The sequence below is a fragment of the Streptomyces griseochromogenes genome, from assembly GCF_001542625.1.
In the GTDB taxonomy this organism is placed as follows: Bacteria; Actinomycetota; Actinomycetes; order Streptomycetales; family Streptomycetaceae; genus Streptomyces; species Streptomyces griseochromogenes.
On sequence record NZ_CP016279.1, the window covers coordinates 3,883,140 to 4,112,751 of the forward strand.

193 protein-coding genes and 18 pseudogenes (2 of these 211 only partly in view) are annotated in these 229,612 nt (G+C 70.5%); 110 read left to right on the forward strand and 101 right to left on the reverse strand.

What is annotated here, in order from left to right; genetic code table 11:
* From AVL59_RS16425 to AVL59_RS16470, 10 genes are all read left to right on the forward strand, one after another.
* Positions 1–702: the 3' end of an AMP-binding protein gene (locus AVL59_RS16425; protein ID WP_067304721.1), read on the forward strand. Its footprint begins 831 nt before the window's first position; only the last 702 of its 1,533 coding nucleotides appear in the window; its start codon lies beyond the left edge, outside the window; the stop codon is at positions 700–702.
* Complete coding sequence (locus AVL59_RS16430) at positions 702–1,736, forward strand: amidohydrolase family protein (RefSeq protein WP_067304723.1); 1,035 nt, start codon at positions 702–704, stop codon at positions 1,734–1,736. Before AVL59_RS16425 ends, AVL59_RS16430 begins: the two co-directional genes overlap by 1 nt.
* On the forward strand, positions 1,733–1,981 hold the full coding sequence (locus AVL59_RS52155; RefSeq protein ID WP_067304725.1) for a phosphopantetheine-binding protein: 249 nt from the start codon (positions 1,733–1,735) through the stop codon (positions 1,979–1,981). The genes AVL59_RS16430 and AVL59_RS52155 overlap by 4 nt, the downstream gene beginning before the upstream one ends.
* The gene (locus tag AVL59_RS16440) at positions 1,978–2,913 is read left to right on the forward strand and encodes an amidohydrolase family protein (RefSeq protein ID WP_067304728.1); all 936 of its coding nucleotides are present in this window, start codon (positions 1,978–1,980) and stop codon (positions 2,911–2,913) included. Before AVL59_RS52155 ends, AVL59_RS16440 begins: the two co-directional genes overlap by 4 nt.
* A gap of 178 nt (positions 2,914–3,091) precedes the next feature.
* The gene (locus AVL59_RS16445) at positions 3,092–9,448 is read left to right on the forward strand and encodes a non-ribosomal peptide synthetase (protein WP_067304731.1); all 6,357 of its coding nucleotides are present in this window, start codon (positions 3,092–3,094) and stop codon (positions 9,446–9,448) included.
* Between the two features lie 61 nt (positions 9,449–9,509).
* Positions 9,510–10,454, forward strand: coding sequence for a thiamine pyrophosphate-dependent dehydrogenase E1 component subunit alpha (locus AVL59_RS16450; protein WP_067317357.1), 945 nt, complete (start codon positions 9,510–9,512; stop codon positions 10,452–10,454).
* The gene (locus AVL59_RS16455) at positions 10,447–11,472 is read left to right on the forward strand and encodes an alpha-ketoacid dehydrogenase subunit beta (RefSeq protein WP_067304733.1); all 1,026 of its coding nucleotides are present in this window, start codon (positions 10,447–10,449) and stop codon (positions 11,470–11,472) included. The genes AVL59_RS16450 and AVL59_RS16455 overlap by 8 nt, the downstream gene beginning before the upstream one ends.
* Positions 11,469–11,705, forward strand: a complete 237-nt coding sequence (locus AVL59_RS16460) for an MbtH family protein (RefSeq protein WP_067304736.1) — start codon at positions 11,469–11,471, stop codon at positions 11,703–11,705. The genes AVL59_RS16455 and AVL59_RS16460 overlap by 4 nt, the downstream gene beginning before the upstream one ends.
* Before the next feature lie 372 nt (positions 11,706–12,077).
* Complete coding sequence (locus tag AVL59_RS16465; RefSeq protein WP_067317358.1) at positions 12,078–14,153, forward strand: xanthine dehydrogenase family protein molybdopterin-binding subunit; 2,076 nt, start codon at positions 12,078–12,080, stop codon at positions 14,151–14,153.
* 20 nt (positions 14,154–14,173) lie between these two features.
* Positions 14,174–14,632: a (2Fe-2S)-binding protein gene (locus AVL59_RS16470; RefSeq protein WP_067304739.1), complete on the forward strand. Its 459-nt coding sequence runs from the start codon at positions 14,174–14,176 to the stop codon at positions 14,630–14,632.
* Between the two features lie 32 nt (positions 14,633–14,664).
* Here AVL59_RS16470 and AVL59_RS16475 read toward each other — a convergent pair whose 3' ends face one another.
* Positions 14,665–15,876, reverse strand: coding sequence for an MFS transporter (locus AVL59_RS16475; RefSeq protein ID WP_067304741.1), 1,212 nt, complete (start codon positions 15,874–15,876; stop codon positions 14,665–14,667).
* 56 nt (positions 15,877–15,932) lie between these two features.
* Between AVL59_RS16475 and AVL59_RS16480 the strand changes: the two genes are divergently transcribed.
* Together AVL59_RS16480 and AVL59_RS16485 are read left to right on the forward strand one after the other, a co-directional pair.
* Complete coding sequence (locus AVL59_RS16480; RefSeq protein ID WP_067304743.1) at positions 15,933–16,910, forward strand: ArsR/SmtB family transcription factor; 978 nt, start codon at positions 15,933–15,935, stop codon at positions 16,908–16,910.
* 66 nt (positions 16,911–16,976) lie between these two features.
* A complete protein-coding gene (locus AVL59_RS16485) occupies positions 16,977–17,858 on the forward strand; it encodes an LLM class F420-dependent oxidoreductase (RefSeq protein ID WP_067304746.1) in 882 nt (293 codons plus the stop codon).
* Between the two features lie 60 nt (positions 17,859–17,918).
* On the opposite strand, the gene AVL59_RS16490 is transcribed toward AVL59_RS16485, so the two are convergent.
* Positions 17,919–18,482: an NADPH-dependent FMN reductase gene (locus tag AVL59_RS16490; RefSeq protein ID WP_067304748.1), complete on the reverse strand. Its 564-nt coding sequence runs from the start codon at positions 18,480–18,482 to the stop codon at positions 17,919–17,921.
* Between the two features lie 99 nt (positions 18,483–18,581).
* Between AVL59_RS16490 and AVL59_RS16495 the strand changes: the two genes are divergently transcribed.
* Positions 18,582–19,286 (forward strand): TetR/AcrR family transcriptional regulator, encoded by a 705-nt coding sequence (locus AVL59_RS16495; RefSeq protein ID WP_208870389.1) that lies wholly within the window; start codon positions 18,582–18,584, stop codon positions 19,284–19,286.
* Here the strand turns inward: AVL59_RS16495 and AVL59_RS16500 are convergent.
* Positions 19,267–20,421, reverse strand: coding sequence for an FAD-dependent oxidoreductase (locus AVL59_RS16500; RefSeq protein WP_067304752.1), 1,155 nt, complete (start codon positions 20,419–20,421; stop codon positions 19,267–19,269). The two genes, AVL59_RS16495 and AVL59_RS16500, sit on opposite strands and share 20 nt — an antisense overlap.
* Before the next feature lie 22 nt (positions 20,422–20,443).
* Positions 20,444–21,106: a TetR/AcrR family transcriptional regulator gene (locus tag AVL59_RS16505; RefSeq protein WP_067304755.1), complete on the reverse strand. Its 663-nt coding sequence runs from the start codon at positions 21,104–21,106 to the stop codon at positions 20,444–20,446.
* 131 nt (positions 21,107–21,237) lie between these two features.
* Between AVL59_RS16505 and AVL59_RS16510 the strand changes: the two genes are divergently transcribed.
* Positions 21,238–22,284, forward strand: coding sequence for a LacI family DNA-binding transcriptional regulator (locus AVL59_RS16510; protein WP_099053288.1), 1,047 nt, complete (start codon positions 21,238–21,240; stop codon positions 22,282–22,284).
* Between the two features lie 148 nt (positions 22,285–22,432).
* A complete protein-coding gene (locus AVL59_RS16515; RefSeq protein ID WP_067304759.1) occupies positions 22,433–23,875 on the forward strand; it encodes an aldehyde dehydrogenase family protein in 1,443 nt (480 codons plus the stop codon).
* A 16-nt stretch (positions 23,876–23,891) separates the two neighbouring features.
* On the opposite strand, the gene trxA is transcribed toward AVL59_RS16515, so the two are convergent.
* Complete coding sequence (gene trxA, locus AVL59_RS16520; protein WP_067304762.1) at positions 23,892–24,266, reverse strand: thioredoxin; 375 nt, start codon at positions 24,264–24,266, stop codon at positions 23,892–23,894.
* Positions 24,267–24,419: 153 nt separating this feature from the next.
* Here trxA and AVL59_RS16525 point away from each other — a divergent pair, with 153 nt between their 5' ends.
* Positions 24,420–25,850, forward strand: coding sequence for a dihydrolipoyl dehydrogenase family protein (locus AVL59_RS16525; protein ID WP_067304765.1), 1,431 nt, complete (start codon positions 24,420–24,422; stop codon positions 25,848–25,850).
* Positions 25,851–25,859: 9 nt separating this feature from the next.
* Here the strand turns inward: AVL59_RS16525 and AVL59_RS16530 are convergent, their stop codons facing one another.
* Positions 25,860–26,504, reverse strand: coding sequence for a peptide deformylase (locus tag AVL59_RS16530; RefSeq protein ID WP_067304768.1), 645 nt, complete (start codon positions 26,502–26,504; stop codon positions 25,860–25,862).
* A 384-nt stretch (positions 26,505–26,888) separates the two neighbouring features.
* Between AVL59_RS16530 and AVL59_RS16535 the strand changes: the two genes are divergently transcribed.
* Genes AVL59_RS16535 through AVL59_RS16545 form a run of 3 tightly spaced genes read left to right on the forward strand, consistent with a single transcriptional unit; the run spans position 26,889 to position 28,830 of the window.
* Entirely contained in the window at positions 26,889–27,302 is a 414-nt protein-coding gene (locus tag AVL59_RS16535) for a BlaI/MecI/CopY family transcriptional regulator (protein WP_067304770.1), read from the forward strand.
* Positions 27,303–27,308: 6 nt separating this feature from the next.
* Positions 27,309–28,238, forward strand: a complete 930-nt coding sequence (locus tag AVL59_RS16540) for a M48 family metalloprotease (RefSeq protein ID WP_067304772.1) — start codon at positions 27,309–27,311, stop codon at positions 28,236–28,238.
* 16 nt (positions 28,239–28,254) lie between these two features.
* A complete protein-coding gene (locus AVL59_RS16545) occupies positions 28,255–28,830 on the forward strand; it encodes a GNAT family N-acetyltransferase (protein ID WP_067304775.1) in 576 nt (191 codons plus the stop codon).
* Between the two features lie 53 nt (positions 28,831–28,883).
* Here the strand turns inward: AVL59_RS16545 and AVL59_RS16550 are convergent, their stop codons facing one another.
* Both AVL59_RS16550 and AVL59_RS16555 read right to left on the reverse strand, forming a co-directional pair.
* Positions 28,884–29,231, reverse strand: a complete 348-nt coding sequence (locus AVL59_RS16550; RefSeq protein WP_067304778.1) for a tetratricopeptide repeat protein — start codon at positions 29,229–29,231, stop codon at positions 28,884–28,886.
* A gap of 62 nt (positions 29,232–29,293) precedes the next feature.
* A complete protein-coding gene (locus tag AVL59_RS16555; protein ID WP_067304780.1) occupies positions 29,294–29,773 on the reverse strand; it encodes a MarR family winged helix-turn-helix transcriptional regulator in 480 nt (159 codons plus the stop codon).
* A 239-nt stretch (positions 29,774–30,012) separates the two neighbouring features.
* Here AVL59_RS16555 and AVL59_RS16560 point away from each other — a divergent pair, with 239 nt between their 5' ends.
* Together AVL59_RS16560 and AVL59_RS16565 are read left to right on the forward strand one after the other, a co-directional pair.
* On the forward strand, positions 30,013–30,654 hold the full coding sequence (locus AVL59_RS16560; RefSeq protein WP_067304783.1) for an RNA polymerase sigma factor: 642 nt from the start codon (positions 30,013–30,015) through the stop codon (positions 30,652–30,654).
* Positions 30,655–30,677: 23 nt separating this feature from the next.
* Positions 30,678–31,013 (forward strand): hypothetical protein, encoded by a 336-nt coding sequence (locus AVL59_RS16565; protein WP_067317360.1) that lies wholly within the window; start codon positions 30,678–30,680, stop codon positions 31,011–31,013.
* Positions 31,014–31,037: 24 nt separating this feature from the next.
* Here AVL59_RS16565 and AVL59_RS16570 read toward each other — a convergent pair whose 3' ends face one another.
* The 8 genes from AVL59_RS16570 to AVL59_RS16605 form a co-directional block, all read right to left on the reverse strand.
* Positions 31,038–31,991: an SMI1/KNR4 family protein gene (locus tag AVL59_RS16570; protein ID WP_067304786.1), complete on the reverse strand. Its 954-nt coding sequence runs from the start codon at positions 31,989–31,991 to the stop codon at positions 31,038–31,040.
* A 76-nt stretch (positions 31,992–32,067) separates the two neighbouring features.
* The gene (locus AVL59_RS16575) at positions 32,068–32,937 is read right to left on the reverse strand and encodes a carbohydrate ABC transporter permease (RefSeq protein ID WP_067304789.1); all 870 of its coding nucleotides are present in this window, start codon (positions 32,935–32,937) and stop codon (positions 32,068–32,070) included.
* On the reverse strand, positions 32,934–33,896 hold the full coding sequence (locus tag AVL59_RS16580; protein WP_067304790.1) for a carbohydrate ABC transporter permease: 963 nt from the start codon (positions 33,894–33,896) through the stop codon (positions 32,934–32,936). The genes AVL59_RS16575 and AVL59_RS16580 overlap by 4 nt, the downstream gene beginning before the upstream one ends.
* Positions 33,890–35,218, reverse strand: coding sequence for an ABC transporter substrate-binding protein (locus AVL59_RS16585; protein ID WP_067304793.1), 1,329 nt, complete (start codon positions 35,216–35,218; stop codon positions 33,890–33,892). Before AVL59_RS16585 ends, AVL59_RS16580 begins: the two co-directional genes overlap by 7 nt.
* Positions 35,215–36,195: a GNAT family N-acetyltransferase gene (locus AVL59_RS16590; RefSeq protein ID WP_067304795.1), complete on the reverse strand. Its 981-nt coding sequence runs from the start codon at positions 36,193–36,195 to the stop codon at positions 35,215–35,217. The genes AVL59_RS16585 and AVL59_RS16590 overlap by 4 nt, the downstream gene beginning before the upstream one ends.
* A 140-nt stretch (positions 36,196–36,335) precedes the next feature.
* On the reverse strand, positions 36,336–37,532 hold the full coding sequence (locus AVL59_RS16595) for an exo-beta-N-acetylmuramidase NamZ family protein (protein WP_067304798.1): 1,197 nt from the start codon (positions 37,530–37,532) through the stop codon (positions 36,336–36,338).
* Positions 37,533–37,634: 102 nt separating this feature from the next.
* Complete coding sequence (locus tag AVL59_RS16600) at positions 37,635–38,870, reverse strand: aminotransferase class V-fold PLP-dependent enzyme (protein ID WP_079146731.1); 1,236 nt, start codon at positions 38,868–38,870, stop codon at positions 37,635–37,637.
* Between the two features lie 110 nt (positions 38,871–38,980).
* Entirely contained in the window at positions 38,981–39,445 is a 465-nt protein-coding gene (locus AVL59_RS16605; RefSeq protein WP_067304801.1) for an SRPBCC family protein, read from the reverse strand.
* A 46-nt stretch (positions 39,446–39,491) separates the two neighbouring features.
* On the opposite strand from AVL59_RS16605, the gene AVL59_RS16610 reads away from it, so the two are divergent.
* Positions 39,492–40,103 carry a TetR/AcrR family transcriptional regulator gene (locus tag AVL59_RS16610; RefSeq protein WP_237281518.1) on the forward strand — a complete coding sequence of 204 codons (612 nt, stop codon included), beginning with the start codon at positions 39,492–39,494 and terminating at the stop codon, positions 40,101–40,103.
* Between the two features lie 280 nt (positions 40,104–40,383).
* Here AVL59_RS16610 and AVL59_RS16615 read toward each other — a convergent pair whose 3' ends face one another.
* Entirely contained in the window at positions 40,384–41,013 is a 630-nt protein-coding gene (locus tag AVL59_RS16615; RefSeq protein WP_067304803.1) for a TetR family transcriptional regulator, read from the reverse strand.
* Between the two features lie 64 nt (positions 41,014–41,077).
* Between AVL59_RS16615 and AVL59_RS16620 the strand changes: the two genes are divergently transcribed.
* A complete protein-coding gene (locus AVL59_RS16620; RefSeq protein WP_067304806.1) occupies positions 41,078–42,514 on the forward strand; it encodes an FAD-dependent monooxygenase in 1,437 nt (478 codons plus the stop codon).
* A 660-nt stretch (positions 42,515–43,174) separates the two neighbouring features.
* Here the strand turns inward: AVL59_RS16620 and AVL59_RS16625 are convergent.
* The 5 genes from AVL59_RS16625 to AVL59_RS16645 all read right to left on the reverse strand — a co-directional run bounded on the left by AVL59_RS16625 (position 43,175) and on the right by AVL59_RS16645 (position 48,278).
* A complete protein-coding gene (locus AVL59_RS16625) occupies positions 43,175–43,627 on the reverse strand; it encodes a peptidoglycan-binding domain-containing protein (RefSeq protein ID WP_067304809.1) in 453 nt (150 codons plus the stop codon).
* A gap of 490 nt (positions 43,628–44,117) precedes the next feature.
* Positions 44,118–44,723, reverse strand: coding sequence for a hypothetical protein (locus AVL59_RS16630; RefSeq protein ID WP_067304812.1), 606 nt, complete (start codon positions 44,721–44,723; stop codon positions 44,118–44,120).
* A 274-nt stretch (positions 44,724–44,997) separates the two neighbouring features.
* Positions 44,998–46,089: a glutamate--cysteine ligase 2 gene (locus tag AVL59_RS16635; RefSeq protein WP_067304814.1), complete on the reverse strand. Its 1,092-nt coding sequence runs from the start codon at positions 46,087–46,089 to the stop codon at positions 44,998–45,000.
* A 368-nt stretch (positions 46,090–46,457) separates the two neighbouring features.
* Entirely contained in the window at positions 46,458–47,414 is a 957-nt protein-coding gene (locus tag AVL59_RS16640) for an SRPBCC family protein (protein WP_067304817.1), read from the reverse strand.
* 3 nt (positions 47,415–47,417) lie between these two features.
* Positions 47,418–48,278, reverse strand: a complete 861-nt coding sequence (locus tag AVL59_RS16645) for a hypothetical protein (RefSeq protein WP_067304820.1) — start codon at positions 48,276–48,278, stop codon at positions 47,418–47,420.
* Between the two features lie 146 nt (positions 48,279–48,424).
* Here AVL59_RS16645 and AVL59_RS16650 point away from each other — a divergent pair, with 146 nt between their 5' ends.
* From AVL59_RS16650 to AVL59_RS16695, 10 genes and pseudogenes are all read left to right on the forward strand, one after another.
* On the forward strand, positions 48,425–48,790 hold the full coding sequence (locus AVL59_RS16650) for a gas vesicle protein GvpO (RefSeq protein ID WP_067304823.1): 366 nt from the start codon (positions 48,425–48,427) through the stop codon (positions 48,788–48,790).
* A gap of 32 nt (positions 48,791–48,822) precedes the next feature.
* On the forward strand, positions 48,823–49,320 hold the full coding sequence (locus AVL59_RS16655; protein ID WP_067304825.1) for a gas vesicle structural protein GvpA: 498 nt from the start codon (positions 48,823–48,825) through the stop codon (positions 49,318–49,320).
* Positions 49,321–49,322: 2 nt separating this feature from the next.
* Positions 49,323–50,036 (forward strand): GvpL/GvpF family gas vesicle protein, encoded by a 714-nt coding sequence (locus AVL59_RS16660; RefSeq protein ID WP_067304828.1) that lies wholly within the window; start codon positions 49,323–49,325, stop codon positions 50,034–50,036.
* Between the two features lie 52 nt (positions 50,037–50,088).
* On the forward strand, positions 50,089–50,301 hold the full coding sequence (locus AVL59_RS16665; protein WP_308281853.1) for a gas vesicle protein GvpG: 213 nt from the start codon (positions 50,089–50,091) through the stop codon (positions 50,299–50,301).
* Between the two features lie 68 nt (positions 50,302–50,369).
* Positions 50,370–50,752: pseudogene (locus tag AVL59_RS16670) on the forward strand (gas vesicle protein).
* Positions 50,745–51,449: pseudogene (locus AVL59_RS48145) on the forward strand (GvpL/GvpF family gas vesicle protein); the annotation flags it as partial. The pseudogenes AVL59_RS16670 and AVL59_RS48145, both read left to right, overlap by 8 nt.
* 121 nt (positions 51,450–51,570) lie before the next feature.
* Positions 51,571–51,804 (forward strand): gas vesicle protein, encoded by a 234-nt coding sequence (locus AVL59_RS16680; RefSeq protein ID WP_067304834.1) that lies wholly within the window; start codon positions 51,571–51,573, stop codon positions 51,802–51,804.
* Entirely contained in the window at positions 51,801–52,226 is a 426-nt protein-coding gene (locus AVL59_RS16685; RefSeq protein WP_067304837.1) for a gas vesicle protein K, read from the forward strand. Before AVL59_RS16680 ends, AVL59_RS16685 begins: the two co-directional genes overlap by 4 nt.
* A 378-nt stretch (positions 52,227–52,604) precedes the next feature.
* Positions 52,605–52,778 (forward strand): CsbD family protein, encoded by a 174-nt coding sequence (locus tag AVL59_RS16690; protein ID WP_067304840.1) that lies wholly within the window; start codon positions 52,605–52,607, stop codon positions 52,776–52,778.
* A 257-nt stretch (positions 52,779–53,035) separates the two neighbouring features.
* The gene (locus AVL59_RS16695; protein ID WP_159399931.1) at positions 53,036–54,010 is read left to right on the forward strand and encodes a hypothetical protein; all 975 of its coding nucleotides are present in this window, start codon (positions 53,036–53,038) and stop codon (positions 54,008–54,010) included.
* 467 nt (positions 54,011–54,477) lie between these two features.
* Here AVL59_RS16695 and AVL59_RS16700 read toward each other — a convergent pair whose 3' ends face one another.
* Positions 54,478–55,323, reverse strand: coding sequence for an SGNH/GDSL hydrolase family protein (locus AVL59_RS16700; protein WP_372450390.1), 846 nt, complete (start codon positions 55,321–55,323; stop codon positions 54,478–54,480).
* Between the two features lie 337 nt (positions 55,324–55,660).
* On the opposite strand from AVL59_RS16700, the gene AVL59_RS16705 reads away from it, so the two are divergent.
* The 3 genes from AVL59_RS16705 (at position 55,661) to AVL59_RS16715 (ending at position 58,359) form a co-directional block, all read left to right on the forward strand.
* Positions 55,661–56,215 carry a TetR/AcrR family transcriptional regulator gene (locus AVL59_RS16705; RefSeq protein WP_067317365.1) on the forward strand — a complete coding sequence of 185 codons (555 nt, stop codon included), beginning with the start codon at positions 55,661–55,663 and terminating at the stop codon, positions 56,213–56,215.
* 324 nt (positions 56,216–56,539) lie between these two features.
* Positions 56,540–56,767, forward strand: coding sequence for a hypothetical protein (locus AVL59_RS16710; RefSeq protein WP_067304850.1), 228 nt, complete (start codon positions 56,540–56,542; stop codon positions 56,765–56,767).
* Between the two features lie 401 nt (positions 56,768–57,168).
* A complete protein-coding gene (locus AVL59_RS16715) occupies positions 57,169–58,359 on the forward strand; it encodes a zinc-dependent alcohol dehydrogenase (protein WP_067317367.1) in 1,191 nt (396 codons plus the stop codon).
* Between the two features lie 113 nt (positions 58,360–58,472).
* Here AVL59_RS16715 and AVL59_RS16720 read toward each other — a convergent pair whose 3' ends face one another.
* From AVL59_RS16720 to AVL59_RS16735, 3 genes are all read right to left on the reverse strand, one after another.
* Positions 58,473–61,271: a SpoIIE family protein phosphatase gene (locus AVL59_RS16720; protein ID WP_067304853.1), complete on the reverse strand. Its 2,799-nt coding sequence runs from the start codon at positions 61,269–61,271 to the stop codon at positions 58,473–58,475.
* 560 nt (positions 61,272–61,831) lie between these two features.
* Complete coding sequence (locus AVL59_RS16730; protein ID WP_208870390.1) at positions 61,832–62,239, reverse strand: barstar family protein; 408 nt, start codon at positions 62,237–62,239, stop codon at positions 61,832–61,834.
* Between the two features lie 456 nt (positions 62,240–62,695).
* Positions 62,696–65,545 carry an AAA family ATPase gene (locus tag AVL59_RS16735; RefSeq protein WP_067304860.1) on the reverse strand — a complete coding sequence of 950 codons (2,850 nt, stop codon included), beginning with the start codon at positions 65,543–65,545 and terminating at the stop codon, positions 62,696–62,698.
* A 458-nt stretch (positions 65,546–66,003) separates the two neighbouring features.
* Between AVL59_RS16735 and AVL59_RS16740 the strand changes: the two genes are divergently transcribed.
* The 4 genes from AVL59_RS16740 (at position 66,004) to AVL59_RS16755 (ending at position 70,943) form a co-directional block, all read left to right on the forward strand.
* Complete coding sequence (locus tag AVL59_RS16740) at positions 66,004–66,666, forward strand: phospholipase A2 (RefSeq protein ID WP_079146734.1); 663 nt, start codon at positions 66,004–66,006, stop codon at positions 66,664–66,666.
* A gap of 333 nt (positions 66,667–66,999) precedes the next feature.
* Positions 67,000–69,663: a SpoIIE family protein phosphatase gene (locus AVL59_RS16745; RefSeq protein ID WP_079146735.1), complete on the forward strand. Its 2,664-nt coding sequence runs from the start codon at positions 67,000–67,002 to the stop codon at positions 69,661–69,663.
* Positions 69,664–69,988: 325 nt separating this feature from the next.
* Positions 69,989–70,543, forward strand: coding sequence for a hypothetical protein (locus AVL59_RS16750; protein WP_067304869.1), 555 nt, complete (start codon positions 69,989–69,991; stop codon positions 70,541–70,543).
* Between the two features lie 103 nt (positions 70,544–70,646).
* Positions 70,647–70,943 (forward strand): hypothetical protein, encoded by a 297-nt coding sequence (locus AVL59_RS16755; RefSeq protein ID WP_067304871.1) that lies wholly within the window; start codon positions 70,647–70,649, stop codon positions 70,941–70,943.
* A 93-nt stretch (positions 70,944–71,036) separates the two neighbouring features.
* Here the strand turns inward: AVL59_RS16755 and AVL59_RS16760 are convergent, their stop codons facing one another.
* Genes AVL59_RS16760 through AVL59_RS16770 form a run of 3 tightly spaced genes read right to left on the reverse strand, consistent with a single transcriptional unit; the run spans position 71,037 to position 75,747 of the window.
* Positions 71,037–72,356, reverse strand: a complete 1,320-nt coding sequence (locus tag AVL59_RS16760; protein WP_067304873.1) for an MFS transporter — start codon at positions 72,354–72,356, stop codon at positions 71,037–71,039.
* An 8-nt stretch (positions 72,357–72,364) separates the two neighbouring features.
* Positions 72,365–74,377 (reverse strand): PEP/pyruvate-binding domain-containing protein, encoded by a 2,013-nt coding sequence (locus tag AVL59_RS16765; RefSeq protein WP_067304876.1) that lies wholly within the window; start codon positions 74,375–74,377, stop codon positions 72,365–72,367.
* A complete protein-coding gene (locus AVL59_RS16770; RefSeq protein WP_067304879.1) occupies positions 74,374–75,747 on the reverse strand; it encodes an ATP-grasp domain-containing protein in 1,374 nt (457 codons plus the stop codon). The genes AVL59_RS16765 and AVL59_RS16770 overlap by 4 nt, the downstream gene beginning before the upstream one ends.
* 362 nt (positions 75,748–76,109) lie before the next feature.
* On the opposite strand from AVL59_RS16770, the gene AVL59_RS16775 reads away from it, so the two are divergent.
* Positions 76,110–77,396 (forward strand): PAS domain-containing protein, encoded by a 1,287-nt coding sequence (locus tag AVL59_RS16775; RefSeq protein WP_067304881.1) that lies wholly within the window; start codon positions 76,110–76,112, stop codon positions 77,394–77,396.
* Positions 77,397–77,757: 361 nt separating this feature from the next.
* Here the strand turns inward: AVL59_RS16775 and AVL59_RS16780 are convergent, their stop codons facing one another.
* Positions 77,758–78,609: an NmrA/HSCARG family protein gene (locus AVL59_RS16780; protein ID WP_067304883.1), complete on the reverse strand. Its 852-nt coding sequence runs from the start codon at positions 78,607–78,609 to the stop codon at positions 77,758–77,760.
* A gap of 143 nt (positions 78,610–78,752) precedes the next feature.
* On the opposite strand from AVL59_RS16780, the gene AVL59_RS51365 reads away from it, so the two are divergent.
* Complete coding sequence (locus tag AVL59_RS51365) at positions 78,753–78,980, forward strand: hypothetical protein (protein ID WP_067304886.1); 228 nt, start codon at positions 78,753–78,755, stop codon at positions 78,978–78,980.
* Here AVL59_RS51365 and AVL59_RS53575 read toward each other — a convergent pair.
* From AVL59_RS53575 to AVL59_RS16795, 4 genes and pseudogenes are all read right to left on the reverse strand, one after another.
* Positions 78,929–79,126 (reverse strand): annotated as a pseudogene (locus tag AVL59_RS53575) (nucleotidyltransferase); the annotation flags it as partial. The gene AVL59_RS51365 and the pseudogene AVL59_RS53575 overlap by 52 nt on opposite strands.
* A gap of 36 nt (positions 79,127–79,162) precedes the next feature.
* Positions 79,163–79,408 (reverse strand): annotated as a pseudogene (locus AVL59_RS55580) (FHA domain-containing protein); the annotation flags it as partial.
* Positions 79,405–81,360 carry a S8 family peptidase gene (locus AVL59_RS16790; RefSeq protein WP_067317368.1) on the reverse strand — a complete coding sequence of 652 codons (1,956 nt, stop codon included), beginning with the start codon at positions 81,358–81,360 and terminating at the stop codon, positions 79,405–79,407. The gene AVL59_RS16790 and the pseudogene AVL59_RS55580, both read right to left, overlap by 4 nt.
* Before the next feature lie 417 nt (positions 81,361–81,777).
* A complete protein-coding gene (locus AVL59_RS16795; RefSeq protein ID WP_335743744.1) occupies positions 81,778–84,855 on the reverse strand; it encodes a helix-turn-helix transcriptional regulator in 3,078 nt (1,025 codons plus the stop codon).
* A 23-nt stretch (positions 84,856–84,878) separates the two neighbouring features.
* Here AVL59_RS16795 and AVL59_RS16800 point away from each other — a divergent pair, with 23 nt between their 5' ends.
* Genes AVL59_RS16800 through AVL59_RS16810 form a run of 3 tightly spaced genes read left to right on the forward strand, consistent with a single transcriptional unit; the run spans position 84,879 to position 88,341 of the window.
* On the forward strand, positions 84,879–85,364 hold the full coding sequence (locus AVL59_RS16800; RefSeq protein WP_067304891.1) for an ATP-binding protein: 486 nt from the start codon (positions 84,879–84,881) through the stop codon (positions 85,362–85,364).
* Positions 85,361–87,097, forward strand: a complete 1,737-nt coding sequence (locus AVL59_RS16805; protein ID WP_067304893.1) for a sigma factor — start codon at positions 85,361–85,363, stop codon at positions 87,095–87,097. Before AVL59_RS16800 ends, AVL59_RS16805 begins: the two co-directional genes overlap by 4 nt.
* Positions 87,097–88,341 (forward strand): hypothetical protein, encoded by a 1,245-nt coding sequence (locus tag AVL59_RS16810; RefSeq protein ID WP_159399932.1) that lies wholly within the window; start codon positions 87,097–87,099, stop codon positions 88,339–88,341. The genes AVL59_RS16805 and AVL59_RS16810 overlap by 1 nt, the downstream gene beginning before the upstream one ends.
* A gap of 197 nt (positions 88,342–88,538) precedes the next feature.
* Here the strand turns inward: AVL59_RS16810 and AVL59_RS16815 are convergent, their stop codons facing one another.
* Entirely contained in the window at positions 88,539–91,385 is a 2,847-nt protein-coding gene (locus tag AVL59_RS16815; protein ID WP_159399933.1) for a helix-turn-helix transcriptional regulator, read from the reverse strand.
* 1,610 nt (positions 91,386–92,995) lie between these two features.
* On the opposite strand from AVL59_RS16815, the gene AVL59_RS16820 reads away from it, so the two are divergent.
* Positions 92,996–94,333, forward strand: coding sequence for an alkaline phosphatase family protein (locus AVL59_RS16820; RefSeq protein ID WP_237281519.1), 1,338 nt, complete (start codon positions 92,996–92,998; stop codon positions 94,331–94,333).
* Between the two features lie 108 nt (positions 94,334–94,441).
* On the opposite strand, the gene AVL59_RS16825 is transcribed toward AVL59_RS16820, so the two are convergent.
* Entirely contained in the window at positions 94,442–95,068 is a 627-nt protein-coding gene (locus AVL59_RS16825) for a thiol:disulfide interchange protein DsbA/DsbL (protein WP_079146738.1), read from the reverse strand.
* Between the two features lie 320 nt (positions 95,069–95,388).
* Here AVL59_RS16825 and AVL59_RS16830 point away from each other — a divergent pair, with 320 nt between their 5' ends.
* From AVL59_RS16830 to AVL59_RS16840, 3 genes are all read left to right on the forward strand, one after another.
* Positions 95,389–96,165 carry a hypothetical protein gene (locus AVL59_RS16830; protein WP_067304904.1) on the forward strand — a complete coding sequence of 259 codons (777 nt, stop codon included), beginning with the start codon at positions 95,389–95,391 and terminating at the stop codon, positions 96,163–96,165.
* A 175-nt stretch (positions 96,166–96,340) separates the two neighbouring features.
* Positions 96,341–96,934, forward strand: a complete 594-nt coding sequence (locus AVL59_RS16835; protein ID WP_067304907.1) for a sigma-70 family RNA polymerase sigma factor — start codon at positions 96,341–96,343, stop codon at positions 96,932–96,934.
* 520 nt (positions 96,935–97,454) lie between these two features.
* Positions 97,455–97,670 carry a heavy-metal-associated domain-containing protein gene (locus AVL59_RS16840; RefSeq protein WP_067304909.1) on the forward strand — a complete coding sequence of 72 codons (216 nt, stop codon included), beginning with the start codon at positions 97,455–97,457 and terminating at the stop codon, positions 97,668–97,670.
* Between the two features lie 197 nt (positions 97,671–97,867).
* Here the strand turns inward: AVL59_RS16840 and AVL59_RS16845 are convergent, their stop codons facing one another.
* Positions 97,868–98,821: a ferritin-like domain-containing protein gene (locus tag AVL59_RS16845; RefSeq protein ID WP_237281520.1), complete on the reverse strand. Its 954-nt coding sequence runs from the start codon at positions 98,819–98,821 to the stop codon at positions 97,868–97,870.
* A gap of 451 nt (positions 98,822–99,272) precedes the next feature.
* Here AVL59_RS16845 and AVL59_RS56395 point away from each other — a divergent pair, with 451 nt between their 5' ends.
* From AVL59_RS56395 to AVL59_RS16885, 8 genes are all read left to right on the forward strand, one after another.
* Complete coding sequence (locus tag AVL59_RS56395; protein WP_372450436.1) at positions 99,273–99,866, forward strand: hypothetical protein; 594 nt, start codon at positions 99,273–99,275, stop codon at positions 99,864–99,866.
* 122 nt (positions 99,867–99,988) lie between these two features.
* Positions 99,989–100,621: an HNH endonuclease family protein gene (locus AVL59_RS16850; RefSeq protein ID WP_067304912.1), complete on the forward strand. Its 633-nt coding sequence runs from the start codon at positions 99,989–99,991 to the stop codon at positions 100,619–100,621.
* 274 nt (positions 100,622–100,895) lie between these two features.
* Positions 100,896–102,638 (forward strand): M4 family metallopeptidase, encoded by a 1,743-nt coding sequence (locus AVL59_RS16855; protein ID WP_079146739.1) that lies wholly within the window; start codon positions 100,896–100,898, stop codon positions 102,636–102,638.
* 1,597 nt (positions 102,639–104,235) lie between these two features.
* Positions 104,236–105,345, forward strand: coding sequence for a PLP-dependent cysteine synthase family protein (locus AVL59_RS16865; RefSeq protein ID WP_067304920.1), 1,110 nt, complete (start codon positions 104,236–104,238; stop codon positions 105,343–105,345).
* The gene (locus tag AVL59_RS16870; RefSeq protein WP_067304922.1) at positions 105,342–106,640 is read left to right on the forward strand and encodes an MFS transporter; all 1,299 of its coding nucleotides are present in this window, start codon (positions 105,342–105,344) and stop codon (positions 106,638–106,640) included. The genes AVL59_RS16865 and AVL59_RS16870 overlap by 4 nt, the downstream gene beginning before the upstream one ends.
* A gap of 434 nt (positions 106,641–107,074) precedes the next feature.
* Positions 107,075–108,043, forward strand: coding sequence for a hypothetical protein (locus AVL59_RS16875; RefSeq protein WP_245384519.1), 969 nt, complete (start codon positions 107,075–107,077; stop codon positions 108,041–108,043).
* Positions 108,044–108,924: 881 nt separating this feature from the next.
* Entirely contained in the window at positions 108,925–110,058 is a 1,134-nt protein-coding gene (locus AVL59_RS16880) for a hypothetical protein (RefSeq protein ID WP_237281521.1), read from the forward strand.
* Positions 110,055–111,224 (forward strand): hypothetical protein, encoded by a 1,170-nt coding sequence (locus tag AVL59_RS16885; RefSeq protein ID WP_067304926.1) that lies wholly within the window; start codon positions 110,055–110,057, stop codon positions 111,222–111,224. The genes AVL59_RS16880 and AVL59_RS16885 overlap by 4 nt, the downstream gene beginning before the upstream one ends.
* A gap of 203 nt (positions 111,225–111,427) precedes the next feature.
* Here AVL59_RS16885 and AVL59_RS16890 read toward each other — a convergent pair whose 3' ends face one another.
* On the reverse strand, positions 111,428–113,161 hold the full coding sequence (locus tag AVL59_RS16890; RefSeq protein ID WP_067304928.1) for an immunity 49 family protein: 1,734 nt from the start codon (positions 113,159–113,161) through the stop codon (positions 111,428–111,430).
* Positions 113,162–113,615: 454 nt separating this feature from the next.
* Here AVL59_RS16890 and AVL59_RS48160 point away from each other — a divergent pair.
* Positions 113,616–113,923 (forward strand): annotated as a pseudogene (locus AVL59_RS48160) (helix-turn-helix domain-containing protein); the annotation flags it as partial.
* 109 nt (positions 113,924–114,032) lie between these two features.
* On the opposite strand, the pseudogene AVL59_RS48165 reads toward AVL59_RS48160, so the two are convergent.
* Positions 114,033–114,206: pseudogene (locus tag AVL59_RS48165) on the reverse strand (pirin family protein); the annotation flags it as partial.
* Between the two features lie 111 nt (positions 114,207–114,317).
* Between AVL59_RS48165 and AVL59_RS16895 the strand changes: the two are divergent.
* A complete protein-coding gene (locus AVL59_RS16895) occupies positions 114,318–115,445 on the forward strand; it encodes a tyrosine-type recombinase/integrase (RefSeq protein WP_067317376.1) in 1,128 nt (375 codons plus the stop codon).
* A 153-nt stretch (positions 115,446–115,598) separates the two neighbouring features.
* Here AVL59_RS16895 and AVL59_RS16900 read toward each other — a convergent pair whose 3' ends face one another.
* Positions 115,599–116,063: a hypothetical protein gene (locus AVL59_RS16900; RefSeq protein WP_067304931.1), complete on the reverse strand. Its 465-nt coding sequence runs from the start codon at positions 116,061–116,063 to the stop codon at positions 115,599–115,601.
* A gap of 182 nt (positions 116,064–116,245) precedes the next feature.
* Positions 116,246–116,467, reverse strand: a pseudogene (locus AVL59_RS16905) (tyrosine-type recombinase/integrase); the annotation flags it as partial.
* A 182-nt stretch (positions 116,468–116,649) separates the two neighbouring features.
* Between AVL59_RS16905 and AVL59_RS54310 the strand changes: the two are divergent.
* From AVL59_RS54310 to AVL59_RS48175, 3 genes are all read left to right on the forward strand, one after another.
* Positions 116,650–117,243, forward strand: coding sequence for a hypothetical protein (locus tag AVL59_RS54310; RefSeq protein WP_237281522.1), 594 nt, complete (start codon positions 116,650–116,652; stop codon positions 117,241–117,243).
* The gene (locus AVL59_RS16915) at positions 117,225–117,428 is read left to right on the forward strand and encodes a hypothetical protein (protein WP_067304938.1); all 204 of its coding nucleotides are present in this window, start codon (positions 117,225–117,227) and stop codon (positions 117,426–117,428) included. The genes AVL59_RS54310 and AVL59_RS16915 overlap by 19 nt, the downstream gene beginning before the upstream one ends.
* A 368-nt stretch (positions 117,429–117,796) precedes the next feature.
* A protein-coding gene (locus AVL59_RS48175; protein ID WP_418361205.1) for an IS5 family transposase occupies positions 117,797–118,614 on the forward strand; the annotation gives its coding sequence in 2 pieces (ribosomal slippage) (positions 117,797–118,126 and positions 118,129–118,614; 816 coding nt in all).
* On the opposite strand, the gene AVL59_RS16930 is transcribed toward AVL59_RS48175, so the two are convergent.
* Positions 118,611–118,943: a hypothetical protein gene (locus AVL59_RS16930; protein ID WP_067304946.1), complete on the reverse strand. Its 333-nt coding sequence runs from the start codon at positions 118,941–118,943 to the stop codon at positions 118,611–118,613. The two genes, AVL59_RS48175 and AVL59_RS16930, sit on opposite strands and share 4 nt — an antisense overlap.
* A gap of 101 nt (positions 118,944–119,044) precedes the next feature.
* Between AVL59_RS16930 and AVL59_RS16935 the strand changes: the two genes are divergently transcribed.
* The 4 genes and pseudogenes from AVL59_RS16935 to AVL59_RS16945 form a co-directional block, all read left to right on the forward strand.
* Complete coding sequence (locus tag AVL59_RS16935; RefSeq protein ID WP_067304949.1) at positions 119,045–119,236, forward strand: DUF6378 domain-containing protein; 192 nt, start codon at positions 119,045–119,047, stop codon at positions 119,234–119,236.
* Between the two features lie 428 nt (positions 119,237–119,664).
* Positions 119,665–121,731 carry an ATP-binding protein gene (locus AVL59_RS48180; RefSeq protein ID WP_159399936.1) on the forward strand — a complete coding sequence of 689 codons (2,067 nt, stop codon included), beginning with the start codon at positions 119,665–119,667 and terminating at the stop codon, positions 121,729–121,731.
* Positions 121,732–121,967: 236 nt separating this feature from the next.
* On the forward strand, positions 121,968–123,296 hold the full coding sequence (locus AVL59_RS16940; RefSeq protein ID WP_159399937.1) for a pentapeptide repeat-containing protein: 1,329 nt from the start codon (positions 121,968–121,970) through the stop codon (positions 123,294–123,296).
* Between the two features lie 428 nt (positions 123,297–123,724).
* A pseudogene (locus tag AVL59_RS16945) lies at positions 123,725–124,135 on the forward strand (transposase family protein); the annotation flags it as partial.
* A 109-nt stretch (positions 124,136–124,244) separates the two neighbouring features.
* Here AVL59_RS16945 and AVL59_RS16950 read toward each other — a convergent pair.
* Genes AVL59_RS16950 through AVL59_RS16960 form a run of 3 tightly spaced genes read right to left on the reverse strand, consistent with a single transcriptional unit; the run spans position 124,245 to position 138,232 of the window.
* The gene (locus tag AVL59_RS16950) at positions 124,245–127,487 is read right to left on the reverse strand and encodes a phospholipase D-like domain-containing protein (protein WP_067304954.1); all 3,243 of its coding nucleotides are present in this window, start codon (positions 127,485–127,487) and stop codon (positions 124,245–124,247) included.
* Positions 127,484–131,146 carry a hypothetical protein gene (locus AVL59_RS16955; protein WP_067304956.1) on the reverse strand — a complete coding sequence of 1,221 codons (3,663 nt, stop codon included), beginning with the start codon at positions 131,144–131,146 and terminating at the stop codon, positions 127,484–127,486. The genes AVL59_RS16950 and AVL59_RS16955 overlap by 4 nt, the downstream gene beginning before the upstream one ends.
* A gap of 3 nt (positions 131,147–131,149) precedes the next feature.
* A complete protein-coding gene (locus AVL59_RS16960; RefSeq protein ID WP_067304958.1) occupies positions 131,150–138,232 on the reverse strand; it encodes an OmpA family protein in 7,083 nt (2,360 codons plus the stop codon).
* A gap of 485 nt (positions 138,233–138,717) precedes the next feature.
* Between AVL59_RS16960 and AVL59_RS48185 the strand changes: the two genes are divergently transcribed.
* A protein-coding gene (locus tag AVL59_RS48185; RefSeq protein WP_237281881.1) for an IS5 family transposase occupies positions 138,718–139,517 on the forward strand; the annotation gives its coding sequence in 2 pieces (ribosomal slippage) (positions 138,718–139,053 and positions 139,056–139,517; 798 coding nt in all).
* 99 nt (positions 139,518–139,616) lie between these two features.
* Here the strand turns inward: AVL59_RS48185 and AVL59_RS52165 are convergent.
* Positions 139,617–139,754, reverse strand: coding sequence for a hypothetical protein (locus tag AVL59_RS52165; protein ID WP_159399938.1), 138 nt, complete (start codon positions 139,752–139,754; stop codon positions 139,617–139,619).
* A 146-nt stretch (positions 139,755–139,900) separates the two neighbouring features.
* Here AVL59_RS52165 and AVL59_RS52170 point away from each other — a divergent pair, with 146 nt between their 5' ends.
* Positions 139,901–140,602, forward strand: a complete 702-nt coding sequence (locus tag AVL59_RS52170; RefSeq protein ID WP_159399939.1) for a hypothetical protein — start codon at positions 139,901–139,903, stop codon at positions 140,600–140,602.
* Here AVL59_RS52170 and AVL59_RS16975 read toward each other — a convergent pair.
* Together AVL59_RS16975 and AVL59_RS48195 are read right to left on the reverse strand one after the other, a co-directional pair.
* Positions 140,574–140,846 carry a hypothetical protein gene (locus AVL59_RS16975; protein ID WP_308281988.1) on the reverse strand — a complete coding sequence of 91 codons (273 nt, stop codon included), beginning with the start codon at positions 140,844–140,846 and terminating at the stop codon, positions 140,574–140,576. The genes AVL59_RS52170 and AVL59_RS16975 overlap by 29 nt on opposite strands.
* A 359-nt stretch (positions 140,847–141,205) precedes the next feature.
* On the reverse strand, positions 141,206–141,454 hold the full coding sequence (locus tag AVL59_RS48195) for a hypothetical protein (protein ID WP_079146743.1): 249 nt from the start codon (positions 141,452–141,454) through the stop codon (positions 141,206–141,208).
* A 265-nt stretch (positions 141,455–141,719) separates the two neighbouring features.
* Here AVL59_RS48195 and AVL59_RS16985 point away from each other — a divergent pair, with 265 nt between their 5' ends.
* Positions 141,720–142,382 carry a peptidylprolyl isomerase gene (locus tag AVL59_RS16985; protein WP_067304965.1) on the forward strand — a complete coding sequence of 221 codons (663 nt, stop codon included), beginning with the start codon at positions 141,720–141,722 and terminating at the stop codon, positions 142,380–142,382.
* A gap of 673 nt (positions 142,383–143,055) precedes the next feature.
* On the opposite strand, the gene AVL59_RS16990 is transcribed toward AVL59_RS16985, so the two are convergent.
* On the reverse strand, positions 143,056–144,828 hold the full coding sequence (locus AVL59_RS16990; RefSeq protein ID WP_067304968.1) for an alpha-amylase family glycosyl hydrolase: 1,773 nt from the start codon (positions 144,826–144,828) through the stop codon (positions 143,056–143,058).
* Between the two features lie 20 nt (positions 144,829–144,848).
* Positions 144,849–145,724, reverse strand: coding sequence for a hypothetical protein (locus tag AVL59_RS54315; RefSeq protein WP_067304969.1), 876 nt, complete (start codon positions 145,722–145,724; stop codon positions 144,849–144,851).
* A 212-nt stretch (positions 145,725–145,936) separates the two neighbouring features.
* Between AVL59_RS54315 and AVL59_RS56400 the strand changes: the two are divergent.
* Positions 145,937–146,050 (forward strand): annotated as a pseudogene (locus AVL59_RS56400) (IS5/IS1182 family transposase); the annotation flags it as partial.
* Between the two features lie 312 nt (positions 146,051–146,362).
* On the opposite strand, the gene AVL59_RS54320 reads toward AVL59_RS56400, so the two are convergent.
* The 3 genes and pseudogenes from AVL59_RS54320 to AVL59_RS48205 form a co-directional block, all read right to left on the reverse strand.
* Positions 146,363–146,650, reverse strand: coding sequence for a hypothetical protein (locus AVL59_RS54320; protein ID WP_237281970.1), 288 nt, complete (start codon positions 146,648–146,650; stop codon positions 146,363–146,365).
* Positions 146,639–147,178, reverse strand: a pseudogene (locus tag AVL59_RS56405) (universal stress protein); the annotation flags it as partial. The gene AVL59_RS54320 and the pseudogene AVL59_RS56405, both read right to left, overlap by 12 nt.
* Positions 147,179–147,711: 533 nt before the next feature.
* Positions 147,712–147,876, reverse strand: a pseudogene (locus AVL59_RS48205) (pirin-like C-terminal cupin domain-containing protein); the annotation flags it as partial.
* 95 nt (positions 147,877–147,971) lie between these two features.
* On the opposite strand from AVL59_RS48205, the gene AVL59_RS17005 reads away from it, so the two are divergent.
* Entirely contained in the window at positions 147,972–149,126 is a 1,155-nt protein-coding gene (locus AVL59_RS17005; protein WP_237281524.1) for a tyrosine-type recombinase/integrase, read from the forward strand.
* 53 nt (positions 149,127–149,179) lie between these two features.
* Here the strand turns inward: AVL59_RS17005 and AVL59_RS52985 are convergent, their stop codons facing one another.
* Positions 149,180–149,365 carry a hypothetical protein gene (locus AVL59_RS52985; protein WP_067304971.1) on the reverse strand — a complete coding sequence of 62 codons (186 nt, stop codon included), beginning with the start codon at positions 149,363–149,365 and terminating at the stop codon, positions 149,180–149,182.
* Between the two features lie 362 nt (positions 149,366–149,727).
* Here AVL59_RS52985 and AVL59_RS48215 point away from each other — a divergent pair.
* A pseudogene (locus AVL59_RS48215) lies at positions 149,728–149,949 on the forward strand (helix-turn-helix domain-containing protein); the annotation flags it as partial.
* Between the two features lie 37 nt (positions 149,950–149,986).
* Here AVL59_RS48215 and AVL59_RS17015 read toward each other — a convergent pair.
* A complete protein-coding gene (locus AVL59_RS17015; protein ID WP_067304972.1) occupies positions 149,987–150,610 on the reverse strand; it encodes a TetR/AcrR family transcriptional regulator in 624 nt (207 codons plus the stop codon).
* Between the two features lie 123 nt (positions 150,611–150,733).
* Between AVL59_RS17015 and AVL59_RS17020 the strand changes: the two genes are divergently transcribed.
* The 4 genes and pseudogenes from AVL59_RS17020 to AVL59_RS17035 form a co-directional block, all read left to right on the forward strand.
* Entirely contained in the window at positions 150,734–151,405 is a 672-nt protein-coding gene (locus AVL59_RS17020; RefSeq protein ID WP_067304974.1) for a DUF998 domain-containing protein, read from the forward strand.
* Positions 151,406–151,471: 66 nt separating this feature from the next.
* Complete coding sequence (locus AVL59_RS17025; protein ID WP_067304975.1) at positions 151,472–151,684, forward strand: DUF4287 domain-containing protein; 213 nt, start codon at positions 151,472–151,474, stop codon at positions 151,682–151,684.
* Positions 151,685–151,802: 118 nt separating this feature from the next.
* Positions 151,803–152,645, forward strand: a complete 843-nt coding sequence (locus AVL59_RS17030; protein WP_067304978.1) for an IS5 family transposase — start codon at positions 151,803–151,805, stop codon at positions 152,643–152,645.
* 174 nt (positions 152,646–152,819) lie between these two features.
* Positions 152,820–153,246: pseudogene (locus AVL59_RS17035) on the forward strand (transposase); the annotation flags it as partial.
* 73 nt (positions 153,247–153,319) lie between these two features.
* Here AVL59_RS17035 and AVL59_RS17040 read toward each other — a convergent pair.
* Positions 153,320–153,763 (reverse strand): GtrA family protein, encoded by a 444-nt coding sequence (locus tag AVL59_RS17040; protein ID WP_067304982.1) that lies wholly within the window; start codon positions 153,761–153,763, stop codon positions 153,320–153,322.
* 455 nt (positions 153,764–154,218) lie between these two features.
* On the opposite strand from AVL59_RS17040, the gene AVL59_RS17045 reads away from it, so the two are divergent.
* From AVL59_RS17045 to AVL59_RS17060, 4 genes are all read left to right on the forward strand, one after another.
* The gene (locus tag AVL59_RS17045) at positions 154,219–155,412 is read left to right on the forward strand and encodes a molybdopterin-dependent oxidoreductase (RefSeq protein ID WP_099053075.1); all 1,194 of its coding nucleotides are present in this window, start codon (positions 154,219–154,221) and stop codon (positions 155,410–155,412) included.
* A gap of 2 nt (positions 155,413–155,414) precedes the next feature.
* Complete coding sequence (locus AVL59_RS17050; protein WP_067305003.1) at positions 155,415–155,918, forward strand: hypothetical protein; 504 nt, start codon at positions 155,415–155,417, stop codon at positions 155,916–155,918.
* Positions 155,915–156,589: a class I SAM-dependent methyltransferase gene (locus tag AVL59_RS17055; RefSeq protein ID WP_067305006.1), complete on the forward strand. Its 675-nt coding sequence runs from the start codon at positions 155,915–155,917 to the stop codon at positions 156,587–156,589. The genes AVL59_RS17050 and AVL59_RS17055 overlap by 4 nt, the downstream gene beginning before the upstream one ends.
* 261 nt (positions 156,590–156,850) lie before the next feature.
* Entirely contained in the window at positions 156,851–158,800 is a 1,950-nt protein-coding gene (locus AVL59_RS17060; protein WP_079147393.1) for a glycoside hydrolase family 15 protein, read from the forward strand.
* Here the strand turns inward: AVL59_RS17060 and AVL59_RS48220 are convergent.
* The 3 genes and pseudogenes from AVL59_RS48220 to AVL59_RS17065 form a co-directional block, all read right to left on the reverse strand.
* Positions 158,689–159,567 (reverse strand): annotated as a pseudogene (locus tag AVL59_RS48220) (IS701 family transposase); the annotation flags it as partial. The gene AVL59_RS17060 and the pseudogene AVL59_RS48220 overlap by 112 nt on opposite strands.
* A gap of 784 nt (positions 159,568–160,351) precedes the next feature.
* Positions 160,352–160,483 (reverse strand): hypothetical protein, encoded by a 132-nt coding sequence (locus tag AVL59_RS55585; protein WP_257785144.1) that lies wholly within the window; start codon positions 160,481–160,483, stop codon positions 160,352–160,354.
* A 510-nt stretch (positions 160,484–160,993) separates the two neighbouring features.
* On the reverse strand, positions 160,994–161,473 hold the full coding sequence (locus AVL59_RS17065; protein WP_067305008.1) for an RICIN domain-containing protein: 480 nt from the start codon (positions 161,471–161,473) through the stop codon (positions 160,994–160,996).
* 203 nt (positions 161,474–161,676) lie between these two features.
* Between AVL59_RS17065 and AVL59_RS17070 the strand changes: the two genes are divergently transcribed.
* Positions 161,677–162,168 (forward strand): DUF4192 family protein, encoded by a 492-nt coding sequence (locus AVL59_RS17070; protein ID WP_067305010.1) that lies wholly within the window; start codon positions 161,677–161,679, stop codon positions 162,166–162,168.
* A gap of 270 nt (positions 162,169–162,438) precedes the next feature.
* Positions 162,439–162,897, forward strand: coding sequence for a hypothetical protein (locus tag AVL59_RS17075; protein WP_067305013.1), 459 nt, complete (start codon positions 162,439–162,441; stop codon positions 162,895–162,897).
* A gap of 411 nt (positions 162,898–163,308) precedes the next feature.
* Here the strand turns inward: AVL59_RS17075 and AVL59_RS52175 are convergent, their stop codons facing one another.
* Entirely contained in the window at positions 163,309–164,031 is a 723-nt protein-coding gene (locus AVL59_RS52175) for a hypothetical protein (protein WP_159399940.1), read from the reverse strand.
* A 71-nt stretch (positions 164,032–164,102) separates the two neighbouring features.
* Between AVL59_RS52175 and AVL59_RS52180 the strand changes: the two genes are divergently transcribed.
* The 3 genes from AVL59_RS52180 to AVL59_RS17100 all read left to right on the forward strand — a co-directional run bounded on the left by AVL59_RS52180 (position 164,103) and on the right by AVL59_RS17100 (position 166,134).
* Positions 164,103–164,330, forward strand: a complete 228-nt coding sequence (locus AVL59_RS52180; RefSeq protein ID WP_159399941.1) for a hypothetical protein — start codon at positions 164,103–164,105, stop codon at positions 164,328–164,330.
* Positions 164,331–164,563: 233 nt separating this feature from the next.
* Positions 164,564–165,381 (forward strand): IS5 family transposase gene (locus AVL59_RS48230; RefSeq protein ID WP_418361205.1). Its coding sequence is split into 2 segments (ribosomal slippage): positions 164,564–164,893 and positions 164,896–165,381, totalling 816 coding nucleotides; the frame shifts between segments, so codons are not numbered across the junction.
* An 81-nt stretch (positions 165,382–165,462) separates the two neighbouring features.
* Complete coding sequence (locus tag AVL59_RS17100) at positions 165,463–166,134, forward strand: IS701 family transposase (RefSeq protein WP_067305021.1); 672 nt, start codon at positions 165,463–165,465, stop codon at positions 166,132–166,134.
* A 111-nt stretch (positions 166,135–166,245) separates the two neighbouring features.
* Here the strand turns inward: AVL59_RS17100 and AVL59_RS17105 are convergent, their stop codons facing one another.
* The 5 genes from AVL59_RS17105 to AVL59_RS17120 all read right to left on the reverse strand — a co-directional run bounded on the left by AVL59_RS17105 (position 166,246) and on the right by AVL59_RS17120 (position 171,332).
* Positions 166,246–167,343, reverse strand: a complete 1,098-nt coding sequence (locus tag AVL59_RS17105; protein WP_237281525.1) for an alpha/beta hydrolase family protein — start codon at positions 167,341–167,343, stop codon at positions 166,246–166,248.
* 303 nt (positions 167,344–167,646) lie between these two features.
* The gene (locus AVL59_RS52185) at positions 167,647–167,811 is read right to left on the reverse strand and encodes a hypothetical protein (protein ID WP_159399942.1); all 165 of its coding nucleotides are present in this window, start codon (positions 167,809–167,811) and stop codon (positions 167,647–167,649) included.
* Positions 167,812–168,302: 491 nt separating this feature from the next.
* Positions 168,303–168,764, reverse strand: coding sequence for a hypothetical protein (locus AVL59_RS17110; RefSeq protein ID WP_067305022.1), 462 nt, complete (start codon positions 168,762–168,764; stop codon positions 168,303–168,305).
* The gene (locus AVL59_RS54330; RefSeq protein ID WP_237281526.1) at positions 168,754–169,779 is read right to left on the reverse strand and encodes a hypothetical protein; all 1,026 of its coding nucleotides are present in this window, start codon (positions 169,777–169,779) and stop codon (positions 168,754–168,756) included. The genes AVL59_RS17110 and AVL59_RS54330 overlap by 11 nt, the downstream gene beginning before the upstream one ends.
* 38 nt (positions 169,780–169,817) lie before the next feature.
* Entirely contained in the window at positions 169,818–171,332 is a 1,515-nt protein-coding gene (locus AVL59_RS17120) for a hypothetical protein (RefSeq protein WP_237281527.1), read from the reverse strand.
* A gap of 12 nt (positions 171,333–171,344) precedes the next feature.
* Between AVL59_RS17120 and AVL59_RS54335 the strand changes: the two genes are divergently transcribed.
* A complete protein-coding gene (locus tag AVL59_RS54335) occupies positions 171,345–171,506 on the forward strand; it encodes a hypothetical protein (protein ID WP_237281528.1) in 162 nt (53 codons plus the stop codon).
* Positions 171,507–171,811: 305 nt separating this feature from the next.
* Here the strand turns inward: AVL59_RS54335 and AVL59_RS17125 are convergent, their stop codons facing one another.
* From AVL59_RS17125 to AVL59_RS17165, 10 genes and pseudogenes are all read right to left on the reverse strand, one after another.
* Positions 171,812–172,567 carry a toll/interleukin-1 receptor domain-containing protein gene (locus AVL59_RS17125; protein WP_067305027.1) on the reverse strand — a complete coding sequence of 252 codons (756 nt, stop codon included), beginning with the start codon at positions 172,565–172,567 and terminating at the stop codon, positions 171,812–171,814.
* Between the two features lie 13 nt (positions 172,568–172,580).
* Entirely contained in the window at positions 172,581–173,876 is a 1,296-nt protein-coding gene (locus tag AVL59_RS17130) for a helix-turn-helix domain-containing protein (RefSeq protein ID WP_208870391.1), read from the reverse strand.
* An 896-nt stretch (positions 173,877–174,772) separates the two neighbouring features.
* Positions 174,773–175,738: a pirin family protein gene (locus AVL59_RS17135; RefSeq protein ID WP_067305030.1), complete on the reverse strand. Its 966-nt coding sequence runs from the start codon at positions 175,736–175,738 to the stop codon at positions 174,773–174,775.
* A 63-nt stretch (positions 175,739–175,801) separates the two neighbouring features.
* Complete coding sequence (locus AVL59_RS17140) at positions 175,802–177,406, reverse strand: serine/threonine-protein kinase (RefSeq protein WP_237281529.1); 1,605 nt, start codon at positions 177,404–177,406, stop codon at positions 175,802–175,804.
* A 217-nt stretch (positions 177,407–177,623) separates the two neighbouring features.
* On the reverse strand, positions 177,624–177,962 hold the full coding sequence (locus AVL59_RS17145) for a hypothetical protein (protein WP_067305035.1): 339 nt from the start codon (positions 177,960–177,962) through the stop codon (positions 177,624–177,626).
* Positions 177,959–178,648, reverse strand: a complete 690-nt coding sequence (locus AVL59_RS17150; RefSeq protein WP_067305037.1) for an RNA polymerase sigma factor — start codon at positions 178,646–178,648, stop codon at positions 177,959–177,961. Before AVL59_RS17150 ends, AVL59_RS17145 begins: the two co-directional genes overlap by 4 nt.
* Positions 178,649–178,707: 59 nt before the next feature.
* On the reverse strand, positions 178,708–179,220 hold the full coding sequence (locus AVL59_RS48240; RefSeq protein ID WP_079146750.1) for a hypothetical protein: 513 nt from the start codon (positions 179,218–179,220) through the stop codon (positions 178,708–178,710).
* A gap of 148 nt (positions 179,221–179,368) precedes the next feature.
* Positions 179,369–179,808, reverse strand: a pseudogene (locus AVL59_RS17155) (DJ-1/PfpI family protein); the annotation flags it as partial.
* 32 nt (positions 179,809–179,840) lie between these two features.
* Positions 179,841–180,395 carry a GNAT family N-acetyltransferase gene (locus AVL59_RS17160; RefSeq protein WP_067305040.1) on the reverse strand — a complete coding sequence of 185 codons (555 nt, stop codon included), beginning with the start codon at positions 180,393–180,395 and terminating at the stop codon, positions 179,841–179,843.
* A 2-nt stretch (positions 180,396–180,397) separates the two neighbouring features.
* Positions 180,398–180,997 carry an HD domain-containing protein gene (locus tag AVL59_RS17165; RefSeq protein ID WP_067305043.1) on the reverse strand — a complete coding sequence of 200 codons (600 nt, stop codon included), beginning with the start codon at positions 180,995–180,997 and terminating at the stop codon, positions 180,398–180,400.
* Positions 180,998–181,049: 52 nt separating this feature from the next.
* Here AVL59_RS17165 and AVL59_RS17170 point away from each other — a divergent pair, with 52 nt between their 5' ends.
* Both AVL59_RS17170 and AVL59_RS17175 read left to right on the forward strand, forming a co-directional pair.
* Complete coding sequence (locus tag AVL59_RS17170) at positions 181,050–181,724, forward strand: transmembrane-type terpene cyclase (RefSeq protein ID WP_237281530.1); 675 nt, start codon at positions 181,050–181,052, stop codon at positions 181,722–181,724.
* Between the two features lie 339 nt (positions 181,725–182,063).
* Complete coding sequence (locus AVL59_RS17175; protein WP_067305045.1) at positions 182,064–182,429, forward strand: cupin domain-containing protein; 366 nt, start codon at positions 182,064–182,066, stop codon at positions 182,427–182,429.
* Between the two features lie 85 nt (positions 182,430–182,514).
* Here the strand turns inward: AVL59_RS17175 and AVL59_RS17180 are convergent, their stop codons facing one another.
* From AVL59_RS17180 to AVL59_RS17195, 4 genes are all read right to left on the reverse strand, one after another.
* Positions 182,515–183,483, reverse strand: coding sequence for an NAD(P)-dependent alcohol dehydrogenase (locus AVL59_RS17180; protein ID WP_067305048.1), 969 nt, complete (start codon positions 183,481–183,483; stop codon positions 182,515–182,517).
* A 114-nt stretch (positions 183,484–183,597) separates the two neighbouring features.
* Positions 183,598–184,572 (reverse strand): pyridoxal-phosphate dependent enzyme, encoded by a 975-nt coding sequence (locus tag AVL59_RS17185; protein ID WP_067305051.1) that lies wholly within the window; start codon positions 184,570–184,572, stop codon positions 183,598–183,600.
* A gap of 132 nt (positions 184,573–184,704) precedes the next feature.
* Positions 184,705–186,054, reverse strand: a complete 1,350-nt coding sequence (locus AVL59_RS17190) for a vWA domain-containing protein (RefSeq protein ID WP_067305054.1) — start codon at positions 186,052–186,054, stop codon at positions 184,705–184,707.
* Positions 186,051–186,908 (reverse strand): AAA family ATPase, encoded by an 858-nt coding sequence (locus AVL59_RS17195; protein WP_067305056.1) that lies wholly within the window; start codon positions 186,906–186,908, stop codon positions 186,051–186,053. Before AVL59_RS17195 ends, AVL59_RS17190 begins: the two co-directional genes overlap by 4 nt.
* Before the next feature lie 140 nt (positions 186,909–187,048).
* Here AVL59_RS17195 and AVL59_RS17200 point away from each other — a divergent pair, with 140 nt between their 5' ends.
* From AVL59_RS17200 to AVL59_RS17215, 4 genes are all read left to right on the forward strand, one after another.
* Entirely contained in the window at positions 187,049–187,621 is a 573-nt protein-coding gene (locus AVL59_RS17200; protein ID WP_067305058.1) for a TetR/AcrR family transcriptional regulator, read from the forward strand.
* Positions 187,622–187,713: 92 nt separating this feature from the next.
* The gene (locus AVL59_RS17205) at positions 187,714–188,394 is read left to right on the forward strand and encodes an ABC transporter permease (protein ID WP_067305061.1); all 681 of its coding nucleotides are present in this window, start codon (positions 187,714–187,716) and stop codon (positions 188,392–188,394) included.
* Positions 188,391–189,062, forward strand: a complete 672-nt coding sequence (locus AVL59_RS17210; protein ID WP_067305063.1) for an ABC transporter permease — start codon at positions 188,391–188,393, stop codon at positions 189,060–189,062. The genes AVL59_RS17205 and AVL59_RS17210 overlap by 4 nt, the downstream gene beginning before the upstream one ends.
* Positions 189,059–190,000 (forward strand): ABC transporter substrate-binding protein, encoded by a 942-nt coding sequence (locus AVL59_RS17215; RefSeq protein WP_067317387.1) that lies wholly within the window; start codon positions 189,059–189,061, stop codon positions 189,998–190,000. The genes AVL59_RS17210 and AVL59_RS17215 overlap by 4 nt, the downstream gene beginning before the upstream one ends.
* 16 nt (positions 190,001–190,016) lie before the next feature.
* Here AVL59_RS17215 and AVL59_RS17220 read toward each other — a convergent pair whose 3' ends face one another.
* From AVL59_RS17220 to AVL59_RS17235, 4 genes are all read right to left on the reverse strand, one after another.
* Positions 190,017–191,171 carry a betaine/proline/choline family ABC transporter ATP-binding protein gene (locus AVL59_RS17220; protein ID WP_067305067.1) on the reverse strand — a complete coding sequence of 385 codons (1,155 nt, stop codon included), beginning with the start codon at positions 191,169–191,171 and terminating at the stop codon, positions 190,017–190,019.
* A 115-nt stretch (positions 191,172–191,286) separates the two neighbouring features.
* Positions 191,287–191,928, reverse strand: coding sequence for a LutC/YkgG family protein (locus tag AVL59_RS17225; RefSeq protein WP_067305069.1), 642 nt, complete (start codon positions 191,926–191,928; stop codon positions 191,287–191,289).
* The gene (locus AVL59_RS17230) at positions 191,925–193,427 is read right to left on the reverse strand and encodes a LutB/LldF family L-lactate oxidation iron-sulfur protein (protein WP_067305072.1); all 1,503 of its coding nucleotides are present in this window, start codon (positions 193,425–193,427) and stop codon (positions 191,925–191,927) included. Before AVL59_RS17230 ends, AVL59_RS17225 begins: the two co-directional genes overlap by 4 nt.
* A complete protein-coding gene (locus AVL59_RS17235; RefSeq protein WP_067305074.1) occupies positions 193,424–194,185 on the reverse strand; it encodes a (Fe-S)-binding protein in 762 nt (253 codons plus the stop codon). Before AVL59_RS17235 ends, AVL59_RS17230 begins: the two co-directional genes overlap by 4 nt.
* Positions 194,186–194,365: 180 nt before the next feature.
* Here AVL59_RS17235 and AVL59_RS56410 point away from each other — a divergent pair.
* The 3 genes and pseudogenes from AVL59_RS56410 to AVL59_RS17250 form a co-directional block, all read left to right on the forward strand.
* A pseudogene (locus AVL59_RS56410) lies at positions 194,366–194,638 on the forward strand (BNR-4 repeat-containing protein); the annotation flags it as partial.
* Between the two features lie 203 nt (positions 194,639–194,841).
* Positions 194,842–195,867: a LacI family DNA-binding transcriptional regulator gene (locus AVL59_RS17245; RefSeq protein WP_067305079.1), complete on the forward strand. Its 1,026-nt coding sequence runs from the start codon at positions 194,842–194,844 to the stop codon at positions 195,865–195,867.
* 98 nt (positions 195,868–195,965) lie between these two features.
* Positions 195,966–197,267: an alpha/beta fold hydrolase gene (locus AVL59_RS17250; RefSeq protein WP_067305081.1), complete on the forward strand. Its 1,302-nt coding sequence runs from the start codon at positions 195,966–195,968 to the stop codon at positions 197,265–197,267.
* 32 nt (positions 197,268–197,299) lie between these two features.
* Here the strand turns inward: AVL59_RS17250 and AVL59_RS17255 are convergent, their stop codons facing one another.
* Positions 197,300–197,752 (reverse strand): LysR substrate-binding domain-containing protein, encoded by a 453-nt coding sequence (locus AVL59_RS17255; RefSeq protein WP_237281531.1) that lies wholly within the window; start codon positions 197,750–197,752, stop codon positions 197,300–197,302.
* Between the two features lie 82 nt (positions 197,753–197,834).
* Between AVL59_RS17255 and AVL59_RS17260 the strand changes: the two genes are divergently transcribed.
* The 3 genes from AVL59_RS17260 (at position 197,835) to AVL59_RS17270 (ending at position 200,476) form a co-directional block, all read left to right on the forward strand.
* Complete coding sequence (locus tag AVL59_RS17260; RefSeq protein WP_067305086.1) at positions 197,835–198,578, forward strand: PIG-L deacetylase family protein; 744 nt, start codon at positions 197,835–197,837, stop codon at positions 198,576–198,578.
* 36 nt (positions 198,579–198,614) lie between these two features.
* Positions 198,615–199,508 (forward strand): RNA polymerase sigma factor SigJ, encoded by an 894-nt coding sequence (sigJ, locus tag AVL59_RS17265; RefSeq protein ID WP_067305089.1) that lies wholly within the window; start codon positions 198,615–198,617, stop codon positions 199,506–199,508.
* 119 nt (positions 199,509–199,627) lie between these two features.
* Complete coding sequence (locus tag AVL59_RS17270; protein ID WP_067305091.1) at positions 199,628–200,476, forward strand: pentapeptide repeat-containing protein; 849 nt, start codon at positions 199,628–199,630, stop codon at positions 200,474–200,476.
* Here the strand turns inward: AVL59_RS17270 and AVL59_RS17275 are convergent.
* Positions 200,438–201,967 carry a cytochrome P450 gene (locus AVL59_RS17275; RefSeq protein WP_067305094.1) on the reverse strand — a complete coding sequence of 510 codons (1,530 nt, stop codon included), beginning with the start codon at positions 201,965–201,967 and terminating at the stop codon, positions 200,438–200,440. The genes AVL59_RS17270 and AVL59_RS17275 overlap by 39 nt on opposite strands.
* A gap of 120 nt (positions 201,968–202,087) precedes the next feature.
* Here AVL59_RS17275 and AVL59_RS17280 point away from each other — a divergent pair, with 120 nt between their 5' ends.
* Together AVL59_RS17280 and AVL59_RS17285 are read left to right on the forward strand one after the other, a co-directional pair.
* Entirely contained in the window at positions 202,088–202,693 is a 606-nt protein-coding gene (locus AVL59_RS17280) for a TetR/AcrR family transcriptional regulator (RefSeq protein ID WP_067305097.1), read from the forward strand.
* A gap of 81 nt (positions 202,694–202,774) precedes the next feature.
* The gene (locus tag AVL59_RS17285) at positions 202,775–203,500 is read left to right on the forward strand and encodes a DUF2470 domain-containing protein (RefSeq protein ID WP_067305100.1); all 726 of its coding nucleotides are present in this window, start codon (positions 202,775–202,777) and stop codon (positions 203,498–203,500) included.
* Here the strand turns inward: AVL59_RS17285 and AVL59_RS17290 are convergent.
* From AVL59_RS17290 to AVL59_RS17305, 4 genes are all read right to left on the reverse strand, one after another.
* Complete coding sequence (locus AVL59_RS17290) at positions 203,468–204,706, reverse strand: lactonase family protein (RefSeq protein WP_079146751.1); 1,239 nt, start codon at positions 204,704–204,706, stop codon at positions 203,468–203,470. The genes AVL59_RS17285 and AVL59_RS17290 overlap by 33 nt on opposite strands.
* A gap of 121 nt (positions 204,707–204,827) precedes the next feature.
* Complete coding sequence (locus AVL59_RS17295) at positions 204,828–205,871, reverse strand: hypothetical protein (protein ID WP_067305103.1); 1,044 nt, start codon at positions 205,869–205,871, stop codon at positions 204,828–204,830.
* Positions 205,872–205,915: 44 nt separating this feature from the next.
* The gene (locus AVL59_RS17300; RefSeq protein ID WP_067305105.1) at positions 205,916–207,106 is read right to left on the reverse strand and encodes an FUSC family protein; all 1,191 of its coding nucleotides are present in this window, start codon (positions 207,104–207,106) and stop codon (positions 205,916–205,918) included.
* Complete coding sequence (locus AVL59_RS17305; RefSeq protein WP_237281532.1) at positions 207,019–207,789, reverse strand: CGNR zinc finger domain-containing protein; 771 nt, start codon at positions 207,787–207,789, stop codon at positions 207,019–207,021. Before AVL59_RS17305 ends, AVL59_RS17300 begins: the two co-directional genes overlap by 88 nt.
* A gap of 121 nt (positions 207,790–207,910) precedes the next feature.
* Between AVL59_RS17305 and AVL59_RS17310 the strand changes: the two genes are divergently transcribed.
* A complete protein-coding gene (locus AVL59_RS17310; protein ID WP_067305108.1) occupies positions 207,911–208,906 on the forward strand; it encodes a quinone oxidoreductase family protein in 996 nt (331 codons plus the stop codon).
* 15 nt (positions 208,907–208,921) lie between these two features.
* Here the strand turns inward: AVL59_RS17310 and AVL59_RS17315 are convergent, their stop codons facing one another.
* The gene (locus AVL59_RS17315; protein WP_067305111.1) at positions 208,922–209,416 is read right to left on the reverse strand and encodes an FBP domain-containing protein; all 495 of its coding nucleotides are present in this window, start codon (positions 209,414–209,416) and stop codon (positions 208,922–208,924) included.
* Between the two features lie 87 nt (positions 209,417–209,503).
* On the opposite strand from AVL59_RS17315, the pseudogene AVL59_RS17320 reads away from it, so the two are divergent.
* Positions 209,504–210,426, forward strand: a pseudogene (locus tag AVL59_RS17320) (DUF3626 domain-containing protein).
* Here the strand turns inward: AVL59_RS17320 and AVL59_RS17325 are convergent.
* The gene (locus AVL59_RS17325) at positions 210,354–211,004 is read right to left on the reverse strand and encodes a PAS domain S-box protein (protein ID WP_067305114.1); all 651 of its coding nucleotides are present in this window, start codon (positions 211,002–211,004) and stop codon (positions 210,354–210,356) included. The pseudogene AVL59_RS17320 and the gene AVL59_RS17325 sit on opposite strands and share 73 nt — an antisense overlap.
* 221 nt (positions 211,005–211,225) lie before the next feature.
* Here AVL59_RS17325 and AVL59_RS17330 point away from each other — a divergent pair.
* Positions 211,226–214,400, forward strand: a pseudogene (locus AVL59_RS17330) (bifunctional cytochrome P450/NADPH--P450 reductase).
* A gap of 45 nt (positions 214,401–214,445) precedes the next feature.
* On the opposite strand, the gene AVL59_RS17335 reads toward AVL59_RS17330, so the two are convergent.
* A complete protein-coding gene (locus tag AVL59_RS17335) occupies positions 214,446–214,838 on the reverse strand; it encodes a nuclear transport factor 2 family protein (protein ID WP_067305117.1) in 393 nt (130 codons plus the stop codon).
* 102 nt (positions 214,839–214,940) lie between these two features.
* Between AVL59_RS17335 and AVL59_RS17340 the strand changes: the two genes are divergently transcribed.
* Positions 214,941–215,384 (forward strand): MarR family winged helix-turn-helix transcriptional regulator, encoded by a 444-nt coding sequence (locus tag AVL59_RS17340; RefSeq protein ID WP_067305119.1) that lies wholly within the window; start codon positions 214,941–214,943, stop codon positions 215,382–215,384.
* A gap of 296 nt (positions 215,385–215,680) precedes the next feature.
* Positions 215,681–216,970 (forward strand): ROK family transcriptional regulator, encoded by a 1,290-nt coding sequence (locus AVL59_RS17345; RefSeq protein ID WP_067305122.1) that lies wholly within the window; start codon positions 215,681–215,683, stop codon positions 216,968–216,970.
* A 259-nt stretch (positions 216,971–217,229) separates the two neighbouring features.
* Here AVL59_RS17345 and AVL59_RS17350 read toward each other — a convergent pair whose 3' ends face one another.
* Entirely contained in the window at positions 217,230–218,255 is a 1,026-nt protein-coding gene (locus AVL59_RS17350) for a PHP domain-containing protein (protein WP_067317391.1), read from the reverse strand.
* Positions 218,256–218,424: 169 nt separating this feature from the next.
* On the opposite strand from AVL59_RS17350, the gene AVL59_RS17355 reads away from it, so the two are divergent.
* Positions 218,425–218,670 carry a hypothetical protein gene (locus AVL59_RS17355; RefSeq protein WP_067305125.1) on the forward strand — a complete coding sequence of 82 codons (246 nt, stop codon included), beginning with the start codon at positions 218,425–218,427 and terminating at the stop codon, positions 218,668–218,670.
* Positions 218,671–218,679: 9 nt separating this feature from the next.
* Here AVL59_RS17355 and AVL59_RS17360 read toward each other — a convergent pair whose 3' ends face one another.
* Positions 218,680–219,912, reverse strand: coding sequence for a ricin-type beta-trefoil lectin domain protein (locus AVL59_RS17360; protein ID WP_067305128.1), 1,233 nt, complete (start codon positions 219,910–219,912; stop codon positions 218,680–218,682).
* Between the two features lie 371 nt (positions 219,913–220,283).
* On the opposite strand from AVL59_RS17360, the gene AVL59_RS17365 reads away from it, so the two are divergent.
* Positions 220,284–221,246, forward strand: coding sequence for a ribose-phosphate diphosphokinase (locus AVL59_RS17365; protein WP_067305131.1), 963 nt, complete (start codon positions 220,284–220,286; stop codon positions 221,244–221,246).
* Here the strand turns inward: AVL59_RS17365 and AVL59_RS17370 are convergent.
* The gene (locus AVL59_RS17370) at positions 221,243–221,656 is read right to left on the reverse strand and encodes an anti-sigma factor antagonist (protein ID WP_099053291.1); all 414 of its coding nucleotides are present in this window, start codon (positions 221,654–221,656) and stop codon (positions 221,243–221,245) included. The genes AVL59_RS17365 and AVL59_RS17370 overlap by 4 nt on opposite strands.
* Before the next feature lie 227 nt (positions 221,657–221,883).
* Positions 221,884–222,834, reverse strand: coding sequence for an NADP-dependent oxidoreductase (locus AVL59_RS17375; RefSeq protein ID WP_067305137.1), 951 nt, complete (start codon positions 222,832–222,834; stop codon positions 221,884–221,886).
* A gap of 71 nt (positions 222,835–222,905) precedes the next feature.
* On the opposite strand from AVL59_RS17375, the gene AVL59_RS17380 reads away from it, so the two are divergent.
* The 3 genes from AVL59_RS17380 (at position 222,906) to AVL59_RS56020 (ending at position 224,773) form a co-directional block, all read left to right on the forward strand.
* Positions 222,906–223,862 carry a GlxA family transcriptional regulator gene (locus AVL59_RS17380; protein WP_067305140.1) on the forward strand — a complete coding sequence of 319 codons (957 nt, stop codon included), beginning with the start codon at positions 222,906–222,908 and terminating at the stop codon, positions 223,860–223,862.
* Between the two features lie 67 nt (positions 223,863–223,929).
* Positions 223,930–224,568 (forward strand): hypothetical protein, encoded by a 639-nt coding sequence (locus AVL59_RS17385; RefSeq protein WP_308281818.1) that lies wholly within the window; start codon positions 223,930–223,932, stop codon positions 224,566–224,568.
* Positions 224,569–224,629: 61 nt separating this feature from the next.
* Positions 224,630–224,773, forward strand: coding sequence for a hypothetical protein (locus tag AVL59_RS56020; protein WP_308281817.1), 144 nt, complete (start codon positions 224,630–224,632; stop codon positions 224,771–224,773).
* A gap of 4 nt (positions 224,774–224,777) precedes the next feature.
* Here AVL59_RS56020 and AVL59_RS17390 read toward each other — a convergent pair whose 3' ends face one another.
* The 5 genes from AVL59_RS17390 to AVL59_RS17410 all read right to left on the reverse strand — a co-directional run.
* Positions 224,778–225,341 carry a TetR/AcrR family transcriptional regulator gene (locus tag AVL59_RS17390; RefSeq protein ID WP_067305143.1) on the reverse strand — a complete coding sequence of 188 codons (564 nt, stop codon included), beginning with the start codon at positions 225,339–225,341 and terminating at the stop codon, positions 224,778–224,780.
* Positions 225,338–225,700 (reverse strand): DUF1304 domain-containing protein, encoded by a 363-nt coding sequence (locus AVL59_RS17395; protein WP_067305145.1) that lies wholly within the window; start codon positions 225,698–225,700, stop codon positions 225,338–225,340. The genes AVL59_RS17390 and AVL59_RS17395 overlap by 4 nt, the downstream gene beginning before the upstream one ends.
* Before the next feature lie 62 nt (positions 225,701–225,762).
* Positions 225,763–227,001, reverse strand: coding sequence for a PucR-like N-terminal domain-containing protein (locus AVL59_RS17400; protein WP_237281533.1), 1,239 nt, complete (start codon positions 226,999–227,001; stop codon positions 225,763–225,765).
* A gap of 92 nt (positions 227,002–227,093) precedes the next feature.
* Positions 227,094–228,725, reverse strand: coding sequence for an amidohydrolase (locus AVL59_RS17405; RefSeq protein WP_067305151.1), 1,632 nt, complete (start codon positions 228,723–228,725; stop codon positions 227,094–227,096).
* A gap of 18 nt (positions 228,726–228,743) precedes the next feature.
* A protein-coding gene (locus AVL59_RS17410; protein WP_067305153.1) for an APC family permease crosses the window boundary here: on the reverse strand, positions 228,744–229,612 show its 3' portion. It continues 634 nt past the right edge of the window; the window shows 869 of its 1,503 coding nt (coding positions 635–1,503); the start codon falls outside the window, past its right edge — the gene reads right to left on this strand; it ends in the stop codon at positions 228,744–228,746.

The following is a 229,612-nucleotide window of genomic DNA, read 5'->3' on the forward strand; positions in this document are numbered from 1 at the left end:
GAGCGGGACGTGCCCCTGCTGGAGGCATACGGCCTGACCGAGACCGGCATGGTCGCCTGGAACACCCCGGACGACCACCGCGTCGGCACCGTGGGCCGCCTCATCGACCCGGACGCGGTGACCTTCCTCGACGACGGCGAAGTGCTCATCAACCGCCCGGCCCCGCTCGGGCGCGGCTACTTCGACACCGACGGGGACCCGACCGCCGCGGAGGTCTTCCAGGCCGACGGCACGATCCTGACCGGTGACTACGCTCGCCTCGACCCCGACGGGTTCCTGACCCTGATCGGGCGCAAGAAGGACGTCATCGCGCTCGGCAGCGGCCGCAAGGTGCACCCGGCCGAGATCGAGGCCGCGTTCACCGGCATCGACGGCGTCTCGGAGATCATCGTGGTGCCGACCCCGCAGTCCAACCGGCTCGGCGCCATCGTCACCCCGGCCGATCCGGCGGACACCGCCCTGCGCGGTCACATCGAGAAGCGCGTCGAGGAGATCAACGCGACCCTCGACGCCCACGAGCGCGTGATGTCGCTGGTCTTCTCCGACACCGCCCTGCGGTCCGATCCGGCGTTCATGACCGCCAACATGAAGCTCAGCCGGGGCCGCGCGGCGGAGCACTTCGCGGCGGCGGTCGAGGAGGAGTCCGCTTCCGGCGGGACCGCCGCGGGCGAGCCGGGCGCGGACGTCCGGACCGAGCGGTGATGGGGAGGGACCCCGGCGGCGCGCCGAGTGCCGGTGACGACACGCTGCCCGCAGTCGTCGACGCCCAGGTGCAGCTCGGCAGTCAACTCGCCATCCCCCGGGCCTTCCTGGAGTACCAGGCGGAGAACGCCCACCACCGCATGACCGCCTACGGCCACCGGGTCGAGCGCGAGCGCATGCTGGACCGGGTGCTCGCCGTCCACCAGGACGACGACGGCGACCGGCTCGTCGCGGAGATGGACGAAGCGGGGGTCGACCAGGCGTTCCTGGTGATCCCGGACTACTCGCACGTGGCGCGGTGCGCCCTGACACCGCCCGAACTCGCCGGGCACATCGACAAGGTGAACCGCCGGCACGCGGGCCGCTTCAAGGTCTTCTGGGGCGTCGACCCGCGCGCCGGGCAGGACGGTGTCGATCTGTTCGAACGGTGCGTGACCGAGTACGGCTTCGCCGGGCTCAAGCTGTACCCGCTGTGCGGCTACTCGCCGAGCGACCGCCGGCTGTATCCGTACTTCGAGATCTGCGAGAGCAACGGCCTGCCCGTGCTGAGCCACACCGGGCCGGGCTGGGGCCCGCTGGACTTCGAGTACGGCACACCGCTGCTGCTCGACGAGGCGGCGCGGGACTTCCCGCGGGTGAACTTCATCCTCGGGCACGGCGGGGTCACCCACGTCGAAGAGGCCACCTACATGTGCGCCCACCGGCCCAACACATACCTGGACATCAGCCAGTTCCACTCGGTCCTGGCCGCCGACGGCTGGCAGGCACATCTCAACCGGCTGTTCCGCCTGGGCATCAGCCACAAGATCCTCTTCGGCACCTGCTGGCCCTCCTACCGGCTCTCGGAGTCACTGACCGGCCTGGTGAGCGCCTTCGCCAAGGGGCAGCCCGCGGTGGCCGGGCTGAGGGAGGCGGACCGGCGCATGATCATGGGCGGCAACAGCCTGCGCCTGGTCGCCGGGACGCCACAGAGCACCGCCGAGAACGTCGGCAAGGACCACATCACCGTCACGGACCGGGGAGGCCGGGCATGAACGCGGACGTCGCAGCGCTGGAGAAGCTGATGGTCGAATGGGTCGAGCGGTGGATCGAGGGGGAGGCGCACGCGGCGATCGACGCGACGACCAACCTCAGCCACACCGGGCTCCTCGACTCCATGGCGATCGTCGGCCTCATCTCCTACCTGGAGGAACAGGCCGACGTCCACTTCGACTTCGCGACCTTCGACCCCCAGCACGGGATCAGCATCCAGGGCCTGATCCAGCACTGCGCGGAATGACCACGGTCTACGACGGCCACTGCCATGTGGCATCGACCGACTTCATCCCGCGGGCCTTCGCGCAGGACGTGGCGAGCAACGTCTGCTGCCGCCTCGGCTCCGTCGGCACGGCCCCGAGCCTCGGCCGTGTCACCGACGGCCTGGCGGCCCAGCAGCAGGACCATCTGGCCGACGGCCTGATCGGCGAGATGGACGCGGCCGGCATCGACCGCGCGGTGCTGCTCGTGCCCGACTTCGGCCTGCGGATGCCCGGCACACTGGATCCCGCTCAGGCGGCGCGCCGGCACCATGAGATCCGGCTGCGCCACCCCGGCCGCTTCTGGGTCTACATCGGCGTCGACCCACGGCGCGGACCCGAGGGTGTGCGTGCGTTCGAGGACATGGTCGACGCCTACGGCCTGGACGGGGTGAAGCTCTATCCGCCCTGCGGCTACTCGCCGTCGGACTCGGGCCTGTACCCGTACTACGAGATCTGCGCGGCCCGCCACCTGCCGGTGTTCGTGCACACCGGCCCCACCGCGCGCAGCCTCGACTACGGACCGGCGCACCCCCTGCGCGTCGACAAGGCCGCGCGGGACTTCCCGCGGGTGAACTTCGTCCTCGGGCACGGCGGACTCACCCATGTCGAGACGTGCGCCTATCTGGCGGCGTACCGGCCCAATGTGTACCTGGACACCGGCGGTTTCGCGAGCGGCCCGAGCCTGCCCTCCTGGCCCGAGCATCTGAACCGGCTGTTCCGGCTGGGCGTCAACCACAAGATCATCTTCGGTACGGACTGGCCGCTCGCCCGGCTCAACGGGCTCAAGACCCTGCTGGCGGAGGTCGTGGACGGTCCGACGGTGTTCGCCGGGGTGCCGCGCGCGGACCGCTCGCTCCTGCTGCACGAGAACCTGCTGCGCGTCCTCGCGCCGCGCAGCCGCCCGGAGAGCTGAGGCCCGGGGCGAGGCCGTACGCGAGGCATCACGAACACGAGGCACCACGTACACCAGGCATCACGAGCCACGCACGAGGCGCTCGCGCGGCACGGCCGCGCGAGCGCACCGCACCGCACACGCGCTGCCAAGAGCGCTCGAAGGTATCGGCGTTGAGAGAACGACCAAGGACGGGGCCATGGCAACCACCGGATCGGACAGCGCTTTCACGGATCACCGGCAGCGGTCGGCCGTCCCACCCGCGGACGCCACCGCCACGCTCACGGAACTGTTCGAAGCCCAGGTGTCCCGGTACGCGCACCGCACGGCCCTGACCATGGGCGACGAACACCTCGACTACGCCACGCTCAACGCCCGGGCCAACCGCCTGGCCCACGCGCTCCTCGCCCGGGGCGCGGGCCCGGAGAAACTCGTCGCCCTCGCCCTGCCCCGGTCCGCCGACGCCGTCGTCGCGATCCTCGCGGTCCTCAAGTCGGGCGCCGGATACCTGCCGCTGGACCTGGACCACCCGCGCGAACGGATCGACCGGACCCTTGCGGACGCCCGCCCGGTGCTGCTGCTCGGCCAGGACCTGACGGACGCCCCGGCCGGCGTACCCGGCCTCGCCCTCTCCGACCCGGCCACCGCCGAGGAGCTCGCCGCCCTGCCGGACACCGACCCCACCGACGCCGACCGCCCGGCCCCTGTCCGGCCCGCGACGACGGCGTACGTGATCTACACCTCGGGCTCCACCGGCCGCCCCAAAGGCGTGGTGGTCTCGCACGCCAACGTCATCCGTCTGTTCACCGAGACGGCGGACGAGTTCGGCTTCGACGAACACGACGTGTGGACCCTCTTCCACTCCTACGCCTTCGACGTCTCCGTCTGGGAGATCTGGGGCGCACTGCTGCACGGCGGTCGCCTCGTGGTCGTCCCGTACGAGACGAGCCGCACGCCCGAGCGCTTCCGGGCGCTGCTCGCGGCGCAGCGGGTGACCGTCCTCAGCCAGACGCCGTCGGCCTTCTACCCGCTGATGGACGCCGACCGGGACGCCGACCACGGCGAACTCGCCCTGCGCATGGTCGTGTTCGCGGGCGAGGCCCTCGACTTCGGCAAGCTCGCGCCCTGGTACGAACGGCACCGCGACGACCTCCCGGTGCTCGTGAACATGTACGGCATCACCGAGACCACCGTGCACACCACGATCGCCCGGCTCCGCGCGGCCGAGGCCGTCCCGCACGCCCCCAGCCGCGTCGGCGTCGGCATCCGTGACCTGTCCCTGTACGTCCTGGACGAGGCGCTGCGCCCGGCCCCGCCCGGAACGGCCGGGGAGCTGTACGTCTCCGGGCCGGGGGTCACCCGCGGCTACCTCGACCGGCCGGGACTGACCGCCCAGCGCTTCGTGGCTGACCCCTTCGGGCCGCCCGGCAGCCGGATGTACCGCAGCGGCGACGTGGTCCGCTGGAGCGAGCGGGGCGAGCTGGAGTTCATCGGACGCGCCGACCAGCAGATCAAGATCCGGGGCTTCAGGATCGAGCCGGGCGAGATCGAGGCCGCGCTCGCCACCCACCCCGCGACGCGCCAGGCCGCGGTCGTCGCCCGGGAGGACACCCCCGGCGACAGACGTCTGGTCGCCTATGTCGTGGCGGAAGGACGCCCGGAGGCCGACGAGGACGCGGACGACGCGGCCGCGCGGCAGGTGCACGACTGGCAGAATGTGTTTGACGCCCAATACGCCGAGGCCGCCGAGCCCGCCGAGCGCACGGCCTTCGGTGAGAACTTCGCCAGCTGGTACGACAGTTACACCGAACGTCAGCCCATCGCGCCGGACCACATGCGCGAGTGGCGCGACACGACCGTCCGGCGCATCCGGGAACTGCGGCCCCGCCGCGTCCTGGAGATCGGCGTCGGAACCGGCCTGCTCCTGTCCCGGCTCGCCGCCGACTGCGAGGAGTACCACGGCACGGACGTCTCCGCGCGCGCCGTCGAAACCCTCGCCGGCGAGATCGCCGCGCGACCGGACCTCGCCGCGCGGGTCCGGCTGCGCCACCAGGCCGCGCACGACACCACCGGCTTGCCCTCGGGCCACTTCGACGTGGTGGTCGTCAACTCGGTCGCCCAGTACTTCCCGAGCGGCGGCTACCTCCTCGACGTCCTCGCCGAGGCCCTCGGCCTCACCGCACCCGGTGGTGCCGTCTTCGTCGGTGACGTACGCGACCTGCGCGCCCTGCGCCCCTTCACCACCGCGGCCCATCTGCGCCGTGCCGCACCCGAAGCGGACCGGGCCACGGTCCGCCACGCCGTCGAGCGCGCCCTGGTGCTCGAGGAGGAGCTGCTGCTCGCCCCCGACTTCTTCCACGCCTTCGCCGCCCGCCACGAAGCCGTCGGCGCCGTCGACATCCAGGTGCGCCGGGGAACCCTGCACAACGAGATGACCCGGTACCGCTACGACGCGGTGCTGTTCAAGACACCCGTGCGGAGCGCGGAGGCCGGCGGGCCGCGGCTGCGCTTCGGCGACGAACTGCCCGGCCCCCACGAGCTGGAGACGTATCTGCGGCGGCACGGCCCCGACCGGCTGAGGGTGCTGTCCGTCCCCAACAGGCGCGTCACCCAGGAGGCCGCCGCGGCAAGGGCGTTCGAGAACGGCACCGGCATCGAGGACGCGCGCCGCACCCTCGCCCAGGAGCCCCGCGGTGTCGATCCCGAGGAGCTCTACCTGCTCGGGGAGCGCCTGGGCTACCACGTCGCCGTCACACCGGCGGCGAAGGCCGTGGACAGGGTGGACGCGGTCTTCGCGCGCCGCGCGGCCACCGCCGCCGGCCCCCTGGCGGCGTACGAGCCGGACGGCACGCCCGGTGACCCGCTGGCCCACGCCAGCAGCCCGGTGGCCGCCCGCCACGGCGCGCGGCTGACCGCCGCCCTGCGCGAACACCTGCGCACGCGGGTGCCCGACTACATGATCCCGTCGGCCGTGGTGCTCCTGGAGCGGCTGCCGCTGACCGTCAACGGCAAGCTCGACCGCGCCGCCCTGCCCGCGCCGGTCGTCGAGGCGCAGTCCACGCGGGCCCCGCGCACCGAGCGCGAGGAGGTGCTGTGCGCCCTGTTCGCCGAGATACTCGGCGTCGAGGGCATCGGTATCGACGACGACTTCTTCGCGCTCGGCGGTCACTCGCTGCTCGCCACCCGGCTCGCCTCCCGGGTCCGCGCCCGGCTCGGCGAGGAACTCGCCGTGCGCACCCTCTTCGAGCACCCCACCGTCGCCGCCCTGGCACGACGGCCGGAGAACCGGGCACCGCACCCGGCCCGCGTGCGGCCGGCGCTGCGCGCCGTCGAGCGCCCCGACCCGCTGCCGCTGTCCTTCGCCCAGCGCCGGCTGTGGTTCCTGCACCGTCTGGAAGGGATGAGCCGGGCCTACAACGTGCCCTGGACGCTGCGGTTCAGCGGCCGGCTGGACGTCACCGCACTGGCCGACGCGGTCGCCGGCCTCGTCGCCCGCCACGAATCCCTGCGCACGCTCTTCCCCGACCGGGACGGCGAGCCGTACCAGCGGATCCTCGCACCCCACGACGCCAGGCCGCAGCTCGGGCAAACGCGCACGACCGAGGCGGCGCTGCCCGGCGCACTCGCCGAGGCGAGCGGTCACCACTTCGACCTGGCCACCCAGATCCCGCTGCGGGCCCACCTGTTCACGCTGTCCGACACCGAGCACGTGCTGCTGCTCCTCGTCCACCACATCGCCTGCGACGGCTGGTCCCTCGCGCCGATGGCCGAGGACCTGATGGCCGCGTACGAGGCCCGCGGCACGGGGACGCCCCCCGGCGTGGACGACCACGGCCGTGACACCGCCGTCCAGTACGCCGACTACGGGCTGTGGCAGCGCCGTCTCCTCGGCGACCCGGACGACCCGGCCAGCCCCCTCGCCCGCCAGCTCTCCCACTGGCGGCGGCAGCTCGCGGATCTGCCCGGCCAGCTGGAGCTGCCCTTCGCCCGCCCGCGCCCCGCCGAACCCACCTACGGCGGCGAGACCCTCTCCGTCGCCTGGGACGCCGACCTGCACCGGCGTCTGTCCGCACTCGCCCAGGAGACCGGGACGAGCCTGTTCATGGTGCTTCAGGCCGGCCTCGCGGCACTCCTGACCCGGCTCGGCGCGGGAGACGACATCCCCATCGGCTCACCCATCGCCGGCCGCACCGACCAGGGCCTCGACCGCTCCGTCGGCTTCTTCGTCAACACCTTGGTCATCCGCAACGACACCTCCGGCAACCCGTCCTTCCGGGACCTGCTGCACCGCGTGCGCGACGTCGCCCTGAGCGCCTACGAGCACCAGGACGTGCCCTTCGAGTACCTGGTGGACGACCTCAACCCGCCTCGCGTCATCGGCCGCCACCCGCTCTTCCAGGTCTCGCTGGTCCTGCAGAACGCGCCCGCACCCCGCCTGGACACGCCCGGACTCGACATCACCACCGGCCTGCTGCACCCGGGATCGGCCCGCTTCGACCTGCTCCTGAACATCGAGGAGCGCTTCTCCGACGACGGCGAACCGCTGGGTCTGACCGGCTTCTTCGAGTACGGCACCGACCTGTTCGACCCCGAGGACGTGGCCACTCTCGCCACCCGTCTCGCCCGGCTCCTGAGCGCGGCCGCGGACGCCCCGCACACACCCGTCGGACGGCTCGGCATCCTCAGCGCCAAGGAGACGCGCCTGCTGTTCGAGGAGTGGAACGACACCGAGCGGCCCATCCCGGCCGTCACCGTGCCGGACCTGTTCGAGCGGCAGGCCGCCCGCACACCCGATGCCACGGCCGTCATCTGCGACGACGTGCGGCTCTCCTACGCGCAGGTCAACACCCGCGCGAACCGCCTCGCCCACCGGCTCATCGCCGCCGGCACGGGACCGGAACAGATCGTGGCTCTCGCCCTGCCCCGCTCGGCCGACATGATCGTGGCGCTCCTCGCCGTCCTCAAGTCGGGCGCCGCCTACCTGCCGGTCGACCCGCGCCACCCGGCGGACCGGATCGCGTTCATGTTCCAGGACGCCGCCCCCGTCTGCGTCGTGACCGCCCCCGACACCCCGTGCGAACTGCCCGCCGCCGTACCGCGCGTGCACCCGGACACCGGCGCCGGCACCCTCGACGGCGCGCCGGACGACCCCCGCGACACCGACCGGACGCTGCCCCTGACCCCGGCGAACGCCGCCTACGTGCTGTACACCTCGGGGTCGACCGGCCGCCCCAAGGGCGTCCTCGTGCCCCACGCCAACGTGGTGGACCTGGTGTTGTGGGGACGCGAGACCCTGGGCGGCGAACGGTTCGCGCACACGCTGGCCGCCACCCCGCTCAGCTTCGACGTGTCCGTCTTCGAGATCTTCGGCCCCCTGCTCACAGGCGGCGCCGTCGACGTCGTACCCGATGTGCTCGCACTCGCCGAACGCCCCGGCGGACAGTGGACCGGAAGCCTCATCTGCGGTGTGCCGTCGGCCCTTTCACACCTGCTGAACCGGCACGACGTGGCCCTCAGGGCGGACATGGTCGCGCTCGCCGGCGAGGCGCTGCCCGCACACACCCTGGCGGAGATCCGCGCCGCCGTGCCCGGGGCCCGCGTCGCCAACGTGTACGGCCCCACGGAGGCGACCGTCTACACCACCGCCTGGTTCCCGGACGGCACCGACACGGCACCGCCCACGGCTCCGCCCATCGGCCGTCCCGTGCGCAACACCCGCGCCTACGTCCTCGACGCCCGTCTGCAGGCCGTACCGCCAGGCGTGCCCGGAGAGCTCTACATCGCGGGAGCGGGCCTGGCCCGCGGCTATCTGGGCAGGCCGGGGCTGACCGCCGAGCGGTTCGTGCCCGACCCGTTCGCCGCCCCGGGCGAGCGGATGTACCGCACCGGCGATCTGGCCCGCTGGCGCGCCGACGGCAACCTGGAGTACCTGGGGCGCACCGACGACCAGATCAAGCTCCGCGGCCTGCGCATCGAGCTGGGAGAGGTGGAGACCGTGCTCGCGGCCCACCCCAAAGTGGCACAGACCGCGGCCGCCGTGCGCGAGGACACCCCGGGCGACGCACGCCTGGTGGCGTACTACGTACCCGCCGACGGCGCCGGACCGGCCCCGGACGGTGCCGAGTTGCGCGACCACCTGACCCGCAGCCTGCCCGGGTACATGATCCCGTCCGCCCTCGTACGGCTGGAGCGGATGCCGCTCAACCCCAGCGGCAAACTCGACCGGCGCGCCCTCCCCGCCCCCGACGACACGCCGGCGCGGCCCTCCGGGCGGCTGCCGCGCACCACGGCGGAGAAGGCCCTGTGCGACCTGTTCGCCGAGGTCCTCGGCGTGCAGGGCGTCGGCGTCGACGACAGCTTCTTCGACCTCGGCGGACACTCCCTGCTCGCCGTCAAGCTCGTGTCCCGCATCCGTGCCGCCCTGGACGCGGACCTTGGCATCCGGGCGGTGTTCGAGGCCCCCACCGTCGCCGCGCTGGCCCCGCGGCTGTCCCCCGAAGGAGACCGGAAGGGAAGGGAGCGCGGCCATGCCGAATCCACTTCGAAGCCCGCTTGAGAACCCTCGCGAAAGCCTTGTCGCCGGCGAGGCCGAACCCGCGGTGCCGCTGTACCGCACCATGAGACTCATCCGCAGTTTCGAGGAGCGCTGCGTCGAGCTCGTGAAGACGGGGGAGATCGTCGGCGGCATCCACCCCTGCACCGGACAGGAGGCCGTGGCCGCGGGCGTGTGCGCGGCGCTGCGCCCCGACGACGTCATCACCAGCACCCACCGCGGCCACGGCCACGTCCTGGCCAAGGGCGCGGACCCGGCGCGGATGATGGCGGAGCTCGCCGGGCGGATCACCGGGCTCAACAGGGGCCGTGGCGGCTCCATGCACGCGGCCGACGTCGGCCTCGGCATCCTCGGCGCGAACGGCATCGTCGGCGCGGGTGCGCCGATCGCGACCGGCGCGGCATGGGCCGCCGTGCGCGCGGGCCGGGACCGGGTCGCCGTCGGCTTCTTCGGCGACGGCGCCGTCAGTCAGGGCGTGGTGCTGGAGTCCTTCAACATGGCCTCGCTGTGGCGTCTTCCCGTCGTCTTCGTCTGCGAGAACAACGGCTACTCCTCGACGGTCACGGTCGAGGACATGGTCGCGGGCTCGATCACCGGCCGCGCGCAGGCCTTCGGCATCCCCGCGGAGTCCGTCGACGGCATGGACGCCGAGGCCGTGTTCACCGCCACCCGCGCGTGCGTCGAGCGGGCCCGCGCGGGCGGGGGACCGGCATTCCTGGAGTGCCGCACCTACCGCTTCGACGCCCACCACACCTGGGAGCACCGCTCCTTCGTGCGCTACCGCACCCAGGAACAGGTGGACGAGGGCCGCCGCCGCGACCCCCTGACGATCCAGGCCGAGCGGATCCCGGACACGGAGCGCGCCCGCGTCGACGACGAGGTGGAGGCCGTCCTGGAGTCGGCCGTGCGGTTCGCCCTCGACAGCCCCAAGCCCGATCCGGCCGACGCTCTCGACCATCTCTACGCGACGGGCCTGCGCCCCCGGGCGGGGGTGACCACCCATGCCTAAGCTCGGCTATCTCACCGCGCTCACCCGCGCCCTGAACGACGAACTCGAACGGGATCCCCAGGTCTGCGTGTTCGGCGAGGACATCCGCGTCGGCGTCGCCAACGTCACCAAGGGGCTCGTACAGCGCTTCGGCCCGGAGCGGATCGTGGACATGCCGCTGTCGGAGCAGGCGTTCACCAGCTTCGCGACCGGCGCCGCGCTGTCCGGGCACCGCCCCGTGATCGAGTTCCAGATCCCCTCGCTGATGTTCCTGGTCTTCGAGCAGATCGCCAACCAGGCGCACAAGTTCTCCCTGATGACCGGCGGCCAGGTCAACGTGCCGGTCACCTATCTGGTGCCCGGTTCCGGCTCGCGCACCGGCTGGGCGGGCCAGCACTCGGACCAGCCCTACAGCCTGTTCGCGCACGTCGGCCTCAAGACAGTGGTGCCGTCCAGCCCCTCCGACGCCTACGGCCTGCTGGTCTCCGCGATCCGCGACGACGACCCGGTGGTGGTGCTCACGCCCGCGGCGTCGTCGATGAGCTTCGAGAGCGTCGACCTCGCCCGGCTCGCTCCGCTGCCGCTCGGCGTCGGTCATGTGGCGCGCGAGGGGACGGACGTCACGGTCGTGGCGGTGGGCCACTTCGTGGGGCAGGCCCTGGAGGTGGCCGAGGAACTGGCGGCCGACATCTCCGTGGAGGTCTTCGATCCGCGCACGGTCTACCCCTTCGACTGGCACGGTCTGGCCGAGTCGGTGAACCGCACCGGCCGCCTCGTCGTCATCGACGACTCCAACCGGTTCTGCGGCCTGGGCGCCGAGATCGTCGCCACGGCCTCGGAGGAGATGCGCCTGGTGGCGCGGCCCCGGCGGATCACCCGGCCGGACGGCACGGTGCTGCCGTTCGCCCTCGACCTCGACCGGGCGGCACAGCCGCACCGCGACCAGCTGGCGACGGCGATCCAGCAGGTCTGCGAGGAGCAGGGCCGGTCCGTGCGATCCACGGGAGAAACGACACGTCGAGAAGGAGTCACCCGATGAGCGGCAATCCGTTCGAGGACCCCGAGGGCACCTATCTGGTCCTCGTCAACGACGAGGGGCAGTACTCGCTGTGGCCCGCGTCCGCCGAGGTACCGGCGGGCTGGCGGACCGACCTCGGGGAGAGCCCCCGGGACACGGCGCTGGACCACATCAACGCCGTCTGGACCGACATGCGTCCGCGCAGCCTCGTCCGGACCATGGAGACGGACACGGCGCGCCCGCCGTCGCCGTGAACGGAGCCCGGCTCCCCACGGACGACACCGGACCGGGCGGTCCGGCGGTGCCGGTCCAGGGCCCGGGCGGCCGTGACATCCATGTCCCCTGCCAGGTCGCCGCCTTCGCGGACGACCTGGCAGGTCCGCCCGTCCCGGGCGGCGGACAAGGCGATCGTGCAGTTCCTCACCGGCGAGGCCCGCCGCATCGCGTCGCGGTGGCGCCGCAGGCAACCGGCGCACGGCCGAGCCCCTCCTACCTGTCGAGCGATCCGTACCGGGACACGCGCCGCCCCACGGGCCGTGCCCTGCCCGCCCCACGCGCCGACAGGAGCCCTCGCCATGGACCGCACCGAGCCCCCGCCCGCCGACGGTCTGTCCCGCCGCCGGTTCATGGTGTACTCGGTGGCCGCGACCACCCTGACGGTCGCCGCCCCGCTCGCCTGCACCCCCTCACCCGCGCAAGGAGCCGAGTCGCCGGCCCGCACCGGTGCCGACGTCCTGGTCACCGGCACCGACGAGGAGATGCTGGTCCTGGAGGTCACGGCGGCCAACCAGGTCGTCGTCCGGCTGCCCCGGGCCGAGGTCGGCCAGGGCATCACCACCGCGGTCGCCATGATGATCGCCGAGGAGCTGGACGCCCGTCTCGCCGACGTGCGCATCCCTCTCGCCGACGCCCGCGGCAAGGGCAACCAGTACACCGGCGGGTCGAGTTCGGTCAGCTCGCTCTACGGCCCGGCCCGGCAGCTCGCCGCCACGGCCCGGGCCCGGCTGGTGACCGCCGCCGCCCGCGAGTGGCACCTGCCCGCCTGGTCCCTGCACACCCGCGACACGATGGTCGTCGCCCCGGACGGGCGTACGGCCACCTTCGGCTCGCTGACCGAGCGCGCGGCCCGGATCCGCCGCACCGCCGTTCCGGCCCGGCCCAAGCCGGCCTCCCGGCACCGGGTGATCGGCCGGCCGACGACCAGGATCGACGCCCGGGACATCGTCACCGGGCGGGCGAAGTACGCCGGGGACCAGGCGGTGGCGGGCGCGAAACCCACGGTGGTGGCCCGCCCGCCGACGCTCCGGGGCAAGCTGCTCTCGGTCGACGACCGGGCCGCCCGCGCCCTGCCCGGCGTCCACGCTGTCGTCCGGCTGCCGGGCGGGGTGGCCGTTGTCGCGGACACGTTCCACCAGGCCTTCCGTGCCCGGGACGCGCTGCGTCCGACCTGGGAGCCGGGACCGCTCGCCGGCCTTTCGGACGCGCAGATCCGCGCCCGGCTGAAGGCGGCCGTACCCCGGCTCGGCACCCCGCCCCGCGGATCCACCCCGGTCTCGGGCGAGTTCGCGTTCGCCTTCGTCAGCCACGCCCCGATGGAGGTGCTGACGGCGGTGGCGGACGTCCGCGCCGACCGCGCGGAGCTGTGGTTCTCCTCCCAGACCCCCATGGACGCGCGGGACGCGGTCGCCGCGGCGGTCGGTCTGCGCCCGTCGGTGGTGCGGGTGCATGTCGTACGGGGCGGGGGCTCGTTCGGGCGCCGCCTGAACTTCGATGCCGCGATCGAGGCGGCCCTGGTCTCCAAGGCGGCCCGCCGTCCGGTGAAGCTGATGTGGAGCCGGGGCGACGACATCCGCCACGGCCGGATGCGCCCCGCGAGCCACCACCGGATCCGGGCCAGCCTGGCGGGGGGCCGGGTGGTCGCCTTCGAACAGGTGACGGCCTCGGTGGCGGAGTCGGGCGACGGCAAAGGCCTGTCCGCGCAGGGCGGGGTGCGGACCCTGTCCGGCCCCCTGCCCAGCGACACCGGCCTGTACGACTTCGGCCGTGTGTCCGGGGATTCGGGCGGCGTAGAACTCGCCGTCCCGCTCGGCGCCTGGCGGTCGGTGGACTCCGGGACGGTACGTACGGCCGAGGAGATCGTCGTGGACGAGATCGCGCGCGGACTCGGGCGGGACCCCGTCGCCTTCCGCCGCGCGAGCCTGCGGAACAAGCGGGTCGAAGCCGTCCTCGACAAGGCCGCGACGGCGGGCCACTGGGGCCGGGCCATGCCCGAGGGCACCGCCCAGGGGGTCGCGGTGCACGAGGAGTACGGCTCCTGCGTGGCCTGCCTCGCCGAGATCGACACGCGGGACCCGAAGAACCCCCGGGTGACCAAGGTGGTGATGGCGGCCGACGTGGGCATCGCCGTCAACCCGCGTGGCCTGGAGGCCCAGTTGATGGGCACCGCGATCGACGGGATCTCCGTCGTCCTCCAGGCGGGCCTGCACATCGACCGGGGCGCCGTCCGCGAGGGCAGCTTCGCCGACTTCCGCTACGCCCGCCAGCGCCAGGCCCCGCTCGTCTTCGAGGCTTACATCCTCCCCTCGGCCAAGGAGCCGGGCGGCGCCGGAGAACTGGGCGTCCCCGCGGCATCCGGCGCGGTCGCGAACGCCTACGCCCGCGCGACCGGCACCGTACCGCGCTCCTTCCCGCTCACCTTCTGACCCACGACCCGAAGGCACCCATGCGCTCGTACTCCTTCACCCTCAACGGCGAACCGGTCACCGTTCAGGCCCCCGCCGACATGCCCCTGCTGTGGGTCCTGCGCGACCTGCTCGGCGTCACCGGCCCCAAGTACGGCTGCGGCGTGGGCGTCTGCCGCGCCTGCACCAGCCACCTCGACGGAGCCGAGATCCAGCCCTGCACGGTCCCGCTCGCCGACTGCGCGAACCGCGCGGTCACCACCATCGAGGGCCTCGCCGACGGCGACACCCTGCACCCCGTCCAACAGGCCTGGCTGGACTGCGACGTGGCCCAGTGCGGCTTCTGCCAGCCGGGCCAGATCATGGCGGCCGCAGCCCTCCTCGAACGCACTCCCCACCCCACGGACGCCGACATCGACACCATCGAGAACATCTGCCGCTGCGGCACCTACACCCGCATCCGGGAGGCGATCAAGAAGGCGGCGGAGAACGGGGGCTGACCCCTGGCCGGTCCGGCCATCTCCGCGGCAGGTCACGCCGGGACACCTGGCCGCATCCCCAGGTGCCGCAGCAGCCCTGCCGAGGCGAGCAGGGCGACCAGGGCGCACACCCCCGTCCAGCCGAAGTGCCCGTAGGCGCGCGTGCCCAGCCAGGTCCCCGCGCCGCCCCCCAGGTAGGCGCACGTCATATAGGCGGTGTTGAGGCGGCTGCGGACGTCCGCGCCGAGGCCGTAGATCCGGACCTGGTTGGCGACCATGCCGGACTGCATGCCCACATCGAGCAGGAGCGTGCCCGCCACCAGCGCCACGAGACCGGACGCGCCGGCCGTCGAGCCGAGGGCCAGCACCCCCGCCGAGACCATGACCACGAGGAAGCAGACCAGGTTCACCCCGTCCGGACCCCGCCGGTCCACCTGGCGTCCCGCGTACCGCGTGACGAGCATGGTCCCCGCGTTGACCAGCGCCAACAGCCCGACCGCGGCCGCGTCCAGGCCGTACACCGGGCCCGTGAGCAGCAGTGCGATGCCCGTCCACGCGGCGGAGAAGCCCGCGAAGACCGTCGCCTGGTAGAGGCACGAGCGGCGCAGGACCGGTTCCGTGCGCAGCAGGCGCAGCGGTTCGGCCAGCAGCCGGGGGTAGCCCTGCCGGGAGGGCGGGGCCGAGCGGGGGAGCGTGCGGGACAGGAGCAGCGCGACCGCGAGGGTGAGCAGGGCCGCCAGGACGTACGGCGCCCGCCAGCCGAGGCGCTCGCCCAGGGCACCGCCCGCCGTGCGGGAGAGCAGCATGCCCGCGATCGCCCCGCTCAGCAGCGTGCCGCCGGCCACGCCCCGGCGTTCCTCGGGGACCAGACCGGCCGCCAGCGGACCGGCGAGCGGGGCGATCACCGTCGCCGCTCCGACCAGGACACTCGCCCCGAGCAGCGCAGGCAGCGCGGGCGCCGCGGCCGCCGCGCACAGGCCGAGGCCGGTCAGCGTGAGCAGGGTGACCAGCAGCGGGCGGGGCGGGAACCGGTCGCCGAGCGGGACGAGCAGGAAGATGCCCGCCGCGTAGCCGAACTGGGTCGCGGTGACCACGCCGGCCGCCGCGCCGGGGGAGACCCCGAGGCCGGCCGCCGCGAGCGGGGCGACCGCCTGCGGGAAGTAGACGTTGCCGACCGCCACCGCGCAGGCCAGGGCCAGCAGGGGAATCAGCCGGGAGGATGCGGGGAGGGGCGCGGTACGCTGCCGGGCGTCGGTCAGGGACATGTGCCGAAGTCCACGGCACGCGCGGGCGGTTGCCAAAGGATGTAGGCCAGGGCTACATGATCAGCTTCGTGCTCGGTGTCGAGGACCTCACGGACACCCGGTTCGCGATCTCCCCGCTGTGCGCGGTCATGGGCAGTCTGCGTGCTCTGCGCGCGCCCGCCCTCTACCCGCTGCACGTGCGGTGGCGCGCGTCCGTCCTGCGCACCCTCGACCCGGCCGACCTGCGGCTGCTGTCCGCCCTGGTGGGCGACACCCTGGCGCTGCCCGACTTCCTGTCGCCGCGGCCCACGGCGTTCGCGCCCGCGATCGAGGACGAGCTGGCCGTCGTACGGGCCACACCCGTGGAGGTCGTACGACGCGATCTGTACGCCGCCCACGCACCGAGGCCCCTCCCGGACGCCCTGCGGCAGGCCGCGGCCCCCGGTGACCCGGATGTCCTCGAACTGGTCGACCGGCTCTGCTCGTTGCTGCGCCGCTACTGGGAGTCCGCCCTGCTGCCGCACTGGCCGCGGATACGGCTCCTGCTGGAGGCCGACATCACGCACCGCGCCCGGCAGCTGGCCACGGGCGGTGCGCGGCTGCTCTTCGCCGAGCTGCATCCGAATCTGCGCTGGCGGGACGGCGTCCTGACGATCGACCGGATGATCGGCCACCACCGGGTCGACGGATCCGGGCGTGGTCTGCGCCTGGTCCCGTCCCTGTTCGCGCACAAGCCGGCACCCCCGATCAGCGCCGAGGAGCCCCCGATGCTGGACTATCCCGGCCGGGGGGCGGCCACGCTGTGGGAGCCGGAGCCCACACCCGATACCTCGGCGCTCGGCTCGCTGCTCGGCGCGCCCAGGACGACGGTCCTGCGCCTGCTGGCCGAGCCGCTCCCCACGGTCGAACTCGCCCGCCGTCTCGGCGTCACACCGAGCGCCGTCTCCCAGCACCTGCGGGTCCTGCACGCCACCGGCCTGGTGACCCGGGTCCGCGACGGACGCCGTGTGCTGTACCGGCGCAGCCCGCTGGGCGAACAGCTGGCGTCGGGCTGACTTCGAGCGCGCTCCAGGATCTAGCGTCGGTGGTGTCGATGACGGTCCGCACGGACGGAGACGGACATGCGCGTGGGCGTGCACATCAACCGGTTCGACGACCCCGGGGACGGGTCCGCGCCGGGCACCGAACTCGCCGCGGCGGGCGAAGCGGCCGAGGCGGCCGGAGTGAGCTGGCTGTCGGTGATGGACCACTACTTCCAGATGGAGTTCAACGGCGGCGCCGAGGCTCCCATGCTGGAGGCCTACACGACCCTCGGCTTCCTCGCCGCCCGCACCTCCACCGTCCGGCTCGGCGCTCTGGTGACCGGGGTGACGTACCGTCGTCCGGGACTGCTCGCCAAGATCGCCACGACACTCGACGTGCTGTCCGGCGGCCGGGCCACACTCGGTGTCGGGGCCGCCTGGTACGACCGCGAGCACCACGGACTCGGCGTGCCCTACCCGCCGCTCGCCGAGCGCTTCGAGCGCCTGGAGGAGACGCTGCGGATCTGCCTGCAGATGTGGGACCCGCGCGACAACGGTCCCTTCGAGGGCCGGCACTACCGACTCGCCGAGACGCTGTGCGTGCCGGCTCCGGTGAGCGAGCCGCACCCCGAGATCATGATCGGCGGCGGGGGAGAGAAGAAGACACTGCGCCTGGTGGCGCGGTATGCCGACGCGTGCAACCTCATCCCCGCCTCTCCCGAGGAGCTGCGGCACAAGCTCGATGTGCTGCGCGGCCACTGCGATGCGGTGGGCCGGGACTACGACACGATCCGCAAGACCTTCGTGTACACGGGCGAGCACGCCACCGCGGGCGACCTCGACGCCTTCCTGCGCGACATCGAGGGCTACGCCGAGCTGGGCATCGACACGGTCGTCCTCGGACCGCGCCTCGGCGCGACCTCCCGGTGGATCGAGCGGTTCGCGGCCCCGGCGGTGGAGCGGCTGGCCGGGCTCGACTGAGCCGCACGGGGACGCACGAGGGGCCGGAGCGGACTCCGGCCCCTGTTCGGCGCGTACGGCTCAGGCGGCCGCGGTCTCGCCCACGTTGCCGTGCAGACGGGCCACGACCTCGGTCAGCTGCGCGGCGACCTCGGCGTCGTCGGCCGGGTGGGTGTCGGCGAAGCGGGTCACGGAGCCGGGGATGGACAGCTTGATGTCCTCGATCACCTTGCCGCCCGCGATGCCCACGGCCTTGCGGGCCTCGTCCTGCGCCCACACGCCGCCGTACTGGCCGAAGGCGGTGCCGACCACGGCGACGGGCTTGCCGCCGAAGGCGCCGGCGCCGTACGGGCGCGACAGCCAGTCGATCGCGTTCTTCAGGACGGCCGGGATGGTGCCGTTGTACTCGGGGGAGAAGAGCAGGAACGCGTCGGCGTCCCCGGCGGCCTCACGCAGGCTGACGGCAGCGGCCGGGACACTGCCCTCGACGTCGATGTCCTCGTTGTAGAAGGGGATCTCGGCCAGGCCCTCGAAGAGCACGACCTCGGCGCCCTCGGGCGCGAGCTTCACGGCGGCCTCGGCGAGCTGGCGGTTGTGCGAACCGGCGCGAAGGCTGCCGACGAGCGCGAGGATGCGAACAGACATGACTACTCCAAGGGGCTGAAACATCGCCGTCACGATCCGGACCAAGGTCCGTTTAAGTTTGTATCAGGCTAACCGGACCGCGGTCCAGTTTTCTTCCCGATGCTTTACGCTGTCTTCATGTCCAGCGCCCCACCGCCCTTCCCGAAGCCTCAGGAGCCCTTCGACGCGCCTCAGTTGCTCCAGGTCGAGCAGCCCCCCGATCCGTGCCTGCGCGCCGACGCCGCTCGTAACCGGGCCCGGCTGCTGGAGGCCGCCGCCCGGCTGATCGCCGAGCACGGGGTGGCCGCGGTGACGATGGAGGCGGTGGCCGCGGCGGCCCAGGTGGGCAAGGGGACGGTGTTCCGCCGCTTCGGCGACCGCACCGGGCTGCTGAGGGCCCTGCTCGACCACTCGGACCGGCAGCTGCAGGCCGACTTCATGGGCGGCCCGCCGCCGCTCGGTCCCGGGGCGCCGCCCGTCGACCGGCTGAGGGCGTTCGGCGTGGCGGTGCTCTACCGTTCGGCCGAGCGGCTGGATCTGCTGATGGCCGCCCAGCCGGAGCCGACCCGCCGCTTCTCCCACCCCGCGGTCCTGGCCCTGCGCACGCATGTTCTGGTGCTGCTGCGGCAGATCCTGCCGGACGCCGACTGCGACCTCCTGGCCCAGACGCTGATGGCGTATCTCGACCCCGCGCTGATCCACCATCTGACCCGGCAGTGCGGGATGCCGATGGAGCGGCTGGAGGCCGGCTGGATCGACCTGGTCGCCCGGGTGACGGCCACGGAGCCGCCCGACCGGGCTCCGCTCAGCCCTCGCCGCCGGTGAACATGTCGACCAGTCCCTGCGGCGCGTCGGCCCGGAACAGCAGCGCGGCGTTGCGCGCGGACTCCTCCGCCGACATCTCGCTGCGCGGGAACAGCTTCTCCTCGTAGGCGGCCAGCGCGGCCTCGGTGTCCCCGGGACGCGCGGCCAGCGCCAGGCCCAGTTCGGCCCCGTCGAGCAGCGCGAGGTTCGCGCCCTCGCCCGCGAACGGCGACATCAGGTGCGCGGCGTCGCCGAGCAGGGTGACCCCGGGGACCCGGTCCCAGCGGTGCCCGACCGGCAGGGCGTGGATCCGCCGCGGCACCAGCGCGCCGTCCGCGTCCGCGATCAGTGCCTTCAGGCTCTCGTCCCAGCCGTCGAACTCCTTCAGCACGGCCGTCCTGGCCGCCTCGGTGTCGGTGAAGTCGATGCCGTCCAGCCAGTCCTTCGGCGCCTGCACGGCGGCGTAGACGTGCAGGCTGCCGTCGCTCTCGCGGTGCGCGAGGAAGCCCCGGCCCGCGCCCAGCGCGAACAGCATCCCGGCGCCGACCACCCGGGCGCTCGCCGGGTGGCGCCGGTCGGCCTCCAGCAGATCCGCCTCGACGAACGACACACCGCTGTAGGCCGGCTCGGCGCGGGAGAGCAGGGGGCGGATGCGCGACCAGGCCCCGTCGGCGCCCACCAGCAGGCCGGTGGTGAACGCGCCGCCGTCCGCGAGCGTCACCTCGTGCCGGCCGTCGCCGAGCGGGCGCGCGCCGGTCACCTTCGCACCCCAGCGGACGGTGTCCTGCGGCAGGGAGCCGAGCAGCAGGTCACGCAGGTCGCCGCGGTCGATCTCGGGACGGCCGCCGGTGCCGTCGTCGCCCTCCTCCAGGCGGACGGCGCCGTCCCGGCCGAGGACCCGCAGGGCCTGGCCCCCGGCGTGGACCCGGGCCAGGAACTCCTCGTGCAGCCCGGCCGCGCGCAGCGCCACCTGGCCGGAGTCGTCGTGGATGTCGAGCATGCCGCCCTGCGTGCGCACGGCCGGCGAGGCGTCCAGGTCGAAGACGGCCGCCTCGATGCCGTGCACATGCAGCACCCGGGCGAGCGTCAGCCCGCCGAGTCCGGCGCCGACGACGGCGACGGGGTGGTGGGGGAGTGCGGTGGAAGGGGTGCTCATGGTGGCCTCCTGAAGAGGGGTGTCAGTCGGGTACGGCGGTCCGTTCGACGCCGTTCAGCAGCGCCTGGAAGGCCCAGGACAGCCGGGCCTCGGGGGTGCCCGACAGCAGGGCGCCGGCGCTCGCGGCGATGTGCGGGTGGGTGTCCTCGGACGCCTCGTGCAGGGCGCGGTGCAGCGCCTGCCAGTCGGCCTGGGACTCCTCCCCGGCGTGTTCGGCGGCGGTCGCGGTGGCGTGCTGGAGCAGCAGGTCGACACCCCAGGCCGCCCGCTCGCGCGGCACGCCGCCCTCGTCGAGCAGGGCGAGCAGCGTCTCGATGAGGTTCAGGTAGTGCGGGCCGCTCGGCCGGGCGGTCAGTGCCGAGCGGGCGAGGCTCGGATGCTCCAGGAGCATCCGGGTGTAGGTGGTGAGCACCTGCTCCAGCCGCTCCCGCCAGGTGCCGCCCGCGGGGGCGGGCCCGACGGTGCCGAGCAGCTCGTCCAGGACGGCCGCGTGCAGTTCGTCGGTGTTGCGGACGTAGACGTACAGCGAGGCCGGGCCCGTCTCGAGCTCCTGGGCCAGCCGCCGCATGGTCACCTTCCGCAGCCCTTCGGCGCGCAGGATCGCCACGGCCGCGGCGACGATGCCCTCCCGGGTGAGTGCGGGCTTGGCGGGGCGTTCGCGGCGGGAACCGGGGGTCGCTGTCATGGCTCGACGATAGCGAACATGTTCGCTACGAACAAGTTCGTAGCGAACATGTTCGTGTCGCTCGCGGACGTTTTGGTTCAGCCGTGAATGACGTTCCCCCGCCCGCCCCCGGCTCCGGCGTCTCTGCCAAGATGCGGTCTGTCATGGTGCAGATACCGAACACGTCCCCGTCCGCTGCGCCCGCTGTGCGTTCCGTGCCCACGAGTGCCGATGTGGCCCGGTTGGCCGGCGTCTCGCGTGCGACCGTCTCCTACGTCCTCAACAACACCAGCGCCGTACGGATCAGTGAGCCGACGCGCCGCCGGGTCCGCGAAGCCGCGCGGGAACTGGGGTACGTGCCCCACGCGGCCGCCCGCAGCCTGCGCGCCGGGCACAGCCGGATGGTCCTGATGCCCGCCCCGGAGTTCCCGGTGGGCCCCCTCTACAGCGGCTTCCTCGACGAACTCCAGTCGGCCCTCGGTCATCTCGACTACACGGTCGTGCAGTACGGCGCGGTCGGCCTCCAGGGCGACGAAGCCGCCCGCGCCTGGGCCGAGTTGCGACCCGTCGCCGTTCTGGTGCCCGGAACGGGTCTCGGCCCGCAGGGTGTCGCGGTCCTCAAGCGCGCCGGGGCCCGGGCCGTGGTGACCCTCGGTCCCGAGCGCGTCGACGGCGCGCACGCCCTGCTGACGGACCACGGCGCCGTCGGCCACTGTGCCGCGGCCCACCTCCGGGCCCGCGGCCGGCGCCGTATCGGCGTGGTCGTCCCCGAGGGGCCGGGTCTGGAGGCGTTCTCCCGGCCCCGGCTCGCGGGCGTGCGCCAGGCCCTGCGCGGCGCCGAGGCCTCCGTGACCGAGCTGCCGCTCGCGTACACGGAGCAGGCCGCCGCCGAACTCGCCGCCCGCTGGCCCGAGTTGGGACTCGATGCGGTGTTCGCCTACAACGACGAGTACGCGATGCTGCTGATGCGCGCCCTGCAGGACGAGGGTGTGAGCATCCCCCGGGACGTGGCTCTCGTCGGCGCCGACGACCTGATGCTCGGCCGGCTGCTGCGGCCCCGGCTCAGCACCGTCCACATCGAGCTGCCCTCCGGCCGCGATCTCGCGGAACTGGTCGACCGTGCGGTGCGGGACCCCGGTGATGAGCCCGAAGTGCGCAAGGTGCTGGGCGCGTCACTCGTCCAGCGCGACTCCAGCTGAAGCGGCGTCCTGCGGCGGTTAGGGTTCCGGAGGGCGCCCCCGCGATGTAGTTTCGCGCTCAACAAAATGAGCGTGACCCGCGTCCCGCGTCCTCGGACAGGGCCCGCGCGCCGAGCCGTACCGCCCGGCGACCGATCGGAGAGCCGACATGCCGCTGCTCGACCCGAACCCGAAGTCCTGGCAGACCCGCACCCCGGCGGGCCCCGAGTACACCGTCACGGAGCCCGCCACCGGCGAGGCGCTCGGCACGCTCACCCTCGCGAGCCCCGAGGACGTCGCCCCGGCGGCGCGCGCCGCCCGAGCCGCCCAGCCGGCGTGGGCCCGCGCACCGCACTTCGCCCGGGCCCAAGTGCTGCGCAGGGCAGGGGACTTGTTCACCGAGCACGCCGGTGAACTGTCCACGTGGCTGGTCCGCGAGTCCGGGTCCGTCCCCGGCAAGGCGGACTTCGAACTGCACGTCGCCGCCCAGGAGTGCTACGAGGCCGCCGCCCTCGCCTCCCGCCCCGCGGGGCAGGTCCTTCCCACCGAGGCGCCCCGGCTGTCGTACACCCGCCGCGTCCCGGTCGGCGTGGTCGGTGTGATCGCGCCGTTCAACGCCCCGCTGATCCTCGCCATCCGCTCGGTCGCACCGGCGCTCGCGTTGGGCAACGCGGTCGTCCTGAAACCCGATCCGCGCACCGCGGTCTGCGGCGGACTGGCGCTCGCCGCCGTCCTCGCCGAGGCTGGCCTGCCTCAGGACGTGCTGCAGGTGCTGCCCGGCGGCGCGGAGGCCGGACGGGCGCTGGTCGAGGACCCGCTCGTCCCCGTCATCTCCTTCACCGGGTCCACCACGGCGGGCCGCGCCGTCGGCGAGGCGGCCGGCCGCCACCTCAAGCGCGCCCACCTCGAACTCGGCGGAAACTCGGCCCTGATCGTGCTGGAGGACGCCGACCTGGACACCGTGATCTCCGCGGCGGCCTGGGGATCCTTCTTCCACCAGGGCCAGATCTGCATGACGACCGGCCGCCACCTGGTCCACGCCTCCCTGTACGAGGAGTACGTCGAACGGCTCGCCGCCAAGGCCGACTCGCTCGTCGTCGGCGACCCGCACCGCGGACAGGTGCATCTGGGCCCGGTCATCGACGCGGGCCGGCGCGACAAGATCCACGCGCTGGTGGAGACGAGCACCGCCCGCGGCGCGAAACTCGCCGCGGGCGGCACCTGCCAGGATCTCTTCTACCGGCCGACCGTCCTCGCCGGAGCCGACGACCGCGCCCCGGCCTACACCGAGGAGGTCTTCGGCCCGGTCGCCCCGGTCCGCCCCTTCGCCACCGCCGAGGAGGCGGCCGCGCTCGCCGCGGACAGCGCCTACGGCCTCTCCCTCGGCATCGTCACCCGGGACACCGCGCGCGGCCTCGACCTCGCCGAGCGGATCCCGACCGGCATCGTCCACATCAACGACCAGACGGTGAACGACGAGGCGGTGGCCCCCTTCGGCGGCGTCGCGGCGTCCGGCACCGGCGCCCGCTTCGGCGGCGAGGCCAATCTGGAGGCCTTCACCGAGCTGCGCTGGACGACCGTGCGCGGCGACGTGGCACCGTACCCCTTCTAGGGGCCGCTGCCGGGAACTACTCGCCCTGAGCCTGCTGGGCGGCGATGCTCTTGCGGACCTCGTCCATGTCCAGCTTCCGGGCCTGTCCGATGACGTCCGTGAGCGCGGCCTCGGGCAGGGCGCCCGGCTGGGCGAAGACCGCCACCTGGTCGCGGACGATCATCAGCGTCGGGATCGACTGGATACCGAAGGCCTGCGCCAGCTCCGGCTGCGCCTCGGTGTCCACCTTGCCGAACACCAGGTCGGGATTGTCCTCGGCGGCCTTCTCGTAGACCGGCGCGAACTGGCGGCACGGTCCGCACCACGACGCCCAGAAGTCGATGAGAACGAACTCGTTCTCGGTGACCGTGCTGTCGAAGTTCTCCTTGGTCAGCTCCACAGTGCTGGTCATGGCGTGAGGTCCTCTTCCTGGTGTGGGGGTGGTGCCGACGGCGGAAACACGGCACCCCGGCTGCCTATTCCGTGCCCGCTCCGTGCGTGCACGGTCGTATCCCGCGCGCGTACCCGTGTGGCCCCCGCGCCAACCACCCACCAGACTGACCCCATGACGGAAACGGAATCCATCGCGTACGACGTCGTGGTGCTCGGGGCCGGACCCGTGGGGGAGAACGTCGCCGACCGCACCCGCGCGGCCGGTCTCAGCACCGCGATCGTGGAGAGCGAGCTGGTCGGCGGCGAATGCTCCTACTGGGCCTGCATGCCGAGCAAGGCGCTGCTCAGGCCTGTCATCGCCCGGGCGGACGCCCGCAGGCTGCCCGGCCTGAGCCAGTCGGTCCAAGGCCCCCTCGACACCCCCGCCGTCCTGGCCCGCCGGGACTACTTCACCGGCAACTGGCATGACGACGGCCAGGTCCGCTGGCTGGACGGCATCGGCGCCGACCTGTACCGCGGCCACGGCCGCCTCGCCGGCCCCCGCACGGTCACGGTGACCGGCCCCGACGGCACCGTGACGACGCTGACCGCCCGACACGCCGTGGCCGTCAGCACCGGCACCCGCGCCCAACTGCCCGACCTGCCCGGCCTCGCCGAGGTCAAGCCCTGGACCAGCCGCGAGGCCACCAGCGGCAAGGCGGCCCCCGGCCGGCTCATCGTCGTGGGCGGCGGTGTCGTCGCCACGGAGATGGCCACCGCCTGGCAGGCCCTCGGTTCACGGGTCACGATGCTGGTCCGGGGCAAGGGCCTGCTGGGCCGCATGGAGCCGTTCGCCGGCGAGCTGGTCGCCGAGGCCCTCACCCAGGTGGGTGTGGACGTCCGCACCGGCACCTCCGTCGAGTCCGTCTCCCGCGTGGACGGCACGGTCACGGTGGTCACCGCGGCCGGCGACCGCCTGGAGGCCGACGAGATCCTCTTCGCCACCGGCCGTGTCCCGCACACCGACGACATCGGCCTCGACACCGTCGGCCTGGAACCCGGCTCCTGGCTGGAGGCCGACGACAGCCTGCGCGTCACCGGCACGGACTGGCTGTACGCGGTCGGCGACGTCAACCACCGTGCTCTCCTCACCCACCAGGGCAAGTACCAGGCCCGCGTCGCGGGCGCCGCCATCGCCGCCCGCGCCGCGGACGGCTCCCTGCAGGACGAGCCCTGGGGCGCCCACGCGGCCACGGCCGACCACTACGCCGTACCGCAGGTCGTCTTCACCGACCCCGAGGCCGCCGCGGTCGGTCTCTCCCTCGCCGAGGCGGAACAGGCAGGCCACCGTGTCCGCGCCGTCGACGTCGAGTTCTCCTCCGTCGCCGGAGCCGGTCTGTACGGCGACGGCTACAAGGGCCGCGCCCGGATGGTGGTCGACCTGGAGGAGGAGATCCTGCGCGGCGTGACCTTCGTCGGCCCCGGCGTCGGCGAACTCATCCACTCGGCGACCATCGCCGTCGCCGGCCGTGTCCCGGTGGGCCGCCTGTGGCACGCGGTCCCGTCGTACCCGACGCTGAGCGAGGTGTGGCTGCGGCTGCTGGAGGCGTACCGGGACAACTGAGCGACCGGCTCAGGGCAGTTCGAAGCCCAGTGCCTCGGCCGCCGCCCGAGGGGTCGGCTGCCCCCAGCGGGCGGCCACCGCCTCATTCGTGGACAGGGAGCGCAACTCGGCGCGGTCGAGGTAGAGCACGCCGTCGAGGTGGTCCGTCTCGTGCTGCACGATCCGGGCCGGCCAGCCGGTGAACACCTCGTCCACGGCGCGGCCCCGTTCGTCCTGGCCGCGCAGCCGCACCTCGGTGTGCCGGGCCACGACCGCCTGCCAGCCCGGCACGCTGAGGCAGCCTTCGAAGAACGCGGCCCGCCCGGCGCCCACGGGCTCGTACGACGGGTTCACCAGGACCCGGAACGGCTGCGGTACCCGCCCCCGGGCCAGCGCCACCTCCTCCGGCACGGGCGCCGGGTCCTCGATGACCGCGATCCGCAGCGCCACGCCGACCTGCGGCGCGGCCAGGCCCACACCCGGGGCCGCGTGCATGGTGGCGCGCAGGGCCTCCACGAAACGGTCCAGCAGCGCCGGAGCGAGCTGACCGTCGTACGGCTCGGTGCCCTGGCGCAGGACCGGGAGGCCGGCCGCGACGATGGGCAAGGGGCCGCCGGCGGCGAGAAGTTCCTCGACCCGCTCGGCGACAGGTGCGCGATCCCTGGGAGATGCCATCGCGTCAGCATGCCATGCCCGCCCGCCACCGCCGGTGGCGCAACTCACCAACACTCGGGGGAACTCCGGCGCTTCGCGCTCCGACCACTGGACCACCCACACCGTCGGCCCGGTCCCCGGAGAAGCCCGCCGATGTCCACCGCTCCCTCACCCGCCACCGACCGCACACCCCGACCACCCGCCCCGGCCCCCTCCCCGGGCCGCTGCGCCCCTCGTCCTGCGCCTGCACTGCTACGCGGGCGTCCTCCTCGGCGAGATCGCGCACCGGCGCGGGCGGCGCACGTACAGGAGTACAGCCGCGGTGAAGTAGCGTGGTCCGACACGCTGCCGCCGGGCGGCGGGTGAACCGGAGGCGAACCGAGCCGAAAAAGAGGGAGACGGGACATGGTGCGGCGGCGCGGCCAGGGCGAACTGGAGGGCCAGGTCCTCGGAGCGCTGCGCGAGGCGGACGGACCGGTCACCGCCGCCTGGGTGCAGGAACGCCTCGGCGGCGACCTCGCCTACACCACCGTCGTCACCATCCTCACCCGGCTGCTCGCCAAGGACGTCGTCGCCCGCGAACGGCAGGGCCGCTCCTTCCTGTGGACGCCCACCGCCGACGTGGCCCGGCTCGCAGCCCTGCGCATGCGCCGCCTGCTGGACGGCGAGCGGGACCGCGAGGCCGTCCTGGCGAGCTTCGTCACCGCCCTGCCGCCCGGCGACGAGCAGGTGCTGCGGGCGCTGCTGGAGGCCGCCGAGCCGGGCTCGGTGAACACCGGGAAGACCGCGCACACGCACGACGGCGGTACGGAAGACTGACCGCCCATGGGGGTCTTCGTCTTCCTGCCGCTCGTGCTGCCGCTGTCCGCCTGGCCGGTCGCCCGGCTCGCCGAGGGGCATCTGCATCCACGCACCGCCACCCGGCTGCTCACCGCGGTCGCCGTGGTCATGGCCGTGTGCAGCACGCTCTGCCTCGCCCTGCTCATGGTGGTGGGCACCGCACAGCTTCCCGGCAACCCGCTCCCGGACGGCTGGTCCGACCCCGCGGTGCGGGCCGCCGTCCCGCACGACGAGGTCGCGGGCCGGGCCGCCATCCCCGCCCTCGGCATGGTCGCCGCCGCCTGCGGCCGCACCCTGTGGCGCCACCGCAGCGTCACCCGCCGGGCCCGCCGCGCACTGGCCGCCCTGCCCGGCCGGGCGGTGGCCGTCCTGCCCGACAGCACGCCGTACGCCTACGCCCTGCCCGGCGGCCGGGGACGGGTCGTCGTCACCACCGCGCTGCTGGCCGGGCTCACCCCCGCCGAGCGGCGCGCCCTGTTCGCCCACGAACGCGCCCACCTCGCCGCCCGCCACCACCGCCACCTGCTCGCCGCCCATCTGGCCGCCCGCGCCAACCCCTTCCTGCGCCCCCTGCGCACGGCCGCCGTCTACACGGCCGAACGCTGGGCGGACGAGGACGCGGCCGGCGCGGTCGGCGACCGGCGCACGGTCGCCCGCGCGATCGGCAAGGCGGCACTGCTGTCCCGCGGCACCCCCGCCCCCACCCTCGCCGCGCTGGCGGCGACCGGCCCCGTCCCGCGCCGGGTGGCCGCCCTGCTGGCCCCCGCTCCCGCGGCCCTCACCTGGCCGTCGGCCTTCACCTCGGTCGGCCTGGCCGCCTGGGGCGCGGCCGCGGGCGCCCTGATGTCGGCCATGTCCTCGGCGAACTCGGCCGTCACCCTGTTCCGGATCCTGCACGCGGCGACCTCGCTGTGACCCCGGGAGGACACCGATGACGTTCGCTCTGCGGCCCCTGTCCCCGGCCACCTGGCCGGACTTCGCCCGGCTGGTCGAGGAGCACGAGGGCGTGTGGGGCGGCTGCTGGTGCATGGCCTTCCACGAGGAGGGCGTCGGCCGGACGAAGACCCCGCGGCAGAACAGGTCCGAGAAGGAGCGGCGCGTGCGCGAGGGCCGGGCCCACGCGGCACTCGTGTACGACGGCGCCGAGTGCGTGGGCTGGTGCCAGTTCGGGCCGGTCGCCGAACTGCCCCGCATCAAGCACCGCCGCGCCTACGAGGCCGGGGACCCGGTGCCGCCCGACTGGCGGATCACCTGCTTCTTCGTGCACCGCGCCCACCGGCGCACCGGGGTGGCCTCCGCCGCGCTCGACGGCGCCCTGAGCGAGATCGCCCGGCTGGGCGGAGGCACCGTCGAGAGCTACCCGCAGGACACGGACGGCGGCCCGGTGTCGGTGTCCTTCCTGCACAACGGCACTCTGGCGATGTTCGAGAGCAGAGGCTTCACCCGCGGCCGCCGCCTCGGCAAGAACCACTGGGTGGTCACCCGCACGGTCCCTCGGCCGGCCTGAGACGCGCGAAAGGCCCGGCTCCTCACGGGAACCGGGCCCCACTCACGGCGTTCTCACTCCTCGGGGAAGTCACCCGCCAGCGCCGAGGCGATCCGCAGGTGCTGCTCCGCCTCCTCGTGCCGTGCCTGCCGCTGGAGCGTGCGGCCCAGCATCAGCCGGGCGTAGTGCTCCACCGGGTCGCGCTCCACGATGATCCGCAACTGGGCCTCAGCGCGGCGCAGTTGGGCCGAGTGGTAGTAGGCGCGGGCCAGCAGCAGCCGCGGGCCGGTCTGCTCCGGAACCTCCTCGATCAGCCCGGCCAGGACCCGTGCCGCCCCCGCGTAGTCCCGGGCGTCGAAGAACAGCTGCGCGCGCTCCCAGCGCTCGGCGGGGGTGCCGTGCTCGTAGTACGTGGTCTCCATTCGCGTCTCCACTCGTGACCTCCTTCGACGGGCACAACGGAACGCGATAGTTCAATATTCCACTACTGCTCGGGCGGGCCGGCCGCGGCCGGGTCGAGGGGTGTGTCGAGCAGTGCCGTCAGGTCGCGGGTCAGCTCCCGGGCCCGGTCGCCGTCCGGACCGCCGAGCGGCTCCAGCAGCTGGGCCAGCAGGCCCTGGACGATGCCGATCGCCCGCCGGGTGGTCTCCCGGCCCGCGTCGGTGAGCGCGAGCTGCACCGCGCGCGGGTCACGCGGGTCCTTGGCGCGCTCCAGGAGTCCGGCGGACTCCAGGCTGCGGGCGAGCTTGGAGACGTACAGCGGTTCCAGTCCGGTGTGGTCGGCCAGGCGCCGCTGGCTGGGCCGCTCGCCCGCGCGCTGCATGCCGTACAGCGATGCCACCAGCGCGTACTGGGCGTGTGTGAGACCGAGTGGGGCCACCGCCCGGTCGACCGCGACCCGCCACTTCATCGACAGCCGCCACACCAGGAAACCGGGGGTGGCCCCTTCGGATGCCTTGCTCATGGCGGATACTGTACATGGCTACTATGGTGGGTGAATCCTTTTCGGGCCTCCCCGCCTCTTGTCCGTGCACCGGCCGTTCGGGCCGGCGGACAACAGGAGGAAACACCATGATCCTTGGCATCGTCGTGGTCGGCGCGCTGCTCGTGTGCGCGTGCAGCGTGCACCTGATGCGGCGCAGGAAGAGCCGAGGCTGACCGGATGCCTGCGCACGTGGCACCTTCCGGGTACGAGTAGGACACATGAACCGACGCTTCCGCTGGCCGGACGAGCGGCTGATCAAGGCCGCCCAGAACGGCGACGTCACTTCGCTCACCACCGTCGTCATGGAATCGCAGCCCCATGTACGCAAGTTCGCCTTGACGCTGTGCGCCTCGCCGCAGGACGCGGAGGACGCTGCGCAGGAGGCGCTGATCATCCTCTACCGGAAGATCGGCACCCTGCGCGCCACCGGAGCCCTCGCCTCATGGATGTTCCGGATCGTCCGCAACGAATGCCTGCGGCAGGCACGGCTGTTCGTCTCGCGCAGCGACGAAGCCGCGGCCGAGCCGGAGGCGGGCGCGCAGCCTTCGGCCGAGGACGCGGTGCTGCGCAGGCTGGAGGCGGAGCGGATCGCGGCCGCGGTCAGCGGCCTTCCCCACGACCAGCGCCAGGTCCTGATCATGCGGGACGTCCAGGGCCTGCCCGGCCATGTCGTCGCCCGGTCGCTCGGGCTGAGCAACTCCGCGATGAAATCGCGGCTCCACAGAGCCCGCGCGGCACTGCGCCATTCACTGGCACAGACCGATCAGGCGCCGGAACAAGCGTCGGGCCAAGCGCCCGGCCCCACACCAGATCAAACATCCGATCGAGCAGTCGGTCGACCAGTCGGAGGAGGACCGTGAGCGTGAACACCGCATGGCCCACGATGAACACGAAGGACCCGGCGCCCGAAACGACCTTCGCCGGCAAGTCCGTCCCGCGCCATGTGGCGCGCGGCGTCATCGGCTTCGGGCTGATCATCGGATCGATCGCCCTGGTTCCGTTCGCCGGCCCGCTCGCCCTGCTGGCGGCCCCCCTGGGCCTGGTCGCCCTCCGTGGCTGCCCCACCTGCTGGATGATCGGCCTGGCCCAGACCATCTCCCGAGGCCGTCTGGAACGCGCGTGTGCGGACGGGGTCTGCACGCTCACCGAGGCGGCCCCGGCGCAGATGGCCACGCACGAGCCGACGCCCGACGTCACCGTCGCGGCCACCTCCCGCTGACCCTGCTGGAAGGGCCCGCCCCCTCTACGGCCGCGGCCGCGTGCCGTGACTCTCGAACCAGTGGCTGTCGAAGTGGCGGGCCAAGGAGAAAGGGTGCTGCCGGTCGGTGAGCATGCGGTAGACGAACTCGGTGGTCGTACCGTCGAAGCGCACCCAGGAATCAGGGATGTCTTCCGTGATGAGGATGGGCCACCGGTCGGGGTCGGCGCAGTCGGTGAGCCAGAAGAATTGGTCGGCCTGCTCGCTGCTCGCCCACTGCAGCAGCCCGCCGGGGGCCGGGTACAGCTCGTACGGCTCCCACAGGCCGCTCCGGCTGACGGTCTCCCACTCGCTCAGCCACTCGGTGTGCCGGACGATGTCGGAGCCCTTGAAGCCGGCGCCGGGTACGTGAATCCGGAGGTATTCGTCGAAGGCGCCTTCCCCGAACAGTTCGACGAGGTGTTTGTAGTCACCGGGAAGAGCGGTGCCGATCCGGGCCTCGGCCTGCGCCCAGTCGACCGTACGCGCGCTGGAGACGCCCCATCCCGTGACGGCGACGATCCCGTCCAGCCAGGAGGATCCCTCCGGTACCTCCGCCGCCGGGTCCTGCCCCTCCGCGACCAGCACCACGAGCCTTATGCCGTCGTCGAAACGGGCGGTGCCGCAGCCGATCCACCGGCCCCCGTGCGCCCACGCACGCATCTCGACGAGCCGTTCGCCGAAGGGAGCCAGGAGCGGCAGCCCCGTTCGCCCGGTCACGGTCGGATCCGCGTATCCGTCCGTCGCGAGGTTGCGCGCCCGCCCGTAGCGTCCGCTCAGCGCCTTCTGGAGGGTGGAGAGGCCGGTCCGGTCCGGGGGCGCGGGCAGACACACATGGCCCGCCGGGTGTCCGGCCTCTTCACACTGCAGATCACCCGTGCCCGGCCAGGCCAGGCGATGGACAGCCGCAAGGAGTTCTCGTTGTTCGTGCGGTCGGTTCCGCTCGCTCTGCTCGTCCATGGCAGGCATTGAAGCGCATGCCTGTGACAATGAGCGCTCGGGCGACGAGGCCCGCCGCGGGCGTCAGCACCTCACTTCACTTGAGGCCGCTGAGCATCACGCCGCGGATGTAGTACTTCTGGAGCAGCAGAAAGAGGATCAGGACCGGCAGGATGCTCAGGACGAGGCCGGCCATGACGATGGGCATCGTGCGGGTCGGGTCGACATAGTCCTGCAGGAGCTGGACGCCGACGGGCAGGGTCATCACGTCCGGGTCGGCGGTCGAGACGAGCAGTGCCCAGATGTACTCGTTCCAGGCGTCGACGAAGGTCAGCAGCCCTAGCGTCACCACGACCGGCTTGGTCTGCGGCACCACGATCCGCCACCACAGGGAGAACTCGCCTGCCCCGTCGATGCGCGCGGCCTCCAGGATCTCGTCCGGGATGGAGACCATGAACTGGCGCATCAGGAAGATCCCGAAGCCGTTGACGAGGAACGGCATGGCGAGCGCCACGATGCTGACGGTCAGACCCGCGCCGCCGCGCCCGAACAGGTCGTTGCCGCCCGCCAGCGGCCAGTGCACCAGGATCAGGAAGTGCGGGATGAAGAAGAGGAACGGGGGGAACATCATCGTCGACAGGACCAGGCGGAAGACGAAGTCCCGGCCCGGGAAACGGAGTTTGGCGAGCGCGTAGCCGGCGAGCGACGACGTGAGCAGCACCGATGCGGTGATCACGCCGGTGGCGATGACGCTGTTGCGGAAGAGCACCGGCAGATCGAGCTGGTGGATCGCGGCCCGGTAGTTGGAGAGGTCGAAGGCCTTGGGCAGGAACCGGTACGGCAGCGTGCCGGCCTCGCCGGGCCCCTTGAAGGACGTCATCACCATGTCGAGGAACGGCACCACCGTGAGCACGGCGCCGGTCACCACCAGCAGATATGACAGCCACGGGAAGCGGCGGCGGTTCATGTGTCCTCCCCCTTGCGCCGGAAGATCCACAACTGCAGCAGGGTGACCACGAGGACCACCACGAACAGCACGAAGGCGGCGGCGCTCGCCGTGCCCCAGTCGCCGTACGAGAACGCCTGCCGGTACATCTCCAGCGCGGCCACATCGGTCGCGTCGCCCGGCCCGCCCTTGGTCATCACGATGATCAGCGCGAACGACTGCAGACCGGTGAGGAACTGGGTGATGCACACGAACAGCAGGGACGGCCGCAGCAGCGGCAGCGTGATCCTGAAGAAGACGGTGACGGGCCCGGCACCGTCGAGCGCGGCGGCCTCGTAGTACGACTCGGGGACGGACTTCAGCCCGGCGGTCAGGATGAGGATCGCCGAGCCGACCGAGGCCCAGGCCTGGACGACCACCACGGCGGGCAGTGCGGTGTCCGGGTCCTGCAGGAACGCCACCGAGCCGATCCCGAGGGCGTTGAGGACACCGTTGACGAGGCCGCCCGGCTCGTACATGTACTTCCACACATTGCCGACGGCGACGACGGTCGTGACGATCGGCAGGAAGTACAGGGTGCGCCACAGTCCCTGGAACCGCAGCTTGTCGATGCAGGTGGCGACGAGCACGGAGCCGGTGAGCGCGAGGGCCACGGTGCCCAGGGCGAACAGCAGGGTGTTGGTGAGGATCGGCGCCAGGAACGTCGATCCGTCCGCGAAGAGGCCGGTGAAGTTGTCCAGGCCGACCGGATGGATGTCACCGAGGTCGAACCCGGCCCAGCGGGACATCGACAGCAGCAGCGCGAAGCCGAGCGGCAGGATCAGGAAGACCGCGAAGAACAGCAGCGTGGGTGCCAGGAAGAGATAGGCGACGACGACCTGGCGGCGCCGGGTCCGGCCGACGCCGTCGACGGCGCGCCCGGCGGATGGCGGCCTGCGCGCCGCCCGCTCGGCGGTCTCCGGCACCAGGGCGTTCACCATGTGCGCGACACCTCCTGATCAACCTGACGACGGGTGGTGCGAAGTGCCTGGTCGACCGACTGCTGCCCGGTCCACAACGCCTCGATGTTCTTGCGCAGCAGCGACTTGGCCTGCTGGGCGCCCGGCACGTTCGGCTCCGGCACCGCGTATGCCAGCGCGTCCAGGAACGGGCGCAGATTCGGATCGCCGCCCTGCCGCAGCAGCGTCCGCATGTCGTCGGCGCGGCCGGTCAGGGAGCCGACCGACACCTGTAGGGAGCTCATCCGGGTCGCCGTCGCGCCCTTCACACGCACCCTCTCGGTGTTGAGCCAGCGCAGGAACTCCCAGGCCTCGCCCGGGTGTTCGCTGGTCGTGTTGACTCCCAGCATGAAGCCGGTGGAGAGCGTGGCGCGCCGGTCGTGCGTCTCGGGGACGGGTACGGGCGCGACACCGACGTCGCGGTAGTCCTTGCCCATCACGGCCTTCAGGCTCCCGGTCCACCAGCCGGCACTGATCACCATGGCCACCTGCCCGGACGGGAACGCCTTGTAGACGTTGACGCCGGGGGCGCTCGCGCCTTCGGCCACGAGGCGGTGCTCCAGCTCGAACACGGCCCGGCCCGCCCGGGAGTCGATGGCGGTGCTCCTGCCGTCCGCGGAGACGAAGCTTCCGCCGGCCGCGTTGAGCAGGGCGAGCGTCTGGCCGACCGTGGTGGAGTCGTCGTAGGTCGAAAGGCCGAACCCCTGGACCAGCGTGTTGCCGTACGGGTCCCGCTCGGCGGTCCGGTGGGCGGCTTCCTCCAGCTCCCGCCAGGTGCGTGGAGGACCGTCGACGCCGGCCTCGCGCAGCAGCCGCTTGTTGTAGTAGAGGGCGTACGTCTGCACCTCGGTGGGGTAGCCGTAGACCTTGCCGGCCACCGACGCGGCGCCGACCGCGGCCTCGCCGTAGCCGCGCCTGATCTCCTCGGCGCACTCGGACGGGGCGGGCCGCAGGACTCCGGCCCGGACGAGCTGGCCGTTCCACAGGCAGTACGGGTGGAGGATGTCGGCGCCCTGGCCCGCCGCCTGCCGGACCATGAACGTGGTCAGCAGGTCGGTGAACTCGACGGCCTTGGTGCGCACCTTGACCCGGTCGTGCGTGGCGTTCCACTCGTCGACCGGGCCCTGCAGGGCCGACTTGAGCTCCCCGCTCGCGTAGTGGGAGAGCAGGGTGAGGACGATCGGATCACCGGGCCGCCCGGAGCCCTGGTGCGGGGCGGCGCATCCGGAGGCGAGCAGCGCCGAGGGGAGCGCGAGCACGAAGTGACGGCGGCTCGGGCCTCCGGTGCGGCGTGCCGCCGTCATCGGGCGGCCTCCCGGCGCATCACACGGAACACCCGGGTCGTGGTGAAACCGGCCTTGCGGTACAGGTGGCCCGCCGCGGACCGCTCGCCGGTCCACAGGAACCACGCCGAGTGCGCACCGCGCGCCCGCATCCGCTCCAGGACCAGGTGGAGCAGGACCTTGCCCAATCCGGTGCCGCGCGTCTCCTCCAGCACACCGAACGGCCCGAACCGCTCGTCCACCGACTCGTACGCACCGTGCATCGCCCAGCCGACCAGGCGGCCCGAAGGGTTCCGGGCGACGACGATCCGGTCCAGCGGTGTGCCCGCGGCCAGACACTCCCGGATCGCGCGCGCCCAGTCCGGGTTGAAGTGGTTCCCGGCGAGCGCGACAAGCTCCACCAGGTCGTCGTCGGACGGGGTGACGAACCGGTGGCCCTGCGCCCTCAGTTCGTCCAGGCGGCACGCGACATCCGCCGGGAAGCGGTAGCCGACCAGGCCACGATCCATCGCCGCCGCCTCGTACAGGGTGCGAAAGCCCAGCGACTCCAGGAGTCCTGCCGCCTCCGGGTACGCCCCGGCGTCCAGGCCGGGGAGGATGTAGTTCGGGGTGTACGAGGAGAAGTCCACCCGGGTACGGCCGTGGCCGTGCAGCCAGTCGAGGGCGTCGGTCAGCAGCCGGCGGCCGAGGCCGTGCCCGCGGGCGGCGGGGTCGACGAAGAAGAACGGGATCCAGCCCTGCCCCGGTTCCAGGTCGGTGCCGGTCACCGGCGTCAGACGGCGCACCGCGTAGGCCGCGCCGACGACACGGCCGCCCTCGACGGCGACCCGCAGTCCCTCCGGATCGAAGTTGGCGTCGAGCAGCACCAGGGAGCGGAAGCGGTCCGGGGTGATCGGGTCGGCCGGCGCACTCCGGCGCCACGCCTCCACCACGTGCCGGCCGTCGCCCGCGCGAAAGCCGCGGATCCCGGTCCGGTATGTCGCCGTGCGGTCGGTCATCGACGGGGTCGTCCTTCCATGCGCAGGTCGCGGGCCGCGTCGGACGTCGCTCGCGAGGCGCGGCCGAACCGGACCGCTGTCACGGCCGTCCGCTCCCGTCCGGGGCGAAGCGGCAGATCGCGGCGGTGGGGCAGGAGGTCTCAGGGGTAGAGCAGCACGCCGTCGCCGGCCCACCGGCCGGGCGGCGCCGGCGGATCGCACAGCGGCAGCGGGTCGTCGCCCGCGTCGACGGCGCGCCGCAACCGGTCGGACCCCCACAGCAGATCGATGAAGTGGCGGTGGCCGGTCCCCTCCGCGCCGCCGTCCGCGGTGCACCAGGCGAAGTCGTCCGGGTACAGCCGCCGCAGCGTGGCGAGCATCGCGACAGCGGTACGTACGGGGGCGAACGCCTCGCGGTCGGTGATGTGGAGCTGGACTCCGCGCAGCGGCCGTCCGGCGTGTTTGTGGAAGGTCGGTACGTACCGCAGATCACGGAAGTGCACTCCGGGCAGGGCGAGTTCGGCGAGCGAGGGGGCGAGCCGCGCGTCGATGTACGGGGCCCCGGCGATCTCGAAGGGCTGCGTGGTGCCGCGGCCCTCCGAGAGGTTCGTGCCCTCGAACAGGCAGGCGCCGGGGTAGACGGTGGCGGTGGCGGGCGTCGGGATGTTCGGCGAGGGTGCGATCCACGGCAGGCCGGTCGCCTCGGCGGCCATGGCCCGTTGCCAGCCGATGGCCTCGATGACCGTCAAGTCGGCGGCTCTGCCCGCCACTTGGGGAACGGCCGAGGCGTTGAGATGCCGGGCCAGTTCGCCGCAGGTGAGGCCGTGCCGGACGGGTATCGGGGCACGCCCGACGAAGCTGGCCCAGGCCGGGTCGAGCAGCGGGCCCTCGCTGACGAGACCGCCGAGGGGATTCGGCCGGTCGGCGACCACGAACCGTACGCCCGTACGGGCCGCCGAGGCCATCAGGTCGAACATGGTCCACACATAGGTGTAGAACCTGGCCCCGATGTCCTGTAGGTCGTACACCAGGGCGTCGACGCCGCTGTCGAGCAGCAACCGGTCGAGGCGCTCGCCGCTGCACCGGTAGGTGTCGTGGACGGGCAGGCCGGTGGTGGGGTCCGTCCGCGCGGCCTCGCTCGCGCCGGCCTGACCGGTCCCGTACAGCCCGTGCTCGGGACCGAACAGGGCGACCAGCCGCGCGCCGGCCTCGATCAGCGCGGGCGCGGCCGGGCGCAGGTCGGGGAGGACCCCGGTGTGGTTGGTCACCAGGCCGAGCCGGCCGGGCCCGGCGAGCCCGGGCGACGCGTGCAGTCGTGCGATCCCGGTCGTCACCGCGACGCGGTCGTCCGTGCTCATCCTGTGGCCCCGTCTGCCGGTGACATCTCGAAGCGGTTGTCCGAAATTTACTGGCATGCCTTGGAATTTGGCAATTATCCACCAGGGGGTGCCGGAAAGCCTTCACGTACCCGCGCGGGCGCAGCTCCGCACGGCACGGACCAGGGCGGTGATCTCCTCCTCCGTGTTGTAGTAGTGCACGGACGCCCTGACGACCTCTTCGAGGCCGCGCCGTTCCATGTCCAACCGGGTCGAGGTCGTCCGGGACACACTGACGTTGACCCTTTGGGCGGCCGACACCGACGCGATCTGATCGGCCGTCACCCCGTCCAGGGTGAAGGTGGTGATGCCGCACCGCCGTATCCCCAGATCGCGCAGGCGGACGCCGGGGATCGCGCCGAGCCGCTCCCGGAGCGTCTCGGCCAGCCAGGTCACCCGGCCCTGGATCTTCGGCAGGCCCCACTCCAGCGCGTGGTCGATGGCGGCGCCGAGGCCGAGTCGTGCGGCGTAGTTGGCTTCCCAGGTCTCGAACCGGCGTGCGTCCGGCCGCATTTCGTACCGGTCGGGCGCGGTCCAGGTCGCGCCGCGCAGATCGAGCGCCGGGGGAACGATTCGGTCGAGTGCCTCTCTGCGGACGTAGAGCAGTCCGGTTCCGCGTGGACCGCGCAGGTACTTGCGGCCGGTGGTGGAGAGCATGTCGCAGCCGATGTCCCGTACGTCGACCGCGAGCTGGCCCACCGACTGGCAGGCGTCCAGCAGATACAGCACACCCGCCTCGCGGGCGACCTTGCCCACCTCGGCGGCGGGGTTCACCAAGCCCCCGTTGGTCGGGACATGGGTCACCGAGACGAGCCGTACTCGCTCGTCCATCGCCTCGCGCAGGGCGTCCACCGAGATCTGTCCGTGCTCGTCGTCGGGAACGACCTCGATCCGGACGTCGTCCCGCTCGGCGATCCGCAAGTAGGCGATGAAGTTGCTGCCGTACTCGGCCATGCTGGTCAGGACGCGGTCCCCCGGGCGGAATCCGATGCCGTGGAAGGCCATGTCCCAGGCCCGGGTGGCGTTGTCGACCAGAGCAATCTCGTCGCGGTCGCAGCCCAGCAACCGCGCCGCGGAGCCGTACACCGACCCGATGGCCTCAGCGGCATGGGCGGCCGCCTCGTAACCGCCCATGGCGGCCTCCAGGCGAAGGTGGCGTACCGACGCGTCGAGGACCTGGCGGGGCATCAGGGCGGCGCCCGCGTTGTTGAAGTGCGCGACCTCGGTGCATCCCGGGGTGTCAAGGCGCGCCTGAGCGACCTCTTCGGGAGTGAATCCGCTGTGCGGCACGCTCTGTTCCGCGCCGGGGATCTGCGTCACTCGTCCTCTCCCTCATGTCGGCCTGGTCGCGTTCTCCCTCGCCGTTCCGTGGTTCGAGCATCTCCCGTCCGCCGGGCCACGGAAACGCCCTTGACCGAGATGTACCGCCATCAGGAGCCGGCAGCGGACGCATGCCCGGACAGATCGGCCGCCAGGCGCCGCATGACCTTGCGGTTGGCGCGCCGCATCGTGGCCCGGACGGCGGGTGCCAGCAGGCGGTCGGTGAGAGGGGCGCGCGCCCAGGCGTAGGTGAACGAGACGCGGCTCCCACCGGTCGGCAGCGGATCGATGGTGTAGGTGCCGTGGGCCAGGCGCCGGCCGGCCGCGCCGACGTTGCGTTCCACGATGCGCCGCGGTGATTCGGCCTCGACGACCTCTATGGTGACGTCGGTCTTCGTGCCGCCCAGCGAGGCGGTGACCGTGGCCCCCGATCCGATGCCGCGGCCGGGGCCGCTGTATCTCCAGTCGCTCAGAAAGTGGTTGGTGAATCGCTCGTGGTGAGCCATGACATCGAGGAAGTCGTAGACCTGCTCGGGCGTCTGCGGTACGTCGGTCGACACGGTGACAGACTTCATGTACCACACGGTACATGCGGGATGTACCAATTGGTACACTCGCGACGTGGTGAAGGACGCGGTGCATACGGACGACTCGCAGGCCAAGGGCGAGGCCGCCCACGGTGACCGGCGCGCCCAGCTGGTGGACGCGGCCGTCGATCACGTCGCGGCACACGGCATCGCGGACCTGAGCCTGCGCCGCCTGGGCGCCGCGATCGGCGTCAGTCACCGCATGCTGATCCACTATTTCGGCTCCAAGGAGCAGCTGCTCGTCGAGATCGTCCGGACGTCGGAACGGCGCCAGCGTGACCTGCTCTCCCGGCTCCGCCAGGAGCCCGGCCGCTCACCCGCCGACGTCGCGCGAGTGCTGTGGCGGCAGTTGACGGACCCGGGGCTGGCCGGTCAGGAGCGGCTCTTCTTCGAGATCTGTGGGCAGGCGCTGCGGGGCCGCCCCGAGGCCGTCCCGGTCCTCGAAGGCCTGGTGACGGACTGGCTGGAGCCGCTCGTCGCCGCCGAGACGGCCGCCGGGGCGGATCCTGCCACAGCCAGGAACCGCGCCAGACTGGGGCTCGCCACCGTCCGCGGTCTGCTGCTCGACCTGCTCGCCACCGGTGACCGCGCCGGCGTCGACGCGGCGATGGAGGAATTCCTGCGGCTGTACTACGGCTCCGAGTGAGGCGGCCGCCGGCAGGCCGAGCCGCACCGGCGATGTGGAGCTGTCTCACCGGGGACGGTGAGCTCTGTGGCAGGCTCGAAGCATGACGATCAAGAATGAGCCGTCGCCTGTGCCCGACGGCTGCTCACGGGTCGAGAGGGCTCTCGCCCGCGGCGCCAAGAAGCCATGACCCACGTGCAGACCACTCTTGCGGATGAGTTGGGGAGCCACGTCCCGTAGCCGGCCCGAGGCCGGCTGTCGTCGGCCGTGTGCCGCCGACCGGGGGATCGGAACGAAGCGCCTAGCCGCGGGGCCCCAGGCCGTCGCGCAGGAGGTCGAACGCCTGCTGGGCCGCTCGCACGGCCTCCGGGTAGCGGGCGTCGGCGGACTCGCCGCCCGTCAGGCACGCGTGGTTCAGCTCGGCCAGTTCCCGCTGCACCACGATCACCTGGCAGGCCACGAGGCGCGCGACGAGCGGATCGGCACCGGCCTCCCGGAGTGCTTCGGCCAGTGCGTCGATCCCGCGTGACATATAGCGCATCAGCCGCGCCGCCAGACTCTCGGTGCTGAGGATCAGGCGGAGGAAGGCCATGAACTCGGGGTCGTCGTTCAGGCCGGTGTTCGGATCCCGCTGCGCCAAAGCCTTCAGCATGGCCTCTCGCAGCGCGTCCAGCGGCGGCTGACCGGCCGGTCGGGTGCGCACGATGCGAGCCGCTTCGCTCTCGTGGTCGGCGAACCGTTGCAGTACGAGGTCTTCCTTCGTCGGGAAGTACGTGAAGAGGGTCCGCCGGGAGACCTCCGCCGCCTCCGCGATCTCGGTGATCGACACCCGGTCGAAGCCCTTGTCCAGGAACAGACGGATCGCCGTCTCCGCGATCGTCTCCCGGGTGCGTTCCTTCTTGCGTTCCCGCAGGCCCATCGGCTGATTCATGCACTCAGTCTATCTCCTGGTAGACTGAGTGCAGATTTGCATCGAGTGTACTTCAGGAGGCGTCATGCGAACCGAGGTCATCGTGGTGGGGGCAGGCCCGACCGGGCTGATGCTGGCCCATGAGCTGACACTGGCCGGCGTACCGGTCGTGGTCCTGGAAAAACAGCGCACGCGCAGCACGCAGTCCCGGGCGGGCGCGCTGCAGCCGCGCACCGCCGAAGTACTCGACCTGCGGGGGCTGCTGGACCCCCTGCTCGCGGACGCGCCGTCCCACAACACGTCCGGTGGGCATTTCGCCATGCTGCCCGTCGAGCTGGACTGCCGCCCTTGGCGCACCCGCCACCCGCATCCGGTCACCCTCCCGCAGGCCAGGCTCGAGGCCTTCCTCGAGCAGCGCCTCGTCGACCGGGGCGTTCCGGTGCTGCGCGGACACGAGGTGTCGGCGGTCGAACAGGACGAGCACGGCGTCTCGGTCGGAGAGATCCGCGGCAGCCACCTCGTCGCGTGCGACGGCGCACACAGCACAGTCCGTACGCTGCTGGGCGTCCCCTTCCCCGGCAGGCCGGGCAGCATGTCCGCGGTAGTCGCGGACCTCACCCTCGCGTCCCGGTCCGACGCGGTCCCCACCGCGCGCGGACACTTCAGCGAGTACCCCAGGTCCGCCGACGGCTTCTTCAGCATCCTGCACCCCCTCGACGGCGACCTCTACCGGTTGATCTTCGGCAAGCTCTCCGGTGACGGCCCGGGGCGTCAGGTACCCGTCGCCGCCGACGAAGTCCGCGAGGTGCTCCACGCCGTGTACGGGCCGGAGACGGAACTGGGCGAGCTGCGCGCGGCATCCCGGTTCAGCGACGCCGTGCGGCAGGTCGAGCGGTACCGCAAGGGCCGGGTGTTCTTCGCCGGAGACGCCGCACACATCCATGCGCCGATCGGCGGCCAGGGCGTGAACCTGGGCGTCCAGGACGCGGTCAACCTGGGCTGGAAGCTCGCCGCCGCGATACGCGGCTGGGCACCCGCAGGCCTGCTGGACAGCTATCACGACGAGCGGCACCCGGTCGCCGCGCGGGTACTGCGGCACACCCGCGCCCAGGCCGTGATCATGAACCCCGCCCGGGACGAGGAGGTCAATGAGGTCCGCGACCTCATGACCCACCTGCTGCGGCTGCCCGATACCAACCGCCACGTCTCGGGCATGATGTCCGGTCTCGACATCCAGTACCCCGGCCTCGGCCCTCGGATGATCGACCTGGACCTGACCACCGAGGACGGTCCGACCCGGGCGAGCCGGCTGATGCACTCCGGCCGGGGCCTGCTGCTCTCCCTCGACGGCAGGCAGAGGTCCGTGGGCGCCCGGTCCGACCGGGTCGACCACGTCACGGCGAAGACCGACGAGGACGTCGAGGGCGCCGAGGCCCTGCTGATCCGGCCCGACGGCTATGTCGCCTGGTCCGGTTCCGACGGCACCCCGCTCGAGACCGCCCTTGCCCGGTGGTTCGGCTGAGCCCGCGATGGAGTCGAGGGAGGCGAGCAAAGCCCCACTCCATGGGGAGGGGTGGGGCCGGGCCCGGGTACTTCATCGGTGGCGATCGGTCCATCGGCACTCGCCCGGACCCCGTGCCCGACCGCATGCGCCGCCGTTGAGTCCGTACACGGGTCTGGGGGCTACGGACGGCCCGCTCCGGGGCGTACTCCCTGGGTTCGCCGTACCCGCGGGCCACTCCGTGGCCGTGGGCGCCGAGGACGTCGTCGTCAGCTCCGTCCGAGGCGCCGAGGTGTGCCACGCGATCGCGTCGAGTCGGGGGCCCGGAGCCTGACCGAATCCGTTCGCAGCCGCAAGCGAGTCCGACTGCGGGTGTGCCGCGCCGACTCGGAGCGGCACACCCGCGCGGAGCGGACGGGCTGAGCGGCTGCCCCGGCGCTCCCATCCCCGTCGCCGAGGCCCGCTGACCCTGCGTTGCCTCGAAACCGTGGGAGCAGCGACTACCGCGCCATGAGAAGAACCTTCTTCGAGAAGGTCCGCAGCCCGCGTCGGCCGGTCGCTCCGCGTCCGTCCGCATCCCGTGTGCCTGGGACGGCTGTCACCCGGAACTCGAGCCCATCGTCGCCGCAGGAGTCCGCCCGCGGCTTCGACGACGAGACCCGCGCGACACCTCGCTCCGGATCAGCAGCCGGTGGCGTTGAAGGCCCGGAACGCGTCCTTGGTCTTCGTTCCGACGACACCGTCGACGACAAGGTCGTAGCCGGAGTCGTTCAGGAAGCGCTGCAGCGCCTTGATCGTGTTGGGTCCGACGATTCCGTCGGGGGTACCGGCGTGGTAGCCGAGGTCGTTGAACAGCTTCTGCGCGGCCTTCCAGCTCGCGGGGCCCAACAGCCCGTCGATCGCACCGCTGTAATAGCCGGTGTCACGCAGGTAGCACTGCCAGTTCTTGGCCTGGGTGGTGTTCAGGCCGAGGTTGTTCGTTGCGAGGACGGAGACACCCGGGGCGCTCACCGCGGGCTTGGCGGCCGGCTGGGACGCCGCGAAGCCGGCGCTTGCGCCCGCCAGGCTCCCGGCGGCAATACCGACGACGGCGGCAGCGCTGACGAGTGTCCTCGCTAAAGCATTGGGTCGCATTTTCCCTCTCTCCAGTGTCGTGGGAAGTGGCACGCGCTCGGCCACGTGCAATCAGCGTGCCGTCGGACCCCCGTGTTCGTCATTGGCCATCAGCGCAGTCGACTTGGCGCGCAGCGCACGGCGGCGGCAAGGGGCCGCGACCCATGCACAAGGTCCTGTCCGCGAGCCGGTGACGACGCCCTGCGGTCGGGCTTGAGGGGGGCGGCGGACACGTTTGCGCCCGGCGCGGAGATGTCCGTGCCTCTCCCGCTCGGCGCCCGTCGGAGCGGCGAGGCGGGCATGCGCAGCAGTCGGAGGCAGAGGGCAACGGATCCTCGGGTTCCCATGATGCGCCGACAGCGGCCCAACGCCTCGTCGCTTCCGCGTGGGCCACTCGGCGGACGACCGGTCCGGGACGGTGCATCGGCCCTATGGGCAGGTCGGATCCGGTGCTACCGGCTCTTGCCGAGCCGGCTCGTCTCCGGGATCTTCCGGCGACTTCGGGCGCCGCTCATGCCGCCTGGAGGACATCGCAGGAACAGTGGCGGAACTCCAGGCCGAGTTCGTGGTCGACGGCCTCGTTCGAGCGTGTGGCGGCTTCGCCGACCTTCTCCCAGGAGCCGTACTTGAGGTACAGCTGGTCCGCCGTCGGGCCCAGTGGGTTGCCGTACTTCTTGCGATTGCGGGCTTCCAGCTCCGCGACCTGTTCCCGCGTCATGCCCGCGCGGACGATGTCCTTGGCGTCGTTGCGCATCTGAACCAGGGTGCGGGCGATGTCTTCTTCCGAGCGGCCTTCGGCGCGCATGTCGCATGCCTTGCGCTCCATGTCCTCCAGCAGGTCGTGGTAGCGCATCCGCTGTCCACGGGCGATCTCACGCTCGTGCGGTGTCTCGCTTCGGATCTGGCACACGACGGGTTCCGGGCTGGTGCAGGGGCCGTGGTCCGGGGGCGCCTGGGAGACAGGGCCCACCATGACCGAGCCGCAGCCGGCCGACACACGGCAGACGTGAGCCGATGGCACGGCGAATACGGGGTGAGCGGGGGCGAGTACGGCGTGAGCGACCAGCACGGCGGGAAGGATGCGGCGGGCCAGAGAGCGCAGACGGGGACGTGACATGCGCCTTATCGTCGATCGTGGTCACGGAGCCATACGCGCATCACGGCCCTGAACGCCCCTTGCGGGTAACGGATTCCACTCCACGGGGTGAAACGGACGCGCGAGGAGTGCCGACGTTCACTTTGCCGCTGAGCAGTGAGGTGCCGGGGACCCGCGGACCCCGGCGGCAGAGTCGGTGTCTCCAGGCCGTCGGGTCGGCCGGGCGCATGCCGAGGGTGATTCCGTCGGCCGGTTGTGTGTCCGCCCGTGCCCTCGTTCTGATCCTCTGAGCGGGTCACTCACCCTGGGTGCGCCGTACGCACTCGGCGACGAGGTCCCGCAGACTGCCCGTGCGTTCCATGAGCAGCCGCTGTTCGCGGGCGCCGTTGCCCCGGCTCAGCAGCTCGGCCACGGCCCCTTCGACGAGGGGCGCGTCGCCGCTCTCGACCAGCACGTCCCCGAGGTGCTCCAGCAACGAGCGCACCACGGCCGCGGCGGGCCGGGGCCGCATGGTCGCGGGGTCGAGCAGCTCTTGGTCCAGGCCCGACCGGGCGGCTTGCCAGGCGGCCAGCCTCAGCACGCTGACACTGTGGTCGAGCGGCGGTCTGCCCGCCCGCCACTCGCGGGCCGCCGTCTCCACCAGGGCCCGGGTCAGCGCGGCGACGAGGACGGCGGTGTCCGCGCGCAGGCACACGTCCGCCACCCGGATCTCCACCGTCGGGTAACGCGCGGACGGGCGTGCGTCGAAGTACACCATCGCCTCGTCCAGGATGACCCCGGTGGCCACCATGTCCGCCACGCGCCGGTGATACCGCTCGGCGGACCCGAACAGCTCGGTCGGTCCCGCCGACGGCCAGCGTCCCCACACCCGGCTGCGGTAGGCGGCGTAGCCGGTGTCCCGGCCCTGCCAGAACGGCGAGTTGGCGCTGAGCGCGCACAGCACGGCGAGCCATGGACGCAGTCGGTCGACCACGGCCACGCCCTCCTCGTCGGACTCCACCGACACGTGCACATGACAGCCACACACCAGTTGTTCCTGGGCGGCGATCCCGTACCGCTCGGCCATCCACTGGTAGCGCTCGTTCATGCTGATCGACGGGCTGACCGGCAGCGGGGACGTGGCGAGCGCGGCCACCGAGCACCCGATCTCGCCGGCGTGCCGCGCGGCCTCCTCGCGGCAGCGCACGATCTCGGCGCCGAGGGCCGCCATCTCCGACCGCGGGTGGGTGGCGAACTCCAGCATCTGCCCGAACAACTCCTTCTCGAAGACGTCCTGTCCGGGGTCGTCGTGAGCCGCACGGGCGAGGACGGCGGCCGACAGCGCCTTCGGCTCCCCGCTGTCCGGGTCGACCAGGAGGAGTTCCTCCTCCACTCCTACGGTGCGCACCTCGTGCCGCCCTCCTGCCCGTGCCGCCAGGGGCGTCCGGCACCCACGGGGCCGACGCGGGTCTGCACCACCCGACTGCCCCGAGGAGAACCGTCGACACGTGCGGGAGTCAGGGCGCGGTGCCGGGGTCCCCGAACGCCGGGTGCGGTTGACCGGTTCTCGGGTACCACCCGGTCGTCCGACAGCCGGCCGGCGTCCAGGAGGCCATGCCACGGCGTCCTCCACCGACTCCCGCATGCCCCGGGAGCGCGCTTCCGCGGGCCCGGCACGCGGGCGGCGTCCGCCGCGCCGCGGTCAGTTGCCGCCCACGGCACCGCGGCCGCCCGGCGCTGCCGACCGCAGGCTCCGCCCCCAGCCGCACTCCGGTCTCACTCCTTCTCGTCTTCGTACTCGCCTTCGTCCTCGTCCTCGTCCTCCGTTTCGTCCTCCGGATACTCGCCCTCCGACGACTCTTCCTCTTCCTCGTCGAATTCTTCCCCGGGCCCCTCATCCTCGTACTCGGCCTCTTCCTCCTCCAGCGCTTCCTCGTGGGTGCGCACCACTTCGCCGTCACGGATCTCACCGCGCCACCCATCGGCGGCCTCGTCGGAGAGCGTGACGTAGCGCTGGAAATGCTTGGCGTCGAGCCGCAGTCGGCGTCCTTGGGCGCGCCAGAGGTTGCCGGTCTTCTCGAAGAAGCCGGAGGGGTAGTACTCGACGACGAGCACGATGCGCGTGAGGGTGGGTGTCAGTTCGTGGAAGCTGACGCAGCCGCGGGTGCTGCCCTTGGCTCCGTCCGAGGTCCACATGATCCGTTCGTCCGGGATCTGTTCCTGCACGGTGGCCTTCCAGGAACGGGTGGAGGGCCCCACCTTCACCTTCCAGTCGCTGCTGGTCTCGTCCCCCTGGGACACCCCGCGCACGCCTTTGGTGAAGGAGCTGAACTTCTCGAACCGGGTCCAGTGGTCGTAGGCGACGCGGACGGGGACGCCTACATCCAGGTGCTCGATGATGGTCGTGACCTTGGGATTTCCGGACTTGCGGCCTTTGCCGCCACCGAACAGGCTCGAAGCCTTTTCGGTCACGCTGTCTTTGATACGCGTCGCCTTCTCGCCGAGCAGAGCCTTGAGCGGCGATTCCCCTTGAAGGACGCGTGCGCCGACTTTCGGGAGAACCCCGCCGTTCTCGGCCACATCCAACAACTGGTCGGTGAGGTCTTCGACTTTGTCCCCCGCCACGTCCGCGAGATGCTCCATCTGCGCGCCGAGGTAGTCGACGAACTCGTCCCGCAACCGGTCGAGGCCGGAGAGCTCGTCCCGCTCGGATTTCTGTGCCGCCCTGGCCATGGCCTACCTCCGCCGTGTGGACGCCCTTTTGGCCGTCGTCTTCTTCGGGGCGGTCTTCTTCGGCGCGGTCTTCCTGGGGGCGGTCTTCTTCGCCGCGGACTTCCTTGCGGGCGCTGCGGTCTTCTTCGTGGCGGTCTTCCGAGCCGGTGCAGCGGTCTTCTTCGCGGCGGTCTTCCGAGCCGGTGCCGCGGTCTTCTTCGCAGCGGTCTTCCTGGGCGGTGCCGCGCTCTTCTTGGCCGTCTTCTCCGCCGGCTGCGCCTTCTCGGCGGCGGACTTGCGGGCCGGTGCCTTGCGCGGCGCGGGCCGCATGGACCGACGCTTGGCCGCGCGACGACGCCTCGGGGACTCCTCCTCCGGCTCCTCCCCGGCCTCCTCGGCCGGGCGGCCGGGGTGCCTGCGCCCGGACGTACGCCTCTTCGACCGCGGTTCCCCCGCCTCCTCAGGCTCCTCCTCGTACTCTCCCTCTTCAGGTTCCGCTTCCTCGTCCTCGAACTCCTCCTCTTCGCCCTCCGGCGCGTACTCCTCCTCGTCCCCCTCTTCCTCTTCCTCCTCCCTGCCGATACGAGCGGTCCGTTCGTGCAAGGCGTCCGCGAGATCGGCGAGTTTGCGGTCGGCCGCGGCGGCGAGCGCCTTGCGGCCCGCATCCTTGAGCTCGCCGCGTACCTGCTCGTTGAGGTCGGCGACCTGCGGCAACTCCTGGAGCCTGCGCAGCCCTTCGGTGAGCAGTTGCTGGGGTTCGAGGCCGAACCGCCGCCCGGCGAGGTAGGTGGCCACTCCGAAGGCGAGCCGCCCCTTCTTGGCGCGGCCGAGGAGATAGCCTCCGGCGACTGCGGCAGCGAGAGCGATCTTCGTCGTTTCGTTCATCGATCATTCCCTCCGGCGAGCCGCGCGCGGTCGCAGGGCGGCGCGGGGCCGCCAGCAGCCCGTCGCAGCGCACTTTCAAGGTGTATATGGTGAAATACTACGTTTGAGTGACAGGTGGGCGCCGCTCCAGCGACGGAGTTGGGAACATGGCCGCGTCAGAAAAGGACGGCACAGGGAGTGGCAGGCGGCCCTCCCAGGGTGACGACACGGCACGCCGGGCACGCCGCAGCGGCAGGGCCACGAAGCCCGGCAAGCACTCGGCGGCATGGGCCATGCGCCGCGCCGCGGGGCAACTGGAGGAACTCCTCGGACGTGTCCCCGAATCCGTGTCGGCAATAAAGCCGACCGAAGAGGGCTGGGAAGCGGATGTCGAGGTACTCGAACTGGAGCGAGTGCCCGAGACCACCAGCGTGCTGGGCACCTACCACGTGACGCTGGACGAGGAGGGCGACCTGCTGGCGTACGAGCGGACCCGCCGCTACACACGCGGCCAGATCGACCGGCGCCACTGATACGCATGAGGGGGTGGTGATGGGGAGGCACCATGACTGTGGTGCCACAGGGCGGTAGCGGCAGCCTCTCGCGCGCAAGCACCAGCAGCCTGTACGACGTCCTGGATCTGATCCTCGACCGCGGCCTCGTCATCGACGTCTTCGTCCGCGTGTCCCTCGTCGGCATCGAGATCCTCAAGATCGACGCCCGCATCGTCGTGGCCAGCGTAGACACCTATCTGCGCTTCGCCGAGGCGTGCAACCGCCTCGACCTCGAAACCGGCAGCAAGCAGCCCACGCAGCTCACCGACCTGGTCGGCGAGATCACCGAGGGCGGGGCCGAGGGCAGGACCAAGGGGGCCCTGACCGGCGCGGTCGAGGCCGTCAAGGACTCCCTGACCGGCGGCGACGGCGAAGAGGAGGACGAGGACGAAGAGGAGTACGAGCAGAACGGGGAAGGCGAACAGGAGGAGCCCGAGTTCGAGGAGGAGCCCAGGCGGCAGCGCCGTCGCCGACCGGCCGGAAGGGCTTCCCGGCGGCAGAGGGAGTGACCATGGCCGTCTACGTCTACTCGATCACCTCGAAGGACCACCCGATGCGGCTGGACGACCTCCATGGCGTCGGCGACCCACCCGGTCGGCTGCGCACGGTGACCGCCGGAGTGCTGTGCGCGGTCGTCAGTGACGCGCCCGAGGAACTGCGCCCCAGACGCCGCGACGTCCAGGCACACCAGGAGGTCCAGGAGCGGCTGATGGCCGACGGAGCGGTACTCCCGCTGCGGTTCGGCATGACGGCCGAGGACGACGAAGCCGTTCGCGGAGCCCTGGAGGACAACGCGGGCGAATATCAGGAACAGCTGCAGAACCTGGACGGCGCCACCGAGTACAACCTGAAGGTCTCCTGGGAGGAGGAGGCGCTGTTGCGCCAGATCCTTCTGGAGTCGGATGAGATCCGCGAACTCAACACCGCCACCCGTGGTGGCTCCGGTACCCCCGAGATGTCACTCACGCTCGGCGAACTGGTCGCGCAGGAGGCCGAGGCACGGCAGCAGGCGCTCGCCGCGGGTGTCGTCGAGGCGCTGCGCCCGTACGCGCGCGACGAAAGCGTCTCGCCGCCCGGCGGCCGTGACTTCCTCAACGTCTCCTTCCTGGTCCAGGATGACGAGGAGGAAATGTTCCTGGCCACGGGGATCAGCCTGGCCAACCAACTGGGCGAGGACTGCGAGTTCCGGCTGCGCGGACCGCTGCCCCCGTACAGTTTCGTCTGAGAGGCGCTGCTCATGGGCCTGCTGACCCATCCTCACTTTTCCGCTGGCGCCCGTGCGGGGCGTGACCTGGGTCGTCGACCGCGTGCTCGAGGCCGCCGAGCGGGAGTACTACGACCCCGAGCCCGTGGAGCGTGAACCGGCCGCGCTGGAGAGGGCACTGATCGAGGGCCGCATCGGCCAGAAGACCTTCGACGAGCACGAGGACCGGCTCCTCGACCGCCTGGAGGAGATCGCGGCCCACCGGCGGGGCGACACCGCTCCCTGAGCTGGAACAGAGGTGCCTGCCGCGTCGGAACCCGCAGCCAGCGGCTGAGCTCGTACCCCTCCAGGGCCATGACCCCGTACGGCTACGGACAGGGCTCTTCGGCGAACCTGGCCGACATCCTCGAGCGCGTATTGGACAAGGGGATCGTCATCGCGGGGACATCCGGATCAACCTCCTCGACGTCGAGCTGCTCACCATCGAACTGCGGCTCATCGTCGCCTCGGTCGACAAGGCCAGGGAGATGGGAATCGACTGGTGGGAACACGATCCGTCGCTGTCGACGCGTGCCGGCGACCGTGCGCTGGCCGAGGAGAACAGACGCCTGCAGGCCGGGATCGAGGCGCTGAGGAAGGAACGGGAGCTGTCGCCGGGCGAGGAGCGGCGGACCGCCGGCCGGCGCAGCACCTCGCGGTCCTCCACCAGGCGCGGGAGCGGTGCGGCCGATGACTGATCGGGTCACCTACGCCTACGCCGTACTGCGGGACCACGAGGGACTCACCGCGGTCCTGGAGGGCGTGGAAGGCGTAGCGGGGGCACCGGTCCGCCTGCTGCCGGCGGGCCCTGGGAGCGAGCTCGCCGCCGTCGTCGGCTCAGTTCCCGCCCAGGACTTCCAGGAGAGCGCCCTGCGACGCCATCTCGAGGACCTGGACTGGCTGGAGGCGGTCGCCCGCGCCCACCACGCCGTGATCGAGGCCCTGGCCGCGCACATCACGATGCTGCCGCTGCGGCTCGCCACGGTGTACCTGGACGATGGACGTGTGGAGGCGATGCTGCGCGCGGACGCCGAGCAGTTCTCGCAGGCCGTGCGGCGACTGGTGGGCCACCTCGAATGGGGCGTCAAGATCTACGTGGAGCCGCAGCCGGACACGCGGGTGAGCGGCGAGGAGGGCACGTCCGGCGCGGCCGACGGGCTCAGCCCCGGCCGGGCCTATCTGCGCGCCCGCCGTTCCCAGCGGCACTCGCGCGACGAGTCCTACCGGTCCGCCAGGCAGGCCGCCGAGCGCGTCGAGGCGGTCGGCCGCGCCATGGCGGCCGATCACGCCCGGCACCGGGTGCAGCAGGGGGTGCTCGCCGCCGGTGCCGGGGAGAACGTCGTCAACGACGCCTATCTCGTGGCGCAGGAGACGGCGGCGGAATTCCGCACGCGGGTCCTCGAAGCCGGCCGGGGACTGCCCGGCGTGCGCATCGACGTCACCGGCCCGGCCCCTGGGCGCCGTACTCCTTCGCGGCTCCGCCCGGCGCCGAGGGTCCGGCACCGGACCCGGCGCCATGAACGGGGTGGAGCGACGGCCCGGGGCCGAGCCGCTGGCACAGCGCCAGGTGGCCCTCGTCGATCTGCTCGACCGCCTGCTGAGCGGCGGCGTCGTCCTCACCGGGGATGTGGTGCTGTCGATCGCCGACATCGACCTGGTACGCATCTCCTTGCGGGCCCTGATCGTGTCCGTGAGCGCCCGGAACCCGTCGCCGTGGGAGGCCGCCGCGCGCCCCGAGGACGAGCCGTGACGGGCGCGCACGGCGGCGGGCGCCCCGATCCGTCCGGCCGCCTGCGCGAGGTCGCCGACGCGGCGGCCCGGGCGTTCCGGCTGCTGCCCGCCGTACCCGACGACATCACACCGGCCGGACGGCCCGGGCCGCCGCGTCCGGCCCGCCGTGTCAGCGCCGATCCCGACACCGTCGAACGCGACCTGATCAGACTTGTCCTCACCCTGGTCGAGCTGTTGCGGCAGCTCATGGAGCGGCAGGCGCTGCACCGCGTCGACCAGGGCGACCTCACCGAGGAGGAGGAAGAGCGCTTGGGCGCCACCCTGATGATCCTCCACGACCGCATGAGCGACCTGTGCGCCCGCTACGGCCTGACCATGGACGATCTCAACCTGGACCTCGGCCCGCTCGGCCCGCTCCTGCCGCCCGATCGCCTGGACTGACGGTGCGCAACATGAACACGCACATCTGCGCCGCCGCCGAAGCACCTCTGCACAGGTAGCGGGCTCAGAGTTCGCGCAACGCGGGCAGCGGTGTCCTCTCCGCGTCTTCTCCGCGCGATCGCCCGGATGATTCCGATCGGCTCGGCGGGCATGTCGTGGGCGTACGTCGACGGCGGGCCGAAGTCCGCCGCCGACATGCCCGTTGATGTTCTCTCGGAGCCCGGCCCCAGCCGTAAGCGGCCGTCGGACAGCGGCCGCACGGTCGCCGCCCATCGATTCCGGTCCGCTCCGGAAACCGCGGGCGCGTTTTCCGGCCGCACATGGGTACCCAGAGTGGGTGGAAAACGACGCCGCATTCGGTGAGGAGAGTGAACGACCATGGCCGGAAACCAAAAGGCAAAGGCCAAGATGGAGCAGGCCAAGGGAAAGGCCAAGGCGACGGTCGGCCGCACGCTGGGCAATGAGCGGATGGCGGCCGAGGGGCAGGCCGAGAAGTCGAAGGGCGATGCGCGTCAGGCGAAGGAGAAGGCGAAGGACATGTTCAAGCACTGACGTGCCACGCTCCGAGCGGGATCCCGTTTCCTGTGCCACTGGGATCCCGCTTTTGGTGTGCCGTCAGGCTGATGCGATGTGCCGATGCCGGCCCGCTCGACGGGAATGCGCTCCTCGCTCGGCCATTTGCCCGAGTGACTGAGTATGCGCTGGTCCGCAAGATGCGGGGGCGATCGTTTCGGGGCACCGTGGTGGGGCCGGGCCGGCCGTATGCCGGTCCGGTTCTTGCGAGCATCGCACTAGCCGAAGGAAACGTGATGGCCGTAGCCACAGACATGCTCGTTCCGGCGCTGCGTGAGGTCCGTAAGGCCGAAGCCGCGCTCGCCGACCGCTTCAGAACCCATGTCACCGTGACGCCTGCCGGGGAGTACCGGGAGATCCTGGAACGCCGCATGGGGGACGCCAGGGGCCACATGTACCTCATCGACGAACGGCTGAATTCACTGAAGCCCCATGGGCTGGCGGATACGGTCGCCGGGAATGTCTGGCACTTCACCAAGCAGGCGGCCCTGCTGCCTCTGGAGGTGGGCAGAGCTGTTCCGGGCGTCCTGATGCGGGGCCGGGGAACGGCAACGGCGCATCAGATGCTCAAGAACGTCGAGGAGGAGTACGCGCTCACCGCTTTCGCGGTGGCGATCTGCCGGGTGGCCGAACGGATCGCGCAAAAAGCCCAGGACGGCGTCAGTTCGGATCTGCTGTGCTCCATTCGCCATGACGGCGAGGAGACCCTGGAAGAACTCGGCCGCAGCCTCGAGCAGCACGCCGAGTCGGCGGTCGTGGCCGCCGAGGGCCTGGGCGCCGGCGGCGCCGCCCGGGCGATGCGCGAATGGGGCAACTGGCTACGGGAAACGGCCGAGCGCATGCCAGGGGTTCACCGGCTTTCGGGCGCACCGGCCGGAGCCCTCATGTCGGACATGGAACTCCCCATTTCCGACTACCGACGGCTCGGCACCAGAATGATCCTCGACCGGCTGCCGCAGCTGTCCCAGACGGATCTCGCCACGGTCGGTGTCTATGAGCGTTCTCATGCGGCCCGTCCCGCGGTCCTGGGCAGGATCGCGGACCTGCTCGGGCCCGAACCCTGGCCCGGCTACGACGCCATGCACGAGGACGAGATCCTCAAGCGGCTCGGTGAGGCCACCGAGCGCGTCACCCGGCGGGTGCTGGAGTACGAGCGCCGCCATCAGGCACGCTCCACCGTCCTCATGACGGCCGAAGGAGTCCCTGCCTGACCCTTGCCGGACCGACCGACCGACCGTCGGAGCCGCGTGCCGGGCCGGGTTCGGACGGCCCCCACGCCCTCGGGTTCACGCGCTGGGCCGCGTGGCTCGGGGGCGTCGGTGCGGCATTGCCGACGTGATCACAAGCGGCGAGTGCGCAGCGCCCGCAGAGCCTCAGGACCCGCATCACTGTGCCGGCGTGAGGGATCGGCAGGGCGGCGTCCCCGGACGAGAAGGGCACGAACGGCCGCATCGCTCTCGATCGCGGCCTGCCCCTTCTGGGCGACCAGCCGCATGCTGCTGCCGTCCGCGTCGGCCGTGACCAGGATGTCGTCGGTCCCCGGGACACGCAGGCGCGCTTCGATCCGGTACGCCTGGACATGCCGGAGGAGGCGGTTCCCGGAAGCACGGCCGTTCGCGCATCACTGCGCGAGCCGCCGCCGTCCCCGTGACCGGCCCGGTCGACGCGCGATTCCCCGTCAGTCGAGGCCGAGGACGATCGCGGCGCGCTCGGCCATGCGCTGCTCGCCGAGGGCGTTCGGGTGGACCGGGACGATGTTCTGTCCGAACAGGAGTGGCTCGATCCAGCGGCTGCCGGTGGGTTGGCACGCGTCGTGGCCGGCGGACGCCTGGGCGAAGTCGACGTAGGTGGCGCCCGTCTCCTGGGCGGCGCGCTCGACGACGGCGTTGAGGTGCGCCTGGAGCGCGTGCACGTAGGGCACGTCGCCGGAGGCGATGGGCAGCCGGACGAAGCACGACGGGTCGGCCGTGGGAGGCGTGATCCACGGGTAACCGAGCACCGCCACACGGGCGTTCGGTGCTTTGGCGCGGACGCTGCGCAGGGCGGACTCCAGCGCGGGATAGGTGTTCGCGTCGATCGCGTCGTCGAAGGAGGTGCCGTACCTGTCCTTGCAGGGGCTGCCCTTGCCACCGCTGAGGACACCCGCCGTGCCGCAGGCGAGCATCGCGTTGATGAAGGTGCCGTTGTCATTGCCGCCGATGGTGAGCGTCACCAGGTCGGTGTCCCGGGTGACCGCGTTCACCTGGGGCGCGACTCCGGGGTACTGGGACTGGGTGAAGTCCTTGGTCTGGGCGGCTCCGCAGGTGACGTCCTTCAGGCGGGCTCCCGTGCGGGCGGCGATGAGGTGGGGGTAGTTGGCGGTGGAGCGCAGGCAGAGCAGGTTGGTGAGGTCCACGGGGAGGACGCCCGAGGCGGCGCTGTAACTGTCGCCGAGGGCGGCGTAGTTCAGGGGCGCGGACGCGTGGGCGGTGGTGCCGGCGACGCCGAGGGCCAGGGCGCCGACCGTTGCGACTGTCGTGCTCATGACACGTTGGAATCCGTGCAAGGGCATGATGCTCTCTCTTCTCGGGACGGGTGCGCGGCGTGCGGGCAGGGCGATACCTGCGGGCGTGCCGGGATACGAGAATGCGGCGGCTCGGAGCAGGGGGAGGTGTCGGCCGGGGGGTACGGGCGAGACGGCGCACGCCGGCGGCCGGAGAGGATCGGTCGCGGGTCTGTCGCGGATTACTACGCGGTTCTACTGCTAGGTAATGTGCGGGCGCCGAGCGGCCCAGTCAACATTGTTGACCGAACTTCTTGAAACGCTCACCAGCCGCCGGCGCGAACCGGAGGCGGTCGGAGCGCCGCCTATGCTGTGCCGCATGTTGCCGACCGGATCCGGTTCGACCACCCGCGATGCCATCCACACCGCCGCCGCCCAGCTGTTCCGGGACCAGGGATTCGCCAGGACCACCGTCCGGCGGATCGCGGCGGACGCCGGGACCGACCCGGCGCTGGTGATCCGTCACTTCAAGACAAAGGAACTGCTGTTCCTGGAGACGATGCATCTGACCATCGACGACGCGCCGCTGCTCGACGTCCCGCTGGAGCAGCTGGGCGAACGGCTCGCCGAACTCCTTCTCGATCTCGACGGTTCCGCCCGGGGCATCTTCCTCGCCCTGGTCCATGGCAGCAATGAACCGCAGATCCTCGATCGACTGCGGAAGACGCACGAGGACGTGTTCATCGTGCCCCTGCGCAGCCGACTGTCGGGCCCCGACGCCGACCTGCGCGCACGGCTGGCGGCGTCGATGGCGGGCGGACTGCTGTACGCCCTCTGGGTGGCAGGGGACGAGCGCCTGCTGCGGACGGACCGCAAGGAACTCATCACGCGCTACGGCGCCCTCCTCCAGGAAGTCCTGACACCGCGTGGCTGACGCCCGGCATCGACGCGGCGGACGCCGCCTGTGCCGTGCATCGTGCGCAGGTCAAGGTCCCTTCTCCGGGTACTCGTGGTGTTGCGCTCCTCGTGAGCCGACGCCGGCGGTGGCAGTCGGGAACAGAGAGCCGGTAACTCGATGGGTCCGCCTGCCATCCAGCCGCGGTCTCGCTGGCCATGCGGACGTCAGGTAGGTCGCGGCCCTCATCCGGGGTGAGACTGGTGTCATGCCCGCACCCGTGATCGTCCGTCCGCCATCGCCGACAGGCCGTCTCCGGGTACGGGCTCGTGAGGAGAACCGGAACTGGGTGAAGGTCGGGCCATGACCGAGAGTCGCGTGATGGTGTTTGCGCCGTCGGAGCGCGGTGGCCGGCGGGTTCAGGTGGACGACGAGATCCTCGGCACGGCGTTCAGCCTGCACGATCTGGCGGCGTTCTTGCGGCGGGCCGGGCTGGAGGGCGTGGACGAGCTGGACGTCGCCGAGTCGTCGGTGATCGAGTGGTACGGGGGTGGACCGGAGGAGTGGCGGGGGACACCGTGGACGCCGTGAGGTACAGGTGGCCGCATTCGGCCACACTTGACCTACGGGGACCGGGGCGCCGGCGCTGACCGCATCGCGTCGGACGAGGCCGTTTCCGGACCACCCATGGCCGCCAGGACGCCGGTGTCCTCCAGTGCCGCGCTGCCGGGAGTACGACCGGCTCGTCGGGCCGGGGCTGCCGTGGCTGACCAGGGCGAACGCGACCGAGGGGCGTGTCGGCAGCATGTACGGGCAGCTCGCCGCAAGGCGCGGACGGATGCGTCCGCCGCGCGCTCGGGGCGGCGGCTTACGGCACTCGGGCGCGACCGCGGCCCAGCGGGGATTCGCGGCTGGTGCGCGCGGGTACCCGGCAGCCGCTGACCGGACACGGACAGGGGCATCGGCGCGCACGCGAGAAGGGGCGCGACACCATGAAGGCAGTCACTTGGCAGGGCAGGCGGGACGTGCGCGTCGAGGACGTGCCCGATCCACGGATCGAGGAGCCCACCGACGCCGTCATCCGCATCACGTCCAGCGGGCTGTGCGGCTCGGATCTTCATCTGTACGAGGTGCTCACCCCCTTCATGACCCCGGGCGACATCCTCGGCCACGAACCGATGGGAATCGTCGAGGAAGTCGGCGCAGGGGTGCCCGACCTGGTCGCGGGGGACCGTGTCGTGGTGCCGTTCCAGATCGCCTGCGGAGCCTGCTGGATGTGTCTGTCGGGATTGCCGACGCAGTGCGAGACGACCCAGGTCACCGGGGAGAGCATGGGCGCCGCCCTGTTCGGCTACACCCGCCTGTACGGTGCGGTGCCTGGCGCCCAGGCCGAATACCTGCGCGTCCCGCAGGCCCAATACGGCCCGATCAAGGTGCCCGAGGGCCCGCCGGACGACCGTTTCGTCTACCTCTCCGATGTGCTGCCCACCGCCTGGCAGGCCGTCGAGTACGCCTCCGTACCGCCCGGCGGCACCCTGGCCGTTCTCGGCCTCGGCCCGATCGGTGACATGGCCTGTCGTATCGCGTTGGCCCGCGGTGCCGAGCGGGTGTTCGGTGTCGACCTGGTGCCCGAGCGGCTGGCCCGGGCGAGTCGGCGTGGTGTCATGACGTACGACCTCAGGGCCTTCGACGACGAGAAGGCACTCGTCACCGCGATCCGCGACGCGACCGCCGGCCGGGGGCCGGACGCCGTGATCGATGCCGTCGGCACCGAGGCTCATGGCAGCGCCGCGGCCAGGCTCGCCCAGACGGCGTCCGCCCTTCTGCCCCGCAAGCTCAGCGGGCCCCTCGCGGAGCGCTTCAGCGTCGACCGGCTCGGCGCCCTCCACATGGCCATCGACCTGGTCCGGCGCGGCGGCACGATCTCACTCAGCGGCATGTACGGCGGCACGGCCGACCCGATTCCGCTGATCACCCTTTTCGACAAGCAGATCCAGCTGCGGATGGGGCAGGCGAACGTCCGCCGGTGGACCGATCGGATCATGCCTTACCTCACCGACGAGGACCCGCTCGGCGTCGAGGACTTCGCCACGCACCGGCTGCCGCTCGACGAGGCGCCGCACGCCTACGAGATGTTCCAGCGCAAGGAAGACGGCGCGATCAAGATCCTGATGCGGCCTTAGCCCGGTCACGGCCAAAGGGACAGGCCTCGGACCCTCACCGCGGAACCTGGCGACAGGCGTCCGGTGAACGGCGACCTATGCACCTTGCGTCCTGTCTCCGTCTCCACGTCGGCTCACAGATCGGGATCGTCGAACTGGTCGAGCAGGAAGTCGACCGGTGCGAGGCCCGAGGCGGCGGATGAGTCGTGAAGAGGCTGCTCCGTCCAGATGACCTTGCCGTGGGTGGTGTACCGCGTGCCCCATCGCTGAGCGAACTGCGCCACCAGGAACAGCCCCCGCCCGCCTTCGTCGGTGGTCGCCGCCCGCCGCAGGCGCGGCGAGGTGCTGCTCGCGTCCGACACCTCGCAGATCAGACTGCGTCCGTGCAGCAGCCGTACGCCGACCGGCGGCGAGCCGTACCGGATCGCGTTCGTGACCAACTCGCTGACGATGAGCTCCGTGGCGAATGCGGTCTCCTCCAGTCCCCACTCCAGCAAGGTCTCCCGGCAACGCGCCCGCACCGAGGGAACCAGCGCGGGGTCCGGCGGCACGTCCCACATGGCCACACCCGAGGGCGGGAACCTCCGGGTACGTGCCGTCAACAGCGCGATGTCGTCGCTGGAGTGCGACGGCTTCAGCGCGTCGATCACCGCCTGACACGTCTCCTCCGGCGTGCGGCCCCCGGACCCGTCCAGCGCCCGGCGCAGCCTCTCCAGCCCGACGTCGATGTCGTGGGTGCGGTCCTCCACGAGGCCGTCGGTGTACAGCACCAGTTGTGAACCCTCCGGCAAGGACAGCTCCACGGTCTCGAAGGGGTAGCCGCCCAGGCCGAGCGGCGCCGAGGCCGGCACGCCGGGACAGATGACGGTCCCGTCCGGGCGCACCACCACCGGCTCCGGATGCCCCGCACGGGCCATCGTGCAAGCCTGCGCCACCGGGTCGTAGACCGCGTAGAGACAGGTCGCGCCCGTCACGCCCTCCCCCTCGTGGCCTTCCGTGGCATCGCCCGTGTCCTCCTCGTTGTCCATGCGGACGACCAGGTCGTCCAGGTTCCCGAGCACCTCGTCCACGGGTAGATCGAGGGTGGAGAAGTTGTGCACCGCGGTACGCAGCCGGCCCATCGTCGCCGCCGCGTGCAGCCCGTGACCGACGACGTCACCCATCACCAGAGCCACTCGCGCGCACGGAAGCGGGATCACGTCGAACCAGTCCCCGCCCACCCCCGCCTCCGCGGGCAGATACCGCCAGGCCACCTCCAGCGCGTCCTGCTCGGGCTGCCCCCGCGGCAGCAGGCTGCGCTGCAGCGTCACCGCCATCGCGTGCTCCCGGGTGAACCTCCGGGCGTTGTCGATGGCCACCGCCGCCCGCGCGGCCAGTTCCTCCGCGAAGGTGAGATCCTCCGGCTCGAACGCCGGGGAATCCACCGTCCGGTAGAAGTTCGCCACGCCCAGCGGTACGTTCCGCGCCCGCAGCGGCACGGCCACCAGCGAACGCAGCCCGCACTCCAGGGCCTTCCTGGCGCGCTCCGGATCCTGTTCCCGCCAGCCATGTGCCTGCCGCAGGTCCGCCTCCAGCATGACCCGTCGTTCCTGCAGCGTCCGCATCTGCGGCGTTCGGCGCGAGAACGTGATCACTTCGCCCAGCGGATACACCGGGATCATCCGCTGCTCGCCGCCGATCGCAGCCCGGCGCAGATGCCGCCAGCCCTCCGCCGTGGGCTCCCACCCCCGCAGCACCGCTTCGAGCAGATCCACCGTCACGAGGTCGGCGAACTGCGGCACCGCCACGTCGGCCAGCTCCTGGGCGGTACGCTCCACATCCAGCGTGGTTCCGATCCCGACCCCGGCCTCGTACAGCAGCTTCAGCCGCTCCCGAGCGACCTCGGCCCGCCCCGAGACCGCCGCCAGCTCCGTGGTGTCCCGCAGGGTCACCACGCTGCCTCCCCGGTCGGCCTGCGGGTACGTCGGCCGCTTGTTCACCACCAGCAACCGGTCCCCTGCGAGATGCACCTCATCGGTGACCGCCTCCGGCGCCGACAGCAGACGCATGATCGGCTCCGGCAGTCCCAGCTCCCGCACCGGGCGCCCCCGGGCGTCCGCCGGCAGTCCCAGCAGCCGTGTCGCCTCGTCGTTGGCCAGCAGGAGTCGTCCGTCGGCGCTGGTGATCAGCACTCCTTCCCGCACCGCGTGCAGGACCGCGTCGTGGTGCTCGTACAGCTGCGCCAGCTCCTCCGGGGCCAGTCCCTGCGTCTGCCGCCGCAGCCGCCGGGACACCAGCGTCGTTCCCGTCACGGCCAGCGTCAGCGCCGCCGCGCCGCTGGCCAGGATGATCGGCAGCTGTGGCATCCACAGTCCCGCCACGTTCTTGACCGTGATTCCGGCGGAGACCAGGCCGACCACCTTTCCGTGCGAGTCGGTCACCGGGACCACCGCCTGCACGTCCGTCCCCTTGCCGGCGGGCAGAGGCGGCCCACCGGCCTGCTCGACGACGGTCCGGCCCTTCAGCGCCGGTGCGATGGTGCCGACGAACTTCTTTCCGATCTCGCTCGGGTAGGGATACGTGTAACGAATGCCCTCCGTGCTCATGGCGATGACGAAATCCACGCCCGCACGCTTCCGCGCCTCCTCGGCCCGAGGCTGGAGCACGGCTGTCGGATCCGGGCTCTGCAGCGCCTCGGCCACGCCGGGAGCGCTCGCGAACGACCGCGCCGCGACGATCGCCTCCCTACGTCCCTGCTGCACCGCGTCGTTTGCCGCCTGGAGCACCATGGCTCCCATCGCGGCCATGACCAGCAGGACCACGATCACGACCTGGAGGAGGAACACCTGACCGGCCGCACTACGCAGGTCCAGCAGGGGGGCGCTACGTCCGCGCGAGCGTCCGACGGGCGGATGATGTTCCGGGCCCCGACGGCGCCCGGAAAATACTTCCATACACCCTTGATAACACCGTTGCGAGGATGCCGACGCTGATCACGTCCGTCGCGCGGGTTGCAGTGTCCATGGCTCATCCCAGGACATCCTGACCTGGGCAGGAGCTTCCTGGGGGTGAATGGGTGCCGCCCGGAAGCGGAATCCTGAAGGCCGTATCCCGCTCCCCAGTTGGGATGAGGCGAGCGGCGCACTCGGCGTCGCTGGAGACGTCGCTGACCAGCAGGTCGGCCACGCTGAAGCAGGCGTAGACGGTCGGCCCCCGTGATGATGCGGTGCTCCCACGCGGGGAACGACGCCCAGTACGCGGCCTGCCAGGCGGCGGTCGCGGCGGCCATGACCGCGGTCCGGCCGTGTTCCGGGGCCGTGCCGCCTGCGCCCTGGCATCAAGCGCAGCGGCAGCATGCCGACGGTGCCACCGCCCCGAGCGGGTCCTGTTCCTTGATGCGGATCAGGCCGGTCACCAGGAGAAGGTCCCGGACGACCTGGTGCCAAGGGATGCAGACCTGACCGCGGTGTGCGGTAGCAGGCCGGCCGTCCGACGAGTCGGCTCCCGGCCTGACTCAGGGCCTGTCAGGCCCTACGAACGCCGAGGGCCCATCGTTTCCGTTCGTTCCCTGAAGGGATGGGACGGACGCGGCGTCGCAAGACATGACGACCACGAGCCTGCCGAGTTCGATGCCCTCGGGGCGCTGTGTGTAAGACCAGTACTGTCCGGCCCGAAACAGGGTCTCGAAGAGCAGCCGCCGTCCGGAGGCATCGCCCGGCAGCGCCTGATCTGCGGCATCGATGATCAGTACGTAGTGGTCCGCGGACAGCCACTTCAGATCGCGGAGACAGTCGGCGAGGGCATCCCAGTTCCACCCGAAGTGATCAGGCAGCCGGAGCCCGTCGTAGAACTGCTGGAAGACGGCATCCACGTCGCGCATCCTCCGGCCGTCGAGACGCGCCACATACGTCCTGCCGGTCACGGGAAGCAGCAGATCCACAGGCAGGGCGCCCCGCTCCGCCACCACATGCAGCCAAGGCACAGCGTGCGCCTCCACTGCGCCTCCCTATCCCGTCCATCGACCGACCCGGCAGCGGCGGCAGCCCAGCTGCGGAGTATAGATCGCAGCTGGCCGGGATCGAAGGCGTCATCGGTCAAGGTGGGCTCGGGCGAGGGGGCGGGCGCCGTGGTCCGTTCCGAGCCTTCGGGGAAGGGCGGTGACGGTCTGTCGGGGCAGTGCGCCTCCTCCGCGACGCCCCTCCGATGAAGGTGTTGCGGCCCGCCATCGCGTTGTCCCGCCACTTCGCAGGGTGTCGGCGGATTCGGGGTGCGGCCCTCGAAGATGGCGCGTGAAGCGACGCGGCTGCGGGATCGCCGGATCGCCCCGCGCCGAAGCACCTGCCGGGCCGGGCGAGCAGCGCATCCTGGCCGGGCGCGGCTAGCTGACGGCTTCCGGTGAAGGCGGCCCGCTCCGAGGACTGGGGCGTCGGGCGGCCGGCGAGCCCTGTGGGGGGATGTGGCCGGCGGCCAGTGCGGTGCTCAGATCGGCTCTGCCGTCGATGGCGAGCTTGCGGTAGACGTGCGTGAGGTGGAACTCCACGGTCCGTCGGCTGACGAACAAGCTGGTGGCGATGGTTTGGTTGTCCATGCCGTCGGCGGCGAGGGCAGCGATCCGTCGCTCGCGCTCGGTGAGGGCCCTCAGACCCGATTGACGTTTGCGGCGCGGGCGGGCTCCGGTGGCCAGCAGCGCGCGGTAGGCGCGTTCCGACAGCGGGGCGGCGCCCGACGCGTCCGCGAGGTCGAGGGCTTGGCGCAGTGCCGTCCGTGCCTCTGCGCGACGGTCGGTGGCGTGCAGCGCTTCGCCGAGGGCGGTGAGAGTCCGGGCGAGGTCGTGCCGGGCCGGTGTGTTCTGGAGGAGTGCGGCGGCCTCGGACAGGGTGGTCACGGCTTCGAGACCGGTCTGCAGGCGGCCGATGGTGCGCAGGCTCGTGGCGATGGCGCGGGGGCTGCCCCAGCGCCGTGCGAGCGCGAGTTCCGCGTCGGCCAGTTCCATGGCGGTGCCGTCGTCGCCGAGACGCTGGTGGACGCGTGCCGCGTGGGAGCGCCAGGGAACGAGAGCGGGGTTGTCGTAACCGCCGTTCCGCATCTGCCGCGCGCAGACGTCGAGTTCTTCCAGTGCCGTGTGATGGCGGTCGTGGGCGTAGTGGGTTCGAGCGCGTGCGGCGTAGAGAACCGCCCAGCTCCAGTGGTTGCCTGCGGGGCCCTGGTAGGAGGTGCTGCGAAGACGCTCGGCCTCTTCGGTCTCGCCCAGGTCGATCAGGGCGTTGATGACCTGAGCCGTGACATAGGGCTGATACCGCTGCCCGGGAGGTGTCAGGGCGAGAGCCTGTCTGCTGAGAGTCAGAGCCGAAGCCAGGTCGCCCATCCGGTGGGCGATTTTGGCGCGCATGGCCATGAAGAGGGACCGCAGGGGAGCCGGCTGGTCGTGGATGTCGTCGCCCAGGAGCTGGTCGCAGCAGTGTGCCGCGTCGGTGAGGCGGTCGGCGTGCAGCAGGGCGGTCGCCGCGAACGCGGTCGTGAGGGCGGGTTCCTCCCTCGGCCCGGGGCGGGCCAGCGCCCGGTCGGCGTATCCAGCGGCGGTGTGGGCGCACTGTCCGGTCAGGGTGGTTTTGAGAGCGAGGGCGGCCAGCAGCAGGCGCTGCCCGGGGCTGGAGCCGGCCAGGTCGTCGGCTATGCGGGCGCGGGCGACCCAGGCGTCGGCCATGTGCGGAGTCTCCTCCAGAAGGACCAGGAGACCCTGGGCCCACAGGCGGTACAGCGTCTCGCGGTCGTCCTCGCCGATCCGGCCGGCGAGCCTGTCCAGCAGGGCTACGGCTTCCTCGGCACGGCCGGTGCGGGCCAGCGCCTCGGCCAGATGAGGCACCAATGCCGTCTGTACGCCGATGTCCTGCTCCCCCTCAAGGACCGTGCGCAGGTGGTCGACGGCTGAGCCGGGAGCGAGGTGGACCTCGGTGATGCCCAGCACGGTCAGGAGTTGCGGGCGGTCGCCGGCTGCCGGCGGCTCCGCCAGGGCGCGGCGCAGGTACGCGCGCGCGGCGGGCGGATCGGGACGCTCACCTGCGACGCGGGCTGCCTCACGCAGGACCGGCACACGCCAGTCCTGGCCGTCCGGGGTGGTGCGCAGAAGCATGTCCGCGATCTCCGCCGGACCGGCGTCGAGATCGCGCAGTGCCTCGGCTGCCCGGGAACGCAGCTTGTCGAGAGTGTGCTCGCCGGCCTGTGCGGTGAGCGACTGCGCGATGACCGCACCGGTCAGCTGCCAGGGCGGGCCTGCGTGCAGCAGTCCGGCGTCTTCCAAGGCGGTGACCGCTTGGTCCGCGGTCGGCAGATCGATCCCGGTGGTGCGGGCCAGCAGCGGCAGGCCGGCAACACGGTCGAGGGCTGTGACCGCGGTGGCTGCCGCGGCCACCGCGGGAGCATGACGGTTCAACAACAGCGGCAGGGCTCGCAGCAGGGCGCGGTCGCAGACGCCGACCGCTTGCTCTCCCGTGATCCGCGCGGGCGGCGTGCCGGTACGGGAGAGGGCCTCGGACACGGCGTCGAGCAGTGCGGGGTTGCCCCCGGTGGCCTTGTGGCACAGCGCCGCGGCCCCTTCCCCGAGGCCCTGGCCGAGCCTGTCGGTCAGGTACTGCGCGGTGCCCTGCTCCGACAGCGGCAGCGGGTGCAGCCGGGGGAATTCCGGGCACGCCACCAGCTCGGCCGTCAGCACACCGCCCGGGGCGCCGGAGGCGGTACGGGTGGCCACGGCCAAGGCGATGCAGACGCCGTGCAGACGGCGGGCCAGGTAGGCCAGCCATTGCTGAGACAGATCGTCGGCGTGCTGGGCGTCGTCCACCAGCAGGGCCAGGGGAGCGCGGCGGGACAGACGCAGAAGCGCCAGGTACAGGTCATGGAACCGGTGGACGGGCGGGGCGTCGCCGTCATGTCCGGTGGGCGGCCGCACGGCGTGATGCCCGTCCAGCAGGCTGCGGTCCTCGTCGCTCAGGTGCGGGTCGAGCAACTGCCGCACCGTCGCCCACGGCACCTGGGCCTCCCGGGGACAGCAGCGGGCCCGCAGCACCCGCGCCTCCTGCATCCGGGCCAGTGCGGCGGCCTCCGCCAGAAGTGTGCTCTTCCCGGTGCCCGCGGGCGCTTCGATCAGTACGGCCGTGCCGTTCCCTTCGAAGGCCTGGCCGAGGACGAAATCCAGGGCTCGCAGCTCAGCGGCGCGTTCCACGAGAGGCGTCATGGTTCCTCCTGGCCGTTGCGCGAACCGTGCCCGCATCGAGGGGAAGCACGCCGGCCAGTGCGCACGCTGCGGGAAATCCCAAGCGTCGCAGCGTCGGCGGCCGTTCATGTACGCCGCCTTTGGCGTCGGGCCCGGTGGCTGCCCATCGTCACCCGTCAGGGCGTGCCACCAGAAGTAGCCAAGAGCCTTGACTAACCCAAGAAATGGTAAAGCGCGGGCAAATTTCGGAAGTCCCCTGCGGAATGCGGGCGCCATGGCCACGCGGGAGTTCCGCAGCTCGCTCCGTAGCTGTCCGGACCGGCCTCCGTAGGTCTGGGAAAGCGGCCGCACAGGATCTGCCGCAGGGTCGGACCGTATTCCTTGATGTGGCACTGACCTGCGACTTCTCATGCTTCTACGCCACTTTGGGGAGTCGTCCCGGCGGCCTTGCCGGCCGGCTCCAGTAAGGAGACACATTCATGCCAAAGCACCGTGCCGTGCGACAGCACCGTGCGGCCGCCGTGAGCGCTGCCCGGCGGGTTTCCGCCGGTGCCGCCGTCGCCGCCCTCGGCATCACCGGCCTCGTCGGGTTCGCGTCCACCGCTTACGCGGACGACGGCTCTTCTTCCGGCAGCGTCGAATTCCCCGACGACTCGCTCAACACCGAGGCGTTCAACCGCATCATGCACGAGCCCCTCGACGAATTCGCGCAGGAGGAACAGGCGAACAACCCCGCCGGTTCGAACGATCCCATCGTCGACGCCAACGGAATTCGCTGGGACACCGACGGCTGCTCCGACCCCACCGGCGAGTTCGGAGGCGGGGACGCGCGCATCGCCTGCGAGCGGCACGACGTCGCCTACCGCACCCTCGAGCAGAACGACCTGTGGAACGCGGACAGCATGAACGACGCCAACAGGAATTTCACCGACGACCTGAGCACACTCCAGCAGCAGGGAAGAATCAGTGAAACCCAGGAAGTCGGTCTCGGTGTCGGCGCCGGGGTCGGCTCCAATCTCCCGAGCTCGGCCTTCGGCTATGAGATCAACGGTCTACCCCAGTACGACGGCAGTACAGGCAGTCCCTTCGACGGTCAGGCCGACGCCGACGGCGTCTTCCAGCCTTCGGAAGGCGCACGGTAGGCAGGGACCGGCATAGCGTCGGCATCCTCCGCCGGCTGCGGCGGACGTCATGACCCGCCGCACCCGGCTTCTGTCCGCCCCTGACGACCAGCTGCGCACAGGAGATTCCCGGCCAGTCACAGGAGAAGGGCCTGGTCGGGCGAGTTCGTCCGTTACCCCACGGGCGAATGGCCGCGTGGTGTGGATTCACTGCCCAAAGCGCCCGGTAAACAGATCGGCATGGGCTGCAATCCACGCCGCGTGCACATTCCCGTCATCCGCTGGAGCGCAGGCGGGCGCTGCGTGGGCCGATGGCTCGGCGCCGTGCGGGCGCGCCGGAGTGTCGCCGGTCAGATGTTCATTCTTCAAGTGCTCATCGTCGTCGTGCTGGTCGCGGCGGCAGTGGTCGCCCTGGTCCTGCAAGCGCGGAACAGCCGCATGCGCGAAGCACGCGCCCAGGCGCTGGGCACGGCCGAAGCGTTCAGCCACGCCCCCGGACTGGCTGCCCTGCTGCGAGGCCCTGATCCGACGTCGAAGCTGCAGCCGCTCGCCGAGGAGATCCGCGGACACGGTGACATCGACTTCCTCGAGGTGACGAACGTGGACGGCATCCGCTACACCTACCCCCGCCCCAGTGGGATCGGGAAGAAGCTCCAAGGCTCCATCGAAACAGCGCGCAGGGGGCACCGGGTCATCGAGAGCGTCCACGAGCCGGTCGGAGAGGTCGTCCAAGCCGTGGTCGTCGTCAAGGACGGCGGCGACAAGGTCGTCGGCTTCGTGTCGGCCGGAATCACACTCGGCCATCTCAGCAGTGCCTTCAAGCGCCAACTGCCGGTTGTTCTCGGTGCCGGGGCCCTGGCACTGGCCCTGGCGACCGCCGGAACAGCACTGGCCGTCCGCCGGCTACGACGCCAGACCCACGGGCTCGGGCCGGAGGAGATGACCCGGATGTACGAACACCACGACGCGGTCCTGCACACCGTCCGCGAAGGCGTGGTGATCGTCGACGAAACCGGCACCGTTCTGCTCGTCAACGACGAAGCCCGCCGGCTCCTGGAACTGCCCCCGGACGCCGAGGGCCACCGCGTCGACGACCTCCCGCTCACTCCCCGGATGAAGCGGCTGATCCTCACCCGGGATCCCGTCGACGACGAGGTGACCCCCACCGACGACCGGCTGCTGGCCGTCAACAGTCGGCCCACCGACAGCGCCGGAGGCCCGCCCGGCAGCGCGACCACCCTGCGTGACACCACGGAACTGCGCACACTCGCCGGACGCGCGGAAGTAGCCCGAAGCCGCCTCAAACTGCTGCACGAAGCCAGCGTGACCATCGGCACCACCCTCGACGTCGAACGTACCGCCGACGAACTCGCGCAAGCCGCCACACCCGGCTTCGCCGACTACACCACCGTCGACCTCGCGGAGCCGGTCCTCGACGGCGACGAGCCCGCACCCGCCGCACTCGGCGCCGCGGTCAAGCTGCGCCGGGTGGCCCTGCGGGGCATCAGCGACGATCACCCCCTCTACCGCAAGGGCGAACTCGTCAGCTTCGCCGCACCCAGCCCTCCCGCCCGGGGCTTCTCCGGCGGTTCCTCGGTCCTCGTGGCCGACCTGCGCACCGACGCACACTGGCAGATGCAGGACTCCCAACGGGCACAGGGCATCCTCGACCACGGCTGCCATTCCCTGATCACCGTTCCTCTGCAGGCGCGCGGAATCCTGATAGGAGTCGCCAACTTCTGGCGCACACGGGAAGGCGGCCGCTTCGAGGAGGACGACCTGGCCCTGGCACAGGAGCTCGCCGCGCGCGCGTCGATCTGCATCGACAACGCCCGCCGGTACACCCGCGAACACAACACCGCGGTCACACTCCAGCACAGCCTCCTGCCTGGCAGCGTGCCCGAGCAGAACGCCCTCGACATCGCTCACCGCTACCTGCCCGCCCAGGCAGGCGTCGGGGGTGACTGGTTCGATGTCATCCCGCTGCCCGGCGCTCGCGTCGCCCTCGTCGTCGGCGATGTCGTCGGCCACGGCCTGCACGCCGCCGCCACCATGGCCCGCCTGCGCACCGCCGTACAGAACTTCGCGGCCCTCGACGTGCCACCCGACGAGCTCCTCGCCCGCCTCGACGATCTCGTCATGCGCCTCGACCAGGAAAACACCGCGGCCGGACGTGAACCCGTCGTGATGGGCGCCACCTGCCTCTATGCCATCTACGACCCCACCACCGGCATGTGCGACCTCGCACGCGCAGGCCACCCCTTGCCCGCCCTCGTCCGCCCCGACGGCACCGCGGACTTCCCCGGCCTCCCCGCCGGCCCCCCGCTCGGCCTCGGCGGCATGCCCTTTCAGGCCGCAAGGCTCAGCCTGCCCGAAGGGAGCAGCCTCATCCTCTACACCGACGGTCTCGTCCAGGGCCGCCACCGCGACATCACCACCGGCCTGACCGCCCTGCGCACCGCGCTCGCCCACGCCGGGCGCACACCACAGCAAACCTGCCGGGCCGTCCTGGACGCCCTGCCACCCACACAAGACAGCGACGACATCACCCTGCTCGTCGTCCGTACCCACCGCCTCGCACCGGACCGCATCGCCCACTGGGACGTCCCCACCGATCCCGCCACCGTCTCCGTCGCCCGCGCCAACGTCACCCGGCAGCTCGCCGAGTGGGGTGTCCCGGAAGCCGTATCGGCCGGCATCGAGCTCATCATCAGCGAACTGGTCACCAACGCCATCCGCTACGGCACCTCCCCGATCACCATGCGCCTGCTCTACGACCGTGTCCTCACCTGCGAAGTCTCCGACGCCAGCAGCACCGCACCTCATCTGCGCTATGCGGCCGACGACGACGAGGGCGGCCGGGGCCTCTTCCTCGTCGCACGCCTCTCCGAACGCTGGGGCACGCGCTACCCGCCCAACGGCAAGGTCATCTGGGCCGAATGCTCCCCGCACACCACCGAGGAACGGCCGCCGCACGGGGGACCGCTGATCGACGTCGATGACATCCCCGCGATCTGACTCGGTGCCGTGAAGGATGGTCGCAGGGAGCCGTGCGCGCGGAATGTCCCTTGAACAGTCGGCCCCACGGCGTTCGGATGCCGGAGGTCAGCAGACTTGAGGAAGTCCGGTGCAGTACCGCGTCCCCGAAGCGGCGGGGAGCCGCGCGACCAACCATCCACGGCCCGAGGTCGAACGACCGTACCTCCCGCGGAGCGCCGAGCGCTCCGGTGGACCTCCGTCTCCGCCGTGCGGCGGAGACGGACCCTGCCGGCGAACGATGCCCGGGAGCACGGGCGTTGACGACGATCAGTGGGTGATCCAACGCCTCCGATCGGAGCCCCGCATGTTGAACAGGACCCTGCAGGCCACCGCCCTCCTCGCCCTCGTGGCCGCCGTCGCCGCGCCCGTCGCCGTCGCCGCGCCCGCCCCACCCTCACCGCCCGCACCGAAGACCGTCGCCGTCTCCTCGCTCAAAGGTGACGCGCGCATGGACTACCCCGTCGCGGACCAGGAGATACGGGTGTCCGTCGACGCCCGCTCCACGTACACCGTGGGCAGCATCCCGGGGCGCTCCTGGGGCACCTTCCGTATCTCGCACGCCCAGGACGGCAAGCTCTACTGGGGCGAGTTCAAGGTCGACTGCCTCACCACCGGCGGCCCCACCGCCACCGTCACCGGCCGTCTGGTCCGCACCAGCCCTGGCCACCCCTGGCTCACCATGCTGGCTCCGCACACCCGCATGGGCGTGAGCTTCTTCGTACCGGAGAAGGGCGAGGCCCGCATCGGGCTCTCCGGGGCCACCAAGAAGGGTGAGCCGCCGCTCACCAAGTGCATGGCACCCGCCGCCGACGCGAAGGTCGTCGACGGCGGGTACACCCTGCGCGACCGCATCAGCTAAGAGGGCCTCGCCGCGATCGCCGCGCAGGCGCGATCGGTGCTGTGGACCTACGGTGGTCGAAGTGACGCCGATGAGCCGAACCGGCACAGCGGAGGAGGCTGGGATGGAGGAGTACTTCGTCTGGGTGACGACGCGCCGCATCCGGCCGGGCACCCTGGCGGACTTCGAGAAGACCTGGCGGCCCGCCACCCACCCGCACGGGATGCGCCGCGCCTTCGCCTACTGGTCCGACGACGGACAGCAGATCACCGGAGTGTCGTTCTGGGACACCAAGGAGGCGTGCGACTCCTGGCGGGTCTCCGAGCCGGAGACGCAGCGGCGCGCCGGCATGGCTCCGTACGTCGTCGAGGAGCGGGAAGGCTTCTACCGCGGCCGGGAACTCGCTGTTCCCCAGCGGTAGCCACGGGGGAGCGGGGTCCTCGCAAGCCGCGCATACATCCAGTGTCCGCAGGTCAGGCCACCGGCGGCCAAGGAGATCCGCCCGGCCTGCCGTTCACGGGTGTGGCGCGACGCCTTCGTCGACCGGCAGGGCCACGGGCTGGTCCGCTTGCGCCGGCCGCGCCTCGTCCGCTCTCCTCAGACCCAGCCGGTGCAAGGCGAGATGCAGGACCGGTATCAGCACGCAGGTCACCGCGGCGCTCTGCCACAGCAGCGCGTCGAGGCGGCCCGCCGCCAGGTACGCTCCGGCGGCGACCGCGGCCAGCGCGCACACGCCGCGGTCGACGATGCTCTCCACCGACAGCAGCGTGGCGCGCGGCGCGTTCGCCGGGATGGCGTCGTTGACCAGCTTGCGCTGCACGGGATAGACGAATCCGGTGATCGCGGCGAAGGCGCACAGCAGTCCCACCACGAGCCAGGGCCCGCCGAGTACGGTGCCCGCGAGTGCCGCGGCGAGGGCCACGCTCAGCACGGACACCCACACGGCCGGCGACACCCGGCGACTCAGCCACTGAGGGCGGGCCGAGGCCACCGCTTCGGCCACCGTCATGGCCGCGAGCACCGTGCCGTGCGTGCTCTCCCCGATCCCGTGTTCCAGGAGGACCGGCTGGAAGAGGTTGACCTGGCAGATGCGCGAGAGCGTGAACACCGCCACGCCCTGCAGCATGAGCAGCGGCAGCCATGGCGATGTGCGCAGGGCACGGAGAGCGGCGCCGGTGTCACGGAGGAGAGTTCCGTCGCGCCGCCCGGGCCCGCCCGGCCCGGTGCTCCCACCGCGCGGCGCGAGGCGCGGCAGCGCGAGCGCACAGCCCAGGGACCCGGCCGCGCTCGCCGCGCTGAGCACGTACGGGGTCTGCGGAGCGAGCGCCATCAGCGGGCCGACGAGCGGCCAGCAGATCACCTTGGCGGCCAGGCCGAGGGACCGAGCGGTGCCCTCGGCCCTCAGATAGTGGGCATCGGCCCCTTCGGCGCGCAGACCGTCGTAGAGGTAGGCGCTCGCCGCGCCCGACGTGAGTGAGCGTCCGGCCGCTATGGCGAGGAAGTGCACGAGGAAGCCCGTGTACGAGGGGGCCAGCACCGGCGCCATGTTCGCCGCCGTCATGACGACCGCGCCCGCGCGCAGGCAGTTGAGGGCGCCGATGCGGTCGGCGACGACACCCGTCGGTATCTCGAACAGACAGAACGCTATGTAGTAGATGCTCTGGATGCCGAAGATCTGGCTGTCGGACAGACCTGCGTCGCGCTGGTAGGCGTAGAAGACGGGCATCCACCACAGCAGGTTGAACAGCAGCTGGAACCCGTTGTTGAGACGGATGATGCGCCGGGCGGCCGGGGAGGAGACCGGCCGCGCACGCCGGGGCCACAGGGCGGGCATACGGCGGCTCACCGGGCGTAGGGGCGGATCTGGACCAGGTGGAAGACCCCTTGGTCCGCCATCAGCCACTCGATGTCCAGCGCGTCGTCGGCGTCGTCCTCGCTGAAATGGGACTGCAAGAGGCGTCCGGTGAAGGCCAGCCGGGCGAGCGCCGAGCGAGTCTCCGACGGCAGGTCCTTGCCCGCGGAACCGATGTCCACCGTACGTCCGCCGCCCTCGACGGTGTTGTACAGGTACTGCTGCGGCAGGACGGTGCCGTCCACCACCCGCTCCGGCGAACCGGGCGTGCAGTTGAGGTACACGTTGCGGAAGTCCTCCCGGCGGGTCGGATTGCAGGTCACCAGCACACCGCCGAGACGAGCGGGCACGTACTCCTGGACGATCACTCCCATGTAGGTGTCGTCCAGGGAGATGCCGGCCTGGTGCCGCAGACGCACGCTGCGCGGTGACAGCAGGGACGCCCACACGTGCCGCACGGCGTCCATGAGCCGTTCGGCCCCGCGCACGGTGGTCACCGAGTCGTAGATCCCCGCCGCGGAGAAGCCCGGCAGGTCCTCGGCGTTGGAGGAGGAGCGCACCACCATCCTGCGGCCGTCGGACAGCAGGTCCGGCACCGCTGCCGTGACCGCCCGGGTCACCTCGTCCGGCATCGGCGTGCCGCGCACGAGGTGCTGGAGGGTCAGGCACAGCGGGTCCACGAGGTCGAATGCCTCCAGCTCCAGGGCCATCTTCAGCTTGCCGATGCCCTGTTGGAGCGCGGGGGAAGAGGTCAGGAACAGGTGGTGGAGGTGGAACGGCAGCGCCACGCCCTCGGGGGCGCGGACGGTCCGGGCCACGTGTTCGGCAGCCGCGGCGCGCAGTCGCTCCGGCGAGGCTCCCCCTTCGCCGAGGCGAGTGCTCAGGTGGCCGAGGAGATGGGGGCGCGGCGGGCGCCGGCGCGCGTAGAACACCGTCAGGTCGGCGGTGCGGCTGTCCAGGACGTGGTGCAGTTCCCCGAGGTTGGCGGCCTTGGTGCCGTAACTGTCGCGGTCGGTGCGCCGCAGCCGGTCGAGCGGCAGAACCGGGGCCTGGTGCAGCAGCGGCGTCCCTATGCGGATGCGCTGCTGGTGCCAGGCCGGCTTCTTCAGAGCCGGCGGTCCGGGCAGCGGCTCCAGCGTGACGGAGTCCTCACGGACCCGGTAGCGCACCCAGGCGCCGTCCAGGCCGTCGTGCCGCACGAGGGCGTCGAGGTCGCGGACGATCGCGTTCGGGATGCCCCAGCCCGAGGCCAGCACGTTGGTGTGCGAAAGCGGTGTGGTGGGCGCGGTGTTGACGAATCCGGCGACTCTGGGCACGTCGTCGGGGAGGCGGGGCATCGCGACGATGTCCGACCAGCCGAGATCCGCGGCGGCTGCCGCGTACTCGGCCATGGTGCGGAAGTGACGCAGCCGGCCCTCGGCCTCTCCGGGGTTGAGGCAGGTGCGGGTCCGGTCGCCGAACAGCTCGTGGCTGAGGATGCGGGGTACGTCCGCCTCGCCGACCGAGGCCAGTTCGTTCTCCTGGCCGTGGTTGGCGGGCTTGAGCAGCAGCGGGAGACGTCCGTCCACCCGCTCGCGCACATAGCGGTAGAACTCCTCCAGCAGGGAGCCCTGCATGGTGTCCGCCTCGGTGGTCTCCAGCACCAGGAAGGGACGCTCGGTGCCGTCCGGGTCCTCCTCGGTGTGGAGGGACAGCACCCCGAGGAGGAAGCGGCGTTCGGGGTCCATGTAGACGGACGCGTTGAACGCGTCCAGGCCCTCGTCGAGTTCGGCCAGGGTCATGCCGAGGACGCGGGTGGCGATGTAGTCGACGTGGAAGGGGTGCGCCTGCGTGTCGAGCAGGTGCCAGGTGCTGTCGGCGCGGTCCACCACGATCTTCAGGTACGGGTGTCCGGCCAGCACTCCGGACAGCGTCCGGAACAGGGGCAGCGACAGATTGGCGCCGACGACGGTGCGGTCGCCCGCGGCCCCGGTCGCGCCGTCCTCGTCCAGGGCGAGGGTCATGCCCGCACCCCCTCGGTGACGTCCGCGGGCAGGATGTGCGGCAGCGCGTCCACCAGGGCGGTGAGGTCGCGGACGACGGTCTGCGGCCGGTCGGCGGACAGCAGGCACATCCCCGCCATGGTGTTGGCGCCCGCGGCCGGATCGTAGACCGGCACGGGTGTGCCGTCCGGCAGGGAACTCTCGCGGACGACGGACAGTGTGCTGCCCGCGCCGACCGGGGCGGAGCGGATCACCGACGCGGAGTCCCACAGATGCCGGCGTGGCCATGGGGCGCCCGCGCCGTCCACGGCGAGGACGACGAGGGACCCGGCCGCGCCCTCGGCGTCCGCGGGCGTGAGCGCCCGTGACGGCCAGCGGGCCGGCCGGCCGAGCAACTGGTCGGTGAACATGGCGACCATGTCGAGCCCGAAGACCTCCTCGATCTGGGGCACCGTCATCGCGCCGCCGAACCGCGCCGCCGTCTCGATCACCCACATGCGGCCGTCCGCCCCGAGCTTGATCTCCGTGTGGATGCCGCAGTTCTCCAGCCCGAGCGCCTCCACGGCCCGCCGGGCCAGCTCGACGATCCGGGCCTGGGCCCCCGTACCGACCGCTGCGGGGGTGATACCGGCCCGTTCGGTGAACGGCGCCACCGTCGGCATCCGGCCGCTCAGACACACCGGCCGGAAGACACCGTCCACGACCACGCCCTCGACGCTGACGTAGTCACCCCACCCCGAGCCGTCGAACCACTCCTCGGCACGGCCGGTGACGATCTCCTCGACGATGAAGTCCTCACCGGCGCCGCCGACATGGAGCTCCGCGTAGCCGAGCCGCGCCGACTCGGTCATCACCGCGCGCGACCGTTCCCAGGCGTCCCGCACGTCCTCGGGCCCCTCGATGATCTGGTGCGCGGTCGAGCCGGCGCTCCAGGCCGCCTTCAGCAGCAGCGGACAGGGCAACTCGGTGGCCGCGGCCCGTAGTTGCCGTTCCGTGGCGACGGCAGTGAAGCGGGGCTGGGGTATGCCCCGGCCTTCCCAGGCCGCGCGCATCAGGCGCTTGTCGCGGGCGAGCGCCGCGGCCGGTCCGGCGCCCCGCAGCCCGAGCAGCCGGGAGGCTTCCGCGACCGCGACCACCGCGTACTCCGAGAAGGTGATGACGGCGTCCGCGCCGACCTCGCGGGCACGCGACGCGATGAGTTCGACCAGGTCGCGTTCGTCCGCGTCGCCGCGTGCGACGACCGAGGCGCACAGCCGCGCCGGGTCCGCCGCCACGTCGACGGGCAGATCGCTGAGTGCCAGCAGGTGCACGGCTGACCTCGCGGCCACCCGAGGCAGCGCGTACCCCATCGGGGGACCGCCCTTGGCATGCACGTACAGCACCTTCGTCACGAAATCCCAACTCCTTTGTCTTCCGGGCGAGTTCTCATTGAGGCGCGGTGGTTCGCGCGGCGCGCGGAGCGGTGTGTCGGGGTGCGCCGGCCGGTCGTCCACCGTTCCGCGGTCTCGTTTCAAGCGAAGCAGCCCGGTTGCCCGTTTCCGGGAGTGCGAAGCCTCGACGTCTCAGGCAAATGCCTGACTCATGACGGCGATTGACGTTCCGTGAAGGTCCCGTGATGGGTTAGTGCCCCGCCTGGGTGCACACGCATGGTGCACGGGCTGATCCCGGGCCGTCCTGCATGCCGCCCGCGCCTACGGGACACGCATGAGGTGTTACTCAAAGTAATGTCGTGGAATGTTGAAGGAGTCGAGTCGTGGACGAGGCCGATCTCAAGACGCTGCTGGCGCCCCTCCCGGTGTCCTGGTGGGAAGCCGACGGCGGCTCGGAACTGGTCGAGAGCGGGGGCGGTGCCTTCGCCGACGAGCGCACCGCCCGCCGGTTCCTGCGGGCCCTGTGCGCCGATCACGGCGGTCCGTCGCGGTTATCCGGAGACGGTCCCTACCAGGCGCGGTTCGAGGGCCGCATGTTCGACGTCAACTGGCCGGCCCGTGGCGGTGGCGCGCCCTGCGGCCGCAGCAGAGGAGTCGCGGTCGAGGTGGGCGGCGTGGCAGCCGGGACGGGACCGTACGCGTCCTTCGCCGACCTGAGCCCGGCCGCGGTGTTCGTCCGCGACGCCGACGGCCGCTATGTCTGGGCGAACCACGCCTACGCCCATCTGTACGGAACCACGCGCGACACCTTGATCGGCCGGCACCTCGCGGAGATCGACGGACCCGATGACGTGGCGCGGTTCCTCGCCCTCGACGAGGAGGTCCTCACCGGCGGGCACTCCGTACGGCACACGCTCGTCTACCGGCGTGCGGACGGTTCCCGCGGGCACGCGGCCGGTTACCGCTTCCCCGTCCGCTGGGGCCGGCTGCGCTGCGTGTCGGGCATCTACGTCGACATCACCGACTACACCCGTGCGCTGGACCAGCGGCGTCAGGCCGAGGCGGATCTGCGCGCGCTGAGGGACCACAGTGGCCTCGCCTGCCTGCGCCTGTCCGCGGACGGTGTGGTCAGGGACGCGGGCACCGCCGCCGCCGAACTGCTGCACGTCCGCCTCGGCGACCTGGTCGGATCGCCCGCCGACACCCTGCTGGCCCGCACACCCGAACGGACGGCGCTGCACCGGATCTGGGACGACCTCATCACCGGCCGGCGCAGAAGCGCGCGCACCAGTGCCGTGCTCGCCGACGGTGACCTCCGGCGCCGAGCCTGGATCCACTTGAGCGCCGTGCACCACGCCACGGAACCGCTGCCCGGTGTCTGGGCGGTCATCACCCGGCTCGGCCTGAGCCACGAGGCGCGCCCACCGCTGACGGCCGCCCAGGTGCGGATACTCGCCCTGCTGGCCGCAGGGCACAGCAATGCGGACATCGCCGCAACCCTGCATCTCTCGCGGCAGACCGTCGACTACCACCTGAGCCGCCTGCGGCATCTCCTGGGGGTCGCGACCCGGCCGGCACTGGTCGCCCGCGCCTACGTGCTCGGCATCCTCTCTCCGCACTCCTGGCCGCCGCGCTCCACCACGGCGGCACATCCGCTCAGCCCTGCCTGACCGGTCGAGCCCCGTCGCCCGGTACGGCGCCACGCTCCCGGATGCGCGCGTACGCCCCCTGGGGCGTCGGTTCTTTCCCCGGACAGGCCCGCGACGCCGTCAGGGAGGCGGCATTCACGGTCCTGGGTCTCATGCTTCAGGAACGCCCGGCTTTCTCCAACGGCTCAGGCTTCGCTCCAAGACGCCTGCGGGGCTTCGACCGAGCGGGAGCCTTCCGACGCGCCGGAAGGTGACCTGCCGCGCCGTCCGCACTATTCATCCTCGGTGGGTGGGCACTGCGTCCGTGGTGCAGAGGGTGTCCGAGGGCCCGGGTTCCAGCGACGATGAATCCGGCGAGCCGGCCGGCATGCGGAAGGCCGGTTCAGTCCCCGGTGGCCCAGGTGCGCCGCGCCCAGTCGGCGAAGCCGGTCCAGCGGATCTCCGGGTGGGCATCGTGAAGTGCGCGGATGTCGACGCGATAGCCAGGGCCGTTCAGAAACGACCACATCGCGTGCATGTCCGGATTGCCGATGGCCGTCAGGGGGACGTACTCATGGCGGACCTCCCGTCCCAGCGCCGCGCCGAGCGCGGCCGCCATCTGCGAGGGAGTCGGTGCGTCACCGGCCAGTTCGATGCGCTGCCCGACGTACGGAGCCGGGTTCAGCAGTACTTCCGCCGCGAACGCGCCGAGGTCCGGCCGGGCGAGCTGCTGCAACGGCCGGTCCGGCGGCAGCGGTAGATCGAGAACACCGTCGAGGATGCGTTCCGCCCCGCCCAGTGCGTTGTCGAAGAAGTAGGTCGGCCCCAGAATCGTGTACGGCACATCACCCGCGGCCAGTTCCGCCTCGATGCGCGCCTTGCTCTCGAAGTGCGGTACCCCGCTGTCCTGGTCGGCCCCGGCGACCGAGCTGAACACGAGATGCGGAACGCGTTCCCGCGCCGCGGCGGCGAGGATCGCCCGTCCCTGTTCCACCTCCGCCTCGACACCGGCCTCGAAGGGCGTGGTGAACGCGAAGACCCCGGCAACCCCTTTCATGGCCGCGGCGAGCGACCCGGGATCGCTCAGGGAACCCGCCACCACCTCGACACCCCGGTCGGCCAGCTGCCGCGCGGCACTGCGGCCCGGGTCGCGGACCAGCGCCCTGATCCGGGCCCCGTGGACGAGCAGCGCGTCGGTCACGGCGCCGCCCTGCCCGCCCGTCGCGGCAAGCACCAGGATCGGCTCGTGCGTCATGGATGAACTCCCTTCCCTGCGACGGGGCATCGGAACTGAGGTCGGCCCCGACGGCAACCATCCGTCACGAACGACAGCGCATGACGCAGACTCGCCCGAGACGGGCGCTGGAGGACTCGATTCGCCCGGGAGAACCACGGGCTGTGGACCGTCTCGGCGAGATGGAGGAGCCGCTGCGGCGCACGGCTCGCGGCGGACTGAGCGGACAGAACATCTTCCCCGCCATCCAAGCCTCGTTCCTGTGGAGCGGTCATGCCTGGTTCACCGGCCGGTGGCCGGAGCTTCGACAGGTGGCCGAGCAGGGTCTGCGCTGGTGTGAGGAGCGCGACTTGCCGATGGACGCGGCGACACGCATCTGCTCGGGGCAGTAGCGGCCGAAGAGCTCGGCGGACTGGCCGAGGTCGCTGGTCCATCCGCCTCATCGGGGCATGATCAGGGTGAACCCTGTGCGGACGATGCGACGGCCGACGAGACGGCCGAGGGGCCGGCGATCGGCGTCCGTGGTGGCTTCGGCCGCTGCGGCAACAAGAGCAGCCTCGGCCGGCGCGATGCGCCGGCCGAGGCCGTAGGTGCCGTTGGTGCTGTTCAGGGCCACCAGGACCCAACGTGTACCGCCCCAGTGGATGCGACGGTGCCGCCAGGAGACGAAGTTCTCTGGAACACCACGTCCGACTGCGGAGCACGGTCCATGGTGTACGTCCTGGCGGGAGCGAGTCTCAGGAAGCTTCCGGCCACCGACAGGAACAGAGGTGGTGTTCCGTACTCCACGGGTGGTGCCTCCTGCGGCGGGCCGAATCAGGAAAGACGGATCACCGCCCGGTCGCCGTCGACGCTGATGATGTCGACCACGAGGTCGTCGATCTGTGACCGGCCCGGGGCGGTCTGGCTGTCGCTGGACTGCTGCGCGCCGTCGCCGGACGACGCCGTGAAGGCCACCGTGTTGTCGGAGACGCTGTCGATCCTGAGCTCGTCCACGCCTGCCGCGCCGTCGAGGTCGATCGTGTCCCCAGTGGTCACCTCGACCTGACAGGCGTTGTGGCGGCAGGCGCCGAGGTCTGTGCCGGTCGCCGCCTCTCCAGTTCCGTCCCCCGCTCCGGTCCCGTCCGACGGGGAGTCCGAGGGAGAGTCCGAGGGGGAGTCCGACGGGGAGTCCGAAGAGGAGTCCGAGGGAGGCGCCGAGGGCGAGCCGGTCGCCGCGGAAGACCCACTCTTGGCGACGGCCTCGACCGTCTTGGCGGCGTCGGCGAGCCCGGCGCCGCAACCGCCTGCGCACGTGCCGGGAATCGGTCGGGCGTTGGCCTGGATGGCCGACTCGATCTCCGCAGGCGTCAGCTGGGGGTTCGCGGAGAGCATCAGGGCGGCGAGTCCGGATATCTCCGGGGCGGCCTGGCTGGTTCCCTGCTCGAAACGGAAGTTCTCCGCAGCGGGGACGGTCTTGCCGGAGTTCATGGTGGAGAGGATGCCGTCCTCGAAGCGGCCGTTCCTCGTGTCACCACCAGGGGCCGAGATGTCCACGGCATGGCCGAAGTTGGAGTAGAACGCCTTGTTGCCCGCTCGGTCGGTCGCGGCGACGGTGATGACGTGGTCGCAGCTGGCGAAGTCGAACTTGCCGGCATCCAGCGGCGCGGGACGGGTGCCCTGATTGCCGGCGGCGACGACGATCGTCGAGCCGCGCCGGACGGCTTGGTCGATGGCCGTCTGCATAGGCGGAGTGCACGGTCCCTCCGAGCCCAGGCTCATGTTGATGACCTGGGCCGGGGTCTTGTTGTCGGGTACGCCGGCGACGCTCCCACCGGACGCCCAGGTGATGGCGTCGATGATGTCGGAGGCCGGAGTGATGCAGCTGCCCAGCACACGTATCGGCTGTACCTTCGCGTCGGGCGCGACGCCCACGGTCCCCTTCCCGTTGTCGGCGGCTGCCACGATCCCAGCGACGTGTGTGCCGTGCCACGAGGATTCCGGGGAAGTGGCCTCGTCCGGAGGGCACTGGCCCTCTTTCGCGAAATCACCAGGGTCGGAGGGGTCGCTGTCGCGGCCGTCACCGTCGTTCGCGTTGTCCTTGTTCTGTCCGTTCTGCCCGTTCTTGTCGGGGTCATGGTCGGAGATGAAGTCGAATCCCGGGACGATGTTGGCGTCGAGGTCGGAGTGCTTGGTGATTCCCGTGTCGAGGACGGCGACCGTCACCCCCTTGCCGGTGGACGTACGCCATGCGTCGGGCACGTCCAGGCCGGCCTTGGGGTCCGACAGGTTCCACTGCTTGGAGGTGAGGTCCGTGCCGTCGGACGGCAGGATGTCGTCGTCGGCTTCAACACGCGGTTCGATGTCCGAGGTCGGCACCTGGCTGTCCGGTACGACGTAGGCGACGTCCGAGTCGGACCGCAACTGGTTCATGACCTTGATGACGTCCTTGGCAGGTCGTACTCCGCCCAGACTCACCAGCGCCGCGCCGGTGCCCAGGCGGCGTTCGTACGACAGCTTCTCGCCGGTCTTCGCGGCCGCGGCGCTGATGCCCGTGCGTACCGCGTGCTCCGAATGCGCCTCCTGTGCCTTGGACTTGTAGCCGACGATCAGGCCGGACACGGGCCCGATCGCCGTCGTCGCGGCCTTGGGCAACGCGGAGGCCGCGGACTTCCCGGACCCGGGGGAGTCCTCCCCGGCCATGGCGGTGGCTACGGCGCCGGCGAGCAGTGTCGTGCCCAGCGCGGTGGCGACGAGTATGCGCCCGCGCCGGGATTTGCGGTGTGTATGCACTGTCTGCCTTTCGAGCGGACCGGATTCGGGCACACCGAAACCGGTCGGGAGATGGTGAGGTCCGGCCTGGGACGACTCCTGGCCGCCCGGAGCGGTCGGGCCTCCGCCGTTACCGGCGGACATGGGGGATGGCCGTGACCGCACCGGGCGGGTGTGTTCCCGCCCTGCGCCGCGAGAGGCGGCGAACACACGAGCCGCGCCCTGCGTGCCGCGGCCGTACGGTGTCTGCTTCTCCTTCTCGCACCGCACGACCCCGGGACAACAGCACGCTTGGCCGTGCTCCGAACTTAGGCCAGCCGAAAGGGAGTTACCTATCCTTAATGTCGGATCACGGGTACCTACTTAAATGCGCGGACCACGGGTGGCCGACCCCCGATGTGCCCCGGGCACTGCCGCGGCGGAAAGTCGGCCCCTGGATCAGTTGGTTCGCCGACCCGGCTTGTCGTGGGCCTTCAGCGCCAGTTCATTGCGCGAGACCACGCCCAGTTTCCTGAGGGCGCGGGCGACATGCTGTTCCACCGTTCGCGGGGACAGGTGCAGTGTGGCCGCGATCTCGCGGTTGCTCAGGCCGGCACCTGCGAGCTCCGCGACCTCCTGCTCGCGCGGCGACAGCCGCTCGTCGTATCGGGGACGGCCCCGGGCAGGCCGTTCGGCGCCGGGATGAGCCCGCAGTTCCGCACGCACCCTGGCCACGTCCCGTGACGCTCCCAGTGCTTCCAACTCCATTGCGGCATCGGCCAGTTCCGAAAGCCCCGCAGTGGTCGACGGACTGCTCGCCAGGGCGCATCGTCCGGCGGCCTCGGCCATGAGAGCCGCGTCGTAGGGCCGGGGAAGCGACTGGTAGCGGGTACGGGCATGCCGGAAGTGCTCAGCTGCTTCCGGGAATGCACCATCCGCCTCGGCCAGCAGTGCGTGGCACCGCACGAGTGCCGCGGTGGCCGTGGGCGCCTGTCGCTCCTCGATACCGGCCGCGAACTCGACCACCAGCTCTCGCGCGGTGGCAGGCTCTCCGGCCCGGATCGTCGCTTCGACAGCCCATGGCGCCAGTTCGGCCGCCCATACCCAGACGCCTTTGGCGCGTAGCGCGGCCCATCCGTCGGACGCCTCCCGGGCCGCGGTCTCCAGGTCCTCGCGGGCGAGGGCGAGCCTGATCCGGCCGCCCGCGGCCGCCGCCGTCAACGGTACGGGGCCGCTCGCCTCGGACGAGCCGACGGCGGCCGAGAGCCAGGTGCCGGCCTGGGCCCAGTCCCCCTTCGCCATGGCGAGGACGCCCAGTACCAGCATGGCGTCGCCCGCGGCGAAGGGCGTGTCGCCGACCTCTGCCACATAGGCGCGGGCCCGGGAGGCGAGGCCCGCCCAGCGGCCGGTCACCATGTCCAGGTGCAGTTCGGTACCCCGCACCATCTGCTCCTGGTACACGGAGCCACTGCGCAGAGCCAGCCTCGGGCCCTCGACGAGCAACGCGCGCGCTCGTGTGTACTCGCCCAGCCAGGTGGCCGCGTCGACGGCGTTGCACACACCGCGTGCGACATGCTGGAGAACCTCCGGGTCGACGTGTTCCCGGGGGAGCCGCTCCAACTGCCGCCACCCCTCCGCGTCGCCCACGCTGAGCAGTACGGTCACCTGGTTCGCCGCGACGGCGGCCCGGACCACCGGGTCCCCGCTCTCCACCGCGGTCGTCTCGGCCCGCGTCAGCCAGGAGAGATTGTCGGCGAGGGGACCATCGGGCCAATAGGGCAGCGCCAAGGCCGCCATGGCCCGGGCCGCCAGCCTCGCGTGGCCGCGTAACTCCTCGACGGATTTCATGAGGTCGGCGCGTCCTTCGGCCGCCTGCCCCAGGTGGTTGCCGAGGAGCAGCCCGAGGTCGAGGCGGATCTCGCCGCGCACGGCAGCGGGCAGCTCGGGGTCCTCGACGAGTCTGCGCAGCACCTGAACCGTCTGGTCGGAGCGCAGTGCGCTGTACGCGCTGCGGGCGAGCATCAGAGCAAGCCGAGCCCGGTTCGGATGAGCGACCAACGGGTTGGCGAGCGTGTCCTCCAGCAACGCGATCGCCGACTCGTGATCCCCGGCCTCCACGGCCTCACGCGCGGCTTTCTCCACGCTCCCCAGCCAGTCGTTCGTCCGGCCGGAGGCGAGCTGGTGGCGGGCCAGCCGCGCCCACGGCGTGGGGCGCCGGGCCTCCAGGACCGCGGCCGCGCGACCGTGCAGCTCCCGTCGTACCGGGCCGGCCAGCAGCTGGTACACGGCCGCGGCCTCCATCGGCATCCGGAACCCGTACTGACCGAGACCCAGTTCGTGCAGCACCGCCTCGCACAGCGCGGCCGTCAGCGCGGAGCGGCCGCTGTCCACCGACAGGTCCGCCACCGATGACAACTCGTCCTCCGTAGCGGCCTCGTCCAGTACGGCCGCCGCCCACGCCAGGCGTCGTGTCTCCTCGTCCAGCGCCGCCATCCGGCCGACGACCAGCTCGGTGAGCCGGACCGGTACCGCGGCCTCGTCCACATGCCGGGCGGTGAGCCGGTCCCGGCCGACCATCGTGGGTCTGGCGCCCGGAAGGGGTCCGGCGGTCTTCAATTCGGTCAGGAGGTCGGCCACCGCCTGGGCGATGCCGCCCGAACGCTCGTAGAGCCGGGTGAGGAACCGGGCCGAACAGCGGTCCTCGCCCAGTGCCTTCACCGCCATCTCGTGGACCGTGGCCTCGTCGAGCGGCCCGAGCCGCAGTCGCAGGAGGTTCATCTCGGCGGGGTAAGCCACGGGGGCACCCAGCACCAGCCCGGGGCTCGCCAACTCCTCGGGACGGTAGGTCAGCACGGCACGCAATCCCGCCGGAGGGTGCTCCAGGAAGGTCCGCAGAGCGCGCGCGTCCTGCTCGCCCGCGCGCTGCACGTCCTCGGCCACCAGCAGCATCGGAACGTCCCTGCCGAACGAGGCGGTCAGCTCGCTCAGCGAGGAGACGGGGGACTGCTCCAGCCCCGGCTGCACCAGGACAGTCCCCCGGGTGTCCGTGGGACACCGCGGAGCCGCACTCTTCGCCGCCGCGGGCGCACTCCCTTGCGGTCGGGTGAACTCCTGGTGAATGTCGGCACCCGAGGATCTGAATGTCACTTTCAGACGGGGCAAGCCGCCGAGTTCCGGGAGTGTGAGAAGCCACCTCACAAAGCGAGTCTTACCCGTACCGGCCGCTCCGTCGACGAGTACCAGCACCGTCGCATCCGTCGCGGCCGACGCCAGTGGCTCGTGTACCGATGTCTCCCACTCGCGTTCACGCATAACGGTCCCGTTCCCCTGCGTTCGTGCGCACTTGCCAGAACAGTGCCCCGACTCCGGCGGGGTCATGGCGCCGTCGCAATTGCGCACCGTCCGCGTCTCATCGAACCAGAGGACGGGGTGACATTGTGCGTACTCAGCGTTATTGCGTATCCGTAAGTCGGTTTCCCTGCTTGTCGCGGCACTTCGAGGGCGGCACGGTCGAAAGCGATGCCTCGCACAACTCATCAGCGACCCCAGGAGAAATCGGCATGGCCATCACGGACGGCTTTCCCACCCTCACAGCCGACCGCCGGCGGCCACACCCGACACCACCGCCAAGGCCGCCTCGCTTCCGGGCGCTGCGCGTCACCGAAGCGGTGGCCGCCGCCGTTCCGGAGTTACGTCACTTCGCGCGCCGTGCGGCACAGCGGTGGGCCGTTCCGGAGGATGCGAGCGACACCCTGGTACTCGTCGTCAGCGAACTGGTGACCAACGCCGTGCTCCACAGCGGCAGTGCGGACGTCACACAACTGATCGTGTTCGACGGCGTCGCCGTGACCGTCGAGGTCGCCGACTCCGGCCGGTGGCTGGTGCGTGACGCCAACCGCAGGGTGACGGAGGACGCGGGCGCCGAGTTCGGACGCGGACTGGACCTGGTCAGGGCCTGCAGCAGTTGGTTCACGATCCACCCGTCTGCCGTGGGAACCAAGGCCGTGGCCCGTATTTCCGTCAGGGTGTCCGGAGCCCATCGGTGACCAACGCACCGGACACTGTGCCCACCGACGCCGATCTCACCGAACTGTTGAGCACCCCGGCGTCCGATGCCGCGGTCGAAGAACTGCACCGGCGCCACCGTCAAGCGGTCTTCTCCTACGCGTACGTCTGCTGCCGCACGGTGCACAGCGCCGAGGACCTCACCTCGGAAGTGTTCGCCCGTGCCCTGCGAGCCGTCCGGTCCGGCAGCGGACCTCAGCACGCCTGGCGCCCTCATCTCCTCACCGTTGTCCGCCGTACCGCCGTCGCCTGGGCGGATTCCGGACGCCGCACCGACCTGTCGCCCGAACTCGTGCGCTGGCTCGCCGACCTGCCCCAGAGCCCGGACACCAGGAGCTGCGATGCGCGCATGCGTCTCCTTGAGGACAGCAGCCTTGTCCTGCGTGCGTTCCGCTCCCTGCCCGAGCGCTGGCAGACCGTCCTGTGGCACACCGGGGTGGAGGGGGACCAGGCCCGGTCGGTCGGTCGCCTGCTCGGCCTGGACGACGGTGGTGTCTCCTTGCTCGCCTCCCGAGCCAGGGAAGGCCTGCGCGAGGCCTGTCTTGCCGAACTCGCCGACAACCCCCGCACGGACGAATGCCACCGCTACAGCCCCATACTCGGAGCTGTCGTGCGTCGCACGGGACGCCGCGGCTCCGACGACTTCGACCGGCACCTGTCGGGGTGCTGGCGCTGCCGCAGTGCGCTGACCGAGCTCGCCGAACTCGAAGAGGGGCTGCGCTCGGTGCTGTCGGCCGCGGTCCTGCTGTGGGGCAGCGGGGCGTATCTGGCGGCCAGAACGACCGAAGCCGGCGTAGGAGCGGCCGGTACGGCGAGGAATTTCGAGATGCCGCGAGGCGGCATCTCCGCGGACCGCGACCGTGACCCGGCATGGCGGGCATGGGCCACGGGCGCCCCGCTCCGCTCCGCCGCGGTCGCCGGAGCCATGGTCGCCGCCGTCGGGCTCGCCGTCCTCGCCCTGCCGACTCGGTCGCACGGTCAGGGCGAGGTTCCCCCGTCCGCGCGGGCGGGCGCCATCCGCGCGAGTACGGTTCTCGCTGATCCGCCATCCGCCGCCAGCACGGCCGAGCCCTCCCCGCGCACGTCGTCGCGCCCGGCCGGACCGTCCCCCGCGGCGCCGTCCCGTACGGCATCGGCCAGACCGCCCGACCACCATCGGACTCACCTCGGATCCGTCACATGGACGGGCACTCTCCGCAACGAGGGACTCAGAACTCAGTGTCTCGAGCATGTCGGCGCGACGGTCGTCCACACCAGGTGCAACGGCAGCGAGACCCAGCTCTGGGAAACCCTGTCCTTCGCTCCGAAACCGGGCTACGGCCTACTGCGCAACGCCGCCTCCGGCGAGTGTGTCGACTACCGTGCGGCAATCCGCAGCGCGGAATATCAGGACGTATTCGACATCGGAATGCGCCCGTGCCGTGCGGACGGCGACGGGCAGCTTTTCCGCTTCGCCCCGTACTCGGCTCCCGGCACAGGCGCGACGGACGGCAGCTACGCCCTACGTGCCGCACTCGGCAACGGATACGCGTCCGAAGAACTGCAACTCGGCCTGCCCACGTCGCAGGGAGGGAACGCCCCTTCCGCGACGTCCGCCCCCGTCGCGCTCACGTACGACTACTTCTACAGCGCTCAACTCCGCTACCTCGCCGAAGGCATGCCGGACAGCCCGGACCATCCACCGCTCGTTCCCGCGAACGCGAAGGCTCCATGATGCAACTGCTCTTAGGCTTTCGGCCCCAGCAGCAGCCCCTGTCCGACGCGGCGTTGATGCTCGCGATACGCAAAGGAGAGATCGAGTCCTTTCGACAGCTCTATCGTCGGCACTATGCCGCGGTGCAGGCGTACGCCGCCCAGTGCACGGCAGATCCGCTGCACGCGCAGGAAGTGACCTCGCATGTCTTTGCCGGCCTGCTGCAACAGATGCTGGCCGGTGAGTCCCTCATCGAGCGCCGCCACCCCGGTTGCCTGCGTCCCCACTTGCTGGGCAACGTCCGTACGACCGCCATCGCGACCTGGCACCGAGAACCCGAAACCCTGGCACCGGACTTCCGGGACTGGGTCGCCGCGGGGTCCCGGTGGCCCTGGGGCGATGACGGACAACTGGCTCTCGCGTACGAGCGTCTCCCGGTGGGCACCCAGCTCCTTCTGTGGCACTCCCTGGTGGAACGGGACCCGTCCGCCTTGACGGCCCGCATCACGGGACTGGCCCACGTCGCGGTTCCGGCCGCGTGCGACCAGGCCAGGAGCGTGCTGCGGCAGGCCCGCACGGATCTGTATCTGGAGCGACTGGAGCGTCGGGACTGCTGGGATGCCGTCAGGCACCTGTCCTCGTGGCCCGAGGCTCCCTTGGACGCGCAAGCCGCCGCCCATTTCCGTGTCTGTCCCGCCTGCATGAGTGTCTACAAGGATGTGACCCGGCTCGACACCCAGCTCGAAGCACAGCTGCCGGTACGGCTGTTGGGTTGGTGGACCGGCGAACCGTACCTGCGGGCGAAGGCCGCCATCCCGGTGCCTCTGGGCGAACCCCCCTTCATGGCAAGGCTCCTGGACCGAGCGCAGAACCATGTCTCTGCCGAGCGTTCGGCTACTCTCCGAGGCACCGCGGCCGGAGTTCCATGGCGCCACCGAGGAACAAGGTGGATGTCGCTCCTCCGGCGTTGTCTTCGGGGTGATGCCCTGGCGGGGCACCTGCCGGACTGGCCACGGGCCAAGGCGACCAGGAACTCGGGGCGCCACAGCAGGAAGAGGGACTTGCTCGTGCCGAGCCGCTCAGGAGCCGCCGCCGCGCTCGGCGGCTTCCTGACCGGCATTGGCGTGGGGATGCTCTTGTTGACCGGATGTGAAAGGCACGACGGGCAGCGACCGCCTTCGGTGCCCGTACCCGCGCCGCCCCAGGACCAGGACGGCCCGTCGGCGCAGCACGTCTCCGGTGGCGTCGGCGGACTATCCCCGTGAGGTGCTGCATCACAGGGGCCGCTCCGGCGCGTCCACAGAGCGCAATGGGCACTCCCTGGATCACCTACACGTAAGGAAACCGCCGACGCCCAGCCGATCGGGCATCGTGCACACGGACGGGGTCCCTCAACGGCAAGGGGGTGAAAGGCGCTTCCTCACGGCCGGACAGCCTGGTCCCTCACCCCCCAAGTCTCCGCTCAACCCGACGTATCGCCGTTGTGGCTCACCGTCGCCAGATCGTGCCGGGAGAGCACGCCCAACTTCTTGCAGGCACGGGCAACATGCTGCTCCACGGTCCGCGGGGACAGGAACAGAGTGATGGCGATTTCGCGGTTGCTCAGCCCGGCACCGACGAGCTGTGCGACTTCCTGCTCGCGTGGCGACAGCCGGTCACCGTAACCGCGACGGCCGCGCCTGCGACGCTCGGACCCTGGATGGGCCCGCAGTTGCGCTCGTACTCGAGCGACATCCCATGTCGCGCCGAGGGCTTCGAGCTCGTTTGCGGCGGCGGACAGTTCCGAGATGCCGGCAGCGGTCTCCGGGCTGCTCGCCAGGGCGCACCGCCCGCTGGCCTCCGCGGCGAGGGCTGCTTCGTAAGGGCGGGGAAGCGTCTGGTACCGAGTGCAAGTGCGCCAGAAGTACTCGGCTGCCCCGGTGAGCTCGCCATCTGCCTCGGCCAGCAATGCCCGACACCACATCAGGGCTGCGTCGGCGGCCGGTGCCTGCCTGTCGGCGATGCCAGCCGCGAATTCGTCCACCATCGCCCGCGCCGTGCCCAGCTCCTCGGCACGGATGGTTGCTTCCACAGCCCACGGGGCCAGCTCGGCCGCCCACACCCACACGCTCTTCGCCTGCAACCTGCCCCATGCTTCGGCCGCCTCCCGTGCCGCGGCACCAAGGTCCTGGCGGGCGAGCGCGAGCCGTATGCGACCACCCGCGGCCGCCGCCACCAGCGGTACGGCGCCTTCGTCCCCGGTCAGGGCCGAGCCTGAGAGCCACCCGGCCACCTGGCTCCAGTCTCCCTTCGCCACGGCGAGCAGACCGAGCACCAGACCCGCGTGGCCCGCGATGAGCGGCATCTCGCCCGCCTCCGCCAACACCGCGCGGGCCCGGACGGCCAGGCCCGCCCAGTGGCCGGACATCAAATCCTGAATCAGCGACTTGGCCGATGCCATCTGTTGGAGGTACAAGTCACCGACGAGGGTGCCCAGCTTGGGGGCCTCGGCCAGCAGTTCGCGCGCTTGCGCGTACTCGCCCAGCCAGATCGCCGCGTCACCGGCGTTGCTCACGCCGCGGGCCGAGTGATGGAGAATCAGCGGATCTTCGTCATCCCGGGGAAGTTCCTCCAGAAGCTGCCATCCATCCGGATCACCCATGCTGAGCAGTACGGTCAACCGGTTCGCCGTGACCGCAGCCTGGATCACTTCATCCCCGCTGCCGGCCGCTGTTGCCTCGGCCCGTGCCAGCCAGGCGAGATTGTCCGCCAGCGATCCGGCGGGCCAGTAAGGCAACGCAAGCGCCGCCATGGCCCGCGCCGCCAGCGCTGGACGGGTACTCAACTCTTCGACCGCCTTGATGAGTTCCGCGCGTCCCTCGCTGTCCCGACCGATCTGATTGCCGAGGAGCAGCCCGAGTTCGAGCCGGATCTCGCCGCGCGCGGCGACGGGCAGCGCCTCGTCGTCGACCAGCCGTCGCAGGACCTCCACTGTCTGGTCGGAGCGCAGGCCGTTGTACGCGTTGCGAGCGAGCAACAAGGCCAGCCGAGACCGGTTCGACTGCCGGACCTGAGCATGTGCCAGTGTGTCCTCGAGCAGGGTGATCGCCAGCTGGTGGTTCCGGGCCTCGACGGCTCGAAGGGCGGCGTTCTCCACGCTCCGCAGCCAGTCCTCGATCTGGCCGGAGGCGAGCTGGTGGCGGGCCAGCCGGGCCCACGGCTCCGGATGCCGGACTGTCAGGGCCTCGGCCGCGCGACGGTGCATCTCCCCCCGCACCGGGCCGGGCATCAGTTGATACACGGCCGTGGCCTCCATCGGTAACCGGAACCCGTACTGACCGACACTGACCTCGTGCAGCACCGCGTGGGACAGCGCGGCCGTCAGCGCCACTCGGCCGCTTCCCGTCGGCAGGGCCGCGACCGAGATCAACTCGTCCTCGCTCGCGGCCTCGTTGAGCACTGCCGCCGCTCGCACCACACGGCGTGGCTCCTCACCGAGCGCTGCCATGCGGCCCAGTACCAGCTCGGCGCGCCGAACGGGTACCGGAGCCTCGTCCACGTCCCTGGCCGTCAGCCTGTCCAGGCCGGCCGGCGTGGCCTCTGGCCCGGGCAACGGACCGGCCTTCTTCAGCTCCGCCAGCAGATCGGCCACCACTTGTGCGATGCCGCCCGAGCGGTTGTGAAGACGGGCGACGAACCGGGCCGAGCAGCGGTCCTCGCCCAGCGCCTTGGTCGCCATCTGGCGGACCTCGGCTTCACCGAGCGGCCCTAGTCGCAGTTGGACGATGCCCAGCCCGGCCGGGTAACCAACCGGAGCGCCAAGCACCAGCCCGGGTGTGGCCAGCTCCTCAGGGCGATAGGTCAGCACGGCGCGCAGCCCGGCCAAAGGGCGGGCGAGGAGCTTGCGCAGGGGGTATGCGTCCTGCTCGTCCGCCAGGTGAACGTCCTCAACCACCAGCAGCGTCGGGGCACCGGTGTCGAGCGAATCCGCCAGCTCTCTCAGTGCGGGAGCCCCGAGCGGGTTCGACCGGGGCGGCGCCAACGCCCCGGCCTGTGGGCGTCCGGGAGGACGCTCGAACCGGACACCGCCCGCCGCCGGGGCGGTTCCGGCCGGCGGGGCGGGCTCTTGGCGGACGACGGCGCCCGAACCAGTGAACGCCACATTGAGGCGAGGCACCCGGCACAGCTCCGGAAGCGTGACAAGCCATTCGATGAACCGTGTCTTTCCCGTCCCGGCCTCCCCGCTGACGAGCACCAATATCGACGCACCTGGCTTGGCCGATGTCAGCGGCTCGCGCACCGCTGTAGCCCATTTCTGTTCACGAGTCACGGTTCCCCCTCAGTCTCATCTTGTTCCACTCATTGGTCGATCGATGCAGAATTCACAACTCTGTAACTCACGGCATATGGCGAGTCTGGTCAGGACCGCCACATCCCCCGACAGGGTGTGACCTGCGTCTGCGCTGTCCTTCGGGAATTCAGTTTTTCCCGTCTTCGGCTGCTCCTCTCGTCGGTGCCGTGGCGACCTTGCACCGGGGAGGGAGCGGGAGTGATCCGCGGTGTCCCGCCGCTTTACCGATACTTTAATTTCCCTGTTCGGCGGTCTGAGTCGGACAGCAGCGGCGCCGCCTCGGCGCGGTGCGCAGCAGATACGACCGACGACTCGCCGACACGGGCGTCGCGGCAGACCGCGTTGGTGCTGGACGGCCGAGCGGCAGGCCAGTGCCTCGCCCGCCTTCCGCCGCGGCCCGCCGGTTCCTGAACTCCCGCTGGGTGACTGGCTCGCCGAGTCCAGCGAGTGTGAGGCCAAGGAGATCCCCGCCTTTGCCAACGTCCTCAGCAAGGACCTCGGTGCCGTCATCGCCGGCGTCACGAACAATCAGGAGACGCTGGAACACGGACACCTGATCAATCGAGAGCGCCGAGCGGCACTGCTGTGGCCTTCGGTCCGGCAGATGGTGTCCCTCCGGTCGTGTCGTCACCGGCCGAGCCGGTTCGGCTTCGGTGGGGGAGGAATCCGGTGGCCGTCCGCGGTGGACGACGTCGGCCCGCAATACATCGCGTATCCGTACTTCGGCGACTCCTGCTTGTGGCAGCGGTATGGCAGCGGTCACCGTCGTGACCATGCCGCGCAGGCCCCACCAGCGGGTCAGCGGCGTCGCATGCGAGCTGTGTTCCCCGTAAGGAGATTCTGTGCCCCTGCCCGCGAATCCGTTACCCCGAGTGCGCAGGATCGTGCTGGTCCCGGTCGGCGCCGGTGCGGCCTTCGCGCCGTTGCCCTCCCAGGCCGATCGGGCGGTTGGGAACGGCCGGCCTGACGGTTCGTGGCTCATGGTCCACACCGAGAGTTCATGGGTGATGCGGCGTCATGTCACGTGGCGGGCACGGGACGTAGACGGGCGGGGAAGAACTACGAAATGCCGAGCTGCCGTGTCTTGTTCGGTTGGAAAGATGTGCAGGCAATCGAAAATTGCCATGGTGTGGGGCCATGCTTGATGTCGTACCGAAGAGAAAGCGCTGAGGGGAAGACCTGTGGCGTCTCCTTCCCTTGACACCCTTGACAACGCGATGGCCATCCCCGGCGCACTGGCGGCCTCATTGGTCGAGGTGGGTACCGGCGAAACGTTGGGCATGGAGAGGTCCGCAGTCCCATACGGGGTTTCGTGGACAGAACTGGGGTCTGCCGTTCTGCGAGCGAGCATGGAGCAGACCCGTCTCCCCGGCAACGAGGATGAATTGGACGAGATCATCATCTGTGGCCGTCTGAGGTTCCACATCCTGAAGATCTTCCCGTGTCAACAGCCGGATGGTCGGCAGACAGCAATCCACGTCACGTTCGATCGATCCCGGGTCAATTTTGCGATGGCGCGGCTCGAACTCAAGAACATGGCGGAGTCGGCGTGTCGCGATGTAATACCGAAATGCAGCCCGAGCATTCCTGTGCTGCCCCGACGTAACCCAGCCCTGCCCCGCCTCAAGGCCCTGGGCCGGTCCGGCTCACGGGCACCCCTGGGCACCGTCCTGCCCGCGGTCACCTGCTCCGCCCAGTCCACCTTTCTCACCGGTGTACCGCCCTCCGAACACGGCGTCGTGGGCAACGGTTGGTACTTCCGTGAACTCGGCGAGGTCCTTCTGTGGCGCCAGCACAACGGCCTCGTCGCCGGCGACAAACTGTGGGACGCCGCCCGTCGCGCCCATCCCGGCTACACCGTCGCCAATATCTGCTGGTGGTACGCCATGGGCGCCGACACCGACATCACCGTCACCCCCCGTCCCGTGTACTACGCCGACGGCCGCAAAGAGCCCGACTGCTACACCCGTCCTCCGGCCTTGCACGACGAACTCACGGAGAAATTCGGTACATTCCCCCTCTTCCGCTTCTGGGGCCCAGGAGCGGACATCGTCTCCAGCCGGTGGATCGTGGAAGCCACCCGCCACATCCTCACCACTCGCGCCCCCGACCTGGCCCTGTGCTACATCCCTCACCTCGACTACGACCTGCAGCGCTACGGCCCCCACGACCCCCGCGCCCACCAGGCCGCCGCCGAGTTGGACGCCACCCTCGCACCGCTTCTCGACGACGCCGCGGCCGAGGGCCGTACCGTCGTCGTGCTCTCCGAATACGGCGTCACCCGCGCCGACCGGCCCGTCGACATCAACCGCGTCCTGCGCCGCGCGGGCCTCGTGGAGGTGCACACCCAGGACGGCATGGAGTATCTCGACACGACGGCGTCCCGCGCGTTCGCCGTCGCCGACCACCAGATCGCCCACGTCTACGTGCGTCGCTCCGATGACCTCGACGCCACCCGCCACGCCCTTGTCGGACTGCCCGGAATCGACCAACTCCTGGACGACGAGGGCAAGAAGAGCAATGGCCTCGACCACCCGCGCTCGGGGGAGTTCGTAGCCGTCGCCGAGCCGGACGCCTGGTTCACGTACTACTACTGGCTGGACGACGCCCGCGCGCCCGACTTCGCGCGGCTCGTCGAGATCCACCGCAAGCCCGGCTACGACCCCGCCGAACTCTTCATGGACCCACAGAACCCCTACGTGAAGGTCAAGGCGGCCACGGCACTGGCCCGCAAGAAGCTCGGCATGCGCTACCGGATGGCGGTCGTACCCCTCGACCCGTCACCTGTTCGCGGCAGCCATGGCCGCCTTCCCGACCACCCCGACGACGGCCCCCTCATCCTCTGCTCCAGTCCGCACGCGGTCACCGGGCCGGTCCGGGCCACCGAGGTGAAGGCCTTGCTGATCGGTCTCGCGGGTGTCGGCTGAGACCACGCTGTGTCGTCGGTTGCGCGATCACCTCGGAGCTTGCCCGCTGGAGCCGAGAGTGAGTCGCGGCGGCCGAAGTGTCTCGGTGGCGGTCTCCTCGGTGCGTGCTCAACTAGCCTTCGTGGTGCGGTAGATGTGGTCGAGCACCGAGATGGTCTGGGTGGCACTGCCGGCCTGGAACGGGGAGGTACGTAGACGCCCACCCACAACCAGAGTGGGCGTCTCGGTCACCTGGTATCGCTCACGGAGTGCTGGTGCCGCTTGTACGGCGTCGGCAACTTTCTTGGATTCGTAGGCGGTTCGTACCGCCTTGACGTCGAGTCTCTGCGTGGCTGCCCACTTCAGGACGTTCGGCTCGGTGGTGAGGTTCTGTCGCTGGTCGCGCACCGCGTGGAAGACGGGGATGGCCTCTCGGTGTGCGAGGCCGAGCCTGTCCAGCGTGTAGTAGAGGCGGGCGTAGGCGACCATAACGGGCTTGTCCGTCCAGACTGCGGGGATTCGCAGCACCTTCACCGGGGGCTTCTGCCGGGCGGCCCACTCATTCAGCGGCCGTTCGATCTGGTAGGAATGCGGGCAGTCGTACCAGAACACCTCCACCACTTGCCGAGCGTCGACACCGGTGACCTGGTGCGCGAGCCGGATGTACTGCACCCCTTCCTTCGGTTCGCCGGAGGCGGCGCCGAGCAGGCAGGTGAAGACGGTGGACAAGGCGAGCAGGCGAGACAACCTCTTCATGGCGGCCACCCTTGCGCCATGCGTTGGGCGCACCCCGCCGACACACGCGATTGTCCCTCGATCGGATCAGTCGTAAGTCCTACGATCGAATTGTCCTGACGACCGCTGACGCAATGAGCCGGGTTGTCGGTGGCTGATCAGGCAGCGGGCGGGCCTGAGGAGCGCTTCAGCTCGGTGCCGGCCCCGGTGCGACGCTCAGTACACGCACCGGACGGTCGGCCACGGCGGGTTGCCTTGCGTGAGCGGGGCCGGGCGCGGATGCTGCATGGTGCGTATCCCGGTCATCGAGGCCCGGCCACCGGATGTCGAGATGGGGCGTCATGTCTGTCGGTGGGCTGTTCCGCGTGCTGCGGGCCGTGGTGTTCGCGGCCGTCTGCGTCGTGCTCGCGGCCATCGGCCATGTGCTGATGTCGGGCTCACCGTTGCCCTGGTGGGCAGTGCTCGCCTCAGTGACCGGAGTGGGAGCCGTCGCTTGGGTGCTCGGGGGCACCGAGCGTGGCCGGACCGGTGTGATCGCCCTGACGGTCGGCGTGCAGACCTGCCTGCACATGTGCTTCACACTCGCTCAAGCAGGTCGGCATCCGGTTATGGCCGCACCGGATGACGCGGCCGCGGTCCGGCAGTGGGCCTGCTGTCTGCTGCGCGGGACCGGTCCCGGTCCAGGCTCTACGGCCACCGCCTACGACCTGGAGTTGCGTTTCGGGCTGACGCGCAGGATGCCCCTGCCGGTGGCGCATGACATCGTCCCCATGAACCATGTCGGCCACCCGATGACCGGCATGGGTGGTGTGGCCGGCATGCATCAGATGGGGGGTATGACCGGAACGGCCTCCTCCGGGATGCTCGCCGCCCACCTTCTGGCCGCCGTGCTGTGCGGGCTGTGGCTCGCCCAGGGCGAGCGTGCGGCATTCCGCCTGCTGCGGGCGCTTGCGGACAGGGCGTTCGTGCCGCTGCTGCTCGTGCTCGCCGTACTACTGCCGTTCCCGCGCCGGCCGCGTCCGCGGCTCTGCCACCGGCGGGTGCGCCGTCCTCGGCGGCTGCTGCTCGGCCACACGCTCACCACCCGAGGTCCGCCCGGGGAGATCGCTGTCGTCTGACAGCCGGATTCCCGCGCCGCGACCGACGCGGCGCAGGCTCCCGTTTGCGCACGGGCGCGAGCGGATCTCTCTCACTCGTGCGCGGCCGGCGGGACAACCATGCCCGCCCGCCCAGGGCTTGAAGGTGTCCGCCTGTCGGCTCCGTCGCACGGGTTCGGTGAAAGGACCTCGGGCAATGAGCCCTGCCCTGCCCGCCGTGACCGATGAGACGGTCACCGCATGGGCCCTCGCCGCCGCGGGCGGCGACCGTGACGCGGTCGACCGGTTCGTACGCGCGCTCCAGCGCGATGTGCGCCGCTATGTGGCATACCTGGCCGGAGACCCGCAGAAGGCCGACGACCTCACCCAGGACACCTTCCTGCGCGCCCTGGGCAGCCTGCACCGGTTCGAGGGACGCTCCTCGGCCAGGACGTGGCTGCTGACCATCGCCCGCCGCGCGGTGGTGGACAGCATGCGGCACGCGTCCGCCCGGCCCCGGCTGACGGACACCGGCGACTGGCAGACCGCCGCCGAGCGCAGCCAGCCGCTGGGCCTGCCCGGTTTCGAGGAGGGGGTCGCTCTCATGGACCTCGTCGACTCCCTGCCGGACGACCGGCGCGAGGCATTCGTCCTCACCCAGATGCTCGGACTGCCGTACGCCGAGGCGGCTGCCGCGAGCAGGTGCCCGGTCGGCACCGTGCGCTCCCGGGTCGCCCGGGCGCGCCTGAGTCTGGCGGGGGCGCTGGAGGCAGCCGAACCGGTCCGCAAGGCGGAACCGGTCGCTGCCTGACCGCATGCGTCCGCCGTTCCGGACCCGTCGACGGGCAGACCGTCAGTCAACGGCCGGAGCGGCGAACGCGCCCACAACCTGACGAAGTACAGGGCGAGGACGAGGCAAGGCAGCGCCCCACCCTGACGTCATCGTCGGCCCCTCCCGACCAACCCCGTGAGTCCACTGTCAGACGCGTGCGACGGCGGGAGCCTGCCGGCCGCGACCCGTCAGTGGACAGGGTGTGGCGACACGGCGGCCAGCGGAATCAAGGGGGCACGCCCTGCGACTACCTGGCAGAAGTGTCGGCACGCCCGGGGGAGAGCCGACAGCCGAGCCGGGAGTTCGCGGGTGATCGCCGGTCGGCTTCGGTGCCCGCGCGGCCTCCGGGCCGCGCGTCGCTCTCGCGTGATCGACGCCACGGGGAACCCGACCGGTGCCCAAGCCGACCGATCCGAAGACGGCACCGGATGAACACCTGCGACGGTGCATCCGTTGTCCGAGGCATACGTACGCCTCACCGACACTCAGGAGTGGCGCCATGGCACGAAAGAACTACCTCGTCACCGGCATGAGCCGCGATCACTGCGCGGCAGGCATCACGGAGGAACTGCTCCAGGTCCCCGGAGTGAGCGAGGTGGACGTTGACATCGCGAAAGGCACCGTCACTGTCGACGGCGCGGAGCCGGACGACGCGCTGCTACGCGCGGCAATCGTCGAGGCGGGCTACGAGGTGCGTGGCTCGGTCGCTGCCTGAGGCGCGTACCGCGTCCGGCCGGGACGTCGTGTCAGGTCCGGCTTCAGCAGCCGGGCTCCCTCCTCGCCGAGGGTCGGAGGGTCCGGACCAGTCTGCGGGGCGGCGTTCACCGGGACCCGACACGGCCCGTCGCAGGGCTCTGAGTACATCGGCCACGCGCTCACCCCTCCGGGCTCAGGAAGCCGACCGGCGGTGGGTCATCTGCGTGGGCGGAACTGAGGGCCGTAGGTCTCCTTGGTGCCGGTGATCGGGATCTCCATCAGCCCCACGGCCGGAGTCTCCAGCCTGCGCATGCGCCGTACAGCAGCCTTCAGGCTACGCCGGTCGCCCTCTTCCCAGGCCGTGTCGAGCGCTTCCAGAACTGCGGTGTAGGTGTTGTCGAAGTCGTCCAGGAGCCGCTGGGCCTCGGCGGGCGGTTGGTCCCAGCCGCCCGCGGGGACCCTGGCCATGGGCCGGGTATCGGGGAAGTCCACCGGAGCACCGGTGAACTTCCAGTCGCCGTCGGCCTCACGCAGCCGTCGGCCGTGATAGATCTCGGCGAAGGCGTAGTAGTGCGCCAGGTGACCGTCCCCCTGGCCGTCGGCCGCAGAGGCCGCGGTGCCTTCACCCTGGTCTTTGATGATCTCGATCGAGCGCTCGACATCCTCGAGAGTCCTGACCGGCCTGAGTGTGTCCTCGCCGATGCGCTCGTGCATCTGCCGGTGCACTGACAGATCGGGCGCCACCACCCGGAAGGCTTTCAGTAGTTCCTCGTAGAAGACGCCGATGCTGCGTGGGTCGTGCGCGCCCTCGGTGAGCGGTACCGCGGGGGCTTCGATGGCCATCATCACGTCCCCGACGAGCGACTTGGTCAGGCCGGACAGGTACACGTTGACCCCCGGATGCACCCCGCCCGGCAACGGGCCCGGGTAAGTGGGTGCCGACTCCTTGATCCGCGGCCGTCCTCCCAGGCCTACCAGCAGGTTGCAGACGATACCGAGGTGATACATCTCGTCGGAGATGATGCGCCGGATCAACCGGGAGGCGTCACACTTCCGATTCTTGATGGACCACCAGCCGCACAGGTACGGCGGGATGGTGGAGAACTCGATTTCCACGGCAACCTGAAGGGCCGATCTGAGCCAGTCGACGCCGCGGTTCTCCTCTGGCACTGCGAGGAGGCGGACCGCAGCCCCGTGCTGTGCTGCGGCGTGCCGCTCGGGCGCCGACAGTCTGGGGGTTCGAGCGGGAGCGGCCAGTGAGATCGGTGTGCCCGCCGCCAAGGCAGCCGACGCCAGGAGAGTACGACGCCGGAAGGGGTCACCGGTCGACTCCTCGGGAGATCTTCTCGTGTTCGCCACCGCAGCCTCCGCACACACGCCCGCGATCCGGGCCCTGACCTCGAACCAGGTGCGCGAAGCTAGCAGCCTCGGCCGGCCTCTCCTCGGCGCCCGCACCACATGACGCGCACTCCCACGCCATCGGCCCGCGGCCGGGAACTCAGCGTCCGTCGGCCGCGACTACGTACTGAATGGAGTGAACCCGCGCTTCGCCGGGTGAGGTCTCGTACCGCTCCACACGGCGTGGCCGTGGAGCATGCACCTGCCCTGACCGCAGATCGTCGTGTTCGTCGCGGGCGCGCTGTCATTCACCCGCTCAGCCCCGCTTCGCGCGGGCTCTGCGGACCGGTCCGAAGTGTCTCTCGCCGCTGTGCCGCACGTGCTGATGACGGGGTCCATGGCGTGGATGGTGGCCGCTGTGGACTCCGCCGGCAAGGCGGTCGGCGGGGCGGGGAAGCGGTGTGATGCACGGCATGCGCAGGATGGACCCGGCGGGCTCCTCCGGCGCCGCGGCGATGGGTCTGACCTTGGCAGCGGGGTCGGTGGCTGTCCACCGGAGGCAGAAGCCAGGACGGTGAGTGCGTCCCCCGCGGCCGTGGAGTCGAAGACCTGGGGTCTGGACGACGGCGAGTACGGCGGGCTCTCCGCACCGACGAGGCGTTCGCGTCGAGGCGTTCCGGAGCGGCCAAGACGCCCGCGCTTTCCCTCGAACAATGGCTGCTCGGACGCCCTCCATCCCCTTGATCCAGCGGTCGAGCCTGTCTGGTTCTGGGTGTGTCCCACTGGGTGTCAGGGCGGGGGTGGCGAGCCGGTGAGCCGCGGTGAGGGGCTGGGCGGAATCCGGCCACAATGGCCAGCTTATATATCGTACTGGTGACCGAAGGGTGAAGGTGGCGTGGGGGAGTTGTCGTATCTGGTCGACGCGCGTAGCGGATGCTGCCGCGAGTGCGCTTTTGTCATGTGCGCATCTCCATTCCCCCCACGCATCATGGAGAATTCATGCACCGCGCCGCTTTCGGCCTGCCCGTAACCGCCCTGCTTCTCATAGGCGTCAGTGCCGCTCCGGCCCTCGCGGAGCCGCCTGCGCCGCCGTCGACCGCGACCGCCCGCAGTGAGCTGGCCGCGCTGACCGTGGCCGTGCCGCATTCGATGAACGGCTACGCCCGCGACAAGTTCGACATCTGGTCCACCCAGCCGGACGGCTGTACCACCCGTCAGGACGTCCTGGCCCGTGACGGCAAGGACGTCCAGGACAAGCCCGGCCATTGCCAGCCCGCCTCCGGCTCCTGGTACTCGGTCTACGACGACACCACGGTCACCGACGTCGCCCAGGCCACCATCGACCACATGGTCCCTCTCGCCGAGGCCTGGCGCTCCGGCGCCGACGGCTGGACAGCCGATGAGCGCAAAGCCTTCGGCAACGATCTGAAAGACCCACAGCTGCTGATCGCCTCGGAGTCGTCCAACAGCTCGAAGTCGGACAGCGGGCCGGCGGACTGGAAGCCGACGAATCGTTCCTTCTGGTGCACCTACGCCAAGGACTACACGCACATCAAGTCCATCTGGAAGCTGACTACCACCGACAAGGAGAAGTCGGCCTTGTCTTCCATGCTCGACACCTGCACCGGCTGATTGTCGGAGCGCATGTGCGAGCCCGCCGCCCTGTTGTTCACGTAGATCTCCGAGTCGTGACGAGGTGGCTGCGCCCGGCATGTTGCAGCGGCTCGTTGTCTTCTGTGGCCGCAGTGCGAGCTCAATCAGGGTGCCCTGATTGAGCCAGCACAGGACGAGCCGCCGCCGGGAGTTCAGTCATGGCCCAGGACGGTATGTCTGCGCGTTCGGTCTTCGTTCGTCGATTGGCAAGTTTTGGGCAACGCCAACTTAGACGGACTGGCATGTACACGTCATGTATGTGATTCTTCTTCAACCGCCGCAGGAGCACGAGAACTTTCAGCACCCTCGGTCGGCCCCACACCGGCCGGACATTCCCCCCACAAAAGGAGCTTGTGTGTCCTCCCGTAACACGCGTCACCAGCGCACAGCCTTGGCCGCGGCCACTGCCGTCGCGGCCGCAGCTCTCCTGAGTCCTGCACTCACTGCCACGGCCACCGCTCAGCCGGCCGCCGGCACCTCGCGCCTGGCCGCCGCCCCGGTCACTCTGTCGGGCGCTGCCCGTATGGGGCTGATTCAGAAGGCGCAGGCCGAGGCTGCCGAGACCGCACGGCAGATCGGCCTCGGCGTCAAGGAGAAGCTGGTTGTCAAGGACGTCGTCAAGGACGCCGACGGCACGACTCACACCCGATACGAGCGCACCTACGCGGGCCTGCCGGTGCTCGGCGGCGACCTGGTCGTCCACACCGCCAAGTCCGGCGCGACGCAGGGCGTGACGAGAGCGACGAAGGCAAACCTGGCGCTCGCCTCGCTCAAGCCGCAGATCGCCGCGTCCGCGGCACAGAAGCAGGCCCTGGGCCTGGCCAAGGCGGCCGGTTCGGCGAAGACCACCGCGGACCAGGCTCCGCGCAAGGTCATATGGGCGGTGAACGGCAAGCCGGTTCTCGCCTACGAAACGGTGGTCGGCGGCCTGCAGGACGACGGCACCCCGAACCAACTGCACGTCATCACCGATGCTGCCACCGGCAAGAAGCTCTTCCAGTACCAGGGCATCGAGACCGGCGTCGGTAACACGCAGTACAGCGGCAAGGTGGACCTGACGACGACCCAGTCAGGCTCGAACTACTCCCTCACCGACGCCTCCCGAGGCGGCCACAAGACCTACAACCTCGACCACGGTACCTCCGGCACCGGCACGCTGTTCTCCCAGTCCAGCGACACCTGGGGCGACGGAACCGTGTCGAACGCGGGGACGGCCGGCGCCGACGCCGCCTACGGCGCGCAGGAGACCTGGGACTTCTACAAGAACACGTTCGGCCGCAGCGGCATCAAGAACGACGGCAAGGCCGCTTACTCCCGCGTCCACTACGGCAACTCGTACGTGAACGCCTTCTGGGACGACAGCTGCTTCTGCATGACCTACGGCGACGGTTCCGGCAACAAAGACCCGCTGACCGCGCTGGACGTCGCGGGGCACGAGATGAGCCACGGTGTCACCTCCAACACCGCGGGCCTGGAGTACAGCGGTGAGTCCGGCGGCCTGAACGAGGCCACCAGCGACATCATGGGCACCGGTGTCGAGTTCTACGCCAAGAACAGCACGGACGTCGGTGACTACCTCATCGGCGAGAAGATCAACATCAACGGCGACGGCAAGCCGCTGCGCTACATGGACAAGCCCAGCAAGGACGGCGGTTCGGCGGACTACTGGTCTTCCAGCGTGGGTGACCTGGACGTGCACAACTCGTCCGGCGTCGCGAACCACTTCTTCTACCTCCTGTCGGAGGGCAGCGGCGCGAAGACGATCAACGGCGTGAACTACGACTCGCCGACGCACGACGGTTCCACGGTCACCGGCATCGGCCGGGACAAGGCGCTGCAGATCTGGTACAAGGCGCTGACGACGTACTTCACGTCGACCACCGACTACGCGGGCGCGCGCAAGGGCACCCTCTCCGCGGCGTCCGACCTGTACGGCGCCTCCAGCGCCGAGTACAAGGCGGTCGCGGCGGCCTGGTCGGCAGTCAACGTCAACTGAGGCATTCATTCGTGAAGGACGGCACCCGGGCATGGCCCGGGTGCCGCATGCTCAGATCCACGGCTCTGACGACGTCTTGGCCGACGGGCAGGCGGTTCTAGCCGGCCTTGCCCATCACCTGGGCGTCATGCTCCCTCCGGCACACCCCAGAGTGCTCCCGGCTCACACGGGGTGCTGGATCCGACGTTCGTCACCACCGGCAGGATCGCAGGCCCGCCGTCCGCGGCCGTGTACCCGCACGGGCTCAGGTGCCGCTCCATGAGGCTGAGCCGGACGGGTGTCAACGGCCTGGCAGGTGTGGCTTGTTCACACCCTGCTCTCGTAACTCGAAATGCTGGGGCTACGCCGGCGGGTTAGGATCGCGGCGTGATTTCGGCCTGGTCTTCCTCCGGCGTGCAGCGGAGCCGCTCATCAGCGGCTCTGTGGCGTGTGCTGGGACTGGGCCTGCTCCTCTTCGGGATGCTGTACACGCACGCCTTCGATCCGGACTCGACGGTCAGTCACCTCACTCCTGACGCAGGTGTATTGGCATCAGGGACTCACTTTCCGGCCTTCGTCGAAGGTGGAAGCGTGGCGAGTGCCGCATCGGAATCATCTGCGGGCCGGCAGAGCGAGAGCCCTCACGACGGCGACGGGCAGCAGCATGCCGGCGAGGACTGTGCGCTGGGACACCCGCCGCAGGGACCCGATCTGGTCGTGCCCTGCCTCTCCCCGCTGAATTCCGAGGGCGACGAGGGCCGGATGCCCTGGTCTCTGCCCGTGAGTCACTCCGCTGCGCGGGACCTTGTCGCCCCGATGACGCATGCGGCGGACTCGGCGGTTCTACGTATCTAGGTCGACGCTTCCAGAACCGGTTCAGGTCTTCGCGAGAGACACGACTCAGCCCCAGGCCGGGGTCGTGCTCCCTTGTCGCGACCGGTTCACGGCGTTCGACCTCCTGCGCATGGCGTTCTTCGGTGTGACGCGGGGATGGTCGACGGCTCGTTCCCTCACCACCCACTGATCTCCGCCCGTGCCGTGAGTGTTCCGGCGAGGGCAGCAGCCGCGCGGAGGACGTGTGCCGCCCACCTCTGTCACCTGCCGTGCCCATACCGCATGGGCGCGTCCGCTCTGCCGGAGCCGACTTGCCCGAACCGCCCTGTACGCCGTCCTGTTCGCGCTACTGGTGTGCCTCGGTGACCGACTCCATACGCCGGAAAAGCTGTACGACCGCTCAGCCGCCGCGTCGAGTGAATCCACCGCACCCGCGGAGACCACCGCGAGGGAGACGGTCGACGAGCCCGAGTGGCCCGACTCCTGCCTCGGCTTCCATCCTGGGGTCGCCGCGTTCCCGCAGTCGCCGACGCGCATCCCTCCGCCCGCCGTCACCGCACCGGTCCTGACGGTCGAGACGGACAGCCTGTCGCGCAGCCCCTCCGACACTGGGCGAGGTCTGCTCTCCACCGGCGGTAGATCCGTGCTCACAGCGATCTGTCGGTGGCGCGTATAGATGCCCGCCCCGCGGGCCGGCCGTGCCTTGGCCGACCGCCGCGCGACGCGCTCGACCGCCGCGCGAGACGAGCATCCATACGCGTCACACCGAATGAGAGCGAAAGCAATGCACTCCTTGACCACGAGCGACTTCACCCCGGCCGGCTCCACCCTCCAAGGGCTGGTCGGCAACACCGCCGTCCTGCATGTGTCCCAGCCCTTCACCCCGCCCGACCGAGGCTTCTGGGCCAAGCTCGAGGGCTTCAACCCTGGCGGCATCAAGGACCGTCCCGCCCTGCACATGGTCGAACGCGTCCGCGCCCGAGGTGAGTTGCAGCCTGGACGTCCGATCATCGAGTCGACCAGCGGCACGCTGGGACTCGGCCTCGCTCTGGCCGGGATGGTCCACGGCCACCCCGTCACCCTTGTCACCGACCCCGGCCTGGAACCGTCGATGAACCGGTTGCTGGCCGCCTACGGCGCGACCGTCGACATGGTGTCCGAGCCGCATCCGACCGGAGGCTGGCAGCAGGCCCGCCTCGACCGCGTGGCCGAGCTGCTGGCCCAGCAGCCCGGCGCCTGGTGCCCTGACCAGTACAACAACCCCGACAACGTCGCCTCCTACACTCCACTCGCCCTCGAACTCGCTGCCCAGCTGGGGCACATCGACGTGCTGGTCTGCAGCGTCGGTACAGGAGGGCATTCGGCCGGCATCTCGCGCGTGCTGCGGCAGCTGTATCCCGGGATGCGCCTGGTGGGGGTGGACACCGTCGGCTCGACCATCTTCGGCCAGCCCGCCCGGCCCCGTCTCATGCGCGGACTCGGCTCCAGCATCTACCCGCGCAACGTCGCCTACGGGCACTTCAGCGAGGTGCACTGGGTCGCTCCGGGCGAATCTGTGTGGGCGTGTCGGCAGTTGGCGGCCTCTCACTACGCGACGGGCGGCTGGAGCGTGGGCGCCGTCGCGCTGGTGGCGGGCTGGCTCGCCCGCGAGACTCCGCACAGCACCAGGGTCGTGGCGATCTTCCCGGACGGGCCCCAACGGTACCTGGAGACCGTCTACAACGATCAGTTCTGCGCCGAGCACGGGCTGTTGGGAGTGACACCGGCAGCCGAACCGGATGTCATCGGCCGTCCCGATGAGAAGGAGGTCACCCGCTGGACCCGCTGTACGGCAGTGAGCGACCCCCTCTCCCTCACGGCAGAACCGGTCGGCGTGGAGGGCGGCGAGAAGTGAAGGCGATGCTCACGCAGATCCGCTCCTACGAGCGCAGCGTCCAACTCCTCCTGGTGAACCAGTTCACCATCAACCTCGGCTTCTACATGCTGATGCCGTACCTGGCCCAGCACCTGTCCGGAGCTCTCGGTCTGGCAGGCTGGCTCGTCGGACTGATCCTGGGCGTACGGAACTTCAGCCAGCAGGGCATGTTCCTGATCGGTGGCACGCTGGCCGACCGACTCGGCTACAAGCCGCTGATCGTCGCCGGATGCATCCTGCGCACCGTCGGCTTCGCCGCCCTCGGACTGGTCGACTCCGTCCCGGCACTGCTCGCGGCCTCGGCAGTCGCCGGATTCGCCGGGGCGCTGTTCAACCCGGCCGTGCGTGCCTATGTCGCCACCGACGCCGGGGAGCGCAGGGTAGAGGCGTTCGCGCTCTTCAACGTCTTCTACCAGGCGGGCATCCTGCTCGGGCCGCTGGTGGGAATGGTGTTGACCGGCCTCGACTTCCGCATCACCTGCCTTGTCGCGGCGGCGGTCTTCGCGCTGCTCAGCCTCGTACAGATCCGGTCACTGCCGGCTCGAAGGGCAGACCACGCCACGCACGCCGGTGCCGCCGACCGGGAGAGCGTGCTGGTGCAGTGGCGGGGCGTCGTGCGCAATCGTGCGTTCCTGCTCTTCGCCACGGCCATGATCGGCTCGTACGTCCTGTCCTTCCAGGTCTATCTCGCCCTGCCATTGGAAGTACGGCGGCTCGGCGGCCAGGGGGAGTTCGGGACGGCGGCCGTGGCGCTGTTGTTCGGCGCGTCCGGGCTGGCGACGATCTTCGGCCAGACCCGGGTGACGGCGTGGTGCAGGGCGCGGCTGGCACCCGGACAGGCTCTGGCCTGGGGGCTGCTGAGCATGGGCCTCGCCTTCGTACCGCTGCTCGCGGCCACGGCCGTAGGCGTTCCGGACGAGGGAATCGGGCGCCGGCTGCTCGCCGCCGTACCGCCGACACTGGCCGCGCTGCTGCTGGCGCTGGGGACGATGATCGCGTACCCGTTCGAGATGGACACGATCGTCCAACTCTCCGGTGACCGTCTCGTGGCCACGCACTACGGGCTGTACAACACCATCTGCGGCATCGGCATCACGCTGGGCAATCTGCTCACCGGAGCCGCTCTCGACGCGGCACGCTCGGCCGGCATGTCCGCGCTGCCGTGGCTGGCGCTGCTCGTGCTCGGAGTGGCCTGTGCCGGATCCCTCTACGGACTGCATCGAGCCGGTCACCTGACCTCCACGACCGCTGAACCCGAGCCCGCCGTGGCCTGACGTCCGAACGACTCGGGGCGGGGGCGGGCGGCAGCGTCGCCGCTGCCGCCCGCCCCCGCCCCTGGTCTCGGAGATGAGGAGATTTTGGGACGACCCGGCAAGGGGCACATCTGCCGCTACGGCGAACGCCACTTCCGCGAATGCCAGGTCGTTCGAGAATCCCGGGCCTCCGCCTTCTCGAACGACCTGGCATCCCAGCAGGTCAACGGCTCGCTATCTGAAGGATGCGCTGCGTCAGGGCACCGCGTAGCGCCCGTCGAGAGGGGCGAGCAGGAGCAGGTGGTACGGCCCGTCCCTCGATCCGCACGGACCGAGGGACGCCTCATGCCCGGTGCCAGGGCCGGCACAGCGCGCCCCGGCAGCACGGGGTTTACGGTCGGGAACCGTGGCGGGGCCGGGTCGCGTCCTTTTCCGGAACCGTGGAAGGGACGCCCATGAGCCTCGACCCACCCCGCCCGTCCGGGCGGTCGCCATACGGCGGGCCGCGGCCCGCGGGCGACCCGCCGCGGCCGTACACGCCGCTGTGGCGACGGCTGCGTGAGGACGAATGGCCGCCGCTGGGTGAGGTGTTGCGGGGGAGGCGGGAGCAGGCGGCCCCCGGGGTGTTGCTGGTGCTGGTCCTCCCGTGCCTGTGGTGGCTGACCGTGCCGCTGCTGGTCGGCTACCAACTGGCCCGTACGGCCCGCCGCATGGCACGCCGGGTCTTCCCCGTACGTCCGGCAGGGCACGTCGAGGATCCCGAGGTGCTCCGGGTACAGCGGGTGCGGGCCAGGGTGGCCCTCGTCATTTCGGTGGGGCTGTTGGCCGCGTTCGGTGGCTGGCAGGACGTGGCGGGGGCACAGAAGCAGTTCCTGGACCGGCTGTTGTTCGCGCCCTGGCTGGCGCTGTTGAGTGCGGTGGTGGTGGCGGCGCCGCTCTTCTGGGCGGCCGGGCCCGGGACGCGGCGGGTCATGCGGACGCAGCTGTGGCCGGCCGGCCGGTCGGCCCTGTGGTACTTCGGCGCCTGGACGCTGGTGCCGCTGCTGTTGACGGCGGCGGGCAAGGGGATGGGGCTGCTGCCCAGCAGCGCCAACGGGCTGTTCGGGCTGCTGCTCTGGGCGTCCGTGATGTTCGTGTGCTGGGCGCCGTTCTGGTGGGTGATCTTCTTCCTCTGCTTCGCCTCCGGTCCGGCGCTGCGCCACGCCTTCAACCTGTCCGCCGTGCACGCGGCGCTGCCCGCGCTGGTCACCACCGTGCTGGTCTGGGTGTTCGCCTTCCTCGGCCTGTCGTCGGGCGGCCTGCCACCGGGCCCGGTGCCGCTCGCGGTCTGCGCGTTCCTCGGTGGCCCGGTGTCGGTGACGGCATTGGCCTGGTGGGAGATCCACCGGCTGCGGCGGCGGCACGGGGTGCGTTGGCGGGGTTAGCGCCGCGGAGCTGCGTGTTCCGTTCGGCCGGACGCGGCATGGCGGCACGCCAGGCCGCGGCGAGCGCTCGCACGGAGGCCGCACGCAGACAACTCTTCGACGGCCGCACACACCGAAACAGCTCTGGACGGGGCGCGGGTTCGACCGCGTTGAGGCTGGGGATTCAAACACTCCCTGAACGCTTCCGGCCCGGGCCGGCCCCGGCCGAAAGCGTTCAGGACGGCGAGCGGCAGAGCGGATGGTTGGCCAGGAATCCGCAGGTCACAGCTCCGTCATATGAGGCGGGGCGTGAGGCCTGCACACCGAGCGGGCCCAGGAACTCCCCGCCGCTGGCGTCTCGTTGCGCGAGCGGTGGGCGGCCATCGCCCCACGAGCTGCCCGGACACGTCGCGGCCGTCGGCTATGACGCCGACTCCGGCCGGCTCACCGTGTGCCTGAAGCCGATGGCCTGGGCGACAAGACACGCCTGGAGCAGGCCCGCGCGATCGATGCCGCCAACAAATCGGCGGTCCGCGCCGCGTGGTCGTCCGCGCCCTGCGAATCCTCGCGCCTGGCTCCGCAACTGACGGAGCTATCGAGGGCTCGAAGCGCTTCACGCAGGTCAGACAGGTGATCTTGGGTAAGGCAAGTTCGGTATGTAGGACTTGGAAACGGTTTGCCCGAACGGCTTCCGGGACCCATGTTCGAGGCGCGGCAATGCGGACACTCCCTTTGCTGCTGTCAACAAATGAATACACTGCTGGTCAAGATCCGCAGATGCTCACTCCGACGTGCAGGGCATGCACTGTTTTGGTGTGCCTGCGGGTGAGTGTGTAGTTACGGGAACGGCGCACGTGGGGGACCGGTTGGCGACGGCTGCCTGCGCCGGAGGGGATCACGGGGTGAGTGAGACAGACGAGGCGCCCGCGGCGCCCGGTCGGCTGCGCCGAGCGCTGCCGAACAGCAGGCGCGGCCGGTTGTCGCTGATATCCGCGCTGGTGCTCGCGCTTGCGGGCACCGGGCTCGGCACGTGGGCGGCGCACACCTGGCCGTGGCCGAAGGACCGCTACTGCTGGGGCGCATGGGAGGAGGACAGCGGCCCGGACTTCCTCGGCGACGATGACGACGGGTCACGCACCGGCAAGGAGACGGCGCCGACCCGCGAGCACCCGACCGGCAGCTGCGAGGTCGCCATCGCCAGCGACTACAAGAGCAGTTACGACGGCGACAAGGTCTCCACCGACCAGCAGGTGACCGTCGAGTACGGCCCGGTCCCCAAGGCCGCGGAGGCCCGGCTCGCGATGGTCCACGACGGTTTCCTGGGCGGCGACATGGTCCCGCTCCCGGACGGCCTGCCAGGCACGGTGAACGGGCGCGGTGGCCTGCTGGTGCTCCCGAAGTCCTGCGACACGCACGACGGCCGGCCCACCGTCGTCACCATGCACGCGTCCGGCACGTACACCAGAAACGGCCCCTCGTACACCCAGAACGATCCGGCCGATCTGGGCGGTGCCCGTCAGGCGGCGGTTCTGCTCGTCGCGGCGGCCAACCGTGGAATGGCTGCGGCCGGTTGCGCGCCGGACGAGCCGCTGAAGGTCAGCTCGCCGCTCTACGACCTGCCGGGCAAACCGGAGGCAATCTTCGGCACCTCTGACGACGTCTGCGGCATCCGCGGCCTGCACCTCGACACGAAGGACATCGAGGACCAGACCGGCGCGGCCACCCGCGACCTGCAAACGTGCAGCGTCCGTGGCGATCGCGACGGCGTGCCGTACTTGCAGCTGGCGATGGTCGCGCAACCCCGGCTGGCCGCGGTGTTCGACGGCGTCACGGGCGAACACCCCGCGGCCCGTGGCTGGCGCGGCACGGGCACCATCGGTGAGAAGCACGCGATCGTACGAGCCGACTGCGCCGGCCGGCCCGCCACCTTCCTGATGGGCGCCTCCACCGACCCCGGCCACCTCGCCGCCTTCGCCAACGCGGCCGCCGCCCGCCTGGGCTGCGCCCCCATCGCCCCCAAGGGAGCCGCCCGATGAGCAGCACTGCGGACGAGCCGAACCGATACGACCAGGCTCTGCCCGCCGACCGGGAACCGCTCGGCGAGCGGCGCCTGCGCCGGTGGCACTGGCGCAGACTGCTGCGCGGCGGGGTCCGGCCGCTGCTGGCCGCAGGTCTCGCCGGGGCGCTGCTCGGCGCCGGAGGCATGGCCTGGCAGACGCAGGCCGGGCCGTTCGCGCCGGACGAGGTGTGCTGGGGCGCGCTGTCCCGCGATGACCTCGCCCCGACGTTCCGCAAGCCCGAGGACGTCAAGGCGGTCGAGGCGCCCGTGCTGCACGGCGGGCGCTCCATGGACGGCCCCACCGGCAGTTGCCAGTTGACGAACAGCGACGGCGACGAATGGGCGCTCACCGCTCGGGTGCACCGGCTGGACGACCGGGCCGGCGACGACGGCAAGTGGGCTGATGAGTTCCTCTCCGCCCGTCTCACCCCGTTCGGCGGCGGCCTCCTGGGCATGGCCTCGGACAACCGCGCCTGGCTCGCCGTCCCGGACGGCTGCCTGGGCCGCCCCGGCGACCTCGACGGGCCAACCGTCGTGGACATCGCCCAGGGCAGCTGGATCACCGACATGGAGCCGCGTACCAAAGAGCGGGACGCTATGGCCCGAATGGTCGTGAAGCTCGTCAACAAGGTCAGCGCGGACCTGGGCTGCACCGGCACGATCGCCGATCCGGTCGAACGCCTGCCGAAGGCCGCCCGCTACACCCGCACGGAGAAGCCAGACGCGCTCTGCGGCATCAAGGGGCTGACCCTGGGCAAGAAGCGCAAGCCGGACAAGTACCCGATGATCACCGACGGGCACGGCCCGGTGCGCACCTGCGACCGGGACATCACCGGCTCGCAGCCGGAGCAGCGCCTGATGACCGTCGAGGACCCGCGGCTCGCCGCGATCTTCACGAGGATGACGCTGGACGAGGGCGACCGGGTGCGCTCCGCCGCCGGATACGGCGGCCTCGGCCCCAACCTCGGCGTCTTCCGGGTCCGTTGCCAGGCGGGCCAGACAGTGTTCCTCGTACAGGCCAACGAAGCCGGGATGAGCGCGGACCTGCGCACCCTCTTCCCCCGCTACGTCGAGGCCGAGGCCGCCCGCCTCGGTTGCGGCCCGCTGAACCTGAAACCGCCACGGCCGGGCGGGAGCCGCTGACTCCCGCCCGGCCGGACACTTATCCAGGGCTCGAAGGCACTTCACGCAGGTCAAAAGCGAGAGGGCCTCGGACGGGCCAGCGGGCCTTCTTCCTCGCCCACAAGCCCAACGCATCGTGACCAGTTGCCTCAGATCGATCGAGACAGACGAACGCTCGGCGTCTCGCTCGACCTGAGGCAGGTCAACGCATTTCGCTGGTTGGCCTAGAAGGGTTCCGCGGCCCACAGGAGATCCTGCGGAAGGTAGGGGGAGTCGACGCGGATGGCCGAGCCGCGGCGGCGGGCGTGGCAGGCCAGGGCGAGGATGTCCAGGTTCACGGAAGCGTCCGGGTCATCGGCGCGGTCGGCGACCTGGTAGTAGTCGCGGTGGGCTTCGAGCGCGTCGGCCAGGGCCAGGTTGAAGCTCTCCTCGTCGCCCTCCACGAGCTGTGACAGCAGCACGGCCGGCGGCATGGCGAAGCCCCAGTCCTTGGCCTTCTCGGCTTGTTGGAGCGCCCGCTGCGCGGCCGGTTCGGGATCAACGCCCTTCAGGTAGGCATGGAGGGCTTCGCGGTACGCGCTGAAGGCGGAACCGTCCGGGCCGGCGAAGGCGGGGCCGGTGAGGACCAGCGGGGCGAGGTCCTCGCGTGCGCCGGTGATGAGGGCCAATGCGGTGGCCGTCTGCCAGTTGCCGGCGCCGGCCTCCTCGTCCCGCTCGGCCGGGTAGCGCAGCGTGCGGCCGCCGACAGTCACCTCGGCCTCGGTGCCCGGCTCCGCGAGGGCGATACGGAAGAGGGCCGCCCCCGTCTGGGAGGCCAGCCGGAGGTTCGCGAGCAGGGCGTCTGTAACCGCGGAGTCACCCGCACGCCACTTGAACAGGCGCTCCTGATCGCCCATGACGCTGCCGAGCCGCCAGACGGCGAGGGGTTCTCCGTCGACGGCGGTGAACGCCTCCTGGACGTCTTCCTCGTACATGGCCTCGATCTGCGGGCTCACCGTCCGTGCGCAGGAGGGCCGTTCCACCACCAGCGGGCCCGCGGCGAGCGCGGCGACCGCGTCCGGGCGCCGGTTCCGGCCGAACCCGCCCACCCGAGGGCCCCGGGTCTCGAAGCCGGTGATCAGCGCGTGCGGGAGGTAGTCGGTGCGGACGGCCGGGGTCCAGCCCAGGGTCCGGTACGCGAGAGCGGCGAGGGCGATGGGAACGAGCGGGAGGAGAGTGCTCGGGGAGGCCGCGGGGCCGTGCAGAGTGGTGTACCTGGCCAGGAGGCCGGCCAGCGCGGCATCGAAGGCTTCCCGGTCCTCGGCGGTCAGGGCGCGCAGCGTGAGCAGCGCCGCACTGTCCGGCCGGTCCAGGAGCGGCTCGCCGGTCTCCTGAGCGCGGGTTCGGACGCGGTCCAGGGCCGCGTCGACGGCGGCGAGCTTGGCCTGCGCGCCCGGCGGATACTCCTCGTCGTTGCCGGTGTCGTCCAGGACCACGGCCGTCAATCCGGTGGCGAGCTCGCCGATGGGCGTCCCCTGCGCCTTCTCGGCGAACTTCTGCCGGGCGAAGTGGAAGGCCTCGCCGTGCCACTTGGCCCTGTCCCTGAGTACCGTCAGGCAGAGCGCATCGATCCACTCCCCGGGCGTGACGCTCTCCTCAGGGGCATCCTCACCGGGGTCGTAGCTCATGCCGAAGTTCACGTACTCCAGGAAGACCTGGAAGCTGCAGTGCGGGTGGTAGGCGGCGTAGGCGACGGCGCCGGCTGCTGCTTCGGAGGCGTCCTTGAGGGCGGCCTTGGCCTCCGGGGAGTCGAGGTCGGGTGTCGCGACGGAGAGGGCGCCGAGGTAGTCGAGGAACTCGTCCGCGATCGACTGCCATTCGTAGGTGGCCATCCGGCCGGCCCTCGACATGGACCGCACCTGCCCCCCGATGCGGTTCGTGAAGTCCTCGCGTGCTGCCGACACGACGGCCCCGCCCACCTGGTGACGCTCTATTCGCACTGCCCTGCTCCTTGATCGGTCTCTGCGACAGCCAGCCTAGGTGCGGGATCTGACAGGACAGCGACTGCTGTGCCCCGGGAGCCCTGGCCGGGCCGCGGGGTTTCGTGGCAGGTGCGTCAGCGGTGGTGCGTGCTGTGCTGCCCCTGGGAGCCTCGCGAGCCCGGGACGGGGGCGATCGTTCGTGAGTCTGGACCGTGGTCAGACGTCCATCTCGCCCAGTGATCACTGCCCGGGCCGGTGAGCCTTTCAGTGTTGCCTCTCCAGGGTGGGTGAGTTCGCCGCCCGGCGGCCGATTGAGGCCGGTGGTCCCGTGTGGGCCGGTGCCCTGGTAGGCGCAGCGAGTGCTGTGCCCGCGTAGGTTCGCCGGGTTGGTGCTCATGGTCCTCGTGCCGGTTGGATGTGACGACACGTCCGATCGGTGCGGGGAGGCGGGATGGCACAGCCGGTAAGGGGCCGTACGTTGACCGAGCAGGAGGGGCAGACAATGCAGCGGATCGTGCGACGGGGCAGCACGGCACGGTGCGGTTCTGCAGAGCGATGATGCTGCTGGCCTCGGCGGGCGGGAACACCGTGCAGGTGATCACGCGGCTCGTGCAGGCGGACGAGGTCACTGTCCGGGACGTGATCCACAAGTTCAACGAGATCGGGCTGGCCTGCCCGGCCCCTCGTTGGGCGGGAGGCCGTCTCCGCCTGCTCAGCGATGACGACGAGGACTTCGTGGTCCAGACGGCCACCACCCGCCGGCCAAGCTCGGCAGGCCAAGGGTGTTTGCTCACGCCGTCTGAGCGAACCGGGCGGGGTGCGTTTCACCTCGCCCGGCTATGTGCACGCCAGGCTGAAGAGTCACAGTTCAGCGCACACGACCCCGCGGCTTCAGCGGCACAGTCGGCAGTTCCGGCGCAGGCAACGGATCCCCGTCGTACCCCTTCACTTCCCCGAATCTCTTCCCGTTCATCCAGTTCTCCCGGGCCTGTTCGATGTCGTCCTGCGTACGCCCGACGAAGTTCCACCACATATCGAACTCCATCGGTATTTCCGCAGGTCAGCGACCTTCGGGACCGCTGCTGGTCAGCAAAAGGTCAGCATCGGTCGCGAGGAGTCGATTCGCGTGGCGCAGGGTTCGTTGCCCCGGGGGATGGGTTCGTTCTTCAAGGAGTGCGAGCATCCGCGCTCGCGGTGGGCGAAGTGCCCCCACCTCTACAAGATCCGGTACCGGTCGGCCGCCGGTAATCAGTTGGAGGAGACGGGGTTCGCCACCCAGGACGACGCCATCGAGCGTTTGACGGAGATCTACAAGGAGAAGAAGGCCGCAAGGCAGTCGCAGCCGAAGGCGGAGCGCATCCGGAAGTACGGGGCGATGCGCTTCGAGGAATACGCTGAGGAGTGGAGGGCCGGGCAAAGGCACCTGGCTGTGGGCTCTCTTCGGCACCTCGACTCCCTCCTGGAGCACCACATCTATCCGACGCTTGGCAGACGGCGGATGAACTCCTTCGACCATAAGGTGGTCGACGGCTTCATTCGCACGATGGAGCGCAACGGCGTTGGTCTGGCCACGCAGTCCAACGCCTTCGACAAGTTGCGTTCGATCCTCCTCGACGCCCATCGGCTCGGGCTCTTCTCCGACAACCCTGTGGCTGGTGTGAAGGAACCGCAGTACGACCCCGCGCGGGCTGTCATCCCCTCGCCCGAGCAACTCCGCGGGATACGTGCTGCGGGCGATGACGCGTTCATGTTGATCGTCGACATGATGAGTGGTTGCGGCCTGCGGAACGGCGAAGCGTACGCGGTCAATATCAACAACATTGTGGCCGACGACGTGTACCGAGTCTCCGAGCAGGTGGTCATGGCCTCCCGGCAGTACGGGCCGCTCAAGCACCGGAAGCCGGGGGACTATCGCGATGTTCCCCTGCCGGCCCAGGTCAGGGAGACGATCGAGTGGTACGTCGACAAGCATGGAACGGTCGATGGCTATCTGCTCCGCCAGCCCAGCGACCCCACTAGGCCGTATCCGCACTACGCGGTGGACAATCAGTGGAAGCGGATCAAGGCGTCGGGCACGGTGGACATCCCGAAGGGCATGGTGGTTTACGGGAATCGCCACTTCTTCGCGTCCAACTGCCTTACGCACGGCATCCCCATCACGGACGTTGCTGAGTGGATGGGGCACAAGAGCATCGAAGTCACGTTCAAGATCTACCGGCATCTCATGCCCGGCTCGATCAGCTCCGCCGCCCAGATCCTCAATCTCGGCTTGGCTGCTTGAGCGAAGAGCCCCAGTTGACCGGAAGCTCCGTCGAGATGCAGCGCTGAGCAGGCGCTCACTTGCTCACGCTGAGCCGTCCCGGAGTGATCCAGCGGCGCGCCTGTGCAAAAGGCTGCGTCGGCGCTCTCGCCCCGCATTTCGCAGGTCGCTGATTCAGGTCTGTGGCCAGCGGGTTCGTCTGATGTCGACGTCGAGTAGGTCGAGGAGGTGAAGTTGGACGCCGCGGGTGATCTGAATGGTGGGTGGGTCGGTCACGTTGCCGAGGCGCAGGGTGAGTTCGGCGAGGTGGTAGAGGATCATCCGGCCGGTGGGGCGTGCCTGGCGGCTGTCGAGATAGAAGCCGGTCACGGTCTGCCCGGTGCCCAGAGCGCGTCTGACCTGCCGCTCGATCAGGCAGAAGACCAGCAGAGCCAGGCAGATCACCTGGATCAGTTCCACCGCGCGGCAGTTGTGCTGGACGAAGATGGGTTTGACCGCGAGGGGGCCCTTGAAGTCTGCGTAGCGGCGCTCGATGGCGCCGTGGCCCTTGACCAAGACCTGTGCGGGCGTGGCCCGCTCGGACGGGAGCGTGGTGATCAGCCCGTAGGCGTCTGCCGCCCCGCGGGCCAGCTTGTCCATCCCTCGCCCCGGCCTTCGCCAGACGTTCCGTGGGGCTGGCGTGCTGCCCGGCGGCGTTGGCGGTGGAATGCATCAGGACGCGCCGCACCGTGAGCACCTCGTCCCGCTGGCGGGGCCCGATCAGGGTGTGGACGTCGTGCAGCACGCGGTAGCCCTCCGCCGCCCGGGTGGAGGGCTGACAGTTACGCGGCGAGTGCGAGGTTGAGGTTGAGGATCTGAGCGGCGGAGCTGATCGAGCCGGGCATGAGGTGCCGGTAGATCTTGAACGTGACACCGATGCTCTTGTGGCCCATCCACTCGGCGACGTCTGTGATGGGGATGCCGTGCGCGAGGCAGTTGGACGCGAAGAAGTGCCGGAAGCTGTAGATCACCATTCCCTCAGGGACGTCGATTTCACCGCTTTTCAGCGAGTGCCTCGGCCAGCTGTAGCGTCTGGGCCCGGTCGATGACCACCTGCCTGAGCGAGGCGATGCCGCGGAGCTGTGCGAGGTCGTTGCCACGCAGATCCATGCCGCGGTACGTGCCGCCGTTGAACTCGGCGAGCCGTGGATCGCAGTCGTCGAACGCTGCCGTCTGCAGGTCGGCAGTGTCGAACGTGGTCTCGCGCAGGGAGCACTGGGGAGAAGATCACCGGACCGGTGGCCCGGAGGCGGAGGATGCTGTAGTCGAGCTTGCAGTTCTCGAACAGCACGTCGTCGAGGGTGTTGTCCTCCAGGGGGGCGTCCATCAGTTTGCAGTCCCGGAAGACGACGCGGGTGATCTTGCTGTCAGACCAGTGCAGGGAGGACAGGTCGCAGCCGGTGAATTCCACCGAGTCGACGCGGAGCTTCTCGAACCGGGCGCGCTGGATCTTGAGCGCGGAGATGCGTCCGTCGATCAGGTGCGTGTCGGCCAGGTCGAGGGCACGCAGGGCTGCGTCGCCGTAGTGGAACTCGGCGACTCGGCCACGACCACCTTCGAGCGACGTCACGTTGGACAGATACAGGCCGGGCTCGTCCAGCGAGGGCAGGGTGACGCTCGTGCGGTGGATCGTGCGGGAAGCTCCATCGACGATCTGATGGTCTGCCCCCTGTGCGAGGGCAAGGCGACCGTCATGACTCTGGAGTGCCGCATGTGCTCCAGCCGCTTCCTGCTCACCGAGAACCGGCGAGGTGAATCGGAATGGGCGATGGACCGGTGAAGCCGTACACCTTCCACGCGGACGGCACCGCGGTGAACACGGTCCTCGTCCTGCACTGGGACGACGGGGAAGACCTCGTCCTCCCCATCGACAGCGCCCACTGGCTCAACCGCGCCAACGGCGAGACGGAGCTGGAGGTCACGATTCCGGGCCACCTCGTACGCGTGGTGCCGGAGGAGCGGTAAACGGGGCCCCTATCACTCTTCTGCTGTCCTTCGCGTTCGGCGCGTTCCGTCGTCTTGAAGGGCTTTCCGGGCCTGGGCGATGAACTCGTCCCGTTCGTCGCCCAGTTCGTTCGCCAAGGAGCGCTTGTCGCTTCGGGAGGTAACCGCCTCCCGAGGCTGCGCTCGCAGACACCGCAGATCGCTCCGTATCGACTTGCTGATGTCTCCAACCTTGTGCAGGACTTCGACCCCTGCGTCTGCGACGGATCGAGGGCCTTCCACGGCAACGCGGGACCACAAGCGATTTATCGTGCGCTCGTGCTCCTTAGAGGTCCTAACAGAAGCCGTTGATCATGTGACTTTCGGCTTGAGCGGTCGTTGGTCTACTCGTGGGGAAACGTCAGTCGCGACCTTGGATCGTGTCGGATGAACTGTGGTCGCTGATCGAGCCATTGCTGCCTGAACCGGGTCCGAAGCTGGTGGAGGGGCGGCCCCGGATCCCGGACCGGCAGGCGTTGTGCGGGATCCTGTTCGTGCTGCATACCGGCATTCAGTGGGAGTACCTGCCCCAGGAACTGGGCTTCGGCTCGGGGATGACGTGCTGGCGGCGCCTGGCCGCGTGGAACGAAGCCGGTGTCTGGGACGCGCTCCACTTGGTGCTGCTGAAGAAGCTGCGGGCCGCGAAGAAGCTGGACTGGTCGCGGGCGGTGATCGACTCCTCCCACGTGCGGGCCGCTCGGCGGGGCCCAAAAGCGGCCCCAGCCCGGTCGATCGCGCACGGCCAGGCAGCAAACACCACGTCCTCACCGACGCCCAGGGCATCCCGCTCGCGGTGTCGCTGACCGGCGGAAACCGCAACGACGTCACCCAGCTCCTGCCCCTGCTCGACAAGGTCCCCGCCGTTGTCGGCGCCGTCGGCCGGCCCAGACGCCGACCGGATGCGCTCCTCGCGGACCGCGGCTACGACCACGACAAGTACCGCCGACTGGTGTGGCGGCGCGGTATCCGCCCGGTCATTGCCGAACGAGGCGAGCCCCACGGCTCTGGCCTCGGCGTCTTCCGCTGGGTGGTCGAGCGCACGATTGCCTGGCTGCACGGATTCCGCCGCCTGCGGATCCGCTGGGAACGACGCGACGACATCCACGAAGCCTTCCTCGGCCTCGCCACCTGCCTCATCACCCACCGACACGTCCGACGCCTTTGTTAGGACCTCTTAGCCGTTGCCAATACGGCGTCTCCAACTTGTGGGTCCTCTGGTAGGCCGGCGATCCAATGGTCTTCCAGGTAGTCGAGCAATACGTCTACGGCACTGACGAACTCCGCGTAGTGCTGACTCCTGGGCTCCCTGCGCTGCTCCAGAAGCTGGGCGCGTATCTGGAGCTTGAGATGCTCGGTCTGGGCCGCGATTTGCGCGGTCTGGGCCTCCAGCTGCCTCTCCTGGTTCTTCTTCGACCACCAAGCGCCGAGCAACGCCGGAACGCCCACGAACACCCCACCGATGATGGAGCCGATCAACCCTGCCTGCGCACTGCTCATGGCGCGCAAGTGTTGTCGATCTTCGGCCTCTGTGTCAGCCGGACGCCAAGATCATCTTGCACTCGCGTTCGCCGAAACCAATGCCCCCGCGAAAGAGGACCATGGCGGATCACGAGCACTGCCCGGACTGCGCCTGCTGCGGCCAGAAGCCCATGCCGCTGACCGTCGAGCAGGAGGCTGCGGCCATCACCCGCGACGGCGACCGCCAGCGCACCCACGGCCACCCCTGCGAGGACTACACCCGCACCGCGGCGATGTGGTCGGCGATCCTCGGCACCGAGGTGACCCCGTAGAAGGCCACGCTCTGTATGGTCGCCGTGAAGCTGTCCCGCCTGTGCCACACCCCCGAGCACCGGGCCGTGTCGTCGACCTCATCGGGTACGGCATCGTCTACGACCGGATCGTCCGCGAGGACCCGGAGTAGGCCGCGCTAAAAATGCCGTTCCGCCGGTGATCTGCCGCGGCGTGGGTCGGGGACTTGGAGCCTCTTGACCTGACGCCGTATCCGCTTGGACAGGACTTTTATTGACCCTTCACTAGTGCTGAATTCAACGGACGCTAGGCAAGTTGCGATCAGGCTGGCGCGATGGAAGCGTAATACCAATGGGGGCCTTCCAATGTGTCCGACCCCTTCTATGGAAACGGCATGCAGCCTTCCCGTGGCAAGTTGGACACCTGGTCCACCCGCTGCGACGCGCAACGAATTCGAGCAGTGATTCAAATGGCTGATATTCGCTACCTCGCAGAAGAGATTCATGACGTCAGGGACTGGATCAAAATCGCTGGGCAAGCCCTACTGACCCTGGAGAACAAGGATTCTCCTGATTTCCCTAGCTTTATTCGGAGCAAGGACAGTGGCTCCCCGCCAGACCCAGACAAGTCAGAACCAGCCAAGACGTCAACACACAGGTCGTTTGCTGCACTCATCGATTTCCTCCGCTTCCTCACTGAAGAGAGAAAGAAAGAGAACGAACCGGAGAAAGGAGAGAAGGAAGCGCGTGACCTTGCCGTGAGGCTGATCAAAGGCTATTACGACAAAATAGGCTCAGAGGATATAAAACGGTACCGGGGAGATAATCCCTCAACATTCAGGGATGGCCACCTTCTTCTGGCCCTTGCACGCCTGAATATGGCCCGCACTCTCCTTGATATTGGGCCACCAGATGCCGAATTTAAGAAGGTAATTGGCGAAATGTCAGCCGCCATCGCTGAGGACATTCGCAAGACCCGATTCAGTATTGACGAACAGTCTCGGCACCTATTTCACGATTACATAACGCTCTTCGCAGTGAGAGCTGCGGATACCGTCGGCTCCACCTATAAGGACGAGTCGATAGTCGCGGAGATAACTGACCTCTATCCAAATTTGGCTAGAACAGTGCATCAAGGCATCCTAGCCCAACTCGGCGCATACCATGCCCAGGATGCTTCGCGCTTCGACCCAGCGGAACTCGCTTTCCGGATATGTCTACTCCACAGGCTTGATGAACACGGGTTCGCACAGATTGGAGGCCCCACGCTCAGTGTCATCAAGGAAGCGCAATCTTTGAACGGTTCTTGGCCTACCGCGAGGCGCGTGTTTCTCCAAAATCACCAGATCAATGGGCGCATGGGGGAATTGCATGTGGGGAGCAATGACATAGCACTTGCTCTCGCAGTCATTCTCTGTGGTGAGATAAACCGAGGCCGGGGAGAAAACGTCCCTCTGATGCTTGATGTGCTTCACCGTGCTTTCCTCAACGCCAAGGCGAGCATTTCTGACCTAGGTGACAGGAAGGGATGGTCTAGTGACCGGACTCGCCCACAGGACCACGTGGAGTCATGGACTACTGCGGTGGTTCTGTCCTTCTTTGATCGCTACCACACAGCCTTGCGAAGGTTGCGGCAGCGAGAAATACTCGGAAAATACCCGTCAGTTACATACGCTGACGCAGACGCTTTCCAGTGGCCGGATCTCACACCATCGATTCGTTCGGATCCATCCGATCCAGGAGCCGAGCGTACCTTCACGGTCCGCGATCCCACAGCGAGTCGCAAGCTCAACGCGAAAATAACCGAAAAATTCCTCTCTCCCGTGAAAGATAGCCCCGTAAGGCGGCCGAAGAATATTTCTCTACTGCTCTCTGGTCCACCCGGGACAGGGAAGACGAGGCTCGTGGAAGAGATGGCGAAATCTCTTAACTGGCCTCTGCTAACTCTTTCTCCGCCTGACTTCCTTCAAGGTGGTCTTGAGAAATTTGAGGTCTCTTCGGCAAAGATCTTCGATGACTTGCAAAAGCTCCGTAGGGTGGTGGTTCTGTTTGACGAGTGCGAGGACTTTTTCCGCCGCCGGGAGACGGAGACTACAGCGGCCGTAAGCGAGAGGACAATGGGTGCATTCATCACCGCCGGGATGCTACCCAGACTGGTGCTCCTACGCGAGCAGGGCTGGCTCATTTTTGCCCTGTCAACTAACATATCGATCGATCAACTCGATCCCGCAGTCATCAGGCCCGGCAGGTTTGACTTCGAACAATATCTCCCGCATCCGTCACAGTCGGCCCAGAAGGAATATATACGCACAGAGGGGTTGGATGAGGGTCTTGCTAAGCTTCTGGAGAACGTGTTGGGTAACTGGACAGAGCGAGAACAAGAGCGCGGTCAACAGGATTATCAGCCAGTTTCCTTCCGCATCCTGGACGAACTCATCGCTTTCCTCAAAAGCAAAGAAGACGCTAGTGAGGAGGAGCTGGAGAGGGAGATACGTAGACGGATGAGTCCTGGACCTCCTCGACTTACGGATTCTTAAGTCCCCTCCGAGGCGTGGCCAGCGCTCGTCAGCGAGCGGTGACCCCCGACGTGGGCGTAACGGCGGCAAGGACGCCGATGCCGAGTATTGGTCGCGAGGACGCAGGTGGCCGGTCGCTCGCGGTCCCGCGGCCGGGTCCCTGCTCGTGTCCGTGGCCCCGGCCCGGGAATGCCGTTCGGCCTTACCCGGGACACCATGGAAATAGAACCGTTTCCACACCCTGGGGGTGAGCAACGATGCCTGCCGGGATCGTCCCCGATTATCTGGCTTTGGTTCCTCCGGCTACGGCTGCTCATCTGTCCGCCGCCGGCGCAGGCCCCTCGGGTTCCAGCTCGACGCCCGTGTGGGCCGCGATCCTGGCCAGTTCCGTTGTCGGCGCTTGCGTGGCCGCCGCGACCAGCATCCTCACCACGAAATGGAGAAATAAGCAAGCGGACAAAGAAATGAGCCAAGCTGCGTCTCTGGCGGAGACACAAATGAGCGAAACTGCGCGTATAGCGGGCAATACCATCAGTGACGCACAACACCGCTTGAGAGACGAGCTCGATGCGCAGCGGGAGCGACTGGCGAAGCAGCTGGCGCAGGATAGGAGGAAGCTGCTGTCCGATCGGTTCGCCGCGATCTCCGTCCAGCTGGGGGATGACTCGCGTTCGGCGCGGCTGGCCGCGGTGTACGGGCTGGCGGGGCTGGCCGACGACTGGGACCAGCCGGACGAGGCAGGTCAGCGCCAGACCTGCATCGACGTCCTATGCGCGTACTTGCGGATGCCGGTCGCCCCCTACCCCGGTGACAAGGCGTGTGCCGAGGTGTTGGGCCCGTGGCGGGCCGAGCATGAGGTCCGGCACGCCATCGTCGGGCTTATCCGCGCCCATCTCCTCAGTGGTGCGCACAAGTCGTGGCAGGGATGTGACTTCGACTTCACCCGCGCGACCTTCGATGGCGGCAGTTTCAAGGATGCCGAGTTCTGCAAGCGGGTGAGGTTCCACGGCGCGACCTTCCGTCCCGGCAACGGAGCGGAGGTGACGTTCGAGGAGGCGGCGTTCCGCCCCGGCTGCGAGGTGGAGTTCTGGGGAGCCACCTTCGCCGGCACCCGTTCCATCGTGTTCCGGAAGGCGAAGTTCACTGGCGGCTCGGTGATGTTCCGTGATGCCCACTTCAACGAGGGCGCCGTCGTGTTCGATGATGCCCAGTTCACCGGCGGAAAGGTCGATTTCAGTGGTGCTGAGTTCAGCGGCGGCGAGATCACGTTCAGGCACGCGCGTTTCGGCGGCGCCACCGTCCTGTTCGACAACTCCACCTACTCCGATGCCACGGTCGGCTTCTGGGATACCAAGTTCAAGAAGGGGCAGGTCAGCTTCGACCGTGCGGCCTTCGGCCCGGGAAGCGGGAAGGTGGACTTCGGCGGCTCGTTCTTCATAGGGGCGGACGTACAGCTCGAGACGGCGGCCTACAACGGCCTCTCCGTCAACCTCGCCCATGTGAGCGGGAGCCGGCCGCCGAAACTCCCTCCGGGACCCCGTCGAGGACTATCCCGGCCGTCGAAATTCCCCTCCGCGGCTGCGTAAACGGTCGGAACTTGCCGCCTGAAGCTGCTCAGCAGGTTTCCGCAGTCATCCCCGCACGGCCAGGGGTCACCGTCCGTACAGCGGTGGATTTCAGTAGGGTCGGGGACTGGCACATGGTGGCGTGATGCTCCGTTTCCAGTCCCCGCCGCTACTCTCCGTCGGCGCGGAAAAACGGTTGGACGCTGGCAGAGGGGGGCTGGATGCGGGCCCGGACCGCGTCCACCGGCTGCTGAACCGGATCGCTGGACACGTCGACGCCCGACGGGTAGATAAGCACATGAAGCCTATGGTGGAGACGGTTCTCTTGGTCGAAAACCCATCTACCAGAGGCTTCACCACGTTGTCAGCCCGACCGCCGGACTCAACAGCCAGGAGGTGACGGCCTGCAAAGCGCAACGAGCGAGGCCCCCGGGCTGTTGATCGAGATGCGCGCCGACTACTCCCAGAAGCCCGCCGGCACGGCGTGAACGTGCAGCTGGTCACCGATCCGGACGGCAGGCTGCTGTGGATCTCACCCGCGTTGCCGGGCCGAACCCACGACCTGGCCGCCGCCCGCACCCACCGGATCATCCGCATCTGCGAGCGTCAGGGCGTCCCCGTCCTGGCCGACCTCGCCTACCAGGGCGGCGGCCCCTGGGTGACCACGGGCATCAAGCGCAGACCCCTGCAGGAACTCACCCTCACCGAGAAGACCCTGAACCGTGCCCTGGCCGCGGGCACCGGTCGAGCGCGGCGTCGCTCGCCTGAAGTCCTGGCGGATCTTTCGCAGATCCCGGTGGAGTCCCAACCGCATGACGTCAATTGCCAAGGCCATCCTCACCCTGGAGCGGCAACGCTGAAGAAGCTCATTGACGCAATACGCGGGCCTCTGGTTTCTCACCCCGCACAGGAGGTAACGGACCTGCTGCTCCGCTGAGCCGCCGGTCGACGTGGGTACCCGCTCTGGGGTCACACGGTGGGGTTACCGCCGAGCGCCCCGGCGAGGGTCACGATGAGGTTGGCTCCGCCCCGCCCGTCCGGGTCGGCGATCTCCGGTGGGTGCGCCAGTGGAGCACCCGGGGCGTGGGGGTCGGGTCCGGGCCAGAGGGGTAGCAGCTTGCCCAGGCCGCCTGCCGCGAGGACGTCGGTGAAGGCTTCGTGGGCGGAAGTGGGCTGGTGCAGGCGCACCCAGTCCGCCGTTGGGGCGCCGACCGTGCTCGGTGCGGCGCCGCCGCCGACACCGCCTGTTCCCGCTGCCACACCCAGGTGGGCTGCCATGAGCTCCTTGCGGTGTGCGCGGATCGCCGTGCCGGCGCCCCGGTCGAGCTGCCAGTCGGTGAGGACGACGTCGTTTGCACCGTCGAAGGTCATGCCGCGTCGGCTGAGCGTGCTGGTGCCGCTGATGAGCCATACGTCGTCGACGATGACCGTCGTGGTGCGCAGGACCAGGGGCCTGCCCGGAATGCCCATCGGGTGTGCGATGAGGACGCGGGGGCGGGTACCGCCGCCGGGTGCGGTCACGTTGCCTGCCGCGGCCTGGAGGGCTTGGGCCACCTGAGTGCGCGCGCTGTGGAAGTACATCGACCAGGGCTCGTAGCCGTGCGTGAACGGTGGCGTGCGCGGGACGAGGATCACCGCCCGCAGGCGTGGCTCGCTGCTGAGGCGGTTCGCGAGTTCGGTGAACAGATCGACCGCAGCCGCGCCGTCGGCGGGGGCGCCTTGCGTGTGCGACGTCGGTGCCAGCAGCGGCGTCTCGATGTAGACGAGCCGGCGTGCGTGGCGGATCGCCCGCAGCAGCGCCCACTGGGCGTCGCGGCGCCCGTGCTTGCAGGTGCGGATCTCCCGGGTCAACTGGCGGGCGATCTCCGGCCGGTTGGGGAGCGTCGGGTAGGAGGGCAGTTCGTTGGTGACGAAGTTTTCGACCGCGGCCGTGTCGTCGTCGGGGATGAGTGCAAGCTCGGGCGTCTCGACGTACGCGGGTACGGTCTGCAGCACGGCGCCCGCGATCGATGACGGCGTGGCGGGTGGGGCCGGGGGCATGGATGCGGTGTTGGCCTGCAACAGCACCCAGTTGGACGGGGCGCCGGTGTTGGGCCCCCCTCCCAACGGCCCGGCGACGTCGGCCGTCGGTACGACCGGGCGTGCACGGTGCGCGGCCGCTGCCCACAGGTCGAAGCCGAGCTGGGACGAGGCTCCCACGCCTGGCGCGTGGACCTCGTGTGCGCCCGCCGCGGCCGGGTTGGCGATGCGGTAGGAGTGGGTGTCGGTCTCGCTGGTGAGCCAGCCGCCGGTGAGCACCGACCGATAGAGGTCGGCACCGGCGGTAGCCGGCAACTGGGCTGCGAGCAGCGATTCCGTACGGGCCATGGTGGGCAGGCGGGGAGCCCGGCGAGGGTTCTGGTCGGTCGTCATCTGCCGGACGACGCTCTGGACGAAGGCGACCGGGTCGGCGAACGTGGTGGACAGCGTGAACGAGCCGGTCGCCGGCGAGCCGAGCAGCGGGGCGTCCGCCACGCCGCGCCAGAACTGGGCGGCCAGCAGGTTCGTCGGCGCACCGGCCGGACGGGGGACGTCAGCGGTGACAGGCCACGACAGGTTCGACACCAGCTTGACCTTCGGCCGACCACCTCCGGTGGGCAGCCAGGTCACGGTGGCATCGGCCCGCAGGTGCGCGGATCCGCCGCGCACGGGCGTCGTGCCCAGTGAGAACGGGTCGGTGAGGACGATCGTGTCGGTGCCGCCGGTGACGACGGCGGCTCCGCCGTCGGCGCGCAGCAGCAGCGGTTGCTCGTCCGGGCCGGTACCGAGCAGGACCTTGACGGGGTAAAGGCGCACAGCGGCGCCGACGGGCAGTCCGGGGGGCAGCGTCACCAGGACGTCGTTGCCACCGGCGATCCATTGCGCAGTCGTGGCGGTGCGCAAGGCGGCGCACCGGCCGAGGACGTCTGCGTCGCTGCCGGCCACAGGCACGGCGGCAGGGCTGGTGGGCCATCGGCCGGAGTTCCCGGGGGAGACGGCGAGCGGCCATTTCCCGTCGTCGAACATCACGCTCGCCGCGAAGACCGGACCGGACGTGAAGGTGCCCGACGGGTTGCCGCCCTGGAGGCCGAGGATCGCCTGTGCGAAGAAGCCGAGGCAGGAACGGCCGTCGGGGAGCAGGGTGACCGGGCTGCCGTCGCGCACCGCGGGCGCCTCCTCCCCGGCGGTCGTCGCGTCCACGCCGGTGACACCGTCGCGGGTCGTCGTGGTGCGGTTGCCGAGCAGGTGAAAGGCCGGGTCGGTGATGGTGACACGCAGCCAGTCGCGGACGGGCGTGCGGGTTCCGGCGGACGGCCTGCTGAGCGGGGTGGTGGCCATGCGGCCGACGGTGCTCCAGCCGAAGCGCAGCAGGGTGGCCGGTGGTGGTGTCTGAGCGCCGTCGGGGTCGGCTCGGGCGCTGAGCACGGCCCCGGCCGGCCAGGAGTACGGCCTGCTGTCGTCGAGATGGGTGCCCTCGGTGCGGGATCCGGCGGTGCCGGTGTAGAAGCTGAGTCCGGTGTTGGGGCCGGGTGGGTCGGTCCAGGGCCTGCCGTGGAGGTCGACGAGGTGGACGAAGGTGCCGGCGCTCACGCTCGCGGCGATGGCCTGCGGGGTGCCCGTGGTCGCCCCACCGGGCGGCTGTGCGCCGAGGGCGGGGGTCCGGGTGAGGACCTCGGCGACCTGGGCGGCGAAGGCGAAGGGGTCGATGATGATGCCGTGCTCGTCGTGGAAGCTCACTTCTCCCGCCGGCATGAGCAGTTCTGCTGCGGCCAGGGAGAACGCCTGGGTCAGGGGAGTGGTGAGGTTGCGGACGAGGATGGTGGCGGGAACCGGGCGCAGCGACTGGTCGGGTGCTCCGCCGGTCTGCAGGGCTGCTACCCATTCCCGTTCCAGGCGCAGTCGTGCCTGAGGGTGGACGCGCAGTACGGCGCAGGGGGCGCTTGCGGGTTCGGCGGGGCTGCCGTCGAGGCGGGACAGGCCCAGCCGGCTCCCGTCGGCCACGGGCAGCAGCATCCCGGCGAGGGGCGCGTACCAGCTGGTCATCGTGGTGAACGTCAGCCTGTTCTCGTCCGTGGCGGGCGGTGTCTGGGTCCAGGCGGGGGAGAGGAGCGGGCCTGTCAGACCGAGTGTCGCGAGGCCGTCGGTGTTCAGGCGCCGGCGGATGTCGGCCTGTCCGGCCACGGTGAGGGTCATGTGGTCACCTGGTGTGCGGTGGCGGAGGAGCCGTCGGAGTTGGTCAGCTGGAGCGCGACGTCCAGGGCGGACTCGGCTCGCAGCCACATCAGGATCCGGGCCGTGCCGTCGATGCGGCCGATCGCGAAGTCTGCGGGATCGAGCAGTGGGTCGGGCATTCCTGCCGCCGTCGGGACGGTCGGGATGCCCGTCACGGCGAACGTCAGCATGGTGGCCGGCCCCACCGGGAAGGAGGCGCGCCGGATCCGGACCTTCAGGACCCAGTCGTGTGCCGGATCGGGCGGCAGGGGGATGTTGGTGTCGATCCTCAGATGCGCGATGCCCCCGTTCCGTACGGCGACGAGGTGCACGACGGGATGTGGGTCCGGCACGTGGGCCGGTACGTCGATGACGGCGTGGGTGGCGCGGTCCAGCGGATCGGTGAGGTCGACGGCCAGGCCGAGCGCCTGTCCGTCGAGTCGGTCGAGCCGTAGATGCAAGACGTCCTCCACGTAGCCGGCGGGCTCGCCGCTGCCGGCGAACACGGAGGCCGAGGAGAATCCAGGCACCGCGCTCAGGGAGGACCGGAAGCGGACCGGCGCGGTGCGCGCGGCGGTGACGGAGAAGGCCAGCGAGAAGTCGCCGATGTCCGAACCGCGCCGCAGGGCATCGGTGTCCACCCGTACGACGGCCGTCGTGCCGGTGCTCCCTGGCACGTTCGGTGTCAGGGTGAGCGCCGGTGCCGCCGGCGGCGGGTTGAGCAGGGCATACGAGCGTGACGCGGTGGACGGGACGGCCATCCCCGCGTGTTCGGGATCATCGGTGGTGAGGGCGACGACGCGGTACTGCAGGCGTGTCCAGCCGACGGGTGCGGTGGTGTCGGTGAACGTGGTCGTCCGCCAGGATGCGGGAGCGGTGGGGACGGTGGCGACGACTTCCATCGTGCCGGTGTGCCGGGCCAGGACGGCGTTGGTGGCACGGTGGATGCGCAGGGTGCTCACCGGGACGGCGCCGCCGACGTTCACGGTCAGCCGCGGATGACCCTGGTCGTCGAGGCTTGCGGTGATCTCCGGTTGCGCGGGCTGAAGGGGACGCGGGATCGCATAGGCGAAGAACGCCTTGCGGCCGTCGGCGTCCGGTTCCGGCCAGGCGGAGACGAGGTTCGCCTCGCTCACTCCGGCCACGACGTAGCAATGGATGAGTGAACTGCCGCGCGGGAGCAGGGACTCGCATCGCATGGTGCCGTCGGTCTGCGGGACCGGCAGTACCGGGTCGGTGCCGAGTTTCCGGAACGCCGCTTTGAGTCCCGGCAGGTTGTTCGGGTCCTTGTACAGATCGAACAGCGCCTGCATGCGCGTGGACAGCTGCTCGGTGAGCACGGGGCCGGGCTTGCCACAGGCGGCCAGCAGGGCGGCCTCGGTCGCCTCGTACACCCGGTAGCGCCACGCGCCGGTCGGGGTCCAGCTCACGGGGGCGTACGACAGTCCGGCGGCGTCCGGGAGGGACGCCCGCTCGGGGTACACGAGGGGTAGGGGGGCGGGCACGGGCGGGGGCAGGGGACTGGCGGCGATGGCGGCTTCGCGCGGATGCGACCACGCGCTCCATTCCCCCGGCCGTACCGTCTCCTCTGCCTGGGCGTACACGGCGACGGCGAGTTCCGGGTTGCTGCCGTAGGTTGCCGGAAGGCCGGACAGCTCGATGCGGTAGCGGCGGTCGTCGCCTTGCGCGGGGTCGAGCGGGGTGACGGGCGTGTCGTCGTCGTGTACGGCGGTGACGGTGATCCCGGCGGGCGGCGCGGCCGGTGTGCCGTCGGCGGCGAAGGACAGGAAGACGTCGGCGACGGTGGCCGTTCCGCCCTGTGGGGCAGGCAGCGGCGCGTCGTACGGCGCAGGGGGCCCGGGTGTGGGCGGGTAGATGTCGACGGCCAGGCGCAAGCGGGCCAGCGAACGTTCGCGCCGGTTCCACACGACCTCAGTGGTGACCGCCATGTCGCACGGATCGGTGTCCCCGGGACCGGCCGTGGCACGGGCCCGTACGGTGGCGACGGCAGGGGTCTGGACGTCGGGGGCGGCAAGGGAGAGCCACGCCGTCGACCACGCGCTCCACTGACCGAACAGGTCGGTGGCGGCGGCCGCGTACTGAAAGGCCCCCGGTGAGCCGCTGATGGGCCGGTCGACGCCACTGTCGCGCAGCATGACGGTGCCGGGCAGCAGCTCGGGGTCGGGCGGGTCCTGCGGCCGGCGTACGGGCTCGGCGGAGCCGATGGGGATCCAGCCCTCCGCCTGGGGGTGCTCCCGCAGCGCGTAGTGGCCGGTGCCGGGGCCGTCGAAACGGGCCAGGCCGTATGCGGACGGGCGTGGTTGCCCGGGCACCGGGGTCGGCCGTGTCGTGCGGATCACCACGTTGGCCCGGTACGGCGCGTCGACGGCGTCCGTGCCCTCTTCGAAGGACGTTCGGGGTGTCAGCGGCGTGGGCGGTGACGGTGCTGCGCGCAGACGTGGGGCCAGAGCGATGGCGACGAGTTCTCGCTCCACGTCAGCGGTGTCGTACTGCAGGGGAGGCCCGCCCGCGAGCCACGGCCAGGGCCATGGGGAGGGCACCGGGAAGCGGATCTGCCCGTGCCAGGGAACGGTGACCATGTAGTCGTAGCCGTCATGTGCCACATTGCGGTCGGGCAACGTGTCGCCGGTGCCGAAGCCCAGAGCCAGGCCGGCCCAGATGTCGCAGGCGACGGCCGCTGACAGCGATTGCAAGGGACGTACCGTCACGTGTGAGATGTTCTGGCCGCTCAGCGGCTGAGAGCGGGTACCGACGACTTGGCGCAGCTCGTCGAGCTTGTGCGCGACCTCGTGCGTGATCTGGCCGGCGACGAGCGGTGGCGGGTAGGCGGCCATCGCCTCGGCCAGGTCGGGCAGCACGTACTCCTGCATCTCCTTGACCAGGAGTTCGGGGTCCGGGGGCCGCCAGGGCGGGATTCCGGTGAGCGGGGCCCAGCCGAGGACCGGGCCCCAGCTCTTCAGGCGCCGTACGGCGGCGTCGAAGGCGCTGATTGGTGCTCCCACCGGACCCTGCTGCGTGCCCTGGTAGTAGGTGGTGGCTGCCAGGCCGGGGTCGAAGGGCAGACCGACAGTCTCCAAGGGCTGCCATCCGGGTCCGTCGGCCAGAGACAGGGTGGACTGGCCGCGGACGCCGGAGAACGATCCGGCCTGGTCGAGCCGGACGCCGAGCATCGGCCCGGCGTCCAGGACGACAGTCTCTCCGGCATTGCCCGAGACGGTCTGGACCGGGTCCAGCTCTGCCCGGCCGAGGCCCTGAGCCACCACGGGGCCGGTGAGGTCGATTTCGATGCGCTGCATCTCGGTGACGCCGTCCCAGCCCCAGGTGTCGGAGCCGGTGCGGTGCCAGCCCGGGATGGGTTGGGCCGGGCCGCGTTGACCGGCCGGGCGCCGCCAGACAGTGAAGGGCTCCGGCGGAACGCCCAGCGCCGGGTTGAGCGCCCAGCGCAACGCGACGTAGGGGGCGCGTTGCTGCACGCGCTGCAGGGTCGCCTCGTCGAACGGCGCGACGGTCGCCCAGTCCTGAGGGTTGCCGCTCTGTTCGAGGAGCTTCAGCTCCCGGCCCGGGTCGATGACGATCGCGTCGAGGAACAGTTCGCCCGGCAGGCTCGCGCGGGGTGCCATGACCTACACCACCTCCCAGGTCGCCGCGTCCAGGGTCAGAGCCAGCAGTGAGGTGTCGGTGTAGCCGGCTGCTTCGCCGAGGAAGGCGTTGCCGTGCTCGCGCAACGTCAGGCCGATGGGTGCGCCGCGTCCGGCGTCGACGATCACGACGAGGGTGTTCAGTCCCGGCTGGGAGACGATGTGGAGGCCGGGCGCACCTGCGATGCCCTCGGTGGGCACGACTTCCAGGTGGGGCCGGTCCTGAAGGGTGATCACCTTGCGCTGCAGCCGGGGCACGCCGGGCGGTGCGTAGTCGACCGGTTCGCGGCGTGTGCGCACCAGTGGTTCCGGTGTGCGGACGATGAGAACGCGCGGCTGGAGCACCCCGGCCATGCTCACCCACAGCACGTCGACGGCCGGGTCGGTGACCGGCATCACGGGACGCAGCCCGGCCTGCAGCAGCGCGGCGTCGAGCGCAGCCGCCGACAGCCGCCCGGGCGCGGTGACCAGCGCCTCGAGTCCGGCCACGGCGGAGCGCTCGGCGGGTGCCTCGGCCACCTCCGAGGTGGCGACGTCGGCCGCCATCGGTACGGGGTCGCGGTAGCGTGAGGTGGTGAACCCGCGCCGGAACAGGGGGCGTTGTAGGGCCTCGGTGGTCGGCTGGGGGGTGGCCTGCTCGATGTCGAAGACATAATCGGTGCGGGGCTCCAGCAGCAGGTCGAGGTCGAGGAGCTGGTGGCGGCTGATGCCTCCCGACATGTCGACGCAGGACTGGTCGGTGGCGATCGTGCGCACCATGTCCTCCCAGGGGGTGAAGACCGCGACGTTCTTCAGCGGCAGTGCATCCGCGGCCGTGAGGTCCTTGAACGTCTTGTCGAAGTCCGGGGACGCCGGGTCGGAGTGGCGGTACGACGCGGAGCGGACTCGGGCCCGCAGTGGTACGCCGTAGGTCTCGTACATGTTCAGGAGGTAGTCGACGGAGAACACCACGCGCAGCGGCCTGCCGTAGAAGCGGAAATGCTCCCCCTCGTCGGGGTCGGTGAGCAGGACCCAGGGGTCGAGGCGGGTGGGCATGGTGACCGTCTTGCCGTCGTCCGGCTTGGTGACCGTGGAGGGCCGGAGGGGCTCGGTGTCCGTCAGGAAGTGGAAGTCCTGGCCGGTACCGGCCGTCCACACCGCGTCGTCGGCGACGGCGCCGGCGGCGTCGCAGGTCGTCCATTCCCAGTCGACGTGCAGGGTGTACTGCGTGCCCGGCTGGAGGAGCGCCGGTGGATCCGGCATGCCCTTCAGCGCCCCGTTCACTGTGGTGATCTTGCTGTTTCTGATCAGGGTGTCGGTTTCCTCGCGGACTACTTCGGCGGCGGTGAGGGTTTCGACGATGCCGACGAGGTAGGCGGGCCGGCTCAGCCCCTTGCCGGTCAGCTCCGCCGCCTCGCGGATGCCGAGCTGGATGTAGGAGGTGCCTTCCTTGACCGGGGTGTCGACGAGCACCAGGCGCAGACTCTGCTGCCTCTGCCCGGCGTTGATTCCGGTGAGGAGGCTTCCGACCTCGCGGACGCGGCAGTACCACGGGCCGTCGGGGTCCAGCCAGCTGCCCGGTACATCGCCTGCCGAGGTGACGAAGCGGCTGTGGCCCGTCCCGTTGACCGGGAACTCGTCGAGGATCTTGCCGCTGCCGGAGAAGCAGCGCAGAACGAGGGAGTCGGTCTTGACCAGGAGCGCCGGCACGTCCAGCAGAATGCGGACGGAGACGACGGGGCCGGTCCTGAGGGCGATGATGTCGTCGAGGTGGTCGGTGCGCTGCTGTTCCGCCGCCTGGGCGAGAGAGCCGAGGACGTCGCCGAGCGGGTGTCCCTGGAGCAGCGCGGGATCGGTGTGGCGCAGGAACGGCGCTTCGAGGGCGTGTGCCCAGCATGCGCCGCGGTCGGCTGCGGCCAGCCGTGCGTTGGCGACCGGGTCGTGCCGGGCGGCGAGATGCAGCAGTTCGCTGCCTGGGCGCGGGCGCGAGACGTCGAGGCCGGGTGACTGGGGCCAGCAGCGATCGTCGCAGCCGACGGTGTCGCCGATGACGCGTGCCGGTGCGATGTCGGTGATCAGGTCGATCGCGGCATCGCCGGTGCGCCAGGTCTCGGCGACGTCGAGACGCAGTTCGGGGGGCATGCTGCGGGTGCTGCCCGGGGGGTCGGGCCAGGCGGTTCCGGTCAGGGCCCAGCCGACGGTGGACGGTCCCAGGGGCGTGTCGTGGAAGGTCCACAGCACCGATGTGGCGGGAGCGACCGGATCGCAGAGCGTCGACCACGTCTGGGTGAGTTGGTCGTCCCGGTGCCGGCTGCGCTCCACGGCGCAGGGGTGCGGGTCGGGTACGCGGGTCAGCAGCGCCAGTTCGCGCTTGCTCTCAGAGCCGGGGTGCGGTTCGGTGGGCCACCAGACGACGGGTACGTCGCCGCGGGTCAGCGCGTGGTCGAGGGCGATGGACTTGATCCGGTAGGTGTAGTAGGGCTCGCCACGACGCACCGCCGGCGCGGCGGGGCCGTCGGGAGTGGCCAGCGGCACGCTCACCGAGCCGTCGGGATTGGCGGTGGTGAACGCGGCGTTCTTGACGATGCGCGGTGTGCAGTCAAGGTGCACGACGATGATGGAGTCGATGGGCACGGCCTCGCCGGCCGGGGCAGGACCGTCGGCGTGCGCGTCACAGAGCTTGCCGTCGATGGGGCGGTCGCTGGAGACGCCGGTGAGCAGTGCGGCGGCGCGTGACTGCAGGCTGACACCGGTGACGAGCGGGGGCGGCGCTGTCGTGCTGTCGGGCTTCGTACCGAGTTCGACATGGACGGAGCCCTCGATACTGAAGAAGAAGAAGTCGACCTTTCCGTGGACTTCACCCTCGATGTGGGCGACGTCCTGGCCGGCGAGGTGGCCGGCGATCACCGAGAGCCGGGCCGATGCCTCGACGCCGATGATCCACAGGTGGAGTTCGCCCCAGAGCCTCAGCTCCCCGGTGAAGGTGAGCGGCTCGAATCCGACGCCGACATCGATCGAGGCGCCGACGGAGAGGTAGAGACCGCTGCCGCGGTCACCCCAGACGAATGACGCCGAGACACCGGCCATGATCGCGAAGCCGGTGAGCGGCCGGGGCAGCGGGAAGTTGCCCTGGCCCGCGTCGTAGTTGTCGGTGGGCGCCGAGGTGTCGGGAATGCCCTTGCCACGGATCATCACGTAGCCGTGCGCGGCGAAGACCTCGAAGAACGTCACCGTCGCGGGCGCGTACCAGCTGCCGGCGTCGATGGCGAAGTGCTCCAGGTCGTCGAACGGGAAGACGGCTCGGACCGGGATGTGGACGTGGAGCAGCGGCTTGATCCCGTAGTCCAGGGTGAGTCCGATGCTGATGCGGTGGCGGCCGAGGTCGAGGTCGATGACGGCGAGGATGGTGGCGGTGACGTCTCCCTGGCGCGGTGGGCGCGGGGAGAGGACGTCGGCTTTCATCACCATGAGGATGCGCGGTCCCGGCAGCTCAAAGATGATCAGGCCCTTGACGTTCAGGGTGAACCCGCTGTCGACCGTGCCGAGCACGGCGCCGAGGCCGATGGCCCAGCCATCGATGTCGGGCACCCACCCGCTGATGTCGAGCGGGTTGCCGTGCACCCTGGTCAGCCAGTCCAGCGCCGGCACCGGCGTGTTCGGGTTCTCGTCGCGCCTGTGATGCTGGGCGAACAGTCCGCCGAAGCCGTAGACGCCCAGGCCGGAGTTGCCGAGCGGGATCGGCACGGGGAAGTCGACCTCGAGGGTGACGAGCACCGCCGTGGCGGTGCGGCGCGCGTCCCGGGGATCGGCGACGTGACGTACGGAGAGTCCGGCGGCCAGCCGGACGCCCAGGCCCGGCAGGGCCACGTCCAGCTGACCGGCGAAGCCGTCCGGGTAGATCGCGAGATATCCGTGGCCGTCGATCGCGCCGGGTACGCTGATGTGCACGCCGAGCGCGCCGATCTGCGGGAGGTTGCCTCCTTCGAGCGGGATGCGGATCGTGGTGCGGTCGATCGACACCACGCCGAGGTCGGCCTTGAGTTCGAGGTCGAGTTCCAGGTTGACCGGGTTCGACCGGGCGATGCGGGCCCCGGCCACCTGGAGGATGTCACCGAGCGGTGCGGGCACCTTGATGCCGCCGGTGCTCGGGATGTTGACGGTGTAGCCCTTGGAGGAGTCGAAGACCGGCAGCAGGTCACGGAGTTGCGGCTGGCCGGAGGTCTTGAAACCGACCGCCTTGTACCGGACGGTGACGGGGCTCTTCGGATCCGTATCGATGATCTTGGTACCGCTGAGGTCGAGGACGATGACGAGCGCGACCTCCACGTCCAGCAACAGCACACCGCGGGTCCCGGCGGCATCGTGCACGACCGTGAGTTCGCCCCCGTAGAGGGTGATCCTCGGGACGCTCACCGCCTTGAGCTTCAGCGCGGCGAAGGGAATTCCCGCCGATACGGTGAGAGCGACGACGTCACCGGCTGGAGTGTTCGAGGCTGCGAGCGCGTCGGTGAGCGGCGCCAGGGCGATCAGCATCCCGAAGAACGACCGCCAGAACCGCTCGGCGTCCGCCCCCTCGGACGCCGCAGTCGGAGGCGGCGTCTGTAGGAAGCCGTCCTTGTCGTCCTCGAAGAGGCCGGCCACCACCTGCCAGCGGTCCACCGTGTCGTCGAGCGTCAACTGCACCCGGATGTCGAGCACACCGTCGTGCGCGTCGGCCCGATTGCCCACCGGCAGCAGCGTCGGCCCCTGCCCCTCGGGCGGCACCTCGCCCGGGTTGCCGGTCTTCACCTTGCTGAGATAGCTCTCCAGCGCCGTCTCGATGTCGACCTTGAGCTTGACCTCCACCGCGATCAGCCGGTTGTGATCGATCTCGACCCGTACGTGCAGTTCCTTGAAGCGCACGGTGTCGGTGCCGGCCGGCTGCCGCGGCACGACCGACGGCTTCACCGGCGTGTTTTTCGCCGGTCGAGCCGGGCGGGAGAGACGGACCGCGGCATGCTCGGTCCTGGCGGGCGAGCCACCGGTCAGCACCGTGGCGTCGACCCGGCGATACTCGCTGCGGCCCGGTGCGAAGAAGCCGGTGTGGACAGGCGGCGGCTGCTCGCCCAACGGGTGCTCGACGATGGTATTGCTGATCCCGTGGGCGGTGAGGAACGCGCGCATGGCCCAGATCCGTCGTTGCGACAGCCGGAGGTTGTAGGTGTCGAGGGGCTGGTGTTCCTTGCTCGCCATGCCTTTCAGCTCGACGGGTTGGGCCGGGTTGGCCTGTGCCGCCGTCTGCCATGCCTCGAACTCAGTACTCGTAGCGAGATAGTTGCCGGGCTCCTTCCACCCAGGGCTGTCCGGGCCGCCCTCGTCGTCCGACGGGACCGTGCGCATGGCGGCGGCATCGGAGGCGAACGCCGCCCACACCGGGTCGTCCGGGGACTGCACCTCATGGGGCGTACGGGCGGGCTGGTCATAGGCGAAATATGCGGTGAGGGTCGTCGGCGTCGACGGCGGCACGGCGTCGACCGCCCAGGTCGCCGCCACATCGAGCTGGGTGCCGTGCGCCAGGTCGACCGTGACCCGGCCGGAACCGTCCACGGCGAGAGGGGCGCCGTCGACGGTCACCGCCGTAGGAACCGGCGGGGTGAAGACGAGTGTCACCTTCTCCCCGGCGGGCGAGTCCTCCATCGTGATCACGTAACCGGCGGAGCCGGGCGTGGTCACGTCGATGCCGGCGGCCTGGTCGCCGCCCTGGGGCGTGCCCGCGGTGAGCGAGGCCGCTGTGAGCCTGACCGGGAACGTCGCCGAGCGGTTCTGCCCTCCGGTGTGCACGTCCTGGACCTGCACCGCCACGTCCTTGCCGCTCTGACCGGCAGGGATCGTGACGAGGACCGGGGCGGCGTTCTGCACCGTCCCGTCGACTTGGATGTTGTACGGCGGCTGGCCACCCGCCACGTCCACGACCCACTGCGTCCTGGCGGGCACGAAGAGAGGTTCTGCCGTGTACGGCGCGCCGCCGGCCGGCAGTTCCTGCCGATGGAGAAACGCGCCGAATTCGTCGTAGATCCCGACCGACACGTGCTGAGGTGCATCCGGTTTGACGATGTCCAGACCGAAGACCCCGGACACACCGCCTTCTGGGCCAATGCCGATGAGAAGCTCACGGGCCGAGACGTCGACGCCGAGGCCGTCGAGGCCCGGCGGTCGGACGAACACCCGAACGTCGGGCAGGTACACCCCACGGAAGTCCGCGCCGACGCCGAATTTGTCGAGCAGTTCGGGGGGTGTCTCGGTGCCCGACAGATCGAGGATCAGCGACTGGAACCCGAACCCCAGCACCGCGCCAGGGCCGATCAGTGCGTACGGCGGACTCATTCGCAGCAACTCGGCATAGGCATCGCCGGCCGGGTCGTCGATGTCGTGCGCGGCCCACGAGTCGAGTGAGATGTCCAGCTGCGGGTCGGTGGTGGCAGTGCCGGCCGTCTGCTCGAGCGACAGCTTGATACGGGGAAGGGTGAGAGTGACCTCGGGATGGACGGGGTCCTCGGCGAGCATGCCGTCCGGGCCGAGCATCGCACCGGTCAGGAAGGGAAGGTGCAACGTCGCCGCGTCCAGGAGCAGATCGAGGTGGAACACCGTCCCCGGGGCATCCTGCCCGGGCGCGCCAGGCCCGGGCACGCCCTGGCCGAGCCCGGCCAGTACGCCTGCCAGCGCGGCATCGTCGATCTGTGGAGCCGGCGTGCCGCCCGGACCGCCGGTGAGCGTGTCGACCGCGGGTGAGGAGGCTCGCGGGGCGACGAGCCGGAACCGGATGCCGATGTCCGGGAAGTCCCACCAGGCCCCGGCCCGCCGTACGGTGCGGTGGTCCACCGCGGCCTTCCCCCCGAAGGAGACCGAGGACGGTGGGGTGAACCTTGGCGGATTCCCGGTCAGCTCGGCACTGAAGCGGGCCATCCCGGAGACGACGACACCGCCGTCGTCGAAGGCCGTTTCGACGTCCTGCACGAACAACGCCGACAGCAGTTCGTGCAAAGGCTCGCCGATGGCCGCCCCGCCGAGTGCGTACGGCGCCATGATGTCGATGAGCGCGAGACTTCCCATGCCGCCGCCCACCTCCCGGGCCGTACGGGTACGGAGGAACAGACTGACCCGATCCGGACATTGGGGCCAGCCTCGACACAGGTTGCGAAGACGCGTTCGTCGTGTGCCATTCCAGGCCCCTGACCAGCAAGAACATGGCTCTTGCCCCTGCCGTTCAGTAACAGTTCAGGAGCACACAATCAGGCGACGAGATGACAGACGAATGGCGTAGAAGACCCCGCGTGGACGAGAGTGAGGAGGACGAGGCGCTGGCGTCCCCTGGTTCTGTCTCTTTGGCCATGTCGTGTCCAAATAAGGATGGCCACTGGGTGGAGTGCGGCCAGGTATGCGATGGCGAGTTTGATCCCTCTTATGGATGTCAACCGGCGGGGCTGGTGCAGGGGCACCACATGCTTTAGGTACATCCACTGAGCTTGTCCTACCTTCCAAGCGTGGGTCTAGGAGGTCATCTCATTTGGGGTGTTCGATAGGCTCCAGATGTGGGGATCGTTGAGCGGCTTGTGCCGGATGAGCTGTGGGAGTTGTTCCAGCGAGTGGTTCCGGAGGCGCCGAGTCGGCCTCAGGGTGGTGGCCGGCGCCGGCACGGCGACCGGGAGGTGTTGGCTGCGATCGTGTTCGTGGCCACGTCGGGCTGCACGTGGCAGCAACTGCCGTCCGCCTCGTTCGGGCTTTCAGGGCCCACGGCTCACCGGCGCTTCGCCGAGTGGTCGAAGGCCCGGGTGTGGGCGAAGCTCCATCGCCTGGTCCTCGACGAACTCGGCTCTCGCGGTGAACTGGACTGGTCTCGCTGCGCGATCGACTCGGTGAACATGCGAGCCCTGAAAAAGGGGACCTGACAGGTCCGAATCCGGTGGATCGCGGCAAGTACGGTTCAAAGATCCACTTGATCACCGAGCGTACCGGGCTGCCCCTGTCCGTCGGGATATCCGGTGCCAACCTGCACGACAGCCAGGCCCTCGAACCGCTCGTGCGAGGCATCCCACCCATTCGCTCCCGGCGCGGACCGCGCCGACGACGGCCCGCCAAACTCCACGGCGACAAAGGCTACGACTACAACCACCTGCGCCGATGGTTACGCAGCCGCGGCATCCGACATCGCATCGCCCGCAAAGGCATCGAGCCCTCCACACGGCTGGGCCGCCACCGCTGGACGATCGAACGCACCATGGCCTGGCTCGCCGGATGCCGCCGCCTCCACCGCCGCTACGAACGCAAAGCCGAACACTTCCTGGCCTTCACCAGCATCGCCTGCACCCTCATCTGCTACCGCAGACTCACCAAATGAGATGACTTCTTAGCCGCCCGGAGCCCCGCGACGACTCGACCGCTGGTCGCCGCCGTCGGCGGCTCCCTGGGCGAGTCCCTCGCCGAGGTTGTCGCCCGCCTACTGCCCGGCGCTGTCCGCCGCGGCGGCGATCTGGTCACCGCCCGCCTGCACGGCGGCGCTGGCGTGGTGGACGGCGACGCAGTGCTCGGCGAGCAGGCGGGCAAGGCCGTCAAGCAGATCAGCGGTGTAACTCACGATCGGATCTCCAAACCCTTCCCGCTGTTCGCCGCGCAGCAGAAGGCGCGTCTGCCATTCGTCGCGTGCTCGTTTGGGGGAATGCCACATGACGGAGAGCGGGCGGCGTGAGTTGATGATACAGGGATGACCAGGAGGAGGCGAACGTGCCGGACACAATTTCTCATTCTGTTGAGCCAACGTTGCCCGATGCCTTTTGGCGTCATTTCACCTCGACGCTGGCACCTGCCGTTGAGAAGGAATTCGGAGATCATCAGGTCACTCAAATTCAGATCACGCTCACGCTACCGGACGAGACCATTCCATACGTCGGCCGTACGTTGTCAGACGTGGAGACTTGGTTTCGCTGGTGTATGCGGCTTGAAGAATTGCTGAGCGAGTATCCAAGTTCGCCCCCTCCTGTTCATTTGACTTACCCGTCAAAGATGCAATTTGCTGTCGTCAGCGTTCGACGGGAAAGCCCCCTCAAAGTCACCCTGGAGGCCAATCCCAGAGACGTCCACTACACGCTTAAGAGCGTGTGGGTGGCTTTGGAAATCATTCGCATGTTGGCAGGGGGAGCGGCTAGTGACCTCACGGTCCACGGACCAACTCATGCCGCGCACGGCGACGTCGTTAGGGCTAATCAGCTACCAGAGCCATCCCCGCAGGTAAAGAAGCAAGAGCTAGCTCTCGGAGGGGTCCGTGAAGGGGGCAGTGTCGGCCAGGGTGTGCAGGGTGAGCTCAAAGTGAAACTGTCGAATGGGGACGAAATCGACTGTAAGATCACGATGTTTGCGCGGGCTGTCGATAATGACACTGCTTTCATCGCAGATATCGCTACAGCCTGCGTCCAGTTCCCGCAATAAGAAAACGAGGCTTCCAGCGCAAAGCACGCCGGATCTGCGCGGCGATGAGCGCCTGCACGTCGTCGGCGACTTCGGGCAGTCCCGATTCGAGGTACTTCGCGCTGCGGCCGGGCGAGTGCCGGGCGGCCATGTTCTCGTGGACGCGGACGGCGTAAATGGTGTCATAGGAGACAGCTGTCGTCAGGTTCTGCTCATCGACCGAGGTCGTGCCACTGCGTTCGAGGATGCCCTCGTTGATCGGCACCCGCTGTCGGCTGGCGCCGAGGAAGTGCTCGGCGCGAAGCAGTGCCCCGCGGGATGCTGCCTGGCGCCGGTCACTGCGGCGCCATTCCAGCGCAGGCGGGCGCGCTGGGGACTCACTCGCACATCACCTCCGAGCAGGCAGGGACTGGAAGGCTTGGGGCGGAGTGGTGCGCGACCGAGATCACAGTGCGGGAGCGTTCTCCTTGAACTTGCGATGTGGCGGTGTCACCACCCGTCCGCCGGTCCGCGCGCCCATGCCTGATAGCTGGCATCCGCAAGGATCTCCATGAACGGACCGTCGGCCAGGAGGTTGACCAGGTCGAGCGGTCGGGCCTGGGCGATGCCCGCGCAACTGCCCGGTCAGACGGGGCTGTAGTACAGCACGCGCCCGTCAGCGTCCGTGAGGACCATGGACGTCACGGCGTTCTGCTTGGCCTTGCCGGAGACGAACTTGTTCCGGCCTTTGCGACCTGCGGCCGGGCGTCGCACGCTGATCTCCGTGCCGTCGATGATCCCGGTCTGACCGCTGGCGCCCAGCCCGCGGTCCGGGCGGCGTTCATCCTCGGGCGTGTGCGGGCAGGTCTCGCGTTGCTGGTGGCTTCCCGGCACGCCTGTGCCTACAGCCCCCAGAAGGCCCGGGAGTCCTGGAAGTGGCCACTCAGGGTGTGTCAGGGGCACCGCCACGGCCGCGGCCGGCGGGCCGGTTAGAGGACCCGCCCGTCGTGCTGTTCGTGTCCTGTTGCCCGGCTGCCGTGGCGCCCGCCCGCCCAAGTTGACGGTGCATGGCGCAGGGGATTCCCCCGGACGGCGGAGCGGGCAGGCTGAGGCGGCCATGACATACCCATACGGTGCTGACCCGAAGGGGGACCGTCTCGTGCTCCGTAAGCCAAGCGCCCTGCTCGCCGCCTCCGCCCTGCTCCTCCTCGGCACCGCGACGCAGGCCGCGGCCGACACCCCGCCCCCTGCCGCGCCGTCGGCCGCCTGCACCTACACGCCGGCCGTTCCCGCAGACAACTTCAAGGGGATACCGGTCTTCGACCCGGTGAAGGCCGCCAAGCCGTACAGCGCGACGCTGCGCACCGGCCAGGGCGCGATCACCTTCCGGGCACTGACCGACAACGCTCCCTGCACCACGTACTCCTTCAAGTTCCTCGCCCAGCGCGACTACTTCGACCGCTCGCACTGCCACCGGCTCACCACCGCGCACATCTACGTGCTCCAGTGCGGCGACCCGACCGGCACCGGGAGCGGCGGACCCGGCTACGCCTTCCCCGACGAGAACTTGACCGGGGCGACCTATCCCGCCGGGACGGCGGCGATGGCCAACGCTGGGCCCAATACCAACGGAAGCCAGTTCTTCTTCGTCTGGAAGGACACCAAACTCTCGCCCGCCTACACGCCATTCGGCAAAGTCACCGCGGGCCTCGACGTGCTCCAGAGGATCGCGGTGGGCGGCGAGGACGACCAGAACGGGCCGGGAGACGGCTTTCCGATGCTGCCGGTGAACATCAAGCGCGTACAAATCAAGAGCAGGTAGTACGGTCCGGCGCCGGCCCGGTCCTTGCCGGAGGCTTCGTCCGTCCCGGTCATGGTCGGCGTCGTACGAGTTGGCCGACGAGACCGTCCAGCGGGGAAGAAATTCCATGGGGACGCGGCCCACTTGGAGAAAGGTGACCTTGTCGCCGTGGTCGGCGACATGATGGCTTGTAAGCAGAGTGATCTTGCTGATCGGGTGGGCGAACGACAACAGCTGTAGACCGCCGGCCCGGTCGCGCGCTGCGCGCCCTCACGAGCTATGTGGGGCAGCAGTGCATCGCAGTGCCTCGGCGCCTCGCTGTCCTGGTGCAGACGGTGTAGTCGACGGCGAAGGCGTATCACCGGCGGAACTCGTCGTAGATCCCGACCGACACGTGCTGAGGTGCATCCGGTTTGACGATGTCCAGACCGAAGACTCCGGACACGCCGGCTTCTGGGCCAATGCCGATGAGAAGCTCACGGGCCGAGACGTCGACGCCGGGGCCGTCGAGGCCCGGCGGTCGGACGAGCACCCGGACGTCGGGATGGGGATGAGGCGCTGGCGGCCACTGCCTGATTCCGGTGCAACAGGCTGGGGCTGGTGCCAGTCAAGCGAGACGTCGGTCGATGGCTGCCGGTTGGGGTCCTCGGCACGAGGCGGTATGGCGGAGTCGATATCGGGCGCCGCTGCTTCCTCAGGCGTCCTGCGACAGGGTGACGGCGCTGTAGGGGCCGACGCCGATTGCGCCCGACCATGGCTGCCCGTCCTGCGCGATTCCCTCTGCACGGGTGTCGAGGCTGGGTGAGTTGTCGAACTCTGGGTCGTAGCCTGCCCAATCGCTGTTGAACCGGACGTACCAGTCTCCTGCACGTGGTAGCCCGACGCGATAGCCGTTATAGCGACGATTGCCGAAGTTGAGGACGACGATGGTGCTGTCGCGTGGGCCGCCCCGCGCGTATCGGTGAAAGGCGATGACCTTGTCGGCGTCGTTGCAGTGGTACACGTCGACTTGGTTGCCTCGCAGGCCGGCGGTGGTGTGGTCGCGGTTGCGCCGGAGTGCGATGAGGTCCGTGTAGAGCTGGACGATGCCGCGGTGGCGCCCGCGCTTGTCCCAGTCGAGCGGGGTGCGGTCGTCGAATGTCCGGTCTTCCAGGAACTCCTGTCCTTGGAAGAGCATCGGTATCCCGGGTGCAGTCAGCAATGTCGCGGCGCCGAGTGTGGTGCGCTTCTTGGCGTACCAACTCTGGGCGTTTCCCGGCCAGATCGCCTCGGGCAGGCGTCCATGAGCCTCGGCCGCGGTGTCGTGGGACTCGGTGTAGATGACCCGAGCCAGCGCGTTGCCGCCGAGCCGGTGCTCGATCGCGGTGCGCACTTGGGCCATGCTGCGTTCGCCGTCCTGCGCGGCGGTGAGTGCCAGGCGGAGCACGTGGGCGAACCCGGCGTCCCACTGGGAGTCGAAGCCGGCACCCGTTGGGGTGGCGGTAGTGATGGCGGGATCGTCCTGGAGGTCCTCCGCGATGCTGATCTTCCATGGCTGGCGGGCGTCGATCTCGTCGTTGACCCACCGCATCAGAGTCCACCCGTCGGGAATCTCGGCGGGGTCGTCGTCGTCGACGTTTCGGATGCGCGAGGTGGCGTCCCAGCGCAGGCCATCCATGCGGTACTCCTCTAGCCAGAACAGCGCGCTTTCGCACAGATACCGGCGGACTTCGACTCGGCCGTAGTCGGGGCGCGGACCCCAGCCTGACTCGCGGCGCAGGTCGTTGTAGAAGTAGATGCCGTCGCCGTCGTTCTCGTACCAGCCGTCGAAGCGACGCAGCCCGTCGTCGAGGTCGTCCGGTCCGAGGTGGTTGTAGACGACATCGACCAGCACGGCCAGGCCGTGCGCGTGGGCCGCCCTGACCAGGGCCTTCAGCTCACTTGGGGAGCCGTAGTCGGCTGATACCGCAAATGTAGACACCGGGTTGTAGCCCCAGGAGGACTCGCCGGCATACTCGGTGACCGGCATGAGTTCGATTGCTGTCACCCCGAGTTCTGCCAACTCGTCCAGTCGCTCGACCACGTTGCACAGCCGCCCGGGCGCGCGTCCGGAGCCGCGGCTGAAGGTGCCGACGTGTAGTTCGTAGATGACGAGCTCGTCCCAGCCCGGGCAGTGCCAGGGGTCTGCGCTCCAGTCGAAGTGCGAGAACTCCGTGGTATCGATCACGGCGTTGCCGGCTGAGCTGGTTAGCCTGCGCGCGTACGGGTCGATCTTCCACTTCGCGGCGCCTTGGGCGGGGGTGACGAGGTACTTGTACTCGTCGCCCGGCCGAGCTACCGCCAGCTGTATGGACCAGTAGCCGCCGTTCTCGGCGGTCATCGGATGCACCACGGCCCAGCCGTCGAACGATCCGGCGATGCCCACAGCCTCGGCGTTCGGAGCCCAAACCCGGAATGCGGTGCCGTGCGAGAGGGCGGTGGCACCCATGGTGGGGAGTGGGTCGGCACTCATTGGGAGGCACTCAGCTGCTCAGGGGGCTTCAAGCGCTCCGGGGGTCTGCCTTGCAGATCCTCCCAGGACGGCTCGCTCATCAAGCCGGCCTGGGCAGCGAAGTCCACGATCTCCGGCCAGTCCCTAGCCGGCCCGTAGCGCTTCCCGCCGATCCTCACCTCGCCTGCGGAAGTGACATATATTTTCGGAGCCCAGCTTGCGTAAAGTTCCAGGTATTTCCGGCCCAAGGCTGTAATTTGCACGTACTTTTTAAGGTGGAGCCACTCACTCTCACGGTGTTCGAACTCGTTCTTCATATCTATTAGTCCCTGCGAACCCTCGTGCGATTTCAAATATCCAAGTGCTCGAAGGTGGTCCAGTTCCCGGTACATCGAATCTCGGTACTGCACGTCATCGCCCCTTTCGTCCCCGGCCAGTTTCTCCAGATGACTCCGCTCATGGCATGTGAGCAAGCTGAGGACGGCCAACTGGAGTGACTCAACTCTGGTTTCGAGCTCCTTGATCCGCCATTTTGCCTTGAATGGGCCAAATGAGAGTTCCTCCAGTGCGCCTGGACTCGCCAATGCAAGGAATGCCAGAGCCAGGGTGCCGAAAACCGCGATGACCGAAGCGACCAGGTTCTGAGTGTGTTCTATCGCGCTGGTGTAGAAGGTATCCGCGAGCATTGCAAATAGCAGGACCGCGAACACAATCGTCAAGCCGCGAAGCACCCTTACGGGGGTAAACGTGCGACCCAGAGCTTTTCTTGCGAGAAGCAGATCTTCTCTCGTGATGCAGATGCGTTTCCCCAGCTTGCTCTGCGGCTTGGGTATGCTATCGGTGATTCGGTCGGTTCTCTCGACGAAAAATTGCGCGCGACACATCGTCGACATCGCCTTCCCCTCGCTGCCGGGTCAGCGAATCATCAAGGCCAGCAGAAGGATCTTCCAAGATCCAGTATCCCACCTCGGGCCTCCAACGACTACAGACACAGAAGAGCCATAGGGCGTCCGGCTTGCCTCGCCTGGTGGACCAGCACCATGGGCGAGTGTGGGCACGCCGAGAAGTGCACCCCTGCTCGCCGAGCGTGGTCACCTTGCCGTCGGACTGCCTGGAGCTGCTGCTGCCGCAGCTTGGGCGACGCTTCCGCTACCCGGGTCGAAAGCCGCTGCCGGATCGGGATGTGCTGTGCCGGATCCTCCACGTCTTGACATCGGGATCCACCGACAGCACCGTGACGATAGTTTCGTCGCCGGCCGGTCGATCTCGGTTCTCCTTCAGTCACCGAGCAGCAACATAGCGCCGCCTCTCAGGGAATCGGCGCCCGTGGTCGTTGCCTAGCCGGTCCGCCGGCAGAAATCACCAGTTGAACCCGTTCGTTCTTCGGTACTGCGCGGCAGAGCGCGCTACTGTGAGTGACCATCCTTCGTTTCTGTCGTCGGGGTCGCGGGCGGTCAGCGCGGGCGTATCCCCGCCTCGCCCTACCCAGCACGAGATTTTCCGCTGCTGGTTTGGTGCTGACTTCGGAGGGTCAATGGTGGAAAAACTGCAGGTTGTCGCTCTGATCGAATGAGTTGTCGTACCACTCGATGGTGGTGCCGATGAGGCTGGCGGCGACGATGCGGGGGAGGCTGGACGGGGCTGGTGGAGCGCTCGCGGGCGACGGCATCGGCACCACTTCCTGGCGTTCGAGGACGACCGCAGCCAGGGGGGAACGCAGCCGCTCGGTCCGCTGGCCGTGACGGCGGGTCAGGCCCGGTGTCTGCTTGACGAAGGTCCGTCGCCCACACAAGACGTTCTTGCAGGTGAACCGGCGCACCCTCAGGCGGAGGACAACGCTTCGTCCAGCGTTGGGCGCGGCGGCTGGAAACCGCAGGTAGGAACCGTGAGCCCGGGTGGACCACCTTCCGCAGTCCGGGCACGAGGTGCCCGTCGCGGTGCACTGCGCGTCAACGTGCACTATCCACACCCGGCTGTTCCACCCTCCGGACCGCGCGCATGAGAGGCGTTCAGACATGGAGTAGACGCAGACGCACACGGGCCCGAAGTGGTCCGCGTCGGCGAGGGCGAATCGCACGGCCTGCCCATCCTGCCTATCGCGTACGCCGTCCTCGAGCGACGACGACCGGGCAGACGGGTGGGCGGCATCCTTCAGGCTCACCGACCCCAGCGGCAGCCCGGCGTGGCCGCCCCGCTCCCGCGTGCCGACGACCAACCTGTCGGCGTCCGCAGCTGCGGCCAGGAGGGCGTCGACTGGATGATCCCGGACACGGACGGTCTCAACGCGCAGACTCGGATGTGCGGTGGCGAGCCGGGGCCGGGTGCCGTCCAGTACATCGGCGGCCACGTCCAGGGGAAACTTGGCTCCGTTGATGCCGCGGACGGCATTCCCGACCCGCCCGGGGCATGCCGCCGGGCCGTTCGCGCAGGGCTTCCAGCACGTTGTCCGATCGTGTCAGGGGTGGGTCTCCCGGGCGGGGGTGCCTCCAGTCTCGATGTTCTTTCGTTCGGCGCGCCCGAACCTGTGAGGTTCCGACAATCACACATGGGCTGGTCCGTGCGGGCGGGAGTCTCGCGAAGTCGGTCGGTTCCAAGAGCAGCTTCAATAGACGACCCCGTCTGCTAGCCGTGTCCCCTGCCGACCTCACGGGAGAGAAGGCGCTGGCTCACTCTGCTGACGGCCCGTCAGAAAAGTCAGCATTGAGTCAGCATTCGTCCGACCAAACTTGCCCGCAGATGGTCACACGTTGGGATCAGGGACAGCTATGGAGGCGTCTGCCGCGGCGACCTCCGCAGCTCCCGGCGTACCGAGGGGTCGCCGCAAGGTGAGCACGCAGGTAGCTCCCGGCGTGCCCGTAGTGAAAACGGTGTTTTCCCAGGTCAGCGCACCCGTCCGCGAGGTTTCAGTGGTACCGTCGGCAGTTCCGGTGCTGGCAGCGGGAGCCCGTCGTAGCTCTGCACCTCACCGAAACGGGCCCCCTTCATCCAGTCCTCTCGAGCCTGTACGATCTCTTCTTGAGACCGGCAGATGAAGTTCCACCACATATCACGTGATCAGCGGTTCTTCCCAGGTCAGGGGTATCGCACACCCTCGGGCGTCAGTAAAAGGTCAGCATCGGACGCCGAGGAGTCAGCACCACATGGCAGCACGCACGCTCGCACGCGGTATGGGCACCTTCTTCAAGCACTGCGAACACCCTGAGTCCCGTTGGTCGAAGTGCCCGCACGAGTACAAGATCCGGTACCGCAACGCGGCGGGCAAGCAGACCGAGGAGGCCGGTTTCGAGACGCAGGACAGGGCGATCGCTCGTTTGACGGAGATCTACAACGAGAAGAAGGCGGCGCCGCGGTCTCAGGCGAAGGCGGAGCGCATTCAGAAGTACGGGACGATGCTGTTCGAGGAGTACACCGAGGAATGGAAGGTTGGCCAACGGCACCTGGCCGTCTCGTCGGTACGACACCTCGACTCGCTCCTGGAGCATCACCTCTACCCGGCGCTCGGCAGTAGGCGGATGAACTCCTTCGACCACAAGGTGGTCGACGGCTTCATACGCACCATGGAACGCGCGCGAACGGGAGTGGCCACTCAAGCGAATGCCTTCGACAAGCTGCGCGCGATCCTCCTCGATGCGCAGCGGCTCGGCATCTTCACCGACAACCCGCTGGCAGGCGTTAAACCGCCGCAGTACGACCCGGCACGGGCCGTGATCCCGTCCCTCGAACAGCTCCGCGCGATACGTACCGCAGGCGACGACGCCTTCATGCTGATCGTCGACCTGATGAGCGGCTGCGGCATGCGGAACGGAGAGGCCGCGGCGGTGAACCTCAACAACATTGTGGCCGACGACGTGTATCGGATCACCGAGCAGGTCGTCCTGTCGACGCGGCAGTACGGGCCGCTCAAGCACAGGAAGGTGGGGGAGTACCGCGATGTGCCCCTACCGGCTCGGATCAGGGAGACGGTCGAGTGGTACGCCGGGAAGTACGGCACGGTCGACGGCTACCTGCTGCGCCAGCAGAACGATACCCGCAGGCCGTATCCGCATTGGAGGATGGACAACCAGTGGCGGCGGATCAGGGCGTCGGGCAAGGTGGACATCCCGGAAGGGATGGTTCTTTATGGGAACCGCCACTTCTACGCGTCGAACTGCCTGAGCAACGGCATCCCGATCACGGACGTCGCCGAGTGGATGGGGCACAAGAGTGTCGACGTCACGTTCAAGATCTACCGGCACCTCCTGCCGGGATCGATCGGCAAGGCGGCGCAGGTGCTGGACATGGCCCTCGCGGCCTGACAGGACGGCGAGTACTGGCCTCGCCGGCGGCCAGTACTCGTGCTTGGAGGGACTCAGCCGAGCTTCTGCTGCCGAGCCCAGGCATTCGCGTCGGTGATCTTGAACTGTAGTTTGGCGCTACGACCGTTCCCGAATTTGTAGGGGACAAGTCCGAGTTTCGGTGCATCCCGGTACACCCACGTGATTGACATGTTCAGATACTCAGCGGTCTGCTTAGCGTTCATGAACTGCGTGGGCATGCACGGTCCTCAGGGTCAGAGGGGTCGGGAAGGCCCAAGCTTCCGCCCCAGACCACGGTTTGCCGAGGCGGCGGATCGAGTGGTAGCGAAACGCTCCCTCGTGATCTCCGAGCAGCGGCATCTGAGCCTTGGCCCCAGGGCCGCGGCGCAGGGGGTGACTCGACAGGAGAGACAGGCTCCGGTCTTCGGCGCGCTGCACGTTCGTGCCGGCAGTTTCTTCGTCTGCTGGTGGTACAGCATCTACACCATTGAGCTTCTTCGAGCTGGCCACCGATCAGGTGACGGTCCACGAAGCGCAACGAGCAAGGCTCCCGAGCTGTTGATCGAGATGTCTGACGTCTCAACCACGCTGCTCGGGGGCGTTGGTCATCTATCCTGCCGCACTCGACCTGCCCCATGCGCTCGTGGAGTGGGTCACCATGCTCGCAGTCACCCGTGAGGGCGAGCGGCGCTGCAAGCTCCGCCCGTCTCAGCGCGCGATGGTGGCATTGGTGTACCTGCGCGAACACACCACCCTGGCGAAGATCGCTGCCGGGTTCGGCATCAGCGAGTCCACCGCCCACGCCTATACCAGCGCGGTCATCCCCGACGTGCAGGTCGCAGGGGAGCCGGTCGGTGGCGTTAGCGGTAGGCGGCGAGGAATGTCCGCACGCCCGCGTCGGCGTAGTGGTCGAGTTGGGGCTGGGTGTGCTGTGGGCTGCCATGGAACATGGCCTTGTTCACGGGGATCCAGAGCAGCAGGCCGGAGAAGTGGTTGGCGGCCAGGAGGGGGTCGTCGATCCGCAGTAGGCCCTGGTCGGCTAGGCGTTGGAAGGTGTCGGCCAGGGTGGCCAGTACCCGCTCGAAGCCCTGTTCATACCAGGCGGCGCCCAGGTCGGGGAAGGTGTCGGCGTTGGCGATGATGAGGCGCCGCAGCTGGAGCACCTGGGGCTGGGTGAGGGTGGTCAGGAACTGGCGGGCCAGCCGGAGCAGGTTCTCCTCCAGTGAGTTGGCGTCGGCGGGGATGTCGGCCACCAGGTCGATCATGGCCTCGATCCGGTCGGTGGTGGCCAGGACGATCTCGGCGAACAGCTTCCCCTTGTCGGCGAAGTGCTTGTACACCGTCTGTTTAGACACGGCGGCCAGCTTGGCGATGTCGTCCATGCTCGTGCCGGCGTAGCCCTTAGCCATGAACACCGCTGTCGCGGCCTCCATGATCGCCTGGTGCTTGCGGGCCGAGCGTCCGCCGGGTTCGTTCGCTTCCATGCCGCCTCCTTCATGCCAACGGTACTGGACAGTCCAGTTCTTCTGGGGGTACTGTACCGTCCAGTTCCGCAGTACTGGACGGTCCAGTTCCGAGATAGAGTCTTGGCTTAAGGGGGATCTCGCATGACGCAGGCGATCCGCGCACCGTTCACCGGAGGCGCTGCCTCTACTCCGCTCGCCACCCGCGCCCTGCTGGCCTGCGGCGCCGCAGCGGGTCCGCTGTTCCTGGGGGTGGGGGTGGTCGAGGGCCTCACCCGCACCGGCTTCGACTTCACCCGAAACGCCATCAGCCAGCTCAGCCTCGGCCCGCTCGGCTGGATCCAGGTCGCCAACTTCCTGGTCACCGGCACGCTGGTCACCGCCGGAGCGGTGGGACTGCGGCGGGCGATCGGCCGCACCGCCGGCGGCGCCTGGGCGCCGCGTCTGGTCGGCGTGTTCGGCGCCTCCTTCCTGCTCGCCGGCGTGTTCACAGCGGACCCCGGCGCGGGTTTCCCGGCCGGTACGCCGGACGGTCCCACCACGCTGAGCGGCCACGGAACGGTCCACATGCTCAGCGGCACCATCGGCTACCTCGCGCTGTGCGCCGCGTTCTTCGCACTGGCGCGGCACTTCGCCGCCCAGGGCCGACGCGGCTGGGCCCTTGGCTACCGCCTCCTGCCGCTGGGGATCATCACCGGGTTCGCCGCCTCCGCCACCATGGTCGCGGCCTTCACCGCCGCAGCCGGCCTGGGCCTGCTCGCGCTCACCACGGCCATCGCCCAGCTGGCCGACCTCACTCCGGCCACTCGGCGGTAGCTCCAGCTCCCACACGCGCGGCACCATCCTGAGACCAACCCACCCAGACAGACAGGACGCCACATCATGACCGCACTGGTGAAAGGCCCCGCCAGCTACTTCCCGTCGATCGAGAAGAAGTACGGCCGCCCGATCGAGCAGTGGAAGGACCTGATTCGCACCTCGCCCCTGACCAAGCACATGGAACTCGTCGCATGGCTCAAATCCGAGCACGGCCTCGGCCACGGGCACGCCAACGCCCTTGTTGCCCACACCCTCGCCGAACGCAGCGAAGACTGAACCGGACAGGGGAACTGCGCAGCCGCCCTGCCCGGGGGCTGCCGGTCTTCGTGAACAGACACAGGCACGGGTCCCGTGATCATGGAGTTGCGATGCTCTGTGATCACCGAGGAGACCTGTGCCTGTGCTGCCAGCCTGGCTGACCGAACCGCTCTGGAGCCAGTTCGCCGCCTTGTTGCCGCAGCGGCCCCAGTTCGATCCGGCCCATCCGTTGGGCTGCCACCGACTCCGGATCAACGACCGGATCGTCTTCGACAAGTTGTTACAAGTCCTTCGGTTCGGCTGCTCGTACGAGGCGATCGCGGACTCCACCTGCTCGGCCACCACGATTCGCAACCGCCGCGACGAGTGGATGCAACTCGGGCTGTTCACCAAGCTGAAGCAGATCGCGCTGAACGCCTACGACCGGATCGTCGGTCTCGCCCTCGACCAGATCGCCATCGACGGTGCCATCACCAAGGCACCCGGCGGAGGTGAAGTGGCCGGACGCTCACCGGTCGACCGGGGCAAGCAGGGCATGAAGCGATCGAGCATGACCGACGGCTATGGCATCCCGCTCGGCCGCGTCCTGGTTGGCGCCAACCGCCACGACTCACCACTCCTGGCCCCGACCCTCGACTTGCTGCCCGAACTCGGTCCACTGCCCGACAAGATCACCGTGCACCTCGATGCGGGATATGACTCGGCCAGTTCACACGTTCTGCTCGACGAGCGGGGCCTGCGTGGCCGGATCGCTCGCAAGGGGACCAAGGCGCCGGTCCAGGCCACTCAGCGATGGCACGTCGAGCGCACCCACGTCTGGCAGAACGCCTTCCATCGGCTCGCGCGGTGCTATGAACGGCGGCTCAGCGCCATCGAAGCGTTCTTCGATCTCGCCGACACGATCATCACTGTCCGTAGCTTGATCCGCCGTGCCTGGACCACCCACCGCTGGGATACACGCCCTCGTCGCCAACCATGACGGCCGCCTATCTGCGCAGGCTCTGAGCGGTGGCGGGACCTGGGCATCCGCGGCAAGGATCTGTCCAGGCGCCCGGACCGGTGGTGGCGTGGCCGCAACGAACAACGAGACGTCGCCTTCTGCGACGGTCTCTACGGCAACGGGTTACGGGTCTCGGAGTGGGCGAGCGTGATGCTCCCCGACGGATACGGCATTCCGCTGGGCCGTGTCCTGGCCGGCGCCCACCGACATGACTCTCCACTGCTCGCCCCAACCCTGGCGCCTCAACGACCTTGGCCCGCTGCCCGACGACATCACTGTGCACCTGGACGCCGGCTACGACTCGGACAAGACCCGCGCCCTGCTCAACGAACGCGGCCTGCACGGCCGCATCGCACACAAGGGGGGGAAGGCGCCCGTCCAGGTCGGCCAGCGTTGGTACGTGGAGCGCACTCACGCCTGGCAGAACGTCTTCCACCGCCTCGCCCGCTGCTACCAACGGCGCGTCACGGTCATCGACGCGTTCTTCGACCTCGCCGACACGATCATCACCGCGCGCAGCCTGATCCGACAGGCACGGACGACTCACCGCTGGGCCGCACGCCCGAACCGCCGACCATGAACACACGCCAACCCGCGCGAGCTCTCACTCGCGGGGTCTCGTGACGGTGTGGCGGGCTCATATGTGTGAGGACTCAGCGGGGGTGGCCTCCGACGACGACCAGTCTCAGCAGGGTAAAGCGCACCACAGTCACCAGGGCGAAGCTGGGTACCAGCACCAGGGTCTCGCGTGCAGGTGAGGCGGTGGGCCGGTAGTGGCGGAAGAGCAGGACTGCTCCGGATGTGACCAGGTACGCGAGGACGAACAAGACGCCTGCCGCCAGGTGTGCCTGGACGGCACGGACCGGAGAGCCGCGGAAGGTCAGCCGCCGGTTCGCCTCGGTGTTGAGGACGGTGACGACGCCGAGCGAGGCGAGATTGGCCACGAGAGGAGGCGACCAGTGGCGCAGCCCCCAGTACAGCAGGGCCTGACCCGCTGTGGAGGCGACGCCGATCACGGCGAACCAGCCGGCCTGTCTGGTCAGGGTGGCGTGGCCGGGCCGGTCGGAGGCGCTGTGCCGTGCGCCGGGGCGTCGCACCTTTCCATCATGACCCGGTGCACGGGGACCTGGGGGACTGCCTGAAGCAGTTGTTCGACCGTTCGGCTGGTGACAGACACCCGCATGCACCTCAGGGCCCGGTCAGCCGGCCTGGTCTGTGTCAGCTTGTGAATGTCTTGTCCGTCAGGCACGGGGCGAGGCATGGAACCGCCCCGTCGTAGGGGCCGCTCAGCGACTGGAGGAGAGGGCCGATGGAAAGTGGCGGACGGCCGTCGGGTTCGGCCCCGACCGGTGGCTCGCGACGCCCAAGACCGGAAGGGAAGCCGGCGCTGAAGCGACTGAAGCGCGTGCTGGGCGCTGTGGCTGCCGCTGCGGCTGCGGGCCGTGCTCGGATTCGTGCAACGGCACAGCGTGTCAGACAGTTGCCCCCGCCCCCGGGGCCGTTCCGTCTTGGATTCTGGCGCAGCCCGATCCGCGGGCCTTGGCTGACGTCCGTGTTCGGACTGGTTCTCCTGATCGGCATTCCGGTTCTGTTCATCACCGGACTGCTCTCCTACGCTTCCTACAACCCCGACCTGAGCCCCCTCAACGACGAGACCCCCGACAAGGGCGTCCTCGGCTTCTACCTCTTCAGCTGGCCCACGCATCCGTACTGGTTGTACCGGCTGCTCCAGGGCATGCACGTGACGCTGGGGGTCGTGCTGGTTCCGGTGCTGCTGGCCAAGCTGTGGTCGGTGATCCCGAAGCTGTTCGAATGGCAGCCCGTACGCTCCATCGCCCACGGCCTGGAGCGGCTGTCCCTGCTGATGCTGGTCGGCGGCGTCATCTTCGAATTCGTCACCGGCATCTTGAACATCCAGCTCTACTACGTCTTCCCGGGCTCGTTCTACCGCCTGCACTTCTACGGCGCCTGGGTGTTCATCGCCGCCTTCGTCGTCCACGTGTGCCTCAGACTCGGCCGGATGACCCAGGCCCTGCGCTCACGCAGCCTGGGCGCCGAACTGCGCACCGACCTCGCCCACACCATGCCCGAACCCCCCGATCCCGACGACCTGGTGGCCGCCTCTCCCGCCCCGCCCACGATGACCCGCCGCGGCGCGGTCGGCATGGTGGGAGCCGGATCGCTGCTCCTCCTCGTCGTGACCGCCGGACAGAGCATCGGCGGATGGCTGCGCGGCACCGCGCTCCTCGCGCCGCACAACCGCGATCCGGACAGCGGGCCGAACAGCTTCCAGATCAACAAGACGGCGGCGAAAGTGGGCGTCACCCCCGCGCTCGTCGGACCCACCTGGCGGCTGGAGGTGCACGGACGCGGAGCGCCACGGGTCTTCACCCGCGATCAGCTCCTGGCGATGCCCCAGCACACCGCCGCACTGCCGATCGCCTGCGTGGAGGGATGGTCCACCGAAGACCAGCACTGGAGCGGTCTACGGCTGGCCGACCTCGCCGCGCTGGCCGGACTGCCCGACGCCAGAAGCGTTCTGGTCCAGTCCATCCAGCCCCCCGGCCCCTTCACCCGGGTGGTGCTGCGGGGCAACCAGATCCACGACCCCCGAGCGCTGCTCGCACTCCGCGTCAACGGTGCGGACCTCTCGCTCGACCACGGCTACCCGGCCCGCATCATCGTCCCGGCCAACCCCGGCGTGAACAACACCAAGTGGGTCCACCGGCTCACCTTCAGGGCGTGACCATGGCACGATTCGTCCGCTGGTACGGCTCCGGCCCCCTCCACCTGCTCGTCCTGATCGCCTCCTTCGCCCTGACCGGCTACGCCCTGGTGCGCCTGTTCGCCGTCCAGCCCTGGGAGGTGGCGATCTGGTTCGTCGGTGCGGCGATCCTCCACGACCTCATCCTGCTGCCCCTGTACTCGCTGGCCGACCTGTCCGCCCTCTCCGTCCTGCGGCACCGTTCGGGCGGCGTACCGCAGGTGCCGTGGATCAATTACCTGCGCGTCCCCGCCTTCCTGTCCGGGGTGCTGCTGCTCGTATGGTTCCCCCTCATCCTGGATCTGGCGATCCCCTACCAAGGCGACACGGGACTGCACGAAGGCGTCTACCTCGGCCGATGGCTGGCGATCACCGGTGTGCTCTTCGGTGCCTCGGCGCTGACCTTCGCACTCAGACTGCGCCGCGTCCTCCTGGCCGCCCGCGCCGACGAGGAACGCCCACCGACCGATCGTGACGGCTCCCCGTGACGGCCGAGGAGAACCGGCCCGCACACCGGGACCCCTACGCACTGGCCCTGCGGACCGGCGGCGGGCCGGTGTACCTACGGCTGACGGACGGACGATGGACCTGGTTGCCGGTGCACCGCTGGTACGCACAGCCCACCAGGGCCGACGAAACCCTGCTGGAGCGCTGCGTCGGCCCCGTTCTGGACGTCGGCTGCGGACCGGGCCGGCTGTGCAGGGCACTCCTGCACCAGAGCATCTTCGCCGTCGGTATCGACGTTGCCCCGCGGGCGGTCGCCCGCACCATCGCTCTCGGTGGGACGGCACTGTGCCGGTCGGTGTTCGCCCCCCTTCCTGGTGAGGGAGCCTGGCAAACCCTCCTGCTGGCCGACGGGAACATCGGTATCGGCGGCGACCCCCGGGCCCTGCTCCGACGGTGTACACAGCTCATCGCACCGACGGGTGTCCTGCTCGTCGAGGTCGAGCAGATCGACGTGGCAGAGCGCTGTACCGCATGGGTGGAAGACACCCATGGCCATCGGGGTCCACCGTTTCCCTGGGCACGTCTGGGCGCTTCGGCGCTCCGCCGCATCGCGCCAGAACTCGGCCTCGGCGTAACCGACGAGTGGCGGAGCGATCACCGGAGCTTCCTTGCGCTCAGCCCTCAGTGCACTGCCCGGGGGCGTCCCAGCTGATGGGGGATCGGCGATCCGGTTGTGAGGACATCGGTCGGGCTCCGGTGACCAGCGAGCAGGTGGCCTCGCCGGATCGTGGCACTCCGTCATGACAACAGCGGCGGCGGGAGGTGCGGCCCGCCGGTGGTGCCGCTTGAGTGAGGTCAGTTCGCTGCGCAGGGAGGCTGTGATGGATCACCGACCGGCACCTGATGTGGGCCTGCCCCGATGGCGGCGGCTCGGACCGTCCTGGCCGAGTCCGGGGCAGACGGGCTGCGGTCGTTGAGCGCGCGACCGATCGGTGACCATGCCCTGCTGTCCGACTGCCGCTCGGCCGCGCTGGTCACCTCCGAGGGCTCGGTGGACTGGCTGTGCCTTCCCCGCTTCGACAGCCCGGCGATCTTCGCCCGGCTCCTCGACGAGGACGCCGGCCACTGGTCCATCCGTACCGTCGGACCCGCCGACGTCAGCCGCAGCTACGTCGAGGACACCCTCGTCCTGGAGACGACCTTCCGGGCAACTGGAGGAACGGCAGTTGTACGCGACGCGCTCGCCCTGGGACGGCGCGAGCGCGGACATGCACTCGGCGAGGCTTCCCCCGGAATTCTGCTGCGTCAGGTCACCTGCACCGAAGGACAGGTGAGCCTCGACATCGTCTACGCGCCACGCCCGGAGTTCGGGCTGATCCATCCGCTCCTGTCACCGGTCCGGGGCGGGCTTGCCGCGTACGGCGGCGCCCACGTGCTCCGGCTGTCCAGCCCCGTCGAGCTGACGGTGAGCGGTTCCACCGCGAACGGCCGGTTCAACCTGCGGGCGTCGGACCGCCTCGGCTTCGCATTGCATGTCGGGCCGGCGTGGGGAAGCGAGCCGGTGCGCTGGCGGGCGGGGCGCGTCCGGCGGCGCCTGAACGACACCATCGAGGGCTGGCGCTCGTGGTCCCGGCAGCACCGCGGCTACGTCGGCCCCTGGCAGGACGAGGTGGCACACAGCGGACGCGTGCTGCGGGGACTGACCTTCGCCCCTACGGGAGCCATCGTGGCAGCGGCCACCACCTCACTGCCCGAACGCCCCGGCGGCACACGCAACTGGGACTACCGCTACACCTGGGTCCGCGACGCGAGCTTCACCCTCCAAGCACTCGGCACAGCGGCCTGCGAGAAGGAGAAGGACAAGTTCTTCGGATTTCTCGCCCGCGCTGCGGCAACCCAGCTCCACCGCGGCATGGACCTGCAGATCATGTACGGCATCGGTGGTGAACACGACCTCAGCGAGCGGCTGCTGCCCCACCTGGCCGGCTGGCGCGACAGCACCCCCGTGCGCACCGGCAACGACGCCTGGCGCCAACGCCAGCTCGACGTCTACGGCGAACTCCTCGACGCCGCCCACGAGACCCTCCCACCCGGAGAGCACCTGGACCCACCCACCCGCGCCTTCCTGGTCGAGGCGGCCGACACGGCCGCCCGTCGCTGGACCGAGCCCGACCAGGGCATCTGGGAGAGACGCGGACCGAGCAGACACTTCCTGCACTCGAAACTGATGTGCTGGGTCGCCCTGGACCGCGCCATTGCCATGGCTCCCGCGCTTCAGGCCGACGAACGCGTACCCCACTGGCGGCATGAGCGGGACAACATCCGCCAAGCCGTCGAAGAGCGCGGCTGGAACGCCGGATTGGGGGCCTTCGCCCAGGCGTTCGGCAGTGACGAGCTGGACGCATCGGCGCTGATGCTGCCCATCGTCGGCTTCCTGCCTCCGCACGACCCGCGCGTCCTATCGACGGTGCTGGCCATCGCCTCCCACCTCACCGACCGCAACGGCCTGGTCCGCCGCTACCTCGGCGACGAGATCGAGGAAGCGGAAGGAGCCTTCCTGCTGTGCACCTTCTGGCTCGCCCACGCTCTCGCCCTGACCGGTCATGTGGTCCAAGCACGGCAGGTGTTCCAGACCGCCCTCGCACACGCCAACGATGTCGGCCTGCTCGCCGAGGAAACCGACCCCGCCACGGGAGAGGCCCTCGGCAACTTCCCTCAAGCCTTCAGCCACATCGGACTCATCAACGCCGCCCGCGCCATCCGCGATGCCGGGCAGCAACCCGCACCGCAAGGAACCGAACACCGGTCCCCGTATTCGTCCAGGCTGCACTGGTTCTTCGCGGCCTGGAAGCATTCCTCGATGGCCCAACGTGAGCCGGCCACGCGGGCCAGTTCGGCGATCTCGACGCCGGCGGGTGCGTAGGCGAGGTAGTAGGCGAGCTCGTTGGGGTCGGACAGGCTTCGGCGGGCCATCACCCAGCGGTGATGGGTAGGTGGGTCCGGGGCGAAGATGATGTTGGCGGGCAGCTTGGCCGCGGCCCAGTCGTAGACGCGCGGGCCTTTGGCTCCATCGCCGCAGGACAGGGTCTGCCAGGCGTCGTCGGGTGCTTCTTCGACGAGCTGGTCGAGGCGCCAGATGCCGGCGAGGGACTTGATCTGCTGGGACTTCGGCACCGCCACGACATAGCCGATGCCGAGTTGTTCGAGCAGGCGGCGGAAGGACCAGTCCTGTCCGTAGGCTTCATCGGCGGTCACCCATGTGGCGGGGAGGTCTGCGGCGATGCAGCGGCGGACCATGTCCTTGGCCAGCTCGCCCTTGGTCGCGAAGGTACGTTCGTCGGGGATCTTCGCCTCCCGGCACCGCTCTCGATCCTTGGTCCAGCACTTGGGCAGGTAGAGTTCGCGGTCGACCAGGGCCCTTCCGCGGACGGTGGCGTAGGCCGCCAAGACACCGATCTGGCAGTTGTCGATCTTTCCGGAAGTGCCGGTGTACTGCTGGGATACCCCGGCCGACGTGGCGCCTTTCTTGATGAACCCGGTGTCATCGATGATGAGCACTCCACCCGGACCGAGTTGTTGGCCGACGTACTCATGTAGGTCGTCTCGAACGGCATCGGCGTCCCAGCGGGCGCCGTTCAGCAGATGCTGCAGTCCAGCTGGGTCACGATGCCCTGCGTACTCGGCCAGTTGGTGAGGTCGACTCGGGGCGCCCTGTTGGTGTTTCCACCAGTGGGTTTCCCCGAGCCGCCTCCCGAACCGGACGTGCCCGCTCTCCAGGCATCCGGCTCTCCACAAGCCCTCTCAGGCGGCCACGGCCACCCAACAGTGCAGTTTGGTCTGCATCTCCAGTACCCGGCGCTCGGCCTTGAGCAGCGCGAACTCCAGCGCGTCGGTATTCACCGGCGGCCTCCCGGCATTGCAGCATCCTCCCCGCCGACTTGCTGGCCCCCTTCGCCATGCACGGAGCTTTCCTCCGCTCGGACTACTACGGGGCCTCCGCCCCACCTGCGGCCCTCAGCCGGCAACGGGCCTGCCCTCCTCGCCGGACCGGCTGTCCGGACAAGAAGGGCGACCGCAGGCGGTTCCCACGTTCACCATGTGCCGATCGGCCAGGTCGGCGTCCCGCTACTACCCCGGCAGCATCACCACGCCTACGCCGCAGACCTTCAGCGTGGCCTCCCCACCGGCAGTTGGAGACCGGCTTCGGAGTTGACCGCCCCTGCAAAAACGAGCGGTCACGCACTGCACCCCGGGCCCATATCCGCCAGATTGGAGCCCGGTGACAAGACTTACGAGGCTTTACACGGATTCCTCTTCGTACGCCTTCTGGCCTTGCTTGCCGAACCCGACGCGTCTGGCAGTTCCGCGCCGTCCCGGCGTTGTCAGGGCTGCTTCCCGTCCTCGACCGGCGTTCCCCAGCCCGGACTGCCCTCAGCTTCTACCCGGCCGCTGCGACGGCCCGGCGGTAGAGGTCTCACACCTCCACTCGGTCACATGGCGCCTCGTGGCGCACCCAGCCGTTCTTGCGGCCCACCGGCGCCAGCAGGCCCCGGACGTAGTCCCGCATCCGCCATCGCAGGTCCGCCAGCCCGAACCGGCTCGCCACTCGCGCGAAGACGGCTGCCCCGCCACCCGTGCGGAGCGCCGAGCTTGCTGGGGCCGAAGAATCGGCCTTCTAGGTGCGTCAGTAGGGGAACAGCGGCGTGCGGGGTAACGACGTGTGTCCGGCGGGAAGATGAGAGGGAAGGGGTACGGGATGGGGCGTGACGACTGGCGGACGGCGGCGGGCTCGCGCGTGAGGATCGAGTCAGACCGGCGCGGCGAGTTCATCCGGCGCGACGGCTGCCGACGGTCGATCCTGATCACTGGTGCGGGGCCTGCCAGATTCGCTGCCGAGCAGCACGCGCGGACCTGCCGGAACTAGGGAGTCCGACAGGTCGGGGACTGATGTAGGCGCCGGAATTCCGGCTGGTGTCGAGATCTGTTGGTTGTTCAGAGCCGACGCTGACGCGGACGCGCGGATCGACTGGAGCGTTGTGATTTCCACGGTGTGCCGTGCTCGCCGGCACACCGTCGGGGCCCGTGACTGGCCGGCGTGAAGACCGTGATCCGCCGGTCAGTCCTTAGCTGAGCGAGGCTCGCGCAAGCGCCAGAACTGGTCGGACCAGGGGCCGAACTCCTCTACCTCCAGGGGGGTCTCCGGATCGTGGCTCCCCTCCTTCGGAGAAATAACCAGATTGGGATCGAGCGCGGAGGCGATAACGAAGTCGGCCTGCGCTGAGTCGGGAACGCGGATCTCCCACAACTGAGAGTCGTCGTTGCTGGTCTTGGCGTACACCAGCTCGGTGCCCGCCTTGGCTTGTGGCAGGGCCACGCATCGCTCATGATAGGCGTTCTTGATGCGCACCATGCCGCTGTTGCCGTTGACCGGAATGAGGCTCCACTGGCGGGTCGTGTCCGCAGCCGAAAGGTACCCGGAACGCCACAGCCGCACCTGTAGCTGCGCGTCTGTTCGTCCTTGCGGCGTCATGTGCTGACCGCTGGCGGAGTGGACGATCAACTGGAAGGTGCGGAAGGGAATGTGCTTGTTCACCATGCCGACTCCTTAGTAGCCGTGGGAAGGTCCATCGCGAGGCGGGTGCCTTCGGGTTCTCCGGCCTGAGGCTTCTTCTTGGCCATGAGTAGCTCCTGGTCGCTGCCCCGTCCTGATCGACTCTCCCATAACGCTAAGTAATCAATTGAGTACGGCGCGCAGAAATGTCAAACAGTCGATCCATTTGCGTACATCTGGGCGACACGATGCCTGATAGCACGGGCGGACTCGCCGGAGCTGATCCTGTCCGAGAGAGGTCGGTCGCCTACGTCACCGACACCCTGCGCTGTCCGGGCTGCGAGCTGATCGAGCAGGGACGCGACCACGTCCCCACCGAACGCTCCGGCTACGGCGTGAAGATCCAGACCGCCGCCCGCATCATCCTCGGCCTGCAAGGCCCGCACACAAGGGACGCCGCGCTGTCCACCGCGGAGGGGGGCGATCTGCCCTGCGAGCGGCAACTGTGGGGCCACCTCGCCCGGCGCTGCGTACCGCCCCACACCGGGAAAGCGCCGCCGCTCCTGACCCTCCTCGGCTGGGTCGCCTGGCGACAGGGCGACACCGCTACGGCCAGCCACGCCTTCGCTGAAGCCCTCGACATCTACCCCGGCTACACGTTGGCCAAGCTCATGCTCGACGGCATCCGCAACGGGTGCGACCTGGCCCAGCTCCTGGCGACGTTCCGGGAGACGGTATGAACGAGTCCAAGCCCCTCCAATGGCTCCAGCCCGAATACAAGAGCCGCGAAGACGAACTGGTCAACGTCGCAGCAGCAGCCCTCGTCGGCCTTTCACGCTCCGCCGTCACCAACTGGGCCATTCGCAACTGTGACCGAACAGTCCACGCCGTAATTCGTTTGGCATCATTTAGCCCTTTTATGCTGGCCGATTGTGCCGCGATCCTGGAGACCTGTACCAGTAGCACCCGGTTCATCCCCGACGCGCTCAGCGAGAGAGGGAATCCCGCCCATGGCTCCGGTCCCGATCAAGCCCGGCAAGTACAAGATCCACGCCCACATCATCGGCCCCACCAGCCTTCTGACGGCCACTGAATACGCCGTCAAGTACGGTGCCCCCGTCATCACCGACCGCTTCAACCCGCTCCCGATCGAGCAGGAGTGGGGCATCGACTATTCCGATCCCGAACAGGAGCCTGCGCCCGGGTCGCCGTACGTGATCTACCTCGCCTACCACCCCGCCGCGGGCCTCGTCGTCCCCGAGGACAAGCTCTTCGTCAACAGCGTGCCGCGCACCGAGTGGGCGAAGTTCACCTTCGAGCGGGTCATCGGCGGAGTCAAGATCCTCTCGGACAAGGGGCTCGCCCTGCGCGCCGGGCACCGCGGCGCTCAGATCGAACTCACCGAGCCCAAGCCCGAGTTCCAGGAGACTTGGACCCTGGAGTACCTGGGCCCGATCCCCACGGAGTAACACGGGACCATGGGGGGTGGCCGACGGCGCGACCGTCGACCACCCCCCATTCTGCGTTCCCTCACGAAACCGCTCCTGATCCGTCTCAAGAACAGCCGGGCTCAGGCGGCAGTGGTCTCCAGGTCAACGCAGCAGCACGTTGCAGGTGGACGCGAAGAACTCGCCCGTCACAGCCCCGAACTCTCTGCCCACCCACTCCTGCCCCTGCTCGATTCGAGGCAACGTCCCGAGGCGCCACAGGGAGTTCGGTCGTCACTCACAGTGCACGGATCACACAACCTGAGCCAGATCCCGAAAGCGGACAGCAGATGTTCACCACTTCGGGAGGCAGCAGAGGCACCATGGATTCGAACGGTCCGTGAGCTTCGACTCGGGAGCAGGAGCGTGCGCGCTAGTCAGACGCCGCTGTGGTCATGGGTCGGCCGACTCCGGGTCGTAGCGTGTGTCGATGACGTCCAGGTCCGCTATGTCCATCAGCCTTTGCATGAGCCGGCCAGAGAGGTCGGCTCTAGCCTGCCCCGCTTCGTCCAAGGCCTTCTGCGCCGACTCAAGTGCTTCTGAATAGCGAGAGTCATCCAGAGGCAGTCTGACCAGAGCACCCACGCGTGCGGTGGCGAGGTCGAGCGCATCCAAGATCAGCCTCTGCTCGGATTCGTTCAATCCAACGGCGCGATCGCTGACGCGGGCTCTCCTCGGCGGGCCCTCCGGGCGACGCACTGCGACGCGCAGCCTCCTCTGCTGGACATAGGACCCGTCGCTGCTCCGAGTAGCGACAATGACGACACCGTCACGAACGCCTTCGTAGACCGCCTCGGTTACGGCATCTCTGGCCTGACGAGCAGACTTCCGGAAGTCATGGTCGACGGCGTGGCCTTGTTGGACCTCATCCAACGTCACTTCCAACAGGTGGCACCAGTTGCCGACCACTCTGCGTATGAGGGCCACACGCGCTACCCGGGCGCTTTGACGCTCATGTGCCCTCGCCGCTGCGGCCTCCGCCTGTGCCTGCTCACGCTGCCGCTCAGCTTCTCGGCGCGCTGCCTTCTGCACCTGTAGAGGGCCCCAGTACGCCGCGGCTCCTGCGACCACAGCACCGCCCAACGCACCGAGCACACCGTAGACCGCCTCCTGCATGCCCCCGCCTCCGGTCGCGCCGCAGCTCGCGGCAGACGTTGTCCAGCCGCTCAGTCATACGCTCCATCGTCATGCCGCACAACGCCCCGTGCGGCAACCGATCTCGGCCCCACCCTGTGCCGCCCGAAATCTGGAACATCGAACAAGACCGGAAGGAAATGCCTCCCGAAGTGGCGAACATCTGCTGTCGTTTTCGTAAACAAAGCCACCACGGACAAGTGCGACGCCACCCCAGCAAGGCGCGCCGTCAGTCCTCCAGCCACAACGGCAGCGGCGGCGCCAGCACCTTCGGTGACTGACGCGGAGCATCGTCCCTCGTGAGCTGGAGCATGGATACGCGCGGCCCGGGTGATCAGCACGACGCGGCACGACAGGGAGCAGCGGCTCGATCCGTGCCCAGCAACGACCACCAGCCCCGACAGTCACAAAAGCATCCCAAAGCGCTGACTCTCTAGATCAGATGCCCTCTTAGAGGTCCTAACAGAAGCCGTTGATCATGTGACTTTCGGCTTGAGCGGTCGTTGGTCTACTCGTGGGGAAACGTCAGTCGCGACCTTGGATCGTGTCGGATGAACTGTGGTCGCTGATCGAGCCATTGCTGCCTGAACCGGGTCCGAAGCTGGTGGAGGGGCGGCCCCGGATCCCGGACCGGCAGGCGTTGTGCGGGATCCTGTTCGTGCTGCATACCGGCATTCAGTGGGAGTACCTGCCCCAGGAACTGGGCTTCGGCTCGGGGATGACGTGCTGGCGGCGCCTGGCCGCGTGGAACGAAGCCGGTGTCTGGGACGCGCTCCACTTGGTGCTGCTGAAGAAGCTGCGGGCCGCGAAGAAGCTGGACTGGTCGCGGGCGGTGATCGACTCCTCCCACGTGCGGGCCGCTCGGCGGGGCCCAAAAGCGGCCCCAGCCCGGTCGATCGCGCACGGCCAGGCAGCAAACACCACGTCCTCACCGACGCCCAGGGCATCCCGCTCGCGGTGTCGCTGACCGGCGGAAACCGCAACGACGTCACCCAGCTCCTGCCCCTGCTCGACAAGGTCCCCGCCGTTGTCGGCGCCGTCGGCCGGCCCAGACGCCGACCGGATGCGCTCCTCGCGGACCGCGGCTACGACCACGACAAGTACCGCCGACTGGTGTGGCGGCGCGGTATCCGCCCGGTCATTGCCGAACGAGGCGAGCCCCACGGCTCTGGCCTCGGCGTCTTCCGCTGGGTGGTCGAGCGCACGATTGCCTGGCTGCACGGATTCCGCCGCCTGCGGATCCGCTGGGAACGACGCGACGACATCCACGAAGCCTTCCTCGGCCTCGCCACCTGCCTCATCACCCACCGACACGTCCGACGCCTTTGTTAGGACCTCTTAGAGGGCGTTCTGCGAGTCTTGGGTCGGTTCTCGTAGTGCTAGAAGGCAGGTTGTCCGGTTCCGGGGCTTGCGATCCGCCGCCCCTGCGGTGTGCTGGTGGACGTGGGTGGGCGCACCGCAGCCTTCCGGCTGGGCCTGGAAGAACGCAGGCTCGACTACGTGGTGGGTATCTCGACCACGACGACCGCCCAGCCAGAAGAGGCACAGCCGCACACCCCGCCCTACAGCGGCCGCGGCCCCCGCCCGCAGCCTGCCTGCCCCGAGCCGGCCCGGACCGTGAAGAACCTGGTCATCGCGGCCGGCCGGCAGGCCGCCCAGCCCGTGCAGTGGCGGGAGGGCTCCCGCCCGGGCAGCGGCCGCAGCGGTCTGAAGCGCATGTACTCACGGTTCGTGGCCCTGCGGATCAGGCCCGCCGGACGTGAGATCCGCAAGGCAGCTGGCGGCCCCGAACTGCCGGTGCGCTGGCTGCTGGCCGAATGGCCCGCCGGCGAGCCCGAACCCGTCCAGTTCTGGCTGTCCAACCTGCCCGCCGACACGGCGCTGGCCACCCTCGTGCGCACCGCGAAGCTGCGCTGGCGTATCGAGCACGACTACCGGGAGATGAAACAGGCCCTGGGCCTGGCCCACTTCGAAGGCCGCACCTGGAGAGGCTGGCACCATCACGTCACCCTCGTCTCCGTCGCGCACGCCTTCTGCACCCTCCAGCGCATCACCCGATCCCCAAAAGAGACGGCGCTGGCCTGAGCCTCTACCAGGTCACCCGCGAACTGCAGTTACTCCTCGCGGTCTGGACCGGCGCCTGCCCCACCTGTCACCGCAACACGCCAGAACCCATACCAACCCGACCAAGCCCTACTAGTACTGGAAGAGTACTTCCGGATTGTTCGGCGAGGAGCCGTCCAGCAGTGGACGGTGGATCCCCTTCAGCGTCTGGTCGAAGAACGCTGTCACGTACTCGCGGGTGATCACCACCCCGCGTTCCGGGGAGAGGGGCGGCGTCGGGAACCCGGCCTCCTCCAGAAGCAGGTCCAGGTCGGTGAAGCTGGTGTGGTCGGCGCCGGCGACCGTCAGCCACTTCTTGTAGCCGCCGAGGGCGGCCCAGGTCTGCCCCCACGCGGTGTCGTGGCCGCCGGGCGAGTGGTTGGCGGCCGCGCCCAGCATGAGGAACGGCCGGTTGATCTGGCCGGGCATCGGGGCCGGGTGGAAGGTGCCGTCCATGTTCACTCCGGCCCGTACTCGCGGGTCGGCGATCATCGTGGCGGCGGCCGCCGCTCCGCCGATGGAGTGTCCGGCCATGCCGATCTCGTGCTTGTCGATGAGGTGTGCCAGGGGCCACGCGGTATTGCCATGCGTCAACTGGTCGATCACGAAGGACACGTCCAGCGCGCGGCTGGCGGTGACGGAGTCGAAGTCGAGCGTCGCCGGGTCATCGCAGATCGCGCACGGCGGCGTCTGGCCGTTCGCCAGCGTCTCGCCGCTGTCCTCGTAGGTGTGGCCGACGAGCGCGACGACGTAGCCGTGACTGGCCAGGTCGGTCGCGAGCGAGGTGAGCGTCATGCGCGGGTCCTCGAACCCGGGTGAGAGGACCACCAGCGGATACTTGCCGCTCTGCGGCCGCGCGCCGTCGAAGGCGTGAGTGGTGACGCTGGAAAGGTTCTGTGGGGTGACGCCGGAGCTCGCCGGCATCTTCCGGTGCTGGATGGATCCGGCTGCCTCGGCGAGGGTCATGTAAGGGGCCGGAGTCCCGGTCCCGGGGACGGCGGGGTAGACCATCGTGACGGTCAGTTGGCGGGGGCCGGATGACGGCACCCACGGGTCGGGACGGCTCGCGTCGGTGAGGTGGATGACGTCCTCGCCGGCGGCGTAGGGGCCGGTCGGCGCGGGGAGCGTGCCTTGGAAGGACCGCGTGGGCGCGGTGGCCGTGGCCGGTGCGGTGTCTGCCAGCGTGCTCACCTGCTGAGTGGAGACCAACCGTCCGCGATCGCTTCGGGGCACCGCGCCCGCCGAGGCGGCTCCGGCCGTCACCGTCGTAGCGGCCAGGCCGGCCAGGACCATCCCGGTGCTCAGCCAACGAAACGCGGAACGTGAACTGCGTTCTGGGTATGGGGAATTCATGTCGCCGACGCTACGTACGACCGCACCCGCCTACAGCCCGGTCAGCAGGTGTATCCGCCCTGGGGCAATCCCTACCACCATCCCGGGTGCGCGCCTGACGAACCTCCCGTCAACCCCCGAAGGACTTCCGGAGCCAACCACTTAGCGCACGATCTGACACGGATGTTCAACCCCGGTGTCGAACGCGTGCGTGGCCACCGGTGTGGCCGACGGTGTGGTCGTGGCGGCGAACCCGGCGCCGGTTCCGGTGACGAGGACGGCGAGCGCCAGCACCGCGACAGCGCTGATACGGCGATTGCGTTGCATGGGATCGACGCAAGGTTCCGCAGCTCCGTATCGAATCAGCCCATAGATGTAAACATTCTGGTGTCGTTCGTAGCCCCCGCGAGGTACCGGAGTCATCCGCCGGGACTATGTCGTGCGGCGCGGGGTTCCCTTCGCCGGCATCGTCGAGCGCCACCTTCGTCTTGGCCTACGACGAACACGACGCCAAGCCCTACCGCTGGACCTACGACGGCAGCCCACTCAAAGCCGCATGAACCCCCGAAGGATCAACGCGGCGCTGCACTAGACCATCTAGGAGGGCCTCCCTGTAGCCACGTAGACGCTCCAGCGGGTGTGGAGGCGGCGCGTGGCGGCGGGCGCCGGGCTGTCGCCCCTCCCTCGTCTCTCGGGAAGGTTGTGTCTCCTTGACCTGCATGTGGTCTCGATGACCTCGCATGTGGAGTGGGTGGCGACATCGGAGCCGGTAGGGAAGATGCCTGACCTGAGGTTTTGCGTGCGCGCGTGCTGAGCGCTCAGGCCCCGCCTTCGCCCCTGGTCGGGGCGTGGGGTGGAGGGGCGTGAAAGGTGAGCCCGGTGATTCGGCCCGATTGGATGACGGGGCCGTACTGAACGCCGCCGTTGATGTCGTTGTGCACTGTCCCACCACGCGCAGCCGCCGTGGCGGCGAGCCGCTGCAACGAAGCCAGCAGGATGCGCAGTTCGCTGCTGGGGATGGACTCGGCTTCGACGAGCTCTCGTAGATGGACCTGGCACTGCGCCCTGACTGCGGTGACGGCTTGCTCATCCATTGCGGCGTCGGTGGTGAGCAGGCGGGTTCTCGCGTTGTCCAGGCCTGCGATTGCTGCGGTATCTGCACCGGTGCGTGCCAAGAAGCGTGCGACAAGTTCCCGGGCGTGTGTCCAGGAGTCGGTGACCATGAGGGACACCAGTGTGGTTGCTCCGGACGCCGCGAGAGCGGCTAACTCACCGTCCATCGTCGTCTCCTGGATTCGGCTCCTCGCGATTGTTCGGCGTGAAAGTCGCCGGTGGATCGAACCGGCGTCGTAAGTCCTCAGCCGTCTCGTATCGGTTCTGCTGCGTGATGATGTCGGAGATCTGCTTGGCCAGCATCGCTCGCCGATCGTCTCCCTCCGTGAAGCCCATGGCATCGAAGAAGCCCGAGAGATGATCCGCAGCCGTCCGTTCCTGTGCGGCGGGAGCCGGTCCCTCCTCCAGGAATTCTGTAGCGATGCGTTCGCTGGGCTGCTGCGATACGAGGTTCTGGAGTCGCTCGGGAATGTCGGTGTCATTGGCCGCGGACGTGAGCTGCGCGAGCAGGGCCAGGTCCGCCACCGTCTTTTCCACGTGCTCGTCGTTCTTGGCGAGCCACCAGACCACTGCACTGCCGGTGTCCTTCAGTACGTCCTCGCCCAAGTACTGGCGCTTGCTCTGCTCGTACTTGTGTTGGTGTTCCCAGACGGCCTTGTCCTTGCGCACGTCGGCGAGTCTGTCCAGGCGTTCCTGGTCCTGTTCCGGCAGGGTGAGGCTGACGTTTTCCGCCATGGCCTGCAGATGTCCTGTGGGGTCCGGGTACATACGACTCAGGACACCGCTGAGTTCGTGCTGCACGAGAGAGGATCGGCCCGGCTCTCGTCTCTCGGTGACGGCGCGGGCTCGGTTGAGGACCGTTTCGACGGCGAGTCCTGCCGGATTGAGGACGGGGTCGATTCCGGGTGATTCGAGGAGGTACCAGCGTACGGTCGCCGAGAACACGAAGTTGTAGTCGTCCCAGTGGCTGGGCAGCGCCACTCGACTGACGTGGCACTCCGTGCGTTCCACGGGGGGCGCCGTGAGCTGCTCCTCGAAGCTGACCGGGATGGAGCCGCGGCGCCGTGAAGTGATGCGGAAGGTCGCTGCGGGTACGACGAGGAGGAGCACGGCCATCGTCGGCCATGTCCACATGGGCCACCGTTGTGTCAGGCCGACGATGGTCAGCAGCAGGCCGCACAAGATGGTGAGGAAGACGGTTGTCGTCTTTCGAGCGGTCGTCACGGTTGAGTCCCCTTGGCTGATGCCGGCGGCGGGGCCGCTGGGCCGAGCCCCTGGGCCACGCTGATCTTGTGGAGGAGCAGTTCGGTGGTTTCGACGGAGCGCGTGGGGCCTCCTGGAGCAGTGCGCTCGGCTTCTCGGGCACTCGCGTACAGCGCGGCGAAGATCTCACCCCGTCTTTCCCCGCACCGCTCGGCCGCGCTGACGAGGAGGTCGAGCAGAAGCTCACCGCGGTGTCCGGTGCCGTCGGCCGCCCGGTGGAGCCAGCGTGCCGCGTGCGGCTGCCACGTCGCCCGCGGCAGCTCGGCCAGTACCGCATGCCAGCACGTGGTCAGGGAGCCCTGCACTTCGTTCTCCTCCACCAGCGCGCGAGAGGTGTCGGCGGCGTCCGTCAGCGGCACCGGATCGCTGGCTCGCAAGAAGATGTCGAGCTCGGACAGGGGGAGTTCGGATCGCGCGAGGCGATCGAGCAGCCTTCGGCGCAGCCGGCGGCTGCCCGCCACCAGGTCGTCCAACGCCTGCAGGGCAGGCTGCGCCGGGTCGCTTTCGCGACGGGCCAGGTAGTACAGCCTGAGCAGAGCCTGATCCGGATGGCTGGCCGCGAGGACATCGGCACAGACCCGGACGAGTACTTGTGCGAACTCTCCCCTGAGACGACGGTGAGCACACCACTGATAGATCCGTCCGCGGAACTCCCTGCCGTGAGCCGGATCTTCAAGACCACAGGTGAGCGCATGGACAGCGGCTTCCAGCCGCGCTCTGCTCGTCCCCTCGGCGCTCCATCGTTCGGCGAGAGACGCCAGACCGTCCCCGCGCCCGGTCCGTAGGTACTGACCTGCCAGACGCGCCACCAGACCGTCACGAACGGCAGGGACGACGTGCGGGTCGTTAAGGTCCACGACTCTCGCGGCCCACGTGCCGAGGTGAGGCCTCAGGTCAGGCATGTGGTCCCAGAGATGTGCGCGGACGGCCGAATCGTAGTCCAGTTCCGCGAAGCGCACGTGCCCGCTGGGCCCGGTATCGGCTGAGATCTCCGCGAGCCGCTCGGCGAGGTCCTTGTGCTGGAGCAGGGGGACCCCGTCCGAAGGGGAGCGGACAGTGCGCAGTAGGAGTTGGGCCGCGCGATGGATGACATCGGTGTGTGCCCCGTGGAGCATGGATACGGCGATCAGCAGAGCTCGTTGAGGTGCCTCGCGCAATTCGGCGACGCGAGCTGCGGCTTCCCTCCGCCGGTCCTTTCGTGCTCTGTTGGCTGAAGCGCACCACTGTGCGAACTCTTCGTCCGGCCGAGCGGTCTCGCGGGCCCGGCGCACCAGGTCGGCGAAGTCCGCGATCTCCCGCATCGGCCTTTCCACGCCCACGATCTCATCGACGGTGACGTCGGACCGCATGTACTGCTCGTAAGGTATTCCGTGCACGCGCAGGTGTCGCCTGAGCACCTGCTGGCCGGGAGGCCGCTGGATTTCGACCCGGTAGTACTGGAGATCGGGATCAAGGGTGCCGCCGGGCGGCATGAGGACGACGAGATGTGCCCGCTGTTCGTCTACGGCCTTGCGGAGCGCGGGGAGGTCGGCTCGTGCCGCGGACCATTGGCGGTCGTCGGCGGCGGACAAGTCCAGCAGCAACTGGTCACCGGTTCCAACCAGCGCAGGGTCGTGGAGGGCAAGTTCGTCCTCCTCTCCGGGTAATAGCTCGTGGAAGACGCCGCTGCTCCGGCGGCATTCGCGAAGCAGTACGCGGGCCGCGGATGTACGACCGCTGCCCGGAGCACCGTCCAGGATGACGGTGCCGGTGTCGGCGAGCAGAGCGCGGGCGTTGCCCATGCCGCACGGGTCCACCAACATGCGTCGCAGCCGCTGGAGTTGGTCCTCGGCGACACGTCGGAAGGCGGGCTTGTCCGAGTCCTGCGGGTGGGCAGCGCCGTTGACGTAGATGTTGCCGGGACCTGTGTGTATGACCTGTGGGTTCTCGACTCGTGTGCCGCCCGGCTGGTTCACCGGCTGTGGTCCTCGCGCCGATCCGTCTCACCGAACCGATGCTGGACGTTGCCGTGGTTGTCGCCTTCGAAGTAAGTCATCCCGTTGCCCGAGAAGTGCCGGTCACCGGACACATGTCGGGAGTTCTGGTAGATGCTGCCGCTGCCCGTGTGGACAGGACCGTGAGATCCCTTTACGACGGTGCCGCCGACGTCCCCGGTGAAGTCGCGACTCTGTACCGCCGTTCCGCACATGTCGCCGATCGAGTTGGTCACGGCGTCGGACGCGGGCGACGTCTCGTCGGCTTGGGCCAGGTCGTCGAGCCCGGGGACCATCTCGGCCACCAGATCGCTGATGCGCCGGAGACCGTCCTCGGTGTCGTGTGTGTCGAACGGGATGGACTGGAGGTCGGCGAGCCGCTCCAGTCCGGGTGGCAGGTCGGATTTGCTCAGCCGGTTCGTCTTCCGTCCGTCCAGAACGGGGACGACCGGAAGTTCACAGGTGAACGCCTCTTCGATCTCCCTGCGCACCCAGTCCGCCGGATCGTTCAGCCGCGTGCGGAAGTTGATCCAGTCCGGCCCTACGACGGCCAGCAGCAGGGAACTGCGTCGCAGCGCGGCCAGCAGGGAGCCAGGGTAGGCCTCACCGGGAGCGATGGACCTCGAAGCCCGGAAGATGTGCTTCGGGCCGAAGCGACGCGACAGTTCCTGGTCGATCAGCGCGGCGGTCTTCTCCCCGTCGCCTGTCCGGTAGTTGATGAAGACCTCTTTCATGGTGATGTCCCCCTCAGGTAGTGGACGAGCGCGATAACGTGCCGAGCCGCGGTCCGAGCTGACGTACGGAAGGGTGGTCCGAATGGCGGGTAAGGATCCGGGCGAGACGCTGCAGATCGGTCGTGACGGTCGCTGAGCGCACTGCCGCCACGCCGTCGAGTAGTGGTGCTGTGAGCGCACATGCGTGGTCGATCTCGCCGGCGGACGCATAGGCGAGCGCACGGCGCACGCCGTATCGCACCTGCGTACGCACGGCGTCCTGGCCGACCAGGGCGAGTTGCCGGTCGAGTTCCTCGCTTGCTTCCCGGGGCCGGCCGAGATCGACCAGGCACCAGCCGGTGACCATGCCGACCGGGTCCGGAAGGTGCATGGTGCCGATCACCGGCTCATCGGAGCCGTCGTCCTGGCGGGCGAGGAACGTACGAGCGCGCTCCAGGGCACGCAAACAGGCATGGAGATCGCCCGCGAGTGCGTGTCCTTGTGCTTCGCGTTGTGCGGCCAGCCCTCGGATCCGTGGTGGCAGCGTGCTGCTCTGTGCGCGACGGGCCAGGGCGATGGTCTGCTCGGCGTCGTCCCGGTACAGCGTGACCAAGGCTCTGCGGACAAGTGCGTAGCCGGCCAGTGCCTGGTCACCGCCGGCTGCCGCCAGATCGACCGCGCGCTGTGTCCACCACAGTGCCGCCCGTTCGTCGCCGGTCTCCTGCACCAGCCAGCCGACATACTCGGCGTATCGGGAGCCGAGGGCCAGCAGCTGCTGGCGGGTGCTGGTGTCGGTGTGAGCGGACAGTTCGCGCAGACTGTGCGTCTGAGCGATCAGGACGGGCAGGAGCAGACCGGGTTCCACGGTCTGGCCGAGTCTCCGGTAGTGCGCGAACAGCGAGCGGGAGGCTTCCAGCATGCCAGCACCCGAGGCCGGTGAGGCCGGGCCGGATCCGCTCGATCGCCATGTCATCAGCGATGCGACGCCGGCGCTCACGATGCCTCGTCGGCCCAGGGACTGGAACCGGTTCGGGCCGTCCGGCGACAACTGCATGATCCAGTCCTCCTCCTCGTCGATGCTGCCGGGTGGGGGTTCAGCGGACACGTCCGGAGTGCCCTTGGTCGCCAGGGCAATCAGTGCCCCGTCGGCACCGAGGGCGGCGTCGCACAGCCGAACGAGGTCACGGCTGGGTGCCTTGATCCCTCGCTCGACCTTGCTCAACTGCGCCTTGCTGTAATGCACGGTGCCGGACAAGGCCGTGAGGCTCAGTCCAGCCTCCAGGCGCCGTTTCCTCAGCTCCTCGCCGAACTCGGTGGACGGCTGTGGCACGGAAACCTCCAAAGCCCTTCCGCCCATGTCGGGTTGGTGCTGCACGAAAGAGTGCGGCAACCTCTCCCGGACGGACAAGGCGATCGATGCTGTTTCCCGTTTCCTTCTCCCGAGGCGGGGTGCTGCATTCGTGGGGGTGAACTTGTGACGGTCACAGAGCCGAGCGAGTTGTGCTCTCCCCAGCAGGTTGGGGCAAAGTTGCCAGGCTTCTTGCTGGAAGGCTGGTCCCGTTCGACCAGGCTTAGTGGCCGTAGGCCATGAAGTGCAATCCGGTCGTGACGCTCGTTTGACGCTCTGGGCCTCTGCCGGTCTGCTCGGGTCAACCAAGAATCCGCCCGGACGGGACGGCCAAGTCTTGCGGCTCCATGGCATGGTCTGTAAGTGGCTCACGCCGGTTTGCGAGGCCTGTCTTGTTGCGCGGGTCCGGATCTGGTGCCCAGGCGGGTGTGGACGCTGTGCACGGTGCCGGAACTGGCTGCGACGGAATGGCGGGTGTAGCAACGTGTCAGGAGGCCAGGACGCGTCACGCGCTGCGTTTGTGGAGATCCCATAATCGGGGGCTGCGGTCAGCAAGGTTCCGAAAAGGGTGGAGCTCCGCGCTCGCCGAGGGAAGGGCGATCCGTCGGCGACTCGCGGCGCAAGTTCGAGAACGCCGTGGTGAGAGGGGTGCAGGAAGTGTGCGCGGAGCCCCCACAGATACCTGACTGCGTGTCAGTAAAGTCAGCATTGGGTCAGCATCAGTCCGACCAAAGCTGACTACGGATGGCGAAACCTGCACTTCAAGATGGAGTGGAACGGGTGGTGTGAAGAATGTTTGCTCACGTGGTCTGAGCGAACCGGGCGAGGTAGGTTTCGCCTCGCCCGGCTATGTGCGCGCCGCTCTAGAAATTCCCAGCTCAGCGCACTCGGCCCCGCGGCTTCAGCGGTACGGTCGGCAGCTCGGGTGCAGGCAGCGGATCCCCGTCGTAGCCCTTCACTTCCCCAAACCTCGACCCGCTCATCCAGTCCTGACGGGCCTGTTTGATATCGTCCTGCGTACGCCCGACGAAGTTCCACCACATGATCAGCTCCTCGGCGAACGGCTCGCCGCCCAGCAGCATGATTCCGGCGTCCGACTCGGCACGCAGCGGGAGTTCGGTGCGGCCGCAGCCGAGGTAGAGCATCGAGCCCGGGAGTACCGGCACGCCGTCCACGTGGGTCTCGCCGGACATCGCCAGCACGCCGTACTCGAAGTCCGGTTCGAGGGGCAGGCGGACGTCGGCACCGCGGGTGAGTGCGAGGTCCGCGCCGACGATCGGGGTGAAGGTCGTACCGGGGGAGGCCGATCCGTCGAGGTTGCCGAGGATCACCGTCGCCGTGAGGCCGGGCGCGGTGACCGTGGGCAGGTCGGGGTGGTGCTCGAACCCGGGTTCGGTGTGGCGGTGTTCGTCGGGGAGCGCGACCCACAGCTGGGCGCCGTGCAGGAAGCGGGCGTGCGACTTCGGGCTCTCCTCGGAGTGGCTGATGGCCCGGCCCGAGGTCATCAGGCCCAGCTGCTTGGGCCTGATGGTCTGCAGGCTGCCGGTGGAGTCGCGGTGCAGCACCTCGCCCTCGTGCAGCCAGCTGACCGTCTGCAACCCCATGTGCGGATGCGGCGGTACCTGCATGCCGGGCTCGTCGGCGATGTCGTCGGGGCCGTAGTGGTCGACGAAGGCCCAGGCGCCGATCATGCGCCGGCCGAGGTTCGGCAACAGCCGGCGCACCTCGGTCGACTCGCCGAGTTTCACCAGACGGGGGCTCAGCAGCTCGCGGACGGGCTCGGCGACGACGAACCCGCGGCCGCCGCACAAGCTCGGTACGGGCGCGCGGTCAAGATTGCTCATGCCGCACAACCTAGCCCTGCCACGGTGCCACCGGCAGGCCAACGGCCCGGCACGCGCGAGCGTTCAGCCGGACGTGGTGAAGCCGTCCCTGACGACGTCGAAGACGGGGCGGTAGGTGTCCCACTGGGCTTCGGGCGCGGAGAGGTAGATGTCGTACTCCCGGCCGCCCTCCTTGCCGTAGCCGAGGTCGATCGCGCGGAAGGCGCGGGCGCGCCCCTTGAACGAGAACTCCCACACGGCGGCCGGCTGCCCTCGGAAGACGGTCTGCTGCATGCGCAGCCTGCGGTACGTGGAGTAGTTGACCTTGGTGTTCGCCTCGATGTCCCGGAAGTGTGCCAGCGGGTTCGGGCCGGCCGGGGCCACCGTGCCGATGGTGATGCCGGCCAGGCCGGAGCGGTCGGTGTAGTTGATCTCGTCGCCGCTCCGCCGGCCTGCCTTCCAGTCGTCCGGGAGGGGGAAGGAGACGCCGAGCCGCTCGTCGTGGACCAAGTGGTAGCCGTCGGGGACGGGCGAGGGAGTGGGCGTGGGGGGAGGGGTGGGGCCGTTCGAGGCGGGCCGGGTGGCGGAGGTGCTCTCGCCGTGGTGTCCCGTCGTGTGGAGTACCCCGGCCGTCGCCGCCGCGGCCAGGGCGACCACGGCGGACCCGAGCACCGGCCACTTGCGGCGGCCCCGGCTCCGGCGCCCGCGCCGTCCGGACCCTCTCGCGGCAGTCGGCTCCGCTCCGGATCCGACCTGAGTGACGGTGCGCGGCCGCGCCGCCGTCGCGGTCCCGGTGCCCGTGGTCGGCGCTTCCCGCTCCGCTGCCGCAGTACCTGCCCCGAGGGCCGGCAGTCCCCGCTCCGCCGTCGCGGTCCCCGCCCTCACGGCTCGTAGCTCTCGCTCCGTCTCCTCCGCCGACGGGCGCTCCTCCGGCTCCTTGGACAGCAGTGCCTCGATCAGCGGTTCCAGCGGGCCCGCCTGCCGCATCGGCTCCAGCGGGTCGACGGCTATGGAGTACGCGGTCTCCATCGCGGTGGCCCGGCGGAACGGCGGACGGCCCTCCACCGCCTGGTACAGCGTCGCGCCCAGGGACCAGAGGTCCGAGGCCGGTCCGGGCGTCCGGCCGCGGATCCGCTCCGGGGCCATGTAGTCGATGGAACCGACCATCTCCCCGGTCTGCGTCAAGGTCGACGTACCGGCGGTCAGCGCGATGCCGAAGTCGGTGAGGACGACCCTGCCCCCGGCGCCCAGCAGCACGTTGCCGGGCTTGACGTCGCGGTGCAGCACACCGGCGCTGTGCGCGGCCCGCAGCGCGGCGATCATGCCCAGGCCGATCCGGGCCGCCTCCTCGGGCACGAGGGCCCCGCCGTCCTGCAAGAGGTCGGCGAGGGTGGGCGCGCGGACGTACTCCATGACGATGCAGGGACGGCCGTCGTCGTCGACCACGTCGTGGACGACGACCACGTTGGGATGCACGACCCGGGCGGCGCTGCGCGCCTCACGACGGCTGCGCTCGTAGAGGGTGGCCAGCTCGTAGGCGGTCAGATGGGGCTGTGCGTGCAGCTGCTTGAGGGCGACCTCGCGGGCGAGCACCTCGTCCACGGCGCGCCACACGGTGCCCATGCCGCCACGGCCGATCCGCTCGGCGAGCCGGTAGCGCCCGGCGACGAGCCGCCTCTCGTCCGACACAGACTTGCCTTCCGCCGCTTGTGCCCCCCTTCGACACATCCGTCACTCTAGTCGCAGATATGTGGGAGACGTCCGGAGTGTGTGCGGACTCACTGACCGATGTGTCCGTGTCATGTCCGTGTTGTAGGGGGCAGCCGCCGCTCGGCGTGATCACCGGGTGGTGGCCGTCGGACGTGTGCGGCGGAGTCCCGCACGCGCAGGCGCGCGATGTCCCGGATCACTGCCCCGGGGGGCTCGGGGACGGTGCGGCCGTGGACGGCTGGACGGGGCTGGGGACCGGCGAGGGCGTGCCGGTCGTGGGCCTGGGGGAGCGGGCCGGTTCGGCGGGGCGGGGCGGGGTGCTCCGCAGGGCGAAGAACACCAGGGCCGCCACCGCGGCCAGGGCCAGCAGGCCCACCGCGATCCGGCGCACCGGCACCCGGCGGCGGACGGCCCCGGTCGGCGGGCGCAGCGGCCGCAGGTCGGCCGGGCCCACGGACCGCGCCCGTGCGGCGAGGGCGGCCCGCAGTCGCTCCTCGACCGGCGTCGGCACGGTCCCGGTACCGGACTCGTTCATCGCAGACCCTCCAGACGTCGGCCGAGGGCGTCCAGGGCCCGGCTGGCCGTGGACTTGACGGCACCCCGTGACAGACCGAGCGTCGCCGCGATCTCGGCCTCGGACAGGTGCGACCAGTAGCGCAGGACCAGCACCTCGCGCTGGCGCGGAGTCAGCGTCCGCAGGGCCGCAAGCACCTCCCGGTGGTCCTCGTGGACCAGGACGTCCTCCTCCGGAGCGGGTGCGTGCTGTTCACGTTCGGGCGTGTGCGCCCGTACCGTCCTGCGTCGCCGCAGCACCGAGCGGGCCCCGTTGACGACGCTGGTCCGCAGATACGCCTCGGGGTCGTCCAGCGCGCCGAGCCGGTGGCCGTGGCGGCGGAACAGCGCCGTGAAGGCGTCCTGTACGACGTCCTCGGCCGTGGGCAGGTCGTCCACCAGCAGTACCGCCAGACGTACCAGGGACAGTCGGCGGTGGTGGTACAACTCCTCGATGCCGGGCGGAGGTTCGGGGACGACGAGCCCCTCGGCCCCGGCGTGGGCGTGGTGGCCGGGTGGTGCCGCAGGGCCGGCCGTGGTTCCGGCGCGTACGCGCGCGAGGACGCGGGTGGACAGCGCATGCGTGAACCTGCGCCAGAGCGATGCGGGGTACGGCGCGCCGAGCCGGTCCCAGGGCAGGGCCGGCGTCGGTGGTGTGGCTGTCGTCATGGGTCTCCTGGCCGGGTGCGGGAAGCCGCTCCGGGCGACTCCCCGCACACCGGCATGCCTCAGTGGTGCTGCGGAACCGGCGAAGGCGCGGCCTGCCCGGGCACGGGGACCGGACTCGGCGACGCCGTCCGGTGACCGTGATGCGGTACCGGAACGGGGGCCTGGGCGGCCGGTACCGGGGCGGGCGTCGCGGTGGACGGGACCGGTGACGGCGTGCCCGGCACGGGCCGCGGTGTCCCCGGGTGCGCGGGAGACGGCACCGGCGAAGGGGTGCCCGTGTGCGGAGTGGACGGCACCGGCGAGGGGGTGCCCGTGCCAGGGGCGGACGGCACCGGCTTCGGCGTCGCCGTGTGGACCGGAGACGGTACGGGCGACGGCGTCGCGTGGCCTGCCGCGGGCGCGGGTGTGGGCGCGGCCGTGCTGTCGGACCGGGTCGCGGGATGGGCGTCGCTCTGGACCGCCTGGGCGGTCACGGTGCCGCCGACGGCCAGGGCCGCGCCGACGGCGGAGACCCCCAGGGTGGCGCGCAGCCTGCGTATGCGGCGAGGGCGGGGGACACGGTGTGCGGACATGGGTTCCTTCGGTCGCTCGGGTCGGTCGTACATCGGTCGAAGTGGAGGCCTCCAACCCGACAGACGTCCGGCCCCGGGCGAGGTTGCAGGTGACGGCCGACCAATTTTCCGCACGTGTGATCGGCCGTCGTGCGGCGCCACCGCCGCCTCAGGCCGGCTTCTTCAGCAGTTCCTCGGCGACGGGCCCGAGGAGGCAGGGTTCTGGCCCGTGACCAGATTGCGGTCGACCACCACGTGCGGCGCCCACGGCTCGGCCACCTGGAGGTCGACGCCCGCCTCGGTCAGCCGGTCCTGGAGCAGTCACTCGGCCCGCTCGGCGAACCCGCTCTGCGCCTCCTCCTCGTGGGAGAAGGCCGCCGCCCTGAAGCCCGCGAAGGCGTTCGCGCCGTCGGCCCGCACCGCCGCGAGCAGGGCGGCCGGACCGTGGCAGACGATCGCCGGCGGCTTGCCCGAGTCGAGGGCGGCCACCAGCAGCCGGCCCGAGTCGGCGTCCACGGACAGGTCCTCCATGGGCCCGTGCCCACCGGGGTAGAACACGGCGGCGAAGTCGTCGAGGCCGACCTCCGCCGGCTTCACCGGCTCCCGCAGCCCGGCGCGGACCTGGTAGCCGTCCCGCCAGGTCAGCCGGCTCCGCCGGTCCACTCCGCAGCCGGCACCGACCAGATCTCCTCGTCGTGCCGCTCCCCCCGGAACAGGTGACTCTCCCTGAGAACACCGTGCCTGCTCATTCCCAGCCGCCGGGCGACGGCGATGCTCGGGGTGTTGTGCGGCGACACCCACCACTCCACGCGGTGGATGCCCCGCTCCCGGATCGCCCAGTCGATCAGCACCCGGGCCGCCCGCGTCACCAGGCCCCGGCCCACCGCCGCCGGCTCCAGCCAGCAGCCCGCCTCGGCGGTGCCCCGCGCCACGTCCATCCGGCGCAGGATCACCGCTCCGACCAGCGTGCCGCCGTACCGGATCCCGCGGATGCGGCCGGCGTCGGCCGCCTCCTTCTCGGCGTACGCCCGCAGGAACGCCCGGCTGGAGGCCAGGTCCGTGACCACGTCGGGCAGCGCGTTGAACCGGCCGATGAACTCCCGCCCCCGGTCCATGTGGCCGAGGAACTCCCCGGCCTGCCACGGGCCGAGCGGACCCAGCTCGGCGCCGTCGTCACCGAGGGAGATCGTGTACATGGTCACCTTCGGGTGAGGGGGTGGGACATCTGGTAGGCCAGCCTGCGATCGGCGCCGTCCCCGATCCCCGTGAGGGCCTCGTCCAGTTCCATGAACCACTCCCACGCCTCCCGCCCGTCGGCACCGGCCAGCCGGGCCACGACGAGGTCCTCCAGCTCCGGGACGCGCTTGCCCTTCCAGATCTTGTCGGCGAGGCTCACCAGCAGGTCCTCGACGCCGGTCCCGGGCACGGTCCAGGAGGAGTGCGTCGCGGCGAACCGGGCGAGACCGGGCTCCACCCCGTGCCGCAGCAGCAGTTCCCGCCCGGCCTCCTCGTGCTCGGCGCCCGGGCCGGACAACTCGGCCACGTGCACCGCCTTGCCGATGTCGTGGGTCGCGGCGCCGAAGAGCACCGCCTCCGCGTCGAACTCCAGCCCGGGACAGCGCAGTCGCACCCACTCCACGAGCGTCGCCGCCACCTCGTGCACCGCCCTGAGATGGGCGACCAGACGCGGCGGGGCGTCAACCCGGTCCAGCAGCAGGGCGGCTCGCTCGGGAAGCGGTCGCAGTGGCGGATCGGCGGTGCCGTCCGGCGCGATCGGCTCTGTGCTCTCGGCTGTCACCGTGTCAGAGTAATCACCGGCTGGCGTGATCGTGGTCCTACGGAGGGTGTTCATGCAGGCGGTGCACTCGGCGTTTCTGCTCGGTACGGGACTGTTCTGGACCGTGGCGTACGTGCTGCTCATCCGCACGGGGCTGCGGGAGCGCACGTTCGGGATGCCCGTCGTCGCGTTCGCCACCAATATGAGCTGGGAGTTCATGTTCTCGTTCGTGCGGCCGCCGTCCGGGGTCAGCCATGTGATCAACATCGTCTGGTTCGGCTTCGACCTCGCCATCGGCTACACCGTCGTACGCTTCGGGCGGGCCGAATTCCCCTATCTCCCCGACCGGTTGTTCCTGCCCTCGCTGGCCGTTCTGCTCGCTCTCGCCTACCCGGGCATGAACTACGCCTCCGAGCAGTTCGACGAGGGCGTCGGCGCGATCACGGCGTTCGGCAGCAACCTGACCATGTCCGCCATGTTCCTGGCGATGCTGGCCTCCCGCCGGGGCACGCGCGGCCAGTCGCTCGGCATCGCCGTGACCAAACTCGTGGGCACCGTCTGCGCCTCGCTCTCCATGCTCACCGATCCCGACGGGGAACCGCGCTACGACAGCGCCCTCATGTACTACCTCTACATCGGCTGTTTCCTCCTCGATCTCGCCTACGCGTACGCGGTGTTCGCCGTGCGCCGGGCCGAGCGGACCACCCGCCCGGCACAGGTGCCCGCACAGGGCGCCCTCCAGCGCTGAAGGTCACCCCGGGTCCGGCCCGGTCCACCTCTCCAGCTGCCCTTGCCGCGAGGCCGCGCCGCTCACCGGTTGCCGCACCACCCGCGCCGTCCGAGAGCGGAGGCAACCGTCCGGGGCGTTTACAGAGCGAACATGGGCATGCCATCTCGGGGAGGGTCTTCGCCGCTCTCGGCACGTCCTCGCCGCGTACGAGTTCCCCGAATGGCGGCTCCCTGAGGCCGGGCCGACCATGGTGACGTGGGGTACGGTCACCGTCGGATCGCCGGTGCCGTCCGAGGCCGCCGGGGGACGGAGGCCGGCCCCCGGCCGCGGTGAGCGGCCGGAAGGGAGGACTCCGTGATGCTGGAAGTGAAGACGGTGGACAAGCCGGACGAGCGGCGCGACTTCCCCCGCGGCCACCTCGAAGCGCTTCATCTGACCGGGCTCGACTTCGCGGTGGGCACCTTCGAGCCGGGCTGGCGCTGGTCGGAGTCCGTGGCGCCGATCGCGGGGACCAAGAGCTGCATGGTCCACCACAACGGCTATGTGCTCCAGGGGCGGATGCATCTGCGCATGGACGACGGAGGCGAGGCCGAGATCGGCCCCGGCGACGTCTTCGTGTGCCCGCCGGGACACGACGCCTGGGTCGTGGGCGACGAACAGGTCGTCGTCTTCGACTTCGCGGGAGGCATGGCGCAGGACTACGCGAGGGCTCCGGGGGCGTGAGCCGGTCCACAGGTGCCCCGCGGTGCGCCCGTCACCGCGGGGCACCCGCATGACCGGCCGGACACAAAGGGGCCGGATATAGGTGTCAGACCGTGACGACCACCTTTCCGCGAGCGTGCTCCTCTTCCAGGTACCGGATGGCCTCGGGCGCCTCGACCAGCGTGTATGTCCGGTCGATCACCGGGGCCAGCTTCCCGGAGTCGGCCAGCTCGCGCAGCTCCGCCAGCACCGCCTTGCTCGGTGCCGGGCCGATGAGCGGACGCAGCCGCTGACGGACGAACGGGGAGAGCACGAGCCCCTGGAGGATGAGGACGGGAGCCCCGAGGAACTGCCCCGACCTGCCCCCGCTGCCGAGGACCAGCGTCCCGGTGGGAGTCAGGACGCGCCGGAGGCCGGCGATCCCGTGGCCGGCCGCGAGGTCGAGGACGACGTCGTACCGCCGCCCGGCGCGCGTGAAGTCCTCCTGCGTGTAGTCGACGACATGGTCCGCACCCAACGAGCGGACCAGCTCGGTGTTGCGCGTACTGCACACGCCCGTCACCTCCGCGCCGAGCGCCTTGGCGATCTGCACGGCGAACGTACCGACCCCGCCCGAGGCGCCGTTGATCAGGACATGCTGCCCCGGCCGCAACTCTGCCACGTCACGCAGTCCGCGCAGGGCGGTGTTCCCCGCCAGCGGCAGGGCCGCCGCCTGCTCGAAGGTCAGGGAGGCGGGCTTGCGTTCCACCCAGGCGTCCGGGACGCACACGTACTGCGCGAACGTGCCGTCGACTTCGCCGAACACCTCGTCGCCCGGCCGGAGATCCCGTACGTCGCGGCCGACCGCCGCCACCTCGCCCGCGAAGTCCCGGCCCCGGATCCGGGCCCGGGGCGCGCGCGGCCCCAGCGCCAGCCGGGCCACGTACGGGTCACCGCGCATGAGGTGCCAGTCGTACGCGTTCAACCCGGCCGCCCGCACCCGCACCAGCACCTCGTCGGCGGGCACCGGCTGCTCCACATCCCTCAGCTCCAGCACGTCCGGTGAGCCGTACCGGTCCTGGACGACTGCCTTCATGATCCCCCCTCGCTCGGTACTCGCAGGTTAGGGTGAGGGACGCCGGCCGGGCATCGGGGAAGCGCCGTAATCCCGGGGGAGGACGAGCGGGGGCGCGTGTAAGGGGCCGGTGTCTCAGAGGTCGTGGGTGACGGCACCCTCCTCGGCGTACGCGACGGCGTCCGCGTGCCCGAACAGGCCGGGCAGCCCGCCGGTGTGCACGAACACGGTCTTCTCGCCCGGCCGTACGTCACCGTCCCGGACGGCGGCGGCCAGTCCGGCCAGAGCCCGGCCGGTGTAGGTCGGGTCGAGGATGATCCCCTCGGTGCGGGCGGCGAGCCGGAGCGCCTCGGCCACCGGTCCGGTCAGCGCCGCGTACCCGCTGCCCACCTGGTCCCGGCGCACCCGCAACCGCCGCGCCGTGACCTTCTCCGAGGTGAGCGGGGCCGCGAACTCCTCGACCGCGGGGGCCGGATCGGCCAGCGCGCCCACGTCGACACCGAGCACCGACTCCGTGCCGAGGGCGGCGACCAGCCCGGCCATGGTGCCACCCGAGCCGAGCGCGACCACCGCCGTCCGCAGGCCGGGCACCTGTGCGCGCAGCTCCTCGCCACAGCGCACATAGCCCTGTGCGCCCAGCGTGCTGGACCCGCCGAACGGGATCAGCGCGGGACGGGCACCGCCGGCCCGCAGTCGCGCGCACACCTCGGCCGCCGCGGCGTCGAGTCCGGACTGGTCCACGTCGCCCGCCCAGGAGATGCGGGCTCCCAGCAGGCCGTCCAGGGCGAGGTTCCCGGAACGGGACCGCCCCGGCGCGCCGCGCAGCACGAGCACGGCGTCCAGGCCCAGCCGGCCGGCCGCGGCCGCCGTCAGCCGGGCGTGGTTGCTCTGCGGGCCGCCCGTGGTCACGAGAGTGTCGGCGCCCTCGGCCAGCGCCGCGCCCGCGAGCCACTCCAGCTTGCGGGTCTTGTTCCCGCCACCGCCGAGGCCGGTCAGGTCGTCCCGTTTGACCCACAGGTCGTCCGGACCGAGCCCGAGCGCCGCGGCGAGCCGGGGCGCCGGTTCGACGGGGGTCGGGAAGGTGCCGAGCTGCACGGGCGGGTGGCTCATGTCGTACGTCCTCTTCTGCCGGGCACACGGCGGTTGGCGGTGGCCGGTGGGTGGATGTCCGGCCGCGGGCAAGCGGCTGCCGGGCCCATGGCGGCCGGCGAGGTCCAGTCGATCACGCCCGGCCGTCCGGCGTCACACGGGCAGCAACCGTCCGACCAGCTCGCCCAGCTGACGGGCGTTGCGGCACTCGTGCATCTCGACCAGCTCGGCGTAGGCGTGCGCCGCCGAATCGCCGGTGCCCCACTGGGCGCGCGGTTCGGGGTTGAGCCAGTGGACACGGCGGGCGCGGCGGGCGGTGTCGCGGACGGCGGGCAGGTTCGGGTCGCTCATGTTCGTGCGGGCGTCCCCGAGCACGAACACCGTCGTCTTCGGGCCGACCGCGTCGCCGTAGCGCTCGGCGAACTCGCCGAGGGCGACGCCGTAGTCGCTGCTGCCGTGCCAGCCGGTGAGCGTGGCCTCCTCGCGGATCCGGGCGCCGAGCCCGTCCGGGTCGGCGTGGCCGTGGCCGAGCAGTCCGGTCACCTCGTCGAGGCGGTTGACGAAGGCGAACACCCGGACCTTGCTGAACTGGTCGTGCAGTGCCTGCACCAGCAGCATCGTGAAGTCCGAGAAGCCGGACACCGAGCCCGAGACATCGCAGAGCAGCACCAGTTCGGGTCGGGCCGGCCGGCGTCTGCGCAGCACGGGCCGCATCGGCACCCCGCCCGTGGACAGCGAGGAGCGCAGGGTGCGGCGCAGGTCGATCGTGCCGCGCGCGGCACGGCGACGGCGTGCGGCGAGCCGGGTCGCCAGCTTGCGTGCCAGCGGCGACACGGTTCTGCGCAGCTCGGCGAGCCGGTCCCGCCCGGCGTACAGGAAGTCCACCCGGTCGGCGGTCGGGGCGACCGCCCGCCGGGCGATCCGGTCCCGTCCGCGCCGCTCGGCCACCCGACGCCGTGCCTCCGCGGCGACCAGCTGCCGGAACACCTCGATACGGCGCCGGATCTCGTCGTCCAGCAGCCGGTCCGCGAACCCGGCGCCCCCGTCCCGGCCCCGCACGTCGGCCCGCACCCGGGCCAGCAGGGTCTGCGGGCGCAGCCGGTCGAGGGTCTGGTACGCCGACCAGCCGTCCGACCCGGGTGAACTCCCGTACCCGCCCAGGCCGTCCACGGCCTCGGCCGCCAGCTGCGCCAGCATCGAGCGGTCGTCGGCGGCCAGCGCGTCCGCGAGGCGGTCGCGCAGCTCCTCCCGGTCCGCGGGGCCGCCGTCCGATCCGCCGACGCCGCGCGGGAAGTACAGGTCGAAGACGGGGTCGAAGACCGCTCGCTGGGCCGGACCGTGCAGCAGGGTCGCGGCCAGCCCCTCGCGCAGCAGCTCCCGGTCGGCCAGCCCCAGGGCCTCGACCGCGAGGGCCGCGTCGACGGTTTCCCCGGTGCCGATCCGCACGCCGTGCGCGCGCAGCGCGCCGACCAGGCCGGTGATCCGCTCCTCGACACCGCTCACAGGGCGTCCAGATCGAGCTTGGCCGCCGCTTTCTGGACGTCGTCCTGGTGCTTGAGGATCACGCCCAGGGTGTCCCGTACGACGGACTCGTCCAGTGTGTCGGCGCCCAGGGCCAGCAGGGTGCGCGCCCAGTCGATGGTCTCGGCGATCGACGGCACCTTGCGCAGGTCCATCGCGCGCAGCGCCCCGACCACCCGCACCACCGACTCGGCCAGCGCCTCACCGAGCCCCGGCACCTTCAGCCGTACGATCCGTCGCTCCAGCTCCTCCTCGGGGAACCCGATGTGCAGGAACAGACAGCGGCGGCGCAGTGCCTCGGACAGCTCGCGGCCCGCGTTGGAGGTGAGGACGACGAAGGGGCGGCGGGTCGCGGTGATCGTGCCCAGCTCGGGGACCGTGACCTGGAAGTCGCTGAGCACCTCCAGCAGCAGCCCCTCCATCTCCACGTCGGCCTTGTCGGTCTCGTCGATCAGCAGCACGGTCGGCTCGTCGCCGCGGATCGCGGTCAGCAGCGGGCGGGGGAGCAGGAACTCCTCGCTGAAGATGTCGGTGCGCGCCTCGTCCCAGCTCTCGTCGCGGCCCGCGCTGATGCGCAGCAGCTGCTTGGCGTGGTTCCACTCGTACAGCGCCCGGGACTCGTCGACGCCCTCGTAGCACTGGAGCCGCACCAGCCGCGCACCGGCGACCTGGGCGACGGCCTTGGCCAGTTCGGTCTTGCCGACCCCGGCCGGGCCCTCCACCAGCAGCGGCTTGCCCAGCCGGGCGGCGAGGAAGACGGTCGTGGCGACGGCGGGTGAAGCGAGGTACCCGGTCTCGGCGAGACGGGCGGAGACGTCGTCGACGGATGTGAACAACGGGGCCTCCGGCGGTCGGGGATGGGCAGCCGCCTCCTATCTAAGCGCTTGTTCACCCCCTGTGTCACGAGGATTCCGTCACGTCCCGCAGGGGTAGACCGACCGGTTTCCTTTCATTCCGGACGCGGTAACCTCGCGGTATGGCCACCACCGACAAGGCGTCCACCCGAGACCGGCTGCTCGACGCGGCCGCCCAGCTGTTCTACCGCGACGGCGTCTCCATCGGCATCGAGGCGCTGTGCCGGACGGCGGGTGTCTCCAAGCGGTCGATGTACCAGCTCTTCGACAGCAAGGACGAGATGCTGGCCGCGAGCCTGGAGCGACGGATCCCCCGGTACGAGGCCCAGTTCGCGCCCGCCGACCCGGACTCCGCGACCCCGCGCGAGCGGATCCTGTACGTCTTCGAGCAGGTGGAGAAGGCCGCCGCCGACCCCGGCTACCTCGGCTGCCCCTACCTCGCCGTGCTCGTCGAGCTGAAGGACCCCGAGCACCCGGCCAGCCAGGTCGCCCGGGCGGTGAAGGAGGGCCTGCGGGAGATCTTCCGCACCCAGGCCGAGAAGGGCGGCGCCCGCGACCCCGAGCTGCTCGCCCGCCAGCTCATGCTGATCTTCGACGGCGCCGGCGTCCGCGCCGGCGCCCGCGTGGAACACCTCGACGACGGACTCGCCACGACGACGGTGACGGCACTGCTGGACGCGGCCGGAGTGGAGTAGCCCGCACCCGCCGGGCCCCGCCCGCCGACCCGCACCCCCGGACGGGTCACCACAACGCGCCGCCGCCCTCGGCCGCCCGGTGCAATGGAGGCGTGACCGCGCCCCCGGACGACTGCCTCGTGCGCAACGAGTGGATCTGCGGCGCCTATCTGAGCACCCGCCGTGAGGTCCTGCTCGACGCGACCGTCCAGCACCTCCGGCTGACGGGGCTGGCGGTCCTCATCGGCCTGGTGATCGCCCTGCCGCTCGCGGTTCTGGCCCGCCGCTGGACCCTGGCGGCCGGCCCGGTCCTCGCCGGGACGACCATCCTCTACACGATCCCGTCCCTGGCGATGTTCTCCCTGCTCCTGCCCCTCTACGGCCTCTCGGCCACCCTGGTCGTCGCGGGCCTGGTGCTCTACTCGCTCACCGTGCTCGTCCGGAACATCCTCGCCGGACTGCGCGCGGTCCCGCAGGAGACCCGGCAGGCCGCGCGCGGCCTCGGCTACGGCCCGATCCGGCTGCTGCTCACCGTCGAACTGCCCCTGGCCCTGCCCGCCGCGATGGCCGGGCTGCGCATCGCGACCGTCTCGGCGGTCTCCCTGGTCACGGTCGGCGCGATCGTCGGCTTCGGTGGCCTCGGGAACCTGATCTACGCGGGCATGAACACCTACTTCAAGGCCCAGGTGCTCACCGCCTCCGTGCTGTGCGTGCTGATCGCCGTCGCCGCCGACCTGCTGCTGCTCGGCGTGCAGTGGCTGATCACCCCCTGGGCGAGAGCGGCCCGCGCATGAACACCCTCGGCGCCGCCTGGGACTGGCTCACCGACCCCGCGCACTGGTCGGGCGACGACGGCGTCCTGCACCGGCTGCTCCAGCACCTGATGCTCACCGTCGTCTGCCTGCTCATCAGCTGCCTGATCGCGCTGCCGGTCGCACTGGTCCTCGGCCACCTGGGCAAGGGCGGCGCGCTCGCCGTCAACATCTCCAACGCCGGCCGCGCCGTCCCCACCTTCGCCGTCCTGGTCCTGCTGCTCCTGACCCCGGTCGGGAAGTGGGGCGAGGGGCCCACCGTCGTCGCCCTGGTGCTGTTCGCCGTGCCCCCACTGCTCACCAATGCCTACGTCGGCATGCGCGAGGTCGACCGGAGCGTCGTACAGGCGGCACGGGGGATGGGGATGACCGGGCGGCAGATGCTGTTCCGGGTGGAGCTGCCCCTGGCGCTCCCGATGGTCCTGGCCGGGGTGCGACTCGCCGCCGTCCAGCTCGTCGCCACCGCCACCATCGCCGCGCTCGCGGGCGGCGGGGGCCTGGGCCGGATCATCACCGCGGGCTTCAACCTGGCCAGCACCCCCCAGGTGGTCGCCGGTGCGTTCCTCGTCGCCGTGTTCGCGCTGATCGTCGAGGGCGTCTTCGAGATCGCCGAACGCCTGGGGCCGGTGTGGGCCAGGGGCGGCCGATGAGGGGCCGTTTCGCCGTGCCGGTGGCCGCGCTGTGCACCCTGACCGCCTGCACCACCGGCCCCTCCCTGGAGAACCGCGGCGCGGTCACCGCACCGCCCGGCGACAGCCACCACCTGACCATCGGCTCGGCCGGCTTCACCGAGAGCGACCTGCTCGCCCAGTTGTACGCGCAGCTGCTGAACCGGGCCGGCTACCAGACGTCCCTCATCACCGTCGCCAACCGGGAGCTGTACGAACCGGCCCTGGAGTCCGGCCAGATCGACGTCGTACCCGAGTACGCGGCCACCCTCGCCGACTGGCTGAACGCCAAGACGCACGGCGCCGACGCGACACCGGTCGGCTCGCCCGACCTGGACGCCACGATGAAGTCCCTGCGGGACCTCGCCGCACCCCGCGGCCTCACCGTCCTTCCACCCGGCCGCGCGGTGGACCAGAACGCCTTCGCGGTGACCGCCGCCTACGCCCGGCAGCACCATCTCAAGACGCTCAGCGACCTCGGTGCCGCCAAGCTGAAGGTACGCCTCGCGGCCGGGGACGAGTGCGTGCGACGGCCGTACTGCGAGCCGGGGCTGAAGAAGGTGTACGGCATCGACATCACCGGGGTCGACCCGAAGGGCGTCGGTACCACCCAGGCCAAGCGGGCCGTGCAGGACGGCCGGGACCAGATGGTGCTCACCACGACCACGGACGCGACCCTCGACCAGTTCGGCCTGGTCCTGCTCGCCGACGACAGGCACCTGCAGAACGCGGACTACGTCGTCCCGGTCGTCAACCGCTCCCGCGCCGGCGGCCCGGGCGTGGCGAAGGCCCTGGGCAGGCTCAACGACGTCCTCACCACGGCGGACCTCGCGGACCTGAACCGGCAGGTCGACAGTTGGCGCCGGCTCCCCGCCGACGTCGCCCGGACGTATCTGAAGGACAAGGGCCTGCTGAAGTGACCGCCCGCCGGTGGCCTCAGGCGTCCGACACCGAGTCGAACGGCACCTGGCCCCGGGGGACACCCCGCGCGTCCGCGTCCACGGAGCGGCGCAGCGCCTCGTGCAGCTTCGCCGGGGTCAGCACGCCCAGGAAGCGCGCGCCGTCAAGGACCGCGACCCACCCCGCGTCGTACTGGAGCATGACCCCGAACGCCTGCTTCAGCGGAGCGCCCACCGGCACCCAGGCGGTCATCCGGTGCGCGAGGTCCCCGACCGTGCCGCCCGCGGCCAGCTCGTCGAGGCCGACCCAGCCGTGCAGATCGTCGTGTGCGTCGAGGACCACCGCCCACCGGGCGCCCCCGGTCCGCAACCGCTGCGCGGCGCGCTCGGCGGGCTCGTCCGGCCGGGCCACCGGCGGCTGTTCGAGATCGTCCGGCTCGATCTCGGTGACCGACAGCCGCTTCAGCCCCCGGTCGGCCCCCACGAACCCGGCGACGTACGGCGTGGCGGGCGCGCCCAGCACGGCCCCCGGCGTGTCGAACTGCTCGATGCGGCCCTGCCCGTACACGGCGATCCGGTCACCGAGCCGGACGGCCTCCTCGATGTCGTGCGTGACCAGCAGGACCGTCTTGCGGACGGCGGCCTGCATCCGCAGGAACTCGTCCTGCAACTGCTCGCGCACCACCGGGTCGACCGCGCCGAACGGCTCGTCCATCAGCAGCACCGGGGGATCCGCCGCGAGCGCCCGCGCCACGCCCACCCGCTGCCGCTGGCCGCCGGACAACTGCTCCGGATAGCGCGGCCCGTACGTCTTCGGGTCGAGGCCCACCAGATCCAGCAGATCCGTGGCCCGGGCCCGCGCCTTCGCGCGCTTCCAGCCGAGCAGCGCGGGCACCGTCGCGGTGTTGTCCAGGACGGTGCGGTGCGGAAAGAGGCCGACCTGCTGGATGACGTACCCGATCCGGCGGCGCAGCCGCACCGGGTCGACGGCCGCGATGTCCTCACCGTCGACGAAGATCCGGCCGGAGGTCGGCTCGATGAGCCGGTTCACCATCATCATGGTCGTCGTCTTGCCGCAGCCCGAGGGGCCCACGAGCGTCACGAGCTCACCCTCGGACACCTCGAAGGAGAGGTCGTCCACGGCCGTCGTACCGTCCGGATACCGCTTGGTGACCTGCTCGAACCGGATCATCCCCTCACGCTATCCGCGCCCGCCCGGCCCCGCCCGGCCCCGCCCGGCTCCGAACGGCCGAAGGGATGACGGCGCTGAGGACCTCGCCCGGCACGCGTCGTCCCGGGCGCTGCCCTCAGCCCACCAGCACGACCTCCAGCGTCCGCGGACCGTGCACACCCTCCACCCGGTCCAGTTCGATGTCGCTGGTGGCCGACGGGCCCGAGATCCAGGTCAGCGGGCGGCCCGGATCGAGGCGTTCCAGGGCCTGCGGAACCGAGGAGACCACCTGCTCGGGCACCCGTACCACGCAGATGTGGTGGTCGGGCACGAGGCTGATGCGGCGCCGTCCCTGGTCGGGCCCGCCGTCCAGCACGAGGGTGCCGGTCTCGGCGATCGCCACCGCGCAGGCCGTCACCACGCTGTCGACCCGATCCAGATCGTCCGGAGTGCTCTCGGCCCGGTCCGCGACCCGAGTGACCCGGGTCCCGGCCAGCCAGCCCGTCTCCAGCCCCGGCGGCACCAGGACCGAGCCCGCCTCCCGCTCCGTGAGCAGCCGGGCGATGAGCGAAGGGAGTTCCCCCTCCGTGCAGCGGTGGACGACGGCCCGGTAGTCCGCGAGGTTCTCGGCCAGCAGCTCCACGGTCTGCCCGACCGTACGGTCGCCGTGCTCCCGCAGGTAGTCGCGCCGGACGACCTGTTCATAGGGTGTGTCGTCCGGCGGTACGTCGGCGAGCGCGCGCCGTACCCGGCCCAGGATCCGTTCCCTGCCGCTCACTCGGCGCCGTCCTTTCCGCCATGGGTCCGCTGCCACCAGTCCCGGAACGGCTCGGCCGGTACGGCCGGCAGATCCCGGGTTCCGCTCCACGCCTTGCCGGGTCCGGGCAGGGTGCGTGGCTGCAGCCGCCGGGTGCGGGAGGCCAGCCGCTGGCCCGTGCGCAGGGCGCCGGGGTGGGAGAACGTCCAGCGCGCCGCCCGCATCGCGGCCCGCTCGGCCGCATGTCCCTTGGCCGGCTTCAGCACCACCTTGTTGCCCTGCCGGACCGTCACGCCGCCCTCCACGACCCGTTCCCGCAGATGCACCAGCACCTCGGGGATGTCGATGGCGACGGGGCAGACCTCGTAGCAGGCGCCGCACAGTGACGAGGCGTAGGGCAGGGAGGCGTCGATCTCGCTCTCGGTGCCTCGGAGTTGGGGGCTGAGGATGGCGCCGATCGGTCCGGGGTAGACGGAGCCGTACGCGTGCCCGCCCGCCCGCTCGTAGACGGGACACACATTGAGGCAGGCCGAGCAGCGGATGCAGCGCAGCGCCTGGCGGCCGACCTGGTCGGCGAGGGTGTCGGTGCGGCCGTTGTCCAGCAGGACCAGGTGGAAGGCGCTCGGGCCGTCCTCGTCCGTGGTTCCCGTCCACATGCTCGTGTACGGGTTCATGCGCTCGGCCGTGGAGGAGCGGGGAAGCGTCTGGAGGAAGACCTCCAGGTCCCGCCAGGTGGGGACGACCTTCTCGATGCCGACGACGGAGATCAGCGTCTCGGGCAGGGTCAGGCACATGCGTCCGTTGCCCTCGGACTCGACGACGACCAGGGTGCCGGTCTCGGCGACCATGAAATTGGCGCCGGAGATGCCGACCTTGGCGCGCAGGAACTTCTCCCGCAGGTGGAGCCGGGCGGCCTCGGCCAGTTCGGCGGGCGTGTCGGTCAGGCCCTCGGGGGCCGGTCGCCCCCAGCGGCCCATTTCCTCGCGGAAGATGTCGCGGATCTCGCCGCGGTTGCGGTGGATGGCGGGGACGAGGATGTGCGAGGGCCGGTCCTTGCCCAACTGCACGATCAGTTCGGCGAGATCGGTCTCGTAGGCGCGGATGCCCTCCGCCTCCAGCGCCTCGTTGAGCCCGATCTCCTGTGTGGCCATCGACTTGACCTTGACGACCTCCGACTCGCCGGTGGCCTTCACGAGTCCGGCGACGATCCGGTTGGCCTCGTCGGCGTCCGCCGCCCAGTGGACCGTGCCGCCCGCCGCGGTGACCGACTCCTCCAACCGCAGCAGATGGCGCTCCAGATGACGCAGCGTGTGATCCTTGATGAGCCGGCCCGCCTCCCGCAGCCGGTCCCAGTCGGACAGCTCGGCGACGGCCTTGGCCCGCTTGGCCCGGATGGTGTGCGTGGCGTGCCGGAGATTGCCGCGCAGGGTGGGGTTGCGGACGGCTTCGCGCGCGGCCTTTGGAAACGCCGGGTGGGTGGGTGGGGGAAACACAGGCATTCCGATGAAGGTGCCGCTCATGCCGCCGTCTCCGCTCGCGTCTCCGTGCTCGCCAGGATCTCCGCGATGTGCACCGGCCGCATGCCCACCGCGAGCCGGGTCATGGTCCCGCCGATGTGCATCAGACAGGAGTTGTCGGCGGCGCACAGCACCTCGGCCCCGGTCGACTCGGCGTTGCGCACCTTGTCCGTGCCCATCGCCGCCGACACGTCGGAGTTCTTCAGCGCGAAGGTGCCACCGAACCCGCAGCACTCCTCGGCCCCCGGCAGTTCGACCAGCTCAAGACCCTTGACCGCCTCGAGAAGCCTTCGGGGCCGGTCGCCGAGCCCGAGCCCGCGCAGGCCGTGGCAGGTCGGGTGGTAGGTGACCGTGTGCGGGTAGGAGGCACCCACGTCCGTCACGCCCAGCACGTCGACCAGGAACTCCGTCAGTTCGTAGGTCCTGTCGGCCACCGGCGCGAGGACGCGCGCGAGTGTGTCCCCGCGTCCCTCGGACCGGGCCCGCCCGCCCATCCGCGGATACAGCTCCCGTACCATCGCCCCGCAGGATCCGGACGGGGTCACGATCGCCTCGTACTCCCCGAAGACATCGGAGAAATGCCGGGCGAGCGGCTCCGCCTCGTGCCGGTAGCCGGTGTTGTAGTGCGCCTGCCCGCAGCACGTCTGGGACATCGGAAAGTCGACCTCGACACCCAGTCTGGTCAGCAGTTTCACCACCGCTCGGCCGGTGTCCGGATAGAGCGTGTCGTTGACACAGGTCAGGAACAGGGCGACACGCATCGCGGCTCCTCGCGGTCGGTCATCGGACCAGTGCAGGGTAATGGGCGGACACCGCCGAAGGGAGAGGGCAACTCGCCGCGTGGTGAGCCGGGCCCGGCCTCGCGCCATCGCGCGGTGGTGCCGCGGGGCGTGTACCGGATCAGCTGCCGGGTGCGCGTGAGCAGCCGGCGCAGCGCGGCGATGACCACCCCCGAAGGCCGACTCCAGCTCAGCTATCGCGTCGGCGTCGCGGTCTGCGGCGACGGCCGCAACGCCCTCGCCGGGTACGACGGTTCGGCCTGGACCGCGCTGGGGGAGTGGACCGGCTCCACCGGCACCCACACCAGCGCGCACGGCTCCAGCGACGCCCGCGGCATGTACCTGCACGGCATCGGCTACGACGCGGCCGGCCGGCTGCACTGCCTCTTCACCGGGCGCGAACAGAACGACGGCGGCGACTTGAACGCGTGCGGGGAGGCCGTGGTCGATGAGACACGGGTCGAAGGCGGACCACGTGCTGTCGTTCCTGTACCAGGAGAAGCCGAGCGGCACGACCCCCTCGGCGCTCCATGTCGCGGACTTCGCACTCCCTGCCCGACCGGTCTGTTCCGGGCGGCGGTGACGGTAATGTGAAGTCCTTCCCGCCGCTCCTCGTCCCCCCTGGAGGTCCCCGCTCGATGGCTCAGTCGGTGGGTATCAAGGACGTCGCCCGTGCCGCCGGAGTGTCGGTGGGCACGGTGTCGAACGTCATCAACCGCCCGGACACCGTGGCGAGCGAGACCCGTGCGCGGGTGCTGTCCGCGATCGACCGACTCGGCTATGTCCGCAGCGAGTCCGCGCGTCAGCTGCGCGCGGGCCGCAGCCGGATCATGGGGCTGCTGGTGCTGGACATGGGCAACCCCTTCTTCGTGGACGTGGCCCGCGGCGCCGAGCGGGCGGCCCGGGAGGCGGGGCTCGGCGTGATGGTCTGCAACAGCGCGCAGAACGCGGCGGAGGAGGCGGATTACCTCTCGCTCTTCGCCGAGCAGCGGGTGCGCGGGGTGCTGCTCACCCCGGCCGACGCCACCGGCCGCAACATCGAGACCTTCCGTCGGCACGGCATCCCCTTCGTCCTGGTCGACCGCGTCGCCGAGGGCACCAGCGAGTGCTCGGTCTCCGTGGACGACGTGGCGGGCGGGGCCCTCGCCGTGCGGCACCTGGTGGACGCCGGGCACCGCTCCCTCGCCTATGTCAGCGGCCCGCCGGGCCTCAACCAGGTGCGCGACCGCCGCACCGGCGCGCTGAACGCGCTCGCGGAGGCGGGCCTCGGCCCCGAAGCGCTGCGCGAACTGCCCACCGAGCGCCTCGACGTGGCCGCGGGACGGGACGCGGGAGCCCGCCTGCTCGGCCTCGCCGACCGCCCCACGGCCGTCTTCTGCGCCAACGACCTGCTCGCGCTCGGCGTGCTCCAAGCCATGTACGCGGCAGGCGTCACCGTCCCCGACGACCTCGCCCTGGTCGGCTACGACGACATCGAGTTCGCCGCCGCCGCTGCCGTCCCGCTCACCTCCGTACGGCAGCCCGCCGTCACCATGGGCGCCCTCGCCGCGGAACTGCTGCTGGAGGAGACCGAGGCCGAAGACGGATCCGGCACCCATGAGCACCGGCGCGTGGTGCTCCAGCCGGAGCTGGTGGTGCGCCGCTCCAGCCTCGCCACCCGCTGACCGCAAGTTCAGTAACAATCCATGATCCGAGGGGTCGGACCACGGGCGTCCATGTGCTGAACTGGGACTCGTCCGTCCCATCCGTCCCGGGAGACCCGTTGACTCTCAGCTACCGCCAGCCCGGCGTCGTCCTCACCGACCGCCACTTCACCGTGCCCCTCGACCACGCCGACCCGGACGGCGAGACCATCGAGCTGTACGCCCGTGAGGCCGTCGCACGTGACAAGGCGGGGCAGGATCTGCCCTGGCTGGTGTACCTGCAGGGCGGCCCCGGCTTCGGGGCGAATCGTTTCGTCGGGCGTCAGGCCTGGCTCGACCGGGCCCTGGACGACTACCGCGTCCTCCTCCTCGACCAGCGCGGCACCGGCCGCTCCACCCCCGCCACCCGGCAGACGCTGCCGCTGCGCGGCACCCCCGCCGAACAGGCCGACTACCTCACCCGGTTCCGCGCCGACGCGATCGTCCGCGACTGCGAAACCATCCGCCCCGAGCTGACGGGCGGTGCCCCCTGGACCGTGCTCGGCCAGAGCTTCGGCGGCTTCTGCACGGTGTCGTACCTCTCCCTCGCCCCCGAGGGACTCGACGGCGCCGTCATCACCGGCGGCCTGCCCTCCCTGGACGCCCACGCCGACGACGTCTACCGGGCCGCCTACCCGCGCATCGAACGCAAGGTCGGCGCGCACTACGCCCGCTACCCGCAGGACGTGGAGCGAGCCCGCCGTATCGCCGACCACCTGCTGACCCACGACGTCGTCCTGCCGAGCGGCTACCGCCTCACCGTGGAGGCCTTCCAGTCCCTCGGCCTCATGCTCGGCACGAGCGACGGCAGCCACCGCCTGCACTACCTCCTGGAGGACGCCTTCGTCCGCACCTCCGGCGGCCTGGACCTGTCCGACGCCTTCCAGGAGGAGGTCCAGGCCCTGCTGTCGTACGCGGGCCACCCCCTCTACGCCCTCGTCCACGAGGCGATCTACGGCCAGGACCGTCGCCCCACCGCCTGGGCCGCCGAGCGTGTGCGCGCCGAGTTCCCGCAGTTCGACGCGGCCAAGGCCGTCGCCGGAGACGCTCCGGTGCTGTTCACGGGCGAGACGGTCCACCCCTGGATGTTCGACACCGACCCGGCCCTGCGCCCCCTGCGGGAGACGGCCGAGTCGCTGGCCGCCCGCACCGACTGGCAGCCCCTCTACGACCCCGCGCGCCTCGCCGTCAACGAGGTCCCGGTCGCCGCGGCGATCTACCACGACGACATGTACGTGGACAGCGCCCATTCCGTGCGCACCGCCCACGCCATCCGCGGCCTGCGCACCTGGGTGACCGACGAGTTCGAGCACGACGGCCTGCGCACCGGCGCGCCCCGCGTCCTGGACCGGCTGCTCGCCCTGGTCCACGACGACGTGTGACGCTCAGCTCCCCGGACGGGCCGCCGGTTCCGTCACCGCGTGCCGCAGAGCGTCCCGGGCGGCCCTGATGGCGGGTGCCGGCTGCGTCCCTGACGCACGACCGTGAAGACGCGGCGGGTGCGCCGGGCCCGGGGGAGCTCCCGCAGGGCGACGGTCGGGGTCCGCCCCTGCCACAGCGGGTCGGGCAGCAGAGCGACCGCATGGCCCCGCTCGACCAGCCGGAGCTGGATCAGCAGGCCGGTGGTCTCGAACCGTACGCCGGGTTCGAAGCCGGCCTTGCGGCACAGCGTCATGTCCCACTGCCTGGCGTCCGTGCCCACGGGCGTCATGGCCCAGGGATGGTCGGCGAGCGCGCGCAGCGAAGCCGTCGGGCCGTCCGCGGCGCAGGCCGCCTCGGGCACGGCGAGACGCGGCCGGTCGTCGAGCAGGTCCTCCTGCTCGACGACCGGGCTCGCGGTCGCCGCGGGCCGACCGGTCCGCCGCACCACCGGAGAGGGCGAGCGGCGACACAACGGGTCAGCCGGCAAAAGGAGTTGCGGCAGGAGCTGGGCGGCATAGTCTGCGCCCATGACCGCGCCCGGGATCACCACTCTCCAGCCCCTACCCGACGACTGGCAGCGTGCGCTCGCCGTCGTCGCCCACCCCGACGACCTCGAGTACGGGTGCTCGGCGGCCGTAGCCGCGTGGACCGACGCCGGCCGCGAGGTCGCCTATGTCCTGGCGACCCGCGGCGAGGCCGGCATCGACACCCTCGCCCCGGCCGTCTGCGGACCGCTGCGCGAGCGCGAGCAGCGGGCGAGTGCCGCCGTAGTCGGCGTGAGCACCGTGGAGTTCCTGGACCACCGGGACGGAGTGATCGAGTACGGTCCCGCACTGCGCCGGGACATCGCCGCCGCGATCCGCCGGTACCGCCCCGAGCTCGTTCTGACCCTCAACCACCGCGACACGTGGGGCGGCGTCGCCTGGAACAGCCCCGACCACGTGGCCGTGGGCCGCGCCACCCTGGACGCGGCCGCGGACGCGGGCAACCGGTGGATCTTCCCGGAACTCGCCGAGCAGGGCCTCGAACCCTGGAACGGCGTGCGCCTGGTCGCCGTGGCCGGGTCGAGCAACCCCACCCACGCGGTCGACGCAACCCCCTGCCTGGAGCGCGCGGTGCGCTCCCTGCTCGAACACCGCACCTACATCGAGGCGTTGACCGACCAGGAACCGGAGTCGTACGTCCGTGACTTCCTGACCGCGAACACCGAGGCCGCCGCGGAACGCTTCGGCGGCAGGCCGGCGGTGGCCTTCGAAGTGTTCTGCCGATAACCCGGCCGACGGCCGGACACACCGAACGGGAACGACATGAACGGCACGGACCTGCTCGCCGCCCGCTTCGAGGAGCACCGCGGCCATCTGCGCGCGGTGGCCTACCGGATGCTCGGCTCCCTCGCCGAGGCGGAGGACGCCGTCCAGGAGGCGTGGCTGCGGCTCGGACGCTCCGACGCGGACGGGATCAGGAACCTCGGCGGCTGGCTGACCACGGTCGTCGGCCGAGTCTGCCTGGACACACTGCGCTCGCGGGCGGCGCGCCGCGAGGAGCCGATGGACGACACGCACGTCCCGGATCCGCTGGTGCGTCCGCTGCCCCGGGCGGACCCGGAGACCGAGGCGCTGGAGGCCGACGCGGTCGGACTCGCCCTCCTCGTCGTCCTGGACACGCTGGAGCCCGCCGAGCGGCTGGCGTTCGTCCTGCACGACATGTTCGCCGTGCCCTTCGACGACCTCGCCGCGATCGTGGAGCGCACTCCGGCCGCCACCCGGCAGCTGGCCAGCCGGGCCCGCCGCCGGGTACAGGGGGCCACCCCGGCGACCGACCCCGACCTCGGCCGGCAGCGGCAGGTGGTCGGCGCCTTCCTGGCGGCCTCGCGCGCCGGCGACTTCGAGGCGCTGCTCGCGCTCCTGCACCCGGACGTGGAGCTGCGCGCCGACGCGGGCGCCCTGGTCCGGGGCGTGGCCGCCTCCAAGGCCGTACGCGGGGCGCGGGCGGTGGCCGCACAGGCCGCGACGTTCTCCTCGTTCGCCGGATTCGCGCGGCTCGCGCTGGTCAACGGCTCGGTGGGCGTGGTCACCGTGCCCGAGGGGCAGCCGTTGTCCGTCACGGCGTTCACGGTCGCCGACGGCAAGATCATCGGCATGTACATCCTCGCCGATCGTGACCGCCTGGCCCGGCTGGGCCTGCCCCCGCTGCGGGACTGACGGCCGACCGGGCCGCCTCCGCCGCCGGAGGCGGCCCGGTCGCGCACCGGCGCCGCTCGCCGACCGCGTCACAGCCACCCGTGCATCGAAAGGCTTCGCAGGTCAGTAGGCTTGAGGCCATGCCGGACCAGATCATCGACCCCGCCAGCCTGCGCGGCGACTGCGCCCAGTGTTTCGGGCTGTGCTGCGTCGCCCTGCCCTTCGCCGCGTCCGCGGACTTCGCCCTCGACAAGCCCGCGGGCAAGCCCTGCCCGAACCTCCGGGGCGACCACCGCTGCGGCATCCACGCCGATCTGCGCACGAAGGGCTTCACCGGCTGCACGGTCTACGACTGCTTCGGCGCCGGACAGAAGGTCTCGCAGGTCACCTTCGGTGGACAGGACTGGCGTACCGGGCCGAAGGAGCACGCCCGCCGGATGTTCGACGTGTTCCCGGTGGTGCGCCAGCTGCACGAACTGCTCTGGTACCTGACGGAGGCGCTGGGCCTGGACGCCGCCGCGCCCGTCCACGCCGATCTGCGCCGGGCCCAGGAGCGCACCGAGCGGCTCACCCGGCAGACCCCCGAGGAGCTGGCCGCCCTCGACGTGGCCGCCCACCGGCAGGAGGTCAATGTGCTTCTGCTGCGTACCAGCGAGCTGGCCCGGGCGGGTCTCGCCGGCCCCAAGGGCAAGAAGGGCAAGGCGAAGGACCGCCGGGGCGCCGACCTCATCGGAGCCCGGCTCAGGGGCGCCGACCTGCGCGGAGCCAGCCTGCGCGGCGCCTATCTCATCGCCGCCGACCTCACCGGCGCCGACCTGCGCGGGGCGGACATGATCGGCGCCGACCTGCGGGACGCCGATCTGACCGACGCCGACCTCACCGGTGCCTTCTTCCTCACCCAGCCGCAGCTGAACGCCGCGCGTGGCAGCGCCGGGACCCGGCTGCCCCGGTCAGTCACCCGCCCCGTGCACTGGGCAACGGGCGCCTGATCCCGAGCCGTCGTCGGGCACCGTGACCGACCGGGCAGCGGCGCACGAGGGCGCGGTACGCCGCTCCAGGCGCAGCCGCAGCCCCTCCGGCATCACGGTCAGGCGTTCGGTGATCCGCAGCCGGTAGTCCGGGTCGGGCCGCAGTTCGTAGCGGCGCAGCAGCAGACCGAGCACGAGGGTCGCCTCGTGCAGCGCGAACTGGCGGCCTACGCAGGCCCGCGCGCCGGTCCCGAACGGCTTGAAGGTGTGCGCGGGACGCGCCCGTACGGCCTTGGCGTCGAACCGGTCCGGGTCGAACCGCTCGGCGTCCTCGCCCCACACCTCAGGGTCGCGGTGCAGCATCGGCGTCAGCACCAGCGCCCACGCACCGCGGCGCATCGGGTGCTCGCCGGCCAGCACCGTGTCCTGGCGGGCCTCGCGGGCGAAGGCGGGCGCGGTGGGCCACAGCCGCAGCGACTCGTCAAGGACCCGGCGGACGTAACGGAGCCTGGCGACCTGGTCGTAGCCGGGCTCGGCGGTGTCGCCCCAGACGCGGTCCACCTCGGCGCGGGCCCGGGCGGCGACCTCCGGGTGCCGGGCGAGGTAGTACAGGGCGAAGGAGAGCGCGCCCGAGGTGGTCTCGTGGCCCGCCACCAGGAACGTGATCACCTGCTTGCGCACGTTCTCGGCCGACAGCCGCTCCCCGGTCTCGGGGTGAGCCGTCTCCAGCATGCGGTCCAGCAGGTCCCCGTCCCCGCCGCCGGACCGGCGCCGGGCCGCCACCAGGTCGTCGACCGTGCCGTCCAGATGGGCGATGTCGGCCGCGTTGCGCCGGGCGGCGCCGCGCAGCAGCAGCGGGGCCAGCGGCACGGGCACCGTGTTCAGCCGCTGCGCGTAGGTGAGCGTGCCCACCATCGCCGTCACGAAGGGGTGCGGCCGTTCCCGCTCGAAGGAGCCGAAGTCGTGCCCGAACCCGGTGCGGGCGATGGTCTCCAGGGTCAGCTTGGTCATGTCCCCGGGCACGTCCACCGCCCGTCCCGCCGCCTGCTCCCGGTCCCAGCGACCGGTCAGCCGGTCGGCGACGGCGAGCATCATCCTGTGGTAGCCCTCCATGGCCTCCCGGCTGAAGCCGGGCGCCAGCACGTCGTGGGCCAGCTGCCAGTTGGGCTCGTGGTTGTACGCCGTGAACAGGCCGTCCCCGGCGACCGGTCGCAGATTGGCGACCCCGAGGCCCACGTGCTTGGCGAACCGGGACTCGTCGGCGATGTCGGCGGCGAGCCGGGCGCCCCACAGGAACACGAACTCGTTGCCGAACGCGCGGCGCCGGAATATGGGGCCCAACTGGCGGGCGAAGCGCAGGGAGTCCTGCAAGGGCCGGCGCCGGTCGACGCCGAGCACGTCGCCCAGCAGGGGCAGCCGGCGTGGCGGATGCGGGATGCGGTGCAGCTCGGGCCAGCCCTGCTCGGCACCACGGAAACCTTTCGGCAACCCTCTCTGTGCCGTCTCCGCCATCACGCGATCTCCCTTGATCCAGCGGACGGCCGAACCCGCGCCCGCATGTGTTGTACATGAGTTCAATAGCGCGTGTCAGTGTGGGCCGCTTGTTGAACCGGCGTCAAGTAAAGTGACGCCATGCCCGCGAATCAGGGGGAACGCGTCCGGCGTCGACTCAGCACCGAGGAACGCCGTGAGCAGTTGCTTTCGGTCGGGGCGTGCCTGTTCTCGGAGAATCCCTACGACGAGGTGTGGATCGAGCAGGTCGCCGAGATCGCCGGCGTCTCCCGCGGGCTGCTGTACCACTACTTCCCGAACAAGCGGGACTTCTTCGCCGCGGTCGTGGAGCGCGAGAGCGAGCGGATGCTGCGCATGACGGCGGCCGTGCCCGGGGTGCCGGTGCGCGAACAGCTGAGCATCGGCCTGGACACCTACCTCGGCCATGTCCAGGCCCACGCCCATGGCTTCCGTGCCTTCCATCGCGCCGACGCGGCCGGCGACCAGGCCGTACGCCGCGTCTACCAGCGGGCCCTCGCCGCCCAGGAGCAGCAGATCCTCGCCGCCCTGGCGGCCGACCCCGAGTTCGGGCCCGCTTTCGGGAGCGCCCCTCAGGTGCGCCTGGCCGTGCGCGGCTGGCTCGCGTTCACCACGGCCGTCTGTCTGGAATGGCTGCGCGACGGCGAACTGGCGCGGGAACAGGTGCGCGATCTGTGCGCGCGTGCCCTGATGGGTGTCATCGCTTAAGGACTCGTCCTGGTGGGGGCGTGGTTGGCGTGCGCCCGGATCTTCGATAGGTTAGGTAAGGCTTACCTTAGGAGGTCGAGGATGGGTGACACGCAGGACTGGGCGGCCGGACCCGGTGCGGCGGAGCAGGCGCGGTCGGTGCTGGCCACCGCATGGTCGTGCCAGGTGACAGCGGACGCTGCCCGCGAGGAGTACGTGGGTGCGCACTCCGTGACCGAGGACGGCGAGGTGCTGTTGCGCGTGCCCGAGGACAGCGCGCTGCTCGCGGCCGCGCTGTGCGCTCCGCGCGGCGAGCCGTCCGCGGTGCTGGAGTTGGCCGACGTGGCCCCCGTCCCGGTACGCCGGCGGATCCGGGCCCGGCTGTGGCTGGCCGGCTGGTTCGTCCCGGCCGACGGCCCCCTGCTCTTCCGGCCCACCCGGGTGGTGCTGCGCCGGCCGTCCGGTGCCGTCCTCGTCGACCTCGACGAGTTCAGCGCCGCCCGGCCCGACCCGCTGGCCGGCGCCGAGGCTCAGCTGCTCACTCATCTCGCCGACGCCCACCCGGACGCCGTCGAGCGGCTCACCCGGCTCGTGCGGCCCGAAAGTCTGCAGGCCGCGACCCGGGTGGTGCCCCTCGCCGTGGACCGGCACGGCCTGACCCTGCGCATCGAACGCACCCGCGCCCACGGCGACGTACGGCTGCCGTTCCACACGCCCGCCGACAACGTCACGCAGCTCACCGAGCGCATGCACGCGCTGCTCGCACAGGCGAGCGCCGCCGTCTGCCCCCGCACGCTACAGCGGCAGCGAGCAGACGGCGACGGGTGAGGCGAACGGCTCGCCCGCCAGGCGTAGTTCACCGCTCGCGCTGTCCGCGTGGAAGACGCTGACCGTACCGGAGCGCTGGTTCGCCGCGAACAGCAGCCGGCCGTCCGGTGAGAAGGCGATCTGCCGCGGGAAGTCCCCGGCCACCGGCACCGTGCCGAGCAGCCGCAGCCGGGCGCCGTCCGCCTCGACGGCGTACCGCGCGATGCTGTTGTGGCCGCGGTTGGCGAGAAAGGCGAAGGAGCCGTTCGCGGTCACCAGGATCTGCGCCGGGTAGTTGGTGCCGCCGGACGAGCCCGTGGGCTGCGGGTCGCCGATCGTGAGGCGACCGGTGGCCGGGTCGTAGCCGCAGACGGCGACCGTGTCGTCCACCTCGTTGGCCAGGTAGGCGTACCGGCCGCCCGGATGGAAGGTCAAATGGCGCGGACCCGCACCGGGACGGGTGCGTGCCTGGGACGCCTCGGCGAGCGTGCCCTTCGCCTGGTCGAGGTGGTAGGTGTAGACGGTGTCGGTGCCGAGGTCGACGGCGAGGACATGGCCGCCGTCGGGGGCCGTGATGAACTGGTGTGCGTGCGGGCCCTGTTGGCCCGGGCCGGGCGGCGGTGTCGAGTGCGTGACCAGTTCGGTACGCTCGCCGAGGCCGCCCGAGGCGTCGATCGGGTGCACGGCGACGCTGCCCGACTGGTAGTTGGCGCTCAGCAGCCAGCGGCCGCCGGGGTGGACGGACAGATGGCAGGGCCCCGCCCCGCCGGTGCTCCGGGCGCCGAGGATCCGCCGGTCCGCCAGACGGACGGCGGTGACCGCCCCGTCCTCGCGCTCGTCGACCGCGTACAGTGTCCGGCCGTCCGGGTGCAGCGCGAGATACGACGGGTCCGGGACCCCGGTGAGCGTCCCCGCGCCGGTGATCAGGCCCGTGTCCGGGTCGTAGGAGGCCAGCCCGATGCCGGTGCCGCCGCCCTCGACCGAGGTGTAGGTGCCGAGGTAGAACGGGCGTGGGCGCGAGTCCTTCCGGGGCGGCCGGGCCGTCGGCCGCTCCTCGGCCGCGGGTGCGCCCTTCGTGGGCGGGGCCGCCGGTGAGGGCACCGCCACCACGGCGGCCGCGCCCGCCGCGGCCCCGACGAACCGGCGTCTGCTCCAGCCTCCCCCGCTCTCTCGGCTTCGCTCGAGCAGGGGGGATCCCCGTCGCGCCGCCCGCGCATCCGTGTCCATGCCACACCTCAGGTCGTGGGTTGCCCCGCTCGTGACAGCCACCTTGGCGCGGAACCACCGTCAAGGGCAAGACGGGCAACGGTCGTTGCACTCCATGCAACGGCGGTGAGCTACCACTCCACTACCACTCCCCGTCCTCGACCGGCCTGCCCTGCGCGTCCTTCAGCGGTACCACCTGGTCGGCCGACGGCTGCTGCCAGGGCTCCAGGTCGTCCCCGAGCCAGTCGCCGACCGGCTTGACGGCCTCCAGGGTGTCCGTGGGCGCGAGGTCCTCGGCGTCCTCGTCGTCATAGTCGTACCAGGGCAGCCCCGCGCTCGTGTACGCCGCCCGGTCCACCGGCGACGGCGGGGGTGCCTCGCCCGTGATGCGGCGCCACTCCGGGGGCGTGACCAGGTGGACGAACACCCGCGCGGCGGGCTTCTCGGACCAGTCCGTGAGCGGCCGGTCGTCCTCGTAGACCTCCTGGCGCATCGAGCCGCCGACGCCGAGGCCCATGGCCGCCGCGCGCCGCGGGGGAGCGGCGGCGGGCGGCGGAGGTCCGCCGGGAGCGGGCGCAGCCATGGCCACGGGCCCGCCGTAGCCGCCGAACGGCCCGGTCGGCCCCGTCCGCGCGCGCCGCTCCCGCTCCCGACGACGCCACTCGGCCAGCGCCGCCTCCTTCAGCGGGAAGGACTGCAGCTGGACACCGCCCCACACCTCCTCGCCGGTGACCTGGCCCTCCACGGTCGCGCCCAGGCCGAGCGGCACCGCGACGAACTGGCGGACCGTCCCCGTGCCCGAGTTGATGCCGTCCAGCCAGGGCTGGCGGGGCAGCACCACGTAGTTCTGCGGGGCGCGCGCAAGACGGTCCCGCCACGGCTTGCCGGAGACCGCGCACACCTTGCCCACGCCGACCTGGAGGGCGGCCGGTTCCGCCGTACCGGCGAAGCTCAGCCACATCGCCTCGCGCAGATACACCGGCAGCATCACGCCACCGCGCGCCCGCCACTCCTCGGGCACCCGGTCGGCGTGGTCGGCCACCCGCCGGACCGGGAACTCGCCGAGCCCCGGCGGCAGCGGATGCGTACCCGTCTCGGGCAGTCGCAGCGTGCGCACGAACCGCACCGCCACACCGCCCCGCAGCCGCAGCGTGTTCCCGTCGATCCGTACGGCGGCCTCGGTCATCGCCCGCTCCCTCGCCTTCGGTGCCGGCCCCGCCCCGGCACTTCTCACCGTGAACGCTCGCCGACCCCCGTACGGTTCCGCCACAGCTCCTCCTGCACGCCGAGGCGCTCGCGCATCCGGGACATCCGGGGCTGCTTCGCCCGCTGTTCCCGGGACACCAGATCCAGCTCCTCCAGCAGGCGGCGGGTGCGGTGCTCGGTGTCGAGTTCGTCGATGACGCGGTTCACCTCGGTCAGCACGGCGCCCATCAGCTGCCAGTTCGTCCAGTCCTCGCGGACCTCCTCCTGGAGCAGCTCGGCCAGCCGGTCGCGGGTGGCGGCCGCCGTGGTCAGCTCGGCCGTGAGCCGTGCCTCGGCCGATTCGGCGTTCTCGCGCAGATGGGTGGTGACCAGCACCGCGAAACTGACCACCGCGTCGGCGATCTCGGACAGCAGCTGTTCCACCGTCGCGCCGACCCCGGGCGGGAACAACGGCTCGGGCCCGCGGGCCTTCGCCAGGTCCGTGAAGGAGCGGGCCAGCACCCGCAGGACGACCGTGCAGATCTCCAGCGTGTCCAGTCCGGTGCGCAGCACCACCCGGTGCAGCAGGCCCTCCTTGACGCGAGGATTGAGCCGAAGACTGTCCTCGGCCTGCCGCAGCGCCGCGTCCACCCGGACGATGTCGTGGTCCAGCCGGCGCGCCTCGTGCAGCCGCTGCGCCGCCCGCTCCCAGGGGATCCGGCCCGCGGCCTCCTCACCCATCCGCAGCATCAGCTGCCGCACCCGGCGTGCCAGGCCCTCGATCGACTCGCCGGCCTCGTCCACCCACACCGGGGGTGGCAGCAGCAGATTGCAGGCCATCCCGACGACGGCGCCGATCAGCGTCTCCACGATGCGCGCCCAGGCGGTGAACCCGACGGTGGTGACCCCGAGCACCAGCATGGCGCTGATCGCCACCTCGGCCACGTACTCGTCGACGCGCACCAGGTGCCCCACGGCCAGCGAGGCCACGATCAGCAGCGCGAGGCTCCACCAGGTCAGCCCCACCAGCAGGCTGAAGGCGATGGCGACCAGCACCCCGGCCACCACCGAGTTCACCCGGCGGATGCCATTGGTGAGCGTGGCGTAGAAGGTGACCTGCACGACCAGCAGGGCGGTCAGCGGCGCGGTCAGCGGGGCCGGCTCGGGGCTGAGGCGCAGCGCGATGACGTAGGCGATCGTCGCCGCGGCGGCCGATCGCAGCGTCTGGACGACCACCGGCTCCCGACGGCGTCCCACCAGGCGCAGGAGTCGCCGGCTCCACTCGCGTACGACGTGCATCCCTTGGCCTGTTCCCGTTCCGCGCGCGGGCCGAACGTACCTTCACCGCGTGGGGCGGCCCGGTTGCGCGAGCGGTAGCCGGCGACCTTGGCGAGGTTGCCGCAGCGTTCCATCGAGCACCAGCGGCGGCGCCGGGCCTGCGAGTCGTCGAGGAACAGCAGGGAACAGCCCGGGTTCCCGCACTCCTTGACCCGCTCCAGCAGGGGGCCGCCGACCAGGAGGACGGCGTCCCGGGCCACCGTCGCGAGGGCGGCGCGCGCCGGATGGCGCGCGGTCCAGCGCCGGGGCCCCAGCTGGGGCGCGAGGTCCGGGCGGGACGCCATCTCGTTGACCAGCCGCACATCCGCCGCATCCGGCTCCTGCCCGGCCATCGCCGACCGTACGACGCGGTGGACCGCCTCGCGCAGGGCGCGGCCCTCGGTCAGGTCCCGTGCGGTGACCGGGACCGGACCTTCCTCGGCGGCCAGCCCCGCCTCGGTGATCCAACGGGCCAGGGCGTCGGGGCCGGGGAGCCGCTCCAGGGGTACGGCGTGCCGTTTGCCGAGGGTGGCGACGAAGTCCAGGCAGGGGCGGCCGCCCAGGAAGGGGAAGGCGAGCGCCGGGTCGGATGGCTGGGTCATGCGGGCAGCCTACCTCGACGACACCGTTTCAGGAGGTGACTTGACACCGGTTGAAGAGGTGTCGCATCGTGACACCGGTTCAAGCAGTTACGGAAATCTCTCCTACTCGAGGCGGTGCGGGATGCGTGCGGTGCGGATCGAGGAGTTCGGCGGGCCGGAGGTACTGGTTCCGGTCGAGGTGCCGGACCCGGTGGCCGGGCCCGGACAGGTGCTCGTGCGGGTCGCGGCCGCCGGCGTGAACCGCGCCGACGCGCTGGTGCGGGCCGGCCGCTACCACCGCGCGGGGCGCCCGCCGCTGATCCCCGGCGTGGAGGCGGCCGGCACCGTGGCGGCAGTGGGGGAGGGGGTGACCGGCTTCCGGGTGGGGCAGCGCGTCATGGCGCTCGACGGCATCGACTCACCCGGCTTCTACGCCGAGTCGGCCGCCGTGTCCGCCACGCAGGTGACCACGCTGCCCGACGGCGTGGACCTGACCGAGGCGGCGGCCCTGCCCGTGGCCTGGCTCTCCGCCTGGTACTGCCTGCGCAGGCTGGCCAAGGTGGCTCAGGGTGACACGGTCGTCGTCAAGGCCGCCGCGAGCGGCGTGGGCACCGCGGCGGTACAGATCGCCGCCGAGGCCGGCGCCCGGGTGGTCGCCCTCGCCGGATCGGCCGAAAAGGCGGCGTGGGCCGGGCGGTTCGGGGCGGCCGATGTCGTGGACACCTCCCGGCACGCCGACGAGGCCGAGGTCGAGGAGGTGCTGCGGCTGACCGGCGGGCGCGGCGCCGACGTCGTCCTCGACACCGTCGGCGGCCGGGCCTTCGGGCGCAGCCTGCGCGAGACGGGGCACGGCGGCCGGGTCGTCGCCCTCGCCAACGTCGCCCTGGAGCAGAGCATCCTCGACACCCGCGACTTCTACCCGAAGAACATCGCGATCCTCGGCTTCCAGCTCACCAACCTGCAGATCCACGGCTGGGACCCGCGCCCGGACCTGCGCGAGCTGGCCGAGCGGGTGGCCGCGGGCGTCTACCGGGTGCCGGTGGAGACCGTGCTGCCGCTGTCCGAGGCGCGTGCCGCGCACGAGCGGCTGGAGAGCCGGGACAACCGGGGCAAGATCGTGCTCACCCCGGGCGGCTGACCGGCCCCCGGAGGGTCAGGCGCGGAGCTTGTCGAGGAACGCGGACAGGTTGCCCACCGTGCGGGCGACCTGCTCCTCCAGGGTCAGGCTCTCCTCGAAGCGGCTTCCGGACTCCGGCACCTTCTTCCCGCGCACGTACAGCGAGCACGCCAGGTCCGTGCACATGTACACCCCGACCGAATTGCCCTCGCGGCCCGCCGCGCCCGCCTTCCGGGCGGTCATCAGTGACACCCCGCCGCCGGGATGCGTCGTCAGACACACCGAACACATGCTGCGGTGCAGGAACCCGCGGCGCGCGGCGGGGAAGCGCAGGGCCACACCGACGGGCCGCCCGTCCCGCTCGGCGACCAGATAGCTCCGGTCGGGTGCGCCGGGATCCCGCCAGCCGAGGAAGTCCAGGTCGTCCCACGGGTGTTCACCGAGGTCGCGTGGGACCGCGAGGCGCTTGGCCTCCCCCTTGGAGCAGTTGATGAATGAGTTGCGGATGTCCTGCTCGGTGAGGGATCTCATCAGGTGGGGTCCTTCCGGATTCCGTGGCATGAACCTAGAGGGTCTAGCTTCATGCCTAGCCTAGATAGCCAAGGGGGGGGCGGGCCAATGGATTTCCGGGATGTGCTGCCGCCGCGCGCCCGACGGGCGGTGAACCATGTGGCCGCGGGGGCGTCCGGGCCGCCGCTCGACCCCGATGCGCGCATCACCCTCAACTTCCACCCGGACCGGCTGTCCGCCGGGGTGCCGATCCTCGACGCGCCGGCCCGGGACGGTGCCTACCACTCGCAGTTCGTCACCGGCACCAGCGACGGCGGGCTCACCGCACACCCGGGCGGCGACCGCCGGCGCCGGGAGAGCCGTATCTTCGGCGGCGCCCACGACGACGCGGACCCGGCGGAGCGCCCGGTGTACGGCGCCCTGAACTTCCGCCGCCGGACGGTAGGCGCGGCCCCGCGCTTCGGCTCGTCCCACCTCAGGCTCACCGGTCCCGCCCTGACCCGGGCCACCTTCTGTTACCCCGACAGCGCCGCCGAGCCCACCGACTTCGGCGTGGCATCGGCCATGCCCCTCGTCGCGCTCGCCGAGGCGGACGAGCGGGACGCCCTCGACGACTGCATCGAGGGCCATGCGCACGGCGGTGTCCTGCTCGACCGGGACGTCGAGGCGCTCGTGCTCGACGCGAGCTACCGGGGCACGCCCGAGACGGCGGCCCGGCGCCTGTCCCTCCCCTCGCATGGCACCCCGGTTACCGGCTCACGGTCGCGGAACTGCGCCGCCACGCCGACTACCGCGGCCCGCGGTAGGCCGACCTCGGTGCCCGGATCGCCGGGCGCGGCCTGATCACCCCGCGCGTCATCGGCGACGCGGCCCGCACCGGCCGCCACGACCTCCAGGACCTGAAGAGGGTGTGGCACACCCTCGCCCGCTTCGGGGCACCCGAGGGCGCGGGCACGGCTTATTCCGGACCGGGCCGCGCCGACCTCGCCTCCGGCGGCCACACCCCCGGTGCGAGCACGCCGAGGGCGTAGGCGCGGGCGACCAGTTCGGTGCGGTTGGCCGCCCCCCAGCGGGCCGACAGACGCCGTAGGTGATAAGTGACACCGTCCTTGCTCAGGCCCAGCTCACGGGCGGCCCGGTCCGTGGTGGTGCCCCCGGCCAGCAGCGCCAGGACCCGGCCCTCCACCTCGGTGACGGGCGCGGGCTCCGGTTCGGGACGGGCGGTGCGCTCGCCGTGAACCCACAGCATGACCAGCAGCGCGGGTGTCTGGTCCGTGCTGTCGCTCACGGGATCCGCCGTCAGTTCCCCGTACCGCTCCGCACCACCGGGCGCGCGCCAGCGCACGGACACCTGGTAGCGAGAGCGGCGCCGCATCCGCAGCGCCTCGGCGATCCGCTTCACCTGCGTGGCCTCCTGCGGCCGGAACAGCTCCAGCACGTCCCGGCCCTTCAGCCGCCCCGGCGTCGTACCGCACTCGGCGGCCATCGCCGGGTTGGCGAGCACGACCGAGCCGTACACGTCACACACCGCGACCGGTACCGAGACCCGGTCGAAGAGGGTCAGCGCCCGGTTGCGCCAGACCACCGCGTCGGCCCGCTCCGCCTCCACCCGCACCTCCCGATGTCCCGCCCGGCCTCGGCGGACAGCCGGGCCGGCGCCCACTTCACGGGCCCCGCGGAGCGGTGTCAAGTCGGCCGTGCCGGTGTCGTGCAAGCCCCCATGCCGACTTTTGACTGCACGATCGTGTAGTGCCGCGGCCCGCACCCCCCTGGCCCGTCGACCACCCTGGAACTCAGGACATCCGTTCTGCGAAAGGCAGTTGTCGCGCCATGCCCCCCACCGCACTGCACCCCGAGCCGGCCGGTACCCTGCCCGGCGTCCCCGTCGTGGACATCACCGCCACCGGGCCCGGACACACCCCCATCCAGCAGGTCATGGAGCTGATGCGCGCCCACGGACCCGTCCTGGTGCGCCGGCTGCACGGGCGCGACGTCCTGATGGTCGGCGACGCCGACCTGGTCGCCGACCTCGCCGACGAGGAGCGGTTCGCCAAGCACATCGGGCCCGCCCTGGAGAACGTGCGCGCCTTCACCGCCGACGGCCTGTTCACCGCCTACAACGACGAGCCCAACTGGGCCAAGGCGCATGACATCCTCATGCCCGCCTTCGCGCTCGGCTCGATGAAGACCTACCACCCGGTGATGCTGAAGGTGGCCCGCCGGCTCATCGGCTCCTGGGACCGGGCCGCCCGCGCCGGGCAGCCGGTCAACGTCCCCGACGACATGACCCGTATGACCCTCGACACCATCGGACTGGCCGGATTCGACTACGACTTCGGCTCCTTCGAGCGGGCCGAGCCGCACCCCTTCGTCGAGTCCATGGTGCGCTGCCTGGAGTGGGCCATGACCCACCTCGCCCGCACCCCGGGCAAGGACTACACGGAGGCCGACGCCGCGTTCCGCGCGGACGCCGACTACCTCGCCGGGGTCGTGGACGACGTCATCGCGGCCCGCACCGGCACCGACCAGAGCGGCGCCGAGGACCTGCTCGGGCTGATGCTCACCGCCCGCCATCCGGCCGACGGCACCACCCTGGACACGGCCAACATCCGCAACCAGGTGATCACCTTCCTGATCGCCGGCCACGAGACCACCTCCGGCGCGATGTCCTTCGCCCTGTACTACCTCGCCAAGCATCCGAGCGCGCTCCGGCTCGTCCAGCGCGAGGCCGACGCGCTGTGGGGCGACACCCCGGACCCCGAGCCGACGTACGAGGACATCGGCCGTCTCACCTACACCCGACAGGTCCTCAACGAGGCGCTGCGGCTGTGGCCGACGGCCGCCGCCTTCAGCCGGCACGCCCGCGAGGACACCCTGCTCGGCGGCCGGATCCCGCTGCGCGCCGGACAGGGCCGTCACCGTGCTCGCCCCGATGCTGCACCGGCAGCCCGTGTGGGGCGACAACCCGGAGCTGTTCGACCCGGAGCGCTTCACGCCCGAGGCGGAGGCCGCCCGCCCGGTGCACGCCTTCAAGCCCTTCGGTACCGGTGAACGTGCCTGCATCGGACGGCAGTTCGCGCTGCACGAGGCGACCATGCTGCTGGCGATGCTGGTCCACCGCTACCGGCTGCACGACCACGCCGACTACCGGCTCACCGTGAAGGAGACCCTCACCCTCAAGCCCGAGGGCTTCACCCTCACCCTGACGCCGCGCACCGACACGGACCGGGTGCACGCCCCGCTGCCGGGCACCGCGACCGCCGCCGGCGCCGAGGGCCCCGCCCCGGACACCCTGCCCGTCGGGGTACGCCCCGGCACCCGTGCGCTGTTCCTGCACGGCAGCAACTACGGCACCTGCCGCGCCTTCGCCGCCCAGCTCGCCGACGAGGCCGCCGCCGTCGGCTGTGTCACCGAGGTCGCCGCCCTGGACGACTACGCCGACGGCCTGCCCACCGACCGGCCCGTCATGATCACCGCCGCCTCCTACAACGGCCGCCCCACCGACGACGCCACCGCCTTCACCGCATGGCTCGACGGCACCCCCGACCTGACCGGCGTGACCTATGCCGTCCTCGGCGTCGGTGACCGCAACTGGGCCGCCACCTACCAGCAGGTGCCCACCCGCATCGACGCCCGCCTCGCCGAACTCGGCGCCACCCGGCTGACCGACCGGGCCGCCGCCGACGCCTCCGGCGACCTGACCGGCACCGTCCGCGACTTCACCACCCGGCTGCGCACCGCCCTGCTCCAGGAGTACGGCGACCCCGACGCCACCGCCGCCGAGGAGCCCGCGACCGGGTACGAGGTCCGCACCTTGACGGGCGGCCCGCTGGACGCCCTCGCCGAGCGGCACGGGCTGGTGCCGATGACCGTCACCGAGGCCTACGACCTCACCGCGCCGGGCTACCCGCGCACCAAGCGGTTCCTGCGCATCGCCCTGCCCGACGGTGTCACCTACCGCACCGCCGACCACCTGACCGTGCTCCCCGCCAACGCCCCGGACCTGGTGGACCGCGCCGCCGCCGCGCTCGGCGTCGACCTCGGCACCGTCCTGGACATCCGGGCCGGCCGCCCGCGCCGCGACGGACTCGCCACCGACCGCCCGGTGACGGTACGGCACCTCCTCACCCACCAGGTCGAGTTGCAGGAACGCCCCACCGCCCGGCAGCTGGCCCTGCTCGCCGAGGCCAACCCCTGTCCGCCCGAGCGCGCCGCCCTCGCCGCCCTGACCGGTGACGACCCGCGCACCCTCGTGGAGATCGTCGAGGACCACCCCTCCCTGCGCGGCGCGCTCGACTGGCCGCACCTGCTCGATCTGCTGACCCCGATCCGGCCCCGCCACTACTCCCTGTCCTCCTCCCCGGCGGCCGACCCGCGCCACGCGGACCTGATGGTCTCCGTCCTGGACGCTCCCGCACGGTCCGGCAAGGGCCGCTACCGGGGCACCGGCTCCGGGCATCTGGCGTCCCTGCTGCCCGGCGACACCGTGTACGCCCGCGTCCAGCCCTGCCGGGAGGTCTTCCGGATCGACGGCACCGCGCCCGTCGTGATGGTCGCCGCGGGCACCGGCCTGGCCCCGTTCCGCGGAGCGGTCGCCGACCGCGCCGCGGCCCGTGCCGCGGGCGCCGAACTCCCTCCGGCGCTGCTCTACTTCGGCTGTGACGCCCCCGACGCCGACTTCCTGCACGCCGGTGAACTCCGCGCCGCCGAGAGCGCCGGAACGGTCGGTCTGCGCCCGGCCTTCAGCGCCGCCCCCGAGAACGGCGCCCTCTTCGAGCAGCACCGCATCGCCGCCGAGGCCGACGAGGTCTGGGACCTGCTGACCGCGGGGGCCCGCGTGTACGTCTGCGGCGACGGCTCCCGGATGGCCCCCGGCGTGCGTGAGGCGTTCCGCGCCCTGTACCGGGAGCGCACCCCCGGCGCCGACGACACGGCGGCCGTACGGTGGCTGGATTCGCTCGTGGCGGACGGGCGTTACGTCGAGGACGTGTACGCCGCGGGGTGATCCGCCGCCGAGAGGCCGACCGGGTGTGCGCTCCACGGGCGGGCTCTAGCGGGCGCTGCCGATGGTGCGGTCGGCCTCGGAGCCCTGGAGCATCAAGGTGGTCTCCTCGATGCGGCTGAACCGGCCGTCGGGCGCGAGGTCGGCGAAGAGGTAGACCTCCGTGGTCACGGTCGAACCGTCCTTCTTCGTGATGTACACGGTGTGCCGGTCGGCGTACTTGCCGCCGTCGTACAGCTCGTCCTGCACCTCGACGTGGCCGTCGGCGACGAGGGTGCGCACATGGGTGATGTGCTCGACGAACTCCGCGCGGTCGGCCCACTGCCCGTCGGTGCGCTGACGGTACTCCGGGGTGAAGTGACGGTCGGCGGCCTCCTGCACGGTGAGGTCGGTGTTGAAGATCAGGTCGGTGAGGGCGGCCTTGACGCCGGTGCGGTTCATGGGAATCCCTTTCGAGGACAAGGAAGAGAAATGCGTGCGCCGCGCACGCTTCGCCTCGACTGTAGCACCCAATGCGTGCGTTGCGCACGCTATTCTTGAGGGGTGACGAACGACGTAGGACACGACATCGCCAACGCGCTGGGCATCCTTCTGCGGCGCACCGCGCGCGCGAAGCTGCACAAGGAGCTGACCCAAGGCATGGGTGAGGGGGTGGACGAGCTGACGTACCCGGTACTCAGCGCGCTCGCCCGGACCGGGCCCCGCAGTGCGGCCGACCTCGCCCCCGACGTCGGCCTCGACCGCTCCGGCGTCACCCGCCGGGCCTCTCGCCTGGAGGTCGCCGGTCTCGTCCGCCGTGAGCCGGATCCCGCCGACCGGCGCGCCCATCTGCTCGTCCTCACCGAGCAGGGCGAACTCGCGGTGGCGGAGCTGCGTACCCGGCTGGCGGACCGCATCATGGCGAGCCTGTCCTCGTGGCCGCCGGGTGAGGCGGAGGCCTTCGCCCGCCATCTGCGCCGCTTCACGGTCGAGGGGCCCTTCGCCTGAGGGGTGACGGCTGGACCTCTGCGCGGGGTGCGCCTCCTGTGCGGCGGTCCATTCATGCGTGGGCGTTCCGTCACGTCGTCAGGATCCGTTCCGTCCCGGTGTCGACGCTTTGTTCCGCTGTGTCGGCCCCGGGTCGGGGAGGCTGACGGTCGTGGGAGGCGGTGAGGACGCCCCAATCGACCCGATCCGTACCGCCCTGACTTAGCTCATTACATGAAATAAGGGTTGGTGGAATGTCGCGTCCACCCGCTTCCCAGGGGTATGTTGCAGGTCGGGACACGGTTGAGGGGAGCCACATGACGGGGCGGAACGGGCGCACGGTGCGCGATCTGAGACGGAGCAACCGCACGGCCGTGCTGCAGCGGCTGTACTTCGACGGCCCCCTCAGCCGTTTCGAGCTGGGCCCGATCACGGGCCTGAGCTCCGGCTCGGTCAGCAATGTGGTCGCGGACCTGGTGGCCGACGGCCTGGTCGAGGAGGCCGGCAGCGTCGACTCCGACGGCGGCCGCCCCCGCACTCTGCTGCGCGTCGCCCCGCACAGCGGACAGATGATCGGCGTCGACGTCGGCGAAACCCGCGTCCGGGTGGAGCTGTTCGACCTGACGCTCACCGAACTCGCCCGCACCGAACGCCCGCTGACCCAGCAGGGCTACGACGCCGACGTCATCGCCGGTCACATCCGCGACGGCATCACCGAGGTCCTCACGGCCGAGGACGCCTCGCCCGAGCGGCTGCTCGGCGTCGGCGTCGGCGTGCCCGGCATCGTCGAGCACACCGCCGGACAGGGCGCCGTCGTGCACGGGCAGACCATCGGCTGGGACGCGGTCCCGCTGGAGGAACTGCTTCGCTCGACCTCCCAACTGCCGGGCGCTGTCCCGTACTTCATCGACAACGGCGCCAAGACCCTCGGTCAGGCGGAGATGTGGTTCGGCGGGGGGCGTGGAGCCCGCAACGCGGTGGTCGTGCTCTTCGGCTCCGGAGTCGGCGCCTGCCTGGTGAGCCCCGAGGTGGAGCACGGGCGGGCCCTGGAGTGGGGCCATCTGACTGTACGGGTCCGGGGGCGCCGCTGCCGCTGCGGTGCGCCGGGCTGCCTGGAGGCCTACGCGGGCGCCGAGTCGCTGCTGGCCCGCTGGCGTGAGGAGGGCGGGCGCCCGCCCAAGGGCACCGACGAGGAGACCGCGCTCACCGCGATGCTCGCCGCCGCCTACCCGCCCGAGGGCAGGGACCCCGACCCCGTGGCGCTCGCCGTCCTGGAGGAGGCCGCCGAGTATCTGGGTGCGGGCCTGTCCGACCTGATCAACCTCTTCCAGCCCGAGCGGATCCTGATCGGCGGCTGGGCCGGGCTCCAGCTCGGCACCCGGTTCCTGCCCGCCGTACGCCGCCACGCGACGACGTACGCCCTGCGGTACCCCGCCGAGAAGGTGACCATCGACCTCGGCCGGCTCGGCCCCGACGCGGTCACCGTGGGCGCCGCGATCCTGCCCCTGGCCGACTTCTTCGCCCGCGGCGGCCGCCGTGCCGAACCGGCGACCGAGGACCGCCACCCCGCCTGGCGGGCCGCACTGGAGGAACGCGCACCGCGCTGACCCGGCTCACCTGTGCGCGGGCATGGGAAAGCCCCGGCCGTGATCGGGGGAATCACGGCCGGGGCGGCCGAGCGGTGGGCGCGGACGGCGGTCGCCTCCCGGCGAAAGGCGCCACAGGGCTTCAGTCGAACGATCGTCCCTGTGGGCAGAAGGTGAGGCCCGGGGACACTGTCCCATCCGCACCCAGGCCTTGTTCAACGGGCAACCATCCGGGGGTGTTCCAGACGAACTCCGTCACCCGCGTCACGCTGTTCGGTGCTCAGACCGGCGTACGACCCCCATGGGTCCACGCCAGCAGTTCCTCCGCCGTCCAGGTCGTCACCACCCGCTCGGCCGGCACCCCGCACTCCTCGGCCCGCGCACACCCCAGGATCTGCCAGTCCAGCTGACCTGGCGCATGCGCGTCGGTGTCGATCGAGAACAGCACCCCGGCGGCCACGGCCCCGCGCAGCAGCCGTCTCGGCGGGTCCAGCCGCTCGGGACGGCTGTTGATCTCCACCGCCGTGCCCGACTCGGCGCAGGCGGCGAACACCTCGTCCGAGTCGAACTCCGACTCCGGCCGCCCGCGTCCCGTCACCAGGCGCCCGGTGCAGTGGCCGAGCACGTCGGCGTGCGGATCGCGGACGGCGGTGACCATGCGGCGGGTCATCGAGCGGGCGTCCATCCGCAGCTTGGAGTGCACGGACACCACGACCACGTCGAGCCGGGCCAGCAGCCCGGGCTCCTGGTCCAGCGAACCGTCCTCCAGGATGTCGCACTCGATGCCGGTGAGCAGCCGGAACGGCGCCCACCGCGCATTCAGCTCCGCCACCACCTCCAACTGCTCGCGCAACCGCTGCGGCGACAGGCCCCGGGCCACGGTCAGTCGGGGGGAGTGGTCGGTCAGCGCGGTCCACTCATGGCCGAGCCGGGCCGCGGCCCGCCCCATCTCCTCGATCGGACTGCCGCCGTCCGACCAGTCCGAGTGGGTGTGGCAGTCCCCGCGCAGCAGTGCCCTGAGCTCCGCTCCGCCGCCGTCGGCCGGCGGCGCGGCGGTCTCCTCCTCCAGCGTGCGCAGATAGCCGGGCAGCTGCCCGGCCAGGGCCTCCCGCACCACCTGCGCGGTCTTCGGGCCGACCCCCTTCAGCGACTCCAGCGTGCCCGCCGCCGCGCGCTCGGCGACCTCGCCCTCGGGCAGCGCGGACAGCACCCGGGCGGCGGTACGGAAGGCCCGTACCCGGTAGGTGGGCGCCAGCGACCGCTCCAGCAGGAAGGCGATCCGGTCCAGGGCCGCGACGGGATCCATGGTCACCTCCACCTCGCCATGCCCCTCCAGGGTTCCCCGGCGGGGCCCGCCCCGCACGCCCGCGGCCGCCGACGGTCCGTGACCGTCCGGGTCGTGCCGCGCCCGGCGCTCTCCCGGACAGGCCTCGCGGACAGGTCGTCGGCCCGGGTTGCGTTCTACGCTCTATTGCATGACCGAACAATCAGCTCCCTATATCTCCCATCCGCGGGTCATGGTCCTCGGGCTCTGCCCGGGCAAGCCGGGTGAGCCGCCCTTCAGGATCCTGGAGATCGACGGTCAGGTGGTCGGTTCGGCCACTTCCATCACCGATGTGCTGGAGGCGGCCGCCTCCCACGGCATCACCATCCACGACCTGGACGACCCGGACATGGTGCGCTTCGTCGGCGGTGACAAGTACACCTGGACGCTGCACTGAGCGGACTGCTCAGCCGACCGTCCACTTCTGGTTGGCGCCGCCCGAGCACGTCCAGATCTGCAGCCGGGTGCCATTGGCCGAGCTGTTCCCGGTCGCGTCCAGGCACTTGTCCGCCTGCGGGTTGACGATGTCGTGGGCCGCCGAGACGGCCCACTTCTGGTTGGGGCCGCCCGTGCAGTCCCACAGCTGGACGGTCGAGCCGTCCGCCGTGCCGTTGCCGGTGACGTCCAGGCACTTGCCGAGCGCCCGGATCGTGCCGTCCGGGCCGACCGTCCACTGCTGGGCTCCCGTGCCGTTGCAGTCGTAGAGCTGGACCGGGGTCCCGTTGGCGGAGTTCGCGCCCGCCACGTCGGCGCACTTGCCCGCAAGGCCCCGGATCGGGACACCGGCCGCGCTGTCGCTCGTCGTCACCGACACCGAGTCCACCACCAGCTGCTGCGGGAACTGGGTGGAGCCGTCCGGGTCGCCCGGCCAGTACCCGCCGACCGCCAGGTTCAGGATCAGGAAGAACGGCTTGTTGAACACCCAGGTCTTCCCGCCCAGGTCGGCGGGGGTGCGCCGCTGGTAGACGTTGCCGTCCACCGACCAGGTGATCGAGTCGGGCGCCCAGTCGACGGCGAAGGTGTGGAACGCGTCCGCGAAAGCCTGCCCGCCCGGCAGGGTGTAGCCGGCGCCTATGCCGCCCGAGCCCGAGTAGCCGGGGCCGTGCATCGTCCCGTGCACGGTCGAGGGTTCGAAGCCGACGTTCTCCATCACGTCGATCTCGCCCGAGTCCGGCCAGTTGACCGGTGTGCCGAGCATCCAGAACGCGGGCCACATGCCCTGCCCGCGCGGGATCTTCATCCGGGCCTCGACATGGCCGTACTGGGCGTTGAACTTCCCGGCGGTGTTCATCCGGGCCGAGGTGTACTGGCAGCTGCCGTACCAGCACTGGTAGCCCGCCGGGTTCTCCTTCCGGGCGGTGATCACCAGATGGCCCTGGCCGTCCAGGGCCGCGTTCTTGGTGCCGGAGGTGTAGTACTGCCGCTCGTGGTTGTTGACGTTGTCGCCGGTCTCCAGCGTCCACTTCGAGGCGTCGACCCCGGAGCCGGCGGGCCCGTCGAAGGAGTCGGAGAACGTGGCGACGGCAGCGGCCGCCGGGGCGGCGGTCTGGGCCCGGGCCGGGCCGACGGCGGCGGAGCCGACCAGGGCGGCTGACAGCGCGGCATACAGGCATCTGCGGAGCAGGCGGGGGGAGGCCATGGCTCTCCGTTCGGTGTGGGGGGTGAGATGCCTCTTGATTTAAGGAGTGAGATAAGTGGGCGTCAATACCTTGGTCCGAACCTGTGTCCGACGAAGGCTCCGCCCGTGATCCTTTCCGACTCCCATGCTCCGAAGGGTGGTTGCGGGCGTAGGCGCCAGTGTGCGGCTGCCCGGACCGGTGCCGTACCCCGGTCCGTCGTTTCCGTTCGCGCTCCCGGGGCATTCGGGTCCCGGGCCCGCGGAGGTGACGGATGGTCAGGCGTACGGCCCTCCTCGCCGCCGCGCTGTGGGGGTGGCCACCGGCCCGGTCACGACGGCACCGCCAGTAGCATGATCGGCGCAGCCCGTGCTGATCATGCGAGGAGCGGATCGTGCGAGACATCGCCGTTTTCACCGGCAGTGCCCATCCCGAACTGGCTCAGGAGGTCTGCGCCCACCTGGGCGTGCCGCTCAGCCCGACCCGGGTCAGCCGGTTCGCCAACGACTGCCTGGAGGTGCAGCTTCAGTCCAACTGCAGGGAGCGGGACGTCTTCCTGATCCAGCCGCTGGTCAGGCCGGTGCAGGAACACCTGGTGGAGCTGCTGCTGATGTGCGACGCGGCCCGGGGTGCCTCCGCGGCCCGGATCACCGTCGTCATGCCGCACTACTCCTACGCCCGCTCCGACAAGAAGGACGCGCCCCGCATCTCCCTCGGCGGACGGCTGGTCGCCGACCTGATGGTGGCGGCGGGCGCGAGCCGGGTCCTCGCCATGACCCTGCACGCCCCGCAGGTCCACGGGTTCTTCTCGGTGCCGGTGGACCACCTGCACGCGCTGCGCGAACTGGCCGCGCACTTCAGGCAGTACGACCTGTCACGCACCACGGTCGTCTCCCCGGACCTCGGCAACGCCAAGGAGGCCGCCGCCTTCGCCCGGCTGATCGGCGCGCAGGTGGCGGCCGGTGCCAAGCAGCGGTTCGCGGACGACCGGGTGACCATCAGCTCAGTGATCGGCGATGTCGCGGGCCGGGACGTCATCGTGCTGGACGACGAGATCGCCAAGGGCAGCACGGTGATCGAACTCCTGGAGAGACTGCGGGAGTCGGGGCCGCGCTCGATCCGGGTGGCGTGCACACACGGCCTGTTCGCGGCCGGTGCGCTCAAGCGGCTGAGCGAGCAGCCCGACGTGCTGGAGATCGTGTGCACCAACACCGTGCCGGTGCCCGTGGACGGACACGAGGGGTTCGCGGACAAGCTGCGCGTGCTGTCCATCGCGCCCGCCCTTGCCGAGGCCGTGCGCCGCATCCACAACGGGGAGTCCGTCAGCGCCCTGTTCGACGACCCCACGGGCGCCTAGACAACGCCGCCGCGCCGCCTCCCCTCGACGCCTGGCCGGCTGGACGCGGCCTCGGGCTGTTCCACGGCCGCGTCCAGGGACGGCTGCGGCGGCAGCAGCCGGGACAGACCGGTCACCCGGAAGACGCGCAGGGTCAGCGGGTGGGTGCACACCAGGTGCAGCCGCCCGCCGCGCTCCAGCACCCGGCCGCGGGCCCGGTACAGCAGCCGCAGCCCCGAGCAGTCGAAGAACTCGACGGCCCGCAGGTCGATCACGATCCGTGCGCCGGGCCGGTCGGTGACCCGGTCCAGGGCGGGAGTGATCTCCACCGCCGCCGCGATGTCGATCTCGCCGCGGAACTCCAGCACCGTGTGCCCACGGTGCTCGTGTACGCGCAGATGCCGGGTGAGCGGTGTGGGCTCCTGCTGCACGACGGCACCACCTCCCACCCGCGCCCGGAAAACCGTTTCCCGATCGTCAAGTTACCCTCGATGGAAGGAATTTGAGCATGTTCGATTGACATATGTCTTCGAGTTTGGCGCGTGTCGCTCCGTGGCAGGGGCGAGAATCGTCCCTTCGTGCGGATCGGCCGGGCGGTGCGGGACATGGGCATGGGCCGGATCACCCGGCCCACGCCCGTCCACGGAACCCCAGGGGCTCAGTCCACCAGCAGCACCAACTTGCCCGTCGTCCGGCCGGTGTCGCCCAGCTCGTGCGCCTTGGCGGCATCGGCCAGCGGGAAGGCCCCCGCGATCGTGGCCCGCAGCTTGCCCTGCTCCATCAGGTCCGCGACCGCCCGCATCCCGGACCGGTCGGCGTCCACCAGCATCCGCAGCGCCCGCACGCCGAGCCGCTCGGCCTCCTCGTGGAAGTCCTGGGACCCGATCGGCAGGATCGACACCACGACCCCGCCCGGGCGCAGCACGCGCAGCGACCGTACGGAGGTCTCGTCGCCCAGCGTGTCCAGCACCACGTCGACGTCCCGCACCGCCTCGGTGAAGTCGGTGGACCGGTAGTCGATCGTCTCGTCCACGCCGATCTCCCGCAGGAAGCCGTGCTTGCCCGCGCTCGCGGTACCGATCACATACGCGCCGAGCGCCTTGGCGATCTGCACGGCCACGTGCCCGACACCGCCCGCCGCCGCATGCACCAGCACCCGCTGCCCGGGCCGCAGGCCCGCGTGCTCCGTCAGTGCCTGCCAGGCGGTCAGCGACACCAGCGGCAGCGCGGCCGCCTGGATGTGGTCGACCGAGGTCGGCTTGGGCACCAGGGCGCGGGCCGGGGCGATCACGTACTCGGCGTGCGAGCCGTGGCCGAAGGGATAGGGCAGCATGCCGAAGACCTCGTCACCGGGCCGGAAGGCGGCCACGCCGACCCCGGTCTCCGCGACCTCGCCGGAGACGTCCCAGCCGAGGACGAACGGCGGCTCGCCCAGGAACCCGCCGGTCGCCCGGTGCTTCCAGTCGGTCGGGTTGACCCCGGCGGCCCGCACCCGGACCAGCACCTCGTTGGGGCCCGGCGTGGGCCGCTCGACCTGTACTTCCTTCAGGGCCTCGGGATCGCCGAGGACGTCCTGGCTGATGGCACGCATCGTGTTCACATCGCTCATGGTTCACCAGCCTGCCCGGGTCCGTGCGCCCGGGAAATGGCAGGATGGCCAACCTTCGATAGGATCGTGCCATGCGTGGAACAGCGAATCCGGAGCGCGTGGTCGTCCTGGCCCTCGACGGCGTCTACCCCTTCGAACTGGGGATCCCCAGCCGGATCTTCGGCGCGGCCGACGGCCACTACGAGGTGCTGACCTGCACGGTCGACGGCGGTCCCGTGCGCACCAACGCCGACTTCGGCATCACCGTCGACTACGGCCCCGAGATCCTGGAGACCGCCGGCACGGTGGTCGTCACCTCCATGCCTCCCACCCACATCCCCACCGATCTGCCCGACGAGGTAGCCGCCGCGCTCGCCCGTATCCGCCCGGACGCGCGGATCGTCTCCATCTGCACCGCCGCCTTCGTCCTCGCCGCGGCGGGCCTGCTCGAAGGCCGCCGGGCCACCACCCACTGGCAGGTGGCCGACCTGTTCCGGCGCAGGTACCCGCATGTGGACCTGGACCCGGACGTGCTCTTCGTGGACGACGGCCGGATCCTCACCTCGGCCGGAGCCGCCTCCGGTGTCGACATCTGCCTGCACATCGTCCGCACCGACCACGGCAGCGAGCTGGCCAACGCCGTCGCCCGCCGCTGCGTCGTGCCCCCGTTCCGGGACGGCGGCCAGGCCCAGTACATCGAGCAGCCGGTCCCGGAGAGCGGCGCGGCGAGCACCGCCGCCACCCGCGCCTGGGCGCTGGAACGGCTGGACGAGCCGCTGACCCTCTCCGACCTCTCCCGGCACGCCCGGATGAGTCTGCGCACCTTCGCCCGCCGCTTCCACGACGAGGTCGGTCTCAGCCCCGGCCGCTGGCTGATCCAGCAGCGCGTCGCCCGCGCCCGGCATCTGCTGGAGTCCAGCGACCTGCCGGTGGACCGCATCGCCGCCGAGGTCGGCTTCGCGACCGGCGCCTCGCTGCGCCAGCACCTGCACGCCACGATCGGGGTGTCCCCGCAGACCTACCGGCGCACGTTCCAGCAGGCCCGCTGACCTTCGAACGTTCCGGCCCGCCCCGGCGTCCGAGGACCGGAAACAGTGGCGAGGAACAGGGGTGGGCATGCGCGCGGGACTCGTGGCGGTGGCGGTACTGGCGGCCGTGACGGCGGTGGGGTGCGACGACGGCACGGGGGTGCGGGTGGTGGGGGGCACGCCTCCGCCCACCCCGTACAGCGGACCGCCGCACGTCCCCGTCAAGAGCCCGGACGGCCACAGCACCCGTGTGCTGCGGGTGGCCTCGGGGGCCGCGGGCCGGGCGCTGGAGTGCGACGGTGAGATCTTCGAGGGCGGCGGCCCCGACGGCTGGGGCAGGGCCGAGGGAGGCGATACGCCCGAGGCGGGTCCGAACCTCTGCTTCGGCATGTTCCGTCCCGCGCGGCCCGACCACGGCTACCGCGTGGAGCGCGGGGAGGCGGACCGGGTGCTGTACTCCTTCGACGTCGAGGGACGCACCGAGCTGGCCGTCGGGGTGGCCAAGGACCAGAAGGGCCGGCCCGGTTGGGGACCGGAGACCAACGCCTCCCGCGATCCCGCCGAACTGCCCGCGACGTTCGCGGCCGCCCAGGGCGGGGGAGGTCTGGACGGACCGCGACGGCAGCCGGGTACCGGTCAGCCGGCTCAGCGGCTCGACCGGCCCGGAACACCGCGGCCGGCAGTCGGCCCACTTCCTCGAACTGGACCACCGCACGTACGTCCGTGACCCCGAGGGCGTGCTCGGCGCCGACGGGCTGCTCGAGGCGCCGTACCGTGAGGACGTCCGCATGCCCGCGGACCCCCTCGACACCGGATGCCACCACCGCGGCCGGCACCTGTGGCTGACCGGTGACAAGGACACGCCCCACGTCCGCACCGCGGACGGAGCGGAGGCCTGGCCGCGGGCGAAGCGCGGCGTCGCCTGCCGGTGACCGGTCACCGGCTGCGGTGCAGCGCGACCAGCAACTGCCACACCTGGTCCGCCGCCTCCTCCGGTGCGGCCTCCAGCAGCCCGTGCAGCCAGTCCGCGAGGACCCCGGCGAAGGTCGCCGCCACCGCCGAGGCCACCAGCGGGGCGTCCGCCGCGCCCGCCAGCTCGCGCTCGGCGAGGCTGCGGGCCCTGAGGTCCCGGTGCAGCACCCGGCCGAGCGGCCCGCCCCCGCCGGGCGCGAGCAGCGACCGGTACAGGGCCGCGTGCGGGGCGAGGCCCGCGAAGAACTCCCGCAGGGCCGGCGGGGCGTTGACCGGATCGGGCCGCCCCCGCCAGGCGTGCAGCGCGTCCACCGCCTGGCGTACGACGTCCGCGCACGTGTCGACCGCGAGCGCCTCCAGCCCGTCGTAGTGCACATAGAACGTGGCCCGGCCCACCCCGGCCCGGCGCACCAGCGCGGCCACGCCGACCTCCTCCAAGGGGTGCTCGGCGCACTCTTCGAGCAGGGCCGCACGCAGCCGGGCGCGGGTGCGGGCGGCCCGCGGGTCCTCCTGGGGCGCCCGGGTCATCGCGCGGCGAGGACGGCCGCGAGGGCGAGCGCACCGGGCAGCGCCTGGGCGAACAGGATGCGCCGGTTGGCCGTGACCGCGCCGAACACGCCCGCCACCACGACACACGACAGGAAGAACACCCGCACCCGGAACCCGGTCGGGTCGGCCGCGAGGAGCCCCCACATCAGGCCCGCCGCCAGGAAGCCGTTGTACAGGCCCTGGTTGGCCGCCAGCGGCGCGGTCGCCCGGGCCATCTCCGGGTCGAAGCCGTGCAGCCCCCGCCCCGGCTTCTTCTGCCACAGGAACATCTCCAGCACCAGGATGTACACGTGCAGGGCGGCCACCAGGCCGACCAGGACGTTCGCCACGATCTCCACGACCAGCGACCTCTTCTCTTCATGGACAGATGTCCAGGATAGCCGGACACCTGTCCATGAATTCACTCGGGGGCCGCCCGTCCCGCCGCGGCACCCCCGCGCAGCTCCCGGGCCCGTAACGCCAGCTGGATCTCGAAGCGAGCCTCCGGATCGTGCAGCAGATCGCCGAACAACTCGTCCAGCTGCCGCATCCGGTAGCGGACCGTCTGCGGGTGCACCGCGAGACGCGCGGCCACCTCCGCGACACCGCGGCCGGAACGCAGCCAGCACAGCAGGGTCTCCGCCAGCCGCTCCCGCTGCGGCGGGCGCACCTGCGCCAGCGGGCGCAGCCGGCGCTCGGCCATCGCGTCCAGCAGCGCGTCGTCGCGCAGGAGCAGCAGCGTGGTCAGGTGGTCCTGGCAGCGCACCACCGAGCCGGCCGGGTCCGTGCCGGACAGGACGCCCCGCCGGACGAGGTCCAGCGCCTCCGTCGCCCAGCGCAGCGACCGCGCCCCCTCGTCCAGCGCCACCGTCGGCCCCATCGCGGCGCGCAGCCCCTGCAGGGCCCCGGCCACCGCCCGGGCCCGGCCGGGGCCCTCCGGATCGGGCACCACCAGCAGCGCGGGCTGGACGTCGAACCGGGTGAGGAACTCCGGCGGCACGATCGGCCCGGCGCCGGGCCCGGGGTCGACGGCCACCACCGCGACCGCCCGTGGCACCGTCCAGCGCGCGGCATGCGCCAGATCGGCGATCGCCTCGGCCGAGGCCGGGGGATCGGCGGTCAGCAGGTCCACCAGCCGGGCCCGCCGCTGCTGGAGTTCGCCCGCCGCGTGCAGCCGGGCCTCGGTGTAGGCCGCGGTCGCCGCGGCCGCCATCTCGTCCAGGTGCAGGAACAGCACCTCGCCGAAGGCGCCCAGCACATGACGGGGCAGCAGCCCCTCGTCCACCAGCGCGTTCACCCGGCGCCAGGTCACCCGGGCGCCGAGTCGCAGCGCCGACTGGAACGAGTCGAGGCTGCGCCCCTCCTCGGCCTCTCCGCGGCCGATGCGCTCGTAGGTCGCCCGCACCGGCTCCCAGTCGGTGTCCGGCTGGGCCATGCGCTCCAGCAGCCCGTGCAGCGCGTGGTCCACGCCCCGGTGCACGGCCTGCATGTACGTGTCGTCCATGGGGCGCGCGTACTCCGGGATCCCGGTCCTGATCGCGCGGACGACCTCCTCGGCGATCTCGGGGACATAGGGTCTGAGGCGGTCGGGCAGACCGGGCGGCAACGCCTTGTACGGGCCGCCCGTGTCCACGCCCACCGCTGCGGCTCTCTTCGGCACGCCGGTGACGATACCCGTGAGTAACCCACGGGGGCTCATCACCTGAGGACAGTTGTCGGGTCCGGGATTGTGCGCCGCTCACAATCGAGGGCTCAGGCGTCCGCGGCCGCGTACACCCGCTCGCCGCCCACATAGGTGAGCGCCACCGAGGTCTCGGCGATCGCCTCCGGCGGCGCGGCGAACGGATCGCGGTCCAGCACCACCAGATCGGCGAGCGTCCCGACGGCCACCCGGCCGGCGTCGTCCAGGTGGTTCACGTACGCCGATCCGGCCGTGTACGCGGTCAGCGCGTCCGCCAGGCTCAGCCGCTCGTCGGGCAGGAACACCGGCCCGGCGGCGCCCGGTTCGACGCGGTTGACCGCGACATGGATGCCCTGGAGCGGATCCGGGCTGCTGACCGGCCAGTCGCTGCCCGCCGCGAGGCGCGCCCCGGAGCGCAGCAGCGTCGCGAACGGATACTGCCACGCAGCCCGTTCGGGCCCGAGGAACGGGATCGTCAGCTCGTCCATCTGGGGCTCGTGCGCGGCCCACAGCGGCTGGATGTTGGCGGTGGCGCCGAGCCGGGCGAAGCGCGGCACGTCGTCGGGGTGCACCACCTGGAGGTGCGCCAGGTGATGCCGGGCGTCGCCCGGCCCGTTCGCCGCGCGGGCCGCCTCGACGGCGTCCAGCGCGTCCCGCACCGCACGGTCGCCCAGCGCGTGGAAGTGGCACTGGAAGCCCAGCGCGTCCAGCTCGGTGACGTACTTGGGCAGTTGGCTCGGATCGATGAAGCTCTTGCCGCGGTTGGCGGTCGCGCAGCCGCACCGGTCCAGATAGGGGTCGAGCAGTGCCGCCGTGTGGTTCTCGGCGACTCCGTCCAGCATCAGCTTCACGGTGCCCGCTCGGAACTGGCCGCGGCTCAACGCGGCTCGCCGCTCGGTGAGTTCGGGGATCTGCTCGGCCCCACGCTCGCGGTCCCACCACAGGGCGCCGGCCACCCGCGCCGTGAGCGAGCCGTCCCGGGCGGCTGTCAGATACGCCTCGGCGGGGTCGTCCATGCCGAGGAAGTCACCGATCAGGGCGTCCTGCCATGCGGTGATGCCGAGCGCGTGCAGATGCCGCTGGGCGTGCAGCAGAGCGGCCAGCCGGTCGGCCGCGGTGGCGGGCGGTGTCAGCCGGCCGACCAGCTGCATCGCGCCCTCCTGGAGCGTGCCGGCGGGCTCGCCGGAGGCGTCCCGCTCGATCCGCCCGTCGGCCGGGTCGGGGGTGTGGCGGTCGACGCCGGCCAGATCCAGGGCGCGGCTGTTGACCCAGGCGCCGTGGTGGTCCCGGTTGGGCAGGTACACCGGCCGGTCCGGGACGACCGCGTCCAGCAGTTCCCTGGTCGGCGTGCCGCCCTCGAAGGCCTCCATCGACCAGCCGCCCCCGAGGATCCACTCCCGCTCGGGATGGGCCTCGGCGTAGGCGCGGACGGCGGCCACGGTGTCCTCGGCGGTCGTCGTCCCGCTCAGGTCGCACTGGGTCAGTTCGAGTCCGGCGGGCACCGGATGGACGTGCGCGTCCTGGAAGCCCGGGAGCAGCAGCCGCCCGGCCAGTTCGACCACTTCCGTGCGCGGCCCGGCGAGCTCGCGCAACTCGCCGTGCCCGACGGCGGTGACACGGTCCCCGGTGACGGCCACGGCGGTCGCGGTGCGTCCCTCGGGAGTGAGGACGGGGCCGCCGGTGAAGAGCAGATCAGCGTGCATGATGCCTTTCCTGGATGGTCAGTTGGAGGTGGTAAGAAGGTGCTGGGAGTCGGCGTCGGTGCCCTCGCCGGTGCGGAAGTACGGTGATCGGCGCACCCACCTCGCCCACGCCGCCACGACGAACCCGGACGCGATCATCAGCAGCGGCATGAGCAGCAGGAACCAGCCGTTGTCCGCGGCGACCTCGAAGTGGTCGGCGGAGTCGTAGAAGGACCAGCCGAGGTAGCCGCCGAGCCCCAGCAGGGCGAGCGCGCTCACCGCCGGGAGCACCACGGCGCGCATCCCCTGCCGCCAGTCCTGGCGCAGCAGCGAGCGGAAGCGGGCGGCGGCCGCGAGCGCGGTCAGCGCGTAGGACAGGGCGACGACGATGCCCACGGCGTTCACCGTCGCATTGATCATGTCCGCCAGGCGCGGGATCACCAGGGCGAGCACCGCCACCGCCGTGGCCAGCGCTCCGACCAGCAGCGTTCCGGCCGCCGGCGTTCCGTACCGGGAACTGACCTTGGACCACACCGGCCCGAGGGTACGGTCCCGGCTCATGGCGAACATCCCCCGGGCCGTCGGAATGACCCCGGCCTGGAGCGAGGCCACCGCCGAGAACATCAGCGCCACCAGGGGCAGCGCGGCCAGCGGCTGCGAGGCGAGCCGGTCACCGAAGTACGCCAGCCCCTGTGCGCCGTGCCCGGCCAGCTCGCCCTCGGACAGGACCCGTTGGAAGGCGACCGAGCCGAGCAGGAACAGCCCAAGCATCGTCACCAGGGTGATCAGACCGGCCCGGGAGGCATCGCGCGGGTCGCGCACCTCCTCGTTGACGGTGAACGCGGCCTCGAAGCCCCAGTAGCAGAACACCGACAGCAGCAGGCCCTGTGCCAGCCCGGTCGCCGAGG

Bases quoted from the DNA above. Each gene is read 5' to 3' on its own strand.
- AVL59_RS16430 (WP_067304723.1), top strand. From the start codon at position 702: ATGGGGAGGGACCCCGGCGGCGCGCCGAGTGCCGGTGACGACACGCTG.
- AVL59_RS52155 (WP_067304725.1), top strand. From the start codon at position 1,733: ATGAACGCGGACGTCGCAGCGCTGGAGAAGCTGATGGTCGAATGGGTC.
- AVL59_RS16440 (WP_067304728.1), top strand. From the start codon at position 1,978: ATGACCACGGTCTACGACGGCCACTGCCATGTGGCATCGACCGACTTC.
- AVL59_RS16445 (WP_067304731.1), top strand. From the start codon at position 3,092: ATGGCAACCACCGGATCGGACAGCGCTTTCACGGATCACCGGCAGCGG.
- AVL59_RS16450 (WP_067317357.1), top strand. From the start codon at position 9,510: ATGAGACTCATCCGCAGTTTCGAGGAGCGCTGCGTCGAGCTCGTGAAG.
- AVL59_RS16455 (WP_067304733.1), top strand. From the start codon at position 10,447: ATGCCTAAGCTCGGCTATCTCACCGCGCTCACCCGCGCCCTGAACGAC.
- AVL59_RS16460 (WP_067304736.1), top strand. From the start codon at position 11,469: ATGAGCGGCAATCCGTTCGAGGACCCCGAGGGCACCTATCTGGTCCTC.
- AVL59_RS16465 (WP_067317358.1), top strand. From the start codon at position 12,078: ATGGTGTACTCGGTGGCCGCGACCACCCTGACGGTCGCCGCCCCGCTC.
- AVL59_RS16470 (WP_067304739.1), top strand. From the start codon at position 14,174: ATGCGCTCGTACTCCTTCACCCTCAACGGCGAACCGGTCACCGTTCAG.
- AVL59_RS16475 (WP_067304741.1), bottom strand. From the start codon at position 15,876: ATGTCCCTGACCGACGCCCGGCAGCGTACCGCGCCCCTCCCCGCATCC.
- AVL59_RS16480 (WP_067304743.1), top strand. From the start codon at position 15,933: ATGATCAGCTTCGTGCTCGGTGTCGAGGACCTCACGGACACCCGGTTC.
- AVL59_RS16485 (WP_067304746.1), top strand. From the start codon at position 16,977: ATGCGCGTGGGCGTGCACATCAACCGGTTCGACGACCCCGGGGACGGG.
- AVL59_RS16490 (WP_067304748.1), bottom strand. From the start codon at position 18,482: ATGTCTGTTCGCATCCTCGCGCTCGTCGGCAGCCTTCGCGCCGGTTCG.
- AVL59_RS16495 (WP_208870389.1), top strand. From the start codon at position 18,582: ATGCTTTACGCTGTCTTCATGTCCAGCGCCCCACCGCCCTTCCCGAAG.
- AVL59_RS16500 (WP_067304752.1), bottom strand. From the start codon at position 20,421: ATGAGCACCCCTTCCACCGCACTCCCCCACCACCCCGTCGCCGTCGTC.
- AVL59_RS16505 (WP_067304755.1), bottom strand. From the start codon at position 21,106: ATGACAGCGACCCCCGGTTCCCGCCGCGAACGCCCCGCCAAGCCCGCA.
- AVL59_RS16510 (WP_099053288.1), top strand. From the start codon at position 21,238: ATGCGGTCTGTCATGGTGCAGATACCGAACACGTCCCCGTCCGCTGCG.
- AVL59_RS16515 (WP_067304759.1), top strand. From the start codon at position 22,433: ATGCCGCTGCTCGACCCGAACCCGAAGTCCTGGCAGACCCGCACCCCG.
- trxA (WP_067304762.1), bottom strand. From the start codon at position 24,266: ATGACCAGCACTGTGGAGCTGACCAAGGAGAACTTCGACAGCACGGTC.
- AVL59_RS16525 (WP_067304765.1), top strand. From the start codon at position 24,420: ATGACGGAAACGGAATCCATCGCGTACGACGTCGTGGTGCTCGGGGCC.
- AVL59_RS16530 (WP_067304768.1), bottom strand. From the start codon at position 26,504: ATGGCATCTCCCAGGGATCGCGCACCTGTCGCCGAGCGGGTCGAGGAA.
- AVL59_RS16535 (WP_067304770.1), top strand. From the start codon at position 26,889: ATGGTGCGGCGGCGCGGCCAGGGCGAACTGGAGGGCCAGGTCCTCGGA.
- AVL59_RS16540 (WP_067304772.1), top strand. From the start codon at position 27,309: ATGGGGGTCTTCGTCTTCCTGCCGCTCGTGCTGCCGCTGTCCGCCTGG.
- AVL59_RS16545 (WP_067304775.1), top strand. From the start codon at position 28,255: ATGACGTTCGCTCTGCGGCCCCTGTCCCCGGCCACCTGGCCGGACTTC.
- AVL59_RS16550 (WP_067304778.1), bottom strand. From the start codon at position 29,231: ATGGAGACCACGTACTACGAGCACGGCACCCCCGCCGAGCGCTGGGAG.
- AVL59_RS16555 (WP_067304780.1), bottom strand. From the start codon at position 29,773: ATGAGCAAGGCATCCGAAGGGGCCACCCCCGGTTTCCTGGTGTGGCGG.
- AVL59_RS16560 (WP_067304783.1), top strand. From the start codon at position 30,013: ATGAACCGACGCTTCCGCTGGCCGGACGAGCGGCTGATCAAGGCCGCC.
- AVL59_RS16565 (WP_067317360.1), top strand. From the start codon at position 30,678: ATGAACACGAAGGACCCGGCGCCCGAAACGACCTTCGCCGGCAAGTCC.
- AVL59_RS16570 (WP_067304786.1), bottom strand. From the start codon at position 31,991: ATGGACGAGCAGAGCGAGCGGAACCGACCGCACGAACAACGAGAACTC.
- AVL59_RS16575 (WP_067304789.1), bottom strand. From the start codon at position 32,937: ATGAACCGCCGCCGCTTCCCGTGGCTGTCATATCTGCTGGTGGTGACC.
- AVL59_RS16580 (WP_067304790.1), bottom strand. From the start codon at position 33,896: ATGGTGAACGCCCTGGTGCCGGAGACCGCCGAGCGGGCGGCGCGCAGG.
- AVL59_RS16585 (WP_067304793.1), bottom strand. From the start codon at position 35,218: ATGACGGCGGCACGCCGCACCGGAGGCCCGAGCCGCCGTCACTTCGTG.
- AVL59_RS16590 (WP_067304795.1), bottom strand. From the start codon at position 36,195: ATGACCGACCGCACGGCGACATACCGGACCGGGATCCGCGGCTTTCGC.
- AVL59_RS16595 (WP_067304798.1), bottom strand. From the start codon at position 37,532: ATGAGCACGGACGACCGCGTCGCGGTGACGACCGGGATCGCACGACTG.
- AVL59_RS16605 (WP_067304801.1), bottom strand. From the start codon at position 39,445: ATGAAGTCTGTCACCGTGTCGACCGACGTACCGCAGACGCCCGAGCAG.
- AVL59_RS16615 (WP_067304803.1), bottom strand. From the start codon at position 41,013: ATGAATCAGCCGATGGGCCTGCGGGAACGCAAGAAGGAACGCACCCGG.
- AVL59_RS16620 (WP_067304806.1), top strand. From the start codon at position 41,078: ATGCGAACCGAGGTCATCGTGGTGGGGGCAGGCCCGACCGGGCTGATG.
- AVL59_RS16625 (WP_067304809.1), bottom strand. From the start codon at position 43,627: ATGCGACCCAATGCTTTAGCGAGGACACTCGTCAGCGCTGCCGCCGTC.
- AVL59_RS16630 (WP_067304812.1), bottom strand. From the start codon at position 44,723: ATGTCACGTCCCCGTCTGCGCTCTCTGGCCCGCCGCATCCTTCCCGCC.
- AVL59_RS16640 (WP_067304817.1), bottom strand. From the start codon at position 47,414: ATGGCCAGGGCGGCACAGAAATCCGAGCGGGACGAGCTCTCCGGCCTC.
- AVL59_RS16645 (WP_067304820.1), bottom strand. From the start codon at position 48,278: ATGAACGAAACGACGAAGATCGCTCTCGCTGCCGCAGTCGCCGGAGGC.
- AVL59_RS16650 (WP_067304823.1), top strand. From the start codon at position 48,425: ATGGCCGCGTCAGAAAAGGACGGCACAGGGAGTGGCAGGCGGCCCTCC.
- AVL59_RS16655 (WP_067304825.1), top strand. From the start codon at position 48,823: ATGACTGTGGTGCCACAGGGCGGTAGCGGCAGCCTCTCGCGCGCAAGC.
- AVL59_RS16660 (WP_067304828.1), top strand. From the start codon at position 49,323: ATGGCCGTCTACGTCTACTCGATCACCTCGAAGGACCACCCGATGCGG.
- AVL59_RS16680 (WP_067304834.1), top strand. From the start codon at position 51,571: ATGAACGGGGTGGAGCGACGGCCCGGGGCCGAGCCGCTGGCACAGCGC.
- AVL59_RS16690 (WP_067304840.1), top strand. From the start codon at position 52,605: ATGGCCGGAAACCAAAAGGCAAAGGCCAAGATGGAGCAGGCCAAGGGA.
- AVL59_RS16695 (WP_159399931.1), top strand. From the start codon at position 53,036: ATGGCCGTAGCCACAGACATGCTCGTTCCGGCGCTGCGTGAGGTCCGT.
- AVL59_RS16700 (WP_372450390.1), bottom strand. From the start codon at position 55,323: ATGAGCACGACAGTCGCAACGGTCGGCGCCCTGGCCCTCGGCGTCGCC.
- AVL59_RS16705 (WP_067317365.1), top strand. From the start codon at position 55,661: ATGTTGCCGACCGGATCCGGTTCGACCACCCGCGATGCCATCCACACC.
- AVL59_RS16710 (WP_067304850.1), top strand. From the start codon at position 56,540: ATGACCGAGAGTCGCGTGATGGTGTTTGCGCCGTCGGAGCGCGGTGGC.
- AVL59_RS16715 (WP_067317367.1), top strand. From the start codon at position 57,169: ATGAAGGCAGTCACTTGGCAGGGCAGGCGGGACGTGCGCGTCGAGGAC.
- AVL59_RS16720 (WP_067304853.1), bottom strand. From the start codon at position 61,271: ATGGAAGTATTTTCCGGGCGCCGTCGGGGCCCGGAACATCATCCGCCC.
- AVL59_RS16735 (WP_067304860.1), bottom strand. From the start codon at position 65,545: ATGACGCCTCTCGTGGAACGCGCCGCTGAGCTGCGAGCCCTGGATTTC.
- AVL59_RS16740 (WP_079146734.1), top strand. From the start codon at position 66,004: ATGCCAAAGCACCGTGCCGTGCGACAGCACCGTGCGGCCGCCGTGAGC.
- AVL59_RS16745 (WP_079146735.1), top strand. From the start codon at position 67,000: ATGTTCATTCTTCAAGTGCTCATCGTCGTCGTGCTGGTCGCGGCGGCA.
- AVL59_RS16750 (WP_067304869.1), top strand. From the start codon at position 69,989: ATGTTGAACAGGACCCTGCAGGCCACCGCCCTCCTCGCCCTCGTGGCC.
- AVL59_RS16755 (WP_067304871.1), top strand. From the start codon at position 70,647: ATGGAGGAGTACTTCGTCTGGGTGACGACGCGCCGCATCCGGCCGGGC.
- AVL59_RS16760 (WP_067304873.1), bottom strand. From the start codon at position 72,356: ATGCCCGCCCTGTGGCCCCGGCGTGCGCGGCCGGTCTCCTCCCCGGCC.
- AVL59_RS16765 (WP_067304876.1), bottom strand. From the start codon at position 74,377: ATGACCCTCGCCCTGGACGAGGACGGCGCGACCGGGGCCGCGGGCGAC.
- AVL59_RS16780 (WP_067304883.1), bottom strand. From the start codon at position 78,609: ATGACGCACGAGCCGATCCTGGTGCTTGCCGCGACGGGCGGGCAGGGC.
- AVL59_RS16795 (WP_335743744.1), bottom strand. From the start codon at position 84,855: ATGAGTTGTGCGAGGCATCGCTTTCGACCGTGCCGCCCTCGAAGTGCC.
- AVL59_RS16800 (WP_067304891.1), top strand. From the start codon at position 84,879: ATGGCCATCACGGACGGCTTTCCCACCCTCACAGCCGACCGCCGGCGG.
- AVL59_RS16810 (WP_159399932.1), top strand. From the start codon at position 87,097: ATGCAACTGCTCTTAGGCTTTCGGCCCCAGCAGCAGCCCCTGTCCGAC.
- AVL59_RS16825 (WP_079146738.1), bottom strand. From the start codon at position 95,068: ATGAAGAGGTTGTCTCGCCTGCTCGCCTTGTCCACCGTCTTCACCTGC.
- AVL59_RS16830 (WP_067304904.1), top strand. From the start codon at position 95,389: ATGTCTGTCGGTGGGCTGTTCCGCGTGCTGCGGGCCGTGGTGTTCGCG.
- AVL59_RS16835 (WP_067304907.1), top strand. From the start codon at position 96,341: ATGAGCCCTGCCCTGCCCGCCGTGACCGATGAGACGGTCACCGCATGG.
- AVL59_RS16840 (WP_067304909.1), top strand. From the start codon at position 97,455: ATGGCACGAAAGAACTACCTCGTCACCGGCATGAGCCGCGATCACTGC.
- AVL59_RS16850 (WP_067304912.1), top strand. From the start codon at position 99,989: ATGCACCGCGCCGCTTTCGGCCTGCCCGTAACCGCCCTGCTTCTCATA.
- AVL59_RS16855 (WP_079146739.1), top strand. From the start codon at position 100,896: ATGTATGTGATTCTTCTTCAACCGCCGCAGGAGCACGAGAACTTTCAG.
- AVL59_RS16865 (WP_067304920.1), top strand. From the start codon at position 104,236: ATGCACTCCTTGACCACGAGCGACTTCACCCCGGCCGGCTCCACCCTC.
- AVL59_RS16875 (WP_245384519.1), top strand. From the start codon at position 107,075: ATGAGCCTCGACCCACCCCGCCCGTCCGGGCGGTCGCCATACGGCGGG.
- AVL59_RS16885 (WP_067304926.1), top strand. From the start codon at position 110,055: ATGAGCAGCACTGCGGACGAGCCGAACCGATACGACCAGGCTCTGCCC.
- AVL59_RS16895 (WP_067317376.1), top strand. From the start codon at position 114,318: ATGGGTTCGTTCTTCAAGGAGTGCGAGCATCCGCGCTCGCGGTGGGCG.
- AVL59_RS16900 (WP_067304931.1), bottom strand. From the start codon at position 116,063: ATGGACAAGCTGGCCCGCGGGGCGGCAGACGCCTACGGGCTGATCACC.
- AVL59_RS16915 (WP_067304938.1), top strand. From the start codon at position 117,225: ATGGGCGATGGACCGGTGAAGCCGTACACCTTCCACGCGGACGGCACC.
- AVL59_RS16930 (WP_067304946.1), bottom strand. From the start codon at position 118,943: ATGAGCAGTGCGCAGGCAGGGTTGATCGGCTCCATCATCGGTGGGGTG.
- AVL59_RS16935 (WP_067304949.1), top strand. From the start codon at position 119,045: ATGGCGGATCACGAGCACTGCCCGGACTGCGCCTGCTGCGGCCAGAAG.
- AVL59_RS48180 (WP_159399936.1), top strand. From the start codon at position 119,665: ATGGCTGATATTCGCTACCTCGCAGAAGAGATTCATGACGTCAGGGAC.
- AVL59_RS16940 (WP_159399937.1), top strand. From the start codon at position 121,968: ATGCCTGCCGGGATCGTCCCCGATTATCTGGCTTTGGTTCCTCCGGCT.
- AVL59_RS16950 (WP_067304954.1), bottom strand. From the start codon at position 127,487: ATGACCCTCACCGTGGCCGGACAGGCCGACATCCGCCGGCGCCTGAAC.
- AVL59_RS16955 (WP_067304956.1), bottom strand. From the start codon at position 131,146: ATGGCACCCCGCGCGAGCCTGCCGGGCGAACTGTTCCTCGACGCGATC.
- AVL59_RS16960 (WP_067304958.1), bottom strand. From the start codon at position 138,232: ATGGGAAGTCTCGCGCTCATCGACATCATGGCGCCGTACGCACTCGGC.
- AVL59_RS16990 (WP_067304968.1), bottom strand. From the start codon at position 144,828: ATGGGTGCCACCGCCCTCTCGCACGGCACCGCATTCCGGGTTTGGGCT.
- AVL59_RS54315 (WP_067304969.1), bottom strand. From the start codon at position 145,724: ATGTCGACGATGTGTCGCGCGCAATTTTTCGTCGAGAGAACCGACCGA.
- AVL59_RS17005 (WP_237281524.1), top strand. From the start codon at position 147,972: ATGGCAGCACGCACGCTCGCACGCGGTATGGGCACCTTCTTCAAGCAC.
- AVL59_RS52985 (WP_067304971.1), bottom strand. From the start codon at position 149,365: ATGCCCACGCAGTTCATGAACGCTAAGCAGACCGCTGAGTATCTGAAC.
- AVL59_RS17015 (WP_067304972.1), bottom strand. From the start codon at position 150,610: ATGGAAGCGAACGAACCCGGCGGACGCTCGGCCCGCAAGCACCAGGCG.
- AVL59_RS17020 (WP_067304974.1), top strand. From the start codon at position 150,734: ATGACGCAGGCGATCCGCGCACCGTTCACCGGAGGCGCTGCCTCTACT.
- AVL59_RS17025 (WP_067304975.1), top strand. From the start codon at position 151,472: ATGACCGCACTGGTGAAAGGCCCCGCCAGCTACTTCCCGTCGATCGAG.
- AVL59_RS17050 (WP_067305003.1), top strand. From the start codon at position 155,415: ATGGCACGATTCGTCCGCTGGTACGGCTCCGGCCCCCTCCACCTGCTC.
- AVL59_RS17065 (WP_067305008.1), bottom strand. From the start codon at position 161,473: ATGGTGAACAAGCACATTCCCTTCCGCACCTTCCAGTTGATCGTCCAC.
- AVL59_RS17070 (WP_067305010.1), top strand. From the start codon at position 161,677: ATGCCTGATAGCACGGGCGGACTCGCCGGAGCTGATCCTGTCCGAGAG.
- AVL59_RS17075 (WP_067305013.1), top strand. From the start codon at position 162,439: ATGGCTCCGGTCCCGATCAAGCCCGGCAAGTACAAGATCCACGCCCAC.
- AVL59_RS52175 (WP_159399940.1), bottom strand. From the start codon at position 164,031: ATGCAGGAGGCGGTCTACGGTGTGCTCGGTGCGTTGGGCGGTGCTGTG.
- AVL59_RS52180 (WP_159399941.1), top strand. From the start codon at position 164,103: ATGCCGCACAACGCCCCGTGCGGCAACCGATCTCGGCCCCACCCTGTG.
- AVL59_RS52185 (WP_159399942.1), bottom strand. From the start codon at position 167,811: ATGCAACGCAATCGCCGTATCAGCGCTGTCGCGGTGCTGGCGCTCGCC.
- AVL59_RS17110 (WP_067305022.1), bottom strand. From the start codon at position 168,764: ATGGACGGTGAGTTAGCCGCTCTCGCGGCGTCCGGAGCAACCACACTG.
- AVL59_RS17120 (WP_237281527.1), bottom strand. From the start codon at position 171,332: ATGCCGCCCGGCGGCACCCTTGATCCCGATCTCCAGTACTACCGGGTC.
- AVL59_RS54335 (WP_237281528.1), top strand. From the start codon at position 171,345: ATGTGCCCGCTGTTCGTCTACGGCCTTGCGGAGCGCGGGGAGGTCGGC.
- AVL59_RS17125 (WP_067305027.1), bottom strand. From the start codon at position 172,567: ATGAAAGAGGTCTTCATCAACTACCGGACAGGCGACGGGGAGAAGACC.
- AVL59_RS17135 (WP_067305030.1), bottom strand. From the start codon at position 175,738: ATGAGCAATCTTGACCGCGCGCCCGTACCGAGCTTGTGCGGCGGCCGC.
- AVL59_RS17145 (WP_067305035.1), bottom strand. From the start codon at position 177,962: ATGAACGAGTCCGGTACCGGGACCGTGCCGACGCCGGTCGAGGAGCGA.
- AVL59_RS17150 (WP_067305037.1), bottom strand. From the start codon at position 178,648: ATGACGACAGCCACACCACCGACGCCGGCCCTGCCCTGGGACCGGCTC.
- AVL59_RS48240 (WP_079146750.1), bottom strand. From the start codon at position 179,220: ATGTCCGCACACCGTGTCCCCCGCCCTCGCCGCATACGCAGGCTGCGC.
- AVL59_RS17160 (WP_067305040.1), bottom strand. From the start codon at position 180,395: ATGTACACGATCTCCCTCGGTGACGACGGCGCCGAGCTGGGTCCGCTC.
- AVL59_RS17170 (WP_237281530.1), top strand. From the start codon at position 181,050: ATGCAGGCGGTGCACTCGGCGTTTCTGCTCGGTACGGGACTGTTCTGG.
- AVL59_RS17175 (WP_067305045.1), top strand. From the start codon at position 182,064: ATGCTGGAAGTGAAGACGGTGGACAAGCCGGACGAGCGGCGCGACTTC.
- AVL59_RS17180 (WP_067305048.1), bottom strand. From the start codon at position 183,483: ATGAAGGCAGTCGTCCAGGACCGGTACGGCTCACCGGACGTGCTGGAG.
- AVL59_RS17185 (WP_067305051.1), bottom strand. From the start codon at position 184,572: ATGAGCCACCCGCCCGTGCAGCTCGGCACCTTCCCGACCCCCGTCGAA.
- AVL59_RS17200 (WP_067305058.1), top strand. From the start codon at position 187,049: ATGGCCACCACCGACAAGGCGTCCACCCGAGACCGGCTGCTCGACGCG.
- AVL59_RS17210 (WP_067305063.1), top strand. From the start codon at position 188,391: ATGAACACCCTCGGCGCCGCCTGGGACTGGCTCACCGACCCCGCGCAC.
- AVL59_RS17215 (WP_067317387.1), top strand. From the start codon at position 189,059: ATGAGGGGCCGTTTCGCCGTGCCGGTGGCCGCGCTGTGCACCCTGACC.
- AVL59_RS17220 (WP_067305067.1), bottom strand. From the start codon at position 191,171: ATGATCCGGTTCGAGCAGGTCACCAAGCGGTATCCGGACGGTACGACG.
- AVL59_RS17230 (WP_067305072.1), bottom strand. From the start codon at position 193,427: ATGAGCGGCACCTTCATCGGAATGCCTGTGTTTCCCCCACCCACCCAC.
- AVL59_RS17235 (WP_067305074.1), bottom strand. From the start codon at position 194,185: ATGCGTGTCGCCCTGTTCCTGACCTGTGTCAACGACACGCTCTATCCG.
- AVL59_RS17245 (WP_067305079.1), top strand. From the start codon at position 194,842: ATGGCTCAGTCGGTGGGTATCAAGGACGTCGCCCGTGCCGCCGGAGTG.
- AVL59_RS17260 (WP_067305086.1), top strand. From the start codon at position 197,835: ATGACCGCGCCCGGGATCACCACTCTCCAGCCCCTACCCGACGACTGG.
- sigJ (WP_067305089.1), top strand. From the start codon at position 198,615: ATGAACGGCACGGACCTGCTCGCCGCCCGCTTCGAGGAGCACCGCGGC.
- AVL59_RS17270 (WP_067305091.1), top strand. From the start codon at position 199,628: ATGCCGGACCAGATCATCGACCCCGCCAGCCTGCGCGGCGACTGCGCC.
- AVL59_RS17275 (WP_067305094.1), bottom strand. From the start codon at position 201,967: ATGGCGGAGACGGCACAGAGAGGGTTGCCGAAAGGTTTCCGTGGTGCC.
- AVL59_RS17280 (WP_067305097.1), top strand. From the start codon at position 202,088: ATGCCCGCGAATCAGGGGGAACGCGTCCGGCGTCGACTCAGCACCGAG.
- AVL59_RS17285 (WP_067305100.1), top strand. From the start codon at position 202,775: ATGGGTGACACGCAGGACTGGGCGGCCGGACCCGGTGCGGCGGAGCAG.
- AVL59_RS17290 (WP_079146751.1), bottom strand. From the start codon at position 204,706: ATGGACACGGATGCGCGGGCGGCGCGACGGGGATCCCCCCTGCTCGAG.
- AVL59_RS17295 (WP_067305103.1), bottom strand. From the start codon at position 205,871: ATGACCGAGGCCGCCGTACGGATCGACGGGAACACGCTGCGGCTGCGG.
- AVL59_RS17305 (WP_237281532.1), bottom strand. From the start codon at position 207,789: ATGACCCAGCCATCCGACCCGGCGCTCGCCTTCCCCTTCCTGGGCGGC.
- AVL59_RS17310 (WP_067305108.1), top strand. From the start codon at position 207,911: ATGCGTGCGGTGCGGATCGAGGAGTTCGGCGGGCCGGAGGTACTGGTT.
- AVL59_RS17315 (WP_067305111.1), bottom strand. From the start codon at position 209,416: ATGAGATCCCTCACCGAGCAGGACATCCGCAACTCATTCATCAACTGC.
- AVL59_RS17335 (WP_067305117.1), bottom strand. From the start codon at position 214,838: ATGAACCGCACCGGCGTCAAGGCCGCCCTCACCGACCTGATCTTCAAC.
- AVL59_RS17345 (WP_067305122.1), top strand. From the start codon at position 215,681: ATGACGGGGCGGAACGGGCGCACGGTGCGCGATCTGAGACGGAGCAAC.
- AVL59_RS17350 (WP_067317391.1), bottom strand. From the start codon at position 218,255: ATGGATCCCGTCGCGGCCCTGGACCGGATCGCCTTCCTGCTGGAGCGG.
- AVL59_RS17355 (WP_067305125.1), top strand. From the start codon at position 218,425: ATGACCGAACAATCAGCTCCCTATATCTCCCATCCGCGGGTCATGGTC.
- AVL59_RS17360 (WP_067305128.1), bottom strand. From the start codon at position 219,912: ATGGCCTCCCCCCGCCTGCTCCGCAGATGCCTGTATGCCGCGCTGTCA.
- AVL59_RS17375 (WP_067305137.1), bottom strand. From the start codon at position 222,834: ATGAGCGATGTGAACACGATGCGTGCCATCAGCCAGGACGTCCTCGGC.
- AVL59_RS17380 (WP_067305140.1), top strand. From the start codon at position 222,906: ATGCGTGGAACAGCGAATCCGGAGCGCGTGGTCGTCCTGGCCCTCGAC.
- AVL59_RS17385 (WP_308281818.1), top strand. From the start codon at position 223,930: ATGCGCGCGGGACTCGTGGCGGTGGCGGTACTGGCGGCCGTGACGGCG.
- AVL59_RS56020 (WP_308281817.1), top strand. From the start codon at position 224,630: ATGCCCGCGGACCCCCTCGACACCGGATGCCACCACCGCGGCCGGCAC.
- AVL59_RS17390 (WP_067305143.1), bottom strand. From the start codon at position 225,341: ATGACCCGGGCGCCCCAGGAGGACCCGCGGGCCGCCCGCACCCGCGCC.
- AVL59_RS17405 (WP_067305151.1), bottom strand. From the start codon at position 228,725: ATGCACGCTGATCTGCTCTTCACCGGCGGCCCCGTCCTCACTCCCGAG.